Origin of the sequence: Nitrospirillum iridis (genome assembly GCF_014205765.1) — a bacterium.
Taxonomy (GTDB): domain Bacteria; phylum Pseudomonadota; class Alphaproteobacteria; order Azospirillales; family Azospirillaceae; genus Nitrospirillum; species Nitrospirillum iridis.
The window spans coordinates 115,343-346,028 of record NZ_JACIIZ010000003.1; the positions used below are offsets into that span (position 1 = coordinate 115,343).

The following is a 230,686-nucleotide window of genomic DNA, read 5'->3' on the forward strand; positions in this document are numbered from 1 at the left end:
AGCTGGCCCGCGCGCTGGAAGATGACATTTGCGCCGGCCGCGCCCTGCCGGGTGCGCGCCTGGATGAACAGGTGTTGGCCCAGCGGTTCGGCACCTCGCGCACCCCGGTGCGGGAGGCGCTGAAGATGCTGGCGGCCCAGGGCTTCGTTGAAATCCGCCCGCGCCAGGGGGCGGTGGTGGTGGGCCTGGACGTTCGCCAGGTGTTGGAGCTGTTTGAGATCATGGCCGTGCTGGAGGGCTTGTGCGCCCGGCTGGCGGCCCGTCGCATGACCCCGGCGGAACGGGCGGAGCTGACGTCCGTCCATGCCGAATGCCAGCGCCTGGCGGCGGCCGGCGACCCGGATGTCTACTACGCCATGAACACCCGCTTTCATGAGGTCATCTACGCCGGCAGCCATAACCGCCAGCTGGAAGAGGAGACGCGGCGGGTGCGCAACCGGCTGTCGCCGTATCGCCGCAACCAGTTGCACCAGCTGGGTCGCGTCGCCAAATCTGTACAGGAGCATGACGACGTGGTGCGCGCCCTGCTGGAAGGCGATGCGGAGCGGGCGGAAACCCTGATGCGGCGCCATATCGGCATCCAGGGCGACAGCCTGTCCGACTTCGTGTCCAACATGTCGATGCCCCATCACGTGGCGGCGCCGCAGCCGTCCTTGGCGGGCGCCATCACCCGGCCTACCATCGTGCGGTGACCGTTGGCCGCCCTTCTTCTCACTGGTTCGCAGCCCCCGCGAGGTCCAGCCCATGAGCAGCAGCACCTTCTTCCGGTCCATGTTGACCACCATCGCCGATCGTGGCCGCGCCCTGCTGCGCCGCCATGGCCCCATGGTGGAGGATCTGCTGGAGGATGCGGCCAAGCTGATGCCCTCGGCCAAGGGGCCGGCCCGGCGCGACCTGCCCAGCCTGTGCGACACCCTGCTGACCGGTCGGGGGGAGGCGTCGGGCGTGGCGCTCGCGGGGCAGATCCTGGAGCGCTGGGCGGAATTGGACGCCGCCGGGCAGCGGGCCTTCCTCTTGGATCTGGCCTATCGTTTCGGACCCGATCCGATCAAGCTGGACAAGGCGATCGACGCGTATCGCGCCGCCCCTGGCGCCGGTACGGCCCTGGCGCTGCACAACGCCGCTGAAGCGCGCCGGCAGGAGCTGTTCCGCCGCCTGAACCTGGCGCCCGGCGGCACGGAGGCGGTGGTGCGCATGCGCGAGGCGCTGTTCAGGGTCATGGCTGAAACCCAGGGCGTGGAGAAGGCGGGGTTGGAGGCGGTGGACGCGGACCTGAACCATCTGTTGGCGTCGTGGTTCAACCGCGGCTTCCTGGTTCTGCGTCATATCGACTGGACCACGCCGGCCAACATCCTGGAGAAGATCATCCAGTATGAGGCGGTGCATACCATCCGGGACTGGGATGATCTGCGCCGCCGTCTGGCGCCGACCGACCGTCGCTGCTTCGCTTTTTTCCATCCGCAATTGCTGGACGATCCGCTGATCTTCGTCGAGGTGGCGCTGGCGCCGGACATCCCGGCGTCGATCGACGCGCTGTTGGCGGAGGGCCGCGCCCCCATCGCGGCGGCGGACGCCACCACCGCCGTGTTCTATTCCATCTCCAACTGTCAGGAAGGACTGCGCGGCGTCTCCTTCGGCAATTTCCTGATCAAGCAGGTGGTGGAGGATCTGCGGGGCGAACTGCCCAACCTGCGCACCTTCGTCACCTTGTCGCCCGTGCCATCCTTCGCCGGCTGGCTGGCCAAGGAACGCGCCAAGGAGGCGTCGGCCGTGCTGGCGCCGGCGGACAAGGCCATCCTGGCGGCGCTGGACCATAGCGGCTGGCATCTGGACCCTGGCACCGCCGCCACCGTGTCGCCCGTGCTGTTGCAGGCGGCGGCCCATTATTTCCTGAAGGCCAAGGGACGGGGCAACAAGCCGGTGGACCCGGTCGCGCGCTTCCACCTTGGCAACGGCGCCCGGCTGGAGCGCCTGAACTTCCTGGGCGACCTGTCGCCCAAGGGCTTGGCCCAGGCCCACGGCCTGATGGTCAACTACCTGTATAAGCTGGATGATATCGAGACCAATCACGAGCGCTACGCCGACCGGGGGGAGGTGGTCGCCGCCGCGGCCGTCCGCCGCCACCTCAGGGCGGATGCCGGGGTGGATGAGGCCAAGCCGCCGACCAAACCCAAAGCGGGGGATAAAACGGCCGAAAAGACGGCTGACGGCACGGCCAAGCGTGCCCCCCGTCCCAGGGCCGATCCCCAGCCACCCGCCTGACGGTCTGGTTGAGTGTTCCCCATGAGTGTCCTAAAGAAACAAGAAACGCCCGCCGCGATTCCGGAGTGTCACGCCGAATGTCCAACCACCTGTTCTCCCTGATCCGTGGCCGCATGCCGGCGCCGGAGACGCCCTTCATCATTATCCCGGCCTCCAAGGCTGGGCCGGAGCGGACGCTGACCTACGGCGACGTGGTGGCGCTGTCGGCGCGCATGGCCAACCTGCTGGTGGCCCGGGGGGTGAAGCCGGGCGACCGCGTGGCCGTGCAGGTGGAGAAAAGCGCCGAGGCCATTATGCTTTACCTGGCCTGCGTGCGGGCCGGGGCCGTCTACCTGCCGCTCAACACCGGTTATACGCTGGCGGAGTTGGACTATTTCATCGGTGACGCCACGCCGCACCTGGTGGTGTGCGATCCCGCCAAGGCGGCGGCCATGAAGGATCTGGCCCTTGGCAAGGGCGTGGCGGCGGTGGAAACCCTCGGCGGGCAGGGGGCGGCCGATGCCGGCACCCTGCTGGCGGCGGCGCTGGAGCAGCCGGAAACCTTTGCCGACGTGCCCCGGGGGGCGGACGATCTGGCCGCCATCCTCTACACCTCCGGCACCACCGGGCGGTCCAAGGGCGCGATGCTCAGCCATGACAACCTGACGTCCAACGCCCTGACCCTGGTGGACTACTGGCGCTTCACATCCGCCGATGTGCTGCTGCACGCCCTGCCCATCTTTCACACCCACGGCCTGTTCGTCGCCACCAACACCCTGCTGCTGGCCGGCGGTAGCATGATCTTCCTCGCCAGGTTCGATGCGGACGAGGTCATGCGCCTGCTGCCCCGCGCCACCACCATGATGGGCGTGCCCACCTTCTACGTTCGCCTGCTGCAGCATCCCGGCCTGACCAGGGAGGCGACGGCGCACATGCGCTTGTTCATCTCCGGCTCGGCGCCTTTGCTGGCGGAGACCCATGACAGCTGGCGGGCGCGCACCGGCCTGGCCATCCTGGAACGGTACGGCATGACCGAGACCAACATGAACACCTCCAACCCCTACGATGGCGACCGGGTGGCCGGCACCGTGGGCTTCCCCCTGCCGGGGGTGGCCTTGCGTGTTGCGGATCCGGAGACGGGTGCTGCCGTGCCGCAGGGGGAGATCGGCATGATCGAGGTGCGTGGTCCCAATGTCTTCAAGGGCTATTGGCAGATGCCGGAGAAGACGGCGGCGGAGTTCCGCCCCGACGGTTTCTTCATCACCGGTGACCTGGGCAAGATCGATGCCCGGGGCTATGTCCACATTGTCGGCCGGGGCAAGGATCTGGTCATCTCCGGCGGCTACAACGTCTATCCCAAGGAGATCGAGACCGAGATCGACGGCATGCCGGGCGTGGTGGAAAGTGCCGTCATCGGCGTGCCGCATCCGGATTTCGGGGAGGGCGTGACCGCCGTGGTGGTGCGCCAGAAGGGGGCGGCCGTGGACGAGGCCGCTGTGCTGGCGGCCTTGGATGGACGCCTGGCCAAGTTCAAGCAGCCTAAGCGCGTGCTGTTCGTGGATGACCTGCCCCGCAACACCATGGGCAAGGTGCAGAAGAACCTGCTGCGCCAGGAATACCAGGGCCTGTACAAGAAGTAAGGCGCCTGGGTGGCGCGGGGGCAAAAAAAGACCGGATGGAGCGATCCATCCGGTCTTTGTCACTTTCGGGCACCCGCCAGTCCGTCTCGCGGAGGGGGCGCGGCCCGCATGGCCAATAGCCGCGGCTGATCAGTGCCGCGTGTGTTCGTCGATTCTTTCCTTCAGCCTGAGCTTTTCGAATTTCATGCGCTGCACAGCGGCGCTGTCATGATAGGGGCGTGCCAGTTCAGTATGAATCCGGTCTTCCAGATTGGCATGCTTCTGGCGCAGGCTTTCGACGAAATTGTCAGTGGCCATAGTTCCCTCCAGCTCTCTGTTCAAGGGATAAGGCGATGATCGCCTAGTGTGCCTCAGACGATGGTCCGGTTCTGGCAGTATTCCATTCCGTTTTTTGGCCAATGCCGCAATGGTGGTGCGGGGCCATGTTTGTTTTTATTGACGCATCAGCTGTCAGGCGACGATCCTCGCCTTCTAAGCGGTCACGCCGCGTTACAAAAGCTTACGCCCATCCCAGGCGGTCGTCTGCAACAAAATCGGATAGTGCTAGACGAACGGCTTAGGCGTGGTCCGCCCCCGACCTGGGGTCTGTGGCGCCCGCGTGACGGATGGATGACGGGCGGTAAGGTGCTGCCCCTGAACGGTTCTTGAAATATGGGTAATTGCCCTTATTATGGAGGTCGCGTCTCTACCCCGATCGGATAAGACCGCCATGGCTGATGTCACCGCCTCGGAACCCGTCCCCGGGTCCGCCCCCGCCCTATCCCGCCGGCTGGCCCGTCGACTGGGGGGAAGGGTGCACTATGGTTGGGTGGCGGCGGCGTTGGCTTTCGCCACCTTGCTGGTGGGGGCGGGGGTGCGGGCGGCGCCGGGCGTGCTGTTCGTTCCGCTGGAGCAGGCGCTGGGCTGGGACCGCGCCACCATCGCGGCGGCGGTGTCGGTCAACATCTTCCTCTATGGCTTCATGGGGCCGTTCGCCGCCGCGATCATGCAGGCCATCGGCGTGCGGCGCACCATCCTGGCGGGCCTCTCGCTGCTGACGGTCACCACGGCGGCCAGCACCTTCATGACCCAGCCGTGGCAGATGATGCTGTCCTGGGGGCTGCTGGTGGGCCTGGGTAGCGGCCTCACCTCCATGACCTTGGCGGCCACGGTGGTCAATCGCTGGTTCATCCAGCAGCGCGGCCTGGTCATGGGCCTGCTGACCGCCAGCTCCGCCACGGGCCAGCTCGTGTTCCTGCCGGGCATGGCGTACCTGGCCACCCATTTCGGCTGGCGCGCCGTGGGCCTGACGGTGGCCGCCGCGGCCCTGGTGCTGGTGCCGCTGGTGGGCCTGCTGCTGCCGGACAGCCCGCGCGCCGTGGGTCTGGCGCCCTTGGGCGGCACGCTGGAGGATGAGATTGGCCAGTCCAGCGGCAACCCCATCGTCATCGCCTTCACCACCCTGGGCCGGGCCTCGAAGTCCGGTGATTTCTGGCTGCTGTTCGCCAGCTTCTTCGTCTGCGGCTTGTCGACCAACGGTCTGATCGGCACCCACCTCATCTCCGCCTGCTTCGACCAGGGGATACCCGAGGTGGCGGCGGCCAGCCTGTTGGCCTTGATGGGCCTGTTCGACCTGGTGGGCACCACCGGCTCGGGCTGGTTGTCGGACCGGGTGGACAGCCGGAAGCTGCTGTTCTGGTATTATGGCCTGCGCGGCCTGTCCTTGTTCTATCTGCCCTTCTCGGGTTTCAGCCTGTACGGCCTCTCGCTGTTCGCCGTGTTCTACGGTTTGGACTGGATCGCTACCGTGCCCCCCACGGTGCGCCTGGTGACCGACCGCTTCGGCCGGCGCGACGCGCCCGTCGTTTTCGGCTGGGTGGGGGCCGGGCACCAGATGGGGGCGGCGCTGGCCGCCTACGGCACCGGCCTCATCCGCACGGAATGGGGCAGCTACTTCCCCGCCTTCCAGCTGGCGGGCCTTGCCTGCGTCGTCACCGCCGTGATGGTGCTGTTCGTCAACCGCCGGCGCGGCGGCGGCGCGCTGTCTCCGGCGGAATGAGGCCGAGCGCCGCGTCGCTGGAGGCCGCGCCGGAATATCAGGACTTACAGCGGGGTACGCAGGATGGCGACGAGGCCCATCAGGCCGCCCGCGACCAGGAGGGCATAGAGGTCGTGGTGCAGCATGAGGACGGCGGTGGCCATCCAGCCGTAGCTCATCAGCGTTTCCAGCAAGGTGCGGCCCACCACCTTGGCGCCGGCGCCCTTGCGCGGCTTCAGCATCTGCTGCATGGCCGCACCCGTCATGGGCTGCACCCACAGGCTGGCCACCACGGCGCTGCCCGTGGCGGCGATGCCGCAGCTGAGGATGGTCAGCGTGCCCCACAGGCCCAGGGGGGCGGCCAGCGCCGCCACCAAGGCCACCACCGCCAGCGGCGGCAGAATGGCGGCCTGCACCTTGGCCCAGCGCAGCCGTTCGGCCGGCACCGGGGCGGCGTTGATCAGGTCTGACGCGCCGTCGGCCAGCGCCAGCTTGGCCAGCGTGCCGGCCGCCAGTGCCGCCATCGGCACCACCAGGGCGGTCAGCACCTGCGGCTCCGCCCGCCATTGCCGCTGCATGGAGATGACCAGGATGATGGCGCCGCTCATCTGCTGGAACAGCAGCAGGGCCAACTGAGGATGGCGCAGCATCAGGCGCCATTCCTTGCGGCGCAGCAGGGGGCCGAGCCGGTCCTGGAAACGGAGGGCGCGGTCGGGGGCCCGCGCCCGGGGCGTGGTGGCGCCTGCGGCGGCCGTGGCGGCGGCGATGAAGGCGGGTCCCCAGCGCACCGTCACCCCGGCGAAGACGCCGGTGCATACGACGAGCAGGATGAGCAGGGCCAGCGGGTCGCCCAGCAGCGCGCGGCCGGGGAACAGCAGGATGGCGGCCAGGGGGCCGTGCAGGCCGGCGCCGCCCATCCAGTCCATCCGTGTGCCGATCAGCTGCGGAATTTGGCCCGCCATCGCCATGAGGAAACCGGTGAAGGCCGCCAGCGCCTGGCCGGCGACGCGGGCGCGGCGCACCCCCACCCAGCGGACCAGCCCCAGGGCGGCCAGCAGGGCGATGGCCGTGACCAGCAGGGCCAGGGCCGGCAGGGCCAGATAGGCGGCCAGCCAGTTGGCATGCCCGAACACCGCGCCCATGTTGGCGATGGGCAGGAGGACGGAGGCCGGGAACAGCAGGGTGCCGGCCGCCACCGCCAACGCCCGGGCCGGCAGGATGACCCGGGGGGCCAGGGGGGAAGACAGCAGCAGGTCGTAGTCGCCCCGGCTGTAGATGGTGTCCATGGCCCGGTACACCGCCGTCCCGGCCATGAAGCAGCTGGCCAGGGCCGCCACCATGGCGCTGACCCCCGGCAGGGCGGCGCCACCGCCTCGGCCGAGGCCGAAAGCCAGGAAGCCGCCGACCACATGGAATATCACCACCAGCGCCAGCAGCGACAGCCAGACGGCGACCGACGACAGCTTCATGCCCCGGATGGCCAGGCGCAGCTCATGCCGCAGCAGCCAGGGCAGGGTTCCGGCCGTCATGCCGGTTCCCGTTGCGGATCGGCGGCGCCGGCGGGGGCGGCGACCAGGTCCAGGAACACCTCTTCCAGGGTGCTGTCGGCCCGCCCCACCCGTTCGCGCAGCTCGGTGAGGGTGCCCTCGGCCAGCAGGCGGCCATGCTGGATGACGCCGATGCGGTCCACCAGCCGTTCCGCCACCTCCAGGATGTGGGTGGTCAGGATGACGGTGCCGCCGGCGCGCACCCGCTCCACCAATATGGCTTTGACTTCGCGGGCGATGGCCGCGTCCAGACCGGTCAGCGGTTCGTCCAGGATCAACAGGCGGGGGTCGTGGATCAGGGCGCCGGCCAGGGCGGCCTTTTGCTTCATGCCCCGGGAAAAGCCCTCGCACCGTTCGGCCCGGTGGTCCCACAGGTCCAGGCGGTGCAACAGTTCCTCCGCCCGGGGGCCGGCGACGGCGGCGGGCACCCCCCACAGGCCGGCGACGAATTCCAGGAACTCCAGCGGCGTCAGCTTGTCATAGATCAGCGGCTCATCCGGCAGCCAGGCCACCAGGCGCTTGGCGGCGATGGGGTCGGCCAGGGCGTCGATGCCGAAGATGCGCACGCTGCCCGCGTCCGGTGCCAACAGGCCCACCACCATGCGCAAGGTCGTGGTCTTGCCCGCCCCGTTGGGGCCCAGCAGGCCGTAGAACTCCCCCGGCGCGATGGCCAGATCCAGGCCTTGCACCGCTGGCCGGCTGAACGCCTTGGCCAGTCCCCGCACTTCCAGCGCCGTCATGTATGCCCCGGTGAGGTCGCCCCAACGCCCCCCAGCTTATGCCAGCTGCCGTGGTGTGGACAAGCCGGGGACCACTCATCGGAATCTATATGACATTTCAATGGCATCGCGAATCACCTGTTGCGATGGGCGCGCGAAATGGAAAACAACGGTACCAAATCCTGGCGGGCAGGCCGCATCGGGGATGCAGGAGGAAGTTGTGACGCGTTGGCAATCCAGGATGGCGGCCCTCTGTGCCGTTGGCGCCCTATTCGGCGCCGTTCCCGCTGGCGCGGCGGCGGATGCCGGGGCAGCGGCGCCCGCGCCCAAGCTGGTCGTGCTGGTGTCGGTCGACCAGTTCTCCACCGACCTGTTCCAGCAGTACCGCAGCCATTTCGCCGGCGGCCTGCGCCGGCTGCTGGACGGGGCGGTGTTCCCCAACGGCTATCAAAGCCATGCGGCGACTGAGACCTGCCCCGGCCATTCGACGCTGATGACCGGCGACCGTCCCGCCCGCACCGGCATCATCGCCAACGACTGGTATGATTTCCGTGGCCCCCGGCCGGGCAAGATCTACTGCGCCGAGGATGAAACCAAGGGCACCTACAAGGCCTACGTCCCATCGGACGTGCACCTGAAGGTGCCGACCCTGGGCGAACGGCTGAAGGCGGCCGATGCCGAGGTGCGCACCGTTTCCGTCGCCGGCAAGGACCGGGCGGCCATCATGATGGGTGGCCACGCGGTGGATGAGCTGTGGTTTTGGAAGGATGGCCAGGGCTTCATCTCTTATGAGGGGAGGACCGTCCCGGCGGCCGTGACCGCCGTGAACGAGGCCGCCCTGGCCGAGATCGCCAAGCCCGCGAAGGAATACGCCGAGCCCGAGTGGTGCAAGGCCATCGACATGCCGGTCTCCGTCGAGCGGAAGGACGATGTCCTGACGGTCGGGAACGGCCGATTCGCCCGGCAGCCCGGCCCCAAGGCGGAGGCGCAGTGGCGCGCCTCCCCCGCCTTCGACGCGGCCATCATCGATCTCGCCACCCGGCTGATCAAGGACATGAAGCTGGGCCACGGCAAGTCGGTCGACGTCCTGACGGTCGGCGCCTCGGCGACCGATTACATCGGCCACAGCTATGGCACCGAAGGGTCCGAGATGTGCATCCAGATGGCCAACCTGGACCGCACGCTGGGCAAGCTGGTCGCGGCCTTGGACGCCACGGGCGTGGACTATGTCCTGGCCCTGTCGGCCGACCATGGCGGCAATGACATCCCGGAGCGTGAGCGCCTGCGCGGCATGCCGATGGCGACGCGCGTGGACGATGCGCTCGTGTCCGAGAACGCCGGCAAGACCGTCGCGCCTTTGGGCCTGAACGGGGCGGAACTGCTGTTCGGTGGCGCCAACGGCGATATCTGGGTGGGGCCAACGGTCGCGGGCACCTGGCGCCAGAAGGCGGTGGCGGATACCCTGGCCCTCTACCGTGCCGATCCGCAAGTGGCCGCCGTTTATAGCGCCGCTGAGGTGGCGGCGGCACCGATGCCGATCGGCGCGCCGGACAGTTGGAGCCTGCTGGACCGCGCCCGGGCGTCGTTCGACCCCAGCCGCTCCGGCGACATGGTGGTCTTCCTGAAGCCGCGCATCACCGCCATTCCGGCCAAGCCCGCCACCTACATCGCCACGCACGGCAGCCCGTGGGACTATGACCGGCGCGTGCCCATCCTGTTCTGGCGCAAGGGCATGCAGGGCTTCGAGCAGCCGCTCTCCGTCGAGACGGTCGACATCATGCCGACGCTGGCGGCACTGCTGGACTTCAAGCTCGCCCCGGGTGAGGTCGATGGCCGGTGCTTGGACCTTGATGGTGCTGCCGGCGACACCTGTGCGGCCGCGACGAAATAGCCCAAGCTGGACCGGCGCCGCTCGCTATCGGCCGGAGCGGCGCCGGCCCCTTCGCTCAGCGCCGTCAGGAACCCTTCGGCGGGGCGTCGGCCGGCAGGTCCTTTGCCGGTTTGAGCGGGCGTTGCGGCTCGGTGTCGTGGAAGCCGCTGAAATCCAGCAGCCGATAGCCGTCCTCGCGGATCTTGATGATGTCGACGAAGCGCTGACCCCACAGCATGTCGTCCACGTCGTAGGTTTTGCGGCCGTAGACCTTCTGGGAATAATTCTCGTCCGTGCCGCTCAACAGCACGATGAAGGTGGCCTGGCTCTGGCGCAGCGTCCATTCCGTCTGGCCGTATAGCGGGCTGGTTTCGTCGATGCGGTGGATGATGGTCCAGGACAGGGCGAACAGGGGCGATTTGGCGCGCACCAGCTTCAGTTCCTCGAACCCGCGCATGTGTGCGCCTTCCTGGGTGATACGCGCGGTGCTGAAGGAAACGCTGGCCTCCGCCTCCAGGATCTGGTTGCCGCGGGTGTTGCCCGCCCGCAGCATCAGCACCGGCTCCCCATCATGCTGGGTGAACAATATGGTGCGGCTGAACAGGATCATTGCCTTGGGCCGGGAGAAGCGGGCGAAGATCAGGCCCGTGATCTGGGCCACGCCCAGCATGCCGGTGAAAGATTCGGCCGCCGCCACGCTGTTGGCGTAGACGGTGTTGGGCGCCATGACGCCATATCCCATGGTGCCCAGGGTCTGCACGCTGAAGAAGAAGGCGTCAAGGAAGGAGCCGATGCGGGCGTTGGTCACGCCGCCCGGTTCGGCCAGGTACAGGCCGGCGAACACCAGGTTCGCGATCAGGTAGACGGCCAGGGCCAGGCCGAAGAATCCGCCCCAGGAAATGCTTAGCAGGAAGTGGTAGGGGTCCTGCCAACGCAGGGCCGGCACCCCTTTCAGCGTGGCGAAGGGGCGGCCGTCGATGGTGATGCGGCGTTGGTGCAGGCGGGCCAGTCGGCGATGGGGGGGCACGGGCGAAAAACCGTTTGTTCAGCGGGTGTTGGGCGGGTCGTCCCATCATAGGGCAAGCAGGCCGAAATGTCGTTTTTTCAAGCGCTAGGCGGACCCGCCGGATGCTGCACATGCGATGTGATTGTTGACTGACGCCGCAATCCGTCTCAGGGTGGGGCCGTGGTCGATCCGGCCGCTTTGCCACCGATGTCGTGTTTCGCTCCGTCGTTCCGTTGCTATTGGACCCCTATCTCTTTTAGCTATGTCGCCCGACTGACCCCAAGCACGCCGTCCTAACGCAGTCTACGCCGATCTCATCCCCATCGATGCAATCCATCCACTCCAGCGACCAGCAGGACGCCGGCCGCCGCCACTGGGCCCTGACCCTTGGGGCGTTGGGCGTCGTCTATGGCGATATCGGCACCAGCCCGCTCTACACCATGCACACGGCGTTCGACCCGACCATCACGGGTATGCCGTTGAACGAGGCCAACATCTTCGGCTTCCTGTCGATGGTGTTCTGGTCGCTGGTCCTGGTCGTCACCCTGAAATACGTGGTCCTGATCCTGCGGGCCGACAACAAGGGCGAGGGCGGCATCCTGTCGCTGTCCACCCTGGCGCTCAGCGGCAAGGACCGGTCACGCTCGCAACGCCGGCTGATGACGGTGCTGGCCATGCTGGGCCTGGCGCTGTTCTACGGCGACGGCATGATCACCCCGGCCGTGTCGGTTCTGTCGGCGGTCGAGGGGTTGGAGATCTCCGCCCCCGACGTGCAGCACTGGGTGGTGCCCATCACCGTGGTCATCCTGGTGGGCCTGTTCCTGATCCAGAGCGGCGGCACCAACACCGTTGGCCGTGTGTTCGGCCCGGTGATGTGCTTCTGGTTCGCTTGCCTGGGGGCCATGGGCCTCGTGCACATCCTGCAGGTTCCCCACGTGCTGAAGGCGCTGGACCCGCGCTACGCCCTGGACCTGGCCTTCAACCACGGCTGGTCGGTGTTCTACATCCTGGGTGCCGCGGTCCTGTCCTTCACCGGCGGTGAGGCGCTGTACGCCGACATGGGCCATTTCGGGCGCAAGCCCATCCGCCACGCCTGGATCGCCGTGGTCTTTCCCGCGCTGGTGCTGAATTATTTCGGCCAGGGCGCCCTGCTGCTGTCGCGGCCCGAGGCCATCGACAACCCCTTCTTCCTGCTGGTGCCCGACTTCCTGCTGTTGCCCCTGGTGGTGTTGTCCACGGCCGCCACCATCATCGCCAGCCAGGCCGTCATTTCCGGTGTGTTCTCCCTGACCCGCCAGGCGGTGCAGCTGGGTTACATGCCCCGCATGGAAATCCGCCACACCTCGGAAAGCGAGATCGGCCAGGTCTATGTGCCGCGCATCAACTGGGCCCTCCTGGTGGCGGTGGTGGCGCTGGTCATCATGTTCGGCAGCTCCGCCAAGCTGACCGACGCCTACGGCCTGGCGGTCACCGGCAGCATGGCCATCACCACCATCATGGCGCTGTTCACCGCCCGCGACGTCTGGGGGTGGAGCCGGCCGCGCGCCGCCGTGGTCTTCGGTTTCTTCCTGTTCATCGATTTCAGCTTCCTGACCGCCAACTGCCTGAAGATCCCCCAGGGCGGCTGGTTGCCCCTGACGGTGGGCATGGCCGTGTTCCTGCTGGTCTCGACATGGCGGTTGGGGCGCAAGGTGCTGTACGACCGCATCTATCGCGACGCCCTGCCCATGGCGCTGTTCCTGGAACGGGCGGACCGCACGCCCGTGCGCGTGGCCGGCACCGCCGTGTTCATGACCGGCAGCGTCGACAAGGTGCCGCACGCCCTGCTGCATAATCTGAAGCACAACAAGGTGCTGCACGAACGCGTCGTGCTGATGCGCGTGCTGACCGAGGAAGTGCCGTGGGTGACGCGCGAACGCCGCGTGTCCGTGGAAAAGCTGGGCAAGGGCTTCTTCTCCGTCACCGCCCATTTCGGCTTCATGGAACAGCCCAACGTGCCGCGCGCCCTGGCCGAATGCCGGCCGCTGGGCCTGGCCATCGACCTGGCGGAGACCTCGTTCTTCCTGGGCCGCGAGACCTTGGTGCCGTCCTCGCGCTCCGACCTGTCGCGCTGGCAGGAGCAGGTGTTTATCGCGTTGTCGGCCACCGCCTTGTCCGCGACCACTTTTTTCGACATTCCCCCCAATCGCGTGGTGGAATTGGGCACCCAAGTCGAAGTTTAATCGAACGTCGGTACCGTCCGCCGCGCGCCGTTCCGGAAAGGCGCCCGCCTTGCCTGGGAGTCCCTGGGGAACGCCGCGCGGCGGACGGTGTCGTGGCCCGTTTGCGGGATTCCAACCCGCCTATATGGAGAATAAGTGATGAAGGGCGATCCGCAGGTCATCGTTCACCTGAACAAGATCCTGACCAACGAACTGACGGCCATCAACCAGTACTTCCTGCATGCGCGCATGCTGAAGAACTGGGGCCTGCTGCGCTTGGCCAAGAAGGTCTATGAGGAATCCATCGGCGAGATGAAGCACGCCGACAAGCTGATCGAGCGCATCCTGTTCCTGGAGGGGTTGCCCAACCTGCAGGACCTGCTGAAGCTGAAGATTGGTGAGGACGTGCCGGAAATGTTCGAGGGCGACCTGTCCATCGAGCGGCACAACCGCACATCCCTGCAGGACGCCATGACCTATGCCGAGTCGGTGCGCGACTTCCAGAGCAGGGAGATCCTGCGGGAAATCCTGGAGGACACCGAAGAGCACATCGACTGGCTGGAGACCCAGCAGGATCTGATCCAGCGCGTGGGCCTGCAGAACTACCAGCAGGAGCAGATGGGCGCGGAATCGTAAGAACCACGTCTCATACGCAAAAATAGAAAGGGCTGGATGGCGCCTGGCTTGGTCCAGGATGCCCCCCAGCCTTTTTCATGCCCGTTTTTCTTGCCTTTATGTTTTTGTGACGGTCGCTGCTTGGGCCGGAAACGGTACCGAAGCTGTGTTATCCCTCGGGTAATGGTTCGTCCGTGCCGAGATCGCGCCGTCATCATGGTTCCGTCGCCCTTCGTCATCCATCCAGGCCGCCGCCGGCGCGGAGGGGCCTTGTTGGCGCTGGCCTGCCTGTTGTCGCTGCCGCGGATGGCCCTGGCGGCGGAGCCGGCGCCCGCGCTGGTGGTTACCGCGCTGGGTGACCTGCCGGGCTTCCTGCCGCAGGAGGTGGCGCCGTTCCTGGCCACGGTGATGACCACGGCCGGCGTGAACACGCCCGGGGGTGGCCAGTCCTTCGTCGCCGCCGGTCTTTCCGCGCCCGACCGGGTGGAATGGACTTTCCGCCCCAACCCTTATGCCGGCGGCGCGTCGCGCACGCTGGGTCCCCCCCGCTCCGCCGCCAGCCGTCTGTTCGGCGTGCATCGCCTGCTCTCCATCGAACTGCGGCTCTATCGCGGGGGCCGCTATCAGACCCAGGTTTTCGGCCAGGTGGAGGTGCAGGGCGGCCGCCGGGACGCCGATCTGCAGACCTTCGTGTGCGACATGACCCGGCGCCTGCTGGACGCCGCGGCGCAATGAGGGCATGGCCATGATCCCGCGCCCCCCGCTGCTGACCGCCGCCCTGCTGACGGCCCTGCTCGTGGCCCAGGCCTCGCCGGCCGTCGCGGGGGAGGAGGGGCCGGGCGCATCGTCCGCGTCGCCGGTGGGCAGCGGCGGGGCCGCCCCCACCCCGCCCGGCTTCTGGGACCGCGACAGCCTGACCGGCGACTGGGGCGGCCTGCGCGGCCGGTTGCAGGATGACGGCCTGTCCCTGAACCTGGTCTATGTGGGGGAGGTGTTCGGCCTCACCCAAGGTGGGGTCAAGCGCGACGGCGTGGGCGAAGGCCGGCTGGAGGCGACGGTGGAACTGGACGCCCAGACGATGCTGGACTGGCATGGCCTACTGCTGCACGCCACCGCCTACGGCATCCACGGGCACGGCCTCAGCCGCTGCTGCCTGCAGAACATCGCCACCGTCAGCGATATCGAGGCGCTGCCCGGCGCCCGCCTGTTCACCCTGTGGGCGCAGCAGGCGCTGTGGGATGGGCGGGTGTCCGTCCGCCTGGGCCAGCTGGCGGCGGATGATGAGTTCGTCACCAGCCGGGGGGCCGCCCTGTTCGTCAACGGCACCTTCGGCTGGCAGGCCATCACCGGCGCCGACCTGCCGGGGGGCGGGCCCGCCTTTCCCCTGGCCACGCCCGGTGCCCGGGTGCAGGTTTCGGCCACGCCGGACCTGTCCATCCTGGGTGCCGTCTTCTCCGGCAATCCGGCCGGCACGGCGGTAGGGGAGGCGCAGGCCCAGGACGCCAGCGGGACCACCTTCAGCTTCTCCGGCGACGTCCTCGCCATCGCCGAGCTTCAATACCAACCGCTTGGGGAGGGGGAAGGCCAGGCCCCCAGCCTGAAGCTGGGCGCGTGGTTCCATGGCGGCCCCTTCAACGATGAACACCGCGCCGCCGATGGCGTGACCTTGGCCGATCCCCGGTCGAGTGGTGTGCCGGCCACCAGGAACAATGACTGGGGCGTCTATGGTGTGGCCGACGTCCCGCTGTGGCACCCGGGGGAAAAGCCGGATGGCGGCCTGTCGGCCTTCCTGCGCCTGGCGGGGGCCCCGGCCGACCGCAACCTCATAGCCTTTTACGCCGACGGCGGCCTGACCTGGAAAGGCGTCCTGCCCGGGCGTGCCGACGATACCCTGGGCCTGGCCGCCGCCTATGCCCGGATCGGCTCCGCCGCCGCCGGCCTGGACCAGGATTACCTGCGCTATGGCCGCCCCTACTATCCGGTGCGCGACCACGAGCTGCTGGTGGAACTGAGCTACCAGGCCGTTGTCGCCGGGTGGGCCACGGTTCAGCCAGACGTGCAATACGTCATCCACCCTGGCGGCAACGTGTTGTTGCCGGGCCGGACAACCCCGGTGGGCGACGGCCTGGTGCTGGGCGTGCGCACCAGCGTGCGACTGTAGGGGGGCTAATCCGATACCGCTATACTGGCACGCGGGCGCCGGGGCGTCTGGACAAAGAACGGGAAGGGTTGGGTCCGGTGCGGATGGGACTGATGGTGGTGCTTGGCGTGATGGCACTGTGGGCATCGCCGGCGGCGGCCGACCCGCCCTCGGGCCTGCCCGCCTGGCTCAGCGCCCATGTCGGCGATGGCGACGGCCAGATCGCCCCCACGGTTCTGGCCCGCGCGCGGGCGCTGTACCAGCGCAAGCTGGGTGAGGGGGTGGTGCGCAACCCCTGCTACTTCGCCATGGACGCCACCCGCCCCAACACCGGCCCGGACGGCGAACCGGGCCGCCGCTTCTATCGGATTTGCGAGGTGGAGCGGACCTTCCAGGCCCTTCCCGCCGGGCACGGTGCCGGCCGCCGGCTGGAGGGCGTGGCTGACTTCGCCAATGGGCGGGAGTGCGCGCGCAACTTCGGCAACGCCCAGGATTCCGAACTGACCACCGGCGGCGCCTACGTCACCGCCGAAACCACCTCGACCTTCAAGGGCTACTACCGCGCCGCCGATGGCGCCGACGTGCCCCTGGTGCGCCCCTTCGTGCAGTTCGATGGCGAGGGGGAGACGGCGAACGCGCGCCCGCGCGCCATCGGCGGCCACGCCGCCGTCACCCTCAAGGGCCTTTGCCGGCGCCACGCCCCGGGCGACCCGCACGCCAACCGCGACGGCTATGTCCTGCAAGGCACGCTGGTGGACTACACCGGCGGTCGCAGCAACGGCTGCACCAGCTGGTCGCCCGCCGACGCCGCCGACATCGTCCCGGCGGTGACCAACGCCCCCACCACCCTCTACATCTACCCCGAGGCCACCGACATCGCCGCCGTCACCAGAGGGGACGCCGGCGCCTACTGGAACGCCGCCTGCCTGCGGGAGATCGGCACGCCGGCCTATTGGTCCCGCGACCGGCTGGAACCGTTGATCGCGCAGTACTGGCGGGAGCATCCGGCACCCCCACCCCGGCCGATCCCGATCTGTGGGGCGGGGTGAGGGGACTGTCCGAGTGAGGGACTGCCCGCTTGACGCATTAGGATGATCGTCCTAACTTATAGGACGGTCATCCTAATCGTGCCCATCGGCCGGGCGCGGCATCGGAAAGTGGGGGGACATGGGCGGCCAGTCGACCCGGGATCAGATCATCCAATGCGCTGACCGGCTGTTCTATGAGAACGGCTTTGAGCATACGTCGTTCACCGACATCGCCGCCGCCGTCCAAATCTCCCGCGGCAACTTCTATTACCATTTCAAAACCAAGGATGAGATCCTGGACGCCGTCATCCTCCACCGCTTGGCCACCACCCAGGCCATGCTGGAGCGGTGGGAGGCGGAGGGCGGCACGCCGGTGGGGCGCATCGGCCGCTTCATCCACATCCTGATCCAGAACCAGGCCAAGATCATGAAACACGGCTGCCCCGTGGGCACGCTGTGCCATGAGCTGGCCAAGCTGAACCACGCGGCCCAGGCCGACGCCACCCGCCTGTTCACCCTGTTCCGTGACTGGCTGGCCCGGCAGTTCACCCTGCTGGGCCGCGCGGCTGATGCCGACGCCCTGGCCCTGCACCTGCTGGCGCGCAGCCAGGGTGTGGCGACCCTGGCCCAGGCTTTGCGCGATGAGGGCTTCGTCCAGGCGGAGGTGCGGCGGATGGATGATTGGCTGGCGGCCCTGGCCCCTGAACCACCAGGTTCGGCACAGCCCCAGGCCTCAAATTAGAAGGGAACCCCCATGTTCGTTGTCACGCTGACATTCGCCGCCAACAGGGCCCAGGCGCCCCAGCACATGGACGGCCACAACGCCTGGCTACGCCAGGGCTTCGAGGACGGCGTGTTCCTGCTGTCCGGCACCCTCCAGCCTAAGCGGGGTGGCGCCATCCTGGCCCACAACACCACGCTGCCCGACCTGCAGGCCCGGTTGGCCGCCGATCCCTTCGTGGCCGAAGGCGTGGTGGTGGCCGAGATCGCGGAGATCACGCCCGGCAAGGCCGATGATCGCCTGGCCTTCCTGCTGGCCTGACGTTTTCAGTCATTCGGGGGGAGGGGACACCATGGCCTTGACGACATCCGCGCCGGACGGCCGCCCCCGCTGTGGCTGGTGCGCGGCGGCGCCGGAGTTCTTGCCCTACCACGACCACGAATGGGGCTTCCCCGTGGGCGACGACCACCGCCTGTTTGAGAAGCTGTGCCTGGAAGGTTTCCAGTCGGGCCTGAGCTGGCGCACCATCCTGGCCAAGCGCGATAACTTCCGCGCCGCCTTCCACGACTTCGATTTCAACCGCGTCGCCACCTTCACCGAGGCCGACGTCGCCCGCCTGCTGCAGGATGCGGGCATCATCCGCCATCGCGGCAAGATCGAGGCCGTCATCAACAACGCCGCCCGCGCCCAGGACCTGGTGCGGCAGGAGGGCTCGCTGGCCGCCTATCTCTGGCGCTACGAGCCCCGGCCGGAGGATTGCGCCCCACCCCAAACCGCTTCCACCTCCCCGGCCTCCATCGCCCTGTCCAAGGACCTGAAGAAACGCGGCTGGAAATTCGTCGGCCCCACCACCGTCTTCGCCTTCATGCAGGCCATGGGGCTGATCAACGACCACGCCGAGGGCTGCGTGGTGCGGGAGGAGGCGGAGCGGGCGCGGGCGGGGTTCAGGCGGCCGGGGTGATGTGTTTTGGAAGCTTATTGCGGAACTAGCTCGCTGAACTGTCGTCCATCCCAAAAATGGAATTCGAATTCCTTGTTCGTGAAATTGTATGCCGAAAACAGAATGGCGTTTTGGTGGGGTGGGTTGATACTATTAATGGACTCCTGGAATTTTGACAGATAATGTGCAACATCGGCTTTGGCGCGGCTTTGGAAAATGAATACTGATAGGAACGCATTGGCAATGAGAAGTTTATTAAGGTCGATACGAAGATTATTTAGATCAGTTTTCCATTCAGACTCTACTGCCAGGACGAGTCTGGAGAGCAGTCTTTTGTCAAAATCATCATAATCCAACCAGGCGATATCGAACATCCATCCGCCGTGACCAGGGTGGGCAACCGTATAATTAAATTCTATCTTTCCAATCTGGCAAAGCATATCGGTAATGGAACTTGTCCATGCTTTATTGTCTATAAGACTTTCAGATCTGTCGCTGATTGTCTTTAGACAAGAGGCTATTCTGTGGGAAAGAAATTTTTCCAATATCGTCTCTCGGTTTGGTTGTCGGCAATTGCTAGATTATATATTAAAATATACAACTATCAATGTGCATTGTGTGCCAACCTGAGCGCAAGATTCGCATCGACGCGTTGACGTCGGAAGTCTAGGAATAACACGCTGAAATGTCTGCGATATCGGGCGGACGAAGGTGAAGCCTTTGCCGAAGTCGATGCACTCGGCCATTTCCCGGCCAGCAATCACCGTGAAGCCAAACGACACTCCAAAACGCACCGCACCCATCCGCGAATGCCTCGCAGAATCAGCCTTGCCAATGCGAACGCCTCTCACTATCTTGAGGACCAGATCAGCCTCTGGGTGGGTGCTTACGCCATGTATGTCTGCGTCTGTAACGCCATCAACTGCCGCACCGTCCGCACCCATATCGGCGCGGGGGCGCAGAGCGTTGGGGCGGTGTTCAAGGCGCAGGGGTGTTCGCCTCGCTGCGGCCGGTGCTTCGACACCATGCGCGAGATGATCGACGAGGGGAAGGGCGCCAACACCTCCGAGCCTGTGCTGCGGGCGGCGGAGTAAGCGTTCCTCCGCGTCGCCGCTTCTTCGGAAGACGGTATAAGAAAAGCCACCGACCCGGCTGGATCGGTGGCTTTGTCGTTTCTGGGCTCAGGCCCTGGCGAAGGGCCGGCGGCCCCTCGCCAGGAAACGCCCGCCTATGGCGTCCCGGCCGACGCCCCGCCGCCCGCCGTCTGGGCGCCGGTGCCGCCCGCCGGCCGCAGGGTGCGGTCGAAGAAGTCCAGCATGGTGTTGTAGCGGTGGATGTTGGCGTAGGTGTCGTAGAAGCCGTGACGCTGGCCCGGATAGGTCATCAGGTCGAACTGTGTCCCCTGCTGCTGCAAGGCCCGGATCAGCTTGGTGGTGTTGTCGAAGAAGACGTTGTCGTCGGCCATGCCGTGGATGACCATCAGCCGGCCCGTGATGTTCTTCAAATCCTTGAAGACGGATGAATCCTCATACGCCGTGCCCTGGGCCGGGTCGCCCAGGTAGCGCTCGGTATAGGCGGTGTCGTAGAGGCGCCAGTCGGTCACCGGCGCGCCGGCGGCCCCGGCGGCGAACACGCCTGGCGCCCGGGTCAGCATGATGATGGTCATGAAGCCGCCGTGGCTGTGGCCGTAAAAGCCCAGATGCTGGCCGTCCACGAAGGGCAGGGACTTCAGGTAGTTGGCCCCCGTCACCTGGTCCGCCACCTCGACCGAGCCGAAATGGTGGTACGTGGCCGACAGGAAGGCCTGGCCCCGGTGGGGCGTGCCGCGGTTGTCCAGCACCATGACGACGTAGCCGTTGCGCGCCAGCACCTGGGTGAAGCCGGTCTGGGCGTCGCCCCAGGCGTGGGTCACCAGCGCCGCCGCCGGGCCGCCATAGGCGTTGACGATGGCGGGGTACTTCTTGCCGCTGGTCTTGGCGCCCGGGGGCAGCAGCAGCATGTAGTGCAGGTCGCTGCCGTCGTCGGCCTTCAGCACGCCGAATTCCGGCTGGATCTCGCCGGCCAGATAGGGGGCGAAGGGGTGGCCCTCGTCCAGCTTGTTCTCGATCAGCCAGGTGACGCGCTCGCCCTTGGCGTCGTCCACCGACAGTTGCGGCGGCTGGTGCGGGCCGGAGTAGCTGTGCAGCCAAGTGCCGCCCTTGGCCGCCATGACGGCGCCGTGCCAGCCGGCCTCATGGGTCAGGGCCGTCACCTCGCCATTGCCCAGGCGCACGGCGTAGACATGGTGGTCCAGCGGCCCCTCGCGGAAGCCCGTGAAGAAGACGTGGCCAGCCGCCTCATCCACCCCGGCCACGGCGTCCACCGCCCAGTCGCCCCGGGTCAGGGCCCGGCACTTGGCCGCCTCATGGTCGCAGAGGTAGAGGTGCTTGTATCCCGTCCGCTCCGACGCCCAGAGGATGCGGCCGTCGGCCAGCGCCCGCAGGTCCTCATGCAGGTTCAGGAAGGTCTTGCTCTCTTCGGTCAGCAGGGTGCGCTTGGCCCCGGTGGCGGGGTTGACGGCCAGCAGGTCCAGCCGCTTCTGGTCGCGGCTCAGGCGCTGGACCAGCACCTCCGACCCGTCGCGGCGCCAGTCCACGCGCGCCAGGTAATAGCCGGCGGGGTCGCCCAGGTCGACGCTGGCGACCTTGCCGGACGCCAGGTCCATCACCCGCAGCGTCACCTTGGCGTTGGCGCCGCCGGCGAAGGGATAGCGCTGCGGCACCACGGTCACGCCCTCGGCGCCATAGTCATAGCGGCTGACCAGCGGCACGGCGGACTCGTCCACGCGGGTGTAGGCGATGTAGCGGGCGCCGGGCGACCACCAATAGCCGGTGTTGCGCTTCAACTCCTCCTGCGCCACGAACTCCGCCGTGCCGTAGGACAGGGTGCCGCCGCCATCCTGGGTCAGGGCCCGCTCCTGGCCCTTGGCTAGGTCGTAGACGTACAGGTTGTTGCCGCGCACATAGGTCACCAGATCGCCGCCGGGGGCGAAGCGGGCGTCGATGGCGGCGTCCTTGGTGGTGGCGCTGTCGGTGATGCGCCGGGGGGTGCCGCCCGGCGCCATGACGAAGACGTCACCGGCGACGGGGAACAGCAGGGTCCTGCCCTCCTCATCCCAGCCATAGTCGACGATGCCGGTGTCGCGGATGCGCTGGCGCTCCCGCCGGCCGCGCTCCTCCTCGCTTTCCTTGGCGCTGAACTGGTCGCTGTCGACCAGCAGGCGATGCTCGCCCGCCTTGATGTCATAGGCCCACAGGTCGGTCTTGTTGGCGTTGTCGGCCTTGGCCTTCAGATAGGTCACCAGGGTGCCGTCGGGGGAGAACTTCACGCCGCGCGCCCGGGGGCCGTTCAGCGACGGGCTGCCCAGCATGCGCTCCACCGTCAACGCGGTGCCCGCCGATGCGTCGGCCGCCGGCGCCGGTGTCGCCGCCAGGGTGCCGCCGGCCAGGACGCCACCGGCCACAGCGGCACCGGCCACGACGCCACTGGCCAGAAGGCGGCGCCAAAAGCCCATCGCCGCGCCAGACCCGCCGGCGCGTCCCCACGTCCCCATATCAGCCTCCCAAGGCGGCGCGCCTTCAGGCCAGCGCCGTCGGTTACGGTCCCAAACTGCCCGGCACCGTAACGAAGGGGCCCGTGGCTGTAAACCGGCCGCTTGGACGCCTGCGGGCCCCGGGCCCGGGGCGCCACGGCGCTCCCGGCGTCAAGGCGTTGTTTTGAAATTGTTGTCTTGGGGCCGGCGTCGGCGGATGATGGACACCGACAAAGGCGCCGGCCAACGGACGCCGCCCTGGTGGGACGCCACCCTTTGGGCATGGTGCCACTGGGCATGGTGCCACTGGGCATGGGGCCATTGGGCAAGGTGCCACTGGGCATGGCAAGGCCGAGGGGGATGCCGTGGAAAATGCCGGGAAAAGGCCGATGCGTGTATTGGTCGCGGATGACCACCCGATGTACCGCGACGCGCTGGAACTGTACATCACGCGCGACTGGCCCGAGGCCAGCCTGACGGCCGTCGGCTCGCTGGAGGAACTGGACGCCCTGGCCGGGCAACCGGAGGTTCCGGAGTTCGATCTGGTGGTGATGGACTGGCAGCTGCCGGGCGGGGAGGGCGGGGCCGGAATGGATCGGCTGGACGCCGCCGGCATCGACGCCCCGGTGGCGGTGGTGACGGGGCATGAGGATGCCGCCATCGCGCGCGAGGCCCTGACCCGGGGCGCCTGCGCCTTCCTGCCCAAGACCTTGCCCAGCGTCGCCCTGGTGCAGATGCTGAAGGTCGTGGCGTTCGGCGGCAGCGTCGTGCCGGCGGACGTGGCCCTGCGCATGGCGGGCGCCTTGGCTCCCCCGTCGGCGTTGGCGCCGGAGACCGGTGGCCTGCTGACGGAGCGGGAGCGCGAGGTGCTGGACCATCTGTCGGGCGGTGCCACCAACAAGGAGATCGGTCGGCTGCTGGATTTGCAGGAGGTGACGATCAAGCTGCACACCCGCCGCATCCTGCGCAAGCTGGGCGCCAAGAACCGGGTGGAGGCGGTGACGCGGGCGCGCGACCTGGGCTTGCTGGGTGGTGGCTGAGGGGGCGGGGGGTTGAGGGGGCGGCGGTTGAGGGGGCGGGGGAAAGGCGGCGCAGGGGTGTTCGGCGCCCGGCGCGGGGCATGGCGTCCATGCGAAAGCGTGGGATAGCGGGTCGCTATCCCCGCTATCCCTATTCCCCGCGGCGATAGCCTTCGCCGCAGATGCGGCGGGGTAATGGTTCGGGTGATATGCGGCCCCAACAGGAGGCCCACAGCGGACCGCCTTTTCCCCGGATCATTTCCCGAAAGCCTATCCCAATGAGCGCCATCCTGATCGTCGACGACAACGCCGAATTCCGCGACTATCTGTGCGAGGCGGTGCGGCGTCTGGGCCATGCCCCGGTCATGGCCGCCTCGGCCCGCGAAGGGCTGGCGATCCTGGTGAGACAGCCGGTGCGTGCCGTCATTTCGGATCTGCTGATGCCGGAGATGGATGGATTGGAAATGGCCCGTGAGGTCCGCTCGATGCACCCGGACATGCCGCTGCTGATCCTGAGCGACGGGCCGGAGGGCATCACCGCCCCCTGCCTGCGCGCGGCGCAGCTGATCTACGGCGCCGCCATTTCCGAGAAGGGCGGCGGCCTCGGCCCGCTTCTTGCCGATTTCCTGGCCCAGCCGGGGAAGGAGGCCTGTGAGCCCGCCGCCTGATGCCCCCGGCGCGCGACGACCGCTGGCGCGAGGACCGCTCGCGCGGGGCAGCGTCTCCACCCGCCTGCTGCTGATCCTGGTGCCGCTGGTGTTGCTGGCGGCGGTGGGGACGGCCTTCGTGGCGGTGCGGACCAGCCGTGCCGTGGTGGAGCGCTTCGCGGTGGAATACGGCGAGGACCTGGCCCAGAAACAGGCGGGCGAGATCGCCGCCATCACCCGGGAAAAGATCGCCTTCGTGGAAGGCCTCGCCCGGCAGGTGGAGGCCATGGTGGCCACCGGCACCCATGACCGGCGGCTGGTGGCCAAGTATATCGAGCGCACGGCGCTGGCCCATCCCACCCTGGTCGGCTTCTGGTTCCTGGCGGAACCGGATTTCCTGGGGGCGGACCGGGACTTCAGCGAGGGCGATCCGGTCCTGGGCCTGCCGAAAAGCGGGCGCTTCGCGACCTATTATGTCGCTGATGGCCAGGGCGGGGTGAAGCCGGGTGAAGTCCGTCCCGATTTCTACAATGACGCGTACTATGCCCGCCCGGCCCAGACCCGGGCCCGCCAAGCCGTCCCGCCCTATTTGTACACCGTACTGGGCCGGCCGATCTGGATGATCTCCTACACCATACCGGTGATCGTTGATGGACGTCTGATCGGCGTCGCCGGCACCGACCTGTCGCTGGAACAGCGGGCGCAGGAGTTGGACGCGCGGCGGCCCTTGGGCGGCAACATCTACATGATCAACCGCGAGGGCAACTGGACCTATCACCCGGAGCACGCCCTGCTGGCGACCAAGGCCACGGTGGGTGAGGGGCCGCAATTCCAGCTGGGGCCGGATGAGCTGGCCAAGGTGCTCAAGGTCGAGCCCTATGAGGTGGAACGCCAGGACGCCGCCGGCCACCGCGTCCGCCGTTACGCCGTGCCCATGGTGTTTTTCGAGGGCGACAATCGCCGCATGCTGCTGTTCGATGTCCCGGTCGCAGGCTTGAGCGCGCCTTTCGCCGGCATTGGCACGGCCATCATGCTGGCCTCGCTTGCCACCGGCGTGTTGCTCAGCCTGGTGCTGGTGGCGGCTGTCCGCTCCATCATCGGCGCGCCCCTCGCCCGGGCGGCGCGCACGATCGACCTGCTGGACCAGGGGGCCTTGGTGGCCGTGCCCGACACGGCGCGGGGGGATGAGATCGGCGGCATCGCCCGCGCCCTGGACCGTTTCCGTGGCACGTTGGCGGAACGCGACCGGCTGCGCGTCCAGGTCGAGGAGCGGACGACGGCGCTTGAGCGTATGTTGGCCGGGGTGGGCGCGGCCAAGGACGCCATCGTGCTGTTCGATGCCGACTACACCGTGCTTTACGCCAACCCGGCGGCGATAGCCCTGCTGGGCGCCCCCGACGCGGACGCCGTGGTCGGCCACCCTTGGCTCGATCTACTGACGCCTGACACGGTGGCCCGGGCGGAAGAGGGGCGCCAGCGCCGCCGCGCCGACCTGATGTCCACCGGCTACGCCCACATGGTGAGCGAGAAATGGGAGAGTATCTGGGGCCGCACCATGGAGGCGTACGAGACGACCCTGAGCCTGCGGCCCAATGGCGATATCGTCATGGTGCTGCGCGACGTCTCGGCCGCCCGCCGGGTGGCGCGGGAGCGGGAGGAGCTGCAGCGCCAGTTGCTGCAACAGGACAAGATGGAGGCCATCGGCCGGCTGGCCGGGGGTGTGGCGCACGATTTCAACAATCTGCTGGGCGCCATGCTGGGCTATGTCGAATTCCTGTTGGATGACCTCAACCCCCAGGACAAGGCCCACAGCTATGTCGCCCGCATCAATGCCGTGGGCAAGCGGGCGAAGGACCTGGTGGGCCAGATCCTGACCTTCGCCCGGTCGGACAAGGGGGAGCTTCAGGCCGTGTCGCCGGTGGCGGTGCTGGAGGAGGCGCGGGGGATCCTGCGCTCCGCTGTGCCGGCGACGACGGAGATGATTTTCCAGATCGCGGGATCGGTGCCCAATGTGCGCGCCAATCCCACCCAACTGGTCCAGGTGTTGATGAACTTGGTGATCAATGCCCATGACGCCCGCCGGGGCGAGGGCGGGCGCATCCGCATTCGCCTGTTTCCCGGCCCCGCCCCGGTTGACGTTCGTGTGCGGGAGGGGCGCTGGCAGGAGCATGAGGCGCTGCCCTTCGACAAAAGCCGCCCGCACGTGGTGCTGGAGGTGGAGGATGAGGGCCATGGCATGCCCATGGAGGTGATGACCCGCCTGTTCGAGCCCTTCTTCACCACCAAGGGCAAGGGCCGGGGAACCGGCCTGGGAATGCCTGTCGTCTATGGCATCCTCCGCGCCCACGGCGGCGGCATGACCGTGATGTCGGCGGAGGGCCAGGGCACCTTGCTGCGCGTCGTCTTGCCGGTGGGGGGACCAGGGGCGGCCGCCGCCTCCCCCTTCACCCCCTTGGCCCAGCCGGCGCCCCCGCGCCGCCGCCTGCGCATCCTGGTGGTGGACGACGCGGCGGAGATGGGCGACATGCTGTTGGAAGGGCTGTCGCGCCGGGGGCATGAGGTCGCCGTCTGTGAAACCCCGGCCGAGGCGCTGGAGGTGTTCGAGGAGAACCCGCAGGCCTTCGATGCCGTGGTCAGCGACCAGACCATGCCGGGCATGACCGGGCTGGCCCTGATCGCCCTGCTGAAGGCGCGCCGGCCGGACCTCCCCTGCGTGCTGTACACCGGCTATAGCGAACGCTCTGACGAGCGGGCCGTGCTGGCCGCCGGTGCCGATGCCTTTTTCCTGAAGCCTGTGGTGGTGGAACGGCTGGCCGCGAAGGTGGAGGCGCTGTGCGCTGCCCCCGCGCCGGCACCGTTGCCCGGCGCCTGAAAGACCTGAATTTGCGGCGCCAGGCTGCCGGCCGCTTTCCTTTAAGGCGCCAGCCTGCCGGTTGGCGTGGGCAGGTACAGGGTGGCCACGGTGCCGTTCAGCAGCGAACTGGACAGGTCCAGCTGGCCGCCCAGCATGCAGGCGATGCTCTGGGCGATGGGCAATCCCAGGCCCAGCCCCTGCTGGCGAGAGCGGGCCTGTAGGATGACGCTGCCGAAGGGGACGGCCGCCGCCTGCAATTCCTCCGCCGACATGCCCCGGCCCTGGTCGATCACCCGCAGGGTCACGGCTTCCAGGCTCTGCCCGATCTCAACCACCACCGGCTGTCCGGGCGGGGAGTAGGTCAGCGCGTTGGTCAGCAGTTCCATCAAGGCCCGGTTCAGCAGGTTGCCGTCCACCTCCAGCACGCACGGGGCGACGGTGTCCGGGGCGTGCTGGACGCGCACGCGCTTGTCACGCCCGCCGCCCAACTGGCGGACAAGGCGGGCGATGAAGGGCTCCAACTCGATCAGTTGCAGTTCGGTGGCGGCGGCTCCCGATGCCAGGCGGGTATAGTCCAGCAGGCGGTTGACGGTGCGCAGCAGGCGGTTGCCGGCGCTGGTGATCTCCCGCAGATAGTCGTTGCGTTCGGCCGTTTCCTCCTGGTCCAACTGGCCGATCAGGTCACCGAAGCCGAGGATGGCGTGCAGCGGCGTGCGCAGCTCATGCGTCACCAGGGCCAGGAAGCGTTCCTTGGCTTCGTTGGCGCGCTGGGCCTGTTCATTGGCGGCGCGCAGCGCCTGTTCCGCCTCCTTGCGGGCGGTGATCTCCTCCACCGTGCCCTCGTAATAGAGGGGGTGGCCGTTGGCATCGCGCACCTCGCGGCAGGTCTCGGCGATCCAGATGATGGTGCCGTCGCGGCGGCGGATGCGGGATTCAAAACCTTGGATGACGCCGCGCGATCGCATCTCGGCGACGAAGGCCTCGCGACGGCCCGGGTCGACATACAACTGGACGCCGATATCGGTCAGCGCCCGCAGCATGTCCTCGCGGCACTCATAGCCGTAGAGGCGCGCCAGGGCGGGATTGGCGTCGAGATAGCGGCCGTCGATGGTGGTCTGGAACAAGCCCCAGGGCGCTTGCTCGAACAGGCGGCGATACCGGTCCTCGGGATGCGCCAGGTCCGCCTCGACACTGATGTCCGCGGCCGGGGTGTGGATGGGCACCGGTGTCAGGACCGTCATGGGGGCCGTCATGGGGGATGGATGCTCAATGCGCAGGGAAACCGGCAAACCTGTCACCTAACCAAGCCTCCGCGTGCCCGTGACGTTCATGAGGGGCAGCCTTTCAAGCGCGCGTCCATAAGCGATCAAATCCATAAAGGACAGGAAGCTGCGGCGACTGCCCGGCGCCATAGCCCGATCTTCTTCTTTCGAATAAGCGCGGACGGTTTCGAGGAACCGTCCGCGCCAATCCCATAGTAGCGGATTAACCGCCGAAGGGCAGAATCAAATCAAAGCCGAAGGTGACCTGGCTGTCCTTGGTCAGGTTGTCATAGGCGTTGTGGTTGGCCTTGTCGTAGCGCACCTCGGGCCGCAGGGTCAGGCCGTCCAGCACGCCCAGGTCCGCCGGCTTCCAGGTCAGGCCCAGGGTCAGCTCGCCATAGCTGGTGCCAACGCCGGTGGCCAGGGCCGTCTTTTCCAGGGGATAGCCCTTTTCCAGGTAGACGAAGTCGCGGTTGCCGGGGAAGGCCGCCACGAAGAAGCCGTGGCCGTCCCGCCAGTATTCGGCGCGCAGGTTGGCCGTCAGTTCCGGCGTCAGGGTGTAGCTCACGTACTGGGCGACACCGCCGCCGTCGACGTTGAACAGGTCGTCCTTGATATAGTTGAGTTCGGTGATCAGCGTCAGTTCGTCCGTCGCCTTGAAGGTGGCGGTGATGTCGCTGATCCAGCGGTTTTCATTATTGGCGTCGGCGTAGCCCAGCGGCGCCTTCAGGCTGGGGTTTTCCGGACCAACATGGGTCAGGGCCAGCACGGTCAACTTGCCATCCAGCAAGTTGTTCAGGCCGATGCCGAAGATGCCGGCGGCGGCGCTGTTGTTGTCGCCGTCGCTCAACGTCGTGTTCACGCCGCTGTCGACGCCGCCGTACAGATCCACGTCCGGCGTCAGGTGCAGGGTGGCCAGCGCGCCGGTGTGCTTCAGCGGCAGGCCGAAATTGAAGATGTAGCTGTGGCTGTAGAACAGGTTGGAGGGGCCGGCGATGACCTCGGCGCCCAATGGCGTCGAGAAGGCGCCCACCTTCAAGTCCAGGCCGCCCGCGCCGGGGCTGGGGAAGTGCAGGATGACGTTGGCTTCCACCAGGTCAAGCTGGGCCCGCTCCTTGATCCCGGTATCCAGGATGCCCAGGAAATGGGTGTAGCGGGCATCCGTGCCGTAATAGGCCTGGACCTTGAAGCCCCAGTCGAAGCCTTCAGCCTTGGGGTCCAGGTCCTTGGAAACGGTGCCCGACAATTGGTTCAGCACCAGCTGATTCGTCTTGTCGGTGAACAGGTGCCCATAGTTGACGCCGCCCGAAGGCCCGTCGCTGTTGAAGGTGGCGCCGACTTCGGCATAGCCGGACCATTTGATGCCAGGGGGCTCGGCGGGGGCCGCCTCATCCGCCAGCGCAGGCGTGGCGACGGCGGACAACCCCAACATAAAGCCGACCGCGGTCGCGGCGGTCGCCGCCAGCAGGATGGCTTTGGTGGTGCGTCCACGCGGGGCCGGCGCGAGAGCAGCAAGCGGACGGTCGACTTCAATCTCCCGAACTGAGGCCATTGGTTATTCTCCGTGAGGCTTGTTGTTTTATGTAAGCAGTGACTGCGTTTTGCGATGCAGCAAGATCGATGCCAGTAGACGTTGACTGCTCGAAAAAAAGGCATGGCTCCGATATCGGCCCCCTGCGGCGCTTGACCGCAGGCTGGTGCCATTGGCCACAAAAGGTTGATTTGCCGGGCTGAAGGTCGGGGCTGGTCGTTTTCACGCTGGAAAGTTGTGATGAGCCCCGTCATCAGTGAAACTGGTTTCCATAAGTTGTGCGACAGGGTGGGGATTTGAAAAAATGTGCACGATTTTTATGCATGGGGCGAAATCCTCGGTTTGGGCCTGATCCACAGGGCTCAACCAGTAGGCTCAGTCTCTTGAAACACCTTCAAAAAGAACCCGAAACCGTAGGCTGTGTGCCATCCTGATTTGCCCATAATATGGGCAATCATTCAGGGGGAGGGCCGACTGGGGCGGAATCCGTGCGGTTTTTTTAACCTTTTGGCAATAAAAGCCCCTCAACTCCCCTCCCCATAAGGCCAGTGTTCTCGCCCATCCGCGCCGTGTTCGCAGTGCGGCACGAACTTTGAAAGGGGGATGAGGTTGGCTGACGGCTGGACCGGTTCCCGGGGGCAGACCTGGGGATACCGGAACCGGCTTAAACGAACGGGAATGGGGAGCCAGATGAACCGTTTGCTTGGGAACCGTTTACTTGGATTGGCGGTCATGGCGTTGGCGGGCATGGTGCCGGCGCTGGCCTTTGCGCAGGATGCGGCACCCGCCGCGGCCGCGGCTGTGGCTGCGGCCGCACCGGCGGCGCCCACGATTAGTGGAGGCGACACGGCGTGGATGCTGACATCCACCGCCCTGGTGCTGATGATGACCATCCCTGGCCTGGCGCTGTTCTACGGCGGCATGGTGCGGAAGTTCAACGTGCTGGCCATGGTGATGCAGAGCTTCGCCATCACCTGCCTGGTGACCGTGCTCTGGGCGCTGGTCGAATATAGCCTGGCGTTCTCGGCGGCCAGTGACGCGGCGGACGCCAAGGAATTCATCGGCGGCTTCAGCCGCGTGCTGCTGGCGGGCATGGATCCGACCGGCACCCACGCCCTGGCCCCGACGATTCCGGAGCCGGTGTTCATGATGTACCAGATGACCTTCGCGATCATCACGCCGGCGCTGATCACCGGCGCCTTTGCCGATCGCATGAAGTTCTCGGCTATGCTGGTCTTCATCACGCTGTGGTCACTGCTGGTCTACGCCCCCATCGCCCACACGGTGTGGCACCCCAATGGCTATCTGGCCAAGCTGGGTGTGCTGGACTTCGCCGGCGGCACGGTGGTGCACATCAACGCCGGCATCGCCGGCCTGGTGGCCTGCCTGGTGATCGGCAAGCGCAAGGGCTACCCTAACGCCGACTTCAGCCCGCACAACCTGGTGCTGAGCCTCATCGGCGCCTCGCTGCTGTGGGTGGGCTGGTTCGGCTTCAACGCCGGCTCGGCACTGACCGCCGGCCCGCGCGCCGGCATGGCGATGACGGTGACCCAGGTGGCCACGGCCGCCGCGGCTTTGTCCTGGGTGTTCGTCGAGTGGGCGGTCAAGGGTAAGCCGTCGGTTCTGGGCATCATCTCCGGCGCCGTCGCCGGCCTGGTGGCCATCACCCCGGCCGCCGGCTTCGTCGACACCGTGGGCGCCTTCGCCATCGGCATCGCCGTCGGAATCATCTGCTTCTTCTCCGCGACCTCGCTGAAGAAGCTGCTTGGTTACGACGACAGCCTGGACGCTTTCGGCGTGCATGGCATCGGCGGCATCGTCGGCGCCGTCCTGACGGGCGTCTTCGCCAAGATTGCCGTGGCCAACACCGAGGGTGCCTTCGCCGCGGCCCTGAAGGACGCGCCGGACACCAAGCTGGGCCTGATCGAGGGCAACGCTGCCCAGGTGCTGATCCAGCTGGAAGGTGTGGGTTTCACCATCGTGTGGTGCGGCGTCATCACCTTCGTGCTGCTGAAGATCATCGACCTGGTGATCGGCCTGCGCGTGGATGAGGATGTCGAGCGCGACGGCCTGGACATCGCCCTGCACGGTGAGTCCATCCACTGAGCCTGGGCCACCAAGCCTTTGTTGCCTGCTGAGGGGCCGGCCCCGTCAAGGGCTATCCCTAAGGGTCTGAAGTCCAAGAGGATCCGAGGGGAACCAAAGTTGGCCGGGGATGTTAAGCTACCCCGGCCGACCCAGCCCCTCGGCGATCACGAATATCCAATCAGGGAGTGGTCTGATGAAGTTCATTATCGCGGTGATCAAACCCTTCAAGCTTGACGAGGTCCGCGACGCCCTGACGGGTCTCGGGGTTCAGGGCCTCACTGTCACCGAGGTCAAGGGCTATGGCCGCCAAAAGGGCCAGACCGAGATCTACCGGGGCGCTGAATACGCGGTCAGCTTCCTGCCCAAGATGAAGATCGAAGTGGCCGTGCCCGATGAACTGGCCGACAAGGCGGTGGAGGCCATCCAGGCCGCCGCCAACACCGGCAAGATCGGCGACGGCAAGATCTTCGTTCTGGAGCTGGCCCAGGCCGTGCGCATCCGCACGGGCGAGACCGACACCGACGCGCTGTGAGGCTGTCGGGGCGCGGGGCATGTACCCCGCGCCCCGCCTGACGGGCGCCTCAGCTTTCCCCGATGATCAGGCCTCGGGGAGGCGCGCTGGTGCTGTGTGAAAATGTTGAAAGGGCGGTCTCCCTGGGGTGACCGCCCTTTCCTTTGCCGTCTCCGGTGATGGCCGCCGCGCTGCCGCGTCGCCCGCCAGTGTTGACGGCTCAGCCGCCATGGACACCCTGGCGCATGCGGGTTAGCGGACCAGGACGCGCGCCGCCTCCTTGGTCTTGCCGACGGCTCCGGTCACCTGCTGTACCGCCGCCGAGATGGCGGTGACATTGGCGGTCACCGTCGACACGGCGGCGGAGGCGCTCTGCATGTTGCCGGACATGGTGCGGGTCAACGCGGTCTGCTCCTCCACCGCGGCGGCGGTGCCGGTCACATGCTCCCGGACGGTTGAAACCGCGTCCCGGATGGCGGCCAGCGACGCCGCCACTTCGGTCGACGTCGCCTGGATGCCCTCGATCTCCGCCGAGATCTGTTCCGTCGCCTTGGCCGACTGGTTGGCGAGGTTTTTGACCTCCGACGCCACGACGGCGAAGCCTTTGCCCGCCTCACCGGCGCGCGCGGCCTCGATGGTGGCGTTCAGGGCCAACAGGTTGATCTGGCCGGCGATGTTGTTGATCAGTCCGACGATGCCGTTCATGGCCTGGGCGGCGGCGGTCAGGCGGTCGGTGCTGACACCCACCGTCACCGTCCGGTCGAACGCGCCGTCGGTGGCCGTCCGGGCGCGCGTCATGCTGCGCGAAATCTCATCGATGGATGCGGCCAGCTCCTCGGCGCTGGCGGCCACCGCCTGGACGCTGGCCGAGGTGCTGTCGGCCGCCGTGTTGGCGGAGTTGGCTTCTCGGGTCGACAGGTCGAGCGCATGCTCGATCTCACCGAAATTCTCGTCGATCAACGTCTTGAGGTTCCCCAGCAGGGCCACCTGGGCGGTCACGTCCGACGCGAACTTGACGACCTTGGTCACCTTGCCCTTGTCATCGAAGATCGGGTTGTAGGCGCCCTCGATCCAGACCGGCTTGCCCGACTTGCTGACCCGCTTGAACTGCGCCGCCTGATACTCACCCCGGCGGAGACTTTCCCAGAACCGGCTGTAGTCGGCGCTGTTGCGATAGTCCGGTTCGACGAACATGTTGTGATGCTTGCCCACCACCTCGTCCAGCCGGTATCCCATGGCCGACAGGAAATTGTCGTTGGCCTTGGTGATGATGCCCTCGGTCGTGAACTCCACCACGGCCTGCGACCGCGTGATCGCGACCATTTGCGAGGCGTAGTCCTGGTTTTCCAGCCGCTCCTTGGCATCGGCCCATTCGACGACGAAGCCGATACGGCGCGCTCCCTCGGTCAAGGGGGTGACCAGCAGGTCGAACTGGTGACCGGCGACCTTGATCGTGGCCCGATGGGGTTGGGTCAGTGCTGCCAGCATGGTGCGCTGATGGCTGGGATTCTTGTGGAAGATGTCGATGTTGGCGCCGACCAGGCGGTTCACGTCCAGCCGCGGCAGTTCCTTGCGCAAGTCGCCCTCGACCTCGCGCAATAGGGCGACGACCGATGGGTTGACGTGGACGATATTGAGATTTTCATCGGCGACCATGACTTTCGCCCGCAAGGCGTCCAGCGCCGCCGTCTTGCGCATCAGCGTGTCGTTCTTTTTCAGAAAACCCAACATTGTTCCCATCCGGAAAAATAATTGATCTAACGTATCTTGTATCTGAGATCGCAAATAATAGGTTAACGCCACCGCGCTTATCATATAACCCTTGGTATATACGGGCATGCGCGCAATTCCGGCGGCATGCACCCGTTTGCCTCATAAGTATTGATCTGTTCACCTTTAAATGGTGTTCGTTCCCTGGCGGCGGCATCCCTTCACTACGATGAGATGCTGGTCTTCAAAGCGCCGGCGGGTTGTCAGCAACCCTTGGCTCCTTCGCGTGATAAGTGATTTCCGATCCTGGCGTGCGGGGTGCGTGGGCCCCATTCTGCGCACCATAGATAGCCCTTCAGCTATTCAGCTCCGCCTGTCCGGTGCCGGGCGGGATTGCAGGGAAGTGCAGGGGTGGGACCATCCCGTCCTTCCTGGTCGCCCCGTCCTGATACCGAACTTTTGATCCAGGTTTGTGACCAGATCCGTGAAAGGAACGATCATGACGCGTACCATTCCACTTTTGCTGGCGGCCGCTCTTGTCCTCGGTGCGGGCCCCGCCTTCGCCCAAGGCGCCCCGCAAACGATTTCCCTGCTGAAGATTGACCCGGCGTCGCTGGCGACAGGTTATCGGACTTCCAAGGTGGTCGGCAGTTCCGTACTGAACGAGGCCGATGAAACCATCGGCACCATCGACGACCTGATCGTCACCCCCGGCGAGAAGGTCCCCTTCGCCGTCTTGTCGGTCGGTGGTTTTCTGGGCATGGGCACGAAATATGTGGTGGTGCCCTATAGCGCCCTTGAAGTCAGTGACAAGCGGATGCTGTTGCGGGGTGCCACCAAGGATTCGTTGAAGGGCCTCCCGGAATTCAAATACAGCCATTGATGCATCACCGGAAGCGGGGCCTGATCATGGCCCCCGTTTCCGCCTTTCAGCCCTCCAGAGCAACGCTGGGGCGGCCTTTGAACGCGGCGCCCGTTTCGGCTGGCGGGTGATGTCTGGTGCGCGCTGATTGATACGGCCATGGCGTTCGCGCTCGCCCATGTCTCATGCGATTGATGTGGCATCAATCCGGGATTTCATTATTTAAAAATCTCCGGTCCGTAGGTAATTTCCGGCCCTATAACTCGTCATGATTTTAATAATATCGTGAACATGCATCGGTTTCGCCTCTTCGTGGCGCCGATTATTAAAGGAATCGTCATGAGACATTTAGCTCATTCAGTAGTTTTTCTTGCATCTCTCGGTGTTGGCGCCTGCACAGGTCCGGCGGGACCACGGGGGGAACAGGGCAACACGGGCAATACGGGTTACACCGGTTCCCAGGGTGCCACCGGCAACCAGGGGAACACCGGCTATACCGGCGCGCAAGGGGCCGTGGGCAGCCAAGGGGATACCGGCAATGCCGGCGCCCAGGGAGCCACCGGTTCGCAAGGCGCCACCGGCAGTCAGGGCGATACCGGTGACACCGGGGCCGACGGCAAGAAAGGCGCCACCGGAAGCAAAGGCAGCACTGGGTCCACCGGCGCTGGTGGCAGTACCGTGGTGGTGGTTCCGCCGCGCGGCCAGTGATCGCGGCGGCGGGTACGCGGCGCCGGTACAGCGACGCCGCGAAGGAATTCGACAGCTCAGGAGGGGCGCCGGCAACGGCGCCCCTCCTGGCATTTCCGGGCGCTCCTGCAGCACCGGAAGCCGGGTGGGCGCCGGTATGGGCGAACCCCCGGGGGCGGGCGCATTGATCACGGCGGGGTTGGCGGGATGGCGCCATGCCGTGTCGTTGGGTACGGCATGCCGATCAGGACTCTATCGCGTTCCTTATCCTGTGGCATAAGGGGGCCATCCACGCCTCGGGAACTTGACCACCTATGATCCGCCTCGAAAACATCAGTAAGCACAATGGTCATCGGATTCTGTTCCTGGAGACATCGGCGGCGCTGAACAGGGGCGAGAAGGTCGGCCTGGTCGGGCCCAACGGGGCCGGCAAGACCACCCTGTTCCGGATGATCACGGGCGAGGAACTGCCCGACACGGGCCAGGTGTCGGTCGAGAAGCAGGTCTCCATCGGCTATTTCAATCAGGATGTCGGCGAGATGGCCGGCCGCAGCGCCGTCGCGGAGGTGATGGACGGCGCCGGTCCGGTCAGCGACGTGGCGCGGGAATTGGCCAGTCTGGAGATGGCCATGGCCGATCCCGACCGGGCCGATGAGATGGACGCCATCATCGAGCGCTATGGCGAGGTGCAGGCGCGCTTCGACGAGCTGGGCGGGTATGAGCTGGAGGGGCGGGCGCGGGAAGTGCTGGCCGGGCTCAGCTTCAGCCAGGAGATGATGGACAAGGACGTCGGCATGCTGTCGGGCGGCTGGAAGATGCGCGTGGCGCTGGCCCGCATCCTGCTGATGCAGCCCGACGCCATGCTGCTGGACGAACCCAGCAACCACCTGGACATCGAAAGCCTGATCTGGCTGGAGGGCTTCCTGAAAGGGTACGAGGGCGCCCTGTTGATGACCTCGCACGACCGGGAGTTCATGAACCGCATCGTCACCAAGATCATCGAGATCGACGGCGGGTCCCTCACCAGCTATTCCGGCGACTACGCCTTTTATGAACAGCAGCGGGCGCTGAACGAAAAGCAGCAGCAGGCGCAGTTCGAACGCCAGCAGGCCATGCTGGCGAAGGAGCTGAAGTTCATCGAGCGCTTCAAGGCCCGGGCCTCGCACGCCAGCCAGGTGCAGAGCCGGGTGAAGAAGCTGGACAAGATCGAGCGGGTTGAACCGCCGAAGCGCCGCCAGACCGTGACCTTCGACTTCCCGCCCGCACCCCGCTCCGGCGACGACGTCGTGGTGCTGAAGAACGTGCACAAGGGCTATGGCAGCCGCACCATCTACCAGGGTTTCGACCTCACCATCCGCCGCAAGGAACGCTGGTGCGTCATGGGCGTCAATGGCGCCGGCAAGTCGACGCTGCTGAAGCTGGTGGCCGGGGCCGACCGGCCGGACGCCGGCACCGTCGCCGTCGGCGGCAGCGTCAAGATGGGCTATTTCTCCCAGCACGCCATGGAACTGCTGGACGAGGAGCAAACCGTGTTCGAGGCCCTGGAGGGCCATTTCCCGCAGGCGAACCAAGGGTCGCTGCGCACCCTCGCGGGATGCTTCGGCTTTTCCGGCGACGATGTGGAAAAGAAGTGCCGTGTCCTGTCGGGGGGGGAGAAGGCCCGGCTGGTGATGGCCATCATGCTCTACAACCCGCCCAATTTCCTGGTGCTGGACGAACCGACCAACCACCTTGACCTCGACACCAAGCAGATGCTGATCACGGCGCTGGCGGCGTACGAAGGCACGATGCTGTTCGTGTCGCACGACCGGCACTTCCTGGCGACGCTGTCCAACCGGGTGCTGGAACTGACGCCGGACGGCATCCACCAGTACGGCGGCGGCTACACCGAATACGTGGCGCGCACCGGACAGGAGGCCCCCGGCCTGCACAGCTGAGGCGCCGCCACGAAGAGGGCTTTCCTGCTTTCCGCGCGCGGATCAGTTCGCGGCCAGGACGACCAGGGCGAAGGGCTGCGGGCCTTGCGGCACGTTGGCCCCGATCACCTGCACGGTCCAGGCGCCGGCGGCGGCGGCCGTGATGGCGATGGACTCCACATTGTTGGCGTTGTCCAGCTGCTGTCCATCCGCGCCGGCGTTGCCGGTGCGGGTCGACCCGTCGGGCCCGCGCAGCACCAGATTCAAATTGTTGACCAGATTGGCGCCGGGATAGTCGCTGTAGGCCAGCACCACCCGCAGGGGCTGGCCCTCCGCCGTCACCGTCAGGCCGTATTGGTACAAGTCGCCGGTAGAGACGGCGTTGCCGTCCAGGAAGGTGGCGCGCACCGGCGCGGTGGGCGCCAGGACCGAAACCAGATTGACCCGTCCGAAGCCCTGGTTGTTATCCGGGGGCGATGTATCGGCGCTGTTCAGCGGAACGGTGCCGGCGATCAGCGCCGCCTTCAACAGCGCGGCCGAGGGGCTGGCGACACCCGCCCGGGTGCGCAGATATTCGCGGATCAGGGTGACGGCGCCGGCGGTCAGGGGGGCGGCGGTGCTGGTGCCGCTCTCATACATGTAGAATTCGGAAGAAGGGTCGTAGGGCGCCTGGCCGCGATAGGTGTCGGGCAGCAGGCGCGACCGGGCGGACAGGATGTAGGTGCCGGGCGCCACCACGTCGGGCTTCACCCGCCCGTCCTGGGTGGGGCCGCGGCTGCTGAACGGGGCCATCTGGTCGGGGCCGCCCGCCACCAAGGCGTCGACCGGCACCGCCTTGGGGCCCCACTTCTTGCCATTGGTGATGGCGATGCCCTGTCGGTCGTTGGCGCAGGCGCCCACCGTGATGCAATTCTTGGCGGTGCCGGGGGGCGTGACGCTGCCGGGATCTATCCTGCCGTCGCCGTCATTGTCGGCCCCGTCGTTGCCGGCGGAAAAGACGATGCAGAAGTCTGGATGGTTCCAGATGAAGGTGTCGATGTCGCTGCAATAGGAATTATAGGCCTGGCGGGTGCCCCCGCCCCAGGAATTGGAATGGATGCGCGCACCCTGGTCATAGGCCCAGCCGAACAGCACTTTGAGGTCGCTGGGCAGGCCGGCCAGGGCGTAGGCCGGGGGAGGGGTGGCGGTTCCCTGCTGATCGGACTTCCAGTCCAGATGCTGTTCCACCGCCTGCACCACCAGCTGCGCCTTGTAGGCCAGTCCCCGGACCGGTCCGGCCACGTTGGCCAGGTCCGCGCTGGCGGTGCCGTCACCCAGCAGGGAGCCGGCGGTGTGGGTGCCATGGCCGCGGTTGACGTCGGCGGGGCCGTCATCGGCACCGGGGTTGTTCACGCGGGAGGCATAGCTGGGGCTGATGGGATAACTTTTCAGGCTGAGGACCCGGCCGGCGAAATCAGGGTGGATGGTGGCGGGGTCGCCCGTGTCCAGCCCGGTGTCGCACAGCGCCACCACCTCCCCGGCACCCGACAGCCCCAGGCCCGGCACGTCGGTGACGGGGCTGGCCGTGCCGATGATGCGGGTGGCCTGGTCGGTGGACAGCAGGGGCAGAACCTGTCGGCCGATGCGCTTGACCCCATGCACCCGCGCCAGCGCCAGCAGCTTTTCCCGCAGGGCGCCGTCATCGGGTCGTGTCGTCTCCACCACCAGCAGGGCGCTGCCCGGCGCCTCCTCCAGGACGGTGAAGCCGGCGGCGATCACGGCCGCTTGTTGATGCCTGGCTTGGGCCGCGCTGAAGAACGCGACGGTGTAGGCGTCGGGCAAGGCGTGGCCGTGGTGCGCGCCGGGTGCTGGCGGAGCCGCCAGTTCATCGATGTCGTGGGCCAGGCGGGCGGCATAGGGCAGGTGCCCCACCCAGCGCACAGGCGCCAGCCGGGTCAGCGCGCCCGCCTGGTCGGCGGTGGCGCGGACGACGATGGCGAAATTCTGATACGGCTCGATCACCTCGACCCCGGTGGCGCCCACGTCGGCCACCCAGGCGTCCTGGATGGGGCCGACGAACTGGACGATATAGTGGTGCCTGCCCTGGGGCAGGGCGTCCTGGCCCGCATAGGCGGGATGGGGATGGTGGCTGCCGTCCGCGGCCACCCGGGGAAGATCGGTGGCGATGGCCTGGCCGCCCGCCTGCACCGTGTAGTGGTCGGTGATGTCCTCCGTCAGGCCCGTCGCCGTCACCGCCGCCACGGCCGCGTCGCCATCCGCCTCGACGATGCGGAAGGCGGGATAGTCCTGCAGCAGGCGGACACCGGGCAGGGCGACCAGGGCTGGGGGGATGGCGTCGAAAACCTTGATCACGCGAGACATGGGGATCGATCCGCCCTGGCTGTATTTCCTGAACGGGCACCATCTTAGGGTGGTTAATCGCTGCCGCCAACCCCGTGTCGCTGTGACGGGGGCAGCGATGCCCCCGCTTAAAACTTTAATCCAGGCCCCCTTTTGCCGCCGCTTTTGTTAGGCTGCCTGCTATCGGGCCACACCCATTGGCAGAATGGGGGCCGGCGGTGTCTGGAAGCGGGGTCCGGGCACGGCGGAGCGCCCGAATAATGAAGAATGGGGATTTCCATGAAGAACAGGCGTTGGGGACTGCTGGTGGCGGCATTGTTGGCCGTGACGATACCGGCGGTCATGGCGCCCGCCCAGATGGCGGCCGCGCAGGAGAAGAAGGACGCGCCGCGTCCGGATGACAAGCAGGATCACAAGGACGCCGACAAGAAGGCGGGGGTGGACGCACCCAAGCGCGTCACCGTCGACCGCTCTGGCACCTTCAACGGCAAGCGCGTCGATTATACCGTCACGGCGGGCGAAACCTACCTGCGGGATGAGAAGGGCGAGCCGGTCGCCAGCATCTTCGCCGTCGCCTACACCAAGAAGGGCGGCAATCCCGCCACCCGGCCGGTGACCTTCCTCTATAACGGCGGCCCCGGTTCCGCCAGCCTGTGGCTGCACATGGGCGTCTTTGGGCCGAAGCGCGTGCAGATCCCGGCCGATGCCGAGAATCCCGGCCCGCCGCCGTTCCCCCTGATCGACAACGTGTATTCCATCCTGGATGTGACCGACCTGGTGTTCATCGACCCGGTCGCCACCGGCTATAGCCACGCCATCGGCAAGGGTGAGGAGAAGGATTTCCTGGGGGTGAAGGAGGACGCGAAGTCCATCGCCCAGTTCGTGCGCGTCTGGCTGGGCGACAACAAGCGCTGGAACAGCCCCAAGTTCTTAGGGGGAGAAAGCTACGGCGGCATCCGCACCGGGGCCATGCTGCCGGAACTGAGTGGCACCACCTCCACCGTGTCCCTGAACGGCCTGATCCTGATCTCGCCGGCCATGGACTACACCTCGCTGACCTTCGCGCGGGGCAACCTGGTGCCCTATTGGTCCTTTCTGCCCAGCTATGCCGCCACCGCCTGGTACCATAAGAAGGTGGCTGACACCTCCATGGGCTTCGACAGGTTCCTGGCCGACGCCCGCCAGTTCGCCGCCACGGACTATGCATCGGCCCTCATCCTGGGCAACCGGCTGAGCCCCGACCAGCACAAGGCGGTGGTGGCCAAGCTGGCCCACTTCACCGGCCTGTCGCCGGCCTTCATCGAGCAGTCGAACCTGAAGATCCAGGATCACCGCTTCATGAAGGAGTTGCTGCGCGACCAGGGCAAGAGCATCGGCCGCATCGACGGCCGCTATCTGGGGGAGGACTATGACAGCTCCGGCGAGCGGCCGGACAGCGACCCCTCCCTGAACGGCATGAGCGGGGCGTTCAGCGCGGTGGTGAACACCTACTTCCGCAACGATCTGGGGCTGGACATGGGCGGCCGGGAATACAAGGTCCTGGGCTCCCTCTACCGCCGCTGGAACTATGGCCAGGCGGAGGGCGGCGGCAGCGAGCCCTATCGCGGCACCGATGTCGGTCCCTTCGTCGGCGACGCCATGCGCCAGAACAAGGGCCTGAAGGCCTTCGTCGCCATGGGCTATTACGACCTGGCCACGCCGTTCTTCCATACGGAGAACAGCCTGAACAGCGCCGGCGTGCCAACAAACCGCGTGGTGTTCAGCTACTACCCCGGCGGCCACATGATGTATGTGCAGCCCCAGGCCATCGAGAAGCTGACCCAGGACATCCGCAAGTTCATCGTCGCCGGCAGCCCGGCGTAGAACTGACCACCAGACCGGATCATGGAAGCAGACGGGCGGGGACAGTGTTCCCGCCCGTTCGCTTCGGCCGGGGCCTCAGCGCTCGCGCACCACGCTCAGGCTGTAGGACATGTCGCCGACCTGCAGCTGGTAACCCATGCCCAGCATGGAATGGGACACGGTGGCGACCTCGTCGCCTTTCAGATGAATGCGGGCGTTTTCCTGCGAGCGCCAGACCTGGCCGTTCTCCAGGGTGAAGACCGGGTGGCCGGCGGGATCCGGCCGCATGGAGACGATGTGGGACTTGATGTTGTCCAGTTCGGGGGCGGGGGTCGGTTCCGCTTCCCGCTTGCCGAAGGAGGCTTCGGTGCTGTCGGGCCTGGCGCTGGCGAACAGGCCGCCGAACCAGGATTCCCCGGCTTTCCTCATTTCCGCTTCCAGCCCGTCGCTGCTCTTGTCGAAGCAGGCCAGGCGTTGGTCATGGTCGGTGATTTTTTTGCAAGCCACCACGTCCGCGGCGGCATTGGCAGCGGCGGCACTGGCAGCCCCGGCGGGGGCTATGGCCATCAGGACGGCCGCCAGCGGGGTGGCGTAAAGACGGGCGTGCCTCATTCCTCTCTCCACTGAATGCGAACGGGGCCGGACCGGTTTCCCGGCCACGGCCCCGACGCCTTGAGGATGGGTGCCCGGCCTTGCCGCCAGGCACCCGCGCTCATCAGAACTTCACCGTCGTGCCGACGAAGAAGGTACGGCCGACGATGTCATACGAACCGCCACCACCGGTGGTGACGGGGAACGTGCCGAACGAACCGCCCTGGTACGAGCCCTGGTACAGATAGGGCACGGACGGGGGCATCTTGTCCGCCAGATTGTTGATGCCGCCGAACACCGTGATGTTCTTCCAACGGTAGCGGGCGGAGATGTCGTGGTACCAGTAGGTGGGAATGACGTTGAAGTCGGTCGCCGTGGCGGCCTGGTTCGGGAAGGTCTCGGACTCGCCGATGAAGCGGCTGGACCAAGTTACCGCCAGGTTGTTCCAGTCCCAGGTGCCGGTGAACCGGCCCTTCAGGTGCGGATAGCCGACGGTGCCGGCGTAGTACAGCTTGTTCTCGGCGTGCGCCGGATCCTGGATGGCGATGTGCTCCGGAACCCAGGAGCCGGTGAAGCCCAGGGCCAAGGCGCCCATGTTCTCCAGGCCCAGCTTATCCAACTCGAACGAGTAGTCGACCTGGAAGTCCAGACCACGCACCACTTCCTTACCGATATTGACGGTGTTGCCGTAGATGGTGGCGATGGAACCGTCCGCACGGCGATTGATCAGGGCGCACTGGGCGGTGGCACCCAGGTCATAGCAGTTGGTCAGGATGGAGTTCTGGTTCAGCGCCGCCTGGCCCTGGGTGATCTTCACCAGCCAATAGTCGGCGGTGATGTTCAGGCCCGGGATGAAGGTCGGCGTCAGCACGGCGCCGACCGTCAGGGTGCGGCCGATCTCCGGCTTCAGGTTGATGTTGCCGCCGGTGCGGACCGACGGGTTGCTGAAGTCGGTGGACTTGTAGCCGGCCGGCACCACGGACGAGCAATTGGCCTTGCGGGTGGCGTTGGCGTTGATGTTCTCCACCGAGCAAGGATCACTGACGCCCAGGAAGTTGTCGCCGGCAGGAGTGAACAGGTCGTCGATGTTGGGCGCGCGCACCGCGCGGGCGATGCCGCCGCGCAGCTTCACGTCGTCGTTGACGGCCCAGCCGGCCTGGACGTTCCAGGTGCTGGCGGGACCGGCCAGCGAGTAGTCGGAATAACGGTAGGCGAGGTCCAGGTCCACGGCCTTGGCGAACGGGATGTCGCGCAGGACAGGGACGCTCAACTCACCATACCATTCACGGGTATCGTAGCTACCGGCCACGGAACCGTTCTGGTTGCCGTAGATGGTGCCGGTGGGCTGGTTCGCCAGGAAGTCGGTCTTGTCCACCGACTCTTCCTTCCGGTACTCGAAGCCGGCGGCGAAGCTGACCGGGGCCACGGTGCCGCTGAACAGCGCCGGGAACTTGAACAGATCGCCGTTCAGGTTGAAGGCGGCGTCGTGCTGCTGCAGCGTCGCCATTTCCTTGGTGTAGGTGTAGGCATAGGCCTTCTGCGCGGCGGTCAGGGGGCCGACGACGAAGGGGTTGATGGGCAGGCAGCCGTTGGCCTGGGCGGTGGCGTCGCGGCAGACGATCTTGCCGCCCACATTCACGGCATCCAGCTGCTGGTTGAACAGGCTGACCACACGGTCAGTGTTGACGAGGCTGGTGCGGTTGCGGCCGTAGTCGTAGTAGGCCTCGTAATGCCAGCCGTTGGTCAGGTCGCCGTTCAGGCCGAACACACCGCGCATCACCTCGTATTCATACGAATACTCGCGCGGGCCATACCAGTCGTCGTTCAGACGGGTCATGGTGAAGCTGGAGATCTTGTCGGTCGCCAGCAGGCTCTTCAGATCGGACGGCAGATAGGCATTGTCGGCCTGGATGGTCAGGGCGCCCGAGCCGCTGACGCCGTTGGTGCCCGTCGGCGGGGTGCCGGTGCCGTTGGACATGGGGGTGGACCGGCTGGTGCCACGGCTGTCGGAATACTTCATGTCGCTGAAGAAGTTCAGCGTGTCGATGGGGCCCAGGTCTTCCGCCAGGCGGTAGTTGATCAGGGTGTCGGCCACTTGGCGGATGTTGGGCGTGCGCAGCGTCAGGTACTTGGACGTGTTGACGCCATCGCCGCCGATGGACACCGTGTCGCCGGCGCTGGTCTTATTGCCGGCCGGGATTCCGTTGATCAGGGTGCCGCGGTTGAACGGGATGATGCCCGAGCCGTCGGTCTTGAAGGTGTAGCTGTACTGCGGGTGTGAGGCGTCCAGCCAGGTACGGATAACCGGGGCGCCGCTGGCCGCGAACACCGAAGACACGGTCGGGGAGATGCTGATCCGGCCCGGCGTGCCGGCCGGGTTGGCCACCAGGGAATAGTTGTACAGCGCTTCCGGCCGGTCGCGGCCGTACAGGCCCAGATCGTGGTTATAGTCGAAGGCGAAGGTAATGTTGCCTTTGCCGCCGCCGAAATTGTGGCCGATGATGGCGTTGACGTTGGTCGACTGGAAACCGTCGCCCTGCGACCAGTTGTGCTGGATCGTCGCCTCGGCGCCGTCGTAATTCTTCTTCAGAATGACGTTGACCACGCCGGCCACTGCGTCAGCGCCATACACGGCGGAGGTGCCGCCGGTGACGATTTCCATGCGGTCGATCAGCGACGTCGGGATGCTGTTCAGGTCGACCAGCGAGGTGCCGCCGGAACCATTACGGCCGGACAGCGAACCGACGTGGCGCTTGCCGTCCACCAGGGTCAGGGTGCGGTATTCGCCCAGGCCGCGCAGGTTGGCGAAGTTGACGCCGGCGCCGTTGATGAAACGGGCGTTGGTCGACGGACCCATGTCGTTCTGGGTCTGCGGCAGCTGGCTTAGCACATCGACGGTGGAGGTCAGGCCGGTGGCCTGGATGGCCTCGGCGCTGATGACCTGCACGGGCGTGGGCTGGGTCAGGTTGGGGCGCGCGATGCGCGAACCGGTGACAACGATCTCCTCAAGGGCTTCGTCGGCGGCGGCTTGCTGTTGCTGGGCCTGCGCGGTGGTCGCGGCCAGGGCCACCAGGGCGCCGGCGGCAAGACCATGGCGCCACGCCTTGCGGCGGGCGACTACGGAAATCTCCCTCATGCCTCTCCTCAATCTCTCTTCTGTCTTGATCGTTGGCCGGCAACCCTTGGGGGCGCCGCCAGCCCTGCGCGCAATCGCCGCAGGATTGCGATCAAAATACTTTGCAGAAGTGCGATTGAGTAAACGCCCCATTTTGTAACGGTTTGTATCAACCGGTGGGTGTGCGAATTTTGTCACATTTTTGATAACAGCAGAAATGCCGGATCATCAAAAAACGAAATGATATTACCTAAGGCCTATGCCGCGTCTGTTTGACGCATGTGAGGTCGCGCGCACGCGACGACGCGCCGCGACTCTCGGGTCACGACGCGCGACTCGTTTGTTTCCTGAATATTGTATAAAGATATCAGCTTATTGCGGCGGCCTGCGGAACTTCAGCACGAAATTGTCCGCCTCGCCCACGGCCTGATAGCGCTCCCTGTCCCTATCCTTAAGAGCCAGCGTGGGGGGCAGGGTCCATACGCCCTCCGGCCAATCCTTGCTGTCCTTCGGGTTGGCGTTGATCTCCGAGGTCGCCACCAATTCGAACCCCGCCTTTTGGGCCAAGGCGATGGCGTAGTCCTGACGGACATAACCGCTGGTTGCTTTCGGGTCCTGGGCCTGGGCATCGCTGCCGCGATGATCCTCCATGCCCAGGATGCCGCCGGGCTTCAGCGCGCGGTAGAAGGCGGCCAGGGCCTCGTCGGCATATCCCCCGCCCATCCAATTATGCAGGTTGCGGAAGGTGACCACCAGGTCGGCGCTGCCCGGTGGGGCGATGTCGAAATGTCCCTTGCCGAATTCGGTCACCTTGATCTTGCCGTATCGGGCCGGGTCGGCCGCCAGCTTGGCGTCAAAGGCGGCGTTTTCGCGGTTGGCATAGGCGCTGTCCGTGCCGCGGGGATTGGCGGCGGCGTAGTACGTGCCGCGGTCATGCAGATAGGGCGCCAGGATTTCCGTCCAGTAGCCCCCGCTGGGCGAGATCTCGATCACGGTCTGGTTGGGCGCAACACCGAAGAAGGTCAATTCCTCCAGGGGGTGGCGGGCGGCGTCGCGGGCCAGGAACTGGGGGGAGCGGGCGGGCGAGGCGACGATTTGCGCCAGGACGGGATCCGGCTTGGCTTCAACCGCGCCGGCCGGGGTGGCGGCCAGGATGAAACCGGCGGTGCCGGCCAGGGCAATCATGCGGAGCAGGGGCCGCAGGCGCATGGGATATCTCTCCCTCGGGTGCGGGGGCCGTTGCGTCGGCCCGCGATTGTGACAGGGGCTTGTGGGGGACTGGAGTGTAGGGAAAAGCGCCAGCGGCGGCTACAGCCCGTCCGGGGGTTGTTCCATGGCGCCGGCATAGGGGGGCTCCGCCAGCAAATGGTCGGCCAGCAGCTTGGCGAAGCGCGGCAGGTGGGCGCGGCCGCGGGTGCAGACCTTCAGGTCGCGCACCGCCCAGCTGTCGGTCAGGGCGACGCAGTGGATGTTCATGGTGCGCGCGGCGCGGCGCGCCGTCGTTTCCGGCACGATGCCGATGCCGACATTGCCTTCCACCAGGCGGCAGATGGCGTCGAAGCTGCGCAGCTGGACACGCAGGCGCAGGCGGCGGCCGGCGCGGGCGGCCCGGTCGGACAGGAAGCGCTGCAGGGCGGCCGCCCGGTCCAGCCCCACCAGATCGTGGTCCAGCACCTCGGCGAAGGTCACGGTCTCGCGCCCGCCCAGGGGATGGGTGGGGGCGGCCACCAGGACGAAGCGGTCCTGGCGGAAGGGAAAGGTTTCCAGATCATGCGTCTCCACCGTGCCGGCGACGATGCCGATGTCGCCGGTGCCGTCGGCGATGGCGGCCACGATCTCATCGCTGAGGCGTTCCTCCACATCCACCGTGACCAGGGGATGGGCGGTCAGGAAGCCGCCCAGCAGTTCCGGCAGGAATTCGGTCAGGGCGTTGGTGTTTGACAGGATGCGGACATGGCCGGCCGCCCCGCCGGCGTAGATGCCCAGATCCTCGCGCAGGCGGTCGGCCTGGTTCAGGATGGTGCGGGCGTGGGCCAGCAGGGCGCGGCCGGCGGCGGTTGGCGTCACGCCGTGCCGCCCCCGGTCCAGCAGGGTGGCGCCCAGCGACACCTCCATGTTGCGGATGCGCGTGCTGGCCGCCGCCAGGGCCAGGTGCGCCCGTTCCGCCCCCCAGGTGATGCTGCCCGCCTCCACCACATCGCGGAACAGGGCCAGGTCGGTCAGGTCGAATTGCATGGGGCGTCCTCATCCTTCGCCATTGGCGAAGGCAGACTGCGCGCAATACGCATTGTTGCCAAGTGTTCGGCCGCCGATACTTCGCCTGTGACGGAGCGGCCTGCCGGAGGGTCGCTCACTGACCGGCCCAATGCCAGGCTTCAAACCCCCAACCCCAAAGGACCCCTATCATGACCGCCCGCTCATTCAGCGGTGCCGGCGGCGCGCTTTCGCGCGTGCTGCTGGGGCTGCTGTCGCTTGTCATCATCGCCCTGCTGATGCACCGCCCGTCATTGGAGGTCGCGTCCGACGGACAGGGCCGCACCTGCACCGTGGTCCGCGTGATGAACGATCCGGACACCCTGCCGCCCACGGTGGTGGCGAAGCCCGGGCCACCTTCCTTCGGCCCCGATGCCTATGGGGATTAGCCCTATGGCCGCCGCGAACGGGATGGCACGGCGTCATAGCCGTTGAACGGCGCCGCGGGTGGCAGGCGGTGGCTATGTGCGCGATGGGTGTCCGCTGGCGGACACTGTCCGGGAACGGACAAAGGGGTGCGCTTCCTATTATTCATAAAATCAGTACCTTAACGATAGGCATACACCTTGCTTATCGGCCGGACTTCATTCCGCAACCGGGGGAACCGCTGAATGACCGTCCTGCCGCCCTTCTTTCGCCGCCACGCGCTGGTCACCCTTCTCAACCTTTTCGGTCTGACGGCGGGGATCGCCGGATTCCTGATGGTCAGCCTGTATGTGGCGGGGGAGCTGTCGGTGGACCGGGGGTTCACCGGGGCCGACCGCCTCTACCGCGTGGCCAGCACCCTGTCGCTGGGCGGCAACGTCGTGGTGCTGGGCGCGTCCACGCCGTTGTTGGCTGAGCCTTTGGCGCAGGATTTCCCGGAGGTGGAGGCGGTGACCCGCGCCTCGGAAGAGGTGGTGGAACTGCGGGAGGGCGACCGCGGCTTTGACGTGCCCTTGCTGTGGGCGGACCCCAACCTGCTGCAGGTGCTGGATTATCCCCTGGTCCAGGGCGATGCCGCCACGGCGCTGGCGCGGCCGGATGGCCTGGTGGTGACACCGGCCCTGGCCCACACCCTGTTCGGTGACGCCGACCCCATGGGCCGCACCCTCCAGGCGCCGGACGGGCAGATGCTGACCGTCACCGGGGTGCTGCGGCCCCTGGCCGAAACCCATCTGAATTTCAAGGCCATCGCCGCCGACAGCGGGCGGGGCGCCAAGAACTGGGCCCACATGGCGGGTGAACAATGGAGCCACGTCGGTGAGACCGCCGTCTATGCCCGCCTGATGCCCGGCGCGTCTCCGGAGGCGGTTCAGGGGCGGTTCGCGGATTTCGTGAAGCGCCGCGCCGTGCTGACGGAACTGCCGGATGACATGCGCGCTGGCTTCCTGTCCCTCCGCCTGGACCCGGTTCCCGCCATCCACCTGCACATCAAGACCTTCAACCAGGTCAAGCCCGGCGGCGATGTCGGCACGCTGGGCATCCTATCGGGTGCCGCCCTGCTGATCCTGGGGGTGGCCATCGCCAACTACACCAACCTCGCCACGGCCCAGGCCATCCAGCGGGCGCGTGAGGTCGGCATCCGCAAGTTGGCCGGCGCGCGGCGCTGGCAGCTGGTGGCCCTGTTCACGGGGGAGTCGGTGGCGCTGGCCATCGCCGGCACGCTGGCCGCCCTGGCGGTGGTGGAGGTGCTGTTGCCGCCCTTCCAGGCGCTGGTGGAACGATCGCTCAGCTTCTCCCTGCTGCGGGGCGGCGCTTTCCTGGCCCTGGTGTCGGCGACGCCCGTGGTGGTCGGGGTGCTGGGCGGCCTCTACCCCGCCCTGGTGCTGTCCGGCTATCGCCCGGCGGAGGTGCTGAAGGGCGGTGTGGCGCCGGCGGCCGGCCGGCTGCGCGCTGTGCTGGTGGTGGCCCAGTTCGCCATCTCCATCGCCCTCATCATCACCACGGTGACGGTGCAGCGCCAGGTGGACCACGCCCGCAGCGCCGCCTTGGGCTTCCAGTCGGAAAACCTCTACATCATCGGCCGGTTGCCCAACGACGCCCAGCGGGCCGCCACGATGAAGGCGGAGCTGGCCCGGCTGCCCGGCGTGCGGGCCGCGGCCTTTTCCAACCTGGTGCCGGCCGACATCAGCCAGAGCATGGGGGAGTTCACCGTGCCCGCCGATGCGCATGGCGCGACACCGGGCAAGATCTTCATGCCGGAATTCTCGGCGGATCCCGAATTCATCACGACATACGGTCTGGACCTGAAGGCCGGCATGCCTTTGCCGCCCGGATGGCGCCCGACGGAGAAAGGCGGCCCGTCCTACGTCTGGCTGACGGAGGCGGCGGCCAAGCGCCTGGGCTACCCCAACCCAGCGGATGCGGTCGGTGACCACTACACCGCCGACGAAGGGGAAGTGGTGCAGGTGGCCGGTGTCATTGGCAACGTCCGCTTCCGCACGGCCCGCGATGCGGACGAGGCGTTGATGTTCGCCATCGGCAGCAGCGGCGGCTTCCTGTCGGTGCGACTGGCGGCGGGCGACCCCCGGCCGGCCGTGGCCGCCGTCAACGCCCTGGTGGACAAGCTGTACCCCGAGGCGCGCCGCGTGCCGCGCGGCTTCGCCGATGATCGGCTGGAGGCTCAGTACCGGACGGAGGAGCGGCAGGCCAAGGTCTTCGCCATCTTCAGCGCCCTGGCCATCATCCTGGCCAATTTGGGCCTGTTCGGCTTGACCGCCCTGGCGGCCGCCCGGCGGACGAAGGAGATCGGCATCCGCCGGGTGGTGGGCGCCCGCGCCCGCGACATCGCCTGGCTGTTGGCCTGGCAGTTCGCGCGGCCGGTGCTGATCGCCAACCTGATCGCCTGGCCCGTGGCCTGGTGGGGGCTGCATCGCTGGCTGATGCAGTTCACCGTGCGGGTGGATCAGGCGCCGCTGACCTTCGTGGCGGCTGGAGGGGCCGCGCTCGCGGTGGCGTTGGCCACCGTGGCCGTTCATGTCATCCGGGTGACCCAGGCGCCGCCGGTCGGCGCCTTGCGGTATGAGTGAGAGGAGGGCCCCGCCGATGATCGCGCTGTCCGGCTTCCTGCGCCGCCACCTGCTGTTCACCTTGCTCAACCTGCTGGGCCTGGCCGTCGGTATCGCCGCCTTCCTCTTGGTCAGCCTCTATGTGGCGGAGGAAGGGACGGTGGACCATGGCTTCACCGCGGCCGATCGCCTTTATCGCGTGGGCGGTCAGCTGAATGTGGGCGGCCAGGCCATCAAGCTGGTCTTTGCCCCGACGGAGCTGCCCGGCCCCCTGACGCAGGAGGTGCCGGAGATCGAGGCCGCCACCCGCATGGAGAACGACCGGGTGATGCTGGGCACCGCCCCGCGCTTCTTTGAACAGAAGATGCTGTGGGCCGACCCGAATTTCCTGCAGGTGCTGGATTACCCGCTGGAACGGGGCGATCCCGCCACGGCGCTGGCCCGGCCGGACGGGGTGGTGGTGACCCGGGCGCTGGCCCGTACCCTGTTCGGTGATGCCGATCCCCTGGGCCGGACGGTCCAGGTGCGCAACGGCGCCACCCTGACCGTCACCGGCATCCTGGCGCCCCCGCCGCAAAGCCATCTCGTCTTTGCCGCCATCGCCGCCGAGGCCGCGCGGGGGCCCAAGTCCTGGGCCCATCAGAAGGCCGCGTCGTGGACCGACATTTCTGGTGCCGTGACCTATGTCCGCCTGGCCAAGGGGGCGTCGGCCAAGGCCGTGGCCGACGCGCTGCCCGCCTTCGTCAACCGCCACAACCCGCCCAATCCGGACCAGGCCGGCGGTGGCATGGACAACATGCTGAGCCTGCGTCTGGACCCGGTGCCCGATATCTATCTGCATATCAAGGCGCTGGGTGACATCACGCCCGGCGGCGATGTCGGCACGCTGCAGGTCCTGGGGGGCGTCGCCTTGCTGATCCTGGGCATCGCCATCGCCAACTATACCAACATGGCGACCGCGCAGGCCATCAACCGCGCGCGGGAGGTGGGCATCCGCAAGCTGGTGGGCGCCCGGCGGCGCCAATTGGTGGCCCTGTTCACCGGTGAGGCGGTGGCCCTGGCCGCGCTGGGCACGGTGGCGGCCCTGGCGCTCATGGAACTGGCCATGCCGGCCTTCCAGGCCCTGGTCGGCCGGGACATCGCCCTGGCGCCCTTGACGCGGGGCTGGCTGTTGCCCCTGGCGTTGGCCACGCCGCTGGTAGTGGGGGTCATGGGTGGCTTCTACCCCGCCCTGGTCCTGTCAGGCTACCGGCCGGGGGAGGTGCTGAAGGGCAAGGCCCAGGCGCCCGGTGCCAGCCGTGTGCGCGCCGTGCTGGTTGTTGGCCAGTTCGCCGTGTCGATCGCGCTGATGGTGGCGACGCTGACGGTGCAGCGCCAGGTCGCGCATGTTCAGGCCGCTGGCCTGGGCTATCAGCCGGAAAGCCTGTACGTCGTCAGCAACCTGCCCACCGGTGATGGCCGGGCCGCCACCTTGAAGAAGGAATTGGCGCACCTCCCCGGTGTGCGGGCCGTCGCCCTGTCCAATCTGGTGCCGGCCGACAGCTCCGAAAGCCTGTCCAGCTTTGACCTGCCGGAGAATACCCGCAGCACCTTGCGCCAGGCGCGGGGCATCGAGGTCTTTACCGGCGACGAGGATTTCTTCGCCACCTATGGCGCGCGGCTGGTGGCGGGCGGCGGCCTGCCCGCCGGCTGGAAGGCGGAGGCCGTGGACGAGCAGACGCCCCGCTACGCCGTCCTCACGGAATCGGCGGCGGGTCGCATGGGCTATACCAAGCCCGGGGACGCGGTGGGGGAACGGCTGTACGCCGACGGCAAGAACCCTACCGAGGTGGTCGGGGTGGTGGCGGACATGCGCTTCCAATCCGCGCGCCATGCTGACGAGCCGCTGATGTTCCAGATCAAGGCCGGCGGCCGACACATGACCCTGCGCCTTGCCGCTGGCGACCAGCGCGCCACGGTCGATGCCGTGAACCGCGCGGTCGACAAGTTCTATCCCGACACCGACTATCTCCGCCATGGCTTCGTCGATGAGCGTATCGAGGGCCTGTACAAGACGGAACGGCGGCAGGGCCAGATATTGGCCGCGTTTGGCGGCCTGGCCGTCGTTTTGGCCAATCTGGGCTTGTTCGGCCTGACGGCGCTGACCGCCGCCCGCCGAACCAAGGAGATCGGCATCCGCCGGGTGGTGGGCGCCGGCGTGTCCGACATCATGCGGCTGATGGCGTGGCAGTTCACCCGGCCTGTGCTGGTGGCCAATCTGGTGGCCTGGCCCGTCGTCTGGTGGGCGCTGCACGTCTGGCTGTCGCAGTTCACCGTGCGGGTGGACCAGGCGCCGCTGACCTTCGTGGCGGCGGGGGCACTGGCCTTGGTGGTGGCCCTGGTCACGGTGGCTGTCCACGTGGTGCGGGTCGCCAGCGCCACGCCGGTGGGTGCGCTGCGCTATGAGTGACCCTTCCTCACCGCCCTCAGGGCCTTAAACCCCGATCAGCTTCAGCAGCAAGGCGTTGGTTTCGGCCGGCTTCTCCAGCATGATCTGATGACCACAACGCTCGAATTCCACATAGGTGGCGTTGGGCAGGCGGCGGGCTAGGTCACGGGCCCCGGCCGGCGGGGTCAGGCCGTCGCCGGATCCGGCCACGACGGTGATGGGCAGGGTCAGGTCCGCCAGTGCCGCCGGGTCGGGGTGGGCCGCCTGGCTCATCAGCGCCTTCATCATGAACAGGCTGTTGCCCTTGGTCGCCTGTTCCTCGAAGGCGATGATCGCCGCGTCGGCGTCCGGGTGCCAGGCCAGGGCGCGGAACTTGGCGGAGATGAGGGGGCGTATCCATTCCAGCACGAAGGGGGGCAGCCAGCCCAGCGGGTTGGCGCCTAGCTGGACCAGGGGCGAGGGTGGGCCCAGCAGCAGGGCCGCCGACACGCGGTCCAGCCGTCCTTCGGCCGCCAGGCCCTGCAGCAGGCTCAGCGTCAGGCGGCAGCCGTAGGAATGGCCGGCCAGGATGATCCTGCCTTGGCCCGCTGGCGGGCCGTAGGTGTCCAGGATTTGGCGATAGTCCGCCACCAGATGACTACCCTGGTAGGCGCCCCATTCCCGGGGCTGCGGGCTCTGGCCATGGCCGACGAAATCCCAGGCGACGATGCGCACGCCGGCCTTTACGAGAGCGGCCCATTGGTGGCGCCACTGGTTCTTGTTGCCGCCGCTGCCATGGCAGAGGAAGACGGTGGTGTCGGCGCGGGCGCCGCCCTCATGCACCAGCAGGCTCAGCGGTGGCCGGTCGGGCCGGACCGTGACCGTGTCCGGGGCGGTCACCAGGCGGGCGGTGGCGAGGGGCAGGTCAGTCGTGTCCGACATGGCGTTTCCCGTTGAAGGAGCGAGGGGTAAAGGGGACTATCCGCGCAGTCGCGGCCCGGACGGTCGCGGCGGCTGCACCGTCAAACTCCTGGAAAACCGTATCATGCCTGCCCCCGGACCCCGCAACGCCATCACCGACGTTCCCGGACTGACCGTTGGCCACGCCACGGATGAGCGGGCGCGCACCGGCGTCACCGTCCTGCTGTGTGGGCCGGTGGGGAACGCCACGGGCTGGGCTGGCGGCGTCGATGTGCGCGGCGGCGGCCCCGGCACGCGCGAGACGGAGGTGTTGGCGCCCGAAAACCTGGTGGGCCGGGCCCATGCCATCGTGCTGGCCGGCGGATCCGCTTTCGGGTTGGGGGCGGCCGACGGTGTGGCGGCGGCGCTGTCTCAGCAGGGCATGGGCTTGACGCTGTGGCCCGGAACCCCGGCCGTCCCCCTGGTCCCCGCCGCCGTGCTCTATGACTTGGCCAACGGCGGTGACAAGGACTGGGGCTTGCATCCGCCTTACCGTGATCTGGGGTTGCGGGCGGTCGAGGCCGCCGGCAGCGACGTGGACCAGGGCGCCGTGGGCGCCGGACGGGGCGCCATGGCTGGGCTGATCCCGGGGGGCGTGGGCACGGCCTCCATCGATCTGGGCGATGGCCTGATGGTCGGGGCCCTGGTCGCGGCCAATCCCTTGGGCTCGGTCTTCATGCCCGACGGGCGCACCTACTGGGCTTGGCCATTCGAGATCAACGGTGAATTTGGCGACCGCCGGCCAAGCGGGCCGGTGGATGTCAGCGACCCGGTGCCGGAGCTGTCGCGCCTGGGCGCGCGGCGCAGTCCCACGCCGGGCGCCAATACCACCATCGCCGTGGTCGCGGCGTCGGTCGATCTCACCACGGCGGAATGCACGCGGATGGCGATGATGGCGCAGGATGGCCTGGCCCGCGCCGTGCGCCCCGCCCATACCCCCTTCGATGGCGACACCGTGTTCGCCGTGGCCCAGGGGGCCGCGCTGTCGTCTGACAAGGGCAGCCGATGGGCGCAGGTGGCGCGCATCGGTTCCGCCGCCGCCGACTGCCTGGCCCGCGCCATCGCCCGCGCGGTCTATCATGCCGGGGATGGCCAGCCTCGAGCGCAGTAGTCCCGCAGCCATCAGGCGACCTGGGTGCCGGCCAGCGTCGGCGTCGCCGCCAATAGGCTGGTGGTATAGGGATGCCGGGGCCGGTTAAGCACCTCCAGCGTCGGTCCTTCCTCGACAACGCGGCCGCCCTGCATGACCAGCACCCGGTCGGTCAGGGCCCGCACCACCGCAAGATCGTGGGACACCACCAGGTAGGCCAGGCCCAGACGCTGTGACAGGTCGGCCAGCAGGTCCAGGATCTGCGCCCGGGTCAGCACGTCCAGGGCCGATGTCGCCTCATCGAACGCGATCAAATCGGGGGAAACCGCCAGGGCGCGGGCGATGGCGATGCGCTGGCGCTGGCCGCCGGAAAATTCGTGCGGGTGGCGGTCGGCATCCTCCGGCGCCAGGCCGACCTGGACCAGCAGATCCTCCATCCGCCGGCGCCGCTCCGCCGCCCCGGGCGGCGGGTCCAGCAGGGCCAGCGGCTCCGCCACCAGCCGCTCCACCCGCCAGCGGGGGTCGAAGCTGCCCACCGGGTCCTGGAACACCATCTGCACATGGCGCCGCAGCGGGCGGCGGGCGGCCTCCGTCGCGGCCGACCAGGGCTGACCCAACAGGCGCACCTCTCCCCCTTGTGGGGCGTCGGCCGCCAGCAGGGTGCGCAGCAGGGTGGACTTGCCGGAGCCCGACTCTCCCACGATGCCCACGCTCTCTCCCCGGTGGATGGCCAGGCTGGCCTGATCCACGGCGCGCAGATGGGTGGCCTTGCCCCACCAGCTGGCACGGGGCAGGGGGTAGTCGCGGACGATGCCCCGGGCGACGAGGAGGGGCGCGGCCAGTGAGGACGGCTGACCGGGTGGCGGGGGGGCCGGCTGGCGGCGCACCGGCTCCGTCGCGGCCAGGAGGCGGCGGGTATAGGGATGCTGGGGAGTGTTGAAGACCGTGGCGGGCGATCCCGCCTCCACCACCTCCCCTTGGTGCAGGACCACCACCTGGTCGGCCACGCCGGCCACCAGCGCCAAGTCGTGGCTGATCAGCAGCAGGCCCAGCCCGTCCCGCCGCACCAGATCGACCAGCAAATCCAGGATGCGGGCCTGGGTGGTGACATCCAGCGCCGTCGTCGGCTCATCGGCGATCAGCAGCTTTGGCCTGAGCGCCAGGGCGGCGGCGATGGCCACGCGCTGGCGCTGCCCCCCCGACAGCTCATGCGGGCGCCGGCTGCGCGGGAAGCGGTCGGCCGGCAGGCCCACGCGGGTCAGGATGGCGTCGGCGATGCGCGCCGCCTCCGCCCGGCTGGCCGCTGTGTGCACCCGCACCGTCTCCGCCACCTGGGCGCCGATGGACAGCACGGGGTTCAGGGCGGTCATCGGTTCCTGGAACACCAGGCCCACGTCACGGCCGCGCACCGCGTCCATCTCCCGGTCCGACAGGCTGGTCAGTTCCCGCCCCCCCAGGCGGATGCTGCCCCGGATGCGCGCGCCGGGGGGCGCCAGGCCCAGGACCGACAGGGCGGTCATGGACTTGCCGGAGCCTGAGGCCCCGACCAGGGCGACGATCCGTCCCGGCGCCACCGTCAGCGACAGGGACTTCAGGATGTCGCGTCCAGCCACCGTCAGGCTGAAGTCCTGGATGTCCAGCAGGGTCATGGCTCAGCGTCCCCGTCGGGCGAACAGGCCCCGCTTCAAATCCAAACGGGCGCGCAAGCCCTCGCCCAACAGGTTGAAGCCCAGCACGGCGGCCAAGACCGCGAGGCCAGGGAACAGCACCAGCCAGGGCGCCTGTCCCGCCAGCGTCTGGCTGTCCGCCAGCAGGCGGCCCCAGCTGGGACGGGGGGCCTGGGTGCCCAATCCCACGAAGGACAGGCCGGCATCGGCGATGATGCCCAGCGACAGCTGGATGGTGGCCTGCACCAGCAGCAGGCCGGCGATGTTGGGCAACACATGCTCGACGGAGATGCGGCCGCCGCCCTTGCCGGCCAGTCGGGCGGCCAGGGTGTAGTCTCGCGCCCAGACGCCCTGCGCCGCGGCGCGCGTCACCTTGGCGAAGACGGGGATGTTGAACAGGCCGATGGCGGCGATGGCGTCCACCGCGCCGGGGCCGCAGAGGGCGGCGATCAGCACGGCGGTGACCAGGGCGGGAAAGGCGAAGACGATATCGCTGGCGCGCATCGTGACCTCGTCCACCCAGCCCCGGCGGGCGGCGGCCAGGAGGCCCAGCGGCACGCCGGCGGCGAGGCCCACGCCCACGGCGGCCAGCGCCACGGCCAGGGCGCTTTGCGCCCCCGCCAGAACGTGGGAGAAGACGTCCCGTCCATAGGCGTCGGTGCCGAACCAATGGGCGGCTGAAGGTGCCGCCAGGCGGCCGGCGACATTGATGGCCGTGGGGTCGTAGGGTGTCCAGACGAGCGACAGCAGGGCGGCGCCCACCACCAGCCCGGTCAGCAGAAGACCGGCGGCCAAGGCCCGGGATCGGTGTTCCGCGCCATCCGGCGTCGCCTCCAGGGTGATCATCACGGTCATGGGCGGCGCCCCCCTTTCAGGCGCGGATCCACCGCGGCGTTGGCCAGGTCGACCAGGAAGGTGACGAAGACCACGGCCGCCACCAGGCCCACGGTCACGCCCTGCACCACGATCAGGTCGCGCTGGGCCACGGCCTGGAAGACCAGGCGGCCCAGGCCCGGCAGGAAGAAGACGTTTTCGATGATGATGCCCCCCGCCAACAGGAAGGAGAACTGCATGCCCAGGATGGTCAGCGCCGGCACCAGCGCGTTGGGCAGGGCGTGGCGCACCAGGGCCTGGACCTGGCTCAGGCCCTTGGCCCGGGCGGTGCGGATGTAATCCTGGCCCATCTGCTCCACCAGCTCACCGCGCAGCACCCGGGCCAGGATGCCGGCCTGGGGGGCGGCCAGGGCCACCGCCGGCAGCGTCAGGGCCTTCAGCGCGGGCAGCAGCCCGGCGTCCCAGCCGGGAAAGCCGCCGGCGGAAAACCAGTGCAGGGTGCCGGCGAAGACGATGGCCAGCACGGTGCCGGCCCAGAAGTTGGGAACGGCGATCAGCAGTTGCGCCACCCCGTTCAGCAGGGCGTCGATCCGGCCACCGCCCAGACCGGCCCGCGCGCGCACGGCACCCAAGGCCGCCAGCAGGCCCAGCGCCAGGGCCAGCCCGGTGGACAGCGCCACGGCGTAGAGGGTCAGCGGCAGGGTCACGGCCAACCGCTCCGCCATCAGGGCGCCCACGTCGACGCGGTAGGTGTAGCTGATGCCGAAATCGCCCCGGACCAGGCCGGCCAGCCAGGCCAGGTAGCGCTGCGGCGCCGGCAGGTCCAGGCCCATCTGGTGGCGCAAGGCGGCCAGGGCGGCGGGGTCGGCGCTCATGCCCATCATCACCCGCGCGGGGTCGCCGGGGATGACCTGCAGGGCCAGGAAAATGACCAGGCTGGCGGCCAGCACGGTCGCCAGCAGTGCCGTCAGGCGCCCGGCAACATAGCGCGGGCCGGCCTTGGCGGCGGCCAAGGCCACGGCGCCCAGCAGGGCCAGGCCCAGCGACCAGGCGAGCCAGCGGCCGGCGGACGTGGCGCCACGGGCCGCGGTTCCGGGCGCGGTGTCATCGAAGCGCGCCGTGGCCAGGTCCACCAGCTGCACCGGGGTGGGCAGCCAGATATCGCGCAATCGGGCGTCCCACACGCCGAAATAGGGGTATTCGAACAGGAAGACGTTGACGGCATCGTCGGCCAGCCGGTGCTGGATGTCGCCCAGCACGGCCAGCCGCTGATTTTCCTCCACCGTGGCGTCCAGCCGGGCCAGCAGCGCCTTGTAGGCTGGGCTGGAATAGCCGAAATAGTAATCGTCGCGGCCGTAGATGTCGTAGTCCATGGGCTCGACATGGGCGACGATGGTCATGTCATAGTCGTGCTGGCCATAAACCTGGGTGATCCAGGTGGCCCATTCCACGTCCTGCAACACCACCGTGACCCCGGCCTCCGCCAGCTGGGCGGCGATGATCTCGGCCGCGCGCTTGGCATAGGGCAGGGGCAACACCCGCAGGGTGGCGGTGAAGCCGTGGGGATATCCCGCCTCCGCCAGCAGGGCCTTGGCCTTGGCGATGTCATGCGGGTACAGGCCCGTCAGATCGACATAGCCGGGATTTTGCGGCGGATAGTGGCTGCCGATGGCGTTGCCATAGCCGAACATCGCGCCCTGGATGACGGCCTGGCGGTCCACGGCGTGGGACAGGGCCCGGCGCACCAGCACGTTGTCGAAGGGCGGGCGCTTGTTGTTCAGCGCCAGCAGGGTTTCGCCTTCCGAGGGGGCGATGTCGACGGTGAAGCGCGGGTCGGCCTTCAGGGCGGCGATGTTTTCCGGTGCCGGAAAGGCGGGGAAGCCCTGGATGTCACCGGCCTTCAGGGCGGCGGTGGCCGCCGCCGGGTCGGCGATGAAGCGATAGGTGACGCTGGCCAGATGCGGTGCCGGCCCCCAATAGGCCGGGTTGCGCGCCAGGGTGATGGCGCTGCCCCGCTGCCAGTCGGCCACGGTATAGGGGCCGGTGCCCACCGGATGGGTAAGGTTGCCGTCGGCGCTGGCGGGGGAGACCATGACGGCGGCGGGCCAGCCCAGCACTTGCAGCAGGCTGCCGTAAGGCGCCTTCAGGCGGACGGCCGCTGTCAGCGGATCAATGACATCCACATGGTCGATGTGCGACAGCGCCACCTTCTGCGGGTTGGTGCTGGCCGGGGCGAGGGCGCGCTCAAGCGAGAATTTGACCGTTTCGGCATCGAAAGGAGTCCCGTCCTGGAAGCGTACGCCGGCCCGCAGGTGGAAGACGTAGGTCAGGCCGTCCGCCGTCACCGTCCAGTCGGTGGCGAGCAGCGGTTGCACCGTGCCGCCCACGCCCAGATGCACCAGGCCCTCGAACACCGTGGGGAAGACCACGCGGGGAATGGCGTCGGAGGCCTCCGCGGTCGGGTCCAATCCGGTTGGTTCCAGTTGCATGCCCAGTGTCAGGCTGTCGCGGGCGAGGGCCACGGGGGCCACTGTCAGGACCGCCAGCACCATCACCGACCTGGCAAGGCGTGTGAGGAAGATCATCCAAGCCATTGAATCAGGCCGTGACCAAGGGGGTGTCATGGCGGTGAGCCTCGGCCGTGGCCTGGGCGCGCGCCGCCGCCTGTCGCGCCAGGCTGGGCAGGCCCAGGGCCTCGTAGACCCCACCCAAGGCACGGTTCACGGGCACGCCCACGGGATCGAACCCCCGCCGGGTTTCCAGTATCTGCTGCGCCGGTGTCCAGCGCCGGTCCTTGATGTAGGCATCCAGCACCACCTGTTCGAACAGGTCGCGCTGGGCGTGACTTCCGCCGACTTCCACCAGGCGGGGCAGAACGGGCCCCAGGCGCCGCACCGCCGTGCGCCACTCCCCCCGGTGATAGGCGACCAGCCCCTCGGCCGCCGGCACCGCCACGTCCGTCCAGGTCTCGCGGCTGTGGTCAGGGGCGCTGTCCGCGCGGGCGCGGATGGCGGACAGCAGGGTGTTCGCTTCCGCCCGCCCGGCGCGGGCCAGGCCCGCCAGATACAGCAGCGCCAGGAAGGGCTGGGCCGTGTCGGTGGCGCGGGCGGCCAGGTGATTGGCCAGGTCTTCCCAGCGGTCGCCTACCGCCACCCCGGCCAGTTCCAGGCGGGTCAGCAGCTGCACGGCGCCGATCTGGTCCTGCGAATAGCCCTTGTCGATCCCCCAAACATGGGTGTCGTAGACGGCCAGGGCCTCCGCCTCGCGTCCCTGGCTCAGCACGAACAGGGCATAGTGCCACCACAAATGGGTGGACATGAAGGAATTGAGGTCGGTCCAGCTGTCATGGACGCCGCGCAGGAATTTGGCGCCCTGGTCGATCTCCCCCCGGGTCAGCAGCACATGGGCCAGGGCGTGATGGGCCCAGGGTTCCTTGCGCTTCAGGGTGATGGCGCGGCGGGCCGCCGCCTCCGCCTCATCCAACAGGTGGCATTGTTCATAGCCGAAGGCCAGCATGCCGTGCAGGTAGGCGACGTCACCGGCCTTGGGCAGGGCTTTCAGGGCGATACGCACCATGTCCGGCGATTGGCCGCGGTTGAAGCTCAGGTACTGGTGGATTTTCACCGCCGCCAGGTCCCGGGGGAATTCGTCGGCGATCTGGTCGCCCAGGCGCAGGGCGGCGGGGATGTCGTCCCGCCACCAGGCGTCCAGCAGGGCGGCGTTCAGTTGTTCGCGCCGGGTGCCGTGCCGGGCGGCCACCAGCGCACGGGCCACATAGGGGGCCGCGCGCGCCGGGCCGTCGGTGGATTCCAGGAACATCCACAGCATGCCGGCATAGGTCTGCGCCAGGGGCAGGTCCACCGCCTCATCCGCCACCGCCAGCAGGTTGACGGCCCGCGTCTCATACGCCAGGAAGCCACCGACAAAGTCATCGATCAGGCTGGCGCCATGGTCGCCGTCCGCCGTGATGGGGTTGCCCAGGAAATCCTCGAACGCGCTCATGGCCGATGGCTCGCGACTGTTGCGGAAACACTGTCAGGCCGGTGACGGCGTCCCGGCAAGGGTTGCCGTCACAGGGTTGCTTCGCCCCCTCAATCGCCGGTCGGGGCGAGGGGGGGGGATGCGGGTGTTCTCAGTATAGATAGCCCAGGCGGATGCCCCAGGTCGCCGGCCGGCCGGGGATGGCGATGTCGGCGTTGGTGAAGAAGTTGCGGGTCAGATCATAGCGTTTGTCGAAGAGGTTCTGGCCATAGACCGTGGCCGTCCACGGACCCTGCTCCGGCTTCAGCGTGACCGAGGCGTTGGCCAGCCAGTAGCCACGGACGTTATAGGTGCTGCCCAGGCTGGAGCGCAGGTTGCCGCGATAGCTGTAGTCCGCCTCCGCCGTGAGGCTGTAGCCTGGCAGTTTCCAATCATAGCTGGCGCTGCCGTTATAGGTGATGCGGGGGAAGCCCAATTCCTGGCCCGAGAGATCGGAATAGACGGCGGTGCAGGGGTAGCAGGTGGCCAAGGACGCGGCGGTGTTGACCGCCTTGAACTCCTTGTACTCGCCATGCGACAGGCCCAGTCCCTGGGTGAACAGCAGGCCAGTATGGGCCGGGGCCCACTGCGCCTCCAGTTCCGCGCCGTAGATTTCAGACCGGGGGGCGTTCACGATCTTGCCGATGGCGCCGTAAACCTGGTCGATGACGACCGACTGCACCTGCTGGTTATGGTAGTCGTAATAATAGGCCGAGGCGTTCAGGCGCAGGGTGTGGTCCAGCAGGTCGGACTTCACGCCCGCCTCATAGGCCCACAGCACTTCCGGGGCGAAGGGCTTCAGGCCGCTTAGCGCCAGCGTGTTGTAGGCGGTGAAGCCGCCGGACTTCACCCCCCGGCTGATGTTGGCGTACAGCAGGACGGGGTCGCTGATCTTGTATTCAACACCCACCTTGCCGGTGGTTTGGGTGAAACCAGTCGGCACGCTGGCCGTGCCCACGCCCAGGCCGACATAGGGGATGGTGCTGGTGGTGAAATCGTACAGGGTACGATCCTCATGCTCCTCCCGCAGGCCCAGGGTGACTTTCAGCCGGTCGGTGGCGGCATAGTCCAGCTGGCCGAAGCCGGCGATGGATTCAGCGGTCTGGTGATACCGGGTGTTGGCGATGAAGCCGTAATTGTCCGTGAAGTCGGACAGGAAGGCCTCACGCAATGTCTCGTGCGCGTAATAGAGGCCGCCCACCCATTGCAGTTTTCCGGGTGCGGTTGAACTGAGGCGTACTTCCTGGGAGACGTCCTGGGCCCGGCTGTTGAAGTATTCGTCGGCGTCGTGATAGGCCGTGCCGTCCCAGTCGTTGAACTCCTTCCGGTTCAGGGCTTCCCACGCCGTGATGCTGGTCAGCTTGAAGTCCTCGAACCGGTGCTCGATGGTCAGGTCGGCGCCGCCGCTGCTGTTGTTGCGGAAGGGCTTGGACGATGGGTCGGCGCCGATCAGGCGCGCGAAGGCGGGCGACAGGCCCCAGCCGGTCTTGGACGGGTCGGTGTCGGCTTTCACCGTCAGCCCCGTGGCCTGGGCGATGGGGTTGAAGACATAGGCGCCGCTGCCGTCCGACAGATCGCGGCCGTAATGCAGGTTCAGCTTCACGTCCGTGTCCGGCGTGGCCGCCCAGTCGATCTTGGCGCGCACGGCGCTGCGGTTGGCATTGCCCAGATCCTGGCCGGTCACCCGGTTGGTCTGCCAGGCGCCGCCCTGCTGGGTTGTCGCCGACAGGCGCACCTTGACCGTGCCGCTGACGGGGCCGGAGACGAAGGCCTCGATCTTGCTGGCGTTGTAGCTGCCGTAATCGCCGGTGATGCCGGCCGATACGACGTCCGTGGGCTCCGCGGTCAGGATGTTGATGGCGCCTCCGGTGGTGTTGCGGCCGTACAGCACGCCCTGCGGTCCGCGCAGCACCTCCACCCGGTCCACGTCGTAGATCAGGCCCTGGGTCATGATGGGTAGGGGATAGGCCACCTCATCCACATAGATGCCGACCGTGGGCGTGTTGTTGGACGCGTAGTCGTTGAAGCCGACGCCGCGGATGCGGAACTGCGGCTGGCCGCCGCCGAAAGCGTTGATGACCTCCAGCCCCGGGGTCAGGTTCTGCAGGTCGTTGACCGAGTTCACGTGGTGCGCCGCCAGGTCCGCGCCCGACAGCACGGAAACGGACAGGCCCACGTCCTGAACCGATTGCTCTCGGCGCTGGGCGGTGACGATGATTTCCGGAATGCCGCCCTCGGCGGCATCCGCCGCCACCGCCCGGCCGGCGCCGGCCAGCGACACGCCACCAATGACACCCGCCAGGGCGGCGCCGATCACCTGCGTCCCGTTGAAACGTCGCTTCATTCTTCCTATTCCCCCTCATCGCTTTCGGCGCGGCCCTTGGGGCTCGTTGACCGGTGTAGTCCGATGCAGATTAAACAGATTTTATGTGTGTATTTATGTAGTAAACACACAAATATCAGTTAGCATGGGGCGTGACGTGCCGGTCAATCATGTAAATTGGTCGCCCGCGTGGATTGCCGGGATGCGTGGCGCATGGCTGTCATGCTGCGGCCGCTAACAGTTTATGGCACCGACCGCCGTGGTGGCGTTGGCGTCCTGGCGCGCGCATCACACCGGATCGTGGGCACCGGATCGTGGAGAAGGATGGCGCGAAACGCGTTAGGACGCCTGCGGTTCGTCCCCCGTGAGCGGCCGGAATATATAACCAACCCCGTATATGACGCTTACCGGCAGTTCTTGGCCGGCGGACTGGATCACCTTTCGCCTCAGCCGGCTGATGAGGCCGTCAAGGTTGCGCTCATTATATCGCATGGACGGGCGATCCAGCGCGGCGATGAGATCCGCCCGGGAGACCGCCGTCCCCCGGCTGCCCAGGAGTTTGGCCACGCAGGCGTACTCTGTGGCCGTCAATTGTGTCGTCGTTCCTTGCGGGCAGGATAAGTGCCACGTCGTTGCATCCAGCCGCCAATCACCGTCGGGCGCCTTGGGGGGGATGTCAGCGCGGGTGGTCTCAAGGCCGACGCGACGGAGCAGGCCGCGAATATTGGCCTCGATCTCCCGCAGGCTCGCATGTTTGACAAGATAGATGTCCGCCCCGCTCGCGAGGCCCTCCACCTTGTCGTCCACGCTGCTCAGGCCGGTCAGCATGATGATGCCGCAGGCCAATCCATGGCGTTGGCGCACTTCCCTGGCGAAGTCAAAGCCATGGCAATCCGGCAGGCCGACGTCGAGGACGATGACGGCGGGCAGCGCATCCGCCAGCGCCTGCCAAGCGGCCGCCACCGTACCCACGCCGGTCGCCTTGAAGTCTTTCAATACCAAGTAATCGACAAGGTCGTTGCGCGGCCCTTCCGCATCCTCGACGACCAGAACGCTATGCATGGTGCCTCTCCTGCCCGCGATCCGGGCCCTGCCAACGGGGGGAACGCAAGGGCAGCACCACCGTGGCGGCGGTGCCCGTCCCGTTTGGTCCATCGGCATGTGTGATCGACCCGCCCATTTCCGCCAGAAAGCGCCGGACGATGAACAAGCCCAACCCATTGCCGGATTGATGGTTGGCGTTCGATGCGCGGTAAAAGCGACGTCCAATGGACTGTCGTTCCATTTCGGGAATGCCAATACCTTGATCGATGATCCGAATGGTCACGTCCACGACGGTTTCATTGGTCTCAATAGTGACGAACGTGCCGTCGGGGGAGTATTTCAGAGCATTTTCGATCAGATTACGCAACACCCCGATCAGCATTCCCGGGTCTGTCATGAACAGGATCGGGTTATCCGGCGCGACGATATTCACCCGTCGCTCGGCGTTCAGGTGGCCAAGCCCCTGAAGCACGGTTTGGATGGCTTCCATCAAGTCGATGGGCTGGGGGTGGGCCGTCATGTGCGCCTCGCGCTCGCTGGCCATGATGCGGTCCACCAAGCCGGTCACGCGGCTGACGCCATCCCGTATCGCGCCCAGGCGGCGGCGCCCCACCTCGGGCAGGCCATCGGGCACGACCTGCAACATTTCCGCCGCGCGGTCGATGCCGGCCAATGGTGTCCTGATCTCATGGACCACGACGTCAAGCAACTGCCGGTGCTCGGCGTGGATCTGGCGCTCCGCTGCCAGGGTCGCCGCCAACTGCTGCTCCAGGTGGCGCCGATTGTCAATTTCGTGTGCCAGTTCCCGGTTGCGTTGCGTCACGTTACTCTGCAGCCGCGCCCCCAGCATGATCAGGAAGCAAATGAACCACAGGTGATGGGCGACCCCCGTTTCCACAACGGTCCATGGATAGAACATGGTGGAATCGACCGTTCCTCTCCACCACTGAAACACGCGATGCACTGACCAAGCGTCCTGGATTCCCACGTGCAGGACCGATGCTGGTAGTAGCGTCCACCGTAGCCAGGAACATTCGTCCCGGGCCCGCCATAATGCCGGCAGCACCGAGGAGAAGGCGATGGTGGTGGTCAGGGCCGAACATAATGAACGCGAGGCGCCTGACTCAGGGCTCAAGTAAAGTGTCAGTGGCCAGTAGAGCACTGGGAAAGTGATGCAAAAGGGCAGTAGCCATTTGTGGGGCTGCCGTCCCAAGAATATCATGACGCCGTTCAGGCATAGGCCAAGTGAGGTAAAAATCAAGATATTGGGCGCGTAGCCCGTCATGCCTTTGAAAAGGCCGGGACCTGGATCGTACGAAAGCCCCAGAACGGCCGCGCATGCGCCAAGTATAAAACTTAGCGCGATCGTGGGTACGCCAGCCAAATGTCGATAAGAATTCCATATCAGAGCTGAGGCGGCTCCGTTTAGAATTGTTACAATAAAAATTAGAGAAAGAAGGTCTGACATCTGTTTTCGTCTTTAGCAGTCATTTTGATTATACGGCAAAGATTTCCATGATTTGTGTTCATTGCGACGTTTTGGCGGTTGATTCGAGATTTTTCCCTCTGGAATCAACCGATTGGGTAATTTTTGAAAGGCGCTCAAATCTGTGGTTGGCGAAGTCATAATTTATCACAATTCGGAGTTCGCGCCTATGGGCCGTGAGGTCGCATTAGCAGCGGCTTTCCTCGCGGCCGAGACCTATTCCTTCAGAGGTGAGTGGGGGTTAACGATCCGGCGTCTTGCCGGACATTTTTGTAAATTCAAAATGACTGTATAAATTAATCTAACTCAATATCAATCGGCACATGCTATTCTAATAGTTGTTAAAATACACACAGTATATCAAGCGATAATGCAGCCGTTATTTGGTTGTGATAAATACTATTCTGGCTTTATGTGCAGTTTATAGCCTGCTGCGTTTAATCGGAACCACAGCCGGCTTTAGATGGGTATGTCCACGAAGCAGTTTCACGCCCCAAGGCGATTTCGCCTTTGGGCGATCTGCTCCAGTTCGGGTCGAGGTCTCTGAACCCTAAGTCGCGCGACGGGATGATGTTATGAGCGCGCGCTTATCCGCCAAGGACCCGGTAATCCCCCGCGTTTCACGGGGTTTGCGTCGCGCTTCAATCCCGCCGCGCCAGGCTGGCCAGCCGCTCCTTCACCGTCGGCCATTCGGCATGGATGACGGAGAAATAAACGCTGTCGCGCAGGCGGGCCGGTATCATCTGTCCATCGGGCCCAACGCGGGGGGCCACCACCACATGGGACCGGAAGACGCCTTCCTGCGTGGCGCCGATGCGGGCGATGGCCGCGCGGGACTGCGTGTTCAGCGCGTCGGTCTTCAGTTCCACCCGGTGGGCACCCAGCGTTTCGAACGCGTGGGTCAGCAGCAGGCGCTTGGCATCGGTATTGGCGCCGGTGCGCTGGTGGCTTCTGGCCACCCAGGTCCACCCGATCTCCACCCGGCGGTTGGCCCGGTCGATGTTGCCATAGCGGGTGCTGCCGATGACTTGGCCCGTCGTCTTGTGCATGATGGCGAAGGGCAGGCTGACATGGCGGTCCCGTTCCTCCAACGCGGTGCGCACATAGGTGCGCATCTCGTCCGGCGTCGTCACCGGCGTCGGGATCCACCGCCACAACACGGGATCCAACCCCACGGCGATCAGTCCCGGAAGATGGTCATGGCTCAACGGTTCCAACCGCACGACGGCGCCCTTCAGCGTGACGGGGCTGACGGTCATGGGGGTGGTGTCGATCTCGGCCATGGGGACCCCTTCCGCGTGCAAGGACGTTTCAGTCGATACGGCGCTGCGGCGCCCCTCTTCAACGGCGATATTGTCCGCGTGACAATATAGGGAATGGCTTGCGCGCGCGCCTTAGCGCGGTACCATAAGCGCCGCCGATGGAACGGGCGTCGGCCACAACCAGGAGGCGGCGATGGCCAAGGTGCTCGGGATCGGGGGCGTTTTCTTCAAGACGGCGGACCCCAAGGGGCTCAGCGACTGGTATCAGCGGGTGCTGGGTTTCCCCATCAGCAAGTGGGGCGGGGCGAAGTTTCCCCATCCGACCGAGGGCTGCACGGTCTGGACCCCCTTCAAGGCCGACACCGACCATTTTGCTCCCTCGCCGCACCCCTTCATGATCAACCTGATCGTCGATGACATCGACGGTGTGCTCGACCGGGCTAGGGCTGAGGGCGTGGAGCCCATCGGGCGCCAGGATGATGAGAGCTTTGGCCGTTTCGCCTGGATCCTCGACCCAACCGGGGTGAAGGTCGAACTGTGGCAGCCGCCGGCCAAGGCGCCGACAGCATAAATAAAAGGGGGCGGAACCTTCGCTCCGCCCCCTCCCTCAGATCCCGCTTGTCAGGCTCCGGCCTGCCGCGCCTTGGCCTCCGCCCGGCGGCGGTGCAGCACGGGCTCGGTGTAGCCGTTGGGCTGGCGGATGCCGTCGAACACCAGGTCGCATGCGGCCTGGAAGGCGATGCTGCTGCTGAAGTGCGGCGCCATCGGGGTGTAGGCCGGATCGCCGGCGTTCTGCCTGTCCACCACGGCGGCCATGCGCTCCAGGGTCGCCCGCACCTGGTCCTTGGTGCAGATGCCGTGGTGCAGCCAGTTGGCGATGTGCTGGCTGCTGATGCGCAGGGTGGCGCGGTCTTCCATCAGGCCGACGTTGTTGATGTCCGGCACCTTGGAACAGCCCACGCCCTGGTCCACCCAGCGGACGACATAGCCCAGGATGCCCTGGGCGTTGTTGTCCAGTTCCTGCTGGATCTCCTCCTCCGACCAGTTCGCCCCATTGGCCAGGGGCGGGGTGAGGATATCCTCCAGCTTGGCGCGGCGGTGGCCGGCCAGCACGGCCTGGCGGGCGGCCACGTCCACGGTGTGATAATGCAGCGCGTGCAGGGTGGCGGCGGTGGGTGAGGGCACCCAGGCGGTGTTGGCGCCCGCCTGGGGATGGGCGATCTTGGTGGCCAGCATGTCCGCCATCCGGTCGGGCATGGCCCACATGCCCTTGCCGATCTGCGCCCGGCCCTTCAGCCCGCAGAGCAGGCCGATGTCGACGTTCCAGTCCTCATACGCCTTGATCCACGCGGTGCCCTTGATGTCGTTCTTGCGCACCATGGGCCCGGCTTCCATCGAGGTGTGGATCTCGTCGCCGGTGCGGTCCAGGAAGCCGGTGTTGATGAACACCACCCGGTGCTGGGCGGCGCGGATGCATTCCTTCAGGTTGACGGTGGTGCGCCGTTCCTCATCCATGATGCCCATTTTCAGCGTGTTGGGCGCCAGGCCCAGCAGCTGTTCCACGGCGCCGAACAGGCGGTTGGCGAACGCCACTTCCTCGGGCCCATGCATCTTGGGCTTGACGATGTAGACGGAACCCGCCCGGCTGTTGTGCACCGCCGGCGTGTCGCCCACGCCCTCGCGCCGCAAATCGTGCAGGGCGATGGTGCCGGTCATGATGGCATCCATGATGCCTTCGGGGATGTTGCCGCCGTCGGCCAGCAGGATGGCGTCCGACGTCATCAGGTGGCCGACGTTGCGCACCAGCATCAGGCTGCGGCCGGGCAGGGTCAGGGTCTTGCCGCCCGGGGCCGTGTAAGTGCGATCCGGGTTCAGGTGGCGGTCCACCATATGGCCGCCCTTGTCGAACTGGGCGGTCAGGGTGCCGTTCATCAGGCCCAGCCAGTTGCGGTAGGCCAGCACCTTGTCGGCGGCATCGACCGCCGCCACCGAATCCTCGCAATCCATGATGGCGGTGATGGCCGATTCCAGGACGATGTCGGCGACGTGGGCCTTGTCCTCACGACCGATGCGGTGGCTGGCATCGATGTGGATCTCGGCATGCAGGCCGTGGCGGGTCAGCAGGATCACGGTGGGTGCCGCGGCGTCGCCCTGCCAGCCGGCCAGGCGGCTGGGGTCGGCCAGGCCGCTCTTGGCTCCACCTTCCAGCGTCACGATGAGCGCACCGTCCTCGATGGCGTAGGCCGTGGCGTCGCGGTGCGAACCGTTGGCCAGGGGGAAGGACTGGTCCAGGAAGGTGCGGCCGAAGGCGATGACCTTGGCGCCGCGCAGGGGGTTATAGCCCCTGCCGCGTTCCGCTCCGTCATCCTCCGGCAGGGCGTCGGTGCCGTAGAGCGCGTCATACAGGCTGCCCCAGCGGGCGTTGGCGGCGTTCAGGGCATAGCGGGCGTTCATCACCGGCACCACAAGCTGCGGGCCGGCGATGGTGGCGATCTCCGCATCCACGTTGGCGGTGCTGACGCTGAAGTCCGGCCCTTCCGGCTGGACATAGCCGATGGCTGACAGGAAGGCGCGATAGGCCGCCCCGTCGAAGGGCTTGCCCTTCTGGCCGCGGTGCCACTCATCGATCTGCGCCTGGATGGCGTCCCGCTTGGCCAGCAGGTCGCGGTTCAACGGCGTCAGCTCATGCGCGATGGCGTCGACGCCCTGCCAGAACGCGTCCACCGACAATCCGGTGCCGGGCAGAACCTCCGCTTCGACAAAGTCGAACAGTTCCTGCGCCACCTGTAGATGCCCGGCCGTAACCCGTGCCGTCATGGTCCTTCTCCCGTGATTTCTCGCTCGTGCGCGGTCTTGTTGAGGGCCCGCGCGGGTTTCGTGACGCACTGTTTCGACGCCCGATATGGGTAGGCGGCGGCGGCGGCCCCGTCAACGGTGCGTGAGGCCTGGGTCGGCATAGACCCGTCAGCGTGTCGCCCGGTCGACCAGATAGACCAGGTGGCGATAGGGCACGCCGGCATGGTCGGCCAGGCCGATCTCGCAGGTCCGGTTGCTGGAATACCCCGCCTCGCAGCCCGCCGGAACCTGGGGGGCCAGGAAGCGCAGGGCGTGGTCGTTCAGGTCCGGCTCCACAAAGCCCTTGTCACCGGCGAAGCCGCAGCAGCCCACCCGCTCCGGCGTCACCACCGTGCGGGCGCAGGCCTTGGCCACGGCGGCCGCCTGCGGGTCGATGCCCATCTTGCGGGCCGCACAGTTGAGGTGCAGCAGCACGGGCTCCGCCTGCGGCGTCGGGTTCAGGCGGGGCAGGGCGTCCTTGGCCAGGAATTCCACCAGATCCCGCACCGGAAGCCGGCCGGAAAGAAAGGTCTTCATGCGCTGGGTGCAGGCGCTGGCGTCCATGATGATGGGGATGCGCCCATTGTCGCTGGCGGCGGCCAGGGCCGCCTCCATCTCCGCCGCCTTGGCGTCCGCCGCCTCCACCATGCCCTCGGACTCGAAGGCGAGGCCGCAGCACAGGTTGGTCAGGCCCTCCGGCACGATGGCGCGATAGCCGGCGCGATCCAGCACCCGCAGGGTGACGGCGGGCAGGGGATCGCCCTCGCCATCCTCCACCGCCGGGCCGAAGGTGCGGCCGGCGCAGGCGGCCAGGTAGACCACCGGGTCGCCGGTGCCGCCGGCCGGCGGCACGTCCTTCAGCCAGGCCATGCTGGCCCCTTCCGGCAGGTTGGGGCCGACATGGGGCAGGCGGTCGCCCGACAGGCGGCGGGCGTGGGCGGCCAGGCTGGCCACCTTCCTTGGCCCGAAGGCCTGGGACGCCAGCCCGGCCAGGGTCAGCGCCCCCCGGGTGGCGGCCAGCACGGTGCCGTAGTGGCGCCCCATCAGGCTGGCCAGGGTGCGCGCCGTCCGCCCGTGGCGCCGGCCGCGCAGGACCTTGGTCAGCTGCCCGGTCTCGATACCCACCGGGCAGGCGGTGGCGCACAGGCCGCAGGCGGCGCAGGTGTCGATGGCGTGATGGTCATAGAGGCCGCGCAACTCCGTCGCCGGGTCACGTCCAGCATCCCCCAGGGCCTCCAGCCGCGCGATCTCGCGCAGGCCGGTGATGCGCTGCCGGGGACTCAGCGTCATGCCGTGCGACGGGCACATCTTCTCGCAGAAGCCGCACTCCATGCAGGTGTCGACCAGGGCGTGCGCCGGGGGCAGGGGCTTCAGGTTCTCCAGGTGCAGGGTGGGGTTGGTGTTCAGCAGCACGCCGGGGTTCAGCAGGTTGGCGGGGTCCAGCAGGCGCTTGATCTCCCACATCAGCGCCGTGGCGGCCTTGCCCCATTCCAGCTCGACGAAGGGCGCCATGTTGCGGCCGGTGCCGTGCTCCGCCTTCAGTGAGCCGTCGTACTTCTCCACCACGATGCGCACCATCTCATCCATGAAGCGGGCGTGGCGGTCGATCTCCTCCCGGGTGCTGAAGTCCTGGGCGAAGACGAAGTGCAGGTTGCCGGCCAGGGCATGGCCCATCAGGATGGCGTCCGGATAGCCGTGCTTGTCGAACAGCGCCCGCATGTCGTGGCAGGCCTCCGCCAGATCCTCGATGCGGAAGGCCACGTCCTCGATGATGACGCTGGTGCCGGTCTGGCGCATGGCGCCCACGGTCGGGATCAGGCCTTTGCGGATCTTCCACAGCTTGGTGTATTCGGCCACGTCGGTGGTGAAGGCCGGCGGCCGCAGCAGCGTGACGCCGGTCAGCAGCTGTTCGATGGCGGCGATGTTCTCCTGCAAGGCTTCGGGGCTGGTCGCCCGGGTTTCCACCAGCAGGGAGGCGACGTCGTCGCCCATGCTGTCGATCTCCGGCGGCAGGCCCGGCTGGCCCTTGGCGCTGCGCAGGCTGGCCCTGTCCATCAATTCCACCGCCGCCACCGGCCCGCCGTTCAGCAGGCAGGCGGCGCGGCCCGCCTCCACCACGTCGGGGAACAGCAGCAGGGCGCTGGCCTTGTCGGCCAGTTCCGGCACGGTGCGGTAGGTGACCTCCGCGATGAAGCCCAGCGTCCCCTCCGACCCGATCAGCAGGTGGGCCAGGATGTCGACCGGGTCCTCATAGTCCACCAGGGAATTCAGGCTGTAGCCGGTGGTGTTCTTGATGGCGAACTTGCGCCGGATGCGGTTGGCCAGGGCCTCATCCGCCCGCACCCGCCGGCCCATTTCGTCCAGCCGGGCCAGAAGCTCGGCATGGCTGACGCGGAAGGCGGCCACGCTGGCGGGGTCGCCGGTGTCGACCAGCGTGCCATCCGCCAGCATGAAGCGCAGGGACAGCAACGTCTTGTAGGTGTTCTCATGCGTGCCGCAGCACATGCCGGACGAATTGTTGGCGGCGATGCCGCCGATCTTGCAGCTCTCGATGGAGGCCGGGTCCGGCCCGATCTTGCGGCCATAGGGGGCCAGGCGGCGGTTGACCTCCGCCCCGATGATGCCGGGCTGGACCTTGATGACGCTGCCGTCGTCGTTGATGACCGAGCGGTGCCAGCCGTCACCCAGCACCATCAACAGGCTGTCGGTGATGGCCTGGCCGGAGAGGGAGGTGCCGGCGGCGCGGAAGGTGACGGGCGTGCCATGGCGGCGGCAGGCCGCCAGCACGGCGCTGACCTCCGCCTCATTGTCCACCCGCACCACCAGCTTGGGCACCAGGCGGTAGAAGCTGGCGTCGGTGCCATAGGCCAGGCGGCGCAGGGCGTCGGTGATCAGGCGTTCGGCCGGCACCACGCCCGCCAGCTCGGCGCGCAGGGCGTCGTAATCACGGGTGAGGGCAGGGTCCAACGTGCTATCCGGCATGACCGTTCACTCCCCTTCCTTCTTCACCAGCAGGATGATCAGTTCCTTGGGCCCATGGACGCCATAGGCCAGCGTCTGCTCGATATCGGATGTCTTGGACGGGCCGGAGATCAAGAGGGCATTGGTGGGCATGCCGGCCGCCCAGCCGCCGTCCCGCACCGCGGCCGCCAGGGTGTCGTGCAGCGTGTCCTCCTCCAGCACGGCGATGTGCAGGGGGGGCAGCAGCGACAGCAGGCGCGGCTCCTGCGCCGTCGGCCACAGGATCAGGGTCCCGGTCTCCGCGATGCCGCCCAGCGTGCCGGTCAGGCCGGCATCCACCTGGTGCACCAGCGCGTCCTTCAACTCCTCCACCGCGCGGTCATAGGCGACCAGGGGGGGCAGGGGCACGCCATCGGCCGCCGCCCGCATCAGGGCGTCGCCCCGGGCCGTGCCGGGGGCGACCATCAGGGAGCGCACGCCGCGATTGCCCAGGATGGTGGCCAGGCGCGCCGGCCAGTCGGCCGCCGTTACGTCATGGATCTCGGCGTGGCTGGCCTCCGCCATCTGGCGGAAACGGGCGGTCTTGTCCGGATAGGTTGGCGGCGTCCAGGACGGCAAGGGGGGGCCGGGGCGGGCGGGGGCGGCCTTCAGGCGGCCCAGGATGGCTTCACGCGCGCTCATTTCGGCACCTCGTTCAGATAACCGCGCTCCCGCGCCAGATCATGCAGGGTGCGCGGTTTGAAGCGCGGCTTGGCCCGCGCCCGGGTCCAGTCGCGCATCAAGGGGGCGCTGGCCGGCACCCAGTTGCCGCCCCAGGCCAGGGCGCGGGTGACCATGCGGTACAGCAGCGGCCGGGTATAGACCAGGCGCCAGCCGGCCCAGACCAGGCTTTCCATCCGCGACCGCTCCGCCCCGCCGTCCTTGACCACGGGAAGGTGCGTCGCCGTCTCCTCCGTCGGCCGCACCGCCTCGCGACGCAGGCGCACCAGCAGGTCGGGGATGGGGATCTTGACCGGGCAGACCTCCGCGCAGGCGTTGCACAGGGTGGAGGCGTGGGGCTGGTCGCCGGCGGCGTCCAGGCCCTGCAGCTGCGGCGTCAGGATCTTGCCGATGGGGCCGGGGTATATCGCGTTGTAGGTGTGGCCGCCGACGCGGGTATAGACCGGGCAGTGGTTCATGCAGGCCGCACAGCGGATGCAGCGCAGCGTGTCCGCCAGCTCCACATCCTGGTAGACGCGGCTGCGCCCGGCATCCAGCAGCACCAGGTGCACGGCGGTGGGCCCGTCCTTCTCCCCCGGTTTACGGGGGCCGCTGATCATGTTGACATAGGTGGTGATGGGCTGGCCGGTGGCGGAGCGGGGTAGCAGGGCCAGCAGCGGCACCACATCGTCCAGCGTCTCCACCACCTTCTCGATGCCGGTCACGGCGATGTGCAGGGGCGGCAGGGTGGTGGACAGGCGGCCGTTGCCCTCATTCTCGATCAGCACCAGGGTGCCCGTCTCCGCCACCGCGAAATTGACGCCGGAGATGCCGGCGTCGGCGCTGGCGAAGCGGTCGCGCAGCACCCGGCGGGCGGCGGCGGTCAGCTCATCCACGTCGCCGGTGCGGCCCAGGCCGGGGATCTTCTCCGCGAACAGGTCGGAGATCTCATCCTTGTTCTTGTGGATGCAGGGCATGACGATGTGGGATGGCGTCTCCCCCGCCAGCTGGATGATGTATTCGCCCAGATCCGATTCCACCGCCTCGATGCCGTGCCGCTCCAGATGGGCGTTCAGGTGCATCTCCTCCGACACCATGGACTTGCCCTTGATGACGGTGCGGGCGCCCGCCCGCTGCAGGATGTCCAGGACGATGGCGTTGGCCTCGTCCGTCGTCTCCGCCCAATGCACCTGGACGCCGTTGGCGGTCAGGTTGGATTCCAGCCGCTCCAGCAATTCCGGCAGCTTGGACAGGGCGCGGGCCTTGACCGCCGCCCCCCGTTCCCGCAGTTCGGCCCAATAGGCCGGATCCGGGAACTGGGCGGCGCGCTTGGCCATCAGGCCGTCCATGGCGCGGCGGAAGTTGCGGCGCAGTTGCGGGTTGTTCAGCGCGTCCGGCGCCCTTTCAGCGAACCGGGGGCCATGCTCTGGATGGTGTCCGCCATCAGCCACCCCCCCTTTAGCGTGCATGACAGCGCTCCATCAGGAATTCGGCGATGTGGCGGCAGCGGGTGCCGTCGCCCACCTTCTCGGCATGGCCGCCGATGTTCATCAGGCAACCGCAATCGCCCGACAGCAGGGTGCCGGCCCCGGTGTCGCGGACGCTGGCCAGCTTGTCCGCCACCATGGCGGTGGACACCGCCGCCTGGCGCACGGCGAAGGTGCCGCCGAAGCCGCAGCATTCCCGCTCGCGGCTGTTCTCCACCAGGGTGACGTTGGCCAGCTGGCGCAGCAGGGCCTTGGGCTCATCGGTCACGCCCATCTCGCGCAGGGAGTGGCAGGACGGGTGCCAGGTGACGGTCATCGGCTCACCCTTGTCCTGAAGAGTGACACCCAACACATTGACCAGGAAGGCCGTCAGCTCATGGATGCGGGCGGCGAAGGCGATGGCGCGCGGCTGGTCGGGGTCGCCCTCGAACAGGTGGGGGTAGTGGGTCTTCATCATCCCGGCGCAGGACCCGGAGGGCACGACGATGGGCAGGTCGCCGGGGAAGGCGTCCAGCTGGGCCCGGGCCACCGCCTTGGCCTCCTCCAGATAGCCCGAGTTGCGGGCCGGCTGGCCGCAGCAGCTTTGCCCCTCCGGAAAGATCACCGTCACCCCGGCATGGCGCAGCAGGTCCATGCCCGCCAGTCCGGCCTCCGGATACAGCATGTCCACCAGGCAGGTGCCGAAGAAATAGACCCTGTCCGGTTTTGGGTCCGGCTTTGGGGCCGACTTCGGGGCCGGTGTGGCGGGGGATGACGTGGCGGCGGTCAAAAGCGCGTCCCTTTCAGGAGAAGGTGCCCCTCCGTCCCGATTGCGGCGGGCCGGTGGGGAAATTGTCGCGGGCATATTTTACCAAGCATAAATCTTGGTCAAATCATTTTACCAAGGCCAGGGCCTCAGGCCGCGCGGGGACGCACCCCGCCTACTTCAAAGGGGGTAACCCATGCCTTGGCCGCCCTGCCTCCCACCCCAGGGGGCCTGATCCTCGCCGGACCCGCCCCGTGACCGGCGATAAAACCAAGACCTTGGATTAGGGCCGACTTTTCCGTTTGCGCCCGCCGGGCGCGCGGGTTATCCATCATGGTATCCATGGTACAGTAATTTGACCAGGGAGACAGCAGCCCGGGCGATACCGGGAACCGATAGTGCAAGCGCCTGTTTGTTACGTGCCTGAGGGACAGTGAGAACGCCGGCGGGTACCGGCCGCTCCGGGTCCCCGGCGCCGGGATGCCGCCCAGGAGGGGCTGGGCCGTCCATGAGCGGGGCGGGCCCCATCCTCCTCCCGTGGCGATCATCCGTTCCCGGCACCGGCCCAGCCGCCCACCCGCCTGCCTTCGCGTCGCCGATCTGACAACAAAAGGGGGGGAAGGCCATGCAGCCTTGGGTCCAGGTCTATGACCCGTTCGGGAATATGGTGGTGTCCGCGCTGGTCGCGTCGCTGCCCATCATTTTCTTCCTTGTCGCGCTGGCCGTCCTGCGGCTCAAGGGCTATGTCGCCGGCAGCCTGACCGTGCTGCTGGCCCTGGTCATCGCCATCGCCGCCTACGGCATGCCGGCCTCGTCCGCCATCGCCGCCGTGGTCTACGGCTTCTTCTACGGCCTGTGGCCCATCGCCTGGATCATCATCGCCGCCGTCTTCCTCTACAAGATCACGGTGAAGACCGGGCAGTTCGACATCATCCGCGCCTCCGTCATCTCGATCACCGAGGACCAGCGGCTGCAGATGCTGATGGTGGGCTTCGCCTTCGGCGCCTTCCTGGAAGGCGCGGCGGGCTTCGGCGCGCCGGTGGCCATCACCGCCGCCATCCTGGCGGGCCTGGGCTTCAACCCGCTCTACGCCGCCGGCCTCTGCCTCATCGCCAACACCGCCCCGGTGGCCTTCGGTGCCATGGGCACGCCCATCATCGTCGGCGCCCAGGTCTCAGGATTGGACGTCTACAAGGTGGCGGCCATGACCGGGCGGCAGCTGCCGGCCCTGTCGGTGTTCGTGCCCTTCTGGCTGGTCTTCATCATGGACGGCGTCAAGGGCGTGAAGGAAACCTGGCCCGCCATCCTGGTGACGGGCGTCAGCTTCGCCGTCGCCCAGTACTTCACCTCCAACCACATCGGCGCGGAACTGCCGGACATCATCTCCGCCCTCATCAGCCTGGTGTGCCTGACGGCCTTCCTGAAGGTGTGGAAGCCCAAGACCATCTTCCGCTTCAAGGAGCAGAGCGTGGTGGAGCAGGAGGCCCGGATCTACACCCCCGGCCAGGTGATCAAGGCGTGGTCGCCCTTCCTCATCCTCACCGTCATCGTGACGATCTGGAGCCTGAAGCCCTTCAAGGCCCTGTTCGGCAAGGGGGGCAGCCTGTCCGACACGGTGTTCCTGTTCGACGTGCCCAGCCTGCACAACCTGGTGACCAAGGTGGCCCCCATCGTGAAGGCCGCCAGCCCCTATGCCGCGCAGTACAAGCTGGACGTGCTGGCCGCCACCGGCACCGCCATCCTGATCGCCGCGTTGCTCAGCATGATCGTGCTGCGCTACAGCCCGGCCAAGGCGCTGGGCACCTTTGGTGAAACCTTGGTGGAGCTGAAGTGGCCGATGGTCACCATCGGCTCCGTCCTGGCCTTCGCCTACATCGCCAACTATTCGGGCCTGTCCTCCACCCTGGCCCTGATGCTGGCGGAGGCGGGCAAGGGCTTCCCCTTCTTCTCGCCCATCCTGGGCTGGCTGGGGGTGTTCCTCACCGGGTCCGACACCTCAAGCAACGCCTTGTTCGGCGCCTTGCAGGCCACCACGGCGCAGCAGATCGGCGTGTCCGACCTGTTGCTGGTGGCGGCCAACAGCAGTGGCGGCGTCACCGGCAAGATGATCTCCCCGCAAAGCATCGCCGTGGCCTGCGCCGCCGTCGGCCTGGTGGGCAGCGAGTCCGCCCTGCTGCGCTTCACGCTGAAGCACAGCCTGTTCTTCGTCTGCATCGTGGGCGTCATCACCCTGCTGCAGGCCTATGTCTTCACCGGCATGATCCCGCAGTGAGGGTGGGGCCCTGGCGGCCATGCCGCCGGGGCCGTCCCTCCGCGCGTGGACGCCGGGGGCACGCGGGCGGTCGCGGGTTCAGGATGACGGGGCCTTGGCCAGCCACTCATACCCCTCGATGATCCAGGCGGCCAGTTCCTGGGGGGACTGGCTCAGCATCGCCGGTTCGCGCCGGGTCGCTTCGATGAAATTGGCCAGGATCAGGCTAAGCCGGCCCCGGTCCAAGGGGGGCTGCTGGCCCGCGTGGTCGGGGGCGGGGGGCTGGGCGGCCGATGGCCGCATCTCGCCCGCGCCGGTGATCAGCCAGTCCAGGGAAATGCCGTACAGGGCGCGGATCGCCACCAGGAAGCTGTGGGGCGGAAAACTGGTGCCGCGCTCATAGCCCCCCATGGTGCCGATGTGGATACCCAGCGCCTTTGCCGCCTCCGCGCGATGCATGGCGCCCCGGGCCGCGATCAGGCGTTCCGCGAAGGCGTTCTTGGGTTTTAGAATCTGAGCCATATCTGGAAACCCGATTCTCAATATCGAGGCGGCGTTTCAGGTGTGGCATAAGGGTTTGCATTCAAACGAAAAAATTCAGAAACGCAACTTATCATGCCGGTTTGATCCGCAGAAATGGCAGGCGAAGGCTTTTTGCCCTTTCCAATGTCTGGAAACTCAACTAAAATCCACCTCATGGGTTGCCTCTCCTCCCTTTTCCAACGGGCGCGCCCGCCCCTCGCGGAATGGGAAACATAACATGGTTAACGTGGTGCCGGTTGTATTTGGCTGGCGTCCGTGCCCGCCCCTGGGCGTGCGCCTTGAATGAAATTAAGGAGAAGCGTCAGGCTTATATTCGATCCCGGCGCCCCAGGGGCCCGCACTTATTATATTGGTTGGGAAGGCGCATGGCCTTGGCGCGTTGGCCATAGTTATCGCGGTCGTCCTTCCAATGTCGTTTCCCCGGTCATATGTCGGCCCGAATGCCGATGGCGGGCGCCGGAATTTAGAATGCGCCCGTCTTCAATGCAAATCGAGCGTTCCAAAAGGCGTTATTTAATCAGAGGTGGACCGACAGCATCGGCGGGTGATTTTGTCGCCAAATTAATAAAATTTTAAGATAAAAGTATTTATTAAATATCCAATGGTTATCCGCGTTCAGGCGCCCAAGGCAGGGGCGCCCGGCATCGACGCGGCCATGGGCGTCGTCGTGACGATCGCCCCTTCTCATCCAACCCTCACTTTTGGGAAACCTATGCTCCTATCGTCAAAGAAACATGGGAATGCCCTGGCCACGCTGGCGGCCTTGAGCAAGTCGCAGGCGATGATCGAATTCTCCTTGGATGGCACGGTCATCACGGCCAACGACAACTTCCTGAAGGCGTTGGGCTATACCCTGGGCGAGGTCCAGGGCCGGCATCATTCCATGTTCGTCGATCCCGCCTATCGTGACAGCGATGATTACAAACGGTTCTGGGGCGCGTTGCGGCGGGGGGAATTCCAGGCGGCGCAGTTCAAGCGCATCGGTAAGAACGGCCGGGAAATCTGGATCGAGGCCAGCTACAACCCCATCCTCGGCGCCGACGGCCGGCCGACCAAGGTGGTGAAATACGCCACCGACGTGACCGCCCAGAAGCAGCAGTTCGCCGACTTCCAGGGGCAAATCGCCGCCATCCGCAAGTCACAGGCCGTCATCGAGTTCGCGATGGATGGCACCATCCTGGACGCCAACGACAATTTCCTGTCGGCCGTCGGCTATGGGCTGGCGGAGGTCAAGGGCCGGCATCATTCCATCTTTGTCGACCCCGCCCAGCGTGACAGCGCCGACTACCGCCAGTTCTGGGAGGCGCTGCGGCGGGGGGAATATAAGACGGGCCAGTTCCGGCGCATCGGCAAGGGCGGGCGGGAGGTTTGGCTGGAGGCCAACTACAACCCCATCCTCGATCTCAACGGCCGCCCGTTCAAGGTCGTCAAGTACGCCACCGACATCAACCGCCAGATCCGGATGCTGGCGGACCTCAAGGTCCTGATCGACCAGAATTTCGGCGAGATCGACGAGGCCGTGGAGCGGTCGACCCGCCAGGCGGGCGATGCCGCCGCCGCCGCCGGGCAGACCAGCGGCAGCGTCCAGATGATGGCGTCCAGCGCCGAGGAACTGGCCGCCTCCATCCGTGAAATCGCGCAGAGCATGACCCAGTCGCGCACGGCGGCCGATCAGGCGGCGGCCCTGGCGGGCGATGCCGACCTGGCGACCCAGCGCCTGACGGAGGTCGCGCGCTCGATGGAGGGGGTGGTGGACGTCATCCGCACCATCGCCGGGCAGATCAACCTGCTGGCCCTGAACGCCACCATCGAGGCGGCGCGGGCCGGTGACGCCGGCAAGGGCTTCGCCGTGGTGGCGACGGAGGTCAAGAACCTGGCCAACCAGTCCGCCAGCGCCACGCAGCAGATCTCCGAGGAGATCGAGGGCATGCAGGGCGTGTCCCAGGACGTGGTCGGCGCCCTGTCCGCCATCCGCCAGTCCATCGGCGTGGTCCGGGAATACGTCGCCTCCACCGCCAGCGCGGTGGAGGAGCAGAGTGCCGTGACCCGCGACATGTCGAACAACATGCAGACGACGGCCATGGCGGTGGACACCGTGACCCGCAACCTGGGCGACATCACCGCCGCCATCACCCAGGTGGGCCAGGCGGTCGCCACCACCAAGCAGGCCGCCAGCGTCCTGGCGCGATAGCGGCGTCGGGCTCGCCGGGCGGCGGCCCGCCCGGCGCGGGGGTCACAGCGGCGTGTCGCTGTCCCCCGACAGCAGGCGGGGATACAACTCCTTGAAGGTGAAGGCCTCCTCCGCCTTCTTGCGCTTCAGGCGCAGCACCACGTCGAAGCGGTCTTCCGGCCAGGCCGTGGGCGGCTTGCCCCGGCGGATGGGCAGCAGGGGCAGGATGGCCTCGACGACGGCCTCATGCTCCCAGCACACCAGCACCACGCCGGACAGGCCCAGCAACTCCTGGACCAGCGCCGCCTCCTCACCCTTGCCATAGGTGGTGTTGAGGGGAACGCCCAGGCGGGCCGCCAGCGGCGTCGCCGTCTCGAACGGCCGCCGGCTGGGCCCCTTGTTCAACTGGTCCGCCGCCCCCGGCGTGGCGGCGTAGACCGCCTGGGGGGTGGCATAGTCGCCCTCATCCAGCCCCGCCCCGAACAGCGCCGACCACGCCCCCGCCCGCTGCCAGCCCCGGATGACCAGGGACTCCTTGTCCTTCTTGCCATCCAGCGTCAGGCCAGGACCGGGCCACGCGCCCTCCGGCTTTTCGGCGTGGCGGATGAAGTAGAGGGTTAGTTTGCTCATCGGTGGCTCCCCGGGTGGTTTTGCTCATTACGCGGGTAAATTGGAGCAACTGCAATGCCCAAGATAACAGTATGATAATGATTGCTGGTCCTGGTTCTCGTGTTCCTCATCCACTCGACAGCTAAATTGATCCGGGAGGACATTAAGTGCGCTTACTGGTTCGTTGGCCGAATGTCCGTGTGACCGACCATACCGGGAGGGACATTTTATATTGTGGATAAGACACTCATAGTCCGATGGAATCTAGCTATGAAAAGATATCGGGGGAAACGACAAGTATGACCATATTTACACAGTAAATCCATTAGTAGCTGCGCTGTTTATGGTTTGATTTTTGAAAATTCTCATTATTTCAACAGATTTGTCGCGTATAAATTTGAGCCTATCTATATCGACAGTGAAGTTTCTGCCATGTGCAACTCTATTTCGGCCATCGCAAAGATCGGAGTTTATGAAATGCTCATACTGTTTAAATTCGTCGTGGTGCAGAGATAGAATTACGCATATTTCTTCCAGTACATCAAATCTAAGATTTGATTTTGTGGATATTTTTTTATTATGCCTATCTTTGTTTGTTTTATCTACCGATGCTATTATGTCCCATATAAGTTCAATTTTTCTTTTCGGTGATGAATGTTGTATCTCCTTGCATGTGCCATCGACTGCTAAGTATATAAAGCTAGATTTTAAATTTCTATATTTCATTCTTTTTGTTGATATGTATTCAAGATATTTCTCTGCGGAGAATTTAACAAATCCCTCCCAATGTGCGTAGATAATAGGAATGGTCGATCTTATTATTGCAGACTTGTCTTTATTTTCTGCTACCTGGGCGCACGTAACAAGTGTAGACATTTCTTTAATTCGCCAAGTGAAATCATCTTCAATCTGTGATTCAAATTGATCGATATTGAATGCGATCATGGCTTAAACCATTTTTGACCAAACGGAATGGATTTCTGAATTCTTTGCGTGCCACGAAGGCCAGCAGCTGTAAAGGATAACGATTCGCTAGTCATCCAGAAGGACTTAATTTTATCAAGAACGAACGTCCGTGGGTCTTTCTTTTTTCGAATGGCGTGTAGGTTATGAGCAACACCTAGGGCAATGACTTCAAAAGCTGCTTGTCCCACACGTCCCTTGAAACCTCCATCAAACTTCTTCAGGGAGTCTTCAGATATGGATGCCAAAAGCTCAAATGTACCAAAGAAATTTTCCTCGATTTTGTCAGAGCCGTATATAAAATCCTCGGCAACGTCGATTATGCCTTCATCTAAATATTCTTCGATATCTAGTCTTCTGTCGTATTCAACATAGGAAAAAACTATAAATCTCGTTACATAATCCATTAACCCCTGCTCATTTATTGAACGGTCAGTTTGATTCATGACTCTTATAAAGGGAGGGAACTTTGCCAAACGATCCATGAATTTGAATAAATCTTCATTGAGCATTATCATTAAGCAATTTCTAAGCTCCTGGGGTTTTGCTACCGATCCGTGACTATTTAATCTCCTAAAAAGATCGAACTTGGCCTTTTCATCACTTTTCTTGCGCAATATCTGTACGCCAATTTTTGCCCTTTTTAGGGCGAGTTGCTGAGTTTTTTCAAAGAATGAGGATTTATTACTCCCCTTTTCCCATTTATATCCCTCCAAGGATGGTAAATATTTCGTCTCTGTTAAGGTGGAGGGAGGCATGAGATTACCATCGGCGTCTCTAAGAATCCCAATAAACTCTAGAATGGTCGATAATCTCTGAAGTCCGTCTATTAGTTCCCAGGGGCCTTCCTGGGTTTCAAAAACAAATATCGGCGGCACAGGTATCCCAAGTAATAAAGATTCAATAAGGTGCGATTTCTGAAAATCAGTCCATCGAAAAAGGCGCTGAAAATTTGGATTTATTATTATTTCTCCATCTCTATACAGGTTGATAACTTCGCCGACTGACATATCATATGAGTCAGTGGCAATTTGCATGGATGCATTTTCGATTTCTTTTTCTAAGCTCATACTTTTTTCCTTTGCGCATAGGTGTTCTTAAATTCAGATATTACCTATCAATCAAAAATCAATAGGCCGGCAGTCGGGAACGAATTTTTAGGAGAATCGAAATATCTACTTCTCCGCCACAATATCCCCACCCGCAATCCGTCGCAGCGAGGCCTCCAGCCTAGCATCCGCCCGTGAAATTTCAACCAAAGCGTCACGGATGAAATTGATGTGCGCCTCCGCCGCCGCCCGGGCCGCCGCCGGGTCGCCCTTCATGATGGCCTCATACAGGGCGCGGTGCTGGCCCAGCAGGAGTTGGCGGACGCCGGTGCGCTGGTAGAGCTTGGCGCGGTTGAAGAAGACGTCCTGGCGCAGCATCTCGGCCAGGGCGCGCATGATGTGCAGGATGACGACGTTGTGGGTCGCCTCGTAGACCGCCAGGTGGAAGTCGGCGTCGGCGTCCGCTTCCTCCCGCGCCAGGTCGGGGGCGGGGACGTCGTGGCCGTGGGCGGCCTCCATCGCCTCGAACCGAGCCTGGATCTGGGCGCGGTCCACGTCGGTGGCGCGCAGGGCCGCGTAGTAGGCGGCGGCCCCCTCCACCTCCGTGCGGAATTCCAGATAGTCCAGGGTGGTCTCGGGCCGGGCGGCCAGCACGGCGTGCAGCGGCTCGGTGAAGGTGGGGCCTAGCAGGGGGGCGACGAAGGTGGCGCCACCCCGGCCGCTGCGCAGCAGGCCGCGCTGTTCCAGCTTCTCCAGCGCCTCCCGCAGGGAGGGGCGGGAGACGTTGAAGCGCACGGCCAGTTCACGCTCCGGCAACAGCTTCTCACCGGGGCGCAGGCTGCCCTCCACGATCAGTTGTTCCAGATGCTCGGCGATGGTGTCGGCCAGCTTGGCCGGCCGGATGCTGTCCTTCATGGGTCCCGTCACTGTTGCGCCGACCGCCGCCGGGGGGCGTCCGCATGGTGCGCTCCCGTGGCGCGCGGCTGCGGCCCGGTCAAAATAATTGACCAGCGGTGGGGCGCGGCGCAACGGAAATGACGCCCCCCGGAATGAGGGGGGTCAGTTCAAGGAGAACTCGATCGGCACCGTCAGTTCCAGGCTGGGGCCGGGCCGGTCGTCGGGCATGGCGGGCAGGGGATCGGCCCGGCGCACCAGGGCCAGCGTCTCCTCATCCAGCAGGGCGGCGCCGGAGCCGCGCGCCAAGGTGGCCGACAGCACATGGCCGGTGCGGTCGATGGTGAAGCGCAGCAGGGCGGTGCCCGTCTGGTGCCGTTGGCGCGCCTGCGCCGGATAGCGCTTGTAGCGGTTGAGCTGCGCCATCAGCCGGCCCTCATAGGTGTCCGGCCCGGTGCTGGGCGGGGCGGGCGGGGCGGGGGCCGCCACCGGCGCCGGCACGGCCGAGGGCGCCGCCGCGCTGGGCGGCGGTGGCTCGGGTTGCGGCGTCGCAACCGGCTGTGGCGGGGCTGGCGGCTGCGGCGGTGACGGTGCGGGGCGCACCATCACCGGCTTGGGCGGCGGCGGCTTGGGCGTGGGCTTCGGCGGTTCGGGCTTGGGCGGCTCCGGCTTCGGCGCCTCCGGCGGGGGTGGGGCCGGTGGCGGCGGCAGGTCGATCTGCAGCGCCGGCGGCGGGGGCGGCGGTTCCTGGGTGGACCGCGCCATCAGCCAGGGCAGGGCCAGGGCGTGGGCCGCCAGCACCACGGCCAGGCTGCCGCCCCACACCAGGCGGGTGCGGTCGGTGCCGGCCAGGCCATCCCGGGGCGGGGTCCCCCGCCTGGGGAACGCCCCTTGGGGGAGCGCCGCTTGGGGGGCCGCCGGCTCGGGGGGGGCTGGGGGGCGGTTGTCGTTGGTGGAGGCCAGGGCCATGGCTTTACGGCGCCCCGCCGCCATCCAGCCCGACCAGCGAGACCTTGAGATAGCCGGCGCCGCGCAGGCTGTTCATCACCGCCGTCAGGTCGCCGTAGGAGACGGCGCGGTCGGCGCTGAGGTTGATGCGCTGGTCCTTGTCGCCGGCGGCGGCGGCGTCCAGTGCCGCGGCCAGGGCGTCGCGGCCGACATCGGCCCCGTTGACCGCCAGGGTCAGGTCGGCGCGGATGGTCAGGGTCACCGGCTTCTCCGGATGGGGCCGGGGCGGGGCGGTGGAGGAGGGCAGGTCCACCGGCACGTCCACGGTGGCCAGGGGGGCCGCGACCATGAAGATGATCAACAGCACCAGCATCACGTCGATGAAGGGCGTGACGTTGATCTCGTGGGTTTCGGCCAGCTCATCGCCGCCGTGGGAAAGACGGGCCGCCATGGGGTCACTCCGCTGCGCGGCCGCGGGTCAGGGCGCCGGCGCGGCCCCCCGCCTGGGCCCGGTCCAGGTCGCGGCTGACCAGGCGCAGCACGGCGGCCGACACGTCGGCCAGCAGCACGCGATAGCCGTCCACCTTGCGGGCGAAGACGTTGTAGACCACCACCGCCGGGATGGCCGCCACCAGGCCGGTGGCCGTGGCCAGCAAGGCCTCGGCGATGCCGGGGGCCACCACCGCCAGGCTGGTGGTCTGCGTCTTGGAGATGCCGATGAAGCTGTTCATGATGCCCCACACCGTGCCGAACAGGCCGACGAAGGGGGCGGTGGCGCCGATGGTGGCCAGGATGCCGGTGCCGCGCACGATGGCGCGGCGGGCCTTGGCCTCCAGCCGTTCCAGCCGCAGGATCACCCGCTCCTTCACGCCTTCGGCCGGCAGGCCGGCGGACAGGGCCTGTTCCGCCTCCGCCGCGCGGGCGAAGGCCAGCGCCAGGGTGTCACCCGGACCGGTCAGCTGGCTGGCCGCCACGTCCAGGCTGACGGCGTCGTCCAGCCGGTCCAGCGAGCCCTGCAGCCGGGCGCGGGCGGCCCGCAGCTCCAGCCCCTTGGCCAGCAGGATGGTCCAGGTGACGACGGACGCCGCCAGCAGGCCCAGGATGACGGTCTTCACCACCCCGTCGGCGTTCAGGAACATGCCCAGGGCCGACAGGTCGTGCGGCACGGTCGCGGCGGCGCGCGCCGCCCCGTCCGCCGCACTGGTTTGCGCCCAGGCGGCGCCGGTCGCGCCCAGGACCAGTCCCGCCGTCAGGCCGGCGGCCGCGCGCCGGGCCCCAGTCGCCTGCTGGGCAAAGGTGGTTGCCATGATCGTCGTGCCCCTTTTGTGAAAGGGCGCGTCCCTGCCCGGACGCGCCCGTGGAACGGTTGATGCCGCCACTAGGCGGCGGATTTCAGGATGGCGGCGGCCTTGGCGGCGTTGGCCTTGCGGTTCTGGCGCTTTTTCCACCACATCGTGGTGCCGGTGATGACGAACAGGGTGGGCAACAGGCCGCTCAGCGCCACCAGGACGCGATAGACCGGACCCAGCCCCTCCCCCTCATGCAGGGGGCGCATCCAGCCGGTGACCTTGTTGCCGGCGGCTTGCGCGCCGGGGTCGCGCACCTCCACCACCTGGCGGGCCCAGGGGTCCACCATCAGGGTGACGGCGCTGGCGGCGTCGCCACCGGCGGGCGCCAGCATCACCCGGATGGCCTGGTCGGGGCTTTGCGGCAGGCTGGTGCCGCGCAGCGCCAGGCCGGCGCGGGGGGCGGCGGCGGTCGCGATCGCCACCGCCTCGTCCACCGTGGCGGGCTCACCCCCCTCCAGCACCGCCACCTTGGGCACGGCGAAGCCCTGGGTCTGCGCCGTCATGGGCAGCAGGGCGCCGATGCCGGCGGCGATGGTCTGGGGAAAGGCGATGGCGACGCCGGTGAAGCTGACGATCAAGAAGACCACCAGGCCCCAGATGCCGGCGGCGCCGTGCAGTTCGCGGTGGAAGCGCAGGCCCTTGGCGGACTTGCGCACGATGAAGGCCTGGCGCCATTGGCCGGGGCGGGGCCACCACAGCACCAGGCCGGTGACGCCCAGCGCCGTCATGATGATGCCGAGATAGCCCACCAGGTCGCGGCCGCTGCGGTCCTGGATCAGCAGGTTGCCGTGCAGGCGGTGGAACCAGCCGATGGTGGCGTCCAGGCCGGGCGTCTTGACCACGGCCAGGGTGACGGGGTCGATGTGGACGCTGATGCCCGGCATGCCGCCGGGACCGCCGCGCTGCGGCGGGCCACCCTGGGGACCACCCGCCTGGGGCGCACCTTGGGGGCCTCCTTGTGGCCCTCCCTGGGCGCCCGCCGGGGCGCCCTCTCCACCCGGCGCGCGGCGCGGCGCCTGGAAGCGCACGGTCGCGGTCCCGCCCGGGGCGGAAGGCGCCATGTAGGCGGCGGGTTTGGCACCCGGCGGGGCCACGGCGGCGGCGGCGGCCACCACCTCCGCCACCCCATGGGGGGCGGCGTCCGCCGCGGCGGATGGCGACGACGGGCCGAACAGGCCGCGCAATTCCGGTTCCAGCACCAGCACGGTGCCGGACAGGCCCAGGGCCAGCAAGGGCAGCCCCAGGATCAATCCCACCCATAAATGCAGGAAACGCAGTGTCTTCATCATGGCGTCAGGCCTCCGCCCACCGGCGTAGAAGGTTATGGTAGATGCCCGTGAGCCGCACGGCGGCCGGCCCGCCGGCCGCCTCGCGGTTCAAGTCCTGGATGGTCGTGTCCAGGTCGAACAACAGCGTACGCTCGCCATCGTCCCTCACCATGCTCTGGATCCAAAAGAACGAGGCGACGCGGGCGCCTCTTGTCACACGTTCCACGCGGTGCAAACTGGTGGAAGGGTAGAGGACCATGTCACCGGCCGGCAGTTTCACTTGGTGATCGCCGTAGGTGTCCTCGACAATCAGTTCGCCACCGTCATAATCTTCCGGTTCGGTCAGGAAAAGGGTGGCCGAGAGATCGGTGCGGACGCGATGCGGCGTGCCCGGCACCTGGCGGATGGCGTTGTCGACATGGGTCCCGAAGGACTGGCCGCCGGCATAGCGGTTGAACAGCGGCGGGAAGACCTTCAGCGGCAGGGCCGCCGACAGGAACAAGGGATTCTTCTCCAAGGTCGCCAGGATGGCGTCGCCCAGGCGCTGGGCCACGGGATGGTCCGCCGGAAGCTGGGCGTTGTCCTTGGCCATGGCCGATTGGTGGCCGGCGGTCACCCGACCGTCCACCCAATCGGCGGCATCCATCTGCTGGCGGCACCAGGCGACTTGCTCTCGGGTCAGAACGCCGGGGATGTGAAGAAGCATGGATGCCGCCTTGGACGCTTTGGGGGTTGGGGGTGGATCAGAACGCGACGTTCAGGGTGAACTGGGCCGTGCGGCCCTCGCCGGGGATCAGGTGGGCCGGGTGGATCTGGTCGATGTAGTACCGGTCCAGCAGGTTGGTGATGTTGGCCTGGACGCTGATCTTTTCCGCGATGTCGTACTTGGCCATGGCGCTGAAGGTCCAATAGCCGGGCACGGTGTTGATCAGGTTGGTGGCCGCCACCGGGGTGGAACTGCCGATACGCTGCGACACCGCGTTGGCCCCGCCGCCGATCTGCAGATCGTGGGTCAGCTGATAGGTGCTCCACAGGCTGAAGGTGTGGTGCGGCACGTTGGACAGGGCGCGGCCCACCTGGCTGGCGGTGGTGGACTTGATGACCCGGCCGTCCATGTAGGCGTAGCTGGTGGTCACCTGCCACTCCTCGGTCAGCTTGCCCGTCACCTCGATCTCGGCGCCCTTCACCTTCTGGTCGCCGCCCAGGATGTTGAGGGTGGAGTTGTTGGGATCGGTGACGCGGGCGTTGTCCTTTTCCGTCTGGAACAGGGCGGCGCGGACGTTCAGCGCGTCGTGCAGCAGGTCGATCTTGCCGCCGACCTCATAGGTCTTGTTGCTTTCCGGATCCAGGTTGGCCGTGGCGGCGGACAGCGACAGCTGCTCGGCCGACGGGTTGAACGAGGTGCCGAAGCTGGCGTACAGGCTGCTTTCCGGCGTCGGTTTGAACACCAGGGCGGCGCGGCCCGACGGCAGGCTGTCGGTGCGGGAGAAGGCCGTGGCCGGGGACACCGACTGGGTGTAGTCGGTGTCGATGTGGTCATAGCGGAAGCCGCCGACCAGCGACCATTGCTCATTGAACTTCATGGTGTCGATGGCGAACACCGCCACCGTGTCCATGGTGGTGCTGACGCGGCTGGACGTGGTGCCCTTGCCGCTGAAGGCCTGGTATTCGTTGGGCGTCAGCAGGCTGGTGGTGGGCACGCCGGACCAGGCGGTGCGCGTCGGGTCCGACGTCTCGCGCGACAGCTCGACCCCCGTCACCAGCGTGTGCTGCAGGAAGCCGGTGGCGAAGCGCGCCGTGGCCGTGGCCTGGTCGTCCAGCGTGGTTTCCACGCTACGCGCGGTGATGGCGTTGCGCGTCACCGACAGCTTCGACAGGTCCGCCGCCGTGGCCGGGGTCAGCGCCGTGCTCAACTGCGGCTCGGTGATGCGGACGTTGCGGTAATAGTTGCCGTAGCGGAACTGGTTTTCCAGCGTGACCGCCGAGGTCAGGTCGTGCTGCACGTCGGCGGTGACGACGTTGGCGTCGGTCTTCAGGTAGTCGCTGTGGAAACCGTAGTAATTGCGCTGGTCCACCGGCGCCGGCTTGCCCAGCAGGAAGGGGATGCCATAGTCCGGCCGGTCGTTTTCCGACTGGTGCAGATAGCTGAGGGTGACGCGGGTGGGCGTGCCGATGCCGAAGGCGACGGAGGGCGCGAAGCCATAGCGCTCATTCTTGGCGCCGTCGCGGCCGGTGACGAAGCTGCTGGTGCCCATGGCGTTCATGCGCACGGCGGTGGTGGCGTCCAGCGCCCGGTCCACATCGGCCGTCAGGCGCTTCATGCCGTCGGTGCCCAGGGTGGCGGTGCCGGCGGTGATGGACTCCAGCGTGGGCGTCTTGCTCACCTGGTTGATGGTGCCGCCGGTGGAGCCACGGCCGAACATGGCGCTGTCCGGGCCCTTCAGCACTTCGGCCGACTGGTAGTTGAAGCTGTCGCGGTAATAGCTGCCGAAGTCGCGCAGGCCGTCCAGGAAGATGTCAGACCGGGCGCTGAAGCCGCGCAGCGTCAGGCTGTCGCCCTGGGCGCCGCCTTCACCGGCGGCCAGGCTGATGCCGGCGACGTTGCGCAGGGCGTCGCGCAGGGTGGTGACGCCCTGGTCCTTCATCTCCTGGTTGGAGATGACGGTGACCGACTGCGGCGTGTCCAGCAGCTTTTCGGTCAGCTTGACGTTGGACGAGCGCTCGGCGCGGTATTCCGGCGCCGCCGCCGCGTCCTGGTCCTGCACCGACAGGGTGGGCAACTGCACGCTGCCACCCTGCTGGGTCGTTGGCGCCGTGGCCGTCTGCGCCTGGGCGGCGCCAACGGACAACAGGGCGCCGCCGGCCAGGCCCAAAGCGGTGTGCGCCAGCGTCCGGGGCGTCTTGGCCCTGCTGGCGACGATGTAACTGCGGTTGCTCGACATTCCGGTCCCCACCTTATGCCACGTTCATGGCGGGCTCCCGCGCGGATCCCGGCTTTCGAGCTCCGCGCTTATACCCTTTAGTTAAGATTGCGAGCGACTCTTATTTGCTGACCAGTGACCTGTCAATGATTGTGAGACTGATTATCATAATCCGTCGCGGCAAATCCGCATGCCTGTATTGCGCTGCGGCAAAAGGTGGCGGGGAATAAAGTTGGGCTCGTGGGTAAGGAGAGCGGACGGCGTGGGCCACTTATATGGCGCGGGTGAACAGTTCGTGGAACAACTCTTCGGCGCGCGGCTGCCCGGCCGCCGTGACCATCACGGATTTGGCCTTGCCGATCGGATCGGTGATGAACCCTTTTTCATGAAGATGGTTCATCGCGTCCCAGTCGAAGGACATCCACGTCCGTCCATCGTCATGCGGTTTCAGATGAAGCAACGTCAGGACAACGTGGTCGATACAGTTAGTGTCGATGTCGTCCATGACGCAACCCCCGCAACCATCGTGCACAGGGCCGTTACGGGAGCAGACGTTGCCCGGGCGCCCTCGTTCACTGGCGCGCCGGCCCGTTGCCGCCGTGGAAGCGGCCAAAATGCCGTGCCGAGAAAAGGCTGATGATGAGGCCGCCCAGTCCGAGCGCGAGGATGTCGCCCGTCTCCCGCAGGTCGAAATCGCCAACGCGGCAGACGAGCAGGTAGCCGATAAGCAGGTTGAAGGCACCCCACAGCACATTGATGGTGGATGAGGAGAGGCCCTGTCCCGATGGCTTGGCGAACGGGGTCTGGAAAGATCGGCCCATCATGCCGCTGACGGCATGCGGAACGGCATTCGCGAGGAAAGCCCCGCCAAAAAAGTACGACACGAGATCGGGCAAGAGCATGTCAGGCGCCCCTCACGGCAAGCAGGTCAAGGATGTTTTGGCAGGTCCCAGCCTTGGGAAGACGTTCCTGCGGAACGCGTTGGCGAGCGCGCGCCCCACGAACGGCGTCAGTCGTCGACGAGCCGTCTGAGCAATTCGACGGAAGCCGCCAGTTCTTCCTGTTCCTGCGGGGACAGCCGCGCCTGGATGGTGCGGGTCAACCAATCCTGTCGTGCCGCCCGCCCTTCCTGGGCCCATTTGCGGCAGGCGTCGGTGAGCGACAGCAGTGTCTGCCGGCCGTCATTCGGATCCGGCGCGCCGCTCACCAGGCCGGCCCCCTCCAGCGCGGCAATGACCGGACCCATTGACTGGGGGCGCATCCCTTCCGCCCGCGCGAGGTTGGCCGCCGTCGCCGGGCCGTCCTTCTCAAGACGCAACAGCACGGATATCTGGGACGGCGTCAGGTCTTCCCCATGTCCTTGCTCGCGCAGCCGGCGTTTCATCTTGGCCAGCAGGGCGCGCAGTTCCTGCGCCAGGGACGGGGCGCGGGGGGATGGATGATCTTGCAGAAGTTGAGCGTTCATGCCGATTGAGTAGCATATGATAAGGTAAACTGTCCAGTTTATCTGTTCAGGTTACCTGTCTAATTGGCGTGCAGTGCTCACATCGCCTGGCCTTTCGTCCCGTGTGCCTCACTGTGCCTTGCGCAGGGCCGCCACCTCGTCCACCGACACCTTGTCGGTGTAGGCGTTGCCGAAGTGGGTGCGGACGTAGGTGACCACGGCGGCGATCTGGGCGTCATCCATCATGGTGCGGAAGGCCGGCATGCCCTTGCTGCCGTTCATCACCAGCGTGGCCGGATAGCCCCAGGCCGCCAGGTTGGCGTCCTTGGCCAGGGGTGGGTAATAGCCGGCGCCGGTGCCCCCCCTGGCATCGGGCATGTGGCAGGCGGCGCAGACGGATTTATACAGGCTTTCACCGTCGCGTTGCGGAAACTGGGTGTAACCCAGCAGGTTGGCGTGCTTGGTGGAGGCGGCCGGCGGCGCCTCGTCCCCCCGGGCGGGACCAGGGACGGGCAGGGCCAGGGCGGCGGTCGCGGTGAGCAGGGCGGCGATGCGGATGGGCTTCTTCATGGCGGGCTTCCTCACGCGGCGACGATGCGGTGGTGCAGGCGGGTGATGGCGTCCAGTGCCGAGAGGATGGCGCCCTCCTGCCAGGCGACCAAGTTGGATAGATGGTCGCCGGCCAGGATGACGCGGCCGTTCAACTCCGCCAGGTTGCGGTAGTGCTTGGCGCGCAGCTCTGGTGTCCAGGCCGCGGCGCAGCCCATGGTGGTGGGGGAGCGGTGCCAGCTGACCGAGACGCCGGTCTCGAACTCCGCCGTGTATTGCGGGTGGATCCGGGCGCCTTGCTCCACCGCGAGCTTGACCCGGTCGGCCGCCGACAGCGCCGCCAGTTCAAAGCCCGGGGCAGCGCCGGCGAAGGTGCCCAGCAGCACGCCCTTGCCGGGCGCGTTGTAACCGAAGTTGGGGTAGGCGATCTGGCGGATGGGCAGGTCGGTGAAGGTGATGCCGCCGTAGATGTGGTCGTCCTCCTCCCAGAAGCGGCGCTTGAACTGAAGGCCGGTCTTGACCGCCGTGAAGTAGGACAGGGCGTTCATCCCCGCCTTCATCTCGGCGCCGACCTGGACGTCCAACTGGCTCAGCACCGTCAGGGGCAGGGTGCAGACGCACCAGTCGGCCTTGGCCTGGCGTTGGTCCTTGCCGGTACGCGCGTCGACATAGCTGACGGTGACGCCATGGTCATCCTGGTGGATGGCCGTCACCTTGGCGTTCAGGGTGGTGATATCGGCCAGGCTTTTGCCGATGGCCTTGGGCGTGCTGTCCATGCCGCCCACCGGCTGGAAGATGGTGGACTGCCACTGGTGGGTTTGGCCGAACGTGAGGGCGCGCCACACGTCGGACCGCAGCAGGTCGGCCAGGGCGATGGGCGGGCCGCCCACCGGGTCCGGCATCAGGCCGCCGCCCTTGTTGACGGCGTAGCCCCGGCGCTCGGCGCTGTCATGCCCGGCGACGTAGGCATGGTTCTTGTCGAGGGCGCCCCATTCCTTCAACGCCTCCAGCAGGGTTTCCTGGTCATCCTTGCTGACGGCCTGGTCCAGCTTGTCCTGGCGGGCGGCCTTTGCCAACAGTTCCGCCACATGGCCGTGGAAGTCGGCCTGCACTTCGCGGAAGCGCTGGGGTTTGCCGCCGAAATAGGCATCGGAATGCACATACGCATTATAGTTGACCATGATGAAGGGTTCGAGCGCGACGCCGAACCGCTTCGCATAGTCGAGATAGCCGCGATGGTGGTAGGGGATGCGCCACGGGCCGGGGTTCAGGTACAGGCCGGGATCGAAGCCGCATTTCTGCGTTTCCCCACCCAGTTCGGTGATGGTGTCGCCGCCGCGGATGGTCCAGGCCCGACCGCCGACCCGATTGTTGTATTCCAGCAGCTCGACGGTATACCCGGCGTCGCGCAATTCCAGGGCGGAGACAAGTCCCGCCCAGCCGGCACCAAGGACGATTACTTTCGTTCCTTTGGGCGCGCCTTGCAGTTTTATTGGGCCGGCATATTGGGAGTCCGCCGCCAATCCCAGGCTGGTCATGGCTTGGTACATGGCGGAACTGCCCGCCACGGCGCCGATCATGCGGAACAGGTCCCGTCTTTTCAATATGGATGCCCCCTTGTCCATGCCACCTCCTGCCATGTCGGGGGACGGCCGTGCTGGCGCATGGGCAATGAGGGCCCCCGTTCGCCGCCCATGCCGGGCCAGTGCCATGCAATTCGCTCGCCAGGTCCCCAGGGCCGTTACAACCCGCAGGCGCCTGGCGATTTGGGGACGACGGACGTTAAGGCGCGCCGAAGCTGTGGCGCATGTGGCCGGCGATGCTGCTGCGCTGCAGGGTGCCGATCTCACGCGGGTCCATGGAATAGAGGCCTTCCAGATAGGCCTTGTCCGCCACCGTCAGTGTCTTTGGCTTCTGGTCATCCGCGCAGGCGCCCGAGAACTGGTCCAGGATGCTGGGCAGGTCGCCACAGTGTTCCAGCCCGTTGGGCTGGGCCAGGGCCAGGACGGCCAGATAATCCGCCACTGTGCCCAACTGCCGGCCCAGGATCTGGTCCGTATTCACCATGATCAGGACGTGGGTCAGCACGGGCCGCAGGTCGCCGGTGGACAGTCGGCTCCCCAGGCCGCCGCCAATGGTCATCCCGTAAGGATCGTCGATGGCGGTCATGGCGCCGTTGCTGGTGGAGGTGACGTACCAGGCCTGGATGGGTCGGGTCATCCGGGCCAGCGCACTGGTCTGGTGCACGAAGTGATAGCCCAGCAGCCGGGGATATTTGTCCGCCACCGTGTCCATCACCGCCTGCGGCCGGTCGGTGAAGATGACGTCCACATTATTGGTTTTGCAGGGGGTGTCGGCCAGTGGCGCCCCGACGGTCTGGGCGATGGCGCGGATGCGGGTGGCGATGAAGGCGGCGAAGTCCGCTGGGACGTTCTGCACCCCGGGGCACACCGGCCGGTCCCAGCGGGCGATCTGGGTGGTGCGCGGCGCGTGCTTGCCATGGGACTGCACGAAGTCGCCGATGATGGTGTCCAGTTTTTCCGGCTTCAGCCGCATGCCGGTGACGACCACGGTGTCGGCCGGGGCCGCATCCTGGGCCGGCACGGGGCCGTCCGGCACGGGGCCGTCCGACTGGGCGGCGGCCGGGAAGGGCGCCGCCAGCAGGATGGAGAATGCCGCCGCCGGTCCGCGCAAGCCATGCCGCCAACCCTTTCCCATTCGCCACCTCCCCGGGTATTAATGATCCTTAAGCCTATTCTTGGTTCGCGGCGGGGGCAATGGGGGCGTCACGAAAGGGCGCGGGGCCGCCCAGGTTCAGGGACCGGTGCCGCCGATCTGCACGGTGTCGCCGCCCACGACGGACCCGGTGGTGATGGTGCCATGGCCGACGCTGTTGACGACCAGGGCGCCGGTCCGGTTATAGCCGATCAGCAGGCCGGCGTAGTCCGGCGGGTCGCTGGTTGTGACATCGCTCCAGCTGCCGCTGTTCAGCACGGTGCCGGCGTTGTCGCCCACCAGCCCGCCCACGCGGACCAGGCCGCGCACCGTTCCGTGGCTGCTGCTGTCGGTGATGATGCCGGTGCTGGTATTGATGCCCACCAGGCCGCCGATGGCGCTGTCGGCCATGGCGTCAACCGCCCCGCTGGCCCAGCTGTGGCTGATCAGGCCGCTGTTGGTGCCGACCAGGCCGCCGATGTGGCTGCTTTCCGGCGGGTTGTAGACCAGGCCGGTGGCGTGGCTGTTGGTGATGGTGCCGCCGTTGTCGCCCACCAGCCCGCCCACGCTGCCGTCCCGCCCGCCGGAGGAGACGGCGCCGGTGGCGTAGCTGCCGTCGACTAGGCCCAAATTCTCCCCCACCAGGCCGCCAACCCCATTCCCCCGGGCGCTGCCGGCGACGATTCCCAGGGCATAGCTGTTGCTGACGGTGCCGCCGTTGGACCCGACCAGGCCGCCCAGGAATGAGCTGCCATATCCGCTATCCCGAACGCCGCCGGTGGCATAGCTGCGGCTGACCAGGCCGGTGTTCTGGCCCACAAGCCCGCCGAGATAGGCGCCGGCATAGGGAGAGGTGGTGACGCCGGCAATGGTATCGGTGACGGTGCCACCGGCGTGGCTGTCGCTGATGCTGCCGCTGTTGGTGCCGACCAGGCCGCCGACCCTGGAACTGGCGGTGACGTCCCCGCTGGCCCAGCTGTCGTTGATGACGCCGGTGTTGGCGCCCGCCAGGCCGCCGACGGTGGATGATGTCTGGGCGATGATCACGGCGGTGGCGGAACTGCCGGTGATGCTGCCGCTGTTCAGCCCCACCAGTCCCCCGACCCCTTGGCTGAGGAGCCCTGTGTTGACCAGGCCGGTGGCGTAGCTGGCGGTGATGGGTCCGGCGTTGGTTCCGGCCAGGCCGCCGATGGCGCCGGCGTTGGCGCCGGCGGTGACGGCGCCCAGCGCGAAGCTGTGGTTGATCAGGCCGCCGTTTTGTCCCACCAATCCGCCGATGCTGTGTCCGTTGCTTCCCACCTGCACGGCGCCGGTGGCGAAGGCGTCGGTGATGATGCCCGTGCTGGTGTTGCTGCCGGCGAGACCACCCAGGGCGTGGCCGCCATCGCCCGCCGTCACCCGGCCGGTGGCATAGCTGCCGCGGATGGTTCCGCCGCTATTGGCGCCGGTCAGTCCGCCGACATCGGAACCGGCGACCAAGCCGCCGGCGTCGCGGGCGGTGACGTTGCCGTTGGCATGGCTGTTGACAATGGTGCCGTGGTTCACGCCCGTCAGGCCGCCGGTTAAACTGCTACCCTCCACTCCGCCGGTGGCGTAGCTGCCGGTGATAAGGCCGTTATTGTCCGCCGCCAGGCCGCCCAGGGAGCCGCTACCTCTGACGGTACCGGTGGCATAGCTGTTGGTGATGGTGCCGTAGTTCGTCCCTGCCAAGCCGCCCAGGAAGTTGGTACCGCTGACGGCGCCCGTGGCATAGCTATTGGCGATGGTACCGGTGCTGTAGTTGCTGTTGACCAGGCCGGATGCCTCGGTGGTGGCATCGATGGCATGGCTGCCAGCGATCAGGCCTTCATTGCTGCCCACCAGGCCCGCCACGCCGGTACCCAGCGTACCGCCGGCGGTATAGGAGTTGGTGATTGCACCCAGCCGGTTCTCACCCACCAGCCCGCCCCAGGCTGCGGAGTATTGGGTATTGCTGATGGAAACGGCCGCCGCCGAATAGCTGTCGATGATGGTGCCGGGAAGGGAAAGCGGGGGCGGCCAATGAGGATTGAACAGTCTTACCATGCCGTTTTGGCCCACCAAGCCACCGACCGCGCTGGCGTTCATGCCGGCGCTCACCGTCCCCAGGGCGAAGCTGCTGAAGATGCGGCCTTCATTATCCCCTACCAGTCCGCCGACGTTTGAGGACAGCTTACCCGTTGTCACCGTGTTCACGGTGTAGCTGTCGATGATGGTGCCGGTGTTGCCTCCGGCCAAGCCGCCGATGCCGGTGCCGGGGTAGGGTGGGGGAGTGATGTCGAGGTGGACGGTTTCGTCGGGCAGGATGTAGTCGCCGCCGGTACGGTCACCGGTGACCACCCTGCCCAGGGCGTAGCTGACGGTGATCAGGCCATCGTTCAATCCCACGAGTCCGCCGAGGCTGGTGCTGTGGTCGACGCCGCTGACTGCCACAGCCGCATGGCTGCCCGATATCGTGCCCTCGTTGGTACCCGCCAGACCGCCGATGCGCTCTGACCATTGGGTCCGGGCGGAGACGGTGCCGGTGACCTGGCTGTTGCTGATGGTGCCGGCGTTCCAGCCGGCGATGCCGCCGACGCTCTGGTTGCCTATTGCGTTGACGGCCGTCAGGGAGACATCGTTCAGAAGGCCGGTGTTGTCACCGAACAGACCGACATAGACGTAGCCGTTGCCGCCCACGCTCAGGTTGGCGATGCCGTGGCCCAGGCCCTGGAAGGCGCCGGAGAAGGGGGCGAGGCGGTCGCCCACGGCGATGAAGGCGGTGCCGCTCATGTCCAGGTCGGCGTTCAGCGCGTAGTGGCCGGCCAGATTGTCGGCCATGGCCTGCAACTGGGCGGGGGTGTTGATCAACGTATAGGCCAGGCCCTGCATGGACAGGCTGTCGCCGGGGGCGGCCAGCCGGACCTTGGCCCCCTGGTTCACGTCGAAGGTGCCGGTACCGCCTTGGCCGGGATTGAAGGCCAGGGCGGCCGCCCCGCCGCCCGAGGTATGGGTGATGTCGGCGCTGACGGTGATGTCATGATAGGCGTTCAGCGTCAGGCTGTTGGTCCCGGACCAGGTGATGGCGCCGGCGACGAGGATGTCACCATTGCCGAAGCCGCTGGGGCCCGTTTGCAGGGTGACGTTGGTGGTGGCCAGCGCCGTCTGCACCGTCGCGCTGCTGACGAAGCCGGCGGAACCGGTGCCGGTGTAGGTGCCGCCGCTGACGCTGGCGGTGGTCGTGCCGCTGGGGATGACGATCAGATCCGACGGGTCCAGCAGCCAGGTGCCGGTCCTGCCCAGTGGCGCGCTGGTGTCGACGTGGACGTCCGCGATGGACAGCGTGGCGCCGGAGGTCTCGACCGTGCCGCCATCACCGCCTTGCGTGCCCGCCTTGGCACTCAAGGTTCCGGCCACGGTGGCGGTGCCGTCCGATTTCAGGCGGATGGCGCCGCCGTCGCCGGTTCCGCCCCCCAGCCCGTCGGCGGCGATGCCGCCGCCGCTGTTGATGGCGGTGCTGGCCTCCAGCGTCACCACCCCGGCGTGGGTGGACAGGGCGCTGGCCTCTATGATGCCGGCGTTGTTGATGACCCCGCCCAGCAGCGTATCGGCCGACTTGGCCGCCAGCAGCACCTGGCCGTCGGGGGCCGCGATCATGCGGTGGTTCACGATCAGGGTACGGATGGCGGCCGGGTCTACCGTCACGGTGACCGTGCCGCCGCCCTGGCCAAAGGCTAGGGTGACCTTCTCCCCGGCGGCCAGCACGACACTGCCCAAATGCGCGGTGATGACGCCATCGTTCACCACTTCCGGCGCCAGCAGGCCGATATAGCCGCCGGATGCGGCCGTTAGCGCGCCCTGGTTGGCGATGGTGCCGGTCCCGCCGTCGCGCTGGAAGGTGTAGGTGCCGGCCATGAAGTCCTGGTTGGCGATGTCCAGCGTGGAGGCCACCAGGCCACCGACATTGACGGCGGCGCCCTGGCCGAAGGTGATGCCGGCGGGGTTGACGATGAAGATCTGGCCGTTGGCGGTCAGCCGGCCCAGAACCTCCGACGGGATGCCGGACAACACGCGGTTGAGGGCGGCCGATGCCGGCCCCGGCTGCTGGAAGGTGACGCCGGCGTCGATGCCGATGCTGAAATCCTGCCAGTTGATGACGGCGCGGGAACTGGTCTGGGTCACCGTCATGGCGGCGCCGGACTGGTTGATGCTGGCGCTGCCTGCGGTGACGCTGCCGCCACTCGGCAGGGTGGTGGGGGCGAGGCCCTCGGCGCGGCCGATCATTGGCAGCAGAGCGGCGGAGCCTAGCAGCAACAGGCGCAGACGCTTGGTCCGTCTCAGGTGGGGGGTGGTTGCACTATCTTTGGTCGTGGGGTGTGGGTGCTGGTCCCTCATGGCGAGTCCCTCGGGGCTTCCGCCCGCTTGGTGCCGCCAGCGGGGCAGTGTGATCCAAAATGGTGGCTGTTTTCCAAAGAAGGTGCCGTGTTCGCGGGGGCGGCTCCTTGCCCGCCATATTAGGCGCGGCGGCATGGGACGACCTGTGACCAGTCGGAGGCTGGCAACTTTTAGATGTGGCGTGTGGGCGATGCCTTCGGTGCATCCACGGCTTGAGACCGGGCCATTTGGGGGCGTGTTCGCTGCAAGGTCGGTGTGCCGGCACGGCGGATACCAGGGGGCGGTGGTGGGGGGGCGTGCGCGCGGCGCAGATGACAGGGGGGAGGCGGGTGGCGTAAGGTCGCCGCCGGCCAGGGGAGCCGCCCCGCGGCCAGGCCATTCAGGCCAGTTTAGTCGGGAGAGCCCCAATGCCAGACGTCGGCGCTGAAAGCCGGGATTTCACCCTGTTCCCCGTGGCCAAGGATGCCACCAGCTACCGCAAGCTGACCAGCGACCATGTGTCCACCACCACCTTTGAGGGGGAGGAGGTTCTGAAGGTCGAGCCCGAGGGCCTGCGCCTGCTGGCCGAACAGGCGTTCATCGACATCAACCACCTGCTGCGGCCCGGCCATCTGGCCCAGCTGCGCGCCATCCTGGACGATGCCGAGGCTTCGCCCAACGATCGCTTCGTGGCGCTGGACCTGCTGAAGAACGCCTCCATCGCCGCTTCGGGCGTCCTGCCCATGTGCCAGGACACCGGCACCGCCATCATCATGGGCAAGAAGGGCCGTCGCGTCTGGACCAAGGGCGGCGACGAGACCGCGCTGGGCGGGGGCGTGCTGGACGCCTATGCCAAGCGTAACCTGCGCTACAGCCAGGTGGCGCCGCTGTCGATGTATGAGGAAAAGAACACCCGCACCAACCTGCCGGCGCAGGTCGACATCTACGCCGAGGGTGAGGACGCTTACAAGTTCCTGTTCATGGCCAAGGGCGGCGGCTCGGCCAACAAGACCTTCCTGTTCCAGGCGACGCCGTCCGTACTGGCGCCGGACCGGCTCTTGCCCTTCCTGGAAGAGAAGATCAAGTCGCTGGGCACCTCGGCCTGCCCGCCCTACCACCTGGCCGTGGTCATCGGCGGCACCAGCGCCGAAATGAACCTGAAGACGGTCAAGCTGGCCTCCGCCCGCTACTACGATGGCCTGCCCACCCAGGGCTCGGAAAGCGGCCACGCCTTCCGCGACCTGGAAATGGAAGCGGCGGTCCACAAGCTGAGCCAGACGATGGGCATCGGCGCGCAGTTCGGCGGCAAGTACTTCTGCCATGACGTGCGTGTCATCCGCCTGCCGCGGCACGGCGCCTCGCTGCCCATCGGCATCGGCGTCTCCTGCTCGGCCGACCGCCAGGCCTTGGCCAAGATTACCCGCGACGGCATCTTCCTGGAGGAACTGGAGCACGATCCCGCCCGTTTCCTGCCGGAGATCGACGCCAGCCAACTGGCGGGCGAGGTGGTGAAGATCGACCTGACGCGGCCGATGTCGGAAATCCGCGAGACCCTGTCGCGCTATCCCATCCGCACCCGCGTATCGCTGAGTGGGCCGCTGATCGTGGCCCGCGATAGCGCCCATGCCCGCCTGCGCGCGAGCCTGGAGGCGGGACAGCCCCTGCCGGACTACTTCAAGAACCATCCCATTTACTATGCCGGCCCGGCCAAGACGCCGACGGGCTACGCCTCCGGTTCTTTCGGCCCCACCACGGCTGGCCGCATGGATAGTTTCGTCGACCAGTTCCAGGCGGCGGGCGGTTCCTTCGTCATGCTGGCCAAGGGCAACCGCAGCCCGGCGGTGCGCGAGGCCTGCAAGAAGCATGGTGGCTTCTACCTGGGCTCCATCGGTGGCGCCGCCGCCCGCTTGGCCCAGGACTGCATCAAGAAGGTGGAGTGCATCGCCTTCGAGGATCTGGGCATGGAAGCCATCTGGCGCATCGAGGTGGAGGATTTCCCCGCCTTCATCGTCATCGACGACAAGGGCAACGACTTCTTCCAGGAATTCACCTGATCCTGAAGGTGCTCCCAATCCTTGTGACGGGCGGCGATGATGAAACATCGCCGCCTGATCGCATGAGAACAAGGCCGGTCCGATGCTGGGCCGGCCTTTTCAGTGTCTGGATTTAGGACAAGATGCGGTCGTTCATGATCGCGTTCCGCCAGAATGGCTGTTCTTGCCATGCCTGCCTTCGCGCCATGCCGCGCCCCGCCGTTGGGCTTTCCCTTAGCCCTTTTTTAACCTTGATCCCCCAAGGTTGAAACCGGTGGAAGGAATGCATGGAGGCGGTTGCCATGCTTGGGCTGTTGAAGCGCATCGTTTCCTGGTTTTCGGAAAGGCCTGCGGCGGCGGCCCCGGCAAGGGCGCCGGCGGCCGGCGCCCCGGTCACGGTTTCCATGCTTGAGCTGGGGCCTGATGGGACGGTTTTCCGCCAGCGACTGAGGGCCGTGCTGGGGCCGCGCGAAGCGGCCGCCGCCGGTTGTGTCCAGTTCGTCGGTCTGGACGGTCTGAAGGAAAAGCTGGGCCCGCGCTGGGGTGCCGCACAGTCCCGTGTGCATGCGCTGGTTGAGCGTCTGTTGCGCCAGACACTGGCGTCCGAGGATGTCTATTACGCCTATGGCAGTGAGACCTACGTCGTCGTTTTCGCTCGGCTGAACGCCACCCAGGCCTCTTTGGTCTGCGCCAAGATAATGCAGGAGTTGCAGCGTCTGTTGCTGGGGGAACCGGATCTGGGGAGCATCATCGTGCGCACGGCGGCCCGCGAGGCGTCGGGTGCCCTGGTCCTGAAGCCCGAACGGTTGGCGGACCTGTTGGGCAAGATGGCGGCTCAAGCCCGACCCGTGCCGGCGCTATCCGGTGCTGACCAGGCGCCGGCCGGCGTGGTGGCGATGCCTGTTCAAACCAGCATGGCCCAAATCACCATCGCTCAGGCAGCAACGGCCAGGGCCGCCGCCGCCCTGGCGGAGGTCGGTAGGTCGCTTACGGTAAACGCCAATGACGCCGCCGCGGGCCTGATCGCCGGGGCATCCGCCGATGGCTTGCGCGATGGGTGCGATCCCTGGGCCCACCTGCGCCCGGTCATTGGGCCGCCGGAAGTGGCCTATCGTCCTGTCTGGGATGTGCGGAGCCAGGCGCTTGGCCTTTATGTCGCCAGCCCTCGCCGTTCGCGGGTGGGGGGACGGCAGTACGTCTACGGCTACGAGGCGATGGCCTGTGGCGTGGGGGGCTCGGGAACCGCTGCGGAGATGCAGGAAATCCTGGATCTGGATCGTCAGACCTTGCGCGATGCCGTGGATGCGTATCTGGAGTTGTATGATAATCGGTTCCGCTATTATCTGGCGCTGCCAGTGCATTTCGAAACCCTGGCCGGCGGCACGCGGCGGCGTGCCTATCTGGAGCTTGCCAGCCATATCCCCGCTCATCTGCTGCCCTTCATCACCTATCACCTGATGGGGGTGCCTGATGGCGTGCCGGTGGGCCGCCTTACGGAATTCGTCAGTGCCCTGCGTCCCCTGGGGCGGGCGGTGCTGGTTTGCGCCGACCTGTCCCCCCATCCCTTCGCCACCTTCGCCACCGCCGGTGTCAAAGGGGTCGTGCTGTCCCTGTCGGCGCCGGTTTCCCGTGCCCGCCTTATCCAGGATCTCCACCTCGCGGCGGCGGAGGCGCGGCGGCGCAACCTGCTGATCCTGGTCGAAGGCGTCGATACGCCCGATAGGGAGAAGATCGCCGAGGAGGCGGGCTGCGCTTTCATGGCCGGCGATTTGATCGGCCCCTGGGTGGACTTCCCTGGCCACGCCACCCGCCGATCACGCGCCGACATCCTGGACAATGGAATGCTGTTGGACCGGTGAGGGGGCCATCCGGGTCAGGGGCGGCCGGACATGGCGGTCAGACCCCGATTTCCAAAAAGCCCGGACCGTCCACCACCAGGATACGGGCATCCTTGACCAGGTCGGTGGCGTCAAACGGCATGCGCCGGCTCCATCGCGTCGGCAAGAGCCTCCATAAATTCCTGAACATTCAGCGGCTTGGTCAGGTAACGGCGAAATCCTGCCCGCAAGCCCTTTTCAATTTCGCGGGGAAGGGCGTTGGCGCTCAGCGCGAGGACGGGAATGTCCCGCGTTTCCTCGCGGTCCTTCAGACGGGCCAGAACATCGAAGCCGTTCATGCCCGGCAGGTTGATATCCAGAATGATGACGTTGGGCTGGTGGCCCACGGCCAGATCCAAGCCGGTCACCGGATCGGCCGCCACCAGCAGCTTGGTGCCCGGCAGCGTTTCCATCAGGTCGCGCATCAACTGGATGTTCGATGGATTGTCCTCGACATACAGCATGGTGCGGGGCTTGGCATGGAGCGGCGGCTTGCTTTCGGCGCCAGGTGTACGGGCTTCCGGTACCGGGGTCAGCGCCACCGGCAGGCTGACGGTGAAGGTGCTGCCCTCCCCCAGCACGCTGGTCACCTCGATCGTGCCGTCCATGGCGGACAGCAGCCGGCGGGTGATGGCAAGACCGATGCCGGTGCCGGGGATATCGCTGTATTCCTGACCCAGGCGGTTGAAGGGTTGGAACAGGTCACCCAGCTTTTCCGTGGCGATGCCTTGGCCGGTATCCTGAACCGACAGGGCCAGCCGGCCCGGCACGGATGAGGCGCCCAGCGTGACGCGGACCGCGCCGCCGGGACGATTGTACTTCACGGCGTTGGATAGCAGGTTGGTGACCACTTGGATCAGGCGCGTGCGGTCGGCCAACACGGACGGCGTCACCTCGGGCAGGATGGTGGCGACGGTGACCCGCGCCCTTTCCGCCACCGGTTGCAGCGATGTCAGCGCGTCCTCGACCACCAGGCGCGGGTCCACAGGTTCCAGCGACAGGGGCAATTGACCGGCTTCGATGCGGGCCAGGTCCAGGACTTCATCGATCAGGTGCAGCAAGTGGTTGCCGTTCTTCACGATCTGCTGGATGCCGCGTTCCTGCTTGGGCGTCAACGGCTCCCGCGCCTTGTTGTAGTCCATCAATTGGGCGAAGCCCAAGACGGCGTTCAGCGGCGTGCGCAGCTCATGGCTCATGCTGGCCAGGAATTCGGACTTAGCTTGGTTGGCGGCCTCCGCCCGGCTGCGGGCGGCCGCCAGGTCGCGCGTGCGCTCCGCCACCGCTTCCTCCAGACCTTCGCGCACGCGCAGCAGCTCCTCCTCCGCCCGGCGGCGCTCATCAACCTCAACCTCCAAAGCCCGGTTGATGGATTTCAGGCGCTGGGCCTCCCGTTCCGCCGCGGCGTTCAGGCGGCGGTCGGCCAGGGCGGCCACCAGCGCCAGCATCAGCAGGCCGTAGGTGGCGCCGGCGACGATGATGGCCAGCGGTTCGCGGTCCACGTCGGTGGGGGCGGGGGTCAGCGGATCCAGGGTCAGCACCGTAGCTGCCATCCCGGTGTAGTGCATGCCGCAGATGGCGATGCCCATGACCAGTGCCGCCAGCGCACGGTGCCAGCCTTGCTTCAAGCTGACGGATAGCATCAGGGCCACCGTCGCGGCGGCCATGGCAATCAGCACTGACAGGGCGAACAGGCCCGGCCGATAGGCGATACGGCCAGGCGCCTCCATGGCGGCCATGCCGGTGTAGTGCATCGCGGCGATGCCCAGGCCGACGACGGTGCCGGCCAGGGCGAAGCGGGTGACGCTGCCGCGGCCGTGGCGCACCGCCTCCAGGCCCGCCGCGACGAAAGCGACGGCGGTGATCAGTGAGGCCAGGGTGAGCCCAGGCTCCCATGCGATGGGAACCGCGACCCGCAACGCCAGCATGCCGATGAAGTGCATGGCCCAAATGCCGCCGCCCAGCGCGCTGGCGGCACCCATCTGCCAGGCCAGCCGTGACCGGCCGACGCTGCCGGTCATGCGTTCCGCCATGTTCAGGGCGACGAAGGACGCGAAGACGGCTGTGACGCAGGACAATAGCACCAGCCACGGATTGTGGCTGAAGGCGATGCCTTGATCATCCGCGCTGAAGCACAACCCCGGGAAAACGACCCGCATCGACCTGCCCCTAAAATCCCACGCCTGGCCAAGACAGCCAGACCGCGCCGGCCCCACCCGGATCCCGCAGCCATTTCGGTGGAACCGCCTCCTGGAAAAGGAACGGTTTGGCCGAAGATGCATCGAGCGACGATACCATTGTACCGTCCGAGGGGCATGGTCCGAAACGCGTTATCGCCCAAGACCGGTATATCCAGCACCGATATACAAGGCGTTACCGGCGTCCCAGCCTCTCGCCCGCGCGGCGGACCGGAGGTGTTGGCGACGCTTTACACCCTTGGAAACCGCGTCAAATGACCCAGCCACGGGGGTTCACGATGGGCTTGGCGTCTATGGCGCGGACCAGTCCCACCACCACCCGCACCGCCGTCCAGATGCCGCCGATGAATAGGGTGATGAATTCCATCCCGACGATACGCAGGGCCAGTGCGCTGACCGCGAACAGGATGCAGACCCAGAAGGTGCGGATGGCGAAGGTCATGTGGCCTTCATAGATCGTGCCGGCGAAATCCGGCCGCTTGACGTAGGCTATGATCAGACCGACGGGGAACGCCCCCACCAGATAGAGGAAGTGAATGAGGATGGACCAAAGCCGCGCTTTGTCGCCTTGGGCGGGCGAGCTGACGGGGAACCCGGTAACGCTCATCACGCGTCCTTCCAGAGGGGCTGCCGAAATAGATCTTTAGAACCGGGTGGCGACCTGAAAAGGGCTAGGTAAGGGCCGCTATCCAATATCGGTGCGCACACCTGATCCGTGACGGAAAACTCATATAGGGCCCGTCCGTTTGCGCGCCACTATTTTCGCGAAATCATCTTGGGAATTTCGGGTAGGCTGAAGCATTAATGCATTAACAAACAAATTTGTTTGGTGGGCCGCGACCGGTTATTGTAAATAAAAAATTAATGGAGTGTGTTTTTTTCCTTGAGAACGAAAGAGTGCCGATCATGATTGCCACCGCCCTTTGCGCCTATGGCTTGTCCGGCCGGGTGTTCCACGCCCCGCTTATTCTGGCGGAGCCGGCCCTGGCCCTGCACACCATCCTGCGCCGCTCCGGCGCTGACGGGACGGAACCGTCGGGCACCCGCGTGGTCGCCGACTTTCAAGCCCTGCTGGACGATCCCGCGGTCGAACTGGTGGTGGTCAACACCCCCAACAGTCTGCATTTCCCCATGGCCCAGGCAGCGTTGGCCGCCGGCAAGCATGTGGTCCTGGAAAAGCCCATGACCATCACCCTGGAGGAGGGGCGACGACTGATCGCCGCGGCCAAGGCCGCCGGTCGCCTGCTGGCCGTATTCCATAACAAGCGCTTGGACGCTGAATATTTGACCTTGGGCCGCCACCTCGCGGCTGGCGACCTGGGCCGCCTGGTGGAGGTGGAATGGCACTACGACCGCTATCGCGCCCATGTCACGCACAAGCGCTGGAAAGAGGATGAGCAACCGGGGGCCGGAACTTGGTTTGATCTGGGCATACACCTGGTGGACGGCATGTTGCGCCAATTCGGCCGGCCCCGGTCGGTCGCGGCGGAGATGCGGTCGCTGCGCCGTCCGGACGGCGCCACCGATTATTTCGACGTTCGTTTCCGCTATCCGGACCACCGGGTCATCCTGCGGTCCAGCACCTATGTGCGTGAGGCGGGGCCGGTGCTGGTGGCGCACGGCGACAAGGGGTCGCTGGTCATCCCCAAGGGGGACGTGCAGGAGGCGCAGATGGCCGCCGGCCTCAAGCCTGGCGACGCCGGCTGGGCCGAGGTCACCACGCCCGCCCTGCTGCATACCGAGCGCAACGGGACGGTGGTGCGGGAGGAGGTGGCGCTGGAGGTAGGCCGCTATCAGGACTTCTACCGCAATGTGGCCGACGCCCTGGCCGGCCGCGCGCCGCTCGTCTTCGGGCCTGAGTCCGCGTTCGAGGCTCTCGCCCTGGTCCACCGCGCCATCGAGGCGGCACAGTCGCCTGGCCTGAGCTGCGACATCGCTTACGAATAAGGGCTCTGTTCGCATCGCCTTGATCCGATTGGAAAAGAGATCGAAAAAAAACAATCCCTATCTCATCGGAAATCAGTCAGAGCCCTTACTTGACGTGGATTCACACTTACAGTTCACAGCCTAGTTGTTGATTTCCAAAAGAGATGCCACACATTGCCCTGTTGTCTGAACGCTGTACGAAACACGGTAAATTGGTTTGTTTACCAATTCGGCACTTAATGCCAGCGAATACATAGCTTTCCCGGCGTCGGTAGTGAGATCAATATATATTGTGTCATATAGGCATTGCACCGAAGGGGGGGAGGTGAAGTGCACATATGCGGCCGTCGTGCCTTGAACGCCTATTCGGTCAATTTTTCTATCGAGGTCAGTAATGTAATTATCTGCAAACGCCGCGCTTGGGATAAACGTCATAAGAAAACAAACAAGTTTTTTGGCCATTTTATTGCCCTATCTATTATCAATAATGCGTAGCTTTTTTTTAAAACAACATGAGCTCGCCTGCAACGCCAGAATCGTTGCTCCTGTCACCAAGACCACGGGCCACGTTCTTGTCCTTCACGCTTAGGACTGGCACGGCCACACCCCGACCGCGTCCACGCCGACACAGGCTATCGTGGTCGCCATCAAACCTATCTTCAAGGTCGAGCACCGCAAGGGCCGCCGCAGCGACATCATGAACGCAGTCCTCGCCACCGCAGGACTTAACTTCCATCTCCTCGTCAGCTAGCTCAAAGCCCGTTATAGTGCCATCTTCAAGAGTCGTAAGCCTAAGGCGCCCCAATCAGCTCAAATTTGGCTAAACATAGTTTTTTTACACGGGCAACCCTTCGTGTGCAAACAAAATTTTGCGACGATTTACTAACAGTATTGATAAGGGGAAAACTCCGGGCGGATCAGGAATGATACCTTTGTTGCCCCCCCCCGATGCTAAGCACAGAAAGTGAAAAAATCCGCCATTCTGGCGCATCAGGTATCGACTATTCTGCAGCCTGTGAGTCCGGGTTTTCCCTGCTATTTACAGTGGAGCTAAGTACGTGTTTTTGAATGGAGAAGGCCGGCATCGCGTTTCAGCAATGCCGGCCTTCCTTCTTTGTCGCCGGGAGGGGCTGACGCTAAAGGATGCGTGTCAGGCGACGGTCAGACGGACATCGACGTTGCCGCGGGTGGCGTGAGAGTATGGGCAGACCACGTGGGCCTGTTCGACCAGGCTGCGGGCGGTGGCGTTGTCGATGCCCGGCAGAGTGATGGTCAGCGCGACATCCAGGCCAAAGCCCGTGCCATCCTCTCGTGGACCGATCCCCACCTGGGCGCTGACGGTCGCATCCGCCGGGATCGTGGTCTTGGCCTTGGCCGCGACGAACTTCAAGGCGCCCAGAAAGCAAGCGGAATAGCCCGCGGCGAAAAGCTGCTCGGGATTGGTGCCGTTGCCACCGGCGCCGCCCAGTTCCTTGGGCGTGGTCAGCTTGACGTCCAGGACGCCGTCGACGGACTTGGCCTGGCCTTCACGGCCGCCGGTGGCGGTAGCGGACGTGGTGTAGAGGATGGGCATGATCATCTCCGTGGTTTCATCTTGAGCGCCCGGTTCCAGGGCTGAGGCTCGGGACGTTGGTTGGTGGAGGAAGAATTGCGCAATAATAGATTGCGCACAATGTGTCAGCCAACATGATCGATATGCGCAAATTAATTGTGCACAATCTATCATGGGGTGCTACTCTCGCCGTGGCCAGCGCCCGGTACGCGGGCGTCCCGGAAGAGGAGGGCGTCATGGCTCAGGATGTGCGCCCTCAGGGCATGGACCAGACTGGTACCGAAGAGGTTGGTGCTGGCGCGGATGCGGCCGCGCTGCTGCGCGATCAGTTGTGTTTCAGCATCTATTCCGCCGCCCATCTGTTCAACCGAACCTATAAGCCGCTCCTGGAACGGGTGGGCCTGACGTATCCGCAATACTTGGTCATGTTGGTGCTATGGTCCGGGGATGGGATCACCGTGAAGGAGATCGGGGCGCAGCTTGACCTGGATTCCGGGACCTTGACGCCGTTGCTTAAGCGGCTGGAGGTGGCTGGCCTGGTCAGCCGGCAGCGCGATCCCCGGAATGAGCGTCTGGTGCGCGTGACCTTGACGGATGCAGGCCGTGCCCTTCACACCAGGGTGGGCACGGTTCAACGGGCAATCTTTTGCGCCACGGGCATGAGTGTGGATGGGTTGAAGTCCCTGAAGGGGCAGGTGGACGGCCTGCGTGCCGCCCTTCAGGCCCATCTCGGGCCGGCCGACGCCGAAGATTGATCGCACCCTTGGTGCAGGGCCCGCACCCCCGCCATCTGGTCGGGGATGGGCCGAATGGGGGGCGATGGGGATCGCGGTGACCTTGCCGCGAAGGAGGCTGCCAGAGCCGGTCCTCAAGTGCCGCCGGATCACCCATCGCGTTAGAGAAGATCGCCCAAAGGTGGAATCGCCTTTGGGCGTGAAGCTGCTCGCGGTCAGACTCAGCTATAGCCGGCTGTGGTTCCGATTAAACGCAGCCGGCTATAGTGCCATTGTGGCGCAGTCTCGCACCCATGCGCCTCGGGCCGGTTTAGTGGCTGCGGGGGGGGGGCAGGGCCTGCCCTTCAGGCGCGCCGAAAGGGCGGCCGAACCGGGGGCAGCATGCCAAGCGCGGTCGCCACCGGTCCATCCTCCCGCCAGCCATCGTTTCCATAAGTGGCGAACAGGGCCCGGGCCTCTCCATACGCGGACAGTTGCACCAGCCGAATGAACGCCACCTTGGCGATATGGGTCATGAGATCCGGCCGTTCCCGGAATGCGCCGCCAGCGGTGAGCCGGGCGATGACGGCCTTCACCTCCAAGGCGTTTCTTGCGGCTTTCAACTCGTTTTCCGCCTCTGCCTTGGCGGCCATGTCGGCGATGATCGTCAAAGCGATGGCCAGCGGCTCTTCCGCACGCCAAGAATCATTTCCCAATTCCTTGAACAGGGTTTTCGCCTCCTCGAAGGCGGACAATTGGGTAAGACGGATCAGGGCCAGTTTTGCCCCCTGAGTCCGCAGGCCCGGCCATTGTCGCAATGTTTGCACATCCATACTGTTCAAGGCTTGCCACACACCTGAGGCATCGACAGCATTCTCGAGAGCCTCCCTCATAGCCCTGGCGGCTCGTGGCAAGTCACTGCGGCATAGATCGACCAGCTCCGGCTTTATCCGCTCCAGCGGGATGGTGCCCGTATTGGCGGGGGGCAGGGCGTGCACAGCGTTCGCCAGTGAGTCTCTGAGCTCGTCCTGTTCTGCGGGCGACAAGAGAAAGCCGTCCGTTGCCGGCGCTTGGCCGATGGCGTCAACCAGGGGGCGGATGTCCGCCCCCTGGCCGGCCAGACACCCCAAGGCGAGACGCAGTGCCACCGGAACCAGCATCCCCGCCTCGCCATTGTCCATTCCCACCCCCTGCAATACTTGCCGCATGGTGACGCCGGTTGTGGCGGCCGCGGCGGCGTAGAGGGCGGCGCGTCCGGCATCGCCTTCCAGATTGTTGGCCAGGATGGCGCGGAAGTAGAGCAGGCCCGTCAGATTGGTGGGGGCCGCCGCAACATAGCCCTCTATCGAGGGCGGTTGGGGCAGGTCCAGCAATGCTTCCGGCCGGGACAGGTCGAGGCCATACTGCCGCAGGGCGGCGTCGGCCAGCATCGAGAATTCGGCCATCGCCTCCTGGTAGTCCCCGTGATTCACCAACTCCTTCAGCAAGCGGTACCGCAGGCCGCTTTCCAGCCGCGGATATAGAGCCGTGCCCGAAGCCGGTGCCAGACGCCGCTTTAAATACGTGCGGTACAGGTCTCCATGCGTCCCGCTTTCGACGCCTGGCGGCAATGGCGCGTGCGAGGCATGGGCCCACAAGGTGCCGCTGGCGGCCCGGACACGCACATGGCTGAAACCGACAGCGCGCAGGATCCGCTCCAGGCTGGTGCGGGTGAACAGCGTCAGGTGCAGGCTGGGGCTGACGAGCGGGGACAGCATGGCCATGGGTGTCTGCGGTGCCAACGCCTCGCCGTCGGGCGTGGTCAGGACCAGGACGCCCTGATCCTTCACGCCGCGGCTGAGGGTGCGCAACAGGGAGACAGGGTCGGGCACGTGTTCGATCAGTTCGGTGGCCGACACCACGTCATAACCGGCTTCCGGCAAGGGGGTGTCGTCCTGGAAATAATCCAGCACGATGTCCAGGCCCAGCAGCTTGCGGCCCACCGCCGCCATCAGCGAGGGGTCGTAACCCTTGGCCTTCCATCCCAGGGCGACCTGTGCGTAGTCACTGACGAAGCCGACGCTGCCGCCAATCTCCAGCAGGCTGCCCGTGCCCGGGCGCATCCATCCCAGCGGGGCCAGCATGGCATCCAGGCCGGCGCCAACCTCCAGATAGAAATCTGTTCCGTAGTCGCAGGGCGGATCATCGGGAATCGCCCCCTGTTCGTAACTGGCCACGCGCCGATCGGGGGAGAAGCGGGCGTCGCAGGTCCCGCATCGCAACAATTGCCAGTCGCTTCCCTGAAGGCCGCCACCGGGGACGAGCAGGGCTTCGGCATGAGGGCCCACCGCGTCGCAGACTGGGCAATGGGCGGCGACCGGGCGCGCGTCGGGGGAAGGCCAGATGAAGTGCATGAAGCTGGGAATACCCTGTTGAGGAGCTGAACTCCGGGGAATGGTTCTGAATGATGGCCTAATGCGTCGCGGCCCGTATAATCCAAGCCAAGTTTGTGCCCGAGCGGCCGTGCGCTTGTCCAGTGACAGGGCCGTTCCGGCGTGTGGATGGGACGCAGGCGCCGGTCCGGGCGCGAGGGATTGGTCGGGGCATGTTCCGCGTATTGTTTCTGCACCGCGATTTCCCGGGGCAATTCCGCCACCTCGCCGGCGCCCTGGTGGCTGATCCGCGTGTCGAGGTCCGAGGGCTGGGAGAACGGGTGGAGACGGCCCTGCCGGGGTTGGTTCCAACCTTGTACGGTCCTGTGCCGACGGTGGCGCCGGAGACCCATCCGTATTTGCACCGCGTCGCTGATTATGTCGCGCGGGGGCAGGCCGCGTTGGTCGCCGCCTTGACCCTGGCCCGCGGCGGCTACCGCCCGGACCTGATCATCGGCCATGCCGGCTTCGGCGACACCCTTTACCTCAAGGACCTCTGGCCGGACGTTCCCGTGGTCGGATATTTCGAGTTCTACTATCACGGGCATGGGGTTGATCTTGGGTTCGACCCTGAGTTCCCCTGCAGTCTCGACGATGTGGCCCGCGTCCGCACCCTGAACGCCGTCAATCTGCTGGCTCTTGAGGCGGCCGACCTTGCGGTTTCTCCCACGCGGTGGCAGCGCGACCTGCACCCCATGCCCTTCCGGGAGAGGATCCAGGTGTTACACGACGGTGTCGATACCGGACTCGCCCGCCCCTTGGCCGTTGCCGCCTTTCCACTGCCGGGTGGGCGAGTGCTGACGCCTTCCGACGAGGTGGTGACCTATGTCGCCCGCGATCTTGAGCCGTATCGCGGATTTCATGTGTTCATGCGTGCCCTGCCGGCGATCCTGCGGCGGCGGCCACGGGCGCAGGTCGTCGTTGCCGGCGGTGATGGCGTCAGCTATGGCGTCCCGCCGACCGAGGGGGGCGGCTGGCGCGGCCGTATGATGGCCGAGGTCGGCGGAAATCTGGATTTGAGCCGGGTTCATTTCCTGGGGCCGGTGGACCATGGCCGGTTCCTTGACCTGATGCGCCTATCCAGCGCCCACGTCTATCTCACCTATCCCTTCGTGCTATCCTGGTCGCTGCTGGAGGCCATGGCCTGTGGGGCCCTGGTCGTCGCGTCCGCCACGCCACCGGTCATGGAGGTGGTGGAGGATGGTGTTAATGGGCTGCTGGTGCCCTTCTTTGAGTCGGCCACTTTAGCCGACCGGGTGGTGGAAGGGCTGGAACGTGGTGCCGTGCTGGCGCCTCTGCGACAAATGGCGCGGCGAACGGTCGAAACGCGGTTTGATGCGCGGACCCAGGCCATCCCGGCGTGGCGGCAGGCGCTATTGAGCCGGTTTGGCTGCCCAGCCGGGGGCAACTAATTCGTCAAATCATTTAAACCGGGGATTAACTGGCCGCAAAATCCGTTCGGGCCACATGTAGAATTTGCCGTTTCTTTTACGGGTGCGGTAAGGTCGCGGCCGAAGAGGACCGGCCGCCGTCCAAGGGGGAGGCGGATCGGTCCATTGGGGTTGCTGTACGGCGGATGATGTGAGCGCAGATTCTACGACCATGAACGCGACCATCGTGGACCACACGATGCTGACCGCCCTGCTGCTCGTCGCGCAGCATCACGGCGTCCATCTCTCGCGAGAGCAGCTGGTGCGGACCTATGCCTCGGGGGAGGAGGAGGTCAACCGCGCCGTCCTGGTGCATGCGGCTGAGGAAAAGGGCTTCCAGGCCCGGGCGGTCCGCATGAATTGGCGGCAGCTGATGCGCCTGGGGCGGGCGGTTCCGGCCATCCTGTGCCTGAAGGATGGCAGCGCGTTGGTGCTGAACGGCGTGTCGCCCAGTGTCTCCCCGCCCGTCGCCTACGTCCGCGATCCAGCTGCGGCCAACCAGGTTCGTCCGTTGGACGAGATCGCCCTCGACGAGATCTGGGCGGGCGACATTATCCTGGTGAAGCCCAAGAATACCGAGGAGGAGGAGCAGGGCCTATTCGGTCTGCGGTGGCTTATCGGTGAGATTTTGCGTGAGCGCCGTATCTTCCGCGACGTCGGTGTCGCCGCCTTGATCATGAGTATTTTTGCGCTTGTGCCACCGCTGGTTTATATGATCGTCGTCGATCGTATCCTTGTGCACCAGCGCATGTCCACGCTGGTCGTTCTGGCTGTCGCCGTGGCGTTTATCGTGGTCTTCGATACCATTTTCGGTTGGCTACGGCGTTACCTTATCGCCGAAGGATCCGCCCGTGTGGATGGGCGTCTTACGGCGTTCATCTACGACCGGCTGCTGGGCTTGCCGATCGAGGTTTTCGAATCGCTGCCCACGGGGCTCATCACCCACCGTCTGAACGAGATGTGGCGCATTCGCAATTTCCTGACGGGACAGCTGTTCGGCACGGCCTTGGACACCCTGACCTTGTTCCTGCTGATCCCCGCCATGTTTTTCATGAACGCGATCCTCAGCCTGTGGGTTCTTGGCATCGCTTGCTTGATGTTCCTCGTGGTTTTGCTCTACATGCCGACGATTGGCCGCTATCATTCGAAGGTCGTCGATGCCGAGACCCGTAAGAATTCGTTCCTGATCGAGACCGTTCACGGCATGCGGACCGTGAAGTCCTTGGCTCTGGAAGGCAGCAAGCGGCGCGGTTGGGACGCGCGGGGGGCTTTGGCCGTGCGGGCCAACCGCAATCTGGCGATGATCGCCAACCAGCCTCAGACGATATTGCAGCCCCTTGAGAAGTTGACTTACGCCGGCACCCTGCTGCTCGGCAGCTATATGGCCCTGTCGACGGACCAGTCGGCGCTGGCGGGGTCGCTCGTGGCCTTCACCATGCTGGCTGGCCGCGCCACCCAGCCGCTGGTGCAGATCGCCGGCATGCTGCAGCAGGTGCAGGAAGTGCGCGGCGCCGTGGGGCAGGTCGCCTCCATCGTCAACATCCCGCCGGAGGAACTGCGCGCCGATCATGGCCTGCGCCCCCGGTTCCGTGGCCATATCAGCTTCGAGGATGTCAGCTTCCGCTACTCGGGCGCCCAGAATAAGGCGCTGGACCGCGTGACCGTTGATATCCCCAAGGGTAGCGTGGTGGGCGTCATGGGGCGTAGCGGTTCGGGCAAGACCACGCTGACCCGACTGTTGCAGGGCCTGCACCAGGACTATGACGGGCTGATCAAGATCGATGGCGTCGATCTGCGGCAGATGGATATCTCCCATCTACGGTCCAGCTTGGGCGTGGTCTTGCAGGACAATTTCCTGTTCAGCGGCACCGTGCGTGAGAACATCGCCGCCGCTCGGGCGGACGCCTCGTTCGAGGAAATCATTGAAGCCGCGCGCATGGCCGGCGCCGAGGAGTTCATCGAGCGCCTGCCACGCGGCTATGACACCTTCCTGGCCGAGGGCTCAACCAACATCTCGGGCGGCCAACGTCAGCGCATCGCCATCGCCCGGGCGCTGCTGGTCAATCCGCCCATCCTGATATTGGACGAAGCCACCAGCGCACTGGATCCCGAAAGCGAAGCGATCATCAACAACAACCTGACGCGCATCTCCGACGGCCGCACCATGGTGGTCATTTCCCATCGCCTGACCTCGCTGGTCACGTGCGATGTGATCGTGGTGATGGAGCGCGGGCGGGTTTACGACGTCGGCACCCATGAAGAATTGCTCCAGCGGTGCGATATCTATCGCCACCTCTGGTTCCAGCAGAATCGCCATCAAAACTCCGGAGTTCCCAATGAGCGCGCGCTCTCTGGTCCCGACACGCGGGACTGACGCCGTCGTCTCCCAAGCGATCAACGACTTCCAGTCCGAGATTGCCGCCGTCGTGGGGGCCCCGTATCCCAGGCCGGTCCGGAGCACGCTGTACACGCTGTCCGCCATGGTGGCCGTCGGCTTGGTCCTGATTTCCGTGGTCAAGCTGGATGAGGTCGTGACGGCCCCTGGCAAGGTGGTGTCGCGCACGCCCAGCATGGTTGTCCAGCCGCTCGACACCTCCGTCGTGCGCGCCATCCTGGTGCGGCCTGGGCAGGAGGTGAAGAAGGGCGACCTGCTGGTGACGCTCGACCCGACCTTCACGACCGCCGACGCGTCGCAACTGCGTCAGCAAGTGGCGTCGCTGACGGCCGAGGTTGCCCGCCTGGAGGCGGAGCAGGCGAGGGGGGTCTACGATCCCGGCGATAACGCTTCCACCCAGGCGTTGCTGCAACTGTCGGTCTGGCGGTCGCGGCAGGCGGAATACAAGGCCAAGCTGGCGAACTATGATCAGAAGATCGAGTCCGCGCAGTCCACGATGGTGCGCAGCCAGCGCGACATGGAATACTTCAAGTCCCGCGTCGCCGTGACCGCGGAAATCGAGGACATGCGCTCCAGGTTGGAGAAGAAGGAATATGGCAGCCGCCTGAACACCCTGTTGGCCCAGGATAACCGCACCGAAATGATGCGCAACCTGGCCAGCGCGGAACAGCAGGCGCGCTCCGCCGCCCACGATCTGGAGGCGATCCGTTCCGAGCGGGAGTCCTTCCTGCATCAGTGGCAGGCCGATCTGGCGACCGACCTCTCGACCAAGCGGACCGACCTTCAGAAGGCCAGCGACGACCTGGCCAAGGCGGAAAGGCGCAGTGATCTGGTCGAGATGCGCGCCCTGGACGATGGTTCGGTCTTGAGCGTGAACCCGGACATCTCCGTCGGCTCCGTGGCCAAGACCGGCGACATGTTGGTCACGCTTGTGCCGGCCAACGCGCCGCTTGAGGCGGAAGTCGACGTTGACGGCGCAGACCAGGGGCACATCAAGCTGGGCGACAAGGTCGAGATTAAGCTCGACGCCTACCGCTTCGTCGAACATGGCACGGCCAAGGGTATCCTGCGCAGTGTCAGTGACGACAGCTTCACCCGCCAGGACAATGGACAGCCCACCCAGCGCCGCTTTTTCAAGGGGCGTATCGAGATCACGGAGGTCAATCTGCGTGACGTGGCTGGCGGGGTGCACCTGGTTCCGGGTATGCCCCTGAGTGCGGACATCATGGTGGGCAGGCGCACCATCCTGATGTACATGATGGAATCCGTGCTGCGTCATGCGTCCGAGGGGATGCGCGAGCCTTGACGGGCATCATGAGAACCCTTCGGCCGCGTGAGAGGGCGCGTTCGGTGACATGACGCTGATAGACCGGGCATTGACGTGGCGTCCAGGGCGAGGGACCGCGGCGTGGTCATTGGCGGTGGCGCGTCGGCTGGCCGCACGGGGAGACGCGGTCGGGGCCGCCCGGGCGTTGGTGTCCGCCGCCCGGGCGGGCTCCGCCGTCGCCATGCGGGACTTGGCAGAGGTGTTGCAGCGGGGCCAAGGCGTCTTGCCTGATCCCGCGGCGGCACTCCGTTGGAATACCGCCGCGGCGGAGGCTGGGGATGCCGAGGCCCAAAGTCGGCTGGCGGCCCTTTACGCCAATGGCGTGGGCAAGCCGCCGGGTGAGGAGGATGACCGGCCCCGCGACGCCTTCTACTTGCCTCAGGATCTGGCTGTGGCCCGAATCTGGGCGGAAAAAGCGGCGCGGCAAGGCCATGTCGAAGCCCAGGTCCTGCTGGGATGGTTGTTATCTCGGCGCAGTGGTGACGATGGGGACCCGCAGGCTGCGGCCGATTGGTACCGGCGGGCAGCAGATGCCGGCAGTCACGCCGCCAAGGTGGGGCTGGCGCTTATCCTGGCGAGCGGAGATCTGGGCGAACCCGATCCCGTGGGGGCCTTGCGTTTGCACGAGGAAGCGGCGGCCGTTGGCAATCCCACCGCTCTATATTATATGGCCATGGCCTACCTTACTGGTCAGGGCGCGGATCGGGATCCGGAGCGCGGTCTTCTGGCGCTGAGGCGGTCTGCTGATGCCCAAGTGGTCGCGGCCCAGCGGGCGCTGGGCGTCATGTACATGCGCGGCCAGGATGTGGTCGCCGACGGGGCCGCCGCGGAGACTTGGCTGCGCCGGGCCGCTTTGCGCGGGGACGTGGAATCCATGGCCCTGCTGGGCGACCTGCACGCCGGCCGGCAGGCCCGCTCCCCCAGCGATATCGAAGCGGCGCAGTGGTACCAGGGGGCGGCCGACCGGGGCCATGCCGGGTCGCAGATGGCCCTGGGCCTAGCCTACATCGCCGGGCGCGGTCTGCCCAAGGACCCGTTCGAGGCCGTCCGATGGTTCGGCAAGGCGGCCGAGAGCGGTTTCGCCCCGGCCAATTTCCGTTTGGGGCTATGCCATCTCGGCGGTGAAGGCGTGCCGCAGGATTACGCCAGGGCCGGGCACTATTTCCGTTTGGCCGGGGAGGCTGGCCATGCGGATTCACTCTATAATTTGGGGGTCTTGCACTATCACGGCTATGGCCTGGAGAAGAGCGAGGAGCAGGCGATGCTCCTGTACTGCCAGGCTGCGGAAAGGGGAAGCGCCTCCGCCCAGTTCCGCATCGGTCGCGCCCACGCCACCGGCAGTGGCCTGCCCCACGATCCCGGGGCCGCGTTGAAATGGACGCGCCTGGCGGCGGAACAGGGCCACATCCCCGGCCAAGTCAATCTGGCCCGCATGCTGTTGGGGGCGGGTGACGGCTATGTCGTCGAGGCCAGGGAGTGGTTGAGCAAAGCCGCCGCTGCCGGTAGTGGTGAGGCCATGAGCACCATGGCTGAGCTGATCGCCAGTAATGACGGTCCCGAGGCGGTCGAGGAAGCTCTGTCCTGGGCGCGCCGGGCGGCCGAGGCTGGCGATCCCCGCGCCCCCCAGGTGGTGGAAACGCTCCAGGCGCGGGCCTTTCAAGGTATCGTAAGATAGAAGCGATCGGTTCAGGTTCAAGCGATGAACCGATCGCATGGCCGAAGGCTGGCCAGGCACGGGGGAGTGATGTCCTGTCCGGCGTCGCCGTCAGTCTCGGCTCGCGGGTGATCCGATCGCCGGATCGGTGACGGCCGGCCAGTCACCATCGGCGCGTCCCGCCAGACGGCGCTGGAAGCTGGGCATGGCGGCGCTGGTGATGACCAGGTCATACCAGCCCCCTGTCGGGCGGAGCGGCCATCGCATGGCGCCGCCTTCCGGGCCGGGTGTCCACGGCTTGTGGGGGCCAACATAGGCGCCGGGGGTGACGGTCACGGTGGTGCCGGCCGCCACGGTCACGCGCATCGCGTCGCCGTCAACCTTCCAGGTGATGGCAGCCGTGGGCGCCCCGCTGCCGGCGAAGGCGCGATGGAAGCCGTTGGGGGCCCGTACCCACAGATCATAGAGGCCTTCGGGACCCGCCAGCCGCCATTCGCCCGTCAAGCTGCGTCCCGCCTCAACCGTGTAGCGGCGCGGCGCGGCGTCCAGCCGCAGGCGGTCATAGACGTGGAACACGGCCCCCTGTCCCGCCCCGGCCGAGAAATCGAGACGGATGGTGCCTGCGGCCGCGTCGACATGGTCGGCGACCTCCAGCGCGTAACGCAGCCGCCGCGACGGCCGCGTCCCCGGCTCCTGCGTGGGATGCGGCGGCGCAACCGGGGCCTCGGGCACGACCTGGCCGACGATGGCGCGGGCGCGGTCGCGCGCGGGCACCGTATCCGGCAGCGCCGTCGGCCGCGTGTTGGGAGTCTTGAAGTCGAAGGCCGATAACAGATCGCCGCACACGGCGCGCCGCCAGGGGGAAATGTTGGGCTCCATCACGCCGAAGCGGCGCTCCATGAAGCGGATGATGGAGGTGTGGTCGGCGACCTCGGAATGGACCCAGCCGCCTCGCGACCAGGGCGAGAGCACATACAGTGGGACGCGCGGCCCCAGCCCGTAGGGGCGTCCGCGCAGCGCCAGGTCGTCGCCATCGGCTCCCGGGGCGGCAAGGCGATGATAGTCGTCTTCCGTCGACACGGTGCTGGCGCCAGCGAAGCCGCCGGTGGCGTCTGGATCGGGGGAAGGGGGTGCGGGGGGCGGGACGTGGTCGAAAAAGCCATCGTTTTCGTCAAAGGTGACGAACAGCACCGTGCGTGCCCACACCTTGGGGTTGGCGGTCAGGGCGTCGATCACCTGGGCGGTATAGGCGGCCCCCTGCGCCGGGCTGGACGGCCCCGGATGCTCCGACCCCTCGGCCGTTCCCACCACCCACGAGATTTGTGGAAGCCGATCGGCCAGGACGTCCTCGCGCAGTTTGTCCAGCGCCCGGGTGGACAAGCCCTTCTCGCGCAGCACGGCGCGCGACCCCGGGTCGCCGCGATAGGCCGCGCGATATTGGAGGAAGTTGGCGAGGGGATTGTCGCCGAAATTGTCCTCCATGTCCTGGTAGTGGCCCCAGCTGACGCCCGCCGCTTCCAGACGCTCCGGATAGGTGGTCCAGGAGAAGCGGGGCACGCTGGCACCATCGGGCTTCTTCAAATCGTCATCGGGGTTGTCGATCGCCGGGCCGCCGCCGCGCCCGTGCGGATCGTTGGTGCCCGTCCACAGGAACAGCCGGTTGGTATTGGTGCCGGTGTGCATGGCGCAATGATAGGCGTCGCAGATCGTGAACGCCTCGGCCATGGCGAATTGGAAGGGAATGTCCTCCCGCGTGTAGTAGCCGAGGGCGCGCTGGGTCTTGGCTTCGGGCCAATGCGCCATGCGGCCGTTGTCCCAGGCGGCCTGGGCGTTGGCCCACTGGTGTGGTGTGCCCTGCATGCGCATCAGCTCGAAATGCGCTTTTGTCGACAGGTGGAAGGGGTTGACGATGCGGGGATGCGGGTCGGTGCCGTCACGCTGGTCCCATACGGTCAAGGGCCGTCCGTCGACGGCTGGCGGCACGGGGATGGGGAAGCGGTCGCCGAAGCCGCAGACACCGGAAAGGGTACCGAAATAGTGGTCGAAGCCACGGTTTTCCTGCATCAGCACGACGATGTGGGCGACATCCTCGATGGTGCCGGTGCGCACATCGGCGGGGATGGCGGCGGCGCGGGCCAGGGCCGGCGGCAGGCCGGCAAGGGCGACACCGCCCAGGGCATGGCGGAGCAGCGAACGGCGATCGATCATGATAGTCAGCTTTCAGGCCGGAGGAGGGCGCGTTACCGGGTAACGACCAGCTTGTCGGTCAGCGTCTTCAGCGGGCACAGCTCGGCGCAGCCGGGCAGGGGCAGGACGGCGCTCCACGGTGGGGTCTCCAGGCTCAGGGGTGCCAGGGTACGGACCTGGTCCGGCGTCTGGGCCACATAGGCGACGCGGACCAGGGACTGGCCGCCAGCGTCGCGCCACACCTCCAGCCGCAGGCCGCCGCCCACGGGCGGGTCGTCCACGCCATAGCCCCGCGCCTGGAAATGCACGCCCAGCAGGCCGGTGATGGCGGCGATGTTGTCGTCATGGCCGACCAGCAGGGTGACCGGCGGCTGATCGGCGCGCGTCAGGGCGTCAGCCAAGCGCGGGGCCAGGGCCACGGCCTTGCGCGGCGCCATATAGGCGTTTCGGGCGAAGACGTCGAACTGCAGGCCGTGCAGGCGGGAGATACGCGCCAGGGCGTCGCGGAGATCCGGGCCCGTCCCCAAACGCCCCCAGGCGACCTGTTCCACCGGCATGCCTTCCAGATACTGCAAAATGAAAATCTGCGCGGCGCCGGCGGTCTGGGCGACCGGTCCCCGCAGGTCGACTCCCCGGTTATCGGCGCTGGGGGTGATGGTGGTGGGCAGATGCGCCAGGTCGCAGGCTGGCGCCGTCCGGTCGCAACCCAGGCCGCGCGCCGTCAGGGCTATGGCGGGCGCCAGCGCTGTCGGCGCGTTGCGCACGTCGCTCATTTCCGGCTCCATCGCCGCCACGGCGGCGGCGGCATCGACGGTGGCGGCGCCGGCCTCGAACGGATCGAACAAGGGGTCCAGCGTGCCTGGCGGCTTGTGGCCCACGGCCAGGGAACAGTTGGGGGCCAGGCCCTGCGCCATCGCCTCGCCCGTGCGGATGGTGCGTTCCGCCGAGTTGGTCCAGATCGCCACCCGGCCGTCCGCCGGGCAGCCCGTGGAAGGCAGCAGGCCGTTGGCCGCCAGCCATTGGCGCTGATAGGCGCCCATCAGGGTCGCCGCGGCGGCGCCATGGAGGGTCAGGTGGCTGGGCACCACCGGCCACGCCGGCCAATCGCCCTGGGCCAACCCGGGCGCGGCCTCGGTGTCCAGCGGCGCCCGAACGCCGTGGCGGACCAGCATCACCACCCGTTCCAGCCGCAACGCCTGACCGGTGGGGGAGCGGGGAACGGCGGTCGCGTCGGTGGGCGCGGCCGGGGTTCCCATGGCTGGGGTTCCCATGGCAAGGGGCGCGGCGATCAGCAGAACGCTGGTCAGGGCGAGGGGGATCAGGCGGCGGGTCACGGTATGGGCATCTTTCCAGTAGCGGAACATTAGAACACGCCTTGGGCGCGCATGGGGATGAGGGCTTGGGCCACGGCTTCCAAGCCGCCCCGGGCCGCCAGCGATTGTATTCGGGCGGCGCCCAGGCGGCTCAGCACCGGATGGCGATAGCTCCAAGCGTATTGGGCGGGATTGGCGGTATCGATGCCGAAGCGGGGCGCCAACTGGCGCAGCAGCGCATCGGCATCCTCGATCGCCGGCTCGGCATAGACCCAGTTGTGGTCGGACTGGGCATGGATCAGGCAGGCGGACCACCAGCGCGGAACGGCGGTCGCCATCGGCTCCGCCCCGGCGGCGAGGCCCGGAAGGGTCAGGCCGCCGGATGGCGCCGTCGCCAGATAGCCGGCCGCCACCGGGTCCACCCGGGCGATGATGGCGGCGGCGCGCAGCCAATGGACCAGGCGATCAGGCCGGCCCCGCTCTGGCGCCTGGTGCGCGCAAGCTTGGACGATGATCAGATCCGCCGGCAGGCGCCGAGCCATGGCTTCCGCCAGGCCCAGGATGTGATGCGCGCCGGTACGGAAGTCGCCCGCGTCCCCGTGGCCGCCCAGGGATATCTCCGGCGGCAGCCCGCCATCCGGCCGCCATACGAACAGCAAGGCTTTGGCCCAGTCATGCCACAGGGGGGCGGCGGTGATCAGGTCGTCCTGGCCGTCCAGGTCAGCGCCATCCAGGGTGCGATAGGCGGCGGCGAAGTCGCGGGCGCTTTGGGCATTGAAGGCCTCATGCACGGCCAGCCCGCCCGGCCAGGAGTGATGGCTGCCGGCATTGCCCCCGGGTGCCGCGGCGAGGGGCTGGGGCAGGTGGGGGCAGGGGCCGCCGTCGCCGGGCAGGGCCGGGAAGAGGCCGGCGATCAAGCCCTCCGGCGTATCTGCGGGGTCGGCCAGGCCCTCGGCCACCAGGCGGTCGGCGATAGCCTGGCGATCCGCATCGGTCAGGTGGGCGCGATGGGCCACGCAGGTGGCCGGATTGAACAGCGCGTCTGCCGTCGCCGCCTTGAGGGCGGGGTCGTGTAGGGTGTCCACGTCCGCGCGCAGACGGGCCAGCGCCTCCCGGGTGAGGGGTGAGGCGGCGGCCAGGGCGGCGGGATCGGCGGGGGCGGCCGCCTGGGCAGGCCAGGTCAGCAACAGGGCGGCGGCCAGGCCGAGGATCCGGGGCATCATAAGGCCTGCTGTAGGCTGAGTTGGTAGCTGCGGCCGGCGCTGATGGTCTGCACCACGGCATCACCATGGCGGCCAACGCTGGTGCGATAGGCCAGGGCGTCGCCCAGGTTGCGCACCGTCAGGCGGGCGCTCAATCCGCTACCGACGTCATAGCCGGCGCTGAGGTCCAGGCGCCGGGTCGGGTGCACCCAGGTGTCGAGCGCGCTGCCCGCCATGGTCGTTCCGCCTCCGGAAACAAAGGCCGTGCCGTAGGATTGGACGTAATCGTCGGCCCAGCGGTAGTCCAAGGCCAGATGGATGGCATCCCGGTCGTAGCGCAGCTGCACGCCGGCCAGCCAGCGGGGCGCGTATTGCACCCGTTCCACCGCATCCAGGTCGGCGTTGTTGAGGCACACGGAGGTCGTTTCCCAGCTGAGGGTGCCGGCCAACCGGAAGTGCCGCAGGCTGTCCGCCAGGGGCGCCAGCCCCTGGTCCAGCGTCAGTTCCGCGCCTGTCAGCCGCGCGGTGCCGCCGTTGGTGGGGATGCTGAGGCGCACCTGGGCGTCGCTGGTGGCGGCCCCGGTCGCCAGGCTGCCGCCGGCGTCGTACAGGTAGTTCTTCAGCCGCTTGTGGAAGAGGGCCAGTTCCAGGCGCCCATCATCCCCGGCTTCCGTCCCCGGCCATGTCCAGGCGCCGGACAGGTCGAAATTCAGGCCGTCAACGGCCTTCAGGTCGGGATTGCCGCGCGTGAGGGTCACCACCCCGTCGCTGTCCTGCGTGGCGGTGGCGTTGCCCGCCAGCTGATAGGGAGAGGGCGCGGTCTGGCTGGTCCAGATCGCGGCGCGGTAGGTGGCGTGGTCATCCGGCCGCCAGCGGGCCAGCATGCGCGGCAGCAGGGCGGTGAACTGGCTGGTGCTGTCGTTCCAGCCGTAATTGACGCCCCCTGCCGGCAGGCCATTGTTGCCCGACAGCCAGTAGCGGTTGGTCAGGTCGGAGAACTCAGCCCGGAATCCCGGCAGCAGTTCCAATTCATCCCAGGCCAGCCGCGTCTGGGCATAAGCGGCCACCGTGCGCTCCCCCCCGCTCAGGGTGTTGCCGTTCCAGGCGTCGGCCGTCCACCGGGCGGTCGTGTCGCGCTGCCGGTACAGTTGCGCCAGCCGGTCGGCGTCGACCAGCGGGAAGGTGAAATCATAGATCCCCGCCAATGGGGCGGTCAGGGTACCGGCGCGCAGGCCCACCGCCGACAGGTCGGCGAGGGTGATGCCGGCGTCAACCGCCCCCCGCCCGCCCACCAGCTGGCCTTCCTGGTCGCGGCGGTAGCTGTCGCGCTGGCTGTCGGTGATCTTGACGCCCGCCTCCAGCGTGGCGTCGGGGGCGATGGCCAGCTTTCCGTCCAGGGCCCCTCCCAGCCTGTCCTGCCGGCTGGACAGGCTGGTGATCTGGCCCCGGTTGGACACCGGCAGGCCGTCCACGCCATCGGCCAGCGCCAGGGCCGCCGCCGGCCCCGTCACCACGGGGTAGCCGTTCTGGTGACCCAGGGTCAGCCCCTGGGCCACGGTGGTGGTCGCCGGGTTCCAGAACGACATCTCGATGTGCTGGGGCCGGCCGTTCTCCCCCCAGGTGTAGAACAGCCGGGGCGACAGGGTCAGGGCGCCGGCATGCCAGTCGGCACCCACTTGCGCCGTGCCCAGCGTGGCGGTGTCGGGGTTGGTCTCGAACCAGTAGTGCACCTGGGTCTTGACGCTACGGGTCTCATAGAGGCCGTTGCCCAGCGCGACACGGGTGATGAAGCTGGGATCCCGTCCGCCCTGGAAACCCATCTGGTAGACCTCCTGATCGGTGTCGGCGGTGGCCACCGTGACATGGGCGAAGGCGCGGAAGGTGTCATTGGGCTGCCAGTCGCCCGCCAGGCTGCCGCCCCAGCGCCGTGTCTCCCCTTCCGAATATTGCACGTTCAGCGAGGTGGCCAGCAGGTTGCGGGCGGGGTCCATACCCGCCGGCGTCCGCCCGTTGGCGTCGGTCAGGCGGTATTCGAACTGGGTGGACTGGTAGGACTGCTCCACGCTGGCGAAGCGGTTGCGGCCGTAATAGCCGGTGACCGCCAGGCCCAGGCTGTTGTCCCGGCCCAGCTGCCGGGCGATGTCGACGGTGGCGAGGCCGCCGCCGGATGACCGCCCCAAGGTGGCGGAGCGTTCGTCCAGGTTGCCCTGGAGCAGCAGGCGGGTGTGCGCGCCCCCTTCCAGGGCCGAGGCCAGGCGGAGGTCGAACTGGCCGGCGGTGGCGTCGCCGTCGTCGCGCGCGTCCGGCGTCTTGGTCAGTTCCACCCCGTCCATGGCCAGGGGCGGCAGCAGGCTCAGCTGCACGGCCCGGCTATAGGGCATGCTCTGCGCCACCGACACGCCATCCAGGCGGGTGACGGCGTAGGCGCTGTCCAGCCCGCGCACGGCGGCGAATTGGCCTTCACCCCGCGCCGCCCGGTCGATGCCGCCCAAATCCCCTTGCAGGGAGGTCACCAGCACGTTGACCCCGGCCAGGCGGCCTAGGCTCTCCGCCAGGGTGCGGTCCGCCCGTTCCCGCAGGTCGTCCGTCGTCAGGCTGTCGATCAGGCCGGTGGTGGCGATGGCGGTTGGCGGCACGCCCCGGTAGGGCGCGCTCACGATCAGCACCTCCGGTAGCGGCCCCCCGACCGTGGCCACGGAAGGGGGGGGCGCGCGTTCCAGCTCGATGGCGCCGCCGTCACCCAGGCGATAGCGCAGGTGGCAGCCGCCGATCAGGCGGGACAGCGCCGTCTCGAAATCACTGATGCCCGTCAGCGGGGCGGCGCGGCAGCCGCGCACCAGTTCCGGCCGGAACAGGACGTCACGGCCGGATTGACGGGCCAGTTCCAGCAGGGCGGCGCCCAAGGGCTGTTCCGCGATGCTGAACGCCGGTCCCGCCGCCGCCCCACCCGCCGTCAGGCAGGGCAGCAGGGCGCAGGACGCCAACAGCGCCGCCGCGGGCGCGCGGCGGCGTCTGGGGGGATGGGGCTTAGCGCCGGCGGGCAATCCGGTAGTCCCCATTGGCATCCTGTCGCCAGGTGATGGGATGCAGGCGGGCCAGGGCGGCCAGGAAGCCGGCGATGTCGTCGACGCGATAGCTGCCGCTGACGCGGATGGCGCCCAGCGCCGGGTCGTCCAGGCGCAGGACGATGCCGGTGCGGGCCGCCACCTCCGGCACCACCTGGGCCAGGGGCACGTCGTCGAACAGCATGCGGCCATCCTGGCGGGCCGCCACCTGGGCCACGTTGGCCTTGCTCAGCCGTACGGGCCCCCGCCCGTCCTGATCCGCCTGTTGCCCGGGGACAAGGCTGACCAAAACTTGGCCGGTATCGCGGTCGCGGATTTCCGCCGCGCCTTCCAGCAGCACGGCCCGCACCTGGGGCCCGTGGGCGGAGACGGTGAAGCGGGTGCCGAGATCCCGCACCTCCAGCGCCCCGGCCAGAACGTGGAAGGGGCGCAGGACCTCATGCGTCACCTGGAATTCCGCCTCGCCCTGGGCCAGGTCCACCCGGCGGCCCAGCGGATCGATGCGCACATGCAGATGGGTCAGGCCACCCAGGCGCATAACCGTGCCATCGGACAGGGTCACCTGGGTATGGTCATGGGCGGCGGTGACATAGTCGGCCTCGCTCACCGCGCCATTCCACAGCCAGACCAGCACGACGGCCAAGGTGGTGGCCAGGCCGGCGGCGGGGGGCATCCAGGTGATGGGGCGCCAAGGGGGGGCGCGCCAGCGGGTGGTGCGGTGGGGCCGCGTCCGGTCGTCCGCCAGGCGCAGGCCGCGGGCACGGGTCAGGTCCGGCCGCAGGGTGCCCTTGTCATCAATGGCGCCGCTGGTGGTCCAGGCGCGCGTCACCAGATCCATGGCCGCAACGTGCCGGGTGTCGGCCACCAGCCACGCGCGAAGATCACGCTGGCCGTCGGGGTCCAGTCCGCCTTGATGAATTCGTCGCAGCCAGGCGGCCGCCGCTTCCAATATGGCTTGATCATTGTCAGTGGAGGTCAACGCGTCGGCCCCACCATCGTGCGGGCCAGATGGGCCAGGACACGTTCGATCTGCCGAGACACCATCTTGACCTCCAGGCCCAGGCGGGCGGCCACCTCCCGGTGGCTCAGCCCATCGACGCGCACCAGCAGGAAGGCGTGTCGCGCCAGGGGGTCGACATCACGCAGCGCCGCTTCCAGGCAGGCCAACTCCTGCCGGAACATGGCGGTGTGTTCGGGGGAATGGCCGCAATCGTCCACCAACTCCCCCACCGTGTCCAGCGCGTCATGGGCATCACGGTGCCGGGTGGCCCCTTGGCGGAACCTGTCGATCAGCAGGTTGTTGGCGACACGCAGCAAAAAGGCGCGCCAGTTTTCAACGCCCCGGTCGGGCGCGGCCGACAGGGCGCGCAGGAACACATCCTGCACATAGTCGTCCACGTCTTGCGCCAGGCGGACCCGGCGGGCGAAGTACCCCCGTAGCAAGCCCTGGTACGTTTCCAGGTCATCGTTTTCGGCGATGTTCGCTGGTGGGTGCCGGGTATCGGCCTTGCTATCCATATTCCCTCTCAGCCGGCCTTTAGGCACGGGGAAGGTCATAGCGGGTATTCGCTGCAAATTTATGATGGAGGCCTGCGCCATAAGCAAGGTCCCGGTGCTGATGACGCAGGGCTCGCGTCGAAATATTGGGGACGGGTGCCATTTGTGGTCCCGCCCCCAATGGAAATACTATGATCAACCAGGATCAGTAGGTGTATTTGACCGTCATCAGCGCGGTGGCGCCGCTGTCCACGATGTTGGACAGGGTCAGGCTGTTCTTCCCGATGTGCGCCCAGTAAGTGTAGTTGTTGGTGAGGTTGGAGACGGAACCGTCGATGCTGACGCCGTTGTCCAGCTTGTAGCCGACGTGCAGATCCAGCCGGTTGGTGGGGCGGACCCACATGTTGTCCCAGCTGCCGCCCTGGCCCAGGTAATCGTAATAGACCAGGTATGAGCCGGTGTAGTTGTAGGTCAGGTCGGCGGTGAAGCCGCCGATCTCATAGGACAGGGTGGCGTTGGCCAGCCAGCCGGGGGCGTTCTGGATGGGTTGGTCGGTGTCCAGGCCCTTGATGCCGGTGTCGACCACCGACCACTGGCGGGTCAGGTTGCCGCCGATGCTGAAGCCGGACATCCAGCCGGGCAGGATGGTGTCGAACTTCTGCCGGGCCGAGAACTCCATGCCGTAGACATCGCCGCTGCCACCGTTCCTCGGCTGGCTGATGCTGACCAGACTGGAGCCCGTGGTGAACGGGTTGACCAGGGTGGAGCCGTTGTCGAACAGATAGTTGGACAGGCGCTTGTAGTAACCCGCCACCGACGCCTGGCCGCCCTGGCTGTTCCGCCATTCGCCCGACACGTCAACGTTGGTGGATTCGATGGGCTTCAGGTTGGGGTTGCCCTGGGTGATGGTCTGGACCCCGGTGTCCGCGCTGGTGGACACGGTGGACGAGGCGCCCAGCTGCACCAGCGCCGGGCGGGTGTAGGACCGGGTGACCGAGGCGCGATAGACGGTGTCGTCGCTGGGGCGCCAGTTGAGCAGCAGGCTGGGCAGCGGCTCGTTATAGGTGGTCTCGCTGGTGCCCCAATGGCCGATGGTGGCGCCGCTGCTGTTCAGCACCCAGAAGGTGTTGTGGATGTCGGTGTGTTCGAAGCGGACGCCGGGGATGACCTCGACCGCGCCGAACTGAAGGTTGGCCATGACATAGGCGGCACTCACCTGCTCACGCCCCTTCAGGGTGTTGCAGTTCTGGTTGTCGGCATAGTTGCTGTTGCAGGTGTCGAAGCTGCTGGCCGTCTGATTTTGGTAGAAGTAGTTCAGCAGGGCCTGCTGGTTGACCTTGGGTATCGACCAGCTGTAGCGGCCGGGGTAGACGGAGGAATAGCTGCCGTCCGCGATGCCCAGGCTGCTCCAGGTGCTGTTGGGGTAGCCGACGGCGGAGAAGAAGGTGTTGGTCCAGTCGCGGTTGGTGACCTGGCGCGTGCTTTCCACATACTTGACGCCGGCCTGGATGAAGGACAGCGGGCCTTCGTTCGTCATGTCGTACCGGCCATCCAGCTTGGCGCCGTACTTGTCCTGCTGGCTGCCCTGTTGGGTCAACTGGCCGGCGCGGCGGGCCCACAGGCTGGTGGCCGCGTTGTTCAGGGCGTCATACATTCCGGGGCTGAACACTGGCACCGGGTAGCCGTCGTTGGTGCCCATGCCGGCGATGCCGCTGCTGAAGCGGGCGCTGCTGCTGTACTGGTCGTTGCGGATGGACGCCTCGATGTGGTTCGGGCGGTCGTTGTTGGCGGCGCTGAAGAACAGGGTGGGCGTCAGCGTGAGGGCCCCCAGCTTCTTCTCACCACCCAGTTGCACCGTGGACAGGTCGGCGCGTTCCGGATTGGTCTCATACCAGACGGCGGTGCGGTACTTGTCGACGCTGAGGCCGTACAGCCCGTTGGACAGGGCGTTCCAGCTCTTGTTGGTGCTGATGATCTGGCTCAGCGTGCTGTTCTGCACCGCGTTCTCACGCGCGAACGACCCGCGCAGGAACACCGACGTGGTGTCGTCCGGGCGCCAGTCCAGCGACAGGTTGCCGCCGTAGCGTTCCGTGCTGCCATCGGACACGCCGACGCTGATGCCGGTCTGGCGCAGGTTGGACGCCGGGTCCACGCCGGCCGGGTTGGTCTGGCCGTTGCTGGTGCTGCTGACCGCGAAGCCCCAGCCGCCGTCGTTGTGGGCGGCGTCGATGCCCGCCAATTCGCTGTTGGTGAAGTAGCGCTTGTCATAGTAGCCGCTGACATAGACGCCGAAGGCGTTGTCGCGGCCGAACTGGCTGGCGATTTCCGCCGCGGTGTTGCCGCCCAGGCCACTATTGCCATAGTCGCGGGCCCGGCTTTCCAGGCGGCTGCCGGCCTGGACGCTGAAGTGCAGCGGCTGATTGAAGTCGAAGGCGGTGGGCGTGCGGAAATCGACCGTGCCGGAGATGGCGTCACCGCTCATCGAGGCGTCGAGGGTCTTGTTGACGACGATGGTCTGCAGGCCCGACGGCGGCAACAGGTCCAGCTGGACGCTGCGGCTGTAAGGCAGGCCCTGGGCCACCTCCACGCCATTCATCATGTCCACGGCGAATTCGGAATTCATGCCGCGGACGGCCACCAGCATGCCTTCACCGCGCGAGGCGCCGTCGATGCCGCCGGCCACCGATTGCCCGGTGTGGCTGACGGTGATGCCGGGCAGCAGGCCCAGGGCCTCGGCCACGTTGTGGACGGCGGTGTGTTCCAGGTCGGCGGCGGACATGATGTCCACCGTGTTGGACGACCGCATCTTGCCGTTGTCGGCCTGGTCGCGGTTGGCGAAGACCAGGATTTCCTCCAACTGGCCATCACCGGTTGAAGTCGTCGTTTCGGCGGCATGGATGGTCGGTGCGGCCAGCAGGGCAGTGGCCATCGCGCCGCACAGCAGGACGTCCTTGAGCATCGGGTGTCGCATAATCGTCTTTTGGCTCCCTTGTGGACACCCACGGTGGGCGCCCTTACCAAGCCAAGACGTGGCGCACGCGAAGATTCCGGACCGTCACGGAACTTTAGTAATTTTGGTTTCGTTATTCGGGGGGCAAGGGTCAGGAGGCGGGCGTCAGGGGGTGTTGCGGGGCGGCTGCACCGCCAGATAGACGGTGCTCCACAATTGGGCGGCGTTGGACTCGTCGTCGCCGCCGCCGCCGGCGGCACCATAGGGGGCGACGACGTAGTGGCCGTCGCGGAAGTCCCAGGACCACAGCTCCGAACTCTGCACGCCGCGGGTGGCGGTGATGGCCTGCCACAGGGTGGTCTGCATGCGGGTCAGCTTGTCCCGCGTGGTGGGTGGAAGGTCTGTCCGGGTCAACTGGCGGGCCAGGCCGGCGGCGGTCAGCGCCTGCTGCCAGGACCATACCACCGTGCCGTGATAGGCGGTGCGGGGGAACAGGTCCTGGATCGGTGCCGGGGCGTAGGCGGGGTTGGCGACCAGCATGCCCACCCCGGTCATCAGGCCCGCCGGGAAGGGACGCAAGGTGGCATCCACCGCCGCCTCCAGGGCCTGGGGCGAGGGGCGGCTGAACAGCAGCGCGAACCCCTCATCGGAATTCAGCACGGGCACGGGCTTGCCCGCCGCGTCCAGGGACAATGCATGGAAGCGCACAGGCCCTGGCGGCAAGGCGGCCAGGGCGTCCTCGGCCGGCACGCCCGCCTTGGCGGCATAGGCGGCGACCGCCTGGCGTGCCTGCTCCGGCGCGACGCTCACCTCGAACAGCGCGGGCGCCTTGGCCCGCCAGACCTTGGCCAGGGCGCCGGCCTTGGCCAAATCGGCGCGGGCGGCGGCGTCCAGCCATGGGTCCAGCAGCTTGGCGGCCAGTAGCGCCTCCGCCGCCTCCAGCGCCGCCGGCACCAGGATGGCGTTGACGTCATAGGGATAGACGCCGCCGCCCAGGCCGTCGTCGCTGTCACGCCATTCGCCGACCGGCACGCCCGGCTTCAACCGCACCAGGGTGGCGGGGCCCGGCGCCGTGGCGAAGGGCGCCGCCTGGGCCACCACACGGCGCAGGTTGCGTACCAAGGCGGCGCCGGTGGCCTCCGCCACCCCGTGCCGGCCATCGGGGGCAGCCAGGAACGCCCTCGCCCCCGCCCGTCCGCGCGCGTCGTCCAGCAACCAGGCCCGCGCCACCGGCGCCAGCAGGAAATCGCTGTCCACCATCTTGTAGTCGTAGACCGGCGCGTCCGACAGGGTGCCGTCCGTCTTGAGATGGTCCAGGATGGCGAACTCGCCGATATCCTCCTCATGCGCCACCTCGCCCGCCGGCGACAGCCGGGCCAGGACGGAGCGCAAGCCCCCCGTCACCGCGTCGGGCTGCATCACGGGCATCAGCAACATGACCGACATCAGCGTGTCGCGGCCGAAGTAGGTGTTGAAACGCCAGGATCCGGCCAACAGCTTTTCCTGATAGCTGAGGAAGGTCAGGGCGTCGCGGGTGGCCGGCTGCGGCGCGGCGCCGGCGGTCAGCAGGTGGTCGCCGGACAGCGGGGTCAGCGGCGTCTCGCCCGTCAACGCCGCCACGCGCAGGCCGATGGTGCCGTCGGCGCCGGCCTTCAGGCCCTCGTCCGTCAACCGGCCGTGGGTCACGGTCACCGTCAGGCGATAGCCGGGCCGGCCATCCAGCCGGTCGCGCGCCCAGTCGAGCGTGTCCTGGGTGCGGGTGGGCTGTGCCTGGACCTGCGCCGGCACTGTGTGCTGCGCCTCGCGCAGCACCCGGGTGCTGGACAGCACGCCCTGGCGGGGAACGGCCGTGTCCGCCTTCAGCGTGGCGTCGAAAACGATGCCGCGCAGCGGGCGGCCCTGCGCGTCGGCCATGGTCACCGGGCGGGGGGAGCCGGCAAGGGTCCAGGTGGCGGTGTCGGCGGTGTCCAGCCACAGGCCGACACCGCTGTTGCCGGCGGGAAACGCCACCAGGATGCGCGCGTCCTTGCCGGAGCGCAGCAACAGGTGGGCCGCCACCTCGCCATCGCGGATGAAGGTGTTGAGGTTGCGCCCCTCCGTCAGGCTGTAGGACAGCGCTGGCGTGGCGGTCGCCTTGGCGAAGGATGCCGGCGCCCCAACTGGTGTCAGGGCCAGCGTCAGGGCCAGGACGGAACTGGAGAGCAGGCGGGAAAGGCAAGGCATGGGCGGGGGTCCTGTCAGGGAAATGCGGCCGGCGGGCGGGCGGTTCAGGCCGGGCCCATCACGCGGCGGAGATAGTCTTCGTGGCTGGGCAGGGTGGCGGCGGCTTTGGCCATCTGTTCGCGCAGACGCCGCAGATAGGCCAGGTTTTCAGATGACGGCAGGGTATCCAGCAGCGGGTTGTAGTCCATCGCCCGCAGGCCCTGTCCCATCATCACCGCGAACCAACTGGCCTCGCGGAACAACTCATCGGTCGACAGCACGATGCGGCCGGTGCGGGTGAAGTGCGTCTGTTTCCAGGTCAGGCCCTCGGGCACCGCCATGGCCTGGCAGTGGCGCCACAGCGGCTCATCCCGGCCCTGGGTGCGGCTGTAATGCAGCACCAGGAAGTCGCGCACCGATTCAACGTCGGCGGCATAGACCTGGTTGAACTGGCCGGCCGTCTCCTCCGGGCACGCGCGGCTGGGAAACAGGGACAGCAGCTTGGCGATGCCGCTCTGGATCAAATGGATGGACGTGGACTCCAGGGGCTCCAGGAAGCCGCTGGACAGGCCGATGGCCACCACGTTCTTGACCCAGGGCTGGCGCCGGCGCCCGGTCCGGAAGCGGATCAGGCGCGGGTCGGCCAGCGCCGCGCCATCCAGGTTGGCCATCAGGGTGGATGCCGCCTCGTCGTCGCTGGCGAATTGGCTGCTGTAGACGATGCCGTTGCCGGTGCGGTGCTGCAGCGGGATGCGCCATTGCCAGCCGAAGGCGTGGGCGGTGGCGCGGGTGTAGGGGGTGGGGTTGGCGACACGCTCGCACGGGACCGCCAGCGCCCGGTCGCAGGGCAGCCAATGCGACCAGTCCTCGAAGCCGCTCTTCATCACGCCTTCGATCAGCAGGGCGCGCAGGCCGGAGCAATCGATGAACAGGTCACCTTCCACCACCTCGCCCCGGTGGGTGGTCAGGCGGGTGACGAAGCCGGTTTCCGGATCCTGCTCGATCCGTTCCACCTTGCCCTCGACACGCTTTACTCCGCGCGCCTCCGACCGGCGGCGCAGATGGGCGGCATAGAGGCCGGCGTCGAAATGGTAGGCATAGCCCAGGGTGGAAAAGAGGGAGTTGGCGTCGGGCGCGGGCGGCCCGAACTTGCCCAGCCTGGCCGCCAGGGTGGCCAGGGAATAGTCCTGATGGCTCTCCGGGGAACCGTCCAGGTTGGCGCGGATCCAGCGGTGGAAGAACATCTGCGCGTCGGCCGGCCCGCCATAGCGGCCGAAGGGGTGGAAATAGCGACTGACATCACCATTCCTGGGGCCATTCCAGCCGACGAACTCGATGCCCAGCTTGAAGGTGGCCTTGGTCTCGCGCAAGAACTGCGCCTCGTCCAATTCGACCAGGCGATTGAACCAGTGAATGGTGGGGATGGTGGCTTCCCCCACGCCGATGATGCCGATCTCGTCGGACTCGATCAGCGTCACCTCGAACTGCGGCGGCGTGTTGACCTTGGCCAAGGTGGCGGCCGTCATCCATCCGGCGGTACCGCCACCCAGGATGACGATCTTCCGGATCCGTCGGTCTGACACGGGTTCGCTCTCCTTAAAGAAAAAAGCGGGCGGCGGGGCCCGAGCTGATCCGCCGCCCCCAGGGGAGGAAAGGGGGGAGGAAGGGAGGAGGAAGCGGATCAGAACTTGGCGGTCAGGGAAACCATGGCGTTGGGGCCAACGATGCCACGGCCATAGAAGTAGCCATTGACGATGGACTGGGTGAAACCCTGTCGGGGGTTGCCCTCGGTCAAGCCCAACTCATCCGTGACGTTGTCGACACTGACGTTCAGGGTGGTCAACGGCGTGATGTTGTAGATGGCGCCGATGGTGACCACGCCATAGCCGGGCAGTTCCACCTGGTTGCCGTTGTCGGCGAAGATGCGGCCGACATACTTGTAGCGCAGGTAGATCTGCCCCTTGTTGTCGGGCAGGTTGTATTCCGGCGTGATGGCGTACAGCACCTTGGGGGTGCGGCCCGGGATCTTGCCATTGTAGAAGGCGGCCACCTGCGGCGCGATGTTGGTGCCGCTGACGTCGGTGAACCCGACCTTCACGTTGCTGAAGCTGGGGTCCTGGTACGTGGCCTGGGCATGGACCGCGAAGTCGCTCAGCGGCTCATACTGCGGGCGGTAGTACAGGTCGATGTCGACGCCATTGGTCTGGGAATCGGCGAAGAAGGCCTGGTTCAGGTTGGGATTGTCGGGATTGACGCCCCCGCCCCAGGTCTGGTTGTTGAATTCCGTCCGGAAGGCGCGGACGGTGCCGGTCAGGCCGTGGTCGGAATAGGTGACGCCGCCTTCGTACAGGGTCAGCGCCGCGGCCTGCGGGTTTGCGCCCTGGGTCTGGTAGGCGTGGGCGTAGCGGGCGTAGACCGACAGGTTCTGGGCGATGGTGTAGTTCACGCCGGCGGTGACATGCACCGGCGATTCATGGCCAGAGGTGTAGCTGTACGTGCCGTTGAAGGCGTTGGGGTTCACCTGCACGATGCCACCGACGCCAGCCGGGATGGCCAGGGAGGAACTGTTGCCCGCCACCGTGTCCGTGTCCTCACGCTCATAGCGCACGCCGAAGTCGACGTGCAGGTCCTGGTTCCAGGTGAACTCGTTGTTGACGTAGACCGACGTGGAGGTCTGGTGGCTGGCGCTGATGCCCTGGCCCCAATTGCCGTAGGAGATCAGGCCGTTGTTGCCCAGCGTGCCCAGCACGTTGCCGGCGCTGTTCAGGGCGACGATGTCATAGATGTTGGACTGGTTGGTCACGTCGTTGATGACGGTGGCCACACCCGACTGGTCGGCGGAAATGTCGGTGGCGTAGAACATGCCGCCCACGGTCAGGCTGTTGGCCCAGCCGTCGCCCGAGGTTTCCCACTTGGCGCCGAAATCGCTGCCCCAGTCGCGTAGTTTCACCAGTTGGCGGTTCAGCACGGTCTGTTGCAGCAGGCCGTTGCCGTTCAGCGCGTTCAGGGCGGCGGTGTTGGACGCGGCCGTCACCTGGCCCGTGGTCAGGTTGCGGATGCCGAACTGCGCCGTGCCGGGGAAGGCGGCCAGGCCTGATTGCAGCAGGCTGTAGATGGGGGAGACGCTGGTCGGTGTCAGGTAGTTGACCGCCGAGGTCAAGCCGCCATTGCCCGTGCCGCTGCCGGCGAACACCCCATTGAAATCCCAATCCGTTTCGGTGTACCGCCCCCGGGCGAACAGGGAGATGCCGTGGTCGAACTCCCGCTCCCCATCCACGCGGAACTGGTGGCCGGTGGCGTGGATGCCTTCCTGCATGCTGAAATTGCGGAAGCATTGGCCGTGGGCGTAGCAGGAATCCGGCACGGAGATATTCGCGAAGCCCTTGCCGATGATATTGCCGAACTGGCTGTCCAGCCCCGGTACGCTGGAAATGGTGCCGTTGTTGTAGGCGTAGGGCTGGTCCGCGTAGTAGGGGTCGTGCTCGTCCCAGGTCTTGACGGTGAAGCGGATCCAGCCGTCCTCGAACTTGTGCTCCAACTGCCCCTTGACGTGATAGGTCTCATAGCGGAAGGGTGAACTGCGCACACCCGGCGTGCTGTCGTAGTAGCCGGAGATGGCGAAGGCGGTGTCCTTCAGACCGGGAATGGGCGATGAGAACCACATATCGCCGCGCCGGTCGCCATAGGTGGTGCCGGTGATGCGGGCGATGCCGCCGGCCTCATCAAAGTTCAGCTTGCGCGAGATGAAGTTGATGGAGGCACCGGCCGCGTTGGGCGTCAGGATGCCCGAGCTGCCGCCTTGCAGGGCTTCCACCCGGTCGATGGAGATGTCGTTCTGGAACACCTCGTCATCGTTCAGGCCGCCATAGATGGCCGGCATGCCATCCTCGATCAGGCGAACGAACTGCTGGCTGCCACCGGGCAGGCCGCGCACCGAGTAGTTGTTGGACACCGGACCGGCCGTGCCTTCGACGAAGATGCCGGGGATCATTTCCAGCACGTCAACGGTGCTGCGCGGCGCCTTCTGCGCCAGGTCCGATTCATTCACCGTCGTGATCGCGACCGAGGCGTTCAGCAGGTTGCGCCTGCCGCGCATGCCGGTGACGATGATTTCCTGCAGGTCGGGGGCGCCGGTGGCCGACCCGTCTTCCGTGGAGGAGGTCGCCTGGGAGACTTGGGGCCGGGCGCCCTGGGCCTGGGTGACTTGGGCGGGCCCGGTCCCCTCGGCCGTGGCGTTGCGTAACGCGGGGGTCGCGGTGGCGCTGCGGTCGGACTTGCGGCTCACCACCACGGCGCCCGAGGGGTCGCGATGCACCGTCAGGCCGGTATTGGCGAGGATGCTGTCCAGCGCCTGCTGCGCCGACAACCGGCCCTGGGCGCCCCGGGTGCTGATCCCGGCGACGTCATCGGCCCGATAGATCAGCTGCGACCCGGTCTGGCGGATATAGCTCTCCAGCGCCGCACGCAAGTCGCCCGCTGGGATGTCGATCATTGCGTCCGCCGCATCCGCCAAAGTAACTGGTGCGGTGGCGCGCGGAACGTCAAGTACCTCGGCGGCATATGTCACCGCCGGCCAGCACACTGTCGACAAGAGGGCGGTGGAAAGGGCGCGACGGATATTGGGATTTGGCACGATTCTTCCCTGTGGCTCGGTTATTGTATTTAGTTTTGACGAAGTGCCGGACCAGATCCCCTATCCTCAATTTGAAATTTTTATTTCCCTGCCGTCATCGTTGACCTTCAGTCCGAAGCCGCTGTGCAGCAGCCGGGCGAAGGCGTCGACATTGGTCGCCTCGAAGCTGCCGCCGATGCGGATGTCGCCCAGGGGCCCATCGGCCGGCACCACCAGCTGCTTGCGGTTATAGCGGTTGAACTCGGCCGCCACCTCGCGCAGCGGCCGGTCGGTGAAGACCAGGGTGCCACGGCGCCAGCCCAGCGCGTCCCGCACCTGTTCCTCGCTGCGGCTGCTTTTGCGGATCGCCTTGGGCTGTGCCACCGCGGCGGCCAGTTGCGGCACCAGCACGGGGGGAACATCGTTGGGGTGTGCCATGTCCTCCACCAGGACGGCGCCCTCCGCCACCACCACCTCCAGCTTGTCGCCCTCGCGCCGCACCGAGAATTTGGTGCCGACATCGACGATACGCAGGTCGCCGCTGATCACTACGAAGGGGTGCTTCTCATCATGCACCACCTCGAAGAAGGCTTCGCCCCGATCCAGTCGCACCTCGCGCGTCGCCTGGTCGACCGAGGCGCGCAGGCGGGTGTTGGTGTTCAGTTCGATCTGCGAGCCGTCCTGCAGATGGGCGGTGTAGCGGTCGCCGACGCCGGTGCTGAATTTCTGACCGCCGGTGAAGGGCCAATCCCAATCGTCCGTCTGCGGCAGCACGACGGCCAGCGCGACCGTCGCGGCGATCGCTATCACCGGTGCCCAGCGGCGCCATGGCGCGCGCTCGACAGCCATCCGCGCCCCGGTTGGGCTTGGCGCCAGGGCGGGTGCCTGGCGCGCGGCGCGCAGGTGGTCGGCCCGCTTCCAGGCGGCCTCCAGGCGCAGATAGGTCACGCGATGGCGGGTGGAGGTGGCGAGCCAGGCGTCAAAGCCGGCCTTGCCCGCCGCATCCAGTGGGCCGGCATCCTGACGGGCCAGCCACCGCGCCGCCTGTTCCTCGATGGGATCATGCTCGATCATGGCTGGCCCACCTTCCGGGGGCGCCGGCCGAAACGGCTGGTCACGGGTTCCGGAACGATGTCCGCCATGGCGTCGGCGATCAGCCGCACGCCCTTCGCCACCTGCTGTTCGACGGTGCTTTCACTGATGCCCATGCGGCGGGCGACATCCCGCTGGGGTAGCCCGTGCACCTTGCGCAGCAAGGTCACTTCGCGACAGCGCGGCGGCAGCCGGCTGATCGCCGCCTGTAACAGCCGCAGGGCCTCGCGGCCCACGGCGTTCTGTTCGGGGTTGGGAACGGTATCGGCCACGTCCAGACCCTCGCTATCGAGGACGGCCTCGATGGAGACCACCTGCGCGCGGCGCGCCCGGTCGATCAGCAGGTTGCGGGCGGTCATGAACAAAAAGGGCTTGGTCATCTCAGGGATAGCCACGGTCGCCGCCTCATACACACGGGTGTAGATCTCCTGGCGCAGGTCGGGAATCTCGTTCGCCTCGCGCCATTTACGGCGCAGATAGCCGGTCAATGCCCCCTCCAGGGGCAGGACTTCCTCGACAAACCATAGATCCACCGCGCTTCTGTTCACCGGACGTCGTTCCTCCCTTGATTTCTTCGCGCCTTGCGGACGCGCTTCTTATCAATGACGAACGGGCCTGAAATTTCCACGATGGGCAATGCGAAAAAATCGCGCCGCGGCGTGGCGGTGCGCCGCGGGCGGGGATCTATCCAGTGCGATCAAGGGGTTGGTTGGCGGCTGGCGGGGTCGGCCGGACCCAGGCATTCGATCAGCATCAAGCTGCCGCGCAGGGCGACCGGTCGGTAGCCGGGTTGCCGCAGCACCTCGTCCACGAAGCGGATCACACCTGGGTAGTAAGGGGCGTAATCGTGGAAGGCGACCAGGGAGCCGGGCCGCAGCCAGGGCTTGAAGGTGTTGAAATCGGCAGCCACGCTGGCCTGGTCATGCAGCCCATCCACCAGCAGGAAGCTCACCGGCTGGTCCCAGCGGATGGTGGGCGCCTTGCCCACGATGGTCTCCACCACATCGGCCACGCCGGCGGCGGCGATGTTGCGCTGGAATGTCGCCAAGGTGGGGCCGGTCGCCTGCAACTGCCCATCCGTGGCGCCGACGATGCCGTCATGGGGGTCGATGGCGTGGACGCGCGCGGTGGGTGACAGCGCTTGGACCACGCTGGCCAGCACCACCGTGCCCCGCCCGCGATAGCAGCCGACCTCGACCACCGCTTGGGGGCCGGGTCCTTGCTCCAGCGCGCGCGACACGCCGGCCACCAACAGGTCCGTTTCCTCGTCGGTCAGCCAGCCGGAGATGGGATGCCTGCGGCGCAGGATATCGGACACCAGCAACAGCGGCCGTCCGGCCGCCCGGGGCGTCTGCCGCGCCGTCGTGTTGACGGCGGCCGCACCCTCGCCATAGCCGTTGAGGCGGGCGCGCAGGCCGGCGCGCAGGGGATGGGCCATCTTGCGGGGCACCGGATGCATCCAGAACGCGTCCGGTTTGGCCAGGGCCTGGTCCAGCTGGCGCAGGGTGAAGTTGCGGCGGAATTTCACATACTCGAAACCGCAGGGGCTGGGCCTCACCTCATGGCCGAGGATGGCGACAAGTGTGGGCAGCAGGATTTCCTCGGTCGCCCAGGCGTTGGTCCGCGCGAAGGCGTCGCGCAACGCGGGCTCCGCGTCCCAGAGGTCGCACAAGTCGCGGGCGGCGGCGGCGGTGAAGACCGTCGACGGCCAGAACAGGGAATAGACGCAAGCATCCTCCCCGCCGGGGAAGCGCCGCAGGAAGGGCTTCCACAGCTCATACTCCTTCCAGAACCGCTGCACGGCCTGCACCGTGGTCTGGCGGCTGTGCGGTCCGGTGATGTCGCCGAAGACACCCGCCGCCGGCCACGCTTCCACAGCCTGCGCCAGCCGGTCACGGTAGCCGGGTTTCAGGGCGGCCTGGTCGGAATCGACGATGGTCAGGGTGTCGAAGGTGAACAGGTCCAGGGCCAGGCGCATGCAATCCAGGGCGAAGCCGTGAAGGTAGCCCCACTTCATGGGGCTGGGCGCCGGGTGGACCACGGCGCCCAGCCGTTGCCAGACATCCGCGCCGGCCAGCAGGTCTGGGTGCTTGCCGCCGTTATAGAGGATGATGGGGGAGACGGGGTCGTTGTGGCGCAGGTTCAGCACCAGATCCAGGATGCAGTCCGGCTGCTCGTGCACCAGGCAGGCGTAGACATTGCGGATTTCCCGGACGGGGGCGGGCAGGGCGTCGGGGGCGGGCAGGATTTGATCAGGCGGCATAGCGGCCCTCCTTCTGCAATTCTTCGCGAATGGCGCGGGACAGATCCGCGCTGGTGACCACGGGTTCCGGGCGTTCCGCGGCCACCAGGCAGACGTGACGCAACACGTTGGTGATGGCGCCGCCCGTCAGGACGTGGTCCGCCGCCAGCCGAACCAGGTCCACGTCCTCCGCCAGGCGGAAGAAGTCGTTGCGCAGGCTGTCCTGCCACAGGCGCTGCCGGGCGTCCGCGTCCGGCGTGGGAAACAGGATCGAGGACTGGAAGCGCCTGTCGAACGCCTCGTCCATGTGCGAGCGGTGGTTGGTGGCCAGGATGGCCAGGCCGGGAAAATCCTCCAGCCGTTGCAGCAGATACGCCACCTGCTGGTTGGCGGAGCGATCGTTGGACGAGCGCGTCTCCGTGCGCTTGCTGAACAGCGATTCCGCTTCGTCGAAGAACAGGATCCAGTCGCGGTGCTGCGCCTGGTCGAACAGCGACGCCAGGTTCTTCTCCGTCTCGCCGATCCATTTGGAGACGACGCGCGACAGGTCGACACGATAGACCGGCCGTCCGTTCATCTTGCCCAGCAGGCAGGCTGTCAGGGTCTTGCCGGTGCCGGGCGGCCCGTGGAACAGGCAGCGGTAGCCGGGCTTGAGCCGCCGGGCAAGGGCCGGATCCTTCATGAGGCGGGGGGCATGGCGCAGCCAGGCCTGTATGGTGCCGATCTGGCGCAGCGTCTTGGGGTCCAGCACCAGGTCCTCCCATGACAGCGCGGTGGTCACCGGTGTGGCGGGGAAGCCGGGGGTGGGGCGCGGCTCCGTCCCATCGCCGGAAAGCAGCCGCTCCAGCCAGGCGGCGCCCGGCCTCAGGGCGGCCGACAGCGGTGGCTCATCCCCCTGGCGCAACAAGTCCAGCTCGATCAGGCCGGACGCGGCCAGGCGGCCGTCTGGCGCCAGCAGGCGGCGATGGTGCAGCCGCAGTTCAAGCTCGCGGCCGGCGAGCAGGAACAGGGCGGTTTCCGCCGTCGGCAGGAATCCGGCGTGGACCTGTCCCGTCAGGCCGCCAAATTCCGTGAATGGCCGGCCGGTGGCCTGATTGCGCAACAGGAAGGGGTCGAGTTGCTCCGGCGCCACCTGGGGGGTGAGCGCCAGGATCAGGATCAGCCGTTCCTCCGCTACCAGGCCTAGGGTGGCGCACACGGCGGCGTAGGGGCCGTCCCCGGCCTTGAGCGGCGGTGGCGGGGGCAAGGCGTCCTGGGCGGTCGCGGGGTTGAACCGATGCTGGATGATCGCCTGCAGCCAGTCCAACTCCCGCGCCAAGCCAGTCGCCTGGCGCTGGGGCGTTTCGGGGGATGGCGCCTCGGGGCGCGATGAGGGGGCGCGCTTAGCCATGATGGTTCGCCTTTCGCTTGGCCGGTCTGGGTCACCAGGTGACATGCAACGGTTCGCCCATCCACTTGTGGTAGAGGGTGGCGTAGCTCCACGGCACCTGGTCGACCAGGACGTCGACGGTCTTGCGCTGCACCAGCAGCGCCCAACGGTCCGTTTCCCGCTCCAGCCTGCCCTCCCGCTGCAGGAAGGTTTCGCGCAAGGCGGCGACGGAACTGTTCTTGATGATGGGCCAGTGGGCGATGACGGCGCCCAGCAGCCCGTCGCACAGCGCCAGGTCATCCGGGGTGGCATCCAGGGTCGGCCCGACCGGTGCGGCGGGATCCAGGCCGCAGAGCAGCTTGTTCAGGACCAGGTCCGGCTCCGGCCGATCCAGCCGGCCGTCGACCAGATATTGCAGCAGATGCACGGCCCGGGTGGATGGCTCCACACCGGAGACCCGCTTCCTGCCGTCCGGTCCCTCCGTCACCACGCCCAGGCGTTCCATGAACTGGGGCAGGAAGGGATTGAACAACACCAGGCCGGCATTGTGGATATGAAGGGGCATGTTCGCCGACGCCTTTTCCCCGCCGCTGGTGGACCGGGCCTGCCCGGCGGATGGCCGCGCTTCCACCGGGCGGGATGGGACGCTGGGCGGTGGGGGACGCAGCAAGGCCGCCAGGCCGGCGCGTCCGCCTTCGGCGGCCAGGAACCGGGCACGGGCCAGCAACTGCGCGGCGGCGGTGGAGTCTTCCTCCACCAGGCCGCGCACCATGACGTCGACGATGGCGCGGGGGGAGCGGTGGCCGGCTGGCGCCGCGGCCAGGGCCCGCAGCAGCAGGGCCCAGGGGCGGCGCGCCCCCACCCCCCCGGTGGCGCCCCGTGCCGCCGCCGGGCAGGTCTGTGGCCAGCTGACGCCCAGAACCTGCGTCGCCTGCAGCAGCAAACCGGCCAATGACGGCTCCAGCCGGGACAGCAGGCGGGCCAGCAACCGATCCGGCAGGTGGACGGCCCAGCGCACGCGCACCTCTTCCCGCGACAGCCCTTCGGCGAGGACGGTGTCCAGATCCGCATCGCCCGCCTCGATCAACCGGGTCAGCGTCTGGGCGAAATCCGCGGCGGCGGGATCGCCCCCCTCGTCGCGGCCGGCCAACCAGGCCAGCACCGTGGCGGTCGGGACGGTCAAGCCGGTCGGGGGGTGTGCCGCTGGCGGCGGGGGCGGCACCGTGTCGCCCTCCGCGGGCTGGCCGTTCAGCAGGCTGGCGATGCGGGCCAGGGTGCCCCCGTCGAGCGGGGAGCCGGCCGGCGAACGGCCGCCACCTCCCGGCAAGGTCGTGTCCGCCGCCAGCACCTGCGGGGCCAGCCGCAGCAGCAGCTGGCGGGTCGCGCGCACCGGCAGGGCGGCCACCACCCGTCGCAGACGTCGAACCACCGTGGCGGTATCGATGGCCTGGAACAGGGCCAACAGGGCGTTGAGCGGCAAATCGGCCAGGACTTGCGCCAACGTGTCGCCATCCGGCGTGGTGTCCGGCGTGTCGTCGCCGTCCAGCCAGTCGCGCAGCGCCGCCAGCCGATCGAGGGCGCTCCAAAGCGGTTCCGCCGTGGGAACCGGGGGCAGGGGGCGCCCATCGACCAGGGCGGCCAGCAACGCCGTGGCGGCATCCTGCCCCTGCGCCCCGCCCCCCGCCACCCACCGGGCCACGTCGCCCCCCCGGTCGGGCATGAGGATGTGGGCCAGTTCTTCCGGTGCCAGCCAGGCGAAAAGATCGCAGGTCAGGCTTGGGGCGGCGCCATCGGTTTGGTGGTCGCGCAGCAGCCGGGCCAGTTCGGCCGGATGCCGATGGGCCAGGGTGGCCAGCGCCGCGCCGTCCGCCGGTGACCCGCCGCCGCGCAGAAACGCCACCGCCCGCCGCGCCAGCGCCGCCAGGTCGCCGCCGCCGGGTCCGCGATCCGCCCAATCCGGCGGGGTGCTGGCGGATATGGACGCTCCGCCCAAGCCGGGCGTCTTCCCGTCCGCTGGCCGGCGGCCCTCCTCGGCCAGCAACTCCGCCAGCACCGCCGTCAGGGAACCGCCCAACGGGTGGTGGCGGCTTACCCGCCGCACGGCCTGGCCCATCAGCGCCAGCAGCGCCCGGAACTCCACGCCTTCCCGCTCCGCCAAGCCGCTCAGCAGGGTCCGAAGATAGCTGCGACGGTTGAACTGCGTGCCCGCGTCCCGGGCCAGGAACTCAAGGGTCAGCAACCACAGCAGCGCCCCCAGATCGGCCGGCGGTCGCGGGGGCAGGGGCGTCTGCTGGTGCAGGTAGCCGACATCGGCCATCCAGGCGGCGATGACTGCGGCATCGGCCGGGGCCATGGCATCCAGCAGCCTCCGGAGGGCGGGTGGCGCCAGGTGCAGCACCAGCCGCTGCAGGGCGGCGCGGTCGCCCAGACGGCGGCGCAGCAGCAGGCCCAGGGCCAGCGGCTGCTCGGTGGCCAGGGTCGCCAGCAGGACGGAGGGGGGCGTGGCGTCGGTGTCGCCCCAGAAGGGATAGACGCCATCGGTGAGGTAGATGTCGGCCAGTTCCAGGTCGGCCGCCTGCCGCGACGCCATTCCGGGCGGTGAGGAGGGACCCGCCGCCGGATGCCGGGCCAAGAGGGGGACCAGCGCCTCCGTCAACGCCCGCTCCAGCGCCGCCAGGGCATCCTCCTCCAGCCGTTCGGGGGCGAGAACGCCCAAGTCCAGGTCCAGGCGGTCCAGCACCACGGTGCGGTCGGCAGGGGCCACGGCGGCGATGATCCGCGCCAGCACGGGCGGGACCAGATCCTGGGCCAGTCGGTCGACCCGGGCCCGCAGGTCCTGGGCCGTTTCCAAGTCTGGAACGCTCACGTCCAGGGCCAGGCGGCGCAGGCGGTGGACCGCGTCAATGGCCATGATGCCTCCCCCGCCCGTGCGCGGGTTCGTGGCGGGACTGCAGGAAGCGTTGCAGCCGCAGGCTGGCTTCCGCCCGTCGCGCCGGGTCGGCCTGGGTCAGGGCCCGGATCCAGTCGGTGTGATGCTCCCGGAAGCGCCGCATCCCCTCATGATCCAGGAACAGGCACTCCACCGCGATATGGGCGGGGGTGTTCTGGCGCACCACGGCTTCGGCCTTGCGGCGCCAGTCGGTGTCGCTTGCCTCATGGGGGGCCGCATGCAGCACCGCGGTGAGGCGGAAGCTGTAATAGCCGCCGTCGTCCTGGGTCAGCGGCTGGGCGTAGCGCAGCAGGGTGTGCTCCACCAGCGTCAGGCGACGGCGAAATCCCACGGCGCGCAGCAGGTGGTGGGTGGTCACCACGGCGATGCTGACGCTGGTGTGTTCACCGATCACCCACCAGCGGCCGTTGGCATCGCGGCAGACGACCACGACCGTCTTGGACCAATAGCCGATCCGGTAGCGGGAGGCGTCCGCCATGACATCCAGCAGCGGTTCCGCCACCCGGTGCCCCGCCAGGGGATGCCCGGCGGCGACCGGCCCGGCATCGGACTGTCTCCCGCCGGCCTGGGGCGCCAGGGTTTCTTCCGGCAGGTCCTCCAGGAAGCGCGCCAGGGGCAGGAAGCGCTCTTCCACCTCCACCTGCTGGTCCGCGTCCACCAGGCGCCCGAAGGTGGCGCGGTCGGGCTCGCTCACCGGTGTCGCGTCCTGCCCATAGTCCCCGATGGCCGACAGGCTGACGAGGTCCAGTTCGATACGGGTGCGGATTTCCATGCCGGCCCCCCCGGCGTGGCGGGCCGGATGGCGATAATCGAACCCCCGGTTCCGGTCCGCCGTCGCCCGTACCATCCGCCGCAGCAGGGCGCGTTGGGCCCGCACCAGCATGCCGTAGGCCACGCCGTCATCCTCCGATCGGCCGCTGTTGGCGGGGGGTATCAGACGCTCGGCGTAAAGCGACAGCAGGAAGCCAAGGAAGCCCGACTGACGTTGGGCCACCGGATCCACCGACGCGACGATGTCCGCCAAGCCCGTCTCATAGCCGGTCCGCAAGAGGGGCTCCACGTCCGGCACGATCCCGCGCAGGCTCTGCCAGGCATAGGTGGCGTCGCCGCCGGCCTTCGGGCTGAACAGGTCCCGGATCAGGCCCAACTGGCTGAAATAGTCGGCCATCAACTGGTCGAAGGGCATGAGGTAGCCCTTGAATTGCCGCGCTTGCCCCCGGCGTGGTGGCGGGGAATGGGCCGGCAGGCCATAGGCGTTGACGCCATAGACGTTGGGGAACTGGTCCTGGACGGAGGTGTAGGCCGCGAGGTCGCGGCGCAAGGCGGGTGGCGGACCATAATCCTCCCGGTATTCCGCCCACAAATCGTAGGTGCGCCGCTGCTCGTCCCACAGGCGGTTCAGCCGGCGCTGCACCTTGTCGGGATCCGGGCGGCAAACGCCGTTGGCGTTGACCAGGCGGATGGGGAACTTGCCCGCCACCGTGCCGGTGAACAAGCGCAGCAGGCTGTCTTCGGGAACCGCGATGACATCGTCCTCACCATAGCTTTGCTCCGCCCCGGCCACGCGGACCGTCAGGTCCTGGACCAGGGTCACCCCCGGCAGGGCGGCCATGACCTGCAAAAGATCGGCGACGGCGACGCTGGTGGGCAGCGGTTGCAACTGGTCGGAATCGATCAGGCCCCGGACCATCAGGGGGCCGTCGAAGATGTCGCTGGTGGTCCTGCCCGCGGCGTACCGCTTCAGCGTTTGGCGCTTGGGCTCCGGCGCCAACCGCAGGCCCAGGGCGAACAGCAACTCGGCCTGGACCTGCGCGGGATCGGCCTCGTTGGCGATCAGGACGGTGGCGCTGACCTCCGTCGGCACCCGTGACAGGACCCCGATCCGCCCCACATCCTCGCACAGCGCGCGGTGGGCGGCATATCGGTCCAGCACCCGCGTGACCTCGCGGGCGACCGGCCGCCGATCGGTGGCGCAGTCGCAATCCTCATCCGCGGTCAGGTAAAGCTGGATATCGTACAGGCCCGCGACACCCTCCGCCTGGTCCGGTGTCAGGGGCGTGAACCAGACATTGGCCACATGCGGCACCCGGTCCAGCACCAGCCGGCGCAGGTCGTCCACCGTCACCGGATTGGTGGGCAAGGCGGCATAGGCGGGGTACAGCGCCTGGCGCCACAGGTTCACCTGGCCGCTGCGCGGATCCGCCAGCAGGTCGGCGATAGGATAGAGGGCGCGGTAGGACAGCTCCGTCAGGGAGAAGCATAGCTGCTCCAGCGTCGTCACCCCGGGATCGGAGAAGTTGTAGTCCGTCCAGATTCGGCCCGACAGGCGCTGCGTCAGGCGCACCCCCTCTTCCCGCAGGGCGACGTAATCCAGGCCGTCGTCCGGCAGGGGCCCGGTGGGCAGGGTAGCGGGCAGGGTGGCGGGCGTATCGCTCATGGGGCGATCCCCGAACCGGCGCCGGCACCGGAACTTGGGGCGCTGGCGGCCGATGGCCGTGTGGCCGCCACCGTTCCCGTCACCTCATGCTGGGCGGCGGAGGTGAGATAGTGGCAGGCGGCCAACAACTCCGGCGCGTCGTGGCTCAGCGACAGCGTCAGGATTTCCAGGACATAGGGCCGGTGGCGGATGAAGGTCGCGATGGCGGGCTTGGTCCAATAGGCCTCGGGTCGCGGCCCCAGGCCCATGGCCGGCCAGGGCGACAACCAGGCCACCAGGTCGGCGTCCAGCCGGTCGCCCAGTTCCGCCACGGTGCCGACGTCACGGAAGACGACGCTGGCCGTCACCGTCAGGCGGACATAGGGCGGGTTTTCGACAGCCAGGGTGATGAAGGGGCTGATGCGCGATTGGACCGTGTCCCGCACGGAGGCCAGCACCGCGTCCGTCGCCATGGGGGTGGTGGCGTCGGTGACGTCCGGCATGCTCGGACCGGCCACCAGCACCAGCCGAACCGCGCCGGGGGGCGGCCGGTCGGCCCCGTCGCCGGGCGTGACCACCGCCACCTGCCACAGGGTGGGATAGTCGGCCAGCACCAGCCGGGCGTAGTCCCAGGCCTGCACGCCGCGGTTCTTATGACGCAGGCGCTCCGCCATCCAGACGTGGAAGGGGCGTCCCACCGCCTTGGACCGCCCGCCGGTGGAGGGCAGGGGCTGGTCGATCGTGGCGATGCCGTCCAGGGTCGGATCGCTGGTGGTGATGGTGCCGGCGGGAAGCGGCGTGTCCAGGGTCTCGGCCCCGCCGGGCCCGATCCAGTCCGCCACCAGGGCATTGGGCACCAGTCCCGCCAGCAGGGGGAAGGCGTCGGCCTGCTGCTGCACGCTGGCGCGGAGCCAGGCCAGGCCCTGTCCACCAGGTGCCAAGGTCGCCGTGCCCAGGGTGACGATGCCGGTGTAGCGCAAACCGTCCGTGTCATCGCCCCGCAGGCCATCGGGCGGCGTCAGGTCTATCCAACTCGCCCCATTGGAGCCGTCGCTGGCCATGGCCCATGTCACGGGCGGTGTTTCCGTTCCCCGGTCCACGAGGGCGCTGGTCAGTTGCGCCAGCAAGGTCAGCACCGGAACCTCACCGGCGGCGACGCCCGTCAGGCCGATATAGAGGGCGCCGTCCTGGTCGATGGGGGCCAGCAGCGGGGCGGTCGCCCCCTCGTTCCAAACGACCGCCGTCGTGCCGCTGAAGGGAACCAGGTGGTAGTAGGTGGTACCGATGCCGCCCGGCACGGTATCGGCGGCGGTGTAGGACAGTGAAACCTGGGCGGCCGAGGGCAGCCATGGCTGGTTGGGATAATACTGGTCGGGGCTGGAACCCTCGCAGGCGGTGATGCAGGCCTGCATGCTGTCGGAATAGGGCTGGGTCAGGCTGGTCTTGGCGGATGTCAGGCTGGAGGCCAGCTTGGGACGGGCGACGGCCGGGGCCTGGTCGCCGCTGGCGGCGACCGTGTCGGAAACCTGCTTCGCCGCGTCCAGCAGGGCTTGGGCCTGGGGGCCGGCGGTGGCCCCGGCGGCGCTCAGCGCGGCGCCGTTGGCGGCCAGCCAGGTGCGCAGGGCATCGCATACGTCGGCGGAACTGGGGTTGGCCGGCTTGCTGAACAGGCCGAGCAGGCCGCCGCGTTGCGCCCCGCCCGCCTGCTTCAGCGCCGTCTCCAGGCTGCTCTGCCAAGTGGCCGCCTGGTCGGGGGGGAGTGTGGCGAAGTCGGAGTCCAGCAGGGTCACCGCCGTTCCGGCCAGGCCCGACAGCGCCTGGTCAAGCGAACTTGATACCGCGTCGGTGTAGTCATCGTCGCTGGCGGTGGCGTTGGCGCGCTCCACCGGGGTGAACAGGCCGGCGGCGGCGGCCACTTTGCCCAGTCCGGCGTTCTGCCGGGCGCATTCCTCCTCGCAGGCCGACGCGTCCGGCAGCTCGCGCAGGGCGGCGGCCATGACGTTGCTGGCGTACAGGGTGTCGCCGAAGGCGTAGGTGGGATCCGTCAGCGTCAGGCATAGGGCGCCGGTGGCCGGATCGTAGGAGGCGGGAGGAACATCCTGGCTGACCGGCAGGCCGGCGAAGACGCTGGCGGGCAGCACGGGTTCCGCCGGATCGGGTATGTCATCCCCGTCTTCGGTGCGGAACAGGTAGGTGACGGCGCTGCTTGAGCTGCCGGTGGCGGTCGCCAGGGTCCACCAGCCGGGGTCCGCCACGGTGAAGGCCGCCAGGAAGGACTGGTTGGTGAACAACGTCCCGGGCGGCAGCTCGTTCCCATCGGGATCGACCACGTAACCCTGGTAATATCCCCGGAAGCCGGTGCTGGTTTGCGGCAGGCCGTACCAGTCAACCCGGACATCCAGGCTGTCCAGCCGCTTCACGAACAACTCGGTGGCGGTCATCTCCAGCGCGGCACCCTGCACCGGCGGCGACCCGAACAGGGCGAAGGGGGTGGACGGATCGATGGGCCCGTTGGGGCCGGACAGGGTGAGGTTGGTGAACCCCTCGACCGCCGCCGCCACCGAGACGCGGGTGAGATCCAGGGCCGACAGCAGGGCGTAAGGGTAGACTTGCGCCGTGCCGGCCCCGCCCTCCACCGCCACCGGCGTCTGGTCGAACACCGCCAGCAGGGTCGGCACCGTCGTCGTCGGCACCGGGGTGGCCGGTGTCGGCGGCACCGCGTCCTTTGAAGCCGGGGTGGTCGCCAGCGCCACCAGCGGGTCGGCCTGGGTGCCCAGGGTGAAGCCTAGCGTGTAGGTGGTGCGCCCGGTGGCGCCGGTCGGCGACAAATCCCAGGCCATCCCATACCAGGCGCTGCCGCCACCGCCGCCCGGCGTGCCTACACCCGGCGGCAGGACGGCGAAGTCCGGCACCGCCACCCAGCCCCCGCCGGTGGAGTAATAGAGCGCCAGCGATTGGCGCAGGACTTGCGCCAGCACGGCGGCGGGATCGTCGATACCGGCCTGGGCGGCGATGGCGTCCAGCGCGGGTTGCACGGCCGCCAGGCTCTCCGCCGTGAAGTCCAGGGCCAGGCCCACCGCGCGTTCCCCCGCGGTCAGCATCAGCGTCTCGCTGGCGACGGCGAAGCCCAGGGTGGCGGCGGTGGTGGTCAGCACACCCACCGTGCTGGGCACCGTGTCGCCGAAGAGGGGGAAGGGGGTGGTGATGGCGGGCGCTTGCGCGGACAAGGCCACGGTGCCGCTGTACACCCCCGTCTTTTGGCCGGGGCCGCCCTCTTCGGCGGCGGCGTGGGCGATCCGCAGGGTGCGCAGGGTCGTTACGGACACCCCCATGGCGGCCAGCGGGGTGGTCGCGGCATAGGTGATGGCCTGGCCGGACGCGTCGGTGCCGGCGGGAAAATGTGTCCCCGCCGGCACATCGGCTTCCGTCGTTCCCTGGTCCGTGGTGAAGGTGAGATACAGCTGGTCCGGCACCGCCTCCCGGTCCCGCTGGCGCAGCACCTGCCCATCGTAGAAATCGACCAACCGGTCCGCCGTCCGGTTCACCGTGCGCTGCGCGTGCCGGAACAGGGTGGCGAAGGCGATGTACAGGGCGGCCTGGGGGGCATGCGCCTGGGAATTCAGTGATTCCTCCAGCGCGTCGGCCGCCTCGGCGGCGACGCGTTCCAGCGTCGCGGAAAGAAGGTCGATCAGCGCTTCCAGCACTGTCGCCAGGGTATTCTGCCAGTCCCGGTCCGCTGGCCATCGATTGCGGCCCTGGTCCGCCCCGTTCTTCGCGAAAGGCTTTCCACCGGCATGCCAGGCGCCGGACAGGTGGTGGAAGGCCCCATCCATTCCCAGGCCGCCCGCGGCGAGGTGGTGGGACAGCCTGCCCAGGGCCGGCGCCAGCGCGGTGCGGATTTCGCGCTGGATGGTGCGCGCCAGGATGCCCTCCGCCCAGGGGGTGCCCTGGCCGTGATCCAGCATCGCCGCCAGCCGCGCGACCCGGTCCAACAGCCGCCGGAGGGGTGGGTGGCACCGCTCATGATCGTGATGGCGGTGGATCTCGTGGATGTCGCGGCGCGATTGACCGTGGATGTCCTCCACGTCCAAGCCGGACAGCACCGCCAGGGCGATGGCGGGGTCGGAGGCGAAGAAAGCCGTCCAGTCGCCGTCCACAGCGTCGTTCAGGTCGTAGAAATTGATGAGCGCCCCGTATTCCGCCGAAAACGCCAGAAGCTGGCTCAGCGTCCGCCCGTCGACGGGTGCCTGGCCCGGCGCCGGCCCTTGCAGAAGCCGGTCCAGCTGGCTGGCGGCCGTGTTGAGGACAGGGCCCGGCCTGGTGCCGGAGGCGTGTGCCATCGCCGCCTCACGGCGACGGAGGCGTCAGCGTCGCCTCCAGCAGATAGAAGGGATAGACAAGGTTGCTGCGCACATTGGTTTGACGCACCACGAAATCGATGCTGATTTGGGCCAATCCCTGCCGGGGATCGATTTCCGCGACCTCGATGCGCTCCGCGTCGATGCGCGGTTCCCATTCCAGGATGGCGCGCGCCAGCATATCCCGGATCTGGTTCGCGTGGGTGTTGGTCAGGTTGGTGAACACCTTCTGCCACAGCGAGCAGCCGTAGGTGGCCAGCATCAGCCGCTCCCCCAGGCTGGTGGACATCAGGATCCACAGGCTTTCCTTGATGTCCTGAACCCCTGAACTCATGACCACGGTGGCGGAGGTGCGATCGAAGGTGGGGGGGAAGGACCAGCCGGTGCCCAGGAAGGCGGCGTCATCGGTGTAGACCATCGCCTAGCCTCCGATCATGACGGTGGGCAGGCCGAGGACGATGCTGCCGCCGTGGGCCGTGCTGTCCCCCATGCGGGCTGCGGGCATGCCTTCGACCAGGACCGTGGACGATCCCTTGACGATGCTGTCCGGGGGGCCGACGCAGACCAGCATGTCCCCCACCTTGGCGGCGGGCAGGCCGCCGATCAGCACGGTCGGCGCGCCGGGGCCGGCCACCGGGCCGCCGACATGGGGGATGGGCGGTACCCCCGGCGTCACCAGGGGGCAGGTGTGCATGTCGGTCAGTCGGGCGGCGGGCGGCATGGGTTCGCTGTCCTTCCCGTCAATTGATCTTCACCAGGGAACCCTGGATGGTCAGCATGCCCGACGATACCAGCTTGGCCTCGCCACTGCCCTGGGCGCTGAAGGTGGACGACGCGCTCTGCTTGATCTGCAGGCCCTCAACCGACACCGTCGCATTGGATTTCAGTGACAGGTTGCCCTGGGCGCTGATGGCGATATCGCCCTTCGCGTTCAGGGTCAGCTTGGCGGCGCTGTCCACCGTCACCCCGGCGGCGGCCATGGTGATGGTGTTGCCGTTCAGATCGGCCACCGTCACCGTCTTGGCATCGTCATCCAAGCGCACCTTCTGGCCACCGGGCGTGCTGATCTCCACCGCCTTCTTGTCCTCGAAGAAGTCGATGCGCAGCTTGGACCGGGTGACGATGGTCTTCTGGTTGTTCTCGGCGTCGGGGGTGATGGGCGGGGGATTTTTCTTGCTGTACAGGCTGCCGACGATGACGGGGAAACGGGGGTCGTCATTCATGAACGCCACCACCACCTCTTCCCCGACCTCCGGATAGAACACGGCGCCGATGGCGTTGTAGGCGTAGAAGGAGCCCAGCCGCGCCCACACCCCCAAGCTGCCGCCCGCCTGAAGCAGGGGCAGCTGGACGTAGACGCGGAATTCGCCGTCCGGATCCTGGGCGACCTTCTGCACCAGCCCGGTTTGCAGGTTGGATACCGGCGGCAGCTGGCCCGAGGCCCCCGGCGCCGGAATGTCGGGCGTCACCGCCGTGAACCAATCCGGCGACAGGCCCAACCCCAGGGTGGTGCGCCACAGGCCATCCGTCACGGCGTGGTGCACGTCCGAGACGTAATAGTCGCCATTGAAGCGGCCGCCCAGCCCGGCCATCGTCACCACGCCCCCGGTCTTGGCCAGGGTGCTGCCCAGGAAGGTCGCGGTGCCGCGCAGCTTTGCCAGCTTGCTTTTCAGCAGATCGGCCGACGACCAGGTCGTCAGGTCGGCAGTGGGCAGGGTGCCGCCGGTCTGCTGGGGGAACTGCGTGATGTTGAACACCTTCGCCAACTGGTCGGAGGAGATGTTGCCCGGTTCGCTGACCGACGCGCTGGCCTGCCCCGACTTGGCCAGCGCCTGGGTCGCCGGGTCCCAGGCGAAACTTTGAATGGCGCTGGGGGTGTATTGCGTGGCGGCGTCCATCGTCCCGTCGAAATCCATCAGGGAGTCGCCGAAGGTCACCGTCAGGGAGGGGGACTGGCTGGTATCGGGCGGGGCCACGGTGACGGTGTCCCCATCGGCGATGACCACCATGCCGTTCAACTGCGCGCGCACCACCATCAGGTCCCAGTCGCTGCAATAGTACTGGACCAGGGATTCCTGGGTGGTCGTGGTGGCGGTCACCGCCGGCGTCAGGCCGGCGTTGCTGATCAACGAACTGATCAGCTGACTGTCGGTGACGTTCTCATAGATGGCGTTGCGCCGGGCCAGCGTCATCTTCATCGCCAGGTCGGTGGCCTCCACCACCAGGCGTGAGGGGCCGTTCATCGTCACTTCCAGACCCTGGCGGTACACCACGCCGGAGAAAACCCGCGTCTCCTGGCCGTCATAGCCCAGCGTAATGGATAGCGTGGCGCCGGGAATCAGCGCGGTGGAATCGGCGATGGGGAAATCTTCGGCCGCGGCGCTGCCGTCGTACAGCACCAGCCGCGCCTTGGGCAGCTTGTTCACCCCCGTCCAGACGTCGACGGAGACCACCTGCCAGGAGCTGTCGATGGCCGAGCCGTTGGCGGTGATGGTGAACGTGGCCAGCGCGCCGGCGACCTGCTGGGGCGAGGGGGCGGTCATGGCGCGGTTTTCGCCAACGGCGGGAACAGAAGCTGGGTGCCTGGAATCAACTGCTTGAATGTATTCAACTTATTGAACTCCGCCACCCGAAGGTAATGCAGGCTGCTGCCATATATCCTCTTGCACAATGTGGGCAGGGAGTCGCCGGCCACCACGGTCACGATGTGCGTCATGTCGGGTGAGCGCTTGTTGGCCTGCTTGGCGAGCTGGCTTTCGCTGGTGAAGCCCAGGAAACTGACGGACATGCGTGCCCGCAACGGCGTCCCGTCCGGCCGGAACAGCGTGTAGTTGATGTCCATGGACTGAAGGCGGCAACCGAACTGCAGCATCCCCCAGGACAGCATCACGTAATTGGGGCTGTGGATGTTGCCGTTGAATTTGAGGACCAGGGCCTTGAAGCCGTTCACCATGCTGGTGATGCCGTCCGCCGGGGCGTCCGCCTGCCCGGCCACCGGGCTGGGCACGACCCCGGTGGCGTCGAACACCAGTTCGAAAGCGACGCTGTCCGGGCCGCTGCGGTTGAAGTCCGGCGACGCGCCGTTGCTGCCCTGGGCCTGCCGGTCGTTGTAATAGATCGAATACTTGTAGCGGTAGGAGGCCGGGTTGATCCAGACGGTGTAGGGATCGCCCACCTGGGTGGTGAAGTTCTGGTCCGAATAGGCGGTGACGATCATTTTTTCCAGGCTGCCAGCCATCAGCGTGCCTCCTGTGCCTTCAGCGCCCGCAGCACCTCACGGACGCAACGCGCCACCACCTCGTCGACCTGGTTGGACGACAGGCCGGAGGGACCGTCACCGCCCCCCGTCGGTTGGGGGCCGGCCGCCGGCTGCACCGGCTGGCCGATGGCCAGACGGACGCCGATTTCGCTGATGTGCAAGGGCATGGTCCCTATCGCTCCCGCCGCCTAGCCGTTACCGCCGGCCAGGCTGCGCGTGACGTACGCGTATGAGAATTCCATCTGTTCGGTCAGAACCTCGTTCTTCAGGGAATCAAGCGGGCCGGCCATCCAGCGTACCGGCCAGGCCCGGTTGAAGTTCCATGTGACCAGCGGCGACTGGTCCGCGCCCAGCAACGACACCACCAGGGTTTGCGGCTGGATGGGGGCCGCCAGGGTGGAGCCCACGGTATCCGCCGCCCAGTTGGCCAGATAGGACGAGGCGGTGACGTATCCCCGCTTCAGGACCAGGTTGGCGTACTGGCCCTGTTTGGGAAGCCGGTGGCTGTACCGGTTCTCGCCGCCCTCCACCAGCGTCTCCACCTCCGTCTTCGCGTCCAGCCCCGACACCTCCTGGAAACTGGCGTCGGCGCTGCCGGACGGCTGTGACGCCGTCCCGCCGCTTCCCACGCTGACGGCGAAGAAGAACGCCGGTGCCGGATAATAGATGGCCGCTTTGGACATGGCCGGGATCAGGGCGCCGAGATCGTCAGGGTTTCGTAGGCGATCTCGACGCTTTCCACCGCGACCTCGTTGCCTTCCGACTTCAGGTCGGTGCCGGTGATCTTGGTGGGCCAGGCGTTGTTCAGCGTCCAAACCATCTTGGGCGCGGCGGTTTCATCCAGCAGGTTCACCACCACCGTTTGGCGTTGGATGGTGTTCATGGCGATCTGATTGAACCAATCCCACAGCGCCGTGTCGTTGACGAAGATGCCCTTGCGCATGGTCACGTTGCCGACCTTGCCCAGGCCGGGCATCTTGATCGGGTAGAAGCTGGGGCTGTCACCGTGCCGGTATTCGATGGGCCGCGCCTCGCTGTCCAGGCCCGTCACCTCCTGGAAGCTGACGGTATTGCTGCCGATCTGGACCGAAAAGTAGAATTTCGGCAACGGCCAAATGTTGTTTTGGGTCTCGCCGCTCACGGCTTCCTCCTTTCAAGTATCGGGACAAGGCGTTGTTATGAGCCCTGCATCATCTGCGTGAAGGTCAGCTCGATATATTCAGCCGGGTGGACCATCTGCAGTTTCACGGCGACGATCATGTAGCCGTTCAGCACGTCCTGCGACGTCATGGTCGAACCCAGGCCGCATTGCACCGTGAAGGCGTCCGACGCCTTGTCGCCCATCAGGCCACCCTGCTGCCAGAGGCTGGTCAGGAAGTTGGAGATCATGCTGGTCACCGTCACCCAGGTCTGGCCCACGTTGGGGGCGAAGACGAAGGGCTGGATGGCCTGCTTGATGGACTGTTCGACATAGATCAGCGTCCGGCGTACCTGGATGTAGCGATAGTCCTGGCTGTTACCGTCCAGGGTGCGGGCGCCCCAGACCACGGTGCCGCGCGACGGGAAATAACGCAGGATGCTGATGGAATTGCCGGAGAGTGGGACGTTGTAGTCCGCCTGCTGCGCGTCGGTCAGCACGACCTTGGGCGCCACCACCGATGCCACGCCGTAGTTGGCGGGGGCGTTCCAGACGCCGCGGGTTTGGTCGTTCAGGGTCCAGATGCCGGCCATGATGCCGCTGGGCGGGGCCACGTTCAGCTTGCCCAGCAGAATGTTCATCACATTGCTGAACAGGGGCAGGGCGTTCATCAGGTACTTGTTGGTCGAACTGATCTGGTCGGCGCTCAGGGTCAAGGGCACGCCGTCGGAGGGGAAGGCGGTGTCGACCTGGGTCAGGACCTGGGTCAGGCTGGGGCTGCCCACGGCGTACTGGCTGTTGGCCTGCGTCGTCAGCAGGTTGTTCATCAGGATGATGCCGTCATAGCCGCCGGAGGCGTTGGAGGTGCCGCCGTACAGGTTGGTGAAGTCGACGTCGCTGCTGGTCAGGACGGAAACCTCAAGCGCCGGTGCGTAGGCGGTGCCAAAGCTGTCGGCATCGGCGCTGGCGACATCGCTGATGGCCTGTTCGAAGGTCACCTGCGCCTGGGTCAGTCCGGCGGTGGTCCAGGTCGACGGCTCCAGGGCGCCCGGCAGGTCCAGGATGGCGACCCGGTCCTGCAGCGTGGCGCTGTCGCTGATCATCCGCGACACGATCTTGGCGTAGGGCGAGCCCGCGCCGGTGGTGATGGTGCCCGTGCTGGTGGTGGTGGTTTCGGTGGCGGTCAGCAGGCAGGCGTCCGGGATGACCAGCATGGTCGGGCCGGAAACGTTGTAGGCCACATCCAGCCCGGAATTGAGGTCGTCATAATTGACGGTCACCGGCTGCTCGGTGCTGCCGGGCACGACTTCCTGGGTGCCCCAGTAGTTGTTGACGGAGATGATATAGCACTTGCCGCCGCCATTGGCGTAGAACAGCCGGATCGCGTTGAACAGGTTGAACTGCGGCAGCGCGCTTTCCTGGAAGGTCACGCCGCTGGAGTCCGCCGTGGCCCCCTGGGTCACGACGTAGTTGTTCAGCACCACGCTCAGGTTGCTGGACGCCCCCAAATCCTCGGTGTAGCTGGCCTGGAAGTCATAGGTGGACTTGGTGGGCGTGCTGCCGCTGGTGCCGGTTCCGGGCGCCTCGGCCACGTAATACAGCGTATGGAAGCCGTAGCCGAAGGCGTTGTAGTAATCCGCCAGGGAGTTGATCTCCACCGCCTGCATGTAGGTGGGCTTGCCGCTGGTGTCCTTGGCGGTCTCGGTATAGCCGATGAAACAGGGGACGGCCGTGTCCACACCCACGATGGAATTGCCGAAGGCGGCCAACTCCGTGATGTAGATGCCGGGTGTTTTGCGGTTCAGGTAACCAGTGGCCATGCGTCGGTGCTCCTTGGCAGGGTGGGCGGCTGGATGGGGCGGCGGTCAGCCGCTCAGACGTAGACGTACATTTCGGAAACACCGCCCTGGGGCGTGTCGCCGGGCCATACAGGGTTGGGTGGGGCGGCGGGCAGGCAATCCACCCGTATGTCCTGATCGGCGCCGTTGGGTGCTTGGCGCTGCCCCGTCAGGCGGAACCTTTGGGGCGGTATGCGGCGCAGCTTGATGGGATCGTCGGAGGTGAACAGCACCGCCGGGCTGCCGCTGGGCAGCAGGATGGGGGCGGGTTGGCGGGTGAAGGTGGCGCCATGTCCGGCGATGGCCAGATCCGTCAGATGGCTGCCGCGGGCCTGGGACACGATGTAGTAGCGCCACTGCGTGGCGCGGGCGTCGAAGGGCAGGATGTAGTCGATGGCGCCAACGTCGTCCGCCGTGATCGGGGTGTTGTCCCACAGCGAGGGGACCGGGTAGACGCCATCCATTCCCGGTTGCGGCTGGGTCAGGAAGACGTCCAGCAGACACAACGGTGACGGGGTTCCGTTGGTATAGACGACAAGGCTGGTGGCGGTGTCCGGGGTGCTGCCGCCCCCATCGCTGACGACGGTGATGCCATAGCGTCCCAGGGGGAGGGTGCCCAGATCCAGCACCACGACCTGCGGCGCCGGTGACGGCGACGGCGGCATCGATTGGCTCAGGACCACCGCGCCCGAGATGTCGGTCACGTCCACCTGGATGGCGTCGGCCGGCACGGTCAGCGTCACCTCCGACCCCACGACGGGAAAGAGGTCGGACGCCGCCAGATAGCGCCCCTGGCAGAACCGGGCCACCGCGCCATCGCCACCGGAGGACCTGCCTTGGACGGCGGCATGGGCCTGGCTGTTGTTGGCGTACAGGTTCCGCTCGTTGGGGTTGGTGGTGATGGGCAGATCGGTGATGTCGACGAAGCTGGCGTTGGCCACTTGCAGCACGAAGGTCAGGCGCGTCCAATACCCCGCGTCGCTGCCATAGCCCGTCATCCCCCGCCGTTTCAGGCTATTCACCAGATCGGCGGTGCGGTCCTCGTCGAAATAGACCGAAAAGCCCGTGGCCTGTGCCTTGAAGACCATGCCGAATGACGCCAGCAGCGACTGGCAGTCCGGGCTGGGGGACGCCTGAAGATCGGGGCAGCGGCCATGGTCGCTGTCATAAAAGGTGTGATTGTAACCCATGCGGAACAAGGGTTTGAACCGGGCACCCGCCGTCGGCCCGTTCTGGCCCGACGCGACGGGCGCGCTTCCCCTGTATTGGAAGGTGTAGCCACGGCTCATGGCTGTTCCAGCCCCAGGTCGACAGGCTTCTCGAAGATGCCGCCGCCCCGCGCCGGATAGACCTGGGACTGCATGGCCGGGCCGGCGAAGGTGATCATGCGCAGCTTGTAGAATACGGCGGGCAGGTAGGAGACGCCCATCATGCCCAGCACGTGGTTCAATTCCGACAGATCCAGATTAACGAATTCCAGCGTGATCTTTTCCACCGACGGGTCGAGCCGCGGGTTCGTGGCGTGGGTCAGCGTGGGGTTCTGCTGCAGGAAGGTGATGAGGCGGGACATGGCGCCAAGGCCGCCGCCGTACTGTCGGTCCGCGAAATTGGCCATGAACATCACATGCAGATCGATGTACAGCGGGGGGGCGACGGTGTACATGCCCAGCGCGCTTTGCCGCACAGGTTGATATGTGCTGATGGTTGTCTCGTGAGTGATGTTATACAGGCACATCACGACCTTGCCCTGGCTGCCCTCGTTGGGAGTGCCGCCCTGGGCCGTCAAGTTGGTCAGCACCACCCAGTCATCGTCGCGGTGGTCGATATTTTGCAGATATTGGTTGGCCGACTGGCGGATCGCATCCAGGACATTATGGATAACATCCACCATTTTTAATTACCGCCCGAATCCACCTTATAACTTTCAGATGTGAAAGCTATTTATTTCATCTCGCTATATGCGAGATAACCATACGATGAGCCTGTGAGTCAAACGGAAAACGGGATATGATATTATACTAATGCAACCATAATATTGCGCGACCTGATGGGGTTAAGCTCATGGGCCCCGCCCGAGGGGGCCTCGCCTCTGGGGCCGGCCATAAGTGTTTTCCGAGCCTGCCGGTGACGCCGCGCGCGCCCTACGCTTGGGGCGTTTTGCGACCCCGCGGTCGCGATCCTGGACAGCGATGGCGGCCAGGGGGGCGGATCACGCATGAAGCGTCCGACATCATCCCGGGCCCACGCGTCGCGGCGATCGGTGCCGACACGGGCCGCTGCATTCCAGAAGGGGCTGTGCCATGCCGTTGAAGGTCTATCATCGCACCAGCTACCGCTATCATCAGCCCGTCATCCTGGGGGAACACCGCCTGATGCTGCGCCCTCGGGAGGGGCGGGACCTGCGGCTGATCTCCAGCGTCGTCACCATCACGCCCGCCGCGGCCATCAGCTGGAGCCAGGATGTTTTTGGGAACGCCGTCGCCCGGGTGACCTTCCAGGACAGGGCCGATACCCTGGTCATCGACAGTGTGGCGGAGCTGGAGTTGACCGCCGCGCCCTGGCCGGTTTTTGATATCACCGCCACGGCCGCCAGCTACCCCTTCCAATATTCCGATAGTGATTTGACGGATCTCGGTGCCCTGAGCCGGCGCCAATATCCCGATCCCATCGGCCAGGTGCGGGAGTGGGCCCAGGCGTTCGTCCATGCCAATCCCACCGACACCCTGTCGCTGTTGAAGGATTTGTGCGCCGGCGTGCCCCGGTGGATCGCCTATCAGGAACGGGAGGCGGAGGGGACCCAGCCCCCGGTGGCGACTTTGGAACGCGGCTGGGGGGCGTGTCGCGACCTTGCCGTCCTGTTCCTGGAAGCGGTCCGGGGCCTGGGGTTCGGCGCCCGTATCGTGTCGGGCTACCGCTATGACCCGGACGGCGGGCGCCTGGACGGGCAGGAGGCGCGGGCGCGTGGGGTGGGGGCCACGCACGCCTGGGCGGAGGTGTATGTCCCGGGGGCGGGTTGGATCACGTTCGATCCCACCAACCAGGCGGTTGGCGGCTTCAACCTCATCCCCGTGGCGGTTGGGCGCGACATCGGGCAGGTGATGCCCGTGACGGGCAGCTATATCGGTGCCGCCGACGCCTTTGCCGACCTGCGGGTGGAGGTGATCGTCGTGTCATGAGCCATCGCGCGGGGCCTCTGGCGTTGCGGCAGCGCCAAGGGCACAGGAGTGAAGCGTCACGCCGTCCATGCCGCGCACGGCGAAGGCGTCGGGCCGCTGTGGCATGTCGAGCGTTTCCGCCAAGGCCCAAGCTCGCCTGATCGCATCGTCGAGATCGACCGCGTCCGCCATTTCGCGGCCGACGACGGCGTGGGCGCCATCCTGCGGCCGGATTCGATAGAACTCGATGACGATCCTCATCCCATCCTTTCGCGCGCTTGTCCGTCGGTGCGTTCAGGCCCGGGACACGGACCGATTGGGCTTGGAGCGCTTCGGCCTGACGAGGGTCCCGCTCATGCGCCGGATCAGCGACCCGTCGCCGTCGTCGTTTCCGTGGGGATCTCGGCCACCTTGTCCCCGGTGGAGGACAAGTCCGGCAGCGGTGGCGGCGTGCTGGCCAGCTGGCGTGTCGCCGCGCCCAGCCAGGCGTCCTGGACCAACCGCCCGCGACGGCTCCAAGGGACGTGGGTGGTATTGCTGGCTTCATACAGCGTTTCGGCCAGGGTATGGGCGTCCTTGGTGGCGATCACGCGCGTCTCCTGTTGTCCGTTCCGGCACGGGATGGCGGGTTTGAAATGGCATCTCAGGCAGGTCGCGGCGTCAGCTTGGCTGTGGCTTCTTCCGGCGCGGTGGGGGCTGCCAGCGGTTGTTGGAGCGATAGGGCGACGGCGGCTCCGCCAGGCAGGCGTAAATGCGCTGCCGCGCCTCATCCGACAGATCAGCCTCTTTCACATGACGAACTTCCGGCGGTTTCGGCGCTTCCGGGGTGCGGGGCGGAACCTGGTCATCGTCGTGGGGGGTAGGCTCTACGCTCATCATCTGTTCTCCAACTGGGGCGAGGGGGAACCGCGGGGCGGAGGAAAGGGTGACAGCGGGTCAGGGCCCCCTCCGGCCGCTCCCCGCCATCAGAGGGGTGCCTTTTTTGACCGGCCCCGGCAGCCCTTCCGCCGCCCGCGCCGTTTGCGTTGACGCCAGCTGGCTTTCGCGGACCACCCGTTCCTGCCCACCCACGTCAATCCGGATGCGGTACTGCGGCTCACCACCTTCTTCCGGCAGCAGGCGCGTGACGCTCACGACGGGGCTGGCCGGGCGGGAGTCGCCTCTGGACGCTTGCAGGATGACATTCTGACCAACTTTGAATTTATGCGGGGGCATCCGTTCTCTCCGAAAAGGGCGGCCTGCACCAAGTCCACGCCGGATTGCGCCATGGGCTTGGGCGGCTCGGTTGGTCGACAGCGCTGATCGCCTTCTTCACTGGGGCGGTGCCCAAATGTCGATTGGCGAACAAAGGATGCTCATATCGCTACGATGATGATCATCGTATGATCAGACAATTTAAGGAAGGAAATTATCCAGAAATCATAAAAATAAACCTGACGGATTTGGCGCCGATTGATTTGCGGCCTATACCGGGTGACCACGTTTTAAAGTGGCTCTTTATTGAAAATTTTTGGACAAATCAGATTTTTCTGACGCGCATCGCCCAATCGGGCGGACGGCCGCCGCGAAAATCCGGAGCCGTGGCCGGCTTCAGGGGCGGAATTCCACCCACATGGCCATGTAGTGGCAACCTGCGGCCGCCAGCACCATCAGGTGCCAGATGACGTTGTGATAGCGCAGCCGTTCCCACAGGTACGCCCCGATTCCGGCCGTGTAGATCAAGGCGCCAACCCCGATCAGCGAGGCCGTCTCCGGGCGTAGCTGGCCCGACAGGGCGGGCGCCAATGGCAAGCCGATCCAGCCCAGGCTGATATAGAGCGCCAGCCCCAACCGTTCATAGCGGCGGGGCGCCGACAGCTTCAGCAGGATGCCGGCCGCCGCGATGGTCCAGACCAGCGCGAGGGCCTCATTGGCCCGCGTTCCCGACAGGCGCAGCAGCAGCGGGGTGTAGGTCCCCGCGATGGCCAGGAAGATGCAAGCATGATCCAGCTGACGCAGCCATTCCTTGCGATGCCGCCGCCGGGTGAGATTGTAGGCGGCCGAGGAGGCGAGCATTCCGGTCATGGCGAGGGCGTAGGTGGCCAGGCCCAGGGCGGTGCTGGCGGCGGCGGTGCCCGGCGTCGATACGACAAGCCAGGCGCCGGCGCTTAACCCAGCGGCGACCCCGACGAAATGCACGATGGCATCGGCGCGGTACTCCCCGCTGCTGTAGTGCGGCGTGGAACGGGGCACCGTGGAGCCGGCGGCCTTCATCGCGCTCTCCCGGGGAGCCGTCCCGACGGGCGCTTAAGGCTCCTTGAGTTGGGTTTCATAGACCATACGTTCTTGCCCGGTCTTGACGCTGCGAACCCGGTACAGGAACTCCTTCCCTTCGCGGGGCATCAGGCGGACGACCTCATAACGGCCGTCAGCGGGCATTTCCCCCAGACGATGCGGGGTGAAGTCGAGGGTTTGGCCGACGTTGAACTTGTGAGGAGGGCGCATGACGATGGTTTCCTTTGGCGCGGCCTGGGGGGCCCTCGGTGGCGAAGCCGTGAGGAACGTCAGCGCCGACGGGGCGGCGGCGGGCGATGGGTGGGCGCGGGGCCCGTCCGTTCATCCTTGTGGCGGTAAATGATTCGCCCCTTGGTCAGGTCGTAGGGCGTCATCTCAACGGTGACGCGGTCACCCGCCAGCGACCTGATGCGGCTCTTGCGCATGCGGCCGGCGGTGTAGGCGATGATCGAGTGGCCGTTCTCCAGCATGACCCGGAAGCGGCCGTCGGGCAGCGTCTCGTCGATCTTGCCCTCGAACTCCAGGTATTCTTCTTTTGCCATCCCGGCCTCCTTAGAAAAAGGTGCAAAAAAAACGGCGGCATGGGTCTCATGCCGCCGCCTTTCGAATGCCTAAGGCAGGGAGATCAAACGGCGCGCAGGTTCTCGGCCGAAGACTTGCCCTTGCGCGGGTCGCGCACGGTCTCGAAGCTGACCTTCTGGCCTTCGGCCAGATTGCCGATGCCCGAGCGCTCAACGGCGGAGATGTGGACGAAAACGTCGGCGGAGCCGTCCTCGGGCTGAATGAAGCCAAAGCCCTTGGTGCTGTTAAACCACTTCACGGTACCGATAGTCATAAGGAATTCTCCTGGGATAGCACCCGTTCGGAGCTGCCCGGCGCGGGAGTGCGGCGCGAGCATCAAAAATCACGACGGGGAAGCACCGGCACGGGCCGGACGATAGCCCAGTAGCAAAGTCGACCCACCCAACATGGCCTCTATGGCGGCAAATTGCAAGCTTCAGCACCCGCAGGGCTCCCCTTCCACCCTTTCGTGGGGTCCGGTGGCCCCGTGGTGACTGCCCGCCGGTCAACCGGCGCGGGGTATCCGCCGCCGCTTGAGGTCGGCGATGATCTCGCGCGCGGCGTTGTGTCCCGGGGCCCCGGTCACGCCGCCGCCGGGATGGGTGCCGGCGCCGCACATGTAAAGGCCCGCGATCGGCGTGCGGTAATCCGCATGGCCCAGCATAGGGCGGGCGGAGAAGATCTGGTTCAGATCCAGGGCGCCGTGGAAGATGTCCCCCCCCACCAGACCGAAGGTGCGTTCCAGATCCAGCGGGCTATTGATCTGCCGGCCCAAAACCGCGCCCTTGAAGTTTGGGGCGTAGCGGGTGACCGTGTCTATCATCAGGTCCGCCACCGTTTCCCGATGGTCATCCCACGATGCGCCGCCAGGCTGGCTCGCCGGCAGGGTGGGGGCCACCTGCTGGCAGAACAGGCTGGCCACATGCTGGCCGGGTGGCGCCAGCGTGGGATCGAGGGTGGAGGGGATCAGGATCTCCACGATGGGATTGGCCGACCAGCCGTCACGCCGCGCGTCCATGTAGGCGCGGTCCATGTAGTCCAGGCTGGGGGCGATGATGATGCCGGCGGTGTGGTGTGGCGCCCGCGCCGTACCCGGCAGGGCGGTGAAATCCGGCAGCTCCGACAGGGCGACGTTCATGCGGAAGGTGCCGGAGCCGCAGCGCCAGTGGGTGATGCGGTGGTGGAAGTCGGCGGGCTGCGCCGCCGGGTCCACGAGCCCGCCGAACAGCAGACGGGGATTGAGGTTGGACACCACCAGGTCGGCGCGGAAGACGCGGCCATCGGCGGTGACCGCCCCCACCGCCCGGCCCCTTTCCACCAGGACCTCCGAGACCGGGCTGTTGGTATGGATCTCCACGCCGTGCGCCTGGGCTGATTTGGCCATGGCCTGGGTGATGGCCCCCATCCCGCCGATGGCGTGGCCCCAGGCGCCTTTCTTGCCGTTCACCTCACCGAAGACATGGTGCAACAACACATAGGCCGAGCCGGGGGTGTAGGGGCTGGCGAAGTTGCCGACGATGCTGTCGAAGCCGTAGGCCGCCTTGATCGGGGCGCTCTCGAACCAGCGGTCCAGGTAGTCGCCCGCGGACATGGCGAACAGGTCCAGCAGTTCGCGCTGCAGGTCCAGGCCCAGCGTGCGCAGCCGCCGCGCCAGCCGGCCGGTTTTCAGCAGCTCCGGCAAGGCCGCGAACACGCCCCCCGAGACCACGTTGGGCGGTGTCCGCAACACCAGGTCGCGCAGCACGTCGGCCACCGCTTCCGTCCGGGCGCCGTACTCGTCCAGCCGCTCGGCGTCGCGGGTGGAGAACTTGGCCACCTCCGCCTGGGTGATGCCGGGGCCGGTCTTGAGATAGCGGCTGTCGTCCAGGGGCAGGAAGTTGGACACCTCCCGCTCCACCACCTTCAGGCCATGCCGGGCCAGGTCCAGGTCACGGATGACCTTGGGGTTCAGCAGCGAGACGGTGTAGGCCGCGACCGAATTGCGGAAGCCCGGGTGGAACTCCTCCGTCACGGCCGCGCCGCCCACCACCGGGCGCCGCTCCAGCACCGTCACCTTCAGCCCGGCCATCGCCAGATAGGCGGCGCAGACCAGGCCGTTATGCCCGCCGCCCACGATCACGACGTCACGCATGGACCATATGCTCCTGCTTCAAGTGGGGCGGCGGAGGGACCAGCCCGGCGCCGGGGCGTGGGGAAGGCGGCTTTCCGGGATCAGGGCGCGCACGCGGCGGGCGAAGCCGCGCAGGCTGACCTCGTTCAGGCCCAGGGGGCCGGTGGTGTAGCTGCTGCCGTCCATGCCGTCCTGGACCCGTTCGATCAGGGCCTTGTCCTCAAGGCTGACCTGGCGGTTGATGCGCCAGTTGGCATAGCGCACGGCCCGCATTTCCCGCCGGTCGTCCGGCAGGACGTAGGCGATCTCGCGCACCAGGGTTTCGGTGGGCGAGAGCGGCAGCCACTGCATGAAGTCGATCTGGTCGGGATAGATGTCGAAGGCGATGTTCGGCCACAGCTTGAAATAGGTCCACAGCCGCTTGCGCTCCGCCGGCAAATGCCCCACGTCCGGCAGGTACTTCTGATAGAACCGCTCGGAGCGCGCGGGCGACGGCGTATCGACCAGCGCCCCCCACATCTTGTCCACCCACGGCTGGGATTCCAGGCCATAGCCGGCGCCGAACAGCCGGGTCAGGCCCGGATGGGCCACGGTGATGTGCAAGGCGTCGGAATAATTGTCGCCCACATTCTTCCAGTTGACCGCGCGCGGCCGCCAGGTGACGCGACCCAGCGGCTGCAGCGCCTCGAACCGGTAGGGCGTCAACTCCTGCCGATAGGGCGCCATCATCTCCGCCACCGACGGGCCGGGGCCGGGCGCCAGGCGGATGAAGATGAAACCGAGGAAGACCTCGTGTTCCACCGGGGGCAGGGGATAGTCCGCCAACTGGAACTCCGGGAAGCCGCGGCGGTGGGGCACGCCGACCAGCGTGCCATCCAGGTCGTAGGACCAGGCGTGATAGGGGCAGACGATGCGGCCGCCGCAGCGGCCCTTGTCACCGTCCAGCAGGCGGGCGGCACGGTGGCGGCAAACATTGTGGAAGGCGTGGATGCGCCCGTCCCGCCCCCGCACCACGGCGACGCTTTCGCCCAGGAAGCGGAAGGTGTGGTAATCGCCCGGGGCGGGGATGTCGTTCACATGGCAGACGATCTGCCAGGACGACCGGAAGATCGCCTGACGCTCGACCTCGAAGAAATCCGGGTCGCGGTAGATCCAGCCAGGCAGGCTGACCGCGTCGTCTGTGGTCAGGGGGGCGGCCATCGAAGACGTCCTGGTCGGCGCCGGATCGGTTCCGGCGATTTATTATTGAACGGATGTACAGTAATTGGGGAATCCTGTCAATTGCACCCCGGATAGCGGGTTGGCGGTCGCCGGTCCGTGGCCCGAGTCAAAATCCAGTGCCGCTGCTATAAGGGGCCGTGCCGAATGGTCCCCCAGGGAGCGCGTATACGGAACCCCGATGAAGCAGCCCGCCCGAAAATTCAACCGTATCCAGCCGGATCTCCGCCGGGAACATCTGGTGGAGGCCGCCTTGCGGTGCCTGGCCGATCAGGGGCACGCCGGTCTTTCCGTGCGCAAGATCGCGGCCGAGGCCAATGTTTCCGTCGGCCTGATCAACCACCATTACGACGGCATCGACCGGTTGATCGCCCACGCCTATGAAACCCTGTCCCAGGGCATCTTCGACCGGGTGACGGGGGCGGTGGCCCCGGCCGTTGGCACCGCGCGCGACCGGTTCAGCGCGTTCTTCCGCGAATATTTCTCGCCCGACATTTTCGATCCCAAGCTGCTGGGGGTTTGGGTGGTGTTCTGGAGCCTCATCCGCCATTCGCCGGAGATGAAGGCCGTCCACGACCGCGCCAACGCCGCCTTCTGCGCCGTGCTCGAGGGGTATCTGTCCGATCTGGCGATGGAAAGGTCCGGGGGGGATGGCGGCCCGCCGCCCGCCGCCGCCCGGGTGGCCGCCATAGGCCTGTCGGCCCTGCTGGATGGCATCTGGCTGCAGTGGTGTCTCAACCCCGACACCTTCACCATCGCCGAGGCCATCGCCATCGCCGAAAGCTGGGTCGATGGCTTCGTCAACGGCGGGCACGGTCGCTTGGCCGGTTAGGCGGGGTCGCCCTCCGCCCGGCGCGATGGCGGGGGCTCGCCGGCCGTGGCGTGGCGGATCAGGGAAAGCGCCATGCCCATCGCCAGCAGTCCCGCCGCCACCAGCATCGCCTCCACGCCGGTGGTGATCAGCAGGCCGACGCAGAACAGCAGGCCGCCCCCGGCCACGGCGATGTCCCATCGCCGTCCAGGTGTCAGCCGCAGCAGGGCGGCGCAGGCGCAGGCGTAGACGATGACGTTCAGGACCACCGCCAGGTTGACCACCGTGTCGAATTGTTGGCCCAGGGTGGGTGACAGGGTGGCGAGGCAGACGACGCTCATCAGCGCCGCCATGAACACCAGGTTGCGCACCGGCGCGCCGTGGCGGTTCACACCGGAGAGGAGGCGCGGGAACAGGCCCAGCCGGGCGCCGGCCTCCGCCGTTTCCGCGCCCACCAGCATCCAGCCCGCCAGCGTGCCCGCGGCTTTGGCCATGGCGCAGACGGCCAGGACGGTGCCCGCCACCGGGCCCCACAGGCGCGTGGCCACGTCGGCGAAGGGGGCGGTGGAGGCGCGCAGCTCCGCCGCCGACAACACGCCGGTCAGGGCCGTGCAGGCGGTGATGTAGACCAGGCCGGCCACGGCGATGCCGCCCAAGGTGGCGATGGGCACGTTGCGTTCCGGCTGCCGGACCACGGCGGCCACGACGGCCGCGCTTTCCAACCCGAGGAAGGCCCAGATGATGGAGGCCAGGGAATGGGCCACCGCGCCACCCGCGGACAATCCCGTGACATTCCAGGACGCCGTGAACACCGTGGGGTCGAACCACCACCAGCCCAGAATGGCCACCAGCAGCACCGGCGCCAAGCCCTGGACCAGCGCCACGCCCTCGAAGCGGGCGGTGAAACGCACCCCCGCCATATTGGCCAGCGTCACGCCCCAGATGACGGCGACCGTGGCGAGGCCCAGCGTCAGCGGCAGCTTCAGCACCGGCACCAGGCTGGCCAGATAGCCGGTGACGGCCAGCGCGATGGCCACGTTGCCGAACCAGGTGGAGACCCAGTAGAAGAAGGCGGCGATGAAACCCAGGCGCCGGCCCAGTCCGGTGCGGACATAGCCGGCCAGGCCGGGTTCCTGCGGGCACAGGATGGCCAGGCGGGAACAGACCAGGCCGATCAGCAGCGCGCCCGCCAGCACGACCATCCAGCCGACGATGACGATGGAGCCGATTTCGCCAAGGCTGGCGGGCAGCAGGAAGATGCCGGACCCGATCATGTTGCCGGCCACGATGAAACCCGCGGCCACCGGGCCGATCTTCGTACGCTCGTCCCGCATGCCGCCGATCCCCGCTTCCGGCCCCTGGCGGGCCTGTCGCTGTGATAGTGATCGAGCGTTCAGCAATCGCAATGGAAAGTTTAGGCGACACCTTTTCCGCCCACTGGTTCCGCCATACTGGTTCCGGCGCATTCGGCATGAACCTATGAAGGGCGCTCATCAATCCGGGTGGCCGTTGCCATTCCCCGGGCTGCCCCGTACAAGGCTTTTGGTAGCGCTAACTTCGGATTTGGTGCGGTGATGAAGCCTGGGATGTTCCTGTCGGTCTTGGCGTTGGTGATGGCGACCGGCACGGCACGGGCGGAGGAGGCGCCCAGCGTCCTCACCCTGAACCAGACCGGCCTGGAAGGCGCCGGCCCGAAGGTGGCCATCCTGGCCGATGCGGTGTCGGCCCCACTGGACTGGCGGCTGACCGACGCGCGGGGGCTGGTGGTCGCCACCGGGCGGACGCGGGTGTTTGGCGATGACGCGGCCTCTGGTCAGCACATCCACCAGATCGATTTTTCCGACGTGCGCCAGGTGGGCCAGGGGTACCGGCTGACGGTGGGGGACAAGGCCAGCCGGCCCTTTGATCTCAAGGCCGCCCCGGACGGACGGCTGGCCCGGGCCGCCCTGTCCTTTTTCTATCAGCAGCGCAGCGGCGTGCCCATCGAGGCGGCGCTGGTTGAACGGCCGGATTTGGCGCGGCCGGCGGGGCACCACCCCGACCGGGCGACCTGTTTCAACCTGGCTGATCCCAGGGGCCAGGTCTGGCCCGGTTGCGATTATTCCCTGGATGTCAGCGGCGGTTGGTACGATGCCGGCGACCAGGGCAAATATGTGGTCAATGGCGGCATCTCCGTCTGGACCCTGGTCAACGCCTATGAGCGCGCCCGGCTGCTGAAGCGTCCCCGGGCCTTGGCGGCGGTGGCCGACGGCGACTTGGCCGTGCCGGAACGGGGCAACGGCGTGCCTGACATCCTGGATGAGGCGCGCTTCGAGCTGGAGTTCCTGCTGGCCATGCAGGTTCCGGAGGGCAAGAGCCTGGAGGTGCCGCTCGGGGTCCAAAGTGGGCGTGATGGAAAGGGCGGGCCCGGCCACTATGTCCTGACGCGCATCGATGCCGGCGGCCTGGTCCACCAGAGGGTCGGCGATGCCCACTGGACCGGCCTGCCCACCGCCCCGGCCGACGACCATGTCACCCGCTATCTCTACTATCCCACCACGGCGGCCAGCCTGAACCTGGCCGCTGTCGCGGCCCAGGCGGCGCGGGTATGGCGGGATATCGACGGCGCCTTCGCCGACCGCTGCCTGGCGGCTGCCCGGCGCGCCTTCGCCGCCGCCCAGCGCCACCCGGACATCCTGGCCCAGGTGGAGTTCACCGGCAGCGGCGGCTATGGCGATCCGCACGTGGCGGATGAGCTCTACTGGGCGGCGGCAGAGCTGTACGCCACCACCGGGGAGGCCGCTTACCTGGCGGTGCTGCGGGCGTCCCCCTACTTCAGCGGGGAACAGGGCACGGGCGACATCAGCTGGGGTTCCGTCGCCACGGCGGGCGCCTTGACGTTGGCCCTGGTGCCGGATCGGCTGGACGGCGCGGACCGTGACCGGGTGCGGGCGCGACTGCTGGCGTTGGCCGACGGCTATGTCGCCGATGAGGGCAAGACCGGCTATCACCTGCCCTATGCGCCCGCATCATATCCTTGGGGCTCCAACGCCGCCATTCTGAACCGCGCCATTGTTCTCGGCATGGCGTATGATTGGACCGGTAACGCGGTCTACCGGTCGGCGGTGGTGGATGCCGCCGACTACGTGCTGGGCCGCAACCCGTTGGACCGCTCCTTCGTCACCGGCTTCGGTGCCCGGCCCATGCGCAACCCGCACCATCGCTTCTGGGCGCGGCAGGCGGACGCCCGCTACCCCGCGCCGCCGTCCGGCGTGCTGTCGGGCGGCCCCAACTCGTCGGCCATGACCGACATGGTGGCGAAGGAAATGAAGGGCGGTTGCGCCCCCCAGACCTGCTGGGCCGACGACCTGCGCGCCTATACGATGAATGAGGTCACCATCAACTGGAACGCGCCGCTGGCCTGGGTGGCGCTGTGGCTGGACGACACCGCGCCCTGAGGACCGCGCCTTGAGTCTGGTCGGCGGTGGTCACAGCCCAAAACGGCATGAGCGCTGTCGCCCATGCCGTTGATCGGAGCCGCCCTCAGCGGCCGGCGGGCGCCCCCACCTTGGCGGCGGTCACCTCGATCTCCACCAGGGCGCCGGGCAGCACCAGGGCCGCCACCTTCACCGTGCTGCGCGCCGGCTTGTTGGGCTGCGCCGCCGTGCCGAAATATTGCGTCCAGGCGGCCTGCAGCCCCGCGAAGTCGATGTCGCCGCCCTTGTTGGGATCGCCGGCCAGGAAGACATGGGCCTGGACGACATCGCCCAGGGTGTAGCCCAGCCCCTCCAACGTGGCCTTCAGCTTGGCCAGGACGCTCAGCGTCTGCGCCTGGGTGTCGCCATAGGCCTGGACGCTGCCCTTGGGGGCCTTGTCATCGATGACCGCGGGCAGGGCGCCGCTCAGATAGACGGTCTGGGCGCCGGCCGGCACCGTCACGGCGGCGGCGATGGGGCTGTCGGCGTTCGGGCCCTGGGTGCGGACGATGCCGGTCTCGGCGAAAGCCGGGGTCGCGGCCAGCAGGGCCAGGGCGGACAGCAGGATATGAGGGCGCATTTTCGGGGATCTCCTGGTTTCTTGATCAGCCGTGGGTGGTCTTGGATGCTGATGCGGGGGTGGTGTCTGCGGCCACCCGATGGGCCAGTTCCGCCACCGTGCGGTGGGCGGCCAGCACGCCGCCTTCCTGCCAACTGGGTAGCTGGCTCAGATGCGCGCCACTGAAATAGACGCGACCGGCGGGTTGGTTCAACAGGGCATAGGCGGCGGGGTTGTTGCCGTCCTGGTCCCAGTGCAGCCAGGGACCCAGGTTGAACGGCACCTTGCTCCAGTTCACCACCAGCGGCTGGGCCAGGTCCCGTCCATGGCCGGGATGCAGGCGCTCCACCGACGCGCGGGCCAGGGCCACCTGGTCGGCCAGGCCGCGCTTTTGGAAATCCGCTGCGGTCTTGCCGGCGTTGTATGTCGCCACCAGCAGGCCCCGCGCCTGATGGTAGCCGCCGCTGGGATACCAGATCAGCGAGGTCTCGCCGCCGGTGTAGGAAATCCCGCCATAGATCTGCTCCCTCTCCCAGAAGCGCGGGGCCTCGAACGCCACCTTGTTGGCGGCGTCATAGACGGCCCCGCTGATCGCGGCCTTCACCGGGGCGGGGAAGTCGCTGTCGATGCCGGCCAGGACGGGCAGGGGGATGGTGACCACGGCGTAGTCAGCGGCCACCTCCTGGCGCTGGCCACCCAGCCGGTCGCGATAGCGGACGCGCACCCCATCCGGCGCGCTCCGGATTTGCTCCACCACCGCGTTGAGGCGCGGCGGGCTTTTCAAGGCGCGGGCCAAGGCCGCCGGAATGCGGTCCATGCCGCCCGCCGGCTGGAACATGGTGGCCTGCATCAGGACGATTTCCTCGAACAGGATGGCGGGGGGCACCGTCTCCTCTCCCAGCAGATCGCGCAAGGGCAGGGGCGGGCGGCGCGTGCCCACCTGGTCCGCCGCTCCCGGCGGCTGGATATAGCCCGAGCGGTCGGATCCCTCGTAGCGGGAGTCCGGCGTCAGGTCGCCATAGGATTTCAGGAAGGTCAGCAGGCGCTCCTTGTCCTCCGCCGTCAGTTCCTGGTCCAGCGCCCCGCGCTGGGTCGCCTTGGCCAACAGTTCCGACAGGCCGCCACGCACGTCGTTCACCGCCTGGCGCTGTTGAATGGGCCGGCCGCCATTGGCGCGGGTGGTTTGGACCAGGGCGCTGCGGCTGCTGTTCACCTCCACCTCCAGCGGCACCTTGAGGTCGCGGGCATAGCCCAGCAGGCCCTGGTGATGGCTGGGAATGCGGGCGGGGCCGGCATTGAAGTAAAGGCCGCTCGATAGGCGGGCGGTCTGGTCGGCCTCGCCCGCCAGTTCGATGCGGTCGCCGTCGCGGATGGACCATGTGCGGCCGCCGACACGGGCCCGCGCCTCCAGCACCACGACGTCGAAGCCGGCGCGTTCCAGCTCATACGCCGTCACCAGCCCGGCGATGCCGGCGCCCAGCACGACGACCTTGCGGCCCCGGCCGATGGCGACCGGCAGGCTGGGCGGCCCGGCATAGGCGGCGGGCACGGCCAGCAGGCCCAGCGCCGTCATGGTGGAATAAGCGGCGGCGGTGCCGCCCCACTGGGCCGCGCGGGCCAGCAGGCGCCGACGGGTGATGGCCATCCTTCGATCCTTCCCTTGATCTTTATGCCGCTGTTGGCGGAACGATCCGGAGGCGACAGTGCCCATGCTGAAGAAAGGGCGCTATTTAAATTAGCTCAACTTTTTTTGGGAAACGCTGGACTATTCAATATTTTAAAAAGGTGGCCGCTATTTCCCCCTGCGATGCACTTAATTCGTATGGATGTGTCACGGGCACGCTTCCTGCTGCTCATAATTTGATGCCGGCTCAACCGATACATTGGGCAAACCAATTTGTGCGGCGCAACCCGGGCGGACAACCCTGGGTGCGGCGGGTCCGGGCGGGTGTTGCGCTCCCCCGGCCAGCGCCAGCAGCACATCCCAATCAAAAGAAAATCCGAAGGGGGCCACCTCATGCCAATAGCCGTGTCACATCGCATCCGTCTCCGCCTTCTGACTGGCGGCGGCCTGCTCGCCCTGGCCGCCGGCCTTCCCGGTGCCGTGTTGGCCGCCAGTCCCGCATCTTCCCCGGCGCCGGACGCCGCCGCCGATGTCAGTGAAATCATCGTCACCGGCACGCGGGAGTCGGGAAAACGGGCGCAGGACAGCCTGACCTCTATCGAGGTGCTGGGGGGTGAGGCCTTGCAGGCCACCGGCCAGACCAACCTGCTGGACGCCCTGCGCGGCACCCTGCCGTCCTTCACCGCCGACCAGTTCGGCGGCGACGTGGGCAATCTCGTCCGCTCCGCCCGCCTGCGGGGCTTGAGCCCTGGCCAGACCCTGGTGCTGGTGAACGGCAAGCGGCGGCACAACTCCGCCAACATCTACGCCGACGGCGGACCCAATGGCGGTTCCAACCCCGCCGACCTGGATTTCATTCCGCTCGATGCCATCGACCATATCGAGGTGCTGCGGGATGGCGCCGCCGCCCAGTACGGGTCGGACGCCATCGCCGGCGTGATCAACATCATCCTGAAGAAGGATGACAGCGGCACCCACGTTTCCACCCTGGGCGGGATCACCGGCCGGGGCGATGGCGGCACGGCCCAGGGCTCGGTCTTTCACGGCTTCGACCTGGGTGACGGCGGCTTCGTCAACGTCACCGCCGACTACCGCCACCACGACTTCACCAACCGCACCGGGGACGACCCGCGCGCGCCGTCCGGCACGGTGGTGAAGGGCCGTATTTACGGCGACCCGCTCAGCGACCTGGTCAACCTGGGCTACAATGCCGAGGCGCCGCTGACCCCCAGCGTCACCTTCTACAGCTTCGGCACCGCCAGCCATCGGTCGGCGGAATCGTATGAGAACTGGCGCACCGGCACCAAGATCCCCACGCTATGGCCCAACGGCTTTTTCCCCGAGGAGACCATCGAGGAATACGATGTCGGCTTCACCCTGGGCGCCCGGGGCGACAACCTGGCCGGCTGGCGCTGGGACCTCAGCAGCACCTATGGCCACGACTGGCTGAACATCGGGGTCATCAATTCCGGCAACCCCAACTTGGCCAATGTCGGCAGCGGCTTCTACAACGCCGCCTACGCCCATCAGACCGACTTCACCGCCGGCAAGCTCGTTTCCACCCAGCAGACCACCAACCTGGATCTGGTGCGGGAATTCCCCCTGCCGTTTTTCGCCACGCCGCTGAACGTGGCCTGGGGCCTGGAACATCGCTATGACGCCTATGAGGTGGTGGCGGGCGAATACGCGTCCTACGCCGCCGGCGGTTCCGCGTCCTACGCCGGTTTCACGCCCACCGACGCCCACACCGCCGACCGCAACAGCGCCGCCGCCTACATCGACCTGTCGACCCAAGTGGTCAAGAACTGGCAGGTCGAGTTGGCGGGCCGGGTGGAGCACTATGATGATTTCGGCGAAAGCGAGAGCGGCCGCATCATCAGCCGCTATGACTTCACCCCCTGGCTGGCGTTGCGCGGGGCGGTGGGCAACGGCTTCCGCGCGCCCACCCTGGCGCAGCAGTATTTCTCCGCCCTGAACGTCAGCCCGACCTCGGCCTCGCTGCAATTGCCGGTCAATTCGCCGGGCGCCACGCTGCTGGGGGTACAGCCGCTGAAGCCCGAGACCTCGACGGAGTACAGCGCCGGCATCGTCCTGGAGCCGGCGAAAGGCCTGCACGCCACCCTGGATTTCTATCAGATCGAAATCCAGAACCGCATCATCAACTCCGGCGCGCTCAGCGGCGCGCTGGCGCAACAGGCCATCCTGGCCAATGGCGCCACCCTGCCGGCAGGAATTTCGGCCGCCAACACCTCCGTCACCTTTTATCTGAATGGGGTCGACACCCGCTCCCAGGGGGCCGACCTGAACCTGGACTACACCACCGACTTCGGCGCCCTGGGGTCGGTCAAGTGGACGTTGGCCGGCAACTACAACGTCACCAGCATCCTGAAGCAGCAGGCCGCACCCAAGGCCCTGACCGGTGTCACCATCCTGGACCAGACGGCCATCACGTCGCTCACCTCCTATGACCCGCGCAGCAAGATCACCCTGGGCGCCAATTGGCGCCTGGGCGCTTGGGACGTGACATTGCGGGAAACCCGCTGGGGCCACAGCTACTATGTCGCGCACGATTACAGCAGCGTGGGCGACTATGTGGCCCGCGCGGTCAGCCCGGCCTTCCTGACCGACCTGAACGTGGGCTACCGCGTGAGCGAGGGCTTCCGTGTCGATGTGGGGGCGCAGAACCTGTTCGACCGGTATCCGGCCAAGACCAATCCGGCCACGCGCTGGTTCGGCATCAACGTCGACACCTATCCGCAGAACACGCCCTATGGGTTCAACGGCGGCTATTACTACGTGAAGCTGGCGGCGGATTTCTGATCCCGCCTGGTAACGCCCACCACCCCATCCTGCCGAAGAATGGGGTGGTGGGTGAACTTTCCTTACAGGACAGGCGCCTCATCGCCGAAGGCCGCGACCTCGGCCACCAGGCCGGTCACCGCCAGGCGGACCAGTTCCCCGCCCTTTTCCGGCGTGGCGAGCGCAGGGTCGGAGCCCATGCGGCCATCGGGATGACGGGCGCGGAAGTCCAGCGCCTCGCGGATGGGGCCGGAGCCCGCGACTTGGGGCGCATAGTTGGCGCTCTTGATGGCGTCGGGATAGGCCCACTGGGTGACGGCGATTTCCGACGGCGTCGCGTGGCTGCCGTGCCCCACCGGAAACTGCCGCTGCGCCAGGGCGTTGACGCCCGGCAGGTCCCACCAGTTCCGCAGCTTGCAGGCGAAGCCGGCGGGGCGCCTGGCGAAGCTGGCCTCGGCATAGAGTTCGGAGAAGGCGGCCTCAATGGTGGCGATGTTGCCGCCATGGCCGTTCAGGAAGTAGATGCGCTGGAAGCCATGCACCGCCAGCGACCGCACCCAGTCGCCGATCGCCGCCATGAAGGTGGACGGGCGCAGGCTGATGGTCCCGGGGAAGCCCAGATGGTGCTGGGCCATGCCGATGTTGAAGGTGGGCCCGACCAGGATGTCGGCGCCGCCCTTGTGCGCCTCATGCGCGATGATCTCGGGGCACAGCCAGTCGGTCCCCAGCAGGCCGGTGGGGCCGTGCTGCTCGTTGGAGCCGATGGGAATGACGATGGTCTTTGAGCGTTCCAGGAATTGCCCGACTTCGGACCAGGTGGACAGGTGGAGCAGCATGGGATGGTTCCTCGACAGCCATATCGCTTGGGCGCACCATAAGGACGCGCGCCGCCGAAGGCATCCCAAAACCGAACGCCCCTCAACCGAGCGTGATGCGCATGACGCAGCCGGGCCGCCCCTCGGAAACGTCTAGCTGAAAGCCGTGCAACTGCACCACGGCGGCGACCAGGCTGAGGCCCAGGCCATTTCCGGGGGTGTGGCGGGCGTGGTCGCCACGGGTGAAGCGGCGGAACATGGCTTGGCGCTGCTCGGCGGAGATGCCGGGGCCGGTGTCGCGCACCATGATCTCCGGCGGTTGCCCGGCCCCCTGATGCAGGGTCAGGCTGACCGCGCCGCCGGGGGGCGTGAACTTGATGGCGTTGTCCAGCAGATTGCCCAACGCCTCGAACAACAGGTCGGCGTCGCCGGTGACGACGCTGGTGGGCTGGATATCGGCGGTGAAGGACAAGTCCCGGGCGGCCGCCAACGGCTCGTACAATTCGGACGCGGCGGAGGCCAGGGCCGCCGGCTCCACCGGGGCGAAGCCGGCGCGGCGGCGGCCATCTTCCACCTCCGCGATGCGCAGCAGGGCGCGGAAGGTGGCCAGGATCTGATCGGTATCGGCGATGGCGTCTTCCATCGCCGCGCGATGGGCCTCGACATCGCCACCCCGGCGCAGCGCGCCCTCCAGCCGGGTGCGCAACCGGGTAAGGGGGGTGCGCAGGTCGTGGGCGATGTTGTCGCCCGCGGCCTTCACGTCGGTGATCAGCCCCTCGATCTTGGCCAGCATGGCGTTGACGATGGCGGCCAGCTTGTCGAAATCGTCGCCCGACCCCCGCGTCGGCAGCCGTTGGGACAGATCCCCCGCCATGATGGTGGCGCTGGCGCGGTGGATGGCCTCGATCCGGCGCAGCGTGCCGAAACTCAACACCAGCCCGCCGGCCAGCGCCAGGCCCACGCTGCCGGCCAGACCCGCCGCCATGGCGCGCAGGATCAACTCGCGCACCTCATGGACCTCATGGGTGCGCAGCGCCAGGACCAGCACGCCGCCGTCGGCCAGGCGGCGGGCGATGCCCCGGGCCGGGCGGGGGTGTTCCAGGGCGGCCGGGGCGCCATGCGGCAGGCTGTGCACCCGTCCGTCCGCACCCTGCAGTTCCGGCGGCAGGGCGTCCAGATTGCCAGCCAGCATCCGGCCGTCGGGTGCCAGCAGCAGCGCTTTCCAGTAGCCCCGGCTGTCGCTGTCCACCAGGTTTTCGATGTGGGTGCGCTGTTCGAGCGGCGAGGTGTGTAGGAACTCCTCCGTCTCGCGCATCAGGGTGTCGTCCAGCCGGCGGGTCAGGAACACGCCCGTACGCCAGTAGACGATCCCCAGTACCAGCACGACGGCGGTGATCATCAGCACGCCGAACAACAGGGTCATGCGGAAGGCCGTGGTGCGCGGCAGATCCGCCAGGCGGAAGCGCTCAATCCGGGGCATGCAGGCGCCAGCCCCCACCGCGCACGGTGCGGATCATTGGATCCTCGGCATCCAGATCGACCTTGCGGCGCAGGCGGCCGATATGGACGTCGATGACGTTGGTGCCTGGGTCGAAGCTGTATTCCCAGACGGCCTGGTACAGCATCGACCGGGTCAGGGCCTGTTCGGCGTTGCGGACGAAATATTCCAGCAGGCGGAATTCCCGGGGCGTCAGGTCCAACACGCGGGTACCCCGCGTCGCCCGCCGCCCCACCAAGTCCATGGCCAGGGGCCCCACCTGCAACAGGGTGCCGTCGGGCTTGTCGCCCCGGCGGCGGGCCAGCGCCATGACACGCGCCACCAGTTCGGCCAGGGCGAAGGGCTTGGTCAGGTAATCGTCGCCGCCGGCGCGCAGGCCCCGCACCTTGTCGTCCACCCCGTCCAGGGCGCTGACGACCAGCACCGGCGTGGTGACACCACCCCGCCGCAAATCCGCCAGCAGGCTCAACCCGTCCAGGCCGGGCAGCAGGCGGTCCAGGGTGATGGCGTCATAGGTGCCATCGCGCGCCGCGGCCAGGCCGGTGGGACCATCGTGACACACGTCGACGCCGTAACCCTCCGCCTTCAGCGCGTCCACGATCTCCCGCGCGGTGCGCTGTTCATCTTCGATCACCAATATCCTGGGCATGGGGATACACCGCTGGGGGCTGCAGAGGGGGCACGATACCGGCCTTGGTGTCGCAGGGCACCTGGGGACGTGGCCCTTAACGCAAAAGTTAGCGTTCTCGCGCCCGGCATACGGTTATTGAGCAAGCGGCTCCCCCTGTTGGAAGAAGAACAATGCCCGCCCTTTCCCATCGTCTGGCCGCCGTCATCGCCCCCCTGCTGCTGGCCGCCCCCGCGCTCGCCGCCCAGCCGCCCTATCACGAGGTCGCCCGCATCCCCGCGCCGGATGGACCGTGGGACTACGCCAGCGTGGATACGGCCGCGCGGCGGCTGTACGTCGGGCGGGCCGATGGCGTACTGGCGCTGGATCTGGACAGCGGCCGCCTGACGCCCACTTTGGTGGCGGGCCAGCGGGTGCATGGCATCCTGCCGCTGGACGGTGGCTTGGCCATCAGCAGCAATGGCGACAGCAACACCGCCACCCTGTTCCAGGGCGCGGACGGCGCCGTGTTGGCCACCTTCGCCACCGGCGCCAAGCCTGATGCCGTGGTGCAAGCGGGTGCGCTGGTGGCGGTGATGGATGGCAAGCAGGGCGACATCACCCTGATCGATCCCGTCCGCCGCGTCGTCACCGGCCACGTCGATGTGGGTGGCGCGCTGGAATTCGCCGCGATGGATGGGCAGGGGCACCTCTACGTCAATGTTGAGGACAGGAACGAGCTGGTGGTGGTGGATGTGGCCGCCCATGCGGTGCTCGCCCGGCGACGTCTGCCCGACTGCGACGGCCCCACCGGCCTGGCCTTGGATCCCGCCACGGGCGTGCTGGTATCGGCATGCGCCAGTGGCCGGGCCGTGGTCATGGCGGCAAGCGACGGCCGCGTCCTGGCCAGCCTGCCCATCGCCCAGGGGGCCGACGCCGTCATCCTGGATGCCAGGAACCATCGTTTCCTCATCCCCTGCGGCAAGGAGGGCGTACTGACGGTGTTGAGCCCGGACGCCCAGGGCGCCTTGGCCGTGACGGCCACGGTGCCCACGGCCAAGGGGGCCCGCACCGGCGCCCTGGATCCGGTGACCGGTCGCGTTTATCTGCCGGTGGGTACACGGCTGGCAGGCAAGGCCGGGCAGCCGGCTGGTTTCGAACCCGGCAGCTTCCACCTGTTGGTGATGGAGCCCGCGCCGTAAGCCATGTCCGGGAATTACAATTTTGTGAGTAACGAATACTAACCGAGAAGTTATTTGATCATCGGGATGCTTCTGCCGTCTCTGTGAATCCACATTCTGACTTATCCTGGTGAAGAGACCGGATGCCCCCGTACCCTTGGCGATTGAAAGGCCTGGCCTGCCTGCTGGCCGGGGCCTGCCTGGCCGGTTGCGCCAGCTACACCCCGGCCCCTCTGGCGGATGCGCCGGATCTGGCCCGCGACCTGTCGGTCATCAGTGTGGATCCGGCCGCCATGCCGCTGCCGGCCCTGCGTAGCCATGCGGTCGATCCCGCCCGGCCGTTGGACATCGACGCCGTTGCCATGGTGGCCGTGGCCCGCAACCCGGACCTGAAGGCCGCCCGTGCCCAGCGGGGAGTCGCCACGGCGGAAGCGTTCAATGCTGGCCTGCTGCCCAATCCGCAGCTGTCGCTGGACTATGGATTCCTCACCTCCGGCCCTGGCGTCATGGATGCCTTCACGTTCGGCCTGATTCAGGACGTGATGCCCTTTCTCACCCGCTCCTCCCGCAGGCACGCGGCGGCGGCCACCCTGCGGGGGGCGGAACTGGACCTGCTGTGGCAGGAATGGCAGGTGGTGGCACAGGCGCGGTTGCTGGTGGTGCGGGCCCACGCCTTCGACCGCCAGCGGACGGTGCTGCTGGCCAATCGTGCGCTATTCGACGACCGCTATCGCCAGTCCAGCGCCGCCATGGCCCGGGGTGACCAGACCCTGCCAACGGTGGTCAGCGACCTGGCGGCGCTGAATGGCGTGGATACCCAGATCCATGATCTGGAGCGGCAGGCCCTCCGCAACCACCTGGATCTGAACGCGCTCCTGGGCTTGGCGCCGTCCGCCACCCTGGCGCTGGCGCCGCTGACGATGGATGATCTGGCATTGCCGGCCGCCGTCGCCATCCGGGCGGATTTGCCCAGGCTGGCCGGTCGGCGGCCGGACCTGCTGGCGCTGAAAGCCGGCTACCAGGCGCAGGAGGAGGCGGTTTGGCAGGCGGTGCTGGGCCAATTCCCGGCCTTGGGCATCGGCAGCAATCGCGCCCGCGACACCGCCAACGTCAAGACGCAGAGTCTGGCGTTGTCCATCAGCCTGCCGCTGTTCGATGGTAACCAGGGCGCCATCGCCGTGCAGCGCGCCACCCGGGAGCAGGTGCGGCTGACCTATCAGGCGCGGCTGGACGCGGCGGTGAGCGCCGTGGACCAGGGCCTGCTGGTGCTGGACCAGATGACGGAGCAAGCCCGTGCCACGATGGACGGCATCGCCACCCTGGAACAGGCGGCGGCCGCCGCCGACGCCGCCTTCCGTGCCGGCAGCCTGGACGAACGCACCTTCGCCGACCTGCAAGGCGCCCTGCTGGCCCGCCGGCTGGAGGCGCTGAAACTGGACCAGGCGGTGCAGGAACAGCGCGTGGACCTGATGACCCTGATCGGGGGAGACCTGCCGGACTCCCCGTTGACCCCGAAGGAGGACGCACGATGACCCCGTTCCCCGCTCGTGCCGTCCTGTTGGCCACGACCTTGCTTACCGGGGCATTGCCGGCAGGCAGCGTCCGATCGGCGGAAACGGTGCCCGTCGTTGCCGTCCAGACCGTGCCCTTGGCCCGCCAGTCCATCACGGTCACCGTCAGTGGTTACGGGACCCTCACGCCGGATAGCGACGCCCTGGCCACCCTCAGCTTCCAGCGTGCGGGTCAGGTCGCCCGTGTGCTGGTACGGCCGGGCCAGCCGGTGGCCAAGGGCACGCCCTTGGCGGATTTGATCACCGACCCGACCGCCGCCGCCGGTTACTCAAAGGCCCTTTCCGCCCTGACCTTCGCCAGCGGCGAACTGCAGCGGACCCGCGCCCTGCGGGACCAGCACCTGGCCACCAATTCCCAGGTGGCGGCGGCGGAGCAGGCCGAGCGTGACGCGCAGTCGGCGCTGCAGGCGGAACGGCGCATCGGCACTGATCGCGCGGGTGAGACGCTGGCCGCCCCTTTCGATGGCTATGTCGACAGCATCCCGGTCGTCCTGGGTGATCGCATCCAACCCGGGGCGCCGGTGGTCCGATTGGGTCGGGGGGCGGGTGTGCGCGTGGTGGCCGGGGTGGACCCGGCCGAGATCGCCGCCGTGAAGGTGGGCCAGCCCGTGGCGGTGACGCCTTTGCTGGGCGCCGCCACCGCCCTGGCCGGCACGGTCGCCGGCGTCGCCGGCATGCTGAACCCCGTCACCCGCTGGGTGGATGTGACGGTGCTCCTGCCGCCGGGCGGCGGCGGGCTACCGGGCACGCCGGCGCGCATCGCCATCACCACCGACCAGCACGACGGCTATGTCGTGCCCCGGCAGTCCGTGCTGACCGATGAGGCGGGCGCCTACCTGTTCCAGTTGGCGGGTGGCAGGGCCCGTCGCGTGGCCGTGGAAGCGGGAACGGACGGCGCGGCGGGCACGGAAGTCAGGGGCGAGACGCTCAATCCCCAACAGCCGGTGATCGCCGTGGGCAATTACGGCCTGGAGGATGGCGCCGCCGTCACGGTCGCGGCGACCAAGGAAGGGGTGGGCCGATGACTGGCTTCACCGCCTGGGTCGCCGCTCATCGACGGTCGCTGCTGTGTTTGCTGGCCCTGCCGGTGCTGGCCGGCCTGATCCTGGCGGCCAACCTGCCTGTCACCCTGTTCCCCACCGTGACATTCCCCCGGGTAAGGGTGTCATTGGATGCCGGTGACCGGCCGGCGCCGCAGATGCTGCTGCTGGCCACCCGGCCCCTGGAGCAGGCGGTGCACCGGGTGCCCGGCGTCACCGGCGTCCGCTCCACCACCAGTCGGGGCAGCGCCGAACTGTCCGTCACCTTCGCCTGGGGCACCGACATGACCACGGCGGAGTTGCAGGTGAACGCGGCGGTGGGCCAGGTGCTGCCCACCCTGCCGGCCGGGGCCAGCGCCACCGTGCGGCGCATGGAGCCGACGGTTTTTCCCATCATCGCCTATAGCCTGACATCGGACACCCTGTCGCCCACCCGCCTGCGCGACCTGGCGCAATATCAGCTGCGCCCGCTGCTGGCCGGCATCGAGGGCGTGGCCGAGGTCGGGGTTTCCGGCGGGACGGAGCAGGAGTTCCAGGTCATCGCCGATCCTGACCGCCTGCTGGCCCACGGTCTGGCCATCGACGACGTGGTCAAGGCGGTGGGCAACGCCAGCCTGGTGCAGGCGGTGGGCCGTGTCGAGGACCATTACAAGCTGTTCCTGGTGGTGTCGGACAACAGTTTGACCGGCCTGGACGCCCTGCGCCGCGTCGTGTTGTCCAGCGGGCCCGGTGGGGCCGTCACCGTGGGCGACGTGGCCAATGTGGTGGATGGCACCGTGCCGCAATGGACGCGGGTAACGGCGGGCGGCCGCGACGCCGTGCTATTGAATGTCTATCAGCAGCGCGACGGCAACAGTGTTCGCATCGCCCAGGCCGTGCGCGACCGCCTGGCGACGGCCAAGTTGCCCAAGGGCGTCACCATCAGCAGCTGGTACGACCAGAGCCAGCTGGTGCTGGCCTCCGCCGCCAGCGTGCGTGACGCCGTGCTGGTCGGTATCGTGCTGGCCGCCCTGGTGCTGTGGCTGTTCCTGCGCGACCTGCGCATCACCCTGATCGCCGCGGCGGTGGTGCCGGCGGCCTTGGCCGCCACGGTGGCTTTGCTCAGCGTCCTGCGGCTCAGCTTCAACATCATGACCCTCGGGGGCATGGCGGCGGCCGTTGGCCTGATCATCGACGACGCCATCGTCATGGTGGAACACATCGTCCGGCGCCTGCGCGAGGGGCGCCGGGACGGGGCGCCGGGCGTGCTGGGTGCTGCCCGCGAATTCACGCGGCCCCTGGCTGGGTCCAGCGCCGCCACCTTGGTCATCTTCGTGCCGCTGGCCTTTCTGGATGGGGTCACGGGCGCCTTTTTCCAGGCGCTGTCGCTAACCATGGCGTCTGGTCTGGCGTTTTCCTTCATCATCACCTGGCTGGCCGTGCCGCTGGCGGTGGAACGGCTGGTGGATATCCGCCGCCCCCATGACACCGGCAGGGTGTTGGCCTGGGTGGATGACCGCTACGCCCGCCTGTCGGCGCGCCTGCTGGCCCGGCCCTGGCTGGCGTTGGCGGCGCTGCTGCCTCTGCTGCTGCTGGGGGGCCTGGCCTATCGCGCCGTGGGCTCCGGCTTCATGCCGTCGGCGGACGAGGGCGGCTTCGTGCTGGACTACCGCAGCGCGCCGGGCACCGCCCTGTCGGAGACGGATCGGGAACTGGCGCAGGTGGATGCCATCCTGCGCGACACGCCGGATGTCGAGACCTGGTCGCGGCGTATCGGCGCCGGCCTGGGGGGTGATTTGAACGAGGCCAACAAGGGCGACTATTTCGTGCGCCTGAAATCCGGGAATCGCCGCCCCATCGATGAGGTCATCACCGACGTCCGCACCCGCATCACCCACCAGGTGCCGGGATTGGACGTGGAGATCGCCCAGTTGATGGAGGATTTGATTGGCGACCTGACGGCCGTGCCGCAGCCTATCGAAATCAAGATCTTCGGTGACGACCCCGCTGTCCTGCTGCCCACGGCACGGGCCGTGGCGGCGGCGCTGGCCCAGGTGGACGGTGTGGTCGACATCAAGGACGGCATCAATCCGGCGGGCGAGGCCCTGGACATCCGGGTGGATGGCGTCAAGGCGGCGGGGGAAGGGATGGACGTCGTCGGCATCACCGCGCAAGCGGCGGCCGTCCTGCAGGGCACGGTGGTGGCCCAGGTGCCCACGCCGACCAAGCGGATCGGCGTGCGGGTGTGGGTGCCCGTCGCCGCGCGCACCACCGATACCGACGTCGCCAACCTGCGCCCGCGGGCCCCGGATGGCCATTTGTTCCCCCTGAAACGCGTGGCCACCATCGTCCCGGTGAGCGGTGAACCGGAGATCGGACAGGAAAACCTTCAAGGCATGGTCGCCGTCACCGCCCGCATCGAGGGGCGGGACATGGGCTCCGTCGCCGCCGACGTGACGGCCCTGCTGGACGGCCGGCGCCTGGTGGCCGCACCCCTACGCTATGAACTGGGGGGACTGTTCCAGCAGCAGCGCGTCGCGTTCCAAGGCCTGCTGAAGGTGTTCGCCGCCGCTGTGGCCGCCGTTTTCGTGCTGTTGCTGTTCCTGTACGAGAGTTTCGTCACCGCCGCCGTCATCCTGGTCATGCCTTTGCTGGCGGCTGGGGCGGTCTTCATCGGCTTGTGGCTGACCGGCACGGAACTGAACATCACCGCCATGATGGGGATGACCATGGTTATCGGCATCGTGACCGAGGTGGCAATCTTCTACTTCTCGGAGTTCGAGGGGTTGCCGGCGGCCCTACCCCTGGCGGAACGGCTGTCGCAGGCTGGGCGCAACCGCTTCCGTCCCATCGCCATGACCACCTTGGCGGCGATGCTGACCCTGCTGCCGCTGGCCTTCGGTTTGGGAGAGGGGGCGGGGATGCAGCGGCCCCTGGCCATCGCCATCCTGTCCGGGCTGGCGGTGCAACTGCCCCTGGTGCTGTTGGTCATGCCCTGCCTGTATCGGCTGGCGGTGCGCCGCCAGGCCTGAGGCAGGGCCAAGTCCAGCCGCGGCGGGAGGTCTATGGCGAAAGCGTGCGGCGCGATGCGCTCCAGGGGGCGTTGAGGGGGATGGGGCGCGCCCCTGGCTTATGCTACCTTCGATGCCGTTACGCTGTCACGCAGCGACCGCCCCGCCCCCTCCGGCCTTGACCCACCTCAAGGCGCCAGCCGGCCGGGGCCGGTACGCTTTCTTCGTTCGTCTCACCCATGGCATTGGGCCCGAACGCCCATGCCCCGTGATCGCAACAAGGGAGGACGCCATGCCTGACGCCGTCAAAACACCGTTTCCAGCGGTCCCATTCACCCCAGCCTCGTTTCCGGGGGCTGACCCGCAAGCGATCTTTGGCACCGTCCTGGCCGACAATGCCGCCTGGCTGGATGATGTGCAGCATGTCTACGGCCGCATGGCCCACGGCGGCATGGCCTTCTTCCAAGAGGTCACCCGGTTCTGGGAACAGCGCCTGCATGAGGACCGGGAGGCCTGCGCGGCGTTCCTGACCTGCCGCACGCCCCAGGAATTGCAGGAATGCGGCCAGCGCTTCGCCCTGAAGGCCAGCCACGACTATGCCGAGGCGATCGGCCGGCTGCTGCAGGTCAGCATCGGCGCCCTGGAGGATGGTCCCAAGGCGGAGGCCAATGGGGTGCCCAAGGCCGTGCACCCGCACAAGCGGGCGGGCTGACCATCCTCTTGGGGGCCTCTTTCGGGTTCCTCCTGTCCTGTACGCGGGAGACCCGTGCGCCGGTGCGGCGTTTCAAGTTGGCGGCGGCGCGTCTATGGTCAGGTGGTTGTCAATCGGGCGCTCCGCGAGCGGACGGGGCGCCCCCACCGCCGGGACGGGCCCATGCAGCAGCACGACCTCTATTCCTATGAACCAGCGAAGGGCCATGGGCTGCCGCATGACCCGCTCAATTCCATGGTGGGGCCCCGCCCCATCGGCTGGATCTCCAGCAGGGGCCGGGACGGCAGCGTGAATCTGGCGCCCTATAGCTTCTTCAACCTGTTCAACTATCGCCCGCCCATCGTCGGCTTTTGCAGCACCAGCGCCAAGGACAGTCTGCGCAACGCCCAGGAGACGGGCGTGTTCGTCTGGAACCTGGCGACCCGCGACCTGGCGGAACAGATGAACGCCACCAGCGCCCCCCTGCCGTACGGGACCAACGAGTTCGAGGTGGCGGGCCTGACGCCCTTGCCGGGCACGCATGTCGACGTGCCGCGCGTCGCGGAAAGCCCCGTGCACTTCGAATGCCGGGTGACGGACATCCACCGTCTTCGCCGCCATGACGGGAACCCTGTCGATTCCTGGCTGGTGATGGGCGAGGCGGTGGTGATCCACATCAGCCGTCCTCTCTTGGTCGACGGCATCTTCGACACTTTCGGTGCCGGTATCATCTTGCGGGGCGGCGGCCCCTCCGCCTACGCCGCCATCACCCCCGATAGCCGCTTCGACTTGGACCGGCCGGGCGCCAAGCGCTGAGCCCCATGGGGCGGTCGCGATGAAGCGGCGCCCACACTGTTGACAGCCGCCAAAACGATCCTCAAGAACTATTCAATCACCCCGCCGGGCGCGGGTGTGGTACCGGACAGCCGGCGCCGTCCGACAAGTGGGCAGACGCATTCAAGCATTTGACCTCGCTTGTCATTGGCGCCAAAGCGGTGTCCTATGCCACCGTTCGTGTCTGGTTGAAACATTGGGTGGGCCGAAACATTGGGCCGACAGCGCGGCTAGCGCCGGCCTGGATGCGCCACCCGCCCGCGTCGTCTATCTGAGGCCTCATGTCGATCTCCTCCGCCATTCCGCCCGTTGATGCCGATCTCCCCCTGGTGGACGGTCTGCGCCTCGCCATGCGCCGCCTGGCGGCTTCGGTGTCCGTGGTCACGCTGCGGGATGACAAGGGGGCGGCCGGCGCCACGGTCAGCGCCCTCTGTTCCTTGAGCTTCGATCCGCCCTCCGTGCTCATCGCGCTGAACCAGTCGGGCAGCGTGCATGATCGGCTGCTGGCGGCGGACACCTACGCCATCAACATCCTTCACGCCGACCAGCAGGATGTCTCGCGGACCTTCGGCCAGCCGAACCGCACGGCCGATTGCTTCAAGCCCGGTGAGTGGGAAGATGTCATGGGCGCGCCCTGCCTGATCGGCGCCCAGTCCACCCTGGTGTGCCGCCGCGCCGCCGAACTGCCCCATGGCAGCCACCGCGTCATCGTGGGGGAGGTGTTGTGGACCCGCAGCCGGACGGAGGTCGATCCGCTGCTCTATGCCGACGGCGGCTACCGCCGACTGGCCGACATCTGAACGCTAAAAAAAGACCCCCGGGGAACGATGCCCCCGGGGGTTCGACTGCCGAAGCCTGTCAGTTGGAAGGGGCGGTCCAAGTGGGGTCGCCACCTGGACCGTCTGGGAAAACCTCAGAACTTGGCGCGGGCGCCGAAGATCACCTGAACACCCGGGTAGTAGATGCTGTAGGGCGAGTTGGAGTGACCGAACAAGGTCACCAGCGGCTCGTTGGTGATGTTCAGCGCGTCGACCGTCAGGCGGATGCTGTCGTTGAACATCGGTAGCTGATAGCCCAGCGACAGGTCGAACTGGCCGCGGGCCGCGGCGATCAGCGGCTCATTGATGTTATTCTGCGGCGCGTTCGCCGCCGTGGACTGGTCATTCCAGACGTAGTTCAGGCTGACCGATACGCCGTGGCCTTCGTAATAGCCCTGCAGGTTGTAGCTGTAGGGCGCGATGCCGGTGGCGAACAGCCCGCTCTCCGACGATTGTTCGATATGGGTCCCGTTGGCGGAGAAACCCAGGCCTTCCACGATGAAGTCCAACGGCTGGACCCAGGTCAGCTCCACCCCCTGCAGCAACAGCTTGCTGAGGTTCACCGGCTGGGTCAGCGTCACGGTGGCGACGTTGGGGCCGCCGCGCAGGTTGAGCGCCTGCTGCTGGCTGGTGTTGAGGTCGGTGAAGTTGATGCCCAGCGCGGTGAAGGGCACCGTTTTCTGCGTCGTGACGGTGAAGCCGTCGATGTCCTTGCGGAACAGGGCGGCGCCCACATAGCCCAGGCCGCCGGTGTACCACTCGCCGCCGATGTCGATGTTGTTGGAGGTGTAAGGCTTCAAGTTGGGGTTGCCGGCGCTGGCCACCTGCGCCGAGATGTCGGAGAAGGTGGTGCCGGGGAGCAACTGGCTGGCGTCGGCGCGGGTGACGCTGCGTGAGGCGGCGGCGCGCAGCTTGATGTCGTCCGTCAGACTGTAGACCACGTTGGCCGACGGCAGCACGTCGCTGTAGCCGGTGTTCAGCGTCTGGTCGATCAGGGCGCCGGAGGCGGTCTGCAGCGGACTGGTCACCGTCTGGTCGGTGTGGAAATAGCGCAGGCCCATGTTGATGGCCACGTCATGGCCCAGCAGCGTGTCCTTGGCGTTGCCTTCGGCATAGCCGCCGAAGGTTTTTTCCGAGATGTTGCCGACCGAACCCCCGGTGACGGCGCTGCGCGTTTGCGGTGCCGTATCCTTGTAGTAGTCGTAGTTCGTCGCCTTTTCCAAGGCGGCGAGGTTGGTCATGATCCACTTGGTGTAGCCGACATTGCCGTTGGCCAACTTGCCGAAGTCGCTGATGTTCATGGGCATCAGGTACTGGCCCACCTGGGAATTGGGCACCAGGCCGGACACGCCGTCGCAGGTGGCGCCGCAGACCGCCGTCTGGAAGGTGGTGCTGTTGTCGTACGCGCGGATGATGCGGCTGGCCATGTCATAGGCGCCGCCGACCTTCAGGTTGACGGTGTCGTCGCCATACTTGGCATCGATATGGGCGCCGCGGGTGGTGGTCTCGCGATAGACGTTCTGCACGTTCACGCGGTACCAGCGCCAACCCAGGTTGGGATCGTTCAGGTCCCGGTTGGGGGTGATGATGGGCTGGCCGTTGGCGCCGCCCGCCTGATAGGTGACGGTCAGGCCCGACTGTGCCGGGGTCTGGAAGTCGAACTGCGGTTGCTCACGGAAGAAGGTGCTGTGGCCGTAGTTGACCTGGGCGTCGACCGTGAAGTCCTTGGAGGGTTTCCACGTCAGCGTCGGGTTGATGTTGTAGAACTCGGTGTGCTGGTTGAAGATGTCGTTTTCCAGGAAGAAGCTGGAATTGGCGAAAGTGCCCTGGGTCACGACATTGTTGCTGTCCACGGTGAGGTTGAAGGGGACCATGCCGCCGGTGGAGGTGGGGCTGCTCCCCGGGCCGGAATTGCGGACGTACCAGTTCATGTTCAGGCGCTGGTAGTTGCGGTCCGACTGCGCCCACAGTCCGTCGATGGCGAAATGCCATTCGTCGCTGGGGCGGTATTCCAGGGACAGAAGGCTGGAGACGCGGGAGCGGTCACCGAAGGTGTAGCTGTTGCGCCCCAGGCGTGGGATCTGCGCGCTGCCCAGCTGCGCCAGGCTGAGGCCCGAGGTCTGGGCCAGATTCACGGGCTGGCCCGCCGTCAGGCCGGCGACATTCTTGGGGGCGGTGGCGGCATAGACGAAGCCGTTGCCCGTGCCGACATCGCCGCTGCCGGCCGGCAGGTTGCCGTCGGTATAGCCGATGGTCTCGAACCCATCGATGCGGGTGGTGGTCTTGACGCCCGACACGCCCACCAGCACGCCAAAGTCGCCCCAGGTGTGGCTGGCGACCAGGGCGCCACGGGGGCTCACCTCATTGTCGGCGTTGGTGTACTGGCCCTGGCCGATCAGGGTGACGTGCGTGCCCTCATTGTCGAAGGGGCGGGCGCTGTGCAGGTTCACCGTCCCGGCGATGCCGCCTTCCAGCATGTCGGCGGTGGGGCTCTTGGCCACGTCCAGGCGGGTGAACAGTTCTGAGGGGAAGAAGTCCAGATCGACTTCGCGGTTGGCGCTGCCGCCGTTGGTGCCGCCGTCCGACGCCACCGCGATCTGCGTGTTGTTGAGCAACACCTTGGAGAAGCTGGGACCCAGGCCGCGAATGGAGACTTGCACGCCTTCGCCGTTGATGTCGCGGGTCAGCTTCACGCCCGGAATGCGGTTCAAGGTTTCGGCCAGGTTGGTGGCCGGCAGCTTGCCGATGTCCTCGGCGAAGATGCTGTCGCCGAAGGAGACGGAATTGCGCTTCTGCTCCGTGGCGTCCAGCAGGCTGCGGCGGATGCCGGTGACGGTGATCTCCTCCAGGGTGTCATCGCCGGTGGCCGCCGCGGCCTGGGCGTGGGCCTGCGTCGACATCGTGCCCAGCAGTGCCGCGCCCGCCAGGGCGGTGGTGGTGAGCAGCGCCTTCCAGGTTCCCGAATGTGCCCGGTTTCTTGAATATGCCATGTCTTTCCTCCCTGGCCGCCCATGGATCTCCGCTGGATTTGGGCGGGCTTTTGTTAAGCCTGGTCTTGGGCGCTGGGGCGCCCCCTCGCGGGGTCAGCGGTAGCGGTAGAGCGTCACGCGCTGGATCTGGAACTGATCGGGCGCCAGACGGATGTGCCGCCCCTGGTGGGTCTGGTCGCCGTTCAGGGTGCGCCCGGGCACCCAGCGGCCTTGCGGGTCGAACGTGCCCTCGATGGCCTTGTCGATGCCGGCCAACGGCGGGCCGTCGGGGGTGGCGCCCGCAACGGTGACGATCAGGCCACGGCCGGCGATCAGATATTCCTCCGGCCCGGTTTGAATGATCAGTCCGCCATGGCTGGCGGTGTCCTGCTCCGCCTTGGGCGTCCAGCTGTCGATGAAGCCGACCGTGAAGCGATAGTCGCCCAGCGTGCGCGTGACAGGGGTGTCCAGCACCGTGCCGTCCTCCAGCACCCGGGGCTTGAAGCCCGCCATACGCCCCAGGCCCTGCGCCTTCAGGATGGCGGGGGTCAGTTGCCGCAGCAGGGAATAGGCCTCGGTCAGGGCCGCTTGGCTTTTGGCTTCCGCGTTCTCGATGGAGAAGGGGCTGAAGCCGAGGGCGTCCAAATCGCCAATGGCGTAAAAGGCGTTGGCTGGTACTTCGGGGGCGCTGACGTTGTTGGCTTCCGGGATGAACAGCGGATTGTCGGCGCGGTGGTAGCGCCCGGCCAAATCGCTGAAGCTGGGGAAGTAGATGTCGGGCGCGATCAGATCCAGGCTGGGTGCGCCCGTCTTCCACACGTCGATCAGATGGGGCAGGGGCCCCCCGCTGGGATAGTCGCCCGGCGCCTTGCCCGCCCGGTTTAGCGCCACGTTGACGTACATGGGCAGGGGGTAGGCCGCCTTGCCCGCACGGGTGATGGCGTCGGCATATTGGGCGTAGTGCCAGGCGGTGAACACTTCCTGCCCGGAATCGGCATCGCCGAACATTTCAGCCCAGCTGCCGCTGGTCCTGGCCCCATGGGCCTGCCACAGGGCGCGTAGCTCCGGTTCTTTGGCCTTGTCCTCACGCAGGAGGCGCACCAGCGCGTCGGGTACCGCCTCCGCCCATGCGGCGTTGGCGGCCTCCCCCCATTCCCGGGCCACCGGCAGCATGCCGATCTCATTCTCCACCTGCACCATCAGCACGGTGTTATGGCCCGCGTCTGCGGTCTTCAAATGGCCCATCAGGGCCGCGAACGCCTTGGCGTCGGCATCGCGCACGGCGGGGGAGAAGGCGGAGAGGATCTCCACGCTGGCGCCATTGGCCGAGCGCACGCGGGGGAACCGCGCCTGGTCCCGCTTCACCCAGCCCGGGACGTAGGTGGACATGCTGTTCTTCCAGGCGCCGAACCACAGCAGCACCAGGTGCATGTCCTGGGCGCGGGCGTCGGCCAACAGGCCGTCGACGCTGGAGAAGTCGAAACGGCCCTCCGTGTCCTCGATCAGTTCCCAGGATACCGGCGCCAGCACGGTGTTCAGGTTCATGGCCTTCAGCTTGGGCCAATATTTGGACATGTAGGCGCGGCTGGAGGCGCTGGAGTTGCCAAGCTCCCCACCCAGGATCAGCAACGGCTTGCCGTCCACGGCCAGGCGGGCGGCGGTGCCCTGATGGTCCAGGGTGGGCGGGGCGGCCAGCGCCGCCCAGGGTGGGGAAGCGCCGGCCGTCACCGCGACCAGACCGGCGGCCACACCGGACCGCCAGGAATTCTTATGCCGGCCCGGGGCCGATAGCAGGCGTGCCATTCCGCTTCTCCCTCAAGCTGGCGCCTTTGGTGCGCCTTTCAAATGGTAGCGTTACCATTCTTCGGTATGGGCAATATTGTCAAGATAAATGTTAAACAAAAATGATTTTTATCGCCTTAATATTTTAAAGAACGCGCAAATACATCGCCGCTCCATGAATGAAGTGGCCGATTTATTGACGTTTTATCTATGGAGAATTCCCAGGGTACTAAGATCGGTCACCTCCATCGGCGGTGCCGGGAAGGGCTGGTCGCAACCGGGGACTCAGGGTGTGCAAGGCCAGCATCGCCAAGGGATAGGCGGTGGCGGCCGTCAGGAAGATGGCGGTGTAGCTGCCGGTTGTTTGCAGGATCCAGCCGGTGAACTTGGACATCAGCATGCCACCGACCGCTCCCGCCGTGCCGCCGATGCCGACCACGGTGGCGACGCTTGATGGCGGGAACAGGTCCGAGGGCAGGGTCATCAGATTGGCGGAAAATCCCTGGTGGCCGGCGGTCGCCAGGCCGATGACCACCACCGCCAGCACCAGCCCGCTGATCCACGGGGCGAAGAGCACCGGCACGACGCAGGCCGCCGCCGCCAGCATGGCCAGTTTGCGCGCCCGGTTGGTGTCCATGCCGCCGCGCATCAGGCGGGAGGACAGCCAGCCGCCGGCGACGCTGCCGATGTCGGACATGAGATAGATGGCGACCAGCGGGGGGCCGAAGCCGGCCAGGTCCAGGCCGAACCGGCGACCCAGGAAATCCGGCAGCCAGAACAGGAATACCCACCAGATGGGATCGGTCAGGAACTTGGCCAGCACATAGGCCCAAGTCTGCCGCTGGCGCAGCACCCAGCGCAGGCCGGGGCCGGATGTGGGTGTGCAGCAGGTAGCCGGGGCATCGCCGCGGATGTGGGTCAGTTCGGCGGCGGTCAGTCGGCTGTCTTCCTCCGGCCGACGATAGAAGGTCAGCCAGGCCGCCAGCCAGACGAAACTGATGACACCGGTTACCATGAACGCCATGCGCCAGTCGGCGACCGCGACGATGAAGGGCACGATCAGCGGCGTGATGACGGCGCCGACGTTGGAGCCGGCATTGAAGATGCCCACGGCCAGCGCGCGCTCGCGCCGGGGGAACCATTCGGCCACGCTTTTCAGGCCGGCGGGGAAGTTGCCCGCCTCACCGGCGCCCAGGGCCACACGGGCCAGGATGAACTGCACCAGGCCGCCCGCCAGGCCGTGCGCCATATGCGCCAGGTTCCATACCAGGAAGGTCAGGGCATAGCCCCAGCGGGCGCCCATCCGGTCGATCACCCGGCCGAACACCAGATAGGCGACGGCGTAGGCCGCCTGGAAACAGAAGATGATGTCGGCGTAGTCAGTCTCCGACCAGCGGAATTCCTGCGACAGCAGGGGCTTCAGCAGGCCCAGCATCTGCCGGTCGACATAGTTGATGACGGTGGCGGCGAACAGCAGGGCAACGACGATCCAACGTCGCCGGCCCAGTCTGGCCGGCGGCGGGGTCGGTGCGATGGTGGCTTCCGCTGGCCACGCCATGAACGTCTCACTCCCGTTTGTCGCCCCCCCGTGCCAGCAAAGGCCAAGTGGCGTTGTTTTCTCGGGCGCTTAAGGCTGCGCCCTGGCCGAATGCGGGATCACCAGCTCCACAGGGTGCCGTCGGTCAGACGGGCCACCGGCAGGTAGGCGGGCTGGTAGGGGTACTTGGCCGCCTCCGCCTCATCGATGTCGACGCCATGGCCTGGCGCCTCGCCCGGATGCATGTAACCCTGGTCGAAGGTGTAGGCGTGGGGGAAGACGCTGTCGGTCACGTCCTCATGCACCATGCGCTCCTGGATGCCGAAGTTGGGCACCCACAGGTCGAAGTGCAGGGCCGCCCCCATGCAGATGGGCGACAGGTCGGTGGCACCATGGCTGCCGGTGCGGATCTGGTACAGTTCCGCCAGGTTGGCGATGCGGCGCAAATGGCTGATGCCGCCGGCATGCACCACCGTGGTGCGGATGTAGTCGATCAACTGATTCTGGATCAGGTCCTTGGCATCCCAGATGGTGTTGAAGACTTCGCCCACCGCCAGCGGCGTGGTGGTGTGTTGGCGGATCAGGCGGAAGGCGTCCTGGTTTTCCGCCGGCGTCGGGTCTTCCATCCAGAACAGGCGGTAGGGTTCCAGGCTCTTGCCCAGCCGCGCCGCCTCGATGGGGGTCAGGCGGTGGTGGACGTCGTGCAGCAAGTGCAGGTCCCAGCCGAAGCGCTCGCGGGCGGCGGCGAACAGGGTGGGGGCGAAGTCCAGATAGGCCTCGGTCGACCACGCCGATTCCGCCGGCAGGCCGCGGGTGGCCGGCTCGTAATTGATGCCCTTGGCCACGCCGTAGACGCCCTTCAGGCCCGGCACGCCGGCCTGGATGCGGATGGCCTTGTAGCCCTGGTCAACATAATGCTGCACCTGATCCAGGGCGTCGTCCACCGTCTGGCCGTTGGCGTGGGCGTAGACCATGACGCCATTGCGGCTTTTGCCGCCCAGCAGCTGATAGAGCGGCAGGCCGGCCACCTTGGCCTTGATATCCCATAAGGCCGTGTCCACCGCGGCGATGGCCGACATGGTGACGGGGCCCCGGCGCCAGTAGGCGCCCTTGTACAGGTACTGCCAGATGTCCTCGATGTCGTGCGGGTCACGGCCGATCAGGCAGGGGATGACGTGGTCGGTGAGGTATGAGGCGACCGCCAGCTCCCGCCCGTTCAGGGTGGCGTCACCAACGCCATAGACGCCTTCATCCGTGCGGATTTTCAGGGTGACGAAATTCCGCGCCGGGCAGGTGACGATGACGTAGGCGTCCGTGATCTTCATACTTTCAACTCCGAAGGCGGGGTCCGGGCGGCAAGGCGCAGGCGGTGGGATGATTGGTGGTCGGAGCGCCCTGCGGGCGGCAGTCTCTCCCTGGGCGGAATGGTTCCCGCCGCTTGTCTGTTACCATTCATGTATACTACCATACCAGTTCGGTCAACGGCCTCGTTGGAGGCCGCCCCACGGGTCCGTCCGAAGCGACAGACCATCCCCCTCATTTGCTGTAGATCAGCAGTGCGGCCTTGTTTGTCGTCTAGTATGGTAGTATGTACGACGCCAAGATAGTCGCGTTTGGGAAATGCCGTTTCCTTAGGGCCACGTGCCTCTGGAAGATGTGCTTCGAATGCCGCAGGGTGGGCGGGGGCAGGGCGGCCAAGCCGGTGTGCAGGCCGATGCCGGTTCCATCCGGGTCCGGATGAAGTATCAATCCGGCGCCAATTTGACCGAGGGGTGCGTCTGGTGCTGGCGGAAAATGACCGTGTCGTTCTGAACCGTATCCAGGCGGACAGCGCGGAACCCGTGGCCCGCCGCGTGTTCCGGGAATTGCGCGGCGCCATCGTCGCCATGAAGTTCCGGCCCGGCCAGGCCATCTCCGAACAGGATATCGCCGACCAGCTGGGGGTCAGCCGCCAGCCGGTGCGCGAGGCTTTCATCAAGCTGAGCGAGGCGGGGCTTCTGTCCATCAGGCCCCAGCGCGGTTCCTTCATCGTCAAGATTTCCGTGCGGCAGGTGTTCGACGCCCGTTTCGTGCGCGAGGCGGTGGAACTGGCCGTCGTCCGCCGCGCGGTGGCGGAGATGAAGGGCCGGGACATCGACCTGCTGCGCGACAATCTGCGCGCCCAGTCCAACGCCGCCGAGGACCGCGACCACGGCCGCTTTCTGGAACTGGATGAACGCTTCCATCGCGACATCGCGCTGCATGTCGGCTGCGAATACGCCTGGCGGGTGGTGGAGGAGACCAAGGCCCAGATGGACCGCGTCCGCTATCTCAGCCTGCCGGACGCGACCCCGCTGACGCTGCTGATCGGGCAGCATCAGGCCATTGTCGATGCCATCGCCGGCCGCGACGCGGATAAGGCGGAGGCGGCGATGCGCCTGCATCTCCAGGAAATCCTGACCTCACTGCCTCAACTGGCCACCCGCTTCCCCGACCTGTTCGCGGACGATCTGGCCTTATGAACCACTGAACGGTTTGAGCATGGCCGGCCTTGGCTGGTCGTCCAGTTTCTGTTTATGGTAACGGTACCATAGTGGCCCTGACGGGCAGGGCGCCCGCGACGGGGCCCGGTAAAGAATAACGATAGGGAGAAGCCAGCGTGCGTACACGCCATGATTCCATCCGCCGACTGGTCCTGGCCGGCGTCGCCGCGATTGCCGTCAACGCGGCCGCCTATGCCGCCGACAAGCCCGTCCTCTATAAGGATTCTGCCGCCCCGGTGTCCGTCCGCGTGGACGACCTGCTGGCCCGCATGACCCTGGATGAGAAGGTGGCCCAGCTGATCGCCGTCTGGGACCACAAGCCAGCCGTTTTCGATGCGGCCATGAATTTCGATCCCGCCAAGGCCGGCGCCGTCTATCCCAATGGCCTGGGCCAGTTCACCCGGCCCAATGACGAGAAGGGCTCCGGCTCCCTGCGCGCGCAGCATTGGCGCGACACGCGGGGCACGGTCGCCATGGTGAACGCCGTCCAGCACTGGGCGGTGGAGAAGACGCGGCTGGGCATCCCCGTGCTGTTCCATGAGGAGGGCCTGCACGGCTATCCCGCCATTGGCCCCACCAGCTTCCCCCAGGCCATCGCCCAGGCCAGTTCCTGGGATCCTGATCTGGTGCGCGAGGTTGACGGCGTCGTGGCGCGGGAAATCCGGGTGCGTGGTGTCAGCCTGGTGCTGTCCCCTGTCGTGGACGTGGCGCGCGATCCTCGCTGGGGGCGCATCGAGGAGACCTTCGGCGAGGACCCCTACCTGGTGGGGGAACTGGGCGTGGCCGCCGTCCGGGGCCTGCAGGGCGACAGCCTGCCGCTGGGCGAAGGTAAGGTCTTCGCCACGCTGAAGCACCTGACGGGCCACGGCCAGCCGGAAAGCGGCACCAATGTCGGCCCAGCCTCGGTGGGGGAGCGCACCCTGCGGGAGATGTTCTTCCCACCGTTCGAACAGGTGGTGAAGCGCACAAACATCCACGCCGTCATGGCCTCGTACAATGAGATCGACGGCGTGCCCAGCCATGTGAACACGTGGCTGCTGCAGGACATTTTGCGCGGGGAATGGGGCTACAAGGGTTCCATCATCAGCGATTATTCCGCGATCGATCAGCTGGTCAGCATCCACCATGTGGTCCCCGACCTGCCCTCCGCCGCCATCCGTGCCATCACCGCCGGCGTCGATGCCGACCTGCCGGACGGCGAATCCTACGCCAGCTTGGGCGATGCCGTGCGCGCCGGCCGGGTCAAGGAGGACCTGATCGACCGCGCCGTCCGCCGCATCCTGGAACTGAAGTTCCAGGCGGGATTGTTCGAGCACCCCTACGCCGATGCCGACAAGGCCGATGCCCTGACCGCCAATGACGAGGCCCGGGCCGTGGCGCTGAAGGCGGCGCGGAAATCGGTGGTGCTGTTGAAGAACGACGGCGTGCTGCCGCTCGACGCCGCCAAGGTGAAGACGCTGGCCGTCATCGGCCCGAACGCCGCCAAGGCCCATCTGGGTGGTTATTCGGGGGAACCCAAGCGGACGGTCAGCATCCTGGATGGCATCAGGGCCAAGGTCGGATCCACGGTGAAGGTGGCCTATGCCGAGGGCGTGCGCATCACCAAGGATGATGACTGGTACGGCGACACGGTCGAATTGGCCGACCCGGCGGAGAATGCCCGGCTGATCCAGCAGGCGGTGGCGGTCGCCAAGGCCGCCGACCACATCGTCCTGGTCATCGGCGACAATGAGCAGACCAGCCGCGAGGGCTGGGCCAACAACCATTTGGGCGATCGCAGCGGCCTGGACCTGGTGGGGCAGCAGAATGACCTGGCCCGGGCCCTGTTCGCGCTGGGCAAGCCGGTGGTGGTGGTATTACAGAACGGCCGGCCGCTGTCGGTGGTGGAGGTCGCCGCCAAGTCCAACGCCCTGATCGAGGGCTGGTACCTGGGGCAGGAGGGCGGCACCGCCCTGGCCGACGTGCTGTTCGGCGACGTCAACCCGGGGGGCAAGCTGCCGGTGACCATTCCGCGTTCGGTCGGCCAATTGCCCGTGTTCTACAACAAGAAGCCCAGCGCCCGGCGCGGTTACCTGTTCGACACCACCGACCCGCTGTTCCCCTTCGGCTACGGTCTCAGCTACACCACCTTCGACGTTGCCGCCCCGCGTCTGTCCGCGACCACCATCCCGAAGGATGGCAAGGTCACGGTTGCCGTGGAGGTGAAGAACACCGGTTCCCGCGCCGGTGACGAGGTGGTTCAGCTGTACCTGCACCAGCAGGTGGCCTCCGTCACCCGGCCGGTGAAGGAGCTGAAGGGCTTCCAGCGTCTCACCCTGGCGCCGGGGGAGGCCCGCACCGTCACCTTCACCGTTGATGCCCAGGCGCTGGCGCTGTGGAACCAGGAGATGAAGCGGGTGGTGGAGCCCGGCGCGTTCGACATCATGGTGGGCGATAATTCGGTCGACCTGAAGACCGCCGTCCTGACGGTCAAGGAATGAGGGCCATGACGCGTCTCGCCCGCCGTCTTCTTATCGCCGCCGCCGCCATCGCCCTGGCCCCCCCGGCCTGGGCGCTGGGCCAAGTCCCATATATCGCGGCGGAGGCCGCACCCGGCGCCTTTCCGGTTGTCCAGGGCGGCCTCGCCGCGCCCCTGCATGTGGACGCTGAGGATTATGCCGGCGTACAGCGCGCCGCCCGTGACCTGGCGACCGACATCGGCCGTGTCACCGGCGTCACGCCCCCGCTGGCGACGGACACGGCTCCCGGCGCCGTCCCCATCCTGGTGGGCACCCTGGGCCACAGCCCCACCATCGACCGGCTGGCGGCGGCGGGGAAGATCGACGTCGGTGCCATCCAGGGCAAGTGGGAGGCCTTCCGCATCCAGGTGGTGGCCAACCCCATGCCGGGTGTGGCCAGCGCGCTGGTCATCGTCGGCAGCGACAAGCGCGGCACCATCTATGGCCTGTACGACATGTCGGAGCAGATCGGCGTGTCGCCGTGGTCGTGGTGGGCCGACGTGCCGGTGCGCCATCGCGACACCGTGTACGTGAAGCCGGGAACATACGGCGAGGATCCATCGCCGGTGAGGTACCGCGGCATCTTCCTGAATGACGAGGCGCCGGCCCTGACCGGCTGGGCCAAGGAGAAATTCGGCGGTCTGAACCATCAGTTCTATGAACACGTGTTCGAATTGATCCTGCGCCTGAAGGGCAATTACCTGTGGCCGGCCATGTGGGGCAACGCCTTCAACGAGGATGACCCGCTGAACCCCAGGATCGCGGACGAATACGGCGTGGTTATGGGCAATTCCCATCACGAGCCCATGCTGCGCTCCCAGCAGGAATGGAAACACCACGGCAGCGGCCCCTGGGACTACGCCGCGAACGGCGAGGTGCTACGCCAGTTCTGGTCGGATGGCGTGCGCCGGAACAAGGATTATGAGAGCGTCGTCACCATCGGCATGCGCGGCGATGGCGACATGCCCATGACGGGCGACGCGGCGGCGGCCAACACCGCGCTCTTGGAAAAGGTCGTGGCCGACCAGCGCCAGATCCTGGCGCGGGAGGTCAACCCCGACGTCACCCAAATCCCGCAGATCTGGGCGCTCTATAAAGAGGTGCAGGAATATTACGAAAAGGGCATGCGCGTGCCCGATGACGTGACCCTGCTGTGGTGCGATGACAACTGGGGCAACGTCCGCCGCCTGCCCACGGCGGAGGAGCGCAAGCGCCCCGGCGGCGCCGGCGTGTACTACCACTTCGACTATGTCGGCGATCCCCGAAGCTACAAGTGGATCAACACCAACCCGTTGCCCAAGATCTGGGAACAGATGAACCTGACCCTGGAATACGGGGCCGACCGGCTGTGGATCGTGAACGTGGGCGACCTGAAGCCCATGGAACTGCCCATCGAATTCTTCCTGGACTACGCCCGGAATCCCGCCCGTTGGCCCAAGGAAAAACTACCCGAGTTCACCCGCGCCTGGGCGGAGCGGGAATTCGGGGCCGAGCACGCCGCCGACATCGCCGACATCGTCACCCGCTACGGCAGGCTGATCAGCCGCCGCAAGCCGGAACTGCTGGACGCCAACACCTTCAGCCTGACCGACTACCGGGAGGCGGAGCGGGTGGTGGCCGACTATCACGACCTGGTGGCCAGGGCGGAGGCGGTCTCCAAGGCCCTGCCGGCGGATACCCGCGACGCCTTCTTCCAGCTGGTGCTGCACCCGGCCAAGGCGGCGGCGCAGGTGACGGAACTGTATGTCACCGTCGGCCGCAACCGCCTCTACGCTGATCAGGGGCGCGCCTCGGCCAATGCGGAGGCGGCCAAGGCCCGCGCCCTGTTCCAGGCGGACGCCGACCTGGCCAAGGAATACCACGCGCTGAAGGGCGGCAAGTGGAACCACATGATGGACCAGACCCACATCGGCTATACTTACTGGCAGCAGCCGCCGGTCAACTTCATGCCCGAGGTGAGGGAGCTGACCCTGCCGGCGGCGGCCAGCCTGGGTGTCGCGGTGGAGGGCAAGACCCAGGCCTGGCCCGCGCTGGCCGGCAAACCCGTGAAGGACGCCCCCATTCTACCGGACCTGGATATCGTCAACAAAACAAGTCGTTATATCGATATCTTCAACCGGGGACGGAAGCCCTTCGCCTTCGCCGCCAAGGCCAGCGCCCCCTGGATCAAGGTGAGCCAGACCACGGGCACCGTCACCCAGGAAACCCGCGTTCAGGTGTCGGTGGACTGGGCCAAGGCGCCGGCGGGATCCAGCCCGGGCAGCGTCACCGTCACGGGTGCTGGCGGGAGCGTCACCATCCATCTGCGGGCGCTGAACGCGCCGGTGCCAGCGGACGGCCAGCCGGCCTTCATCGCCGCCGATGGCTATGTGGCCATGGAGGCGGAGCATTACACCGCCAAGGCTGATGCCGGCGGGGCCGCCTGGCAGAAGATTCCGGACTATGGCCGCACCCTTTCCGGCTTGGCGCCCTTCCCGGTGACCTCGGCCAGTTTCGAGCCGGGCCAGGGGCCGCGTCTGGACTATCGTGTGTATTTGCCCCAGCCGGGACCGGTGACGGTGCGGGCCATCGTCGGCCCCACCCTGAACTTCGTGCCGGGGCGCGGCCTGCGCTACGCCGTGGCCATCGACGACGAGGCGCCACGGGTGGTGGATGTGCTGGCCCGGAACGGCATCGCCGACTGGTACAAGTCGGTGGAGGAGAACGCGCGCCTACCCATCAGCAGCCACAGCGTGGCCACCGCCGGCTATCACACCGTCCATGTCTGGATGGTGGATCCGGGGGTGGTGCTGACCAAGCTGGTGGTGGATTTGGGTGGGGTGAAACCCAGCTATCTGGGGCCGCCGGAAAGCGCCCGGTTGGCGGCGCGGTGAGGGGGAAGAAACAATGAAACGCATTGTCGCGATGATGTTGGGAGCCACCTTGGCGGCGGCGCCCGCCCTGGCCCAAACGGCATCCCCGCCCCTGCAGGTGGCGCTGACCATGGACGATTTGCCGGTGCACGGCCCCCTGCCGCCGGGCCTGACCCGGGCGGAGGTGGCGCGGCGGGTGCTGGCCGCTTTCAAGGGGGCCGGCGTCGCGGAGGTCTATGGCTTCGTCAACGCCAAGGGCCTGGCGGATGAGGGGGATGACGCCGCCCAGGTGCTGGCCCTGTGGCGCCAGGCGGGATACCCGCTGGGCAACCATGTCTATGCCCATGACGATCTGCATGGCCATGACGTGGCCGCCTTCACCGCCGCGGTGACGGCGGACGAGGCGGCGCTGAAGACCTATATGGGCGACGCGGATTGGCACTGGCTGCGCTTTCCCTATCTGCACATCGGGAAAACGCCGGAGAAGCGCCGGGCGGCGGCCGCCTTCCTGAAGGGGCAAGGCTATCGCGTGGCCGAGGTGACGCTGAGCTTCAACGACTACAACTACAACGCGCCCTATGCCCGGTGTCTGGCCCGGGGGGACACGGCCGCCATCGCCCAGTTGCGCCAGACCTATCTGGACCAGGCGGCGGAATCGCTGACCATCGGGCGACAGTTGGCCCAGTCCCTGTATGGCCGTGACGTGCGCCACGTCATGCTGCTGCACATCGGCGGGTTCGAGACGGTGATGCTGCCGGACCTGTTGTCGTTGATGAAGGCGCGGGGCGTGACCTTCGTGCCGTTGGCGGAGGCCGAGGCCGACCCGATCTACGCCACGAACCCCGACACCCCCTCCAAGGGCGAGGGCAGCCTGCTGGATCGTGAGGCGGCCGCCCGCCACGTGGCACCCCCGGCGCACAGCCCCGATCCGGCCCCATGGCTGGACGGCCTGTGCCGCTGAGCCCCTGTCGCTGAAGGAAACGCCTATGTCCGTTCGTCCATCCCTTCTGGTCCTTTTCCTGGCCGGCGCCCTGGTCGCTTCCGTCGCGCATGCCGCCGATCCGAACAGCAAATGGGTGGGCAGCTGGATGGCCTCCGCCCAGCCGGGCGATGCCAACTCCGCCCCGCCGCCGCCGGGCTTCACCGACGCCACCCTGCGCCAGGTGCTGCACCTGAGCCTGGGCGGTGACCGTCTGCGGGTGCGCCTGTCCAACGCCTTCGGCACGGCGCCGCTGGCCATTCCGGGCGCCCATGTCGCCCTGTCGGCGAAGGAGGGGGCGACGCCCAGCGCCGCCATCCGGCCAGGCACCGATCATGCCCTGACCTTCGACGGCCAGCCCTCCGTCACCATCCCGGCCGGTGGGGTCATCTGGTCCGATCCTGTGGACATGGCCGTACCCAATATGGCGGATCTGGCCGTCAGCCTGCGCCTGAAGGACGCGCCGGCCGCCCTGACCACCCACCCGGGGTCGCGCGCCACCAGCTTTATCGCGGCTGGTAACGGGCTATCGGCCCCGGACCTGCCCGGCGCCATCCCTGTCACCCACTGGTATGTGCTGACCGGGGTCGACGTGCTGGCGCCGGCCTGGGCCAACGCCGCCGTGGTGCTGGGCGACAGCATCACCGACGGGCGCGACAGCACGACGGACGGGAACGGCCGCTGGACGGACGCGCTGGCGCGCACCCTGCTCAAGGGCAGGAGCCCGGTGGCGGTGCTGAACGCCGGCATCGGTGGCAACCGCCTGCTGCTGGACGGCATCGGCCCGCGCGCGCTGGACCGGCTGGATCGCGACGTGCTGGACCAGAGCGGCGTGCGCTGGGTCGTGGTGCTGGAAGGCATCAACGATCTGGCCACCGCCCTGAAGGCGGCGGAACGGCGGGAGCCGCCGGCCACGCCGGAGGCCATCATCGGGGCCTATCGCCAGATCATAGAACGCGCCCATGCGCGCGGGCTGCTGGTCTATGGCGCCACCATCCTGCCCTGCCAGGGCATAGACTATTGCGCGCCGGCGCTGGAACCCAACCGCCAGGCGTTGAACACCTGGATCCGTGGTTCCGGCGCCTTCGACGCCGTCATCGATCTGGACCGCACGCTGCAGGACCCGGAGCATCCCGACCGGTTGTTGCCGGCGGCGGACGGCGGCGATCATCTGCACCCGGGGGACACCGGCTATCGCCTGATGGCGGAGGGGGTCGATCTGGTGCTGTTCGCGCGGTAGTGCCTTACGGCGTGCTGGGCGGGATCTTCGCCAGGATGCCGGAGCGGAAGGGGGCGGGCCGCTCGCCGCGCATCAGCACGCCGGTATCGCTGGCGGCATATTGGGCCGCCAGGTCCAGGGCGGCGGCGGCGGTTTCCGGCGTCGGCGCCTTGTCGCAGAACAGGTAGCTGGGCTTGCCCGGGCCCGACAGGGCCACGGTGCAGGCGCGGTCGCAGCCGCTCATGCACTCCACCCCGTTAAGGGCCACCTGGTGCCGCTCCGGCCAGTCGGCATGCAGGGCGGCCACCGCCTCGAACAACAGGCGCCCGTCGCGCACCGCGTCGGGTGGCGCGCCCTTGGGCCGGCAGGTGACGCAGATATGCAGGGTATGGGTGGGGGGAGACGGGGGTTGCTCGCTCACCGGGACTTCCTTCAGGCCTGAACGCGGGCGACTATGGGCCAGGCGGGGCGGCGGGCGTCAAGGGGTATGGCGCGTACCCGTCACAGGCGGACGTGCCGTCGCCCGCTATAACACGGCTTCCCTTCGATCCCAGGACCCGGCCTCATGCCCATCCAGCCTGTCGAGCTTTCCACCATTCGTGCCCGCCAGATCTGGCTGTCGGCCCAGCGCCTGCTGGAACCGGCCCCCTTCGGCGCCGGGCCGCAGGCCGTGGCGCAGGCGACCGACCATCTGGGCTATGTCCAGATCGACACCATCAACGTCATCGAGCGCAGCCACCACCACATCCTGTACACCCGCATCCCCGAGTATGCGCGGGCGGATTTGGCAGGGGCGCAGTCGGCGGACAAGTCCGTCTTTGAATACTGGGCGCATGCCCTGGCCTACATCCCCACGGCCGACTATCGCTATTTCGCGCCGGACATGCGGCGCCTCCGCGAGGACCCGCCGCCCCACTACGCCGCCATTGACCGGCGGGACTACGCCGCCCTGCTGCGCCGCATCCAGGAGGAAGGGCCGCTGTCCATCCGCGATATCGAGGATGAGGTGCTGGTGGAGAAGGAGCATCTGTGGGCCAGCCGCAAGCCCTCCAAGCGTCTGCTGAACTTCGGCTTTTACAATGGGGACCTGACCATCGCCGCCCGCACCGGCATGCTGAAGGCCTATGAACTGACCGACCGGCATTTCGGCTGGGAGCGGCGACCCCGGCCGGCGACGGAGGGGCAGGTGGCCGAGTACCTGCTGCGCCGCGCGCTGCGTTGCCAGGGCGTGGTCAGCCTGGACTCCGTCTGTTACGGCAACCTGGGCATGAAGGCCCCGGTGGCCGCCCTGATTGACAAAGCGGTGCGCGCCCGCCGGCTGGTGCCGGTGCGCCTTGAGGGCGCGGACAAGGTGGCGCATTGGGCCGAGCCCGCAATGCTGGAGGGAGCGGGCCAACCGGTGCCGGCCGACCTAGTCCACATCCTGTCGCCCTTCGACCCGCTGGTCATCCAGCGCAAGCGGCTGGAGATGATCTTCGGCTACCAGCACCGGTTCGAGGCTTATGTGCCGGCGGCCAAGCGGGTGCTGGGCTATTTCGCCCTGCCGGTGCTGGTGGGGGATGAGATCGTGGCCGCCCTGGATCTCAAGACCGACCGCCGGGGCGGCCGGCTGCTGGTGCAGCGCTGGACCTGGATGGCGCCGGAGCGGCCGGCGTTGACGGCCGCCATCGAGGAAGCGCTGGGACGATTCCAGCGCTTCCAGTTGGCGGTGGAGCCCTCAATCCTGTCGGCTTGAGGGCAGGGTTTCCAGCAGGGGCCGGGCCAGGTGCAGGATCTGATAGGCCACGGCGGTGGGGGACAGGCCGGTGGGCTCCTCCGCCGTCAGGCGCAGGCGGGTCAATGTCCAGGTCTGCGCGTCCACGCCCACGACGGCGGCGATGATGTCGGGACGCTCCGCCATCTCGCGGTTAAGCGCGATCTCGTCGGCGAACAGGCGCGCCAGGGGAGTGTCGATGCCGATGGGCGTGTTCTCCACCACGGCGAAGCGGGCGCCACGACCGGGCCCCTTGCGCGCGTCCAGCGCCACGCGGGTGTCGATATCCGCCCGGCCGAAGCTGTCGGTGACGGTCTTGTAGTGGCCCTGGACCAGGAAATCGCGGAAGGCCGCATCCTGCCGCCACAGGTAGAGCGCGGAATAGGCGGGGGCGATGGCGCCCAGGCGCCCCGGCTCGCGCAACAGGAACCCCTTGAAATAGAGCTCGGGCACGGCGGCCCAGCGGTCGGCGCCGGCGGCGGCCCGTCGGCGTAGGATGTCCAGGTCGTAATCCGCGGTCAGGCGGTGGCTGTAGTGCGCTATCAGCATGGTGCTTTCCTTTCCCGAAAGGGCGATGTCGGGAGGATAGCGGCCAAACAGTGATTGCATAATCGACTGAATGACTATTTCAGAGATTTACATTTGAAATGGTCAGGGTGTGTCGGCCGTCCGCCGCAGGAACTCGGCCAGGGCCCGCACCGGCGCCGGGGTGTAGCGCTGCTTCGGGTAGTAGAGATACCAGCCGGGGAAGGGGGGCGAGTAATCCCGCAGCAGCGGCACCAGCGCACCCTGTTCGATGAGCGGCCGCATCCATCGGTCCGACCAATAGGCGAAGGCGATGCCCACGCCTTGGGCGGCGGCGGCCAGGGCGGTGTCGCGGTGGGACACCACCAGCGGACCGTCCACCGCCACGGCGAACCAGCGGCCGTCGGCCTGGAATTCCCAGTTGTACAGCTTGCCGCTGCCCGGTTTGCGCCAGTTGATGCAGCGATGGCCGTGCAGATCGGCCGGGGTTCGCGGCTGGCCGTGGCGGGCGATGTAGTCGGGGGAAGCCACGGCCACTTGGTGCAGGTCGGGACCCAATTTCACCGCCACCATGTCCTTGGCCAGCAGTTCGCCCAGGGTGATGCCCACATCGAACCCTGCCTGCACGATATCCACCACCGCATCGTCGATGGCCAGTTCCAGGACGATATCGGGATAGGCTTCGTGAAAGCGGCCCAGCACCGGCTCCACCAGCGTGGCCGCCGCCAGGCGGGGCAGGTGCAGGCGCACGGTGCCGGCGGGTGTGGCGCGCCGGCTGCTGACGTCCTGCACCGCCGCCTCCATCTGCTCCATCGCCGGTTTGAAGGCCGACAGCAGGCGGGTACCGGCCTCGGTCAGGGCGGTGCTGCGGGTGGTGCGATTGAACAGGCTGACACCCAGCCGCTCCTCCAGGTCGCGGATGGTCTGGCTGAGGGCGGAGGGCGTCACCCGCAGCTGCGCCGCCGCGCGGGAGAAGTTGCCATGCTCCGCGATCATGGCGAAGGCCCGCAGGTCGGCGAACTCATGGCCGCGCATTATGCCTCCAAATCTAACAAGCGCATCCGATTTATGTAGCATAGTTCGCGGCGCGGGCCGGTGGCTAAATCCGGGGCACGGCAAGCAAGGAACCCGCCCGATGACCCAACCCAAGATTTTCCTCATCACCGGCGTCAGCAGCGGCTTCGGCCGTGCTTTCGCGCAAGCCGCCCTGGCGGCCGGCCACATCGTGGTCGGCACGGTGCGCACCGAGGTCGCGCGGCAGGCTTTCGCGGATCTGCATCCGGGCCGCAGCCTCCCCCTGTTGCTGGACGTGACCGACACCGATGCCATCGAACCGGCGGTGGTGTCGGTGGAGCGCGACATCGGCCCCATCGCCGTGCTGGTCAACAACGCCGGCTACGGCCACGAAGGCATCCTGGAAGAATCGCCGCTGGCGGAGATGCGCCAGCAGTTCGAGGTCAACGTCTTCGGCGTGGTGGCGGTGATCAAGGCGGTGCTGCCCTTCATGCGCCAGCGCCGGGCGGGGCACATCGTCAACATCACCTCCATGGGCGGCTTCATTACCCTGCCGGGCTTGGCCTATTACTGCGGCAGCAAGTTCGCCTTGGAAGGCGTGACCGAGGTGCTGGCCAAGGAGGTGCGGGATTTCGGCATACGGGTGACGGCGGTGGCGCCCGGGTCCTTCCGCACCGACTGGGCCGGCCGCTCCATGGTGCGGGCCGGTCGCAGCATCAGTGACTATGATCGTCTGTTCGATCCCGTGCGCCAGGCGCGCGAGGAGAAGAGCGGCCGTCAGGCCGGCGATCCCGCCAAGGCGGCGCAGGCCCTGCTCACCCTGATCGAGGCGGAGGCACCGCCCGTGCACCTCTTGTTGGGCACCGACGCCCTAGGCCTGGTGCGCGACAAGCTGGCGACGTTGGAGGCTGAAATCGCGGCGTGGGAGGAGTTGACCCGTTCGACGGATTTCACTTAGGCGCAGCTGTCCTCGCCCGACGCGGTCTCTGGGAACAGGGCCGCCAGGGTGGCCAGAGCCACGGTTGCCGCCGCGCCCAAGGCGAGGAAGGCGGCGCGATAGCCGAAATGGTCGACGATGGCGCCGGCGAACAGGCCGCTGACGGCGGCACCCACGCCCTGGACGGTGGCGATGACGCCCAGCGCCAGATTATAGCGGCCGGTGCCGCGCATCAGGTCTGCCGCCACCAGCGGCGTCAGGGCGCCGTGAATGCCAGCCCCCACCCCGTCGAGCAGTTGCACCGCCACCAGCCAGGCGCTGTCGTCGGACAGGGTGTACAGCACGGCCCGGATGGGAAGGATGGCGAAGCCCACCAGCAGCAGGGGCTTGCGTCCCCAGCGGTCCGCCCGCCAGCCGCTGACCAGCGCCACAGGCAGCATGACCAGTTGGGCCGCGATGATGCAGGCGGACATCAGCGCGGTCGCCCATGCGGGGTTGGCGGTCGCCAGCTTCTGTCCCACCAGGGGCAGAAGCGGGGCGTTGGCGAAGTGGAACAGCAGGGCGCAGAAGCTGAATATCATCAGCGGGCGGCAGGCGATGACCGTGCGCCAGGCCGGCAGGGGGCCAGCCGTGGCCCCATCGGCCCCGCTGGCCCGTCGGTGATCGATGGCACGTCCCGGAATGGACAGGACGGCCGCGATCGCCAGGACGGCGAACAGCGGGCCCAGCAGAAACACCGACCGCTGGCCATAGAGGCGTCCGACGGCGCCGGCGAGCAGGGCCACGAAGACGTTGCCGGCATGGTCCCATGCGGCGTTGCGGCCCATGCGGGCGGCCAATTGGCGGTGCGCGAACAGGCCCAGGGTCAGTGCCGCCACGGCCGGGCCGAAGACATCGCCGACGGCGGCCAGGATGCTATTGGCCACCAGCACCGGCCAGAAATCCGGCCAAGCGTAGATGACGCCCGTCCCGATCGCCAGGACGACAAGGGCCGCCACCATGACGGCGCGCTTGGCCGCCGTGGCGTCGATGGCGGCCCCGGCGGGCGTCTGCGCCGCGATGCCGATCAGGCCGCTCACCATGGTCATGGCCCCCACCGCCGACTGGCTCCAGCCCTGCTGCGTGACCAGGAAGACGTTCAGGAATGGCCCCAGGGCGCCGCGCACGTCGGCCAGCAGGAAGTTGATGGCGTCCAGCGAGGCGGGGTGGAAACGGCGGCGTGCGGATTCAGTCATGGCGGTCCAGGCATGAGGCGGACCAACGATTTGGGGGCGGGCAGGAGGGCCGACCATCCGATCTTCGGCTATGCCGGGGCTAGGCCGCGCACGGCGGACGGACTAACCCGGCGATTCACGGCCGGAGGATGATCACCAGATAGGTGCAGGGCCGTTCCCCTCGGTTCTCGAACACGCAATCGGCCGGCGGGCCCAACTCCAGGCTGTCGCCGGCGGCCAGGTGGTGGACGGTGTCGCCTTCGGTGAAGGTCAGCGTGCCCGTCAGTCCATGGATGAGGTGGCGGGTGAAGGCGTAGGCCGAGGCGGGGAAGGGCACGCGGGCACCCGCCGGCAGGTCGATGTGCACCATCTCCAGGGGCAGGTCGGATCCCGGGGGCGGCGCCACCTGACGGCGGACATAGCCGGTGGCGGGATCGCGCCAGCTGCGCTGCGCGGCGGCGCGCAGCAGGCGGCTACGTCCATCATCCTCCGCCCGGGCCAGCAGGGCCGACAGCGTCAGGCCGAAGGCGCCGGACAGTCGGCCGAGGAGGGAGGCGGTGGGGCTGCTTTCCGCCCGCTCCACCTTGTTGATCATGGCGCGGGACACGCCGGCCCGGTCCGACAGGTCGGTCAGCGACCAGCCCCGGGCCTCCCGCTCCACCCGGATGCGGGCGCCCAGCCGCGCGTCCAGTTCATCGCCGTTTCCCGACATCGCTCTCAAAGTCCCCTTGCCGATGCCGAAATCGTATCACATAGTGGACGAGATGAAACTATAGTGAATGTTCCGCCGCCATGACGCCGCCCGCCAGCTTCAGCATCCGCCACGCCACGCCGGACGATCTGGAGGGCATCCGCGTCATCTATAACCACGCGGTGGTACACACCACGGCCATCTGGAACGATGTGCAGGTGGATCTGGAGAACCGCCGCCAATGGTATGAGGCGCGCATGGCCCGGGGATTCCCGGTGCTGGTGGCCATCCTGGACAACGCGGTGGTGGGCTATGCCGCCTATGGCGACTGGCGGGCCTTCGACGGCTTCCGCCACTCCGTGGAGAATTCGGTCTATGTGGCGCCCGGCGTGCAGGGGCGCGGCATTGGGGAGGCGCTGTTGCGCGCCCTGGTGGCCTGCGCCCATGAGCGCGGTATCCACCGCATGATCGCTGCCATCGCCAGCGAGAACGCCATTTCCATCGCCCTGCACGCCAAGGTGGGCTTCCGCACGGCGGGCGTCTTTTCCGAGGCCGGCACCAAGTTCGGCCGTTGGCTGGACCTGACCTTCATGGAACTGGCCGTCGGCCAGGGCAAGCCGGCCTGAGGATGACGGGCGGGGGCTGGCGCGTCGCCGGCCCCCGCCTAAACCATTAACTCATCGTCGGGATGACGAAGCTGGCGCCTTCCTTGGTGCCGGAGGGCCAGCGCGTGGTGACCGTCTTGGTCTTGGTGTAGAAGCGCACGCTGTCCGGCCCATGCTGGTTCAGGTCACCGAAGCCGGAGCGCTTCCAGCCGCCGAAGGTGTGATAGGCCAGCGGTACCGGGATGGGCACGTTCACGCCCACCATGCCCACGTTCACCCGGCTGGTGAAGTCGCGGGCGGTGTCGCCGTCGCGGGTGAAGATGGCCACACCGTTGCCATAGGCATGCTCGTTGGGCAGGCGCAGCGCCTGCTCATACCCCTCAGCCCGCACGATGGACAGCACCGGCCCGAAGATCTCGTCCTGGTATATCTTCATGGTCGGCGTCACCTGGTCGAACAGGCTGCCGCCGATGAAATAGCCGTTCTCATGGCCCTGCATCCTGAAGCCGCGACCGTCCACCAGCAGCTTGGCGCCCTCCTTGACGCCGGTGTCGATATAGCCCTTCACCCGTTCCAGCGCCTCGCGCGTCACCAGGGGGCCGTAGTCCGCACCCTCATCCGTGGACAGCCCGACACGCAGGGATTCCACGCGCGGCACCAGCCGTTCCACCAGGGCGTCGGCGGTGGCCTGGCCCACCGGCACCGCGACCGAGATGGCCATGCAGCGTTCCCCCGCCGAGCCGTAGCCGGCGCCGATCAGCGCGTCCACCGCCTGGTCCAGGTCGGCATCGGGCATGATGATCATGTGGTTCTTGGCGCCGCCGAAGCACTGGGCGCGCTTACCATGCTCCGCCGCCGTGGCGTAGATGTAGTTGGCGATGCTGCTGGACCCCACGAAGCCCACGGCCTGGATGCGCGGGTCGGTCAGCAGCGTGTCCACCGCCACCTTGTCGCCGTTCACCACGTTGAAGATGCCCTCGGGCAGGCCCGCCTCCAGGAACAGTTCCGCCAGGCGCAGGGGCACGGACGGGTCGCGTTCCGACGGCTTCAGCACGAAGGCGTTGCCGCAGGCGATGGCGGGGGCGGCCTTCCACAGCGGGATCATGGCCGGGAAGTTGAAGGGGGTGATGCCGGCCACCACGCCCAGCGGCTGGCGCATGGAATAGATGTCGATGCCGGGGCCGGCGCTGTCGGTGTATTCACCCTTCAGCAGATGGGGGATGCCGATGGCGAATTCCGCCACTTCCAGCCCGCGCTGGATGTCGCCCTTGGCATCGGGGATGGTCTTGCCGTGTTCGGACGACAGCAGGCGGGCCAGGCTGTTCATCTCCCGGTTCACCAGTTCCACGAACTTCATCAGCACGCGGGCGCGGCGCTGCGGGTTGGTGGCGGCCCAGGCCGGCTGGGCGGCCGCGGCGGCGGCGATGGCGGCTTCCACCTCACCTTGAGTGGCCAGCGGCACCTTGGCCTGCACCTCGCCGGTGTTGGGGTCGAACACGTCGCCAAAACGGCCTGATGTGCCGGCGACGTGGCGGCCACCGATGAAATGCGTCAGTTCCCGGGCCATGGGCCATCCTCCTGCTGTTGTTTCGCGGAAGTTAAGCATTCATATTCCCGCACGTACAGGGCGCATATTCGCGTTCTGCTGTGCGGGAATTCCCATATGGAAAGCTCTTTTGACTGGGACGCCCTGCAATCCTTCCTGGCGGTGGTGCGCGCGGGCCGGCTGACGGCGGCGGCCCGGCGCCTGGGCGTGGACCATTCCACCCTCAGCCGCCGCATCGCTGATCTGGAGCGCACGCTGCAGACCCAGCTGTTCACCCGCAGCGTCCAGGGCTACGCCCTGACGCCGCAGGGGGAAAAGCTGCTGGCCTCGGCGCAGGCCATGGAATCCGTGGCGCTGGGCATTTTGGGGGAGGTGGCGGGCTCCAGCCTCAAGGTGGCGGGCACGGTGCGTATCGGCGCGCCCGATGGCTTCGCCACCGTGTTCCTGGCCCCCCGCCTGGGCGACCTGAATGCCGCCCACCCTGACCTGGCGGTCGAATTGGTGACCACGCCGCGGCTGTTCAACCTGACCAAGCGCGAGGCCGACATCGCCATCGGCCTGGCCCCGCCGCGCGAAGGGCGGCTGCACGCCCGCAAGCTGACGGATTATCAATTGGGCTTGTACGCGTCGCCGGCGTACCTGGACCGGCGGGGCATGCCCCAGCGCCGGGCCGATCTGCGCGACCATCGCCTGATCGGCTATGTCGGGGAACTGATCTACGCGCCGGAGCTGGATTACATCCCCCTGATCGAAAAGGATCTAGTGCCCAGCATCACCAGTTCAACCCTGATGGCACAGTACCACATGACCCTGGCGGGGCAGGGCCTGTGCGTCCTGCCCTGCTTCATGGCGGGGCTGGAACCACGGTTGTGCCGGGTGCTGCCAGACGCCGTGTCGCTCACCCGGTCCTTCTGGCTGATCGTCCATTCCGATCTGCGGGCGTTGGCCCGGGTGCGCATCACGTCCGACTTCATTGTCGAGGCGGTGAGGGCGGCGCGCGGCCTGTTCATGCCAGGGGGCTGAGGCGTCCCACCCCAGAGCCCAGGCATCCAAGGGAATCAGCAGGGGCCACCGCTATCGATGGTCCCTGTCGCCGATTTTAGAGCCATTCCGGCTTTCATTGAATCGCCGGGCTGGATCGCCGGAATGACTCTAAACTTCTATTCCGACGCGCGAAGAAGGGTTCAGACGCTTCCATATGAACCGATCAGGACACTAGCGGGCCGTCTCCTGCAACAGGATCGCCAGTTTGCTGTAGTCTTCACGCAAGGCCGATAACTGCTCTTCCAGTTCAGCCTTGGCCCGCCGAAGCTGGCCCACTGTGGCGACATCGCTTACATCCGTACCATCCGCCACATAGACGATCCGGCGGCGGAACGCGCCGTAGATGCTGGCGTCGCCGCCGACCGAAACGGTGAACGGTGTGGACGCCTGCGATCCAGAACCCAAGGCGACGGCGCTGGGCGCATACGCACCGGCATGAAAGCCGATGGTGACCGCGTCGCTGGCGGGTGTGCCGGTATGGGTGGACGTGACAGAGGTCGCCATCCAGCCAATGGCGATGGAGTGGTCACCATTGGCGACGGCTTTGTCACCGATGGCGATGGCGCGACCATCGGATGCGAAAGCGGCGGATTCAGAGCCGATGGCAATCGAACCGGCACCTTCCGCCCGGGCAAATTCGTTGGCGTGGGGTACGACCTTGATGAAATCGTCGGTGAGCGTGGCCATGGGGGAAACTCCTGGGCGGGTTTGGGGGAAGCCAAGCAACAGCCTGCGGCGCAGGATGGCCGGCGTTTGAGTTTATTGATAGTGTCACTATAAATACACCTATTAAGTGTTTTTCTATATGCAAACAAGCGAAAAAATGACACAAAACCATAAATAACAACCTAAAGATTTACCGCGCTCGATGATTGGGAGCCTCAGCCCATAAGGGGCGCGTTGCCCCAACCCCGGAATGGTTCGGAACCAAACCCCGTGGCCAGACTTGATAGCGCACCCGGGATCTGCCGGAGGGCGCCCCGGTCAAACGAGATCGTCTGATCCGCACAGGAGGAAAACCATGGGTTTGTTCAGCAAAGACATCGAGTCGATGGACGACTTGTTCGTCCATCAACTGAAGGACATCTACTACGCGGAAAAGCGTATCCTGAAGGCGCTGCCCGGCATGGTCGACAAGGCGACCAACCTGGAACTGAAGCAAGCCTTCGCCACCCACCAGCGGGAGACCGAAGGGCAGATCCAGCGCCTGGAGCAGGTGTTTCAGCTGCATGGCGTGGAAGCGGAGGGGGCGAAGTGCCCCGCCATCGATGGCATCATCGATGAGGCCGACGACGTGGCCGGCGATGTGGACGACAAGCAGGTGCTGGACGCCGCCCTGGTGGCCGCCGCCCAGGCGGTGGAGCATTACGAGATTTCCCGCTACGGTACCCTGGTCGCCTGGGCCCAGCTGCTCGGTCGTGACGACTGCGCCGAATTGCTGGCGCAGAACCTGGCCGAGGAAAAGGCCACGGATGAGAAACTGACCCTGCTCGCCCGCTCCCGCATCAACGTGCTGGCGGCGTGATGTCCAGGGCACCTTCCCCGGGCGGCGCCTGTCGTCGGGGGAAGGTGCCTCATCCCACCAGGAACGGCCGCGCCACGGCCAGAAAGTCCGTCAGCTTGTCATGATGGGGCCAGTGGCCGGCCTCCGGGATCACCGCCGTCCGGGCGTCGGGAAACAGGGCAGCGGCCCCGTTGGTCCCCGGATCCTCGACCCAGCTGTTGGCGCCGTTGATCAGCAAGGTGGGGCAGGTCACGGCCGACCACAGGGCCTTCAACTCCTCCAGGCTGATGCGGAAGGGGTGGGAGGTGCGGATGTAATTGTCGAACTTCCAGCTATAGGTGCTGTCCTCGTTCTGGTGCAGGCCGTGGACCGTCAGATGGCGTGCCTGTTCAGTGGTGAGGAAATTGTTCTCCGCCTGCATGCGGGCCACCGCCTCCTCCAGCGTCAGGTATTTGCGGGGCCCCCGGGCCGATAGCTCGTGCACCTTGTCGACCCAGGACCGGAAGCGCTCGGGCAGGGGCTTCTGCTCCCGTAACTCCTGCCAGGGCCAAGTGCCCTCCACCACGACCAGGCGCTCCACCAGTTCGGGGTACAGGCTGGCCAGGAACAGGGCCGCCGCCCCGCCATAGGAATGGCCCATCACCACCACCTTACGGCCGGCGCGCTGGCGCAGCAGCTGCACCAGATCGGCCACCACCTCCGCGAGGGTGTAGGAGCCGCCCAGCGACCAGGCGGAATCGCCGTGGCCGCGCAAATCCGGCGCCAGGATGTGGAAGTCGCCCGCCAGTTCCTGCGCCACCCAATCCCAGCTGCGGCAATGGTCGCGGCCGCCATGGACCAGCAACAGGGTGGGCTTGTCCTCGCGCGCCCATTGCGCATAGTGCAGGCGCAGGCGGTCGGCGAAATAGAAACGTGAAACGGGCCCGTTCATGGCATCATCCCTGTAATGTTTCGGAGGCGGAATGATCAACCGTCTCCTCTTATCGTTGCTCAGTCACGCGCGGCGATGGACTCCCGCTCCACCTCCGGTGACACCCAGTCCAGGATCAGCCGGTTCTGCCGTCGCGCCAGCAGAACGGCCATCTCCGGGTCCCGGGCCAGGATCGCGTCCACCATGCGCAGGCGGCCCGTGCGCCAGTGGGCGCAGCGGTCGGGATGGCCCTGGAAAACCCGCAGGTTGGCGTCGCGCTGGCCGAATTCGAACAGGGTGCGATGGAACAGCTCCAGCGCCGGGTTCCCCGCCATGCGCATGAGGATGGCGTACAGCGCCACCTCGTCCCGCACCACGTCGGCGGCCAGATAAGTCACGTCCAGCGTGTCGGCCAGATGCTGGCGGAACTCCGCCAGGTCGCCGCGCGCGCCGGCCAGATCGGTGCAGGCGGCCAGCCGCGCCGCCTCGACATTCACCAGCTGGAACGCGTCCAGCACGTCGCGCACCGTCGTCTGGCGCAGGCGCAGATAGAGGGCGGCGGCCTGGGTGACGGCGCCGATGTCCGGCCGCCGGCCGTAATAGCCGCCCCCGTTGCCCCGGCGGACGACCAGAAGCTGCTCCTGTTCCAGGATGCGGGCCGTCTGGCGCAGGGTCGGGCGGCTCAGGCCATAGCGGGCCAGCAGCTCTTCTTCCGATCCCAGGGGGGCGCCGTCGGGCAGGGCCAGGATCTCGTCGCGCATCCGCCGGGCCGCCTGGGCTGGCGCGCCGCCGCGGAGCGGCACGGTCTCGCGCGTCTTTGCAGTCTGGGTGGTCACGATCGCTTGGTTCACAGGTACCGGTTTGGGGCCGTGGGGCCCGCCCATCACGCCGGATCATTTCAGGATTGCCTGAAACAGGCAACCTTTCGGGCTATCGGCCACCCGGGTTCGGCGCGCGGCGTGGGCGGTTTACAAAATTTGCAACCATCCTTCTCAGCCTTCACCCCCTTTTCCTAGTCAGGCCGGACGGATCGCTGAATACTGAACAAACTGTCGATTCCGCCCGGGGCCAAAGGCCCTGGAGGGCGAAGACTTCACGAGAGGGCAACCCCCATGTCCGAGTTCGCGTACGAGAACATTCTGGTCGAGGTGAGGGGCCCCGTGGGCCTGATCCGCCTGAACCGTCCCAAGGCGCTGAACGCCTTGTCAGACGGCCTGGTCACCGACCTGGAGGATGCGCTGAACCGGCTGGAGGATGATGCCGCCATCGGCGCCATCGTGGTGACGGGAAGTGAGAGGGCGTTCGCGGCCGGGGCCGACATCAAGGAGATGCAGTCCAAGACCTACATGGATGCCTATCTGGGCGACTTCATCACCAAGAAATGGGGCCGGCTGGCCACCTGCCGCAAGCCGACGATCGCGGCGGTGGCCGGCTATGCCCTGGGCGGTGGCTGCGAACTGGCCATGATGGCCGACATCCTGCTGGCGGCCGATACGGCCAAGTTCGGCCAGCCGGAAATCACCATCGGCACCATTCCCGGCGCCGGTGGCACCCAGCGCCTGACCCGCGCCATCGGCAAGGCCAAGGCCATGGAATTGGTGCTGACCGGCCGCATGATGGACGCGGCGGAGGCGGAGCGGGCGGGCCTGGTGGCGCGCATCGTGCCCGCGGCGGAGTTGGTGGAAGAGGCCGTGCGGGTGGCGGAAAAGATCTGTGGCTACTCCCGCCCCGTGACCATGATGGCGAAGGAAGCGGTGGGACGGGCGTACGAGATGACGCTGACCGAAGGCCTGCTGTTGGAGCGGCGCTTGTTCCATTCCACCTTCGCCCTTGAGGATCAGAAGGAAGGCATGGGCGCGTTCGTCGAAAAGCGCCCGCCCCAATTCAAGGGCAAGTGACAAGGGCAAGCGAGGGGACAGGCATTGGTGGACTGAGGGCGGCGCGGTACGGGAGACGGCGACAAAACCAGGGAGGATCGCGGCGTGGTGGCGACGGACGGACATTCCGGCGTGCCCATGGCCAGCCAGCGCATGGCGGCCATCCTGTTCGCCCTTGTCGATGCCCTGCGTCCCTGCCGCATCTATCTGCTGGCGCCATTTCCCCCGTGCGCGGACAGCGCCGTCGGCCACTTCCTGATCGTCATCGACGACGAGGCGCCGACGCCCTGCTGGGACGCCAACCTGGCGCTGTCCACCCTGGGCCGGCTGGGGGTGGCGGCGGCGGTCTCGGTCCAGTGCATGGGCGATTTCCGGAGCACCCTGCAGGTGGAGGGCACCATCGCCCAGCGCATGGTGGAGGAAGGCGAACTGCTGTTCGCGGCCCGGTCACCGCCGGCGCCATCACGTCAGCAGTTCCAAAACGTTGTGCGTCGTTCTTGATAGACAAGGTGAGAGCATGCGTAGCGTCGCGAAAACGGTGGGACCCGCGCGGTCCTGGGATGAGGAAAGCCTGGCGCGTCTGGTCGCCATGAACGCCGACGGCCACGGTGATCGCGAGATCGCCCTGGCGCTGGGCCGGACCGTGGCGTCGGTCCAGCACAAGCGGCACCTGTTGCGCCTCAGCACCCCGGTCGATCACCGCCGGGGCCGGCGCCTGCGCGCCGATGGCGGGGCCGAGGGCGCCCTGGCCGACATCGGCTGACCGGCGCGCCGGTTCCCCAAAATCAGAAGGGCGAGGCCGCCGCGCGGCGGCCCATGATCCGTCCCTCGTGTCCCCCTTGGTGATCCGAACGACGCCCCGAGGCGATCAAAGGCCGATCTTCGATCTGATCCGGCCGCTAGGCTGCTTTGAAAATCCGCCGTTACACCTGGGGCGAAAAATGAATGACCGTATCCGACCGGTTGATCGGTTAGGCTGCCGGCTTGGGGACACGAGGGCTTGAGATCATGACGTTCACGATAGACCGCACTTCCAATCCGACCGATGACGCCACGCGGGCCCGCATCCTGGAGAACCCCGGTTTCGGCAAGGTATTCACCGATCACATGGTGACCATCCGGTGGACCGAGGGCCAGGGTTGGCACGACGCCAAGGTCACCGCCCGGGCGCCGTTCTCCCTCGACCCGGCCGCCGCCGTCCTGCACTACGCCCAGGAAATCTTCGAGGGCATGAAGGCCTATCGTGCGGCCGATGGCGGCGTGACGCTGTTCCGGCCCCAGGCCAACGCCCAGCGTTTCCGGGACTCGGCCGAGCGCCTGGCCATGCCCCTGATTTCGCAGGAACTGTTCCTGGAGGCGGTGGAACAGCTGGTGCGCATCGATGAGGCCTGGGTCCCCGGTGGCGAGGGCAGCCTGTACCTGCGCCCCTTCATGTTCGCCAACGAGGCCTTCCTGGGCGTTCGCCCGGCCTCCGAATACATCTTCTGTGTCATCGCCTGCCCGGTGGGCGCCTACTTCAAGGGCGGGGCCAAGGCCATCACCATCTGGGCGCCGGAGAACTACACCCGCGCCGCCCCGGGCGGCACCGGTGCGGCCAAGTGCGGCGGCAACTACGCGGCCAGCCTGATCGCCCAGCTGGAGGCCAGCAAGCACGGCTGTGACCAGGTGGTGTTCCTGGACGCGGCCGAGCATCGCTGGATCGAGGAATTGGGCGGCATGAACGTCTTCTTCGTGCGCGATGACGGCAGCCTCCTGACCCCGCCGCTCAGCGGCACCATCCTGCCCGGCATCACCCGCGACAGCATCATCCAGCTGGCCCGCAGCCTGGGCCGCACGGTGGTGGAGCAGCCCTATTCCCTGGCGCAGTGGAAAGAGGACGCGGCCACCGGCCGGGTGCGGGAGGCCTTCGCCTGCGGCACCGCCGCTGTGTTGGCCCCGATCGGCACCGTGCGCACCGCCGAGGGCGATTTCGTCATCGGCAACGGCGAGGGGGGCGCCACCACCGCCGATCTGCGCGAGCAACTGGTGGGCATGCAGCGCGGCAGCCTGGCCCCGTTGGTGGACGACTGGGTGCGCCGCGTCCTGTAAATCGGGCGCGCCCGAGACGTTTTGAGAAGGGGGATGGCGGGCGACCGGCGTCCCCTTTCCTTTAGGCCCTTTCCTTTAGGCGCTGACCCGATGGCGGACGCCCTTCTTCGCCGGTTCCGGCGTCGTCTGGCCGGGCAGGCGCAGGGCCACCGACCGGGCCACCTCCTCCGCATGGATCAGCACCTGGGGCAGGCCCATCAGTTCCCCGAAGGTGGCGCGGGCCAGCGGGCCCGCCACCCATAGCGTCTCATCCGGCATGCCGCGAACGTCGATGACCCGGCTTTGCCCGTCCACGGCGATGCCGAGGCCCAGCGCGTCGGGGCGCAGCCGCCCGGCCGTCACCAGGGGGGCAAGGGCGGGCACGGCGTCGATCAGGTGGTCGTGCGCCGGCCCGGTGGCCACCACCACCGCATCCACGGTGCGGGTCAGCGCCGGGCCGCCCCGGCGGGGGCGCAGGGTGGCGTGCACGCCATTGGCATCGGCCCGGATATCGGCCAGGCTGGCCGCCAGGATCGCCAGTTGCCCCCGCGCCTCCAGCTCGTGGATCGTCGCCTCCGGCTGGGGGGCGATGCGGTAGCGATGCGCGTCCCAGAAGGGGCGCAGGTGGCGCAGCAGCGTGCGCTGCTGGGCCAGGGGCAGGGCCTGCCAGACCGCGCGAGCGTCACGGCGCACGGCATCCAGCACCGCCTGCCAGACCTTGCCCTCCGCTTCGGCCGACGCCACCGTGGCGCGGACGCGGCGCAGCAGGGCCAACGCCGTGGTCGCCGGCCGGCTGGCGAAGTCGCCCACCAGTTCCGTGGCGTCCAGGGCATGGCCCCGGGGCGTCAGGCCACGGCGGGAAAAGACGGTGATCGGCCCCTTGTGCCCGGCGGCGCTTAGCGTCGCCAGGATGTCGGCCATGGTCAGGCCAGACCCCATCACCAGGACACGCGCCTCCGGCGCCAACGCATCCAGGGCGCCGGGCGCCCAGGGATTGGCGATCAGGCGCGGATCATCACCCAGGGCGTGGAGCAGGGCCGGGGGCGGGCTGGGGGGCGGGTGGCTGGTGGCGATGATGACCCTGTCGGCCACCAGGCGGGCGCCGTTGTCCAACGCCACGGCATAGCCGAAGGATTGGCCCGGCGGCGCATCGCGGGGGATGGGGGTGATGGAGGTCGCCCGCCGCTGCACATGGCGGATGTGGGCGGGACCGTCGGCCGCCGCCTGCTCCCGCAGCAGCCCGTCGAGATAGCGCCCGAACTCCAGCCGGCTGGAGAAGATATGCCCACCCTTGACCAACGCTTGCGGATCCATGGCCAGTACCCCCGACCGGCGCAGCCAGCGGTCGAAATGGCCCATGTCGGCGGAAAAGGCGCTCATGCGCGCCGCCGGCACGTTGATGCGGTGCTGGGGATCGGGGGTGGAATAGGCGACGCCGCCGCCCAGCAGCGGGCGCGGCTCCACGATGTCGATATCCACGGGGACGGTGGCGCCCCGGGCCAGATGCAGGGCGGCGATGGCCCCACTGAATCCGCCGCCCAGGATGACGACGCGGGGGGCGGCACGGGTGTGGAGGGCGTCGCCCAGGGACATGGGAAACCCGATCAAGTGATACCGGTTACAGGGCGGCGGCGGTCAGGCTATCGGGGGCCAGAGTGTCAGGGGCCAGCGATTGGTTCAAGGCGGCACGTAGCCGCCGTTTGTGAACTTCGAAATTATGGGCGTCGCGGTCGCGTGGGCGTGACATCGCCACCGCCTGGATGTCGTCCACCCGGCCAGGCCGGGGGCGTAGCGTGACCACCCGGTCCGCCAGCACCAGCGCCTCCTCGATGTCGTGCGTCACCAGCACCAGGGTGGGGCGGTCGAAGGCCCACAACTCCAGCAGATGATCCTGCAAGGCGGTACGGGTCAGGGCGTCCAGGGCGGAGAACGGCTCATCCAGCAGCAGCACCTGGGGCCGGGTGACCAGCGCCCGGGCCAGGGCGGCACGCTGCGCCTGGCCGCCCGACAGTTCGCGCGGCCAGGCCTGGGCATAGACTGATAGCCCCACCCGCTCCAGCGCCAGGGCCACGCGGGTCGCCCGTTCACCGGCCGGAAGGGACGCCAAGCCGAACCCCACATTGTCGGCGACGCTCAGCCAGGGCAGCAGCCGGGGTTCCTGGAACACCAGGCCCACCGCCGGGTGGGGGCCCGCCACCAGGTCGCCGCCCACGCGCACGCCACCGGCGCTGGGCGTCTCCAGCCCGGCGATCAGCCGCAGCAGGGTGCTCTTGCCGCAGCCGGAGCCGCCGACGATGGCGAGGATCTCGCCCGCCGGCACGGTCAGGTCGATGCCGCCCAACGCCCGCAGGCCGTTGGGGTAGGTCTTGGCCAGGCCTGCGATTTCCAGCGCCACGCTCATAAGCGACCCCCTGGCATCAACGGCCCCCCTGGTAGGCGTCCTGCCAGCGCAGGGCGGGGGCGGCGACGCGGACGATCATGGCGTCCGCCGCCTTGCCCAGCAAGGCGAAGACCAGGATGGCGGCGATGATCTGGTCAGGCTTGCCCAATTGTTGGCCGTCGACCAGCAGATAGCCGATGCCCTCCGACGCGCCCATGTATTCAGCCGCCACCACGAACATCCACCCCAAACCCAGGCCGGTGCGCAGGGCCACCACCAGCGATGGCAGGATGGCGGGCAACAGGATACGCCGCGCCAGGTCCAGGCCCGATAGACGATAGATGCGGCCCACCTCCACCATCTTGCGGTCCACGCCCAGCACCGCAGCCATGACCCCCAGATAGACGGGGAAGAAGACGCCCACGGCGATCAGCGCGATTTTGGACGTTTCGAAAATGCCCAGCCACAGCAGAAACAGCGGCACCCAGGCCAGCGATGGGATGGCGCGCAAGCCCTGCAGCGTCGGATCCACCAGCCGGCGGAAGATGGGGAAATAGCTGGCGGCCACGCCCGACAGGATGCCGGTCGCCCCGCCCAGCGCGAAGCCGGCCCCGACCCGCGCCGCCGTGGCGCCAACATGGGGCCACAACTCGCCCGAACGCGCCAGTTTCCACAGGGTGACGGCGATGCGGCTGGGCGGCGGCAGCAGCCGGCCGCTGGCGAAACCCGCCTGGACCAGGGCCTCCCACACCAAGGCCGCCAGCAGCGGCAGGGCCAGGCCCAAGGCCACCGGGCGCCAATCCACCCGCCACGCGCCGGGCAAGCGGGGGCCGGCCGCGGCGATGGCCAGAACGCCCGTCTCCGGTCCCGCCGCCGTGGCCTCCGCCGTCATGGCGTCAGCCCACGGCGAAGCGGCTGTCGACCAGCTCCGCCGCCACCTTGCGCACGTCCACGCCCACCTCGATCAGGCCGACTTGCTGCATGGCTAGGCCCGAGGCGACAACACTGTCGGCCTGCGCGGGGCGCAGGTGGCCCTGGCTCAGGTCCGTGCGTTGCAGCTGCTTGGCTACCACGGCGTCGGCCAGCTTGGTCTGCGCCACAAGCGACGCGGCCAAGGCGTCGGCATGCGCCTGGGCGAAGGTGCGGGCCTTCTCGTACGCCGCCAGCACCTTCTGCACCAGCACGGGGTTCTCGGCCGCGAACTCCTCCCGCACGTTCAGCGCGCCCCAGCTGTTGAAGGCCGGGTTGCGGTACAGCAGGCGGGCGCTGTTTTCAATTTCCGCCCCCGCCATCAGCGGGTCCAGGCCGGCCCAGGCGTCGACGTCACCGCGCAGCAGGGCCTGCTTGCCGTCCGGGTGCTGCAGCAGCACCAGCTTCACATCGTCCTGGGTCAGACCGGCGCTGGCCAGCGCGCGCACCAGGAAAATATGGGGATCGGTGCCCCGGGTGACGGCGATGCGCTTGCCCTTCAGGTCGGCGATGGTCTTGGCCGGGCTGTCCCCCGGCACCACCAGGGCCGTCCACTCCGGCTTGGAATAGACATAGACGGAGCGGATGGGGTTGCCGCCGATGCGGCCCAGCAAGGCGGCGGCGCTGGCGGTGGACCCGAAATCCAGGCTGCCGGCGTTCAGGAACTCCAGCGCCTTGTTGGACCCCAGCGACTGCACCCAGCGCACGGTGACGCCGTCGGCCTTCAGATCCTCCTCCAGCCACCCCTTGTCTTTCAGCAACAGGCTGACCGGGCTGTAGGTGGCGAAGTCCAGGCGCAGTTCCGTGGTCTTGGCCAGGGCGGGCCGCCCGCGCAGCAGGGGGGCGGCCGCGACAGCCAGGGCCCCGGTCAGCAGGGCGCGTCGGGATGGGCTGTAGGGGGCGGGCATTTTCTTCTTCCTTCTTGTTCGCGTCAGACGGCGGCGAGGACGCGGCGCTCCAACTCCGCCAGGCGCGGATTGCCGGCGGCGCGGGTGCCGCGGGGAATGTCGATGGCTATGTCGGCGGCGACGCGCCCCTCGCGCAGCACCAGCACCCGATCGGCCAGCGCCACGGCCTCCGCCACATCGTGGGTGATGAGAACGGCGGTGAAGCCGTGCTGGCGCCAAACCTTGGTCAGCAGGCGGTGCATGTCCACCCGCGTCAGGGCGTCCAGCGCGCCGAAGGGTTCGTCCAGCAACAGGATGCCCGGCTCCGTCACCAGGGCGCGGGCCAGGGCCACCCGCTGCTTCTGCCCGCCGGAGAGGACATAGGGCCAGTCGCCGGCGCGGTCTGCCAGGCCGACCTCCGCCAGCAGGGCGCGGGCCCGCTCCTTCCAGCCGGGGCCGCGGGCGATGCCGACATTGCTCAGCACCCGCTGCCAGGGCAGCAGGCGGGCGTCCTGGAAGAGCAGGCGCACGTCCGGTTGCAGGCCCCGGCGGGCGGTGCCGGCAATGCGGATGGCGCCGGTGGTGGGGCTGTCCAGCCCGGCGATCAGGCGCATCAGCGTGGTCTTGCCGCCACCGGAGCGGCCGACCACCGCCACGAACTGGCCGGCCGGGATGGTGAGGTCCAGGCCCTTCAGCACGGCAGCGTCGCCGAAAGACTTGGTGATTCCGTCGAAGGCGAGTTCCAGCCCCTTGCCGGCCATTGGCGGCTCATCCGGAATGTCAGGGGTTTCCACCGCGCGCAAGGGCACCATCATGCCGCCTCCAGCCCGGTGCGATAGGCCGGGTTCCAGTCCAGCGCCCGCCGTTCCAGCCAGCGCGAGGCGATGTCGGCCAGCTTGCCCAGCAGGGCATAGACGATGATGCCCAGCAGCACCATGTCGGTTTGCAGGAATTCCCGCGCGTTCATGGTCATGTAGCCGATGCCGGAGGAGGCGGAGATGGTCTCCGCCACGATCAGGGTCAGCCACATGATGCCCAGGGCGTAGCGCAGCCCAACCAGGATGGCGGGCAGGGCGCCGGGCAGGATGACGCGCAGATACAGCGCCACGGGGTTCAGGCCGTAGACCCGCCCCATCTCCACCAGCCCGCGGTCGACCGAGCGGATGCCGTGGAAGGTGTTGAGGTACATGGGGAATAGCACGCCCACGGCCACCAGGAAGACCTTGGCCTGCTCCCCGATGCCGAACCACAGGATGACCATGGGGATGATGGCCAGGTGCGGCACGTTGCGCAGCATCTGCAAGGTGCTGTCCAGGATGTCTTCGGCGATGGGCAGGGCGCCGTTGATCAGGCCCAACGCGAAGCCCAGGCCGCCGCCAATGACCAGGCCCAGCACCGCGCGCTCCGCGCTGATGCCCACATGGTGGGGCAGGCTGCCGTCTTTCAGCGCCGCCCAGAAGGCGACAGCGATGTCGCTGGGCGCCGGCAGCACCCGAGCCGACAGCCAGCCGGCCTTGGCCGCCACCTCCCACCCCAGCAACAGGGCCAGGGGCAGCAGCCAGGGCACGACGCCCCGGCGCAGGGCGCCCGTCCCCTTACTCATGACGCCGACGCCTGACGCAAGGTCTCGGTATCCTTGGCGGCGGGCGGCAGGGTGTTGGCGATGCGCTCACCGAAGGGGCCGTGGTTGGTGGCCTCGCCCTTATCCCGGCCGGTGCCCGCCGCCAGCGGCAGGCGGGGGAAGACCAGTTCGGCGAAGCGGTAGGCCTCTTCCAAATGCGGGTAGCCCGACAGGATGAAGCTGTCGATACCCACCGCCATGTATTCCTTCATGCGCTGGGCCACCGTCTCGGGATCGCCCACCAGGGCGGTGCCAGCACCGCCGCGCACCAGCCCGACGCCGGCCCACAGGTTGGGGCTGACCTCCAGCTTGTCGCGCCGGCCGCCGTGCAGCGCCTGCATGCGGGCCTGGCCCACGCTGTCCATGCGGGCGAAGGTCTTCTGCGCCTGGGCGATGGTGGCGTCGTCCACGTACTGGATCAGCTGGTCGGCGGCGGCCCAGGCGGCCTCGTTGGTCTCGCGCACGATGACGTGCAGGCGGATGCCGAAGGTCACCTTGCGGCCCTTGGCGGCCGCGGCGGCGCGCACCGCCGCCACCTTCTCCGCCACCTGGGCCGGCGGCTCACCCCAGGTCAGATACTTGTCCACCGTCTCCGCCGCCACGTCGATGGCGTCGGGCGAGGAGCCGCCGAAGTACAGCGGCGGATAAGGCCGCTGCTGCGAGGGGAAGAACAGGCGTCCATCCTCGATGCGGATGTGCTTGCCCTCGTAATGCACGGTCTCGCCCGCCACCAGGCGGGTCCAGACCGACAGGAACTCCCGCGTCACCTCATAGCGCTCGGCATGCGACAGGAAGATGCCGTCGCCGGCGTTCTCCACCGGGTCGCCGCCCGTGACGATGTTGATCAGCAGCCGGCCGTTGGATACCCGGTCCAGCGTCGCCGCCATGCGGGCCGACACGGTGGGCGATTGTAGGCCCGGCCGGATGGCCACCAGATAGCGCAGCCGTTCCGTCAGCGGCGCCAGGGCCGAGGCGATGACCCAGCTGTCCTCGCAGCTGCGCCCGGTGGGCAGCAGCACGCCGTAGTAGCCCAGGCTGTCCGCCGCCTGCGCGATCTGCTTCAGGTAATCGAAGCTGACGGCGCGGGCGCCGTGGGTCGTGCCCAGGTAGCGGCCGTCGCCATGGGTGGGGATGAACCAGAAGACGTTGGCTTCGGTCACGGGTTCAGGGGCGAGGGAGATATTCTGGCTCATGATTTCGATCCGGGCAGGGCGTCGGAAACAGTGATGTGCTTGGGGATCAGGCCCAGCTGGTGGAAGGTGTCTGCGATCTTCTGCTGGGCCGCGATCACCTCGGGCGTGATGGGCTGGACGCCGTAGCCCATACGGGCCAGCGCCGTTTCCAGCACGGGGGCGGGGATGCCGACCTGCGGGCTGAGGCGCTGGGCCACGGCCTTCTGATCGCCGCGTGAGGCCGCGTCGATATCCTTCAGCGCCGCCAGGATGGTCTGCACCACCTGCGGCCGCGTCTCGTTGAAGCCGCGTTCGGCCAGGTAGAACTGGTGGTTGGCCACCAGGTTGCTGCCGTCGGCGCGCACGCCGTCCACCAGAACGCGGGCCTGGGTGGCGGCGGCCGCGGCGGCGTAGTAGGGGTCCCAGATGACCCAGGCGTCGACGCTGCCCTGCTCGAACGCGGCACGGGCGTCGGCCGGGGCCAGGTATGTGGGTTGGATGTCCCCATAGCCGAGGCCCGCTTCCTCAAGCGCCTTCACCAGCAGGTAATGGACGTTGGAGCCCTTGTTCAGCGCCACCTTCTTGCCCTTCAGATCCGCCACGCTCTTCAGCGGGCTGTCCTTGGGCACCAGGATGGCCTCCCCCTTGGGCGCCGGCGGTTCCACGCCGACATAGACGATGGGGGCGCCGGCCGCCTGGGCGAAGATGGGCGGCGCCTCACCGGTGATGCCGAAGTCCAGGGCGCCGACGTTCAGCGCCTCCAGCAACTGCGGGCCGCCAGGGAACTCCCGCCATTCCACGGCGATACCCTGCGCTTTCAACTGTTCGTCCAGCTTGCCGCTTTCTTTCAGCAGCAGCAGCGTGCCGTATTTCTGATAGCCGATGCGCACCGGCTTCTCCGCCGCGCGGGCGGCACCCGCCCCGACACCGAGGATGAGGGCCGTGGCCAAGGCCAGGCGGCAAAGGGCGGAAAAGGCTTTACCCATCACTGTCTCCCGCAGGTCGCCCGGCCGACACGCCGGCTATTTACGCCGTGTTTGTGGAAAATATCGGCGACGCTATGTGATTTTTCGCTTAGAGCCGATGCTAAATTACCGTCAATCACAGTGTCAATGCGTTATTATAACGATAATTCAATGTGAAATTTAAGCACGCTCATGGAAGGTCCGGCAGCCTGTTGACAGAAGCGCCGGCGCGAGGAAGGATGGCGCCATGGTCACGACGCTTCCCCTCTGCCGCAAATATTACGCGCCCTCCTCATAGGAGCGGCGTTGTTCGACCATGTTGAAACGATGCCGCCGCCAGGGCGGCAGTCGTTTTCATATAGAAGCGGTCTCCTTGGTGGCGGTCCCACTCCTGGAGACCGATCTTATGGATAGCCTTCCCCGACATCAGCCGCGTTCCGACGCCCTGCGGACCCTGCAGGCGCGCGGCTACCTGCACCAGTGCACCAATCTCGA

At 67.2% G+C, this 230,686-nt stretch carries 179 protein-coding genes (2 of these 179 cut by a window edge); 64 read left to right on the top strand and 115 right to left on the bottom strand.

The window, feature by feature from the left end:
- From FHS74_RS05915 to FHS74_RS05925, 3 genes are all read left to right on the top strand, one after another.
- Window positions 1–692, top strand: the 3' portion of a protein-coding gene (locus FHS74_RS05915; protein ID WP_184798465.1) for a GntR family transcriptional regulator. Its footprint begins 22 nt before the window's first position; 692 of the gene's 714 nt are visible here — the last part of the coding sequence; the start codon falls outside the window, past its left edge; its stop codon occupies window positions 690–692.
- A 52-nt stretch (window positions 693–744) separates the two neighbouring features.
- The gene (locus tag FHS74_RS05920) at window positions 745–2,262 is read left to right on the top strand and encodes a malonyl-CoA decarboxylase (protein WP_184798467.1); all 1,518 of its coding nucleotides are present in this window, start codon (window positions 745–747) and stop codon (window positions 2,260–2,262) included.
- 77 nt (window positions 2,263–2,339) lie between these two features.
- Window positions 2,340–3,881 carry a malonate--CoA ligase gene (locus tag FHS74_RS05925; protein WP_184798469.1) on the top strand — a complete coding sequence of 514 codons (1,542 nt, stop codon included), beginning with the start codon at window positions 2,340–2,342 and terminating at the stop codon, window positions 3,879–3,881.
- A gap of 129 nt (window positions 3,882–4,010) precedes the next feature.
- Here the strand turns inward: FHS74_RS05925 and FHS74_RS05930 are convergent, their stop codons facing one another.
- The gene (locus FHS74_RS05930) at window positions 4,011–4,178 is read right to left on the bottom strand and encodes a YdcH family protein (RefSeq protein WP_184798471.1); all 168 of its coding nucleotides are present in this window, start codon (window positions 4,176–4,178) and stop codon (window positions 4,011–4,013) included.
- A 412-nt stretch (window positions 4,179–4,590) separates the two neighbouring features.
- Between FHS74_RS05930 and FHS74_RS05935 the strand changes: the two genes are divergently transcribed.
- Entirely contained in the window at window positions 4,591–5,919 is a 1,329-nt protein-coding gene (locus FHS74_RS05935) for an MFS transporter (protein WP_184798473.1), read from the top strand.
- A 44-nt stretch (window positions 5,920–5,963) separates the two neighbouring features.
- Here FHS74_RS05935 and FHS74_RS05940 read toward each other — a convergent pair whose 3' ends face one another.
- Both FHS74_RS05940 and FHS74_RS05945 read right to left on the bottom strand, forming a co-directional pair.
- A complete protein-coding gene (locus FHS74_RS05940) occupies window positions 5,964–7,427 on the bottom strand; it encodes a hypothetical protein (RefSeq protein WP_184798475.1) in 1,464 nt (487 codons plus the stop codon).
- Window positions 7,424–8,185 carry an ABC transporter ATP-binding protein gene (locus FHS74_RS05945; RefSeq protein ID WP_184798477.1) on the bottom strand — a complete coding sequence of 254 codons (762 nt, stop codon included), beginning with the start codon at window positions 8,183–8,185 and terminating at the stop codon, window positions 7,424–7,426. The genes FHS74_RS05940 and FHS74_RS05945 overlap by 4 nt, the downstream gene beginning before the upstream one ends.
- Before the next feature lie 199 nt (window positions 8,186–8,384).
- Between FHS74_RS05945 and FHS74_RS05950 the strand changes: the two genes are divergently transcribed.
- On the top strand, window positions 8,385–10,055 hold the full coding sequence (locus FHS74_RS05950) for an alkaline phosphatase family protein (RefSeq protein ID WP_211106143.1): 1,671 nt from the start codon (window positions 8,385–8,387) through the stop codon (window positions 10,053–10,055).
- 64 nt (window positions 10,056–10,119) lie between these two features.
- On the opposite strand, the gene FHS74_RS05955 is transcribed toward FHS74_RS05950, so the two are convergent.
- Window positions 10,120–11,061 (bottom strand): ion channel, encoded by a 942-nt coding sequence (locus FHS74_RS05955; protein WP_184798479.1) that lies wholly within the window; start codon window positions 11,059–11,061, stop codon window positions 10,120–10,122.
- Between the two features lie 305 nt (window positions 11,062–11,366).
- Between FHS74_RS05955 and FHS74_RS05960 the strand changes: the two genes are divergently transcribed.
- The 8 genes from FHS74_RS05960 (at window position 11,367) to FHS74_RS05995 (ending at window position 18,706) form a co-directional block, all read left to right on the top strand.
- A complete protein-coding gene (locus FHS74_RS05960; RefSeq protein ID WP_184798481.1) occupies window positions 11,367–13,262 on the top strand; it encodes a potassium transporter Kup in 1,896 nt (631 codons plus the stop codon).
- A gap of 138 nt (window positions 13,263–13,400) precedes the next feature.
- Window positions 13,401–13,877, top strand: coding sequence for a bacterioferritin (gene bfr, locus FHS74_RS05965; RefSeq protein ID WP_184798483.1), 477 nt, complete (start codon window positions 13,401–13,403; stop codon window positions 13,875–13,877).
- Window positions 13,878–14,072: 195 nt separating this feature from the next.
- A complete protein-coding gene (locus FHS74_RS05970) occupies window positions 14,073–14,591 on the top strand; it encodes a hypothetical protein (protein ID WP_184798485.1) in 519 nt (172 codons plus the stop codon).
- A gap of 10 nt (window positions 14,592–14,601) precedes the next feature.
- Window positions 14,602–16,017 (top strand): carbohydrate porin, encoded by a 1,416-nt coding sequence (locus FHS74_RS05975; RefSeq protein WP_184798487.1) that lies wholly within the window; start codon window positions 14,602–14,604, stop codon window positions 16,015–16,017.
- A gap of 92 nt (window positions 16,018–16,109) precedes the next feature.
- Window positions 16,110–17,045: a hypothetical protein gene (locus FHS74_RS05980; protein WP_211106144.1), complete on the top strand. Its 936-nt coding sequence runs from the start codon at window positions 16,110–16,112 to the stop codon at window positions 17,043–17,045.
- Between the two features lie 118 nt (window positions 17,046–17,163).
- Window positions 17,164–17,766, top strand: coding sequence for a TetR/AcrR family transcriptional regulator (locus FHS74_RS05985; protein WP_184798491.1), 603 nt, complete (start codon window positions 17,164–17,166; stop codon window positions 17,764–17,766).
- A 12-nt stretch (window positions 17,767–17,778) separates the two neighbouring features.
- The gene (locus tag FHS74_RS05990; protein ID WP_184798492.1) at window positions 17,779–18,066 is read left to right on the top strand and encodes a YciI family protein; all 288 of its coding nucleotides are present in this window, start codon (window positions 17,779–17,781) and stop codon (window positions 18,064–18,066) included.
- A 31-nt stretch (window positions 18,067–18,097) separates the two neighbouring features.
- A complete protein-coding gene (locus tag FHS74_RS05995; RefSeq protein WP_184798494.1) occupies window positions 18,098–18,706 on the top strand; it encodes a DNA-3-methyladenine glycosylase I in 609 nt (202 codons plus the stop codon).
- Between the two features lie 14 nt (window positions 18,707–18,720).
- Here the strand turns inward: FHS74_RS05995 and FHS74_RS06000 are convergent, their stop codons facing one another.
- Entirely contained in the window at window positions 18,721–19,230 is a 510-nt protein-coding gene (locus tag FHS74_RS06000; protein WP_184798496.1) for a hypothetical protein, read from the bottom strand.
- A gap of 264 nt (window positions 19,231–19,494) precedes the next feature.
- Between FHS74_RS06000 and FHS74_RS06005 the strand changes: the two genes are divergently transcribed.
- A complete protein-coding gene (locus FHS74_RS06005) occupies window positions 19,495–19,779 on the top strand; it encodes a (2Fe-2S)-binding protein (protein WP_246462945.1) in 285 nt (94 codons plus the stop codon).
- Window positions 19,780–19,913: 134 nt separating this feature from the next.
- On the opposite strand, the gene FHS74_RS06010 is transcribed toward FHS74_RS06005, so the two are convergent.
- Window positions 19,914–22,277: a S9 family peptidase gene (locus FHS74_RS06010; RefSeq protein WP_184798498.1), complete on the bottom strand. Its 2,364-nt coding sequence runs from the start codon at window positions 22,275–22,277 to the stop codon at window positions 19,914–19,916.
- A 368-nt stretch (window positions 22,278–22,645) separates the two neighbouring features.
- Between FHS74_RS06010 and FHS74_RS06015 the strand changes: the two genes are divergently transcribed.
- The 3 genes from FHS74_RS06015 to FHS74_RS31115 all read left to right on the top strand — a co-directional run bounded on the left by FHS74_RS06015 (window position 22,646) and on the right by FHS74_RS31115 (window position 26,794).
- Window positions 22,646–23,296, top strand: a complete 651-nt coding sequence (locus FHS74_RS06015; protein ID WP_184798500.1) for a LuxR C-terminal-related transcriptional regulator — start codon at window positions 22,646–22,648, stop codon at window positions 23,294–23,296.
- Window positions 23,297–23,553: 257 nt separating this feature from the next.
- A complete protein-coding gene (locus tag FHS74_RS06020; protein WP_184798502.1) occupies window positions 23,554–23,943 on the top strand; it encodes a response regulator in 390 nt (129 codons plus the stop codon).
- Window positions 23,927–26,794 carry an ATP-binding protein gene (locus tag FHS74_RS31115; RefSeq protein WP_184798504.1) on the top strand — a complete coding sequence of 956 codons (2,868 nt, stop codon included), beginning with the start codon at window positions 23,927–23,929 and terminating at the stop codon, window positions 26,792–26,794. The genes FHS74_RS06020 and FHS74_RS31115 overlap by 17 nt, the downstream gene beginning before the upstream one ends.
- A gap of 41 nt (window positions 26,795–26,835) precedes the next feature.
- Here the strand turns inward: FHS74_RS31115 and FHS74_RS06030 are convergent, their stop codons facing one another.
- Both FHS74_RS06030 and FHS74_RS06035 read right to left on the bottom strand, forming a co-directional pair.
- Window positions 26,836–28,017, bottom strand: coding sequence for a PAS domain-containing sensor histidine kinase (locus tag FHS74_RS06030; RefSeq protein ID WP_184798506.1), 1,182 nt, complete (start codon window positions 28,015–28,017; stop codon window positions 26,836–26,838).
- Between the two features lie 244 nt (window positions 28,018–28,261).
- Complete coding sequence (locus tag FHS74_RS06035; RefSeq protein WP_184798508.1) at window positions 28,262–29,590, bottom strand: porin; 1,329 nt, start codon at window positions 29,588–29,590, stop codon at window positions 28,262–28,264.
- A 669-nt stretch (window positions 29,591–30,259) separates the two neighbouring features.
- Between FHS74_RS06035 and FHS74_RS06040 the strand changes: the two genes are divergently transcribed.
- A complete protein-coding gene (locus FHS74_RS06040) occupies window positions 30,260–31,675 on the top strand; it encodes an ammonium transporter (protein WP_184798509.1) in 1,416 nt (471 codons plus the stop codon).
- 175 nt (window positions 31,676–31,850) lie between these two features.
- On the top strand, window positions 31,851–32,189 hold the full coding sequence (locus tag FHS74_RS06045; RefSeq protein ID WP_184798511.1) for a P-II family nitrogen regulator: 339 nt from the start codon (window positions 31,851–31,853) through the stop codon (window positions 32,187–32,189).
- 231 nt (window positions 32,190–32,420) lie between these two features.
- On the opposite strand, the gene FHS74_RS06050 is transcribed toward FHS74_RS06045, so the two are convergent.
- Entirely contained in the window at window positions 32,421–33,899 is a 1,479-nt protein-coding gene (locus FHS74_RS06050) for a methyl-accepting chemotaxis protein (RefSeq protein WP_184798513.1), read from the bottom strand.
- Between the two features lie 478 nt (window positions 33,900–34,377).
- Between FHS74_RS06050 and FHS74_RS06055 the strand changes: the two genes are divergently transcribed.
- The 3 genes from FHS74_RS06055 to FHS74_RS06065 all read left to right on the top strand — a co-directional run bounded on the left by FHS74_RS06055 (window position 34,378) and on the right by FHS74_RS06065 (window position 37,364).
- Window positions 34,378–34,761, top strand: coding sequence for a PRC-barrel domain-containing protein (locus FHS74_RS06055; protein ID WP_184798515.1), 384 nt, complete (start codon window positions 34,378–34,380; stop codon window positions 34,759–34,761).
- Window positions 34,762–35,079: 318 nt separating this feature from the next.
- A complete protein-coding gene (locus FHS74_RS06060; protein ID WP_184798517.1) occupies window positions 35,080–35,448 on the top strand; it encodes a collagen-like protein in 369 nt (122 codons plus the stop codon).
- Window positions 35,449–35,741: 293 nt separating this feature from the next.
- The gene (locus FHS74_RS06065) at window positions 35,742–37,364 is read left to right on the top strand and encodes an ABC-F family ATP-binding cassette domain-containing protein (protein ID WP_184798519.1); all 1,623 of its coding nucleotides are present in this window, start codon (window positions 35,742–35,744) and stop codon (window positions 37,362–37,364) included.
- A gap of 42 nt (window positions 37,365–37,406) precedes the next feature.
- On the opposite strand, the gene FHS74_RS06070 is transcribed toward FHS74_RS06065, so the two are convergent.
- Window positions 37,407–39,704, bottom strand: a complete 2,298-nt coding sequence (locus FHS74_RS06070; RefSeq protein WP_184798521.1) for a S8 family serine peptidase — start codon at window positions 39,702–39,704, stop codon at window positions 37,407–37,409.
- Window positions 39,705–39,962: 258 nt separating this feature from the next.
- On the opposite strand from FHS74_RS06070, the gene FHS74_RS06075 reads away from it, so the two are divergent.
- Entirely contained in the window at window positions 39,963–41,546 is a 1,584-nt protein-coding gene (locus tag FHS74_RS06075; protein WP_184798523.1) for a S10 family peptidase, read from the top strand.
- A 75-nt stretch (window positions 41,547–41,621) separates the two neighbouring features.
- Here the strand turns inward: FHS74_RS06075 and FHS74_RS06080 are convergent, their stop codons facing one another.
- From FHS74_RS06080 to FHS74_RS06095, 4 genes are all read right to left on the bottom strand, one after another.
- Window positions 41,622–42,137: a hypothetical protein gene (locus tag FHS74_RS06080; RefSeq protein ID WP_184798524.1), complete on the bottom strand. Its 516-nt coding sequence runs from the start codon at window positions 42,135–42,137 to the stop codon at window positions 41,622–41,624.
- 103 nt (window positions 42,138–42,240) lie between these two features.
- A complete protein-coding gene (locus FHS74_RS06085; protein ID WP_184798526.1) occupies window positions 42,241–45,252 on the bottom strand; it encodes a TonB-dependent receptor domain-containing protein in 3,012 nt (1,003 codons plus the stop codon).
- A gap of 351 nt (window positions 45,253–45,603) precedes the next feature.
- Window positions 45,604–46,440 carry a class I SAM-dependent methyltransferase gene (locus tag FHS74_RS06090; RefSeq protein ID WP_184798528.1) on the bottom strand — a complete coding sequence of 279 codons (837 nt, stop codon included), beginning with the start codon at window positions 46,438–46,440 and terminating at the stop codon, window positions 45,604–45,606.
- 99 nt (window positions 46,441–46,539) lie between these two features.
- A complete protein-coding gene (locus FHS74_RS06095) occupies window positions 46,540–47,466 on the bottom strand; it encodes a LysR family transcriptional regulator (RefSeq protein WP_184798530.1) in 927 nt (308 codons plus the stop codon).
- Window positions 47,467–47,636: 170 nt separating this feature from the next.
- Here FHS74_RS06095 and FHS74_RS06100 point away from each other — a divergent pair, with 170 nt between their 5' ends.
- The 3 genes from FHS74_RS06100 to FHS74_RS06110 all read left to right on the top strand — a co-directional run bounded on the left by FHS74_RS06100 (window position 47,637) and on the right by FHS74_RS06110 (window position 52,923).
- Window positions 47,637–47,873 carry a hypothetical protein gene (locus tag FHS74_RS06100; RefSeq protein ID WP_184798531.1) on the top strand — a complete coding sequence of 79 codons (237 nt, stop codon included), beginning with the start codon at window positions 47,637–47,639 and terminating at the stop codon, window positions 47,871–47,873.
- Window positions 47,874–48,095: 222 nt separating this feature from the next.
- The gene (locus FHS74_RS06105) at window positions 48,096–50,495 is read left to right on the top strand and encodes an FtsX-like permease family protein (RefSeq protein WP_184798533.1); all 2,400 of its coding nucleotides are present in this window, start codon (window positions 48,096–48,098) and stop codon (window positions 50,493–50,495) included.
- Between the two features lie 16 nt (window positions 50,496–50,511).
- Entirely contained in the window at window positions 50,512–52,923 is a 2,412-nt protein-coding gene (locus FHS74_RS06110; RefSeq protein ID WP_184798535.1) for an ABC transporter permease, read from the top strand.
- A 24-nt stretch (window positions 52,924–52,947) separates the two neighbouring features.
- Here the strand turns inward: FHS74_RS06110 and FHS74_RS06115 are convergent, their stop codons facing one another.
- Window positions 52,948–53,823, bottom strand: coding sequence for an alpha/beta fold hydrolase (locus FHS74_RS06115; protein ID WP_184798537.1), 876 nt, complete (start codon window positions 53,821–53,823; stop codon window positions 52,948–52,950).
- Between the two features lie 103 nt (window positions 53,824–53,926).
- Here FHS74_RS06115 and FHS74_RS06120 point away from each other — a divergent pair, with 103 nt between their 5' ends.
- Complete coding sequence (locus FHS74_RS06120; RefSeq protein ID WP_184798539.1) at window positions 53,927–54,952, top strand: P1 family peptidase; 1,026 nt, start codon at window positions 53,927–53,929, stop codon at window positions 54,950–54,952.
- An 11-nt stretch (window positions 54,953–54,963) separates the two neighbouring features.
- Here FHS74_RS06120 and FHS74_RS06125 read toward each other — a convergent pair whose 3' ends face one another.
- The 8 genes from FHS74_RS06125 to FHS74_RS06160 form a co-directional block, all read right to left on the bottom strand.
- Complete coding sequence (locus FHS74_RS06125; protein ID WP_184798541.1) at window positions 54,964–56,580, bottom strand: ABC transporter ATP-binding protein; 1,617 nt, start codon at window positions 56,578–56,580, stop codon at window positions 54,964–54,966.
- A gap of 3 nt (window positions 56,581–56,583) precedes the next feature.
- Window positions 56,584–57,453, bottom strand: coding sequence for an ABC transporter permease (locus FHS74_RS06130; protein WP_246462946.1), 870 nt, complete (start codon window positions 57,451–57,453; stop codon window positions 56,584–56,586).
- The gene (locus tag FHS74_RS06135) at window positions 57,450–60,017 is read right to left on the bottom strand and encodes an ABC transporter substrate-binding protein (RefSeq protein ID WP_184798543.1); all 2,568 of its coding nucleotides are present in this window, start codon (window positions 60,015–60,017) and stop codon (window positions 57,450–57,452) included. The genes FHS74_RS06130 and FHS74_RS06135 overlap by 4 nt, the downstream gene beginning before the upstream one ends.
- Window positions 60,018–60,030: 13 nt before the next feature.
- Window positions 60,031–61,434: a tetratricopeptide repeat protein gene (locus tag FHS74_RS06140; RefSeq protein ID WP_184798545.1), complete on the bottom strand. Its 1,404-nt coding sequence runs from the start codon at window positions 61,432–61,434 to the stop codon at window positions 60,031–60,033.
- Window positions 61,435–61,564: 130 nt separating this feature from the next.
- Entirely contained in the window at window positions 61,565–63,796 is a 2,232-nt protein-coding gene (locus FHS74_RS06145; RefSeq protein ID WP_184798547.1) for a TonB-dependent receptor, read from the bottom strand.
- 318 nt (window positions 63,797–64,114) lie between these two features.
- On the bottom strand, window positions 64,115–64,837 hold the full coding sequence (locus tag FHS74_RS06150) for a response regulator transcription factor (RefSeq protein WP_184798549.1): 723 nt from the start codon (window positions 64,835–64,837) through the stop codon (window positions 64,115–64,117).
- On the bottom strand, window positions 64,830–66,287 hold the full coding sequence (locus FHS74_RS06155; RefSeq protein ID WP_184798550.1) for a sensor histidine kinase: 1,458 nt from the start codon (window positions 66,285–66,287) through the stop codon (window positions 64,830–64,832). Before FHS74_RS06155 ends, FHS74_RS06150 begins: the two co-directional genes overlap by 8 nt.
- A gap of 659 nt (window positions 66,288–66,946) precedes the next feature.
- Window positions 66,947–67,588, bottom strand: coding sequence for a GNAT family N-acetyltransferase (locus FHS74_RS06160; protein WP_246462947.1), 642 nt, complete (start codon window positions 67,586–67,588; stop codon window positions 66,947–66,949).
- A 172-nt stretch (window positions 67,589–67,760) separates the two neighbouring features.
- Between FHS74_RS06160 and FHS74_RS06165 the strand changes: the two genes are divergently transcribed.
- Window positions 67,761–68,138: a VOC family protein gene (locus FHS74_RS06165; RefSeq protein WP_184798552.1), complete on the top strand. Its 378-nt coding sequence runs from the start codon at window positions 67,761–67,763 to the stop codon at window positions 68,136–68,138.
- A 50-nt stretch (window positions 68,139–68,188) separates the two neighbouring features.
- Here FHS74_RS06165 and FHS74_RS06170 read toward each other — a convergent pair whose 3' ends face one another.
- The 5 genes from FHS74_RS06170 to FHS74_RS06190 form a co-directional block, all read right to left on the bottom strand.
- A complete protein-coding gene (locus FHS74_RS06170; protein ID WP_184798554.1) occupies window positions 68,189–70,384 on the bottom strand; it encodes a malate synthase G in 2,196 nt (731 codons plus the stop codon).
- 147 nt (window positions 70,385–70,531) lie between these two features.
- A complete protein-coding gene (locus tag FHS74_RS06175) occupies window positions 70,532–73,384 on the bottom strand; it encodes an FAD-binding and (Fe-S)-binding domain-containing protein (protein ID WP_184798556.1) in 2,853 nt (950 codons plus the stop codon).
- Window positions 73,385–73,390: 6 nt separating this feature from the next.
- Entirely contained in the window at window positions 73,391–74,044 is a 654-nt protein-coding gene (locus tag FHS74_RS06180) for a LutC/YkgG family protein (protein ID WP_184798558.1), read from the bottom strand.
- Window positions 74,041–75,531: a LutB/LldF family L-lactate oxidation iron-sulfur protein gene (locus tag FHS74_RS06185; protein ID WP_246462948.1), complete on the bottom strand. Its 1,491-nt coding sequence runs from the start codon at window positions 75,529–75,531 to the stop codon at window positions 74,041–74,043. The genes FHS74_RS06180 and FHS74_RS06185 overlap by 4 nt, the downstream gene beginning before the upstream one ends.
- Complete coding sequence (locus FHS74_RS06190; RefSeq protein WP_281384614.1) at window positions 75,521–76,318, bottom strand: (Fe-S)-binding protein; 798 nt, start codon at window positions 76,316–76,318, stop codon at window positions 75,521–75,523. Before FHS74_RS06190 ends, FHS74_RS06185 begins: the two co-directional genes overlap by 11 nt.
- Window positions 76,319–76,919: 601 nt before the next feature.
- On the opposite strand from FHS74_RS06190, the gene FHS74_RS06195 reads away from it, so the two are divergent.
- Window positions 76,920–78,566 carry a lactate permease LctP family transporter gene (locus FHS74_RS06195; protein WP_184798562.1) on the top strand — a complete coding sequence of 549 codons (1,647 nt, stop codon included), beginning with the start codon at window positions 76,920–76,922 and terminating at the stop codon, window positions 78,564–78,566.
- A gap of 78 nt (window positions 78,567–78,644) precedes the next feature.
- On the opposite strand, the gene FHS74_RS06200 is transcribed toward FHS74_RS06195, so the two are convergent.
- On the bottom strand, window positions 78,645–79,067 hold the full coding sequence (locus FHS74_RS06200) for a helix-turn-helix domain-containing protein (protein ID WP_184798564.1): 423 nt from the start codon (window positions 79,065–79,067) through the stop codon (window positions 78,645–78,647).
- A 733-nt stretch (window positions 79,068–79,800) separates the two neighbouring features.
- On the opposite strand from FHS74_RS06200, the gene FHS74_RS06205 reads away from it, so the two are divergent.
- On the top strand, window positions 79,801–81,279 hold the full coding sequence (locus tag FHS74_RS06205) for a methyl-accepting chemotaxis protein (protein WP_184798566.1): 1,479 nt from the start codon (window positions 79,801–79,803) through the stop codon (window positions 81,277–81,279).
- Between the two features lie 42 nt (window positions 81,280–81,321).
- Here the strand turns inward: FHS74_RS06205 and FHS74_RS06210 are convergent, their stop codons facing one another.
- The 17 genes from FHS74_RS06210 to FHS74_RS30895 form a co-directional block, all read right to left on the bottom strand.
- Complete coding sequence (locus tag FHS74_RS06210; RefSeq protein WP_184798568.1) at window positions 81,322–81,888, bottom strand: histidine phosphatase family protein; 567 nt, start codon at window positions 81,886–81,888, stop codon at window positions 81,322–81,324.
- 288 nt (window positions 81,889–82,176) lie between these two features.
- Complete coding sequence (locus tag FHS74_RS06215; protein WP_184798571.1) at window positions 82,177–82,812, bottom strand: MAE_28990/MAE_18760 family HEPN-like nuclease; 636 nt, start codon at window positions 82,810–82,812, stop codon at window positions 82,177–82,179.
- The gene (locus tag FHS74_RS06220) at window positions 82,809–83,900 is read right to left on the bottom strand and encodes a DUF262 domain-containing protein (protein ID WP_184798573.1); all 1,092 of its coding nucleotides are present in this window, start codon (window positions 83,898–83,900) and stop codon (window positions 82,809–82,811) included. Before FHS74_RS06220 ends, FHS74_RS06215 begins: the two co-directional genes overlap by 4 nt.
- Before the next feature lie 105 nt (window positions 83,901–84,005).
- Window positions 84,006–84,794 (bottom strand): FCD domain-containing protein, encoded by a 789-nt coding sequence (locus FHS74_RS06225; RefSeq protein WP_184798575.1) that lies wholly within the window; start codon window positions 84,792–84,794, stop codon window positions 84,006–84,008.
- A gap of 144 nt (window positions 84,795–84,938) precedes the next feature.
- Window positions 84,939–85,742, bottom strand: a complete 804-nt coding sequence (locus FHS74_RS30890) for an energy transducer TonB (RefSeq protein ID WP_211106145.1) — start codon at window positions 85,740–85,742, stop codon at window positions 84,939–84,941.
- A gap of 4 nt (window positions 85,743–85,746) precedes the next feature.
- The gene (gene exbD, locus FHS74_RS06235; protein ID WP_184798577.1) at window positions 85,747–86,172 is read right to left on the bottom strand and encodes a TonB system transport protein ExbD; all 426 of its coding nucleotides are present in this window, start codon (window positions 86,170–86,172) and stop codon (window positions 85,747–85,749) included.
- Between the two features lie 4 nt (window positions 86,173–86,176).
- Complete coding sequence (exbB, locus tag FHS74_RS06240) at window positions 86,177–87,028, bottom strand: tonB-system energizer ExbB (protein WP_184798579.1); 852 nt, start codon at window positions 87,026–87,028, stop codon at window positions 86,177–86,179.
- Between the two features lie 71 nt (window positions 87,029–87,099).
- Window positions 87,100–88,359: a PepSY-associated TM helix domain-containing protein gene (locus FHS74_RS06245; protein ID WP_184798581.1), complete on the bottom strand. Its 1,260-nt coding sequence runs from the start codon at window positions 88,357–88,359 to the stop codon at window positions 87,100–87,102.
- A 4-nt stretch (window positions 88,360–88,363) separates the two neighbouring features.
- On the bottom strand, window positions 88,364–89,044 hold the full coding sequence (locus tag FHS74_RS06250) for a Fe2+-dependent dioxygenase (protein WP_184798583.1): 681 nt from the start codon (window positions 89,042–89,044) through the stop codon (window positions 88,364–88,366).
- A gap of 37 nt (window positions 89,045–89,081) precedes the next feature.
- On the bottom strand, window positions 89,082–91,280 hold the full coding sequence (locus FHS74_RS06255; protein ID WP_211106146.1) for a TonB-dependent receptor: 2,199 nt from the start codon (window positions 91,278–91,280) through the stop codon (window positions 89,082–89,084).
- Window positions 91,281–91,530: 250 nt separating this feature from the next.
- Window positions 91,531–91,764 (bottom strand): DUF6429 family protein, encoded by a 234-nt coding sequence (locus FHS74_RS06260; RefSeq protein ID WP_184798585.1) that lies wholly within the window; start codon window positions 91,762–91,764, stop codon window positions 91,531–91,533.
- Between the two features lie 67 nt (window positions 91,765–91,831).
- Window positions 91,832–92,161: a hypothetical protein gene (locus FHS74_RS06265; protein WP_184798586.1), complete on the bottom strand. Its 330-nt coding sequence runs from the start codon at window positions 92,159–92,161 to the stop codon at window positions 91,832–91,834.
- A gap of 107 nt (window positions 92,162–92,268) precedes the next feature.
- Window positions 92,269–92,724 carry a MarR family winged helix-turn-helix transcriptional regulator gene (locus FHS74_RS06270; protein ID WP_184798588.1) on the bottom strand — a complete coding sequence of 152 codons (456 nt, stop codon included), beginning with the start codon at window positions 92,722–92,724 and terminating at the stop codon, window positions 92,269–92,271.
- Between the two features lie 108 nt (window positions 92,725–92,832).
- Entirely contained in the window at window positions 92,833–93,273 is a 441-nt protein-coding gene (locus FHS74_RS06275; RefSeq protein ID WP_184798590.1) for a c-type cytochrome, read from the bottom strand.
- Between the two features lie 11 nt (window positions 93,274–93,284).
- Window positions 93,285–94,856 carry a flavin monoamine oxidase family protein gene (locus FHS74_RS06280; protein WP_343066865.1) on the bottom strand — a complete coding sequence of 524 codons (1,572 nt, stop codon included), beginning with the start codon at window positions 94,854–94,856 and terminating at the stop codon, window positions 93,285–93,287.
- A gap of 178 nt (window positions 94,857–95,034) precedes the next feature.
- Window positions 95,035–95,970 carry a hypothetical protein gene (locus FHS74_RS06285; protein WP_184798594.1) on the bottom strand — a complete coding sequence of 312 codons (936 nt, stop codon included), beginning with the start codon at window positions 95,968–95,970 and terminating at the stop codon, window positions 95,035–95,037.
- A gap of 96 nt (window positions 95,971–96,066) precedes the next feature.
- On the bottom strand, window positions 96,067–100,359 hold the full coding sequence (locus tag FHS74_RS30895) for a beta strand repeat-containing protein (RefSeq protein WP_184798596.1): 4,293 nt from the start codon (window positions 100,357–100,359) through the stop codon (window positions 96,067–96,069).
- A gap of 407 nt (window positions 100,360–100,766) precedes the next feature.
- Here FHS74_RS30895 and FHS74_RS06295 point away from each other — a divergent pair, with 407 nt between their 5' ends.
- Window positions 100,767–102,392: a fumarate hydratase gene (locus FHS74_RS06295; protein ID WP_184798598.1), complete on the top strand. Its 1,626-nt coding sequence runs from the start codon at window positions 100,767–100,769 to the stop codon at window positions 102,390–102,392.
- 112 nt (window positions 102,393–102,504) lie between these two features.
- Here the strand turns inward: FHS74_RS06295 and FHS74_RS06300 are convergent, their stop codons facing one another.
- Window positions 102,505–102,777, bottom strand: coding sequence for a hypothetical protein (locus tag FHS74_RS06300; protein ID WP_184798600.1), 273 nt, complete (start codon window positions 102,775–102,777; stop codon window positions 102,505–102,507).
- Between FHS74_RS06300 and FHS74_RS06305 the strand changes: the two genes are divergently transcribed.
- Window positions 102,776–104,230: a hypothetical protein gene (locus FHS74_RS06305; protein ID WP_184798602.1), complete on the top strand. Its 1,455-nt coding sequence runs from the start codon at window positions 102,776–102,778 to the stop codon at window positions 104,228–104,230. The two genes, FHS74_RS06300 and FHS74_RS06305, sit on opposite strands and share 2 nt — an antisense overlap.
- 110 nt (window positions 104,231–104,340) lie before the next feature.
- Here FHS74_RS06305 and FHS74_RS06310 read toward each other — a convergent pair whose 3' ends face one another.
- Together FHS74_RS06310 and FHS74_RS06315 are read right to left on the bottom strand one after the other, a co-directional pair.
- Window positions 104,341–106,404: a hybrid sensor histidine kinase/response regulator gene (locus FHS74_RS06310; protein WP_184798604.1), complete on the bottom strand. Its 2,064-nt coding sequence runs from the start codon at window positions 106,402–106,404 to the stop codon at window positions 104,341–104,343.
- A gap of 289 nt (window positions 106,405–106,693) precedes the next feature.
- Window positions 106,694–107,050, bottom strand: coding sequence for a DUF4870 family protein (locus tag FHS74_RS06315; protein ID WP_184798605.1), 357 nt, complete (start codon window positions 107,048–107,050; stop codon window positions 106,694–106,696).
- Between the two features lie 299 nt (window positions 107,051–107,349).
- Here FHS74_RS06315 and FHS74_RS06320 point away from each other — a divergent pair, with 299 nt between their 5' ends.
- Window positions 107,350–108,390 (top strand): Gfo/Idh/MocA family oxidoreductase, encoded by a 1,041-nt coding sequence (locus tag FHS74_RS06320; RefSeq protein ID WP_184798607.1) that lies wholly within the window; start codon window positions 107,350–107,352, stop codon window positions 108,388–108,390.
- Window positions 108,391–109,519: 1,129 nt separating this feature from the next.
- Here FHS74_RS06320 and FHS74_RS06325 read toward each other — a convergent pair.
- Complete coding sequence (locus tag FHS74_RS06325) at window positions 109,520–109,942, bottom strand: organic hydroperoxide resistance protein (protein WP_184799098.1); 423 nt, start codon at window positions 109,940–109,942, stop codon at window positions 109,520–109,522.
- A gap of 113 nt (window positions 109,943–110,055) precedes the next feature.
- Here FHS74_RS06325 and FHS74_RS06330 point away from each other — a divergent pair, with 113 nt between their 5' ends.
- Window positions 110,056–110,676: a MarR family winged helix-turn-helix transcriptional regulator gene (locus FHS74_RS06330; protein ID WP_343066866.1), complete on the top strand. Its 621-nt coding sequence runs from the start codon at window positions 110,056–110,058 to the stop codon at window positions 110,674–110,676.
- Between the two features lie 323 nt (window positions 110,677–110,999).
- Here FHS74_RS06330 and FHS74_RS06335 read toward each other — a convergent pair whose 3' ends face one another.
- Window positions 111,000–112,898 carry a class I SAM-dependent methyltransferase gene (locus FHS74_RS06335; protein WP_184798609.1) on the bottom strand — a complete coding sequence of 633 codons (1,899 nt, stop codon included), beginning with the start codon at window positions 112,896–112,898 and terminating at the stop codon, window positions 111,000–111,002.
- Between the two features lie 320 nt (window positions 112,899–113,218).
- On the opposite strand from FHS74_RS06335, the gene FHS74_RS06340 reads away from it, so the two are divergent.
- From FHS74_RS06340 to FHS74_RS06355, 4 genes are all read left to right on the top strand, one after another.
- Window positions 113,219–114,457 (top strand): glycosyltransferase, encoded by a 1,239-nt coding sequence (locus FHS74_RS06340; protein WP_184798611.1) that lies wholly within the window; start codon window positions 113,219–113,221, stop codon window positions 114,455–114,457.
- Between the two features lie 190 nt (window positions 114,458–114,647).
- Complete coding sequence (locus tag FHS74_RS06345) at window positions 114,648–116,849, top strand: peptidase domain-containing ABC transporter (protein ID WP_184798613.1); 2,202 nt, start codon at window positions 114,648–114,650, stop codon at window positions 116,847–116,849.
- Window positions 116,812–118,176, top strand: coding sequence for an HlyD family type I secretion periplasmic adaptor subunit (locus FHS74_RS06350; protein WP_211106148.1), 1,365 nt, complete (start codon window positions 116,812–116,814; stop codon window positions 118,174–118,176). Before FHS74_RS06345 ends, FHS74_RS06350 begins: the two co-directional genes overlap by 38 nt.
- A 115-nt stretch (window positions 118,177–118,291) precedes the next feature.
- Window positions 118,292–119,872, top strand: coding sequence for an SEL1-like repeat protein (locus tag FHS74_RS06355; RefSeq protein ID WP_184798615.1), 1,581 nt, complete (start codon window positions 118,292–118,294; stop codon window positions 119,870–119,872).
- A 90-nt stretch (window positions 119,873–119,962) separates the two neighbouring features.
- On the opposite strand, the gene FHS74_RS06360 is transcribed toward FHS74_RS06355, so the two are convergent.
- The 27 genes from FHS74_RS06360 to FHS74_RS06490 all read right to left on the bottom strand — a co-directional run bounded on the left by FHS74_RS06360 (window position 119,963) and on the right by FHS74_RS06490 (window position 161,432).
- Complete coding sequence (locus tag FHS74_RS06360) at window positions 119,963–122,059, bottom strand: phosphocholine-specific phospholipase C (protein ID WP_184798617.1); 2,097 nt, start codon at window positions 122,057–122,059, stop codon at window positions 119,963–119,965.
- A gap of 32 nt (window positions 122,060–122,091) precedes the next feature.
- Window positions 122,092–123,372, bottom strand: a complete 1,281-nt coding sequence (locus FHS74_RS06365; protein ID WP_184798619.1) for a histidine-type phosphatase — start codon at window positions 123,370–123,372, stop codon at window positions 122,092–122,094.
- Between the two features lie 29 nt (window positions 123,373–123,401).
- Window positions 123,402–124,571, bottom strand: a complete 1,170-nt coding sequence (locus FHS74_RS06370) for a hypothetical protein (protein ID WP_184798621.1) — start codon at window positions 124,569–124,571, stop codon at window positions 123,402–123,404.
- On the bottom strand, window positions 124,571–127,537 hold the full coding sequence (locus FHS74_RS06375) for a TonB-dependent receptor (protein WP_184798623.1): 2,967 nt from the start codon (window positions 127,535–127,537) through the stop codon (window positions 124,571–124,573). The genes FHS74_RS06370 and FHS74_RS06375 overlap by 1 nt, the downstream gene beginning before the upstream one ends.
- A gap of 43 nt (window positions 127,538–127,580) precedes the next feature.
- Window positions 127,581–128,597, bottom strand: a complete 1,017-nt coding sequence (locus FHS74_RS06380; protein ID WP_184798625.1) for a FecR family protein — start codon at window positions 128,595–128,597, stop codon at window positions 127,581–127,583.
- Window positions 128,594–129,136, bottom strand: a complete 543-nt coding sequence (locus FHS74_RS06385) for an RNA polymerase sigma factor (RefSeq protein ID WP_184798628.1) — start codon at window positions 129,134–129,136, stop codon at window positions 128,594–128,596. The genes FHS74_RS06380 and FHS74_RS06385 overlap by 4 nt, the downstream gene beginning before the upstream one ends.
- A 184-nt stretch (window positions 129,137–129,320) precedes the next feature.
- Window positions 129,321–132,074 (bottom strand): TonB-dependent receptor, encoded by a 2,754-nt coding sequence (locus FHS74_RS06390; RefSeq protein WP_184798630.1) that lies wholly within the window; start codon window positions 132,072–132,074, stop codon window positions 129,321–129,323.
- 156 nt (window positions 132,075–132,230) lie between these two features.
- Window positions 132,231–134,288, bottom strand: coding sequence for a glucosidase family protein (locus tag FHS74_RS06395; RefSeq protein ID WP_184798631.1), 2,058 nt, complete (start codon window positions 134,286–134,288; stop codon window positions 132,231–132,233).
- A 44-nt stretch (window positions 134,289–134,332) separates the two neighbouring features.
- Window positions 134,333–135,850, bottom strand: a complete 1,518-nt coding sequence (locus FHS74_RS06400) for a tryptophan 7-halogenase (RefSeq protein WP_184798633.1) — start codon at window positions 135,848–135,850, stop codon at window positions 134,333–134,335.
- Between the two features lie 98 nt (window positions 135,851–135,948).
- Entirely contained in the window at window positions 135,949–138,759 is a 2,811-nt protein-coding gene (locus FHS74_RS06405; protein WP_184798635.1) for a TonB-dependent receptor, read from the bottom strand.
- A gap of 207 nt (window positions 138,760–138,966) precedes the next feature.
- Entirely contained in the window at window positions 138,967–139,953 is a 987-nt protein-coding gene (locus FHS74_RS06410) for a FecR family protein (protein WP_184798637.1), read from the bottom strand.
- Window positions 139,950–140,519: a sigma-70 family RNA polymerase sigma factor gene (locus FHS74_RS06415; protein WP_184798639.1), complete on the bottom strand. Its 570-nt coding sequence runs from the start codon at window positions 140,517–140,519 to the stop codon at window positions 139,950–139,952. Before FHS74_RS06415 ends, FHS74_RS06410 begins: the two co-directional genes overlap by 4 nt.
- Before the next feature lie 149 nt (window positions 140,520–140,668).
- Entirely contained in the window at window positions 140,669–142,234 is a 1,566-nt protein-coding gene (locus tag FHS74_RS06420) for a class I SAM-dependent methyltransferase (protein WP_184798641.1), read from the bottom strand.
- On the bottom strand, window positions 142,224–143,603 hold the full coding sequence (locus FHS74_RS06425; RefSeq protein WP_184798643.1) for an ATP-binding protein: 1,380 nt from the start codon (window positions 143,601–143,603) through the stop codon (window positions 142,224–142,226). Before FHS74_RS06425 ends, FHS74_RS06420 begins: the two co-directional genes overlap by 11 nt.
- A gap of 31 nt (window positions 143,604–143,634) precedes the next feature.
- On the bottom strand, window positions 143,635–146,493 hold the full coding sequence (locus FHS74_RS06430) for a contractile injection system tape measure protein (RefSeq protein WP_184798645.1): 2,859 nt from the start codon (window positions 146,491–146,493) through the stop codon (window positions 143,635–143,637).
- The gene (locus FHS74_RS06435) at window positions 146,483–148,969 is read right to left on the bottom strand and encodes a hypothetical protein (RefSeq protein ID WP_184798647.1); all 2,487 of its coding nucleotides are present in this window, start codon (window positions 148,967–148,969) and stop codon (window positions 146,483–146,485) included. The genes FHS74_RS06430 and FHS74_RS06435 overlap by 11 nt, the downstream gene beginning before the upstream one ends.
- A complete protein-coding gene (locus tag FHS74_RS06440) occupies window positions 148,966–153,288 on the bottom strand; it encodes a hypothetical protein (protein ID WP_184798649.1) in 4,323 nt (1,440 codons plus the stop codon). The genes FHS74_RS06435 and FHS74_RS06440 overlap by 4 nt, the downstream gene beginning before the upstream one ends.
- 7 nt (window positions 153,289–153,295) lie before the next feature.
- On the bottom strand, window positions 153,296–153,724 hold the full coding sequence (locus FHS74_RS06445) for a GPW/gp25 family protein (RefSeq protein WP_184798651.1): 429 nt from the start codon (window positions 153,722–153,724) through the stop codon (window positions 153,296–153,298).
- Window positions 153,725–153,727: 3 nt separating this feature from the next.
- Window positions 153,728–154,027, bottom strand: a complete 300-nt coding sequence (locus FHS74_RS06450; RefSeq protein WP_184798653.1) for a PAAR domain-containing protein — start codon at window positions 154,025–154,027, stop codon at window positions 153,728–153,730.
- A gap of 19 nt (window positions 154,028–154,046) precedes the next feature.
- Entirely contained in the window at window positions 154,047–155,849 is a 1,803-nt protein-coding gene (gene vgrG / locus FHS74_RS06455) for a type VI secretion system tip protein VgrG (protein WP_184798655.1), read from the bottom strand.
- Complete coding sequence (locus FHS74_RS06460) at window positions 155,846–156,544, bottom strand: CIS tube protein (protein ID WP_184798657.1); 699 nt, start codon at window positions 156,542–156,544, stop codon at window positions 155,846–155,848. Before FHS74_RS06460 ends, vgrG begins: the two co-directional genes overlap by 4 nt.
- Window positions 156,544–156,732 carry a DUF5908 family protein gene (locus tag FHS74_RS06465; RefSeq protein ID WP_184798659.1) on the bottom strand — a complete coding sequence of 63 codons (189 nt, stop codon included), beginning with the start codon at window positions 156,730–156,732 and terminating at the stop codon, window positions 156,544–156,546. The genes FHS74_RS06460 and FHS74_RS06465 overlap by 1 nt, the downstream gene beginning before the upstream one ends.
- Before the next feature lie 21 nt (window positions 156,733–156,753).
- Window positions 156,754–157,248, bottom strand: a complete 495-nt coding sequence (locus tag FHS74_RS06470) for a phage tail protein (RefSeq protein WP_184798661.1) — start codon at window positions 157,246–157,248, stop codon at window positions 156,754–156,756.
- 8 nt (window positions 157,249–157,256) lie between these two features.
- Entirely contained in the window at window positions 157,257–157,706 is a 450-nt protein-coding gene (locus tag FHS74_RS06475; RefSeq protein WP_184798663.1) for a phage tail protein, read from the bottom strand.
- Window positions 157,707–157,741: 35 nt separating this feature from the next.
- On the bottom strand, window positions 157,742–159,523 hold the full coding sequence (locus FHS74_RS06480; RefSeq protein ID WP_184798665.1) for a phage tail sheath family protein: 1,782 nt from the start codon (window positions 159,521–159,523) through the stop codon (window positions 157,742–157,744).
- 53 nt (window positions 159,524–159,576) lie between these two features.
- A complete protein-coding gene (locus FHS74_RS06485) occupies window positions 159,577–160,830 on the bottom strand; it encodes a hypothetical protein (RefSeq protein WP_184798667.1) in 1,254 nt (417 codons plus the stop codon).
- Window positions 160,827–161,432, bottom strand: a complete 606-nt coding sequence (locus FHS74_RS06490; RefSeq protein WP_184798669.1) for a Pvc16 family protein — start codon at window positions 161,430–161,432, stop codon at window positions 160,827–160,829. The genes FHS74_RS06485 and FHS74_RS06490 overlap by 4 nt, the downstream gene beginning before the upstream one ends.
- A 409-nt stretch (window positions 161,433–161,841) precedes the next feature.
- Here FHS74_RS06490 and FHS74_RS06495 point away from each other — a divergent pair, with 409 nt between their 5' ends.
- Complete coding sequence (locus tag FHS74_RS06495) at window positions 161,842–162,717, top strand: transglutaminase family protein (RefSeq protein ID WP_184798671.1); 876 nt, start codon at window positions 161,842–161,844, stop codon at window positions 162,715–162,717.
- Here FHS74_RS06495 and FHS74_RS06500 read toward each other — a convergent pair.
- The 10 genes from FHS74_RS06500 to FHS74_RS06545 form a co-directional block, all read right to left on the bottom strand.
- Window positions 162,712–162,957 carry a hypothetical protein gene (locus FHS74_RS06500; RefSeq protein WP_184798673.1) on the bottom strand — a complete coding sequence of 82 codons (246 nt, stop codon included), beginning with the start codon at window positions 162,955–162,957 and terminating at the stop codon, window positions 162,712–162,714. The genes FHS74_RS06495 and FHS74_RS06500 overlap by 6 nt on opposite strands.
- Window positions 162,958–163,061: 104 nt before the next feature.
- Window positions 163,062–163,286 (bottom strand): hypothetical protein, encoded by a 225-nt coding sequence (locus tag FHS74_RS06505; protein WP_184798675.1) that lies wholly within the window; start codon window positions 163,284–163,286, stop codon window positions 163,062–163,064.
- 70 nt (window positions 163,287–163,356) lie between these two features.
- Entirely contained in the window at window positions 163,357–163,572 is a 216-nt protein-coding gene (locus tag FHS74_RS06510; RefSeq protein WP_184798677.1) for a hypothetical protein, read from the bottom strand.
- 60 nt (window positions 163,573–163,632) lie between these two features.
- Window positions 163,633–163,830 (bottom strand): hypothetical protein, encoded by a 198-nt coding sequence (locus FHS74_RS06515; RefSeq protein WP_211106149.1) that lies wholly within the window; start codon window positions 163,828–163,830, stop codon window positions 163,633–163,635.
- 456 nt (window positions 163,831–164,286) lie between these two features.
- A complete protein-coding gene (gene trhA, locus FHS74_RS06520; RefSeq protein WP_184798681.1) occupies window positions 164,287–164,949 on the bottom strand; it encodes a PAQR family membrane homeostasis protein TrhA in 663 nt (220 codons plus the stop codon).
- A gap of 33 nt (window positions 164,950–164,982) precedes the next feature.
- Complete coding sequence (locus tag FHS74_RS06525; RefSeq protein WP_184798683.1) at window positions 164,983–165,180, bottom strand: hypothetical protein; 198 nt, start codon at window positions 165,178–165,180, stop codon at window positions 164,983–164,985.
- A 59-nt stretch (window positions 165,181–165,239) separates the two neighbouring features.
- Window positions 165,240–165,512 (bottom strand): translation initiation factor IF-1, encoded by a 273-nt coding sequence (gene infA / locus FHS74_RS06530; protein ID WP_184798685.1) that lies wholly within the window; start codon window positions 165,510–165,512, stop codon window positions 165,240–165,242.
- Window positions 165,513–165,595: 83 nt separating this feature from the next.
- Window positions 165,596–165,805 (bottom strand): cold-shock protein, encoded by a 210-nt coding sequence (locus FHS74_RS06535; RefSeq protein ID WP_184798687.1) that lies wholly within the window; start codon window positions 165,803–165,805, stop codon window positions 165,596–165,598.
- Between the two features lie 231 nt (window positions 165,806–166,036).
- Entirely contained in the window at window positions 166,037–167,662 is a 1,626-nt protein-coding gene (locus FHS74_RS06540; RefSeq protein ID WP_184798688.1) for a phytoene desaturase family protein, read from the bottom strand.
- Window positions 167,663–167,680: 18 nt separating this feature from the next.
- Window positions 167,681–168,841, bottom strand: coding sequence for an aromatic ring-hydroxylating oxygenase subunit alpha (locus tag FHS74_RS06545; RefSeq protein ID WP_184798690.1), 1,161 nt, complete (start codon window positions 168,839–168,841; stop codon window positions 167,681–167,683).
- 199 nt (window positions 168,842–169,040) lie between these two features.
- Between FHS74_RS06545 and FHS74_RS06550 the strand changes: the two genes are divergently transcribed.
- Window positions 169,041–169,691, top strand: coding sequence for a TetR/AcrR family transcriptional regulator (locus tag FHS74_RS06550; protein WP_184798692.1), 651 nt, complete (start codon window positions 169,041–169,043; stop codon window positions 169,689–169,691).
- Here FHS74_RS06550 and FHS74_RS06555 read toward each other — a convergent pair.
- A complete protein-coding gene (locus tag FHS74_RS06555; RefSeq protein ID WP_184798694.1) occupies window positions 169,688–171,004 on the bottom strand; it encodes an amino acid permease in 1,317 nt (438 codons plus the stop codon). The two genes, FHS74_RS06550 and FHS74_RS06555, sit on opposite strands and share 4 nt — an antisense overlap.
- Window positions 171,005–171,256: 252 nt before the next feature.
- Here FHS74_RS06555 and FHS74_RS06560 point away from each other — a divergent pair, with 252 nt between their 5' ends.
- Window positions 171,257–173,107 (top strand): glycoside hydrolase family 9 protein, encoded by a 1,851-nt coding sequence (locus FHS74_RS06560; protein ID WP_184798696.1) that lies wholly within the window; start codon window positions 171,257–171,259, stop codon window positions 173,105–173,107.
- A gap of 85 nt (window positions 173,108–173,192) precedes the next feature.
- Here FHS74_RS06560 and FHS74_RS06565 read toward each other — a convergent pair whose 3' ends face one another.
- Together FHS74_RS06565 and FHS74_RS06570 are read right to left on the bottom strand one after the other, a co-directional pair.
- Window positions 173,193–173,705: a RidA family protein gene (locus FHS74_RS06565; RefSeq protein WP_184798698.1), complete on the bottom strand. Its 513-nt coding sequence runs from the start codon at window positions 173,703–173,705 to the stop codon at window positions 173,193–173,195.
- 25 nt (window positions 173,706–173,730) lie between these two features.
- Window positions 173,731–175,329 carry a flavin monoamine oxidase family protein gene (locus FHS74_RS06570; RefSeq protein WP_184798700.1) on the bottom strand — a complete coding sequence of 533 codons (1,599 nt, stop codon included), beginning with the start codon at window positions 175,327–175,329 and terminating at the stop codon, window positions 173,731–173,733.
- A gap of 372 nt (window positions 175,330–175,701) precedes the next feature.
- Here FHS74_RS06570 and FHS74_RS06575 point away from each other — a divergent pair, with 372 nt between their 5' ends.
- Window positions 175,702–178,128, top strand: a complete 2,427-nt coding sequence (locus FHS74_RS06575) for a TonB-dependent receptor plug domain-containing protein (RefSeq protein WP_184798702.1) — start codon at window positions 175,702–175,704, stop codon at window positions 178,126–178,128.
- Between the two features lie 62 nt (window positions 178,129–178,190).
- Here FHS74_RS06575 and FHS74_RS06580 read toward each other — a convergent pair whose 3' ends face one another.
- The 3 genes from FHS74_RS06580 to FHS74_RS06590 form a co-directional block, all read right to left on the bottom strand.
- The gene (locus FHS74_RS06580) at window positions 178,191–178,943 is read right to left on the bottom strand and encodes a creatininase family protein (protein WP_184798704.1); all 753 of its coding nucleotides are present in this window, start codon (window positions 178,941–178,943) and stop codon (window positions 178,191–178,193) included.
- A gap of 82 nt (window positions 178,944–179,025) precedes the next feature.
- Window positions 179,026–180,402 carry an ATP-binding protein gene (locus FHS74_RS06585; RefSeq protein WP_184798706.1) on the bottom strand — a complete coding sequence of 459 codons (1,377 nt, stop codon included), beginning with the start codon at window positions 180,400–180,402 and terminating at the stop codon, window positions 179,026–179,028.
- On the bottom strand, window positions 180,389–181,069 hold the full coding sequence (locus FHS74_RS06590) for a response regulator transcription factor (RefSeq protein WP_184798708.1): 681 nt from the start codon (window positions 181,067–181,069) through the stop codon (window positions 180,389–180,391). Before FHS74_RS06590 ends, FHS74_RS06585 begins: the two co-directional genes overlap by 14 nt.
- Window positions 181,070–181,221: 152 nt before the next feature.
- On the opposite strand from FHS74_RS06590, the gene FHS74_RS06595 reads away from it, so the two are divergent.
- The 7 genes from FHS74_RS06595 to FHS74_RS06625 all read left to right on the top strand — a co-directional run bounded on the left by FHS74_RS06595 (window position 181,222) and on the right by FHS74_RS06625 (window position 190,134).
- Complete coding sequence (locus FHS74_RS06595; RefSeq protein ID WP_184798710.1) at window positions 181,222–182,229, top strand: YncE family protein; 1,008 nt, start codon at window positions 181,222–181,224, stop codon at window positions 182,227–182,229.
- A 122-nt stretch (window positions 182,230–182,351) separates the two neighbouring features.
- Entirely contained in the window at window positions 182,352–183,740 is a 1,389-nt protein-coding gene (locus FHS74_RS06600; RefSeq protein ID WP_184798712.1) for a TolC family protein, read from the top strand.
- A complete protein-coding gene (locus tag FHS74_RS06605; protein ID WP_184798714.1) occupies window positions 183,737–184,804 on the top strand; it encodes an efflux RND transporter periplasmic adaptor subunit in 1,068 nt (355 codons plus the stop codon). Before FHS74_RS06600 ends, FHS74_RS06605 begins: the two co-directional genes overlap by 4 nt.
- Window positions 184,801–187,830, top strand: coding sequence for an efflux RND transporter permease subunit (locus FHS74_RS06610; RefSeq protein WP_184798716.1), 3,030 nt, complete (start codon window positions 184,801–184,803; stop codon window positions 187,828–187,830). The genes FHS74_RS06605 and FHS74_RS06610 overlap by 4 nt, the downstream gene beginning before the upstream one ends.
- Window positions 187,831–188,101: 271 nt before the next feature.
- Entirely contained in the window at window positions 188,102–188,521 is a 420-nt protein-coding gene (locus tag FHS74_RS06615; RefSeq protein ID WP_184798718.1) for a hypothetical protein, read from the top strand.
- Between the two features lie 162 nt (window positions 188,522–188,683).
- Window positions 188,684–189,316, top strand: a complete 633-nt coding sequence (locus FHS74_RS06620; RefSeq protein ID WP_184798720.1) for a flavin reductase family protein — start codon at window positions 188,684–188,686, stop codon at window positions 189,314–189,316.
- Window positions 189,317–189,615: 299 nt separating this feature from the next.
- The gene (locus tag FHS74_RS06625) at window positions 189,616–190,134 is read left to right on the top strand and encodes a flavin reductase family protein (protein ID WP_184798722.1); all 519 of its coding nucleotides are present in this window, start codon (window positions 189,616–189,618) and stop codon (window positions 190,132–190,134) included.
- A gap of 113 nt (window positions 190,135–190,247) precedes the next feature.
- On the opposite strand, the gene FHS74_RS06630 is transcribed toward FHS74_RS06625, so the two are convergent.
- The 4 genes from FHS74_RS06630 to manD all read right to left on the bottom strand — a co-directional run bounded on the left by FHS74_RS06630 (window position 190,248) and on the right by manD (window position 197,765).
- Window positions 190,248–193,142 (bottom strand): TonB-dependent receptor, encoded by a 2,895-nt coding sequence (locus FHS74_RS06630; RefSeq protein WP_184798724.1) that lies wholly within the window; start codon window positions 193,140–193,142, stop codon window positions 190,248–190,250.
- Window positions 193,143–193,235: 93 nt separating this feature from the next.
- Complete coding sequence (locus FHS74_RS06635) at window positions 193,236–194,924, bottom strand: GH35 family beta-galactosidase (protein WP_184798726.1); 1,689 nt, start codon at window positions 194,922–194,924, stop codon at window positions 193,236–193,238.
- A 208-nt stretch (window positions 194,925–195,132) separates the two neighbouring features.
- Complete coding sequence (locus tag FHS74_RS06640; protein WP_184798728.1) at window positions 195,133–196,461, bottom strand: MFS transporter; 1,329 nt, start codon at window positions 196,459–196,461, stop codon at window positions 195,133–195,135.
- A gap of 98 nt (window positions 196,462–196,559) precedes the next feature.
- A complete protein-coding gene (gene manD, locus FHS74_RS06645; protein WP_184798730.1) occupies window positions 196,560–197,765 on the bottom strand; it encodes a D-mannonate dehydratase ManD in 1,206 nt (401 codons plus the stop codon).
- A gap of 456 nt (window positions 197,766–198,221) precedes the next feature.
- On the opposite strand from manD, the gene FHS74_RS06650 reads away from it, so the two are divergent.
- The 5 genes from FHS74_RS06650 to FHS74_RS06670 all read left to right on the top strand — a co-directional run bounded on the left by FHS74_RS06650 (window position 198,222) and on the right by FHS74_RS06670 (window position 206,531).
- Entirely contained in the window at window positions 198,222–198,941 is a 720-nt protein-coding gene (locus FHS74_RS06650; protein WP_343066867.1) for a GntR family transcriptional regulator, read from the top strand.
- Between the two features lie 137 nt (window positions 198,942–199,078).
- Window positions 199,079–201,442 carry a glycoside hydrolase family 3 N-terminal domain-containing protein gene (locus tag FHS74_RS06655; protein WP_343066868.1) on the top strand — a complete coding sequence of 788 codons (2,364 nt, stop codon included), beginning with the start codon at window positions 199,079–199,081 and terminating at the stop codon, window positions 201,440–201,442.
- A 5-nt stretch (window positions 201,443–201,447) separates the two neighbouring features.
- Entirely contained in the window at window positions 201,448–204,333 is a 2,886-nt protein-coding gene (locus FHS74_RS06660) for a glycosyl hydrolase 115 family protein (RefSeq protein ID WP_184798732.1), read from the top strand.
- Window positions 204,334–204,346: 13 nt separating this feature from the next.
- Window positions 204,347–205,273: a polysaccharide deacetylase family protein gene (locus FHS74_RS06665; RefSeq protein ID WP_184798734.1), complete on the top strand. Its 927-nt coding sequence runs from the start codon at window positions 204,347–204,349 to the stop codon at window positions 205,271–205,273.
- Between the two features lie 25 nt (window positions 205,274–205,298).
- Window positions 205,299–206,531 carry an SGNH/GDSL hydrolase family protein gene (locus FHS74_RS06670; protein ID WP_184798736.1) on the top strand — a complete coding sequence of 411 codons (1,233 nt, stop codon included), beginning with the start codon at window positions 205,299–205,301 and terminating at the stop codon, window positions 206,529–206,531.
- A 4-nt stretch (window positions 206,532–206,535) separates the two neighbouring features.
- Here FHS74_RS06670 and FHS74_RS06675 read toward each other — a convergent pair whose 3' ends face one another.
- Complete coding sequence (locus FHS74_RS06675; protein ID WP_184798738.1) at window positions 206,536–206,931, bottom strand: DUF1636 family protein; 396 nt, start codon at window positions 206,929–206,931, stop codon at window positions 206,536–206,538.
- Between the two features lie 144 nt (window positions 206,932–207,075).
- On the opposite strand from FHS74_RS06675, the gene FHS74_RS06680 reads away from it, so the two are divergent.
- The gene (locus FHS74_RS06680) at window positions 207,076–208,245 is read left to right on the top strand and encodes a winged helix-turn-helix domain-containing protein (RefSeq protein ID WP_184798740.1); all 1,170 of its coding nucleotides are present in this window, start codon (window positions 207,076–207,078) and stop codon (window positions 208,243–208,245) included.
- Here the strand turns inward: FHS74_RS06680 and FHS74_RS06685 are convergent.
- On the bottom strand, window positions 208,228–208,812 hold the full coding sequence (locus FHS74_RS06685) for a DUF4865 family protein (RefSeq protein ID WP_184798741.1): 585 nt from the start codon (window positions 208,810–208,812) through the stop codon (window positions 208,228–208,230). The two genes, FHS74_RS06680 and FHS74_RS06685, sit on opposite strands and share 18 nt — an antisense overlap.
- Before the next feature lie 102 nt (window positions 208,813–208,914).
- On the bottom strand, window positions 208,915–209,823 hold the full coding sequence (locus FHS74_RS06690; RefSeq protein WP_184798743.1) for a LysR family transcriptional regulator: 909 nt from the start codon (window positions 209,821–209,823) through the stop codon (window positions 208,915–208,917).
- 100 nt (window positions 209,824–209,923) lie between these two features.
- On the opposite strand from FHS74_RS06690, the gene FHS74_RS06695 reads away from it, so the two are divergent.
- Window positions 209,924–210,760 carry an oxidoreductase gene (locus tag FHS74_RS06695; RefSeq protein WP_184798745.1) on the top strand — a complete coding sequence of 279 codons (837 nt, stop codon included), beginning with the start codon at window positions 209,924–209,926 and terminating at the stop codon, window positions 210,758–210,760.
- Here FHS74_RS06695 and FHS74_RS06700 read toward each other — a convergent pair.
- Both FHS74_RS06700 and FHS74_RS06705 read right to left on the bottom strand, forming a co-directional pair.
- Window positions 210,757–211,974 carry an MFS transporter gene (locus tag FHS74_RS06700; RefSeq protein WP_184798747.1) on the bottom strand — a complete coding sequence of 406 codons (1,218 nt, stop codon included), beginning with the start codon at window positions 211,972–211,974 and terminating at the stop codon, window positions 210,757–210,759. The two genes, FHS74_RS06695 and FHS74_RS06700, sit on opposite strands and share 4 nt — an antisense overlap.
- 115 nt (window positions 211,975–212,089) lie before the next feature.
- A complete protein-coding gene (locus FHS74_RS06705) occupies window positions 212,090–212,665 on the bottom strand; it encodes a helix-turn-helix domain-containing protein (RefSeq protein ID WP_184798749.1) in 576 nt (191 codons plus the stop codon).
- Window positions 212,666–212,745: 80 nt separating this feature from the next.
- Here FHS74_RS06705 and FHS74_RS06710 point away from each other — a divergent pair, with 80 nt between their 5' ends.
- Window positions 212,746–213,270 (top strand): GNAT family N-acetyltransferase, encoded by a 525-nt coding sequence (locus tag FHS74_RS06710; RefSeq protein WP_184798751.1) that lies wholly within the window; start codon window positions 212,746–212,748, stop codon window positions 213,268–213,270.
- 46 nt (window positions 213,271–213,316) lie between these two features.
- Here the strand turns inward: FHS74_RS06710 and FHS74_RS06715 are convergent, their stop codons facing one another.
- A complete protein-coding gene (locus tag FHS74_RS06715; RefSeq protein WP_184798753.1) occupies window positions 213,317–214,816 on the bottom strand; it encodes a CoA-acylating methylmalonate-semialdehyde dehydrogenase in 1,500 nt (499 codons plus the stop codon).
- A 96-nt stretch (window positions 214,817–214,912) separates the two neighbouring features.
- Here FHS74_RS06715 and FHS74_RS06720 point away from each other — a divergent pair, with 96 nt between their 5' ends.
- Window positions 214,913–215,818: a LysR family transcriptional regulator gene (locus FHS74_RS06720; RefSeq protein ID WP_184798755.1), complete on the top strand. Its 906-nt coding sequence runs from the start codon at window positions 214,913–214,915 to the stop codon at window positions 215,816–215,818.
- A gap of 192 nt (window positions 215,819–216,010) precedes the next feature.
- Here FHS74_RS06720 and FHS74_RS06725 read toward each other — a convergent pair whose 3' ends face one another.
- Complete coding sequence (locus tag FHS74_RS06725) at window positions 216,011–216,526, bottom strand: hypothetical protein (RefSeq protein WP_184798757.1); 516 nt, start codon at window positions 216,524–216,526, stop codon at window positions 216,011–216,013.
- A 334-nt stretch (window positions 216,527–216,860) separates the two neighbouring features.
- Between FHS74_RS06725 and FHS74_RS06730 the strand changes: the two genes are divergently transcribed.
- Window positions 216,861–217,364: a YciE/YciF ferroxidase family protein gene (locus FHS74_RS06730; RefSeq protein WP_184798759.1), complete on the top strand. Its 504-nt coding sequence runs from the start codon at window positions 216,861–216,863 to the stop codon at window positions 217,362–217,364.
- A 49-nt stretch (window positions 217,365–217,413) separates the two neighbouring features.
- Here the strand turns inward: FHS74_RS06730 and FHS74_RS06735 are convergent, their stop codons facing one another.
- Window positions 217,414–218,274 (bottom strand): alpha/beta fold hydrolase, encoded by an 861-nt coding sequence (locus FHS74_RS06735; protein ID WP_184798761.1) that lies wholly within the window; start codon window positions 218,272–218,274, stop codon window positions 217,414–217,416.
- Between the two features lie 59 nt (window positions 218,275–218,333).
- The gene (locus tag FHS74_RS06740) at window positions 218,334–219,089 is read right to left on the bottom strand and encodes a GntR family transcriptional regulator (protein ID WP_184798763.1); all 756 of its coding nucleotides are present in this window, start codon (window positions 219,087–219,089) and stop codon (window positions 218,334–218,336) included.
- Between the two features lie 276 nt (window positions 219,090–219,365).
- Here FHS74_RS06740 and FHS74_RS06745 point away from each other — a divergent pair, with 276 nt between their 5' ends.
- The 4 genes from FHS74_RS06745 (at window position 219,366) to FHS74_RS06760 (ending at window position 222,218) form a co-directional block, all read left to right on the top strand.
- Window positions 219,366–220,151 (top strand): enoyl-CoA hydratase, encoded by a 786-nt coding sequence (locus FHS74_RS06745; protein ID WP_184798765.1) that lies wholly within the window; start codon window positions 219,366–219,368, stop codon window positions 220,149–220,151.
- Between the two features lie 87 nt (window positions 220,152–220,238).
- Complete coding sequence (locus FHS74_RS06750) at window positions 220,239–220,631, top strand: hypothetical protein (RefSeq protein ID WP_184798767.1); 393 nt, start codon at window positions 220,239–220,241, stop codon at window positions 220,629–220,631.
- Window positions 220,632–220,647: 16 nt separating this feature from the next.
- Complete coding sequence (locus tag FHS74_RS06755; protein WP_184798769.1) at window positions 220,648–220,893, top strand: hypothetical protein; 246 nt, start codon at window positions 220,648–220,650, stop codon at window positions 220,891–220,893.
- A 245-nt stretch (window positions 220,894–221,138) separates the two neighbouring features.
- The gene (locus tag FHS74_RS06760) at window positions 221,139–222,218 is read left to right on the top strand and encodes a branched-chain amino acid aminotransferase (protein ID WP_184798771.1); all 1,080 of its coding nucleotides are present in this window, start codon (window positions 221,139–221,141) and stop codon (window positions 222,216–222,218) included.
- 75 nt (window positions 222,219–222,293) lie between these two features.
- On the opposite strand, the gene FHS74_RS06765 is transcribed toward FHS74_RS06760, so the two are convergent.
- The 8 genes from FHS74_RS06765 to FHS74_RS06800 are packed head-to-tail and all read right to left on the bottom strand — an operon-like array spanning window position 222,294 to window position 230,212.
- Window positions 222,294–223,790, bottom strand: a complete 1,497-nt coding sequence (locus FHS74_RS06765) for an FAD/NAD(P)-binding protein (protein ID WP_184798773.1) — start codon at window positions 223,788–223,790, stop codon at window positions 222,294–222,296.
- A 25-nt stretch (window positions 223,791–223,815) separates the two neighbouring features.
- The gene (locus tag FHS74_RS06770; protein WP_184798775.1) at window positions 223,816–224,598 is read right to left on the bottom strand and encodes an ABC transporter ATP-binding protein; all 783 of its coding nucleotides are present in this window, start codon (window positions 224,596–224,598) and stop codon (window positions 223,816–223,818) included.
- A 16-nt stretch (window positions 224,599–224,614) separates the two neighbouring features.
- A complete protein-coding gene (locus FHS74_RS06775; protein WP_184798777.1) occupies window positions 224,615–225,469 on the bottom strand; it encodes an ABC transporter permease in 855 nt (284 codons plus the stop codon).
- 4 nt (window positions 225,470–225,473) lie between these two features.
- The gene (locus FHS74_RS06780) at window positions 225,474–226,454 is read right to left on the bottom strand and encodes an aliphatic sulfonate ABC transporter substrate-binding protein (protein ID WP_184798779.1); all 981 of its coding nucleotides are present in this window, start codon (window positions 226,452–226,454) and stop codon (window positions 225,474–225,476) included.
- A gap of 23 nt (window positions 226,455–226,477) precedes the next feature.
- A complete protein-coding gene (locus FHS74_RS06785; RefSeq protein WP_246462949.1) occupies window positions 226,478–227,248 on the bottom strand; it encodes an ATP-binding cassette domain-containing protein in 771 nt (256 codons plus the stop codon).
- Window positions 227,245–228,036: an aliphatic sulfonate ABC transporter permease SsuC gene (gene ssuC / locus FHS74_RS06790; protein ID WP_184798781.1), complete on the bottom strand. Its 792-nt coding sequence runs from the start codon at window positions 228,034–228,036 to the stop codon at window positions 227,245–227,247. The genes FHS74_RS06785 and ssuC overlap by 4 nt, the downstream gene beginning before the upstream one ends.
- Window positions 228,033–229,247 (bottom strand): FMNH2-dependent alkanesulfonate monooxygenase, encoded by a 1,215-nt coding sequence (gene ssuD, locus FHS74_RS06795; RefSeq protein ID WP_184798783.1) that lies wholly within the window; start codon window positions 229,245–229,247, stop codon window positions 228,033–228,035. The genes ssuC and ssuD overlap by 4 nt, the downstream gene beginning before the upstream one ends.
- Complete coding sequence (locus FHS74_RS06800; protein ID WP_184798785.1) at window positions 229,244–230,212, bottom strand: sulfonate ABC transporter substrate-binding protein; 969 nt, start codon at window positions 230,210–230,212, stop codon at window positions 229,244–229,246. The genes ssuD and FHS74_RS06800 overlap by 4 nt, the downstream gene beginning before the upstream one ends.
- Before the next feature lie 385 nt (window positions 230,213–230,597).
- Between FHS74_RS06800 and tyrS the strand changes: the two genes are divergently transcribed.
- Window positions 230,598–230,686, top strand: the 5' end (the start) of a protein-coding gene (gene tyrS, locus FHS74_RS06805; RefSeq protein WP_184798787.1) for a tyrosine--tRNA ligase. The gene runs 1,156 nt beyond the window's last position; the window shows 89 of its 1,245 coding nt (coding positions 1–89); the start codon lies at window positions 230,598–230,600; its stop codon lies off the right edge, out of view.

Excerpts from the sequence above, each read along its gene's own strand:
- FHS74_RS05920 (WP_184798467.1), top strand. The coding sequence starts at position 745 with ATGAGCAGCAGCACCTTCTTCCGGTCCATGTTGACCACCATCGCCGAT.
- FHS74_RS05925 (WP_184798469.1), top strand. The coding sequence starts at position 2,340 with ATGTCCAACCACCTGTTCTCCCTGATCCGTGGCCGCATGCCGGCGCCG.
- FHS74_RS05930 (WP_184798471.1), bottom strand. The coding sequence starts at position 4,178 with ATGGCCACTGACAATTTCGTCGAAAGCCTGCGCCAGAAGCATGCCAAT.
- FHS74_RS05935 (WP_184798473.1), top strand. The coding sequence starts at position 4,591 with ATGGCTGATGTCACCGCCTCGGAACCCGTCCCCGGGTCCGCCCCCGCC.
- FHS74_RS05940 (WP_184798475.1), bottom strand. The coding sequence starts at position 7,427 with ATGACGGCCGGAACCCTGCCCTGGCTGCTGCGGCATGAGCTGCGCCTG.
- FHS74_RS05945 (WP_184798477.1), bottom strand. The coding sequence starts at position 8,185 with ATGACGGCGCTGGAAGTGCGGGGACTGGCCAAGGCGTTCAGCCGGCCA.
- FHS74_RS05960 (WP_184798481.1), top strand. The coding sequence starts at position 11,367 with ATGCAATCCATCCACTCCAGCGACCAGCAGGACGCCGGCCGCCGCCAC.
- bfr (WP_184798483.1), top strand. The coding sequence starts at position 13,401 with ATGAAGGGCGATCCGCAGGTCATCGTTCACCTGAACAAGATCCTGACC.
- FHS74_RS05970 (WP_184798485.1), top strand. The coding sequence starts at position 14,073 with ATGGTTCCGTCGCCCTTCGTCATCCATCCAGGCCGCCGCCGGCGCGGA.
- FHS74_RS05975 (WP_184798487.1), top strand. The coding sequence starts at position 14,602 with ATGATCCCGCGCCCCCCGCTGCTGACCGCCGCCCTGCTGACGGCCCTG.
- FHS74_RS05980 (WP_211106144.1), top strand. The coding sequence starts at position 16,110 with ATGGTGGTGCTTGGCGTGATGGCACTGTGGGCATCGCCGGCGGCGGCC.
- FHS74_RS05985 (WP_184798491.1), top strand. The coding sequence starts at position 17,164 with ATGGGCGGCCAGTCGACCCGGGATCAGATCATCCAATGCGCTGACCGG.
- FHS74_RS05990 (WP_184798492.1), top strand. The coding sequence starts at position 17,779 with ATGTTCGTTGTCACGCTGACATTCGCCGCCAACAGGGCCCAGGCGCCC.
- FHS74_RS05995 (WP_184798494.1), top strand. The coding sequence starts at position 18,098 with ATGGCCTTGACGACATCCGCGCCGGACGGCCGCCCCCGCTGTGGCTGG.
- FHS74_RS06005 (WP_246462945.1), top strand. The coding sequence starts at position 19,495 with ATGCCTCGCAGAATCAGCCTTGCCAATGCGAACGCCTCTCACTATCTT.
- FHS74_RS06010 (WP_184798498.1), bottom strand. The coding sequence starts at position 22,277 with ATGGGGACGTGGGGACGCGCCGGCGGGTCTGGCGCGGCGATGGGCTTT.
- FHS74_RS06015 (WP_184798500.1), top strand. The coding sequence starts at position 22,646 with ATGCGTGTATTGGTCGCGGATGACCACCCGATGTACCGCGACGCGCTG.
- FHS74_RS06020 (WP_184798502.1), top strand. The coding sequence starts at position 23,554 with ATGAGCGCCATCCTGATCGTCGACGACAACGCCGAATTCCGCGACTAT.
- FHS74_RS06030 (WP_184798506.1), bottom strand. The coding sequence starts at position 28,017 with ATGACGGTCCTGACACCGGTGCCCATCCACACCCCGGCCGCGGACATC.
- FHS74_RS06035 (WP_184798508.1), bottom strand. The coding sequence starts at position 29,590 with ATGGCCTCAGTTCGGGAGATTGAAGTCGACCGTCCGCTTGCTGCTCTC.
- FHS74_RS06040 (WP_184798509.1), top strand. The coding sequence starts at position 30,260 with ATGAACCGTTTGCTTGGGAACCGTTTACTTGGATTGGCGGTCATGGCG.
- FHS74_RS06045 (WP_184798511.1), top strand. The coding sequence starts at position 31,851 with ATGAAGTTCATTATCGCGGTGATCAAACCCTTCAAGCTTGACGAGGTC.
- FHS74_RS06050 (WP_184798513.1), bottom strand. The coding sequence starts at position 33,899 with ATGTTGGGTTTTCTGAAAAAGAACGACACGCTGATGCGCAAGACGGCG.
- FHS74_RS06055 (WP_184798515.1), top strand. The coding sequence starts at position 34,378 with ATGACGCGTACCATTCCACTTTTGCTGGCGGCCGCTCTTGTCCTCGGT.
- FHS74_RS06060 (WP_184798517.1), top strand. The coding sequence starts at position 35,080 with ATGAGACATTTAGCTCATTCAGTAGTTTTTCTTGCATCTCTCGGTGTT.
- FHS74_RS06065 (WP_184798519.1), top strand. The coding sequence starts at position 35,742 with ATGATCCGCCTCGAAAACATCAGTAAGCACAATGGTCATCGGATTCTG.
- FHS74_RS06070 (WP_184798521.1), bottom strand. The coding sequence starts at position 39,704 with ATGTCTCGCGTGATCAAGGTTTTCGACGCCATCCCCCCAGCCCTGGTC.
- FHS74_RS06075 (WP_184798523.1), top strand. The coding sequence starts at position 39,963 with ATGAAGAACAGGCGTTGGGGACTGCTGGTGGCGGCATTGTTGGCCGTG.
- FHS74_RS06080 (WP_184798524.1), bottom strand. The coding sequence starts at position 42,137 with ATGAGGCACGCCCGTCTTTACGCCACCCCGCTGGCGGCCGTCCTGATG.
- FHS74_RS06085 (WP_184798526.1), bottom strand. The coding sequence starts at position 45,252 with ATGAGGGAGATTTCCGTAGTCGCCCGCCGCAAGGCGTGGCGCCATGGT.
- FHS74_RS06090 (WP_184798528.1), bottom strand. The coding sequence starts at position 46,440 with ATGCGCCTGCGGCCCCTGCTCCGCATGATTGCCCTGGCCGGCACCGCC.
- FHS74_RS06095 (WP_184798530.1), bottom strand. The coding sequence starts at position 47,466 with ATGCAATTCGACCTGACCGACCTGGCCCTGTTCCGCGATGTGGTGGAG.
- FHS74_RS06100 (WP_184798531.1), top strand. The coding sequence starts at position 47,637 with ATGACCGCCCGCTCATTCAGCGGTGCCGGCGGCGCGCTTTCGCGCGTG.
- FHS74_RS06105 (WP_184798533.1), top strand. The coding sequence starts at position 48,096 with ATGACCGTCCTGCCGCCCTTCTTTCGCCGCCACGCGCTGGTCACCCTT.
- FHS74_RS06110 (WP_184798535.1), top strand. The coding sequence starts at position 50,512 with ATGATCGCGCTGTCCGGCTTCCTGCGCCGCCACCTGCTGTTCACCTTG.
- FHS74_RS06115 (WP_184798537.1), bottom strand. The coding sequence starts at position 53,823 with ATGTCGGACACGACTGACCTGCCCCTCGCCACCGCCCGCCTGGTGACC.
- FHS74_RS06120 (WP_184798539.1), top strand. The coding sequence starts at position 53,927 with ATGCCTGCCCCCGGACCCCGCAACGCCATCACCGACGTTCCCGGACTG.
- FHS74_RS06125 (WP_184798541.1), bottom strand. The coding sequence starts at position 56,580 with ATGACCCTGCTGGACATCCAGGACTTCAGCCTGACGGTGGCTGGACGC.
- FHS74_RS06130 (WP_246462946.1), bottom strand. The coding sequence starts at position 57,453 with ATGACCGTGATGATCACCCTGGAGGCGACGCCGGATGGCGCGGAACAC.
- FHS74_RS06135 (WP_184798543.1), bottom strand. The coding sequence starts at position 60,017 with ATGATCTTCCTCACACGCCTTGCCAGGTCGGTGATGGTGCTGGCGGTC.
- FHS74_RS06140 (WP_184798545.1), bottom strand. The coding sequence starts at position 61,434 with ATGAGCGCGTTCGAGGATTTCCTGGGCAACCCCATCACGGCGGACGGC.
- FHS74_RS06145 (WP_184798547.1), bottom strand. The coding sequence starts at position 63,796 with ATGAAGCGACGTTTCAACGGGACGCAGGTGATCGGCGCCGCCCTGGCG.
- FHS74_RS06150 (WP_184798549.1), bottom strand. The coding sequence starts at position 64,837 with ATGCATAGCGTTCTGGTCGTCGAGGATGCGGAAGGGCCGCGCAACGAC.
- FHS74_RS06155 (WP_184798550.1), bottom strand. The coding sequence starts at position 66,287 with ATGTCAGACCTTCTTTCTCTAATTTTTATTGTAACAATTCTAAACGGA.
- FHS74_RS06160 (WP_246462947.1), bottom strand. The coding sequence starts at position 67,588 with ATGGCCGAGATCGACACCACCCCCATGACCGTCAGCCCCGTCACGCTG.
- FHS74_RS06165 (WP_184798552.1), top strand. The coding sequence starts at position 67,761 with ATGGCCAAGGTGCTCGGGATCGGGGGCGTTTTCTTCAAGACGGCGGAC.
- FHS74_RS06170 (WP_184798554.1), bottom strand. The coding sequence starts at position 70,384 with ATGACGGCACGGGTTACGGCCGGGCATCTACAGGTGGCGCAGGAACTG.
- FHS74_RS06175 (WP_184798556.1), bottom strand. The coding sequence starts at position 73,384 with ATGCCGGATAGCACGTTGGACCCTGCCCTCACCCGTGATTACGACGCC.
- FHS74_RS06180 (WP_184798558.1), bottom strand. The coding sequence starts at position 74,044 with ATGAGCGCGCGTGAAGCCATCCTGGGCCGCCTGAAGGCCGCCCCCGCC.
- FHS74_RS06185 (WP_246462948.1), bottom strand. The coding sequence starts at position 75,531 with ATGCACGCTAAAGGGGGGGTGGCTGATGGCGGACACCATCCAGAGCAT.
- FHS74_RS06195 (WP_184798562.1), top strand. The coding sequence starts at position 76,920 with ATGCAGCCTTGGGTCCAGGTCTATGACCCGTTCGGGAATATGGTGGTG.
- FHS74_RS06200 (WP_184798564.1), bottom strand. The coding sequence starts at position 79,067 with ATGGCTCAGATTCTAAAACCCAAGAACGCCTTCGCGGAACGCCTGATC.
- FHS74_RS06205 (WP_184798566.1), top strand. The coding sequence starts at position 79,801 with ATGCTCCTATCGTCAAAGAAACATGGGAATGCCCTGGCCACGCTGGCG.
- FHS74_RS06210 (WP_184798568.1), bottom strand. The coding sequence starts at position 81,888 with ATGAGCAAACTAACCCTCTACTTCATCCGCCACGCCGAAAAGCCGGAG.
- FHS74_RS06215 (WP_184798571.1), bottom strand. The coding sequence starts at position 82,812 with ATGATCGCATTCAATATCGATCAATTTGAATCACAGATTGAAGATGAT.
- FHS74_RS06220 (WP_184798573.1), bottom strand. The coding sequence starts at position 83,900 with ATGAGCTTAGAAAAAGAAATCGAAAATGCATCCATGCAAATTGCCACT.
- FHS74_RS06225 (WP_184798575.1), bottom strand. The coding sequence starts at position 84,794 with ATGAAGGACAGCATCCGGCCGGCCAAGCTGGCCGACACCATCGCCGAG.
- FHS74_RS30890 (WP_211106145.1), bottom strand. The coding sequence starts at position 85,742 with ATGGCCCTGGCCTCCACCAACGACAACCGCCCCCCAGCCCCCCCCGAG.
- exbD (WP_184798577.1), bottom strand. The coding sequence starts at position 86,172 with ATGGCGGCCCGTCTTTCCCACGGCGGCGATGAGCTGGCCGAAACCCAC.
- exbB (WP_184798579.1), bottom strand. The coding sequence starts at position 87,028 with ATGGCAACCACCTTTGCCCAGCAGGCGACTGGGGCCCGGCGCGCGGCC.
- FHS74_RS06245 (WP_184798581.1), bottom strand. The coding sequence starts at position 88,359 with ATGATGAAGACACTGCGTTTCCTGCATTTATGGGTGGGATTGATCCTG.
- FHS74_RS06250 (WP_184798583.1), bottom strand. The coding sequence starts at position 89,044 with ATGCTTCTTCACATCCCCGGCGTTCTGACCCGAGAGCAAGTCGCCTGG.
- FHS74_RS06255 (WP_211106146.1), bottom strand. The coding sequence starts at position 91,280 with ATGTCGAGCAACCGCAGTTACATCGTCGCCAGCAGGGCCAAGACGCCC.
- FHS74_RS06260 (WP_184798585.1), bottom strand. The coding sequence starts at position 91,764 with ATGGACGACATCGACACTAACTGTATCGACCACGTTGTCCTGACGTTG.
- FHS74_RS06265 (WP_184798586.1), bottom strand. The coding sequence starts at position 92,161 with ATGCTCTTGCCCGATCTCGTGTCGTACTTTTTTGGCGGGGCTTTCCTC.
- FHS74_RS06270 (WP_184798588.1), bottom strand. The coding sequence starts at position 92,724 with ATGAACGCTCAACTTCTGCAAGATCATCCATCCCCCCGCGCCCCGTCC.
- FHS74_RS06275 (WP_184798590.1), bottom strand. The coding sequence starts at position 93,273 with ATGAAGAAGCCCATCCGCATCGCCGCCCTGCTCACCGCGACCGCCGCC.
- FHS74_RS06285 (WP_184798594.1), bottom strand. The coding sequence starts at position 95,970 with ATGGGAAAGGGTTGGCGGCATGGCTTGCGCGGACCGGCGGCGGCATTC.
- FHS74_RS30895 (WP_184798596.1), bottom strand. The coding sequence starts at position 100,359 with ATGAGGGACCAGCACCCACACCCCACGACCAAAGATAGTGCAACCACC.
- FHS74_RS06295 (WP_184798598.1), top strand. The coding sequence starts at position 100,767 with ATGCCAGACGTCGGCGCTGAAAGCCGGGATTTCACCCTGTTCCCCGTG.
- FHS74_RS06305 (WP_184798602.1), top strand. The coding sequence starts at position 102,776 with ATGCTTGAGCTGGGGCCTGATGGGACGGTTTTCCGCCAGCGACTGAGG.
- FHS74_RS06300 (WP_184798600.1), bottom strand. The coding sequence starts at position 102,777 with ATGGAAACCGTGACCGGGGCGCCGGCCGCCGGCGCCCTTGCCGGGGCC.
- FHS74_RS06310 (WP_184798604.1), bottom strand. The coding sequence starts at position 106,404 with ATGCGGGTCGTTTTCCCGGGGTTGTGCTTCAGCGCGGATGATCAAGGC.
- FHS74_RS06315 (WP_184798605.1), bottom strand. The coding sequence starts at position 107,050 with ATGAGCGTTACCGGGTTCCCCGTCAGCTCGCCCGCCCAAGGCGACAAA.
- FHS74_RS06320 (WP_184798607.1), top strand. The coding sequence starts at position 107,350 with ATGATTGCCACCGCCCTTTGCGCCTATGGCTTGTCCGGCCGGGTGTTC.
- FHS74_RS06325 (WP_184799098.1), bottom strand. The coding sequence starts at position 109,942 with ATGCCCATCCTCTACACCACGTCCGCTACCGCCACCGGCGGCCGTGAA.
- FHS74_RS06330 (WP_343066866.1), top strand. The coding sequence starts at position 110,056 with ATGATCGATATGCGCAAATTAATTGTGCACAATCTATCATGGGGTGCT.
- FHS74_RS06340 (WP_184798611.1), top strand. The coding sequence starts at position 113,219 with ATGTTCCGCGTATTGTTTCTGCACCGCGATTTCCCGGGGCAATTCCGC.
- FHS74_RS06345 (WP_184798613.1), top strand. The coding sequence starts at position 114,648 with ATGAACGCGACCATCGTGGACCACACGATGCTGACCGCCCTGCTGCTC.
- FHS74_RS06350 (WP_211106148.1), top strand. The coding sequence starts at position 116,812 with ATGAGCGCGCGCTCTCTGGTCCCGACACGCGGGACTGACGCCGTCGTC.
- FHS74_RS06360 (WP_184798617.1), bottom strand. The coding sequence starts at position 122,059 with ATGATCGATCGCCGTTCGCTGCTCCGCCATGCCCTGGGCGGTGTCGCC.
- FHS74_RS06370 (WP_184798621.1), bottom strand. The coding sequence starts at position 124,571 with ATGCCCCGGATCCTCGGCCTGGCCGCCGCCCTGTTGCTGACCTGGCCT.
- FHS74_RS06385 (WP_184798628.1), bottom strand. The coding sequence starts at position 129,136 with ATGGATAGCAAGGCCGATACCCGGCACCCACCAGCGAACATCGCCGAA.
- FHS74_RS06390 (WP_184798630.1), bottom strand. The coding sequence starts at position 132,074 with ATGCTCAAGGACGTCCTGCTGTGCGGCGCGATGGCCACTGCCCTGCTG.
- FHS74_RS06395 (WP_184798631.1), bottom strand. The coding sequence starts at position 134,288 with ATGCCTTGCCTTTCCCGCCTGCTCTCCAGTTCCGTCCTGGCCCTGACG.
- FHS74_RS06405 (WP_184798635.1), bottom strand. The coding sequence starts at position 138,759 with ATGATCGACATCCCAGCGGGCGACTTGCGTGCGGCGCTGGAGAGCTAT.
- FHS74_RS06410 (WP_184798637.1), bottom strand. The coding sequence starts at position 139,953 with ATGATCGAGCATGATCCCATCGAGGAACAGGCGGCGCGGTGGCTGGCC.
- FHS74_RS06420 (WP_184798641.1), bottom strand. The coding sequence starts at position 142,234 with ATGCCGCCTGATCAAATCCTGCCCGCCCCCGACGCCCTGCCCGCCCCC.
- FHS74_RS06425 (WP_184798643.1), bottom strand. The coding sequence starts at position 143,603 with ATGGCTAAGCGCGCCCCCTCATCGCGCCCCGAGGCGCCATCCCCCGAA.
- FHS74_RS06430 (WP_184798645.1), bottom strand. The coding sequence starts at position 146,493 with ATGGCCATTGACGCGGTCCACCGCCTGCGCCGCCTGGCCCTGGACGTG.
- FHS74_RS06435 (WP_184798647.1), bottom strand. The coding sequence starts at position 148,969 with ATGAGCGATACGCCCGCCACCCTGCCCGCTACCCTGCCCACCGGGCCC.
- FHS74_RS06440 (WP_184798649.1), bottom strand. The coding sequence starts at position 153,288 with ATGGCACACGCCTCCGGCACCAGGCCGGGCCCTGTCCTCAACACGGCC.
- FHS74_RS06445 (WP_184798651.1), bottom strand. The coding sequence starts at position 153,724 with ATGGTCTACACCGATGACGCCGCCTTCCTGGGCACCGGCTGGTCCTTC.
- FHS74_RS06450 (WP_184798653.1), bottom strand. The coding sequence starts at position 154,027 with ATGCCGCCCGCCGCCCGACTGACCGACATGCACACCTGCCCCCTGGTG.
- vgrG (WP_184798655.1), bottom strand. The coding sequence starts at position 155,849 with ATGACCGCCCCCTCGCCCCAGCAGGTCGCCGGCGCGCTGGCCACGTTC.
- FHS74_RS06460 (WP_184798657.1), bottom strand. The coding sequence starts at position 156,544 with ATGGCTGGCAGCCTGGAAAAAATGATCGTCACCGCCTATTCGGACCAG.
- FHS74_RS06465 (WP_184798659.1), bottom strand. The coding sequence starts at position 156,732 with ATGCCCTTGCACATCAGCGAAATCGGCGTCCGTCTGGCCATCGGCCAG.
- FHS74_RS06470 (WP_184798661.1), bottom strand. The coding sequence starts at position 157,248 with ATGTCCAAAGCGGCCATCTATTATCCGGCACCGGCGTTCTTCTTCGCC.
- FHS74_RS06480 (WP_184798665.1), bottom strand. The coding sequence starts at position 159,523 with ATGGCCACTGGTTACCTGAACCGCAAAACACCCGGCATCTACATCACG.
- FHS74_RS06485 (WP_184798667.1), bottom strand. The coding sequence starts at position 160,830 with ATGAGCCGTGGCTACACCTTCCAATACAGGGGAAGCGCGCCCGTCGCG.
- FHS74_RS06490 (WP_184798669.1), bottom strand. The coding sequence starts at position 161,432 with ATGGTGGATGTTATCCATAATGTCCTGGATGCGATCCGCCAGTCGGCC.
- FHS74_RS06495 (WP_184798671.1), top strand. The coding sequence starts at position 161,842 with ATGCCGTTGAAGGTCTATCATCGCACCAGCTACCGCTATCATCAGCCC.
- FHS74_RS06500 (WP_184798673.1), bottom strand. The coding sequence starts at position 162,957 with ATGAGGATCGTCATCGAGTTCTATCGAATCCGGCCGCAGGATGGCGCC.
- FHS74_RS06510 (WP_184798677.1), bottom strand. The coding sequence starts at position 163,572 with ATGAGCGTAGAGCCTACCCCCCACGACGATGACCAGGTTCCGCCCCGC.
- trhA (WP_184798681.1), bottom strand. The coding sequence starts at position 164,949 with ATGAAGGCCGCCGGCTCCACGGTGCCCCGTTCCACGCCGCACTACAGC.
- FHS74_RS06525 (WP_184798683.1), bottom strand. The coding sequence starts at position 165,180 with ATGCGCCCTCCTCACAAGTTCAACGTCGGCCAAACCCTCGACTTCACC.
- infA (WP_184798685.1), bottom strand. The coding sequence starts at position 165,512 with ATGGCAAAAGAAGAATACCTGGAGTTCGAGGGCAAGATCGACGAGACG.
- FHS74_RS06535 (WP_184798687.1), bottom strand. The coding sequence starts at position 165,805 with ATGACTATCGGTACCGTGAAGTGGTTTAACAGCACCAAGGGCTTTGGC.
- FHS74_RS06540 (WP_184798688.1), bottom strand. The coding sequence starts at position 167,662 with ATGCGTGACGTCGTGATCGTGGGCGGCGGGCATAACGGCCTGGTCTGC.
- FHS74_RS06545 (WP_184798690.1), bottom strand. The coding sequence starts at position 168,841 with ATGGCCGCCCCCCTGACCACAGACGACGCGGTCAGCCTGCCTGGCTGG.
- FHS74_RS06550 (WP_184798692.1), top strand. The coding sequence starts at position 169,041 with ATGAAGCAGCCCGCCCGAAAATTCAACCGTATCCAGCCGGATCTCCGC.
- FHS74_RS06555 (WP_184798694.1), bottom strand. The coding sequence starts at position 171,004 with ATGCGGGACGAGCGTACGAAGATCGGCCCGGTGGCCGCGGGTTTCATC.
- FHS74_RS06560 (WP_184798696.1), top strand. The coding sequence starts at position 171,257 with ATGTTCCTGTCGGTCTTGGCGTTGGTGATGGCGACCGGCACGGCACGG.
- FHS74_RS06565 (WP_184798698.1), bottom strand. The coding sequence starts at position 173,705 with ATGCGCCCTCATATCCTGCTGTCCGCCCTGGCCCTGCTGGCCGCGACC.
- FHS74_RS06570 (WP_184798700.1), bottom strand. The coding sequence starts at position 175,329 with ATGGCCATCACCCGTCGGCGCCTGCTGGCCCGCGCGGCCCAGTGGGGC.
- FHS74_RS06575 (WP_184798702.1), top strand. The coding sequence starts at position 175,702 with ATGCCAATAGCCGTGTCACATCGCATCCGTCTCCGCCTTCTGACTGGC.
- FHS74_RS06580 (WP_184798704.1), bottom strand. The coding sequence starts at position 178,943 with ATGCTGCTCCACCTGTCCACCTGGTCCGAAGTCGGGCAATTCCTGGAA.
- FHS74_RS06585 (WP_184798706.1), bottom strand. The coding sequence starts at position 180,402 with ATGCCCCGGATTGAGCGCTTCCGCCTGGCGGATCTGCCGCGCACCACG.
- FHS74_RS06590 (WP_184798708.1), bottom strand. The coding sequence starts at position 181,069 with ATGCCCAGGATATTGGTGATCGAAGATGAACAGCGCACCGCGCGGGAG.
- FHS74_RS06595 (WP_184798710.1), top strand. The coding sequence starts at position 181,222 with ATGCCCGCCCTTTCCCATCGTCTGGCCGCCGTCATCGCCCCCCTGCTG.
- FHS74_RS06600 (WP_184798712.1), top strand. The coding sequence starts at position 182,352 with ATGCCCCCGTACCCTTGGCGATTGAAAGGCCTGGCCTGCCTGCTGGCC.
- FHS74_RS06605 (WP_184798714.1), top strand. The coding sequence starts at position 183,737 with ATGACCCCGTTCCCCGCTCGTGCCGTCCTGTTGGCCACGACCTTGCTT.
- FHS74_RS06610 (WP_184798716.1), top strand. The coding sequence starts at position 184,801 with ATGACTGGCTTCACCGCCTGGGTCGCCGCTCATCGACGGTCGCTGCTG.
- FHS74_RS06615 (WP_184798718.1), top strand. The coding sequence starts at position 188,102 with ATGCCTGACGCCGTCAAAACACCGTTTCCAGCGGTCCCATTCACCCCA.
- FHS74_RS06620 (WP_184798720.1), top strand. The coding sequence starts at position 188,684 with ATGCAGCAGCACGACCTCTATTCCTATGAACCAGCGAAGGGCCATGGG.
- FHS74_RS06625 (WP_184798722.1), top strand. The coding sequence starts at position 189,616 with ATGTCGATCTCCTCCGCCATTCCGCCCGTTGATGCCGATCTCCCCCTG.
- FHS74_RS06630 (WP_184798724.1), bottom strand. The coding sequence starts at position 193,142 with ATGGCATATTCAAGAAACCGGGCACATTCGGGAACCTGGAAGGCGCTG.
- FHS74_RS06635 (WP_184798726.1), bottom strand. The coding sequence starts at position 194,924 with ATGGCACGCCTGCTATCGGCCCCGGGCCGGCATAAGAATTCCTGGCGG.
- FHS74_RS06640 (WP_184798728.1), bottom strand. The coding sequence starts at position 196,461 with ATGGCGTGGCCAGCGGAAGCCACCATCGCACCGACCCCGCCGCCGGCC.
- manD (WP_184798730.1), bottom strand. The coding sequence starts at position 197,765 with ATGAAGATCACGGACGCCTACGTCATCGTCACCTGCCCGGCGCGGAAT.
- FHS74_RS06660 (WP_184798732.1), top strand. The coding sequence starts at position 201,448 with ATGACGCGTCTCGCCCGCCGTCTTCTTATCGCCGCCGCCGCCATCGCC.
- FHS74_RS06665 (WP_184798734.1), top strand. The coding sequence starts at position 204,347 with ATGAAACGCATTGTCGCGATGATGTTGGGAGCCACCTTGGCGGCGGCG.
- FHS74_RS06670 (WP_184798736.1), top strand. The coding sequence starts at position 205,299 with ATGTCCGTTCGTCCATCCCTTCTGGTCCTTTTCCTGGCCGGCGCCCTG.
- FHS74_RS06680 (WP_184798740.1), top strand. The coding sequence starts at position 207,076 with ATGCCCATCCAGCCTGTCGAGCTTTCCACCATTCGTGCCCGCCAGATC.
- FHS74_RS06685 (WP_184798741.1), bottom strand. The coding sequence starts at position 208,812 with ATGCTGATAGCGCACTACAGCCACCGCCTGACCGCGGATTACGACCTG.
- FHS74_RS06690 (WP_184798743.1), bottom strand. The coding sequence starts at position 209,823 with ATGCGCGGCCATGAGTTCGCCGACCTGCGGGCCTTCGCCATGATCGCG.
- FHS74_RS06695 (WP_184798745.1), top strand. The coding sequence starts at position 209,924 with ATGACCCAACCCAAGATTTTCCTCATCACCGGCGTCAGCAGCGGCTTC.
- FHS74_RS06700 (WP_184798747.1), bottom strand. The coding sequence starts at position 211,974 with ATGACTGAATCCGCACGCCGCCGTTTCCACCCCGCCTCGCTGGACGCC.
- FHS74_RS06705 (WP_184798749.1), bottom strand. The coding sequence starts at position 212,665 with ATGTCGGGAAACGGCGATGAACTGGACGCGCGGCTGGGCGCCCGCATC.
- FHS74_RS06710 (WP_184798751.1), top strand. The coding sequence starts at position 212,746 with ATGACGCCGCCCGCCAGCTTCAGCATCCGCCACGCCACGCCGGACGAT.
- FHS74_RS06715 (WP_184798753.1), bottom strand. The coding sequence starts at position 214,816 with ATGGCCCGGGAACTGACGCATTTCATCGGTGGCCGCCACGTCGCCGGC.
- FHS74_RS06720 (WP_184798755.1), top strand. The coding sequence starts at position 214,913 with ATGGAAAGCTCTTTTGACTGGGACGCCCTGCAATCCTTCCTGGCGGTG.
- FHS74_RS06725 (WP_184798757.1), bottom strand. The coding sequence starts at position 216,526 with ATGGCCACGCTCACCGACGATTTCATCAAGGTCGTACCCCACGCCAAC.
- FHS74_RS06730 (WP_184798759.1), top strand. The coding sequence starts at position 216,861 with ATGGGTTTGTTCAGCAAAGACATCGAGTCGATGGACGACTTGTTCGTC.
- FHS74_RS06735 (WP_184798761.1), bottom strand. The coding sequence starts at position 218,274 with ATGAACGGGCCCGTTTCACGTTTCTATTTCGCCGACCGCCTGCGCCTG.
- FHS74_RS06745 (WP_184798765.1), top strand. The coding sequence starts at position 219,366 with ATGTCCGAGTTCGCGTACGAGAACATTCTGGTCGAGGTGAGGGGCCCC.
- FHS74_RS06755 (WP_184798769.1), top strand. The coding sequence starts at position 220,648 with ATGCGTAGCGTCGCGAAAACGGTGGGACCCGCGCGGTCCTGGGATGAG.
- FHS74_RS06760 (WP_184798771.1), top strand. The coding sequence starts at position 221,139 with ATGACGTTCACGATAGACCGCACTTCCAATCCGACCGATGACGCCACG.
- FHS74_RS06765 (WP_184798773.1), bottom strand. The coding sequence starts at position 223,790 with ATGTCCCTGGGCGACGCCCTCCACACCCGTGCCGCCCCCCGCGTCGTC.
- FHS74_RS06770 (WP_184798775.1), bottom strand. The coding sequence starts at position 224,598 with ATGAGCGTGGCGCTGGAAATCGCAGGCCTGGCCAAGACCTACCCCAAC.
- FHS74_RS06775 (WP_184798777.1), bottom strand. The coding sequence starts at position 225,469 with ATGACGGCGGAGGCCACGGCGGCGGGACCGGAGACGGGCGTTCTGGCC.
- FHS74_RS06780 (WP_184798779.1), bottom strand. The coding sequence starts at position 226,454 with ATGCCCGCCCCCTACAGCCCATCCCGACGCGCCCTGCTGACCGGGGCC.
- FHS74_RS06785 (WP_246462949.1), bottom strand. The coding sequence starts at position 227,248 with ATGATGGTGCCCTTGCGCGCGGTGGAAACCCCTGACATTCCGGATGAG.
- ssuC (WP_184798781.1), bottom strand. The coding sequence starts at position 228,036 with ATGAGTAAGGGGACGGGCGCCCTGCGCCGGGGCGTCGTGCCCTGGCTG.
- ssuD (WP_184798783.1), bottom strand. The coding sequence starts at position 229,247 with ATGAGCCAGAATATCTCCCTCGCCCCTGAACCCGTGACCGAAGCCAAC.
- FHS74_RS06800 (WP_184798785.1), bottom strand. The coding sequence starts at position 230,212 with ATGGGTAAAGCCTTTTCCGCCCTTTGCCGCCTGGCCTTGGCCACGGCC.